Origin of the sequence: Agromyces sp. NPDC058136, assembly GCF_042884375.1 — a bacterium.
In the GTDB taxonomy this organism is placed as follows: domain Bacteria; phylum Actinomycetota; class Actinomycetes; order Actinomycetales; family Microbacteriaceae; genus Agromyces.
Genome location: NZ_JBHVUA010000006.1, coordinates 1 through 227860 on the forward strand (window position 1 = coordinate 1; position 227860 = coordinate 227860).

The 227860-nt window shown below is 70.4% G+C and carries 207 protein-coding genes, 3 tRNA genes, 1 rRNA gene and 1 pseudogene; 65 read left to right on the top strand and 147 right to left on the bottom strand.

The genetic code is table 11. From position 1 onward, the window contains the following. Positions 1 to 164: 164 nt before the first annotated feature. The gene (locus tag ACFVTX_RS15845; protein WP_386901776.1) at positions 165 to 626 is read right to left on the bottom strand and encodes a peroxiredoxin; all 462 of its coding nucleotides are present in this window, start codon (positions 624 to 626) and stop codon (positions 165 to 167) included. Positions 627 to 830: 204 nt separating this feature from the next. On the opposite strand from ACFVTX_RS15845, the gene aceE reads away from it, so the two are divergent. The 6 genes from aceE (at position 831) to ACFVTX_RS15875 (ending at position 8463) form a co-directional block, all read left to right on the top strand. Further along, positions 831 to 3557, top strand: coding sequence for a pyruvate dehydrogenase (acetyl-transferring), homodimeric type (gene aceE, locus ACFVTX_RS15850; protein WP_386901778.1), 2727 nt, complete (start codon positions 831 to 833; stop codon positions 3555 to 3557). Positions 3558 to 3568: 11 nt separating this feature from the next. Beyond that, complete coding sequence (locus ACFVTX_RS15855) at positions 3569 to 4774, top strand: PucR family transcriptional regulator (RefSeq protein WP_386901779.1); 1206 nt, start codon at positions 3569 to 3571, stop codon at positions 4772 to 4774. Between the two features lie 86 nt (positions 4775 to 4860). Further along, on the top strand, positions 4861 to 5781 hold the full coding sequence (locus ACFVTX_RS15860) for an ACP S-malonyltransferase (RefSeq protein WP_386901780.1): 921 nt from the start codon (positions 4861 to 4863) through the stop codon (positions 5779 to 5781). A 45-nt stretch (positions 5782 to 5826) separates the two neighbouring features. Continuing rightward, positions 5827 to 6831, top strand: coding sequence for a beta-ketoacyl-ACP synthase III (locus ACFVTX_RS15865; protein ID WP_386901782.1), 1005 nt, complete (start codon positions 5827 to 5829; stop codon positions 6829 to 6831). 65 nt (positions 6832 to 6896) lie between these two features. Continuing rightward, entirely contained in the window at positions 6897 to 7145 is a 249-nt protein-coding gene (locus tag ACFVTX_RS15870) for an acyl carrier protein (protein WP_026378239.1), read from the top strand. Positions 7146 to 7227: 82 nt separating this feature from the next. After that, positions 7228 to 8463 carry a beta-ketoacyl-[acyl-carrier-protein] synthase family protein gene (locus ACFVTX_RS15875; protein WP_386901785.1) on the top strand — a complete coding sequence of 412 codons (1236 nt, stop codon included), beginning with the start codon at positions 7228 to 7230 and terminating at the stop codon, positions 8461 to 8463. A 188-nt stretch (positions 8464 to 8651) separates the two neighbouring features. Here the strand turns inward: ACFVTX_RS15875 and ACFVTX_RS15880 are convergent, their stop codons facing one another. Beyond that, on the bottom strand, positions 8652 to 9173 hold the full coding sequence (locus ACFVTX_RS15880) for a DUF3145 domain-containing protein (RefSeq protein ID WP_386901787.1): 522 nt from the start codon (positions 9171 to 9173) through the stop codon (positions 8652 to 8654). 238 nt (positions 9174 to 9411) lie between these two features. On the opposite strand from ACFVTX_RS15880, the gene ACFVTX_RS15885 reads away from it, so the two are divergent. After that, positions 9412 to 10044, top strand: coding sequence for a PadR family transcriptional regulator (locus tag ACFVTX_RS15885; RefSeq protein WP_386901789.1), 633 nt, complete (start codon positions 9412 to 9414; stop codon positions 10042 to 10044). On the opposite strand, the gene ACFVTX_RS15890 is transcribed toward ACFVTX_RS15885, so the two are convergent. Continuing rightward, entirely contained in the window at positions 10023 to 11891 is a 1869-nt protein-coding gene (locus ACFVTX_RS15890; RefSeq protein WP_386901790.1) for a bifunctional 3'-5' exonuclease/DNA polymerase, read from the bottom strand. The two genes, ACFVTX_RS15885 and ACFVTX_RS15890, sit on opposite strands and share 22 nt — an antisense overlap. Positions 11892 to 12016: 125 nt before the next feature. Here ACFVTX_RS15890 and ACFVTX_RS15895 point away from each other — a divergent pair, with 125 nt between their 5' ends. Both ACFVTX_RS15895 and ACFVTX_RS15900 read left to right on the top strand, forming a co-directional pair. Beyond that, positions 12017 to 12781: a hypothetical protein gene (locus tag ACFVTX_RS15895; protein WP_386901792.1), complete on the top strand. Its 765-nt coding sequence runs from the start codon at positions 12017 to 12019 to the stop codon at positions 12779 to 12781. A 110-nt stretch (positions 12782 to 12891) separates the two neighbouring features. Continuing rightward, complete coding sequence (locus tag ACFVTX_RS15900) at positions 12892 to 13464, top strand: dihydrofolate reductase family protein (RefSeq protein ID WP_386901794.1); 573 nt, start codon at positions 12892 to 12894, stop codon at positions 13462 to 13464. A gap of 27 nt (positions 13465 to 13491) precedes the next feature. On the opposite strand, the gene ACFVTX_RS15905 is transcribed toward ACFVTX_RS15900, so the two are convergent. Continuing rightward, positions 13492 to 13683 (bottom strand): hypothetical protein, encoded by a 192-nt coding sequence (locus tag ACFVTX_RS15905; protein ID WP_386901796.1) that lies wholly within the window; start codon positions 13681 to 13683, stop codon positions 13492 to 13494. Positions 13684 to 14013: 330 nt separating this feature from the next. Here ACFVTX_RS15905 and ACFVTX_RS15910 point away from each other — a divergent pair, with 330 nt between their 5' ends. From ACFVTX_RS15910 to ACFVTX_RS15920, 3 genes are all read left to right on the top strand, one after another. Continuing rightward, the gene (locus tag ACFVTX_RS15910) at positions 14014 to 17628 is read left to right on the top strand and encodes an efflux RND transporter permease subunit (RefSeq protein ID WP_386901798.1); all 3615 of its coding nucleotides are present in this window, start codon (positions 14014 to 14016) and stop codon (positions 17626 to 17628) included. Between the two features lie 91 nt (positions 17629 to 17719). Continuing rightward, positions 17720 to 18301, top strand: coding sequence for a dihydrofolate reductase family protein (locus tag ACFVTX_RS15915; protein WP_386901800.1), 582 nt, complete (start codon positions 17720 to 17722; stop codon positions 18299 to 18301). Between the two features lie 124 nt (positions 18302 to 18425). Then, on the top strand, positions 18426 to 18875 hold the full coding sequence (locus ACFVTX_RS15920; protein WP_386901801.1) for a hypothetical protein: 450 nt from the start codon (positions 18426 to 18428) through the stop codon (positions 18873 to 18875). Here the strand turns inward: ACFVTX_RS15920 and ACFVTX_RS15925 are convergent. Continuing rightward, positions 18862 to 19539, bottom strand: coding sequence for a hypothetical protein (locus ACFVTX_RS15925; protein WP_386901803.1), 678 nt, complete (start codon positions 19537 to 19539; stop codon positions 18862 to 18864). The genes ACFVTX_RS15920 and ACFVTX_RS15925 overlap by 14 nt on opposite strands. 234 nt (positions 19540 to 19773) lie before the next feature. Between ACFVTX_RS15925 and ACFVTX_RS15930 the strand changes: the two genes are divergently transcribed. Continuing rightward, entirely contained in the window at positions 19774 to 20748 is a 975-nt protein-coding gene (locus ACFVTX_RS15930) for an epimerase (RefSeq protein WP_386901805.1), read from the top strand. Positions 20749 to 20966: 218 nt separating this feature from the next. Here the strand turns inward: ACFVTX_RS15930 and ACFVTX_RS15935 are convergent, their stop codons facing one another. From ACFVTX_RS15935 to ACFVTX_RS15980, 10 genes and pseudogenes are all read right to left on the bottom strand, one after another. Next, entirely contained in the window at positions 20967 to 21164 is a 198-nt protein-coding gene (locus ACFVTX_RS15935) for a hypothetical protein (RefSeq protein WP_386901807.1), read from the bottom strand. A gap of 973 nt (positions 21165 to 22137) precedes the next feature. Further along, a pseudogene (locus ACFVTX_RS15940) lies at positions 22138 to 23044 on the bottom strand (IS5 family transposase). 34 nt (positions 23045 to 23078) lie between these two features. Next, a complete protein-coding gene (locus ACFVTX_RS15945; RefSeq protein WP_386901809.1) occupies positions 23079 to 23456 on the bottom strand; it encodes a hypothetical protein in 378 nt (125 codons plus the stop codon). Positions 23457 to 23852: 396 nt separating this feature from the next. Beyond that, positions 23853 to 24221, bottom strand: a complete 369-nt coding sequence (locus ACFVTX_RS15950; protein WP_386901811.1) for a hypothetical protein — start codon at positions 24219 to 24221, stop codon at positions 23853 to 23855. Positions 24222 to 24226: 5 nt separating this feature from the next. Next, positions 24227 to 30598 (bottom strand): RHS repeat-associated core domain-containing protein, encoded by a 6372-nt coding sequence (locus ACFVTX_RS15955; RefSeq protein ID WP_386901813.1) that lies wholly within the window; start codon positions 30596 to 30598, stop codon positions 24227 to 24229. A gap of 41 nt (positions 30599 to 30639) precedes the next feature. Beyond that, positions 30640 to 33705, bottom strand: a complete 3066-nt coding sequence (locus tag ACFVTX_RS15960; protein ID WP_386901815.1) for a LamG domain-containing protein — start codon at positions 33703 to 33705, stop codon at positions 30640 to 30642. Between the two features lie 566 nt (positions 33706 to 34271). After that, positions 34272 to 37172: a LamG-like jellyroll fold domain-containing protein gene (locus tag ACFVTX_RS15965; RefSeq protein WP_386901817.1), complete on the bottom strand. Its 2901-nt coding sequence runs from the start codon at positions 37170 to 37172 to the stop codon at positions 34272 to 34274. A gap of 474 nt (positions 37173 to 37646) precedes the next feature. Continuing rightward, positions 37647 to 37720, bottom strand: a tRNA-Ile gene (locus ACFVTX_RS15970). Between the two features lie 10 nt (positions 37721 to 37730). Beyond that, entirely contained in the window at positions 37731 to 38978 is a 1248-nt protein-coding gene (locus tag ACFVTX_RS15975; RefSeq protein WP_386901819.1) for a glycosyltransferase, read from the bottom strand. A gap of 191 nt (positions 38979 to 39169) precedes the next feature. Then, positions 39170 to 40087, bottom strand: coding sequence for a DMT family transporter (locus ACFVTX_RS15980; RefSeq protein WP_386901821.1), 918 nt, complete (start codon positions 40085 to 40087; stop codon positions 39170 to 39172). 40 nt (positions 40088 to 40127) lie between these two features. Between ACFVTX_RS15980 and def (ACFVTX_RS15985) the strand changes: the two genes are divergently transcribed. Continuing rightward, a complete protein-coding gene (gene def / locus ACFVTX_RS15985; RefSeq protein ID WP_386901823.1) occupies positions 40128 to 40691 on the top strand; it encodes a peptide deformylase in 564 nt (187 codons plus the stop codon). A 68-nt stretch (positions 40692 to 40759) separates the two neighbouring features. On the opposite strand, the gene ACFVTX_RS15990 is transcribed toward def (ACFVTX_RS15985), so the two are convergent. Together ACFVTX_RS15990 and ACFVTX_RS15995 are read right to left on the bottom strand one after the other, a co-directional pair. After that, complete coding sequence (locus ACFVTX_RS15990) at positions 40760 to 41065, bottom strand: AzlD domain-containing protein (protein ID WP_386901825.1); 306 nt, start codon at positions 41063 to 41065, stop codon at positions 40760 to 40762. After that, complete coding sequence (locus ACFVTX_RS15995; RefSeq protein WP_386901827.1) at positions 41062 to 41835, bottom strand: AzlC family ABC transporter permease; 774 nt, start codon at positions 41833 to 41835, stop codon at positions 41062 to 41064. Before ACFVTX_RS15995 ends, ACFVTX_RS15990 begins: the two co-directional genes overlap by 4 nt. 323 nt (positions 41836 to 42158) lie before the next feature. Between ACFVTX_RS15995 and ACFVTX_RS16000 the strand changes: the two genes are divergently transcribed. Genes ACFVTX_RS16000 through ACFVTX_RS16010 form a run of 3 tightly spaced genes read left to right on the top strand, consistent with a single transcriptional unit; the run spans position 42159 to position 46338 of the window. Beyond that, on the top strand, positions 42159 to 43550 hold the full coding sequence (locus ACFVTX_RS16000) for a dicarboxylate/amino acid:cation symporter (protein WP_386901829.1): 1392 nt from the start codon (positions 42159 to 42161) through the stop codon (positions 43548 to 43550). Positions 43551 to 43573: 23 nt separating this feature from the next. Continuing rightward, positions 43574 to 44446 (top strand): fibronectin type III domain-containing protein, encoded by an 873-nt coding sequence (locus ACFVTX_RS16005; protein WP_386901831.1) that lies wholly within the window; start codon positions 43574 to 43576, stop codon positions 44444 to 44446. 29 nt (positions 44447 to 44475) lie between these two features. Further along, a complete protein-coding gene (locus ACFVTX_RS16010; RefSeq protein ID WP_386901833.1) occupies positions 44476 to 46338 on the top strand; it encodes a hypothetical protein in 1863 nt (620 codons plus the stop codon). A 155-nt stretch (positions 46339 to 46493) separates the two neighbouring features. On the opposite strand, the gene ACFVTX_RS16015 is transcribed toward ACFVTX_RS16010, so the two are convergent. From ACFVTX_RS16015 to dusB, 13 genes are all read right to left on the bottom strand, one after another. Then, the gene (locus ACFVTX_RS16015) at positions 46494 to 47411 is read right to left on the bottom strand and encodes an exopolyphosphatase (RefSeq protein WP_386901835.1); all 918 of its coding nucleotides are present in this window, start codon (positions 47409 to 47411) and stop codon (positions 46494 to 46496) included. After that, complete coding sequence (locus ACFVTX_RS16020; protein WP_386901837.1) at positions 47408 to 47989, bottom strand: hypothetical protein; 582 nt, start codon at positions 47987 to 47989, stop codon at positions 47408 to 47410. The genes ACFVTX_RS16015 and ACFVTX_RS16020 overlap by 4 nt, the downstream gene beginning before the upstream one ends. Continuing rightward, positions 47986 to 48765, bottom strand: coding sequence for a hypothetical protein (locus ACFVTX_RS16025; RefSeq protein WP_386901838.1), 780 nt, complete (start codon positions 48763 to 48765; stop codon positions 47986 to 47988). Before ACFVTX_RS16025 ends, ACFVTX_RS16020 begins: the two co-directional genes overlap by 4 nt. Before the next feature lie 206 nt (positions 48766 to 48971). Beyond that, a tRNA-Asn gene (locus ACFVTX_RS16030) sits at positions 48972 to 49044 on the bottom strand. Positions 49045 to 49168: 124 nt separating this feature from the next. Next, positions 49169 to 50158, bottom strand: coding sequence for a D-isomer specific 2-hydroxyacid dehydrogenase family protein (locus tag ACFVTX_RS16035; RefSeq protein ID WP_386901839.1), 990 nt, complete (start codon positions 50156 to 50158; stop codon positions 49169 to 49171). Beyond that, on the bottom strand, positions 50155 to 51009 hold the full coding sequence (locus tag ACFVTX_RS16040) for an ATP-binding cassette domain-containing protein (protein ID WP_386901841.1): 855 nt from the start codon (positions 51007 to 51009) through the stop codon (positions 50155 to 50157). Before ACFVTX_RS16040 ends, ACFVTX_RS16035 begins: the two co-directional genes overlap by 4 nt. Next, positions 51009 to 52697: an ABC transporter ATP-binding protein gene (locus tag ACFVTX_RS16045; RefSeq protein WP_386901843.1), complete on the bottom strand. Its 1689-nt coding sequence runs from the start codon at positions 52695 to 52697 to the stop codon at positions 51009 to 51011. The genes ACFVTX_RS16040 and ACFVTX_RS16045 overlap by 1 nt, the downstream gene beginning before the upstream one ends. Further along, on the bottom strand, positions 52694 to 53779 hold the full coding sequence (locus tag ACFVTX_RS16050) for an ABC transporter permease (protein ID WP_386901845.1): 1086 nt from the start codon (positions 53777 to 53779) through the stop codon (positions 52694 to 52696). Before ACFVTX_RS16050 ends, ACFVTX_RS16045 begins: the two co-directional genes overlap by 4 nt. A 1-nt stretch (position 53780) precedes the next feature. Next, positions 53781 to 54869: an ABC transporter permease gene (locus ACFVTX_RS16055; RefSeq protein WP_386901847.1), complete on the bottom strand. Its 1089-nt coding sequence runs from the start codon at positions 54867 to 54869 to the stop codon at positions 53781 to 53783. Positions 54870 to 54967: 98 nt separating this feature from the next. Beyond that, positions 54968 to 56596 (bottom strand): ABC transporter substrate-binding protein, encoded by a 1629-nt coding sequence (locus ACFVTX_RS16060; RefSeq protein ID WP_386901849.1) that lies wholly within the window; start codon positions 56594 to 56596, stop codon positions 54968 to 54970. A 188-nt stretch (positions 56597 to 56784) separates the two neighbouring features. Then, positions 56785 to 58701, bottom strand: a complete 1917-nt coding sequence (gene dnaG / locus ACFVTX_RS16065; RefSeq protein ID WP_386901851.1) for a DNA primase — start codon at positions 58699 to 58701, stop codon at positions 56785 to 56787. A gap of 74 nt (positions 58702 to 58775) precedes the next feature. Next, entirely contained in the window at positions 58776 to 60032 is a 1257-nt protein-coding gene (locus ACFVTX_RS16070; RefSeq protein ID WP_386901853.1) for a deoxyguanosinetriphosphate triphosphohydrolase, read from the bottom strand. Between the two features lie 3 nt (positions 60033 to 60035). Further along, complete coding sequence (gene dusB / locus ACFVTX_RS16075) at positions 60036 to 61211, bottom strand: tRNA dihydrouridine synthase DusB (protein WP_386901855.1); 1176 nt, start codon at positions 61209 to 61211, stop codon at positions 60036 to 60038. A 92-nt stretch (positions 61212 to 61303) separates the two neighbouring features. On the opposite strand from dusB, the gene ACFVTX_RS16080 reads away from it, so the two are divergent. The 6 genes from ACFVTX_RS16080 to ACFVTX_RS16105 are packed head-to-tail and all read left to right on the top strand — an operon-like array spanning position 61304 to position 65609. Further along, positions 61304 to 61780: an aminoacyl-tRNA deacylase gene (locus ACFVTX_RS16080; protein WP_386901857.1), complete on the top strand. Its 477-nt coding sequence runs from the start codon at positions 61304 to 61306 to the stop codon at positions 61778 to 61780. 42 nt (positions 61781 to 61822) lie between these two features. Then, on the top strand, positions 61823 to 62488 hold the full coding sequence (locus tag ACFVTX_RS16085; protein ID WP_386901859.1) for a DsbA family protein: 666 nt from the start codon (positions 61823 to 61825) through the stop codon (positions 62486 to 62488). Then, positions 62485 to 62658: a hypothetical protein gene (locus ACFVTX_RS16090; RefSeq protein ID WP_386901861.1), complete on the top strand. Its 174-nt coding sequence runs from the start codon at positions 62485 to 62487 to the stop codon at positions 62656 to 62658. The genes ACFVTX_RS16085 and ACFVTX_RS16090 overlap by 4 nt, the downstream gene beginning before the upstream one ends. Positions 62659 to 62677: 19 nt before the next feature. Beyond that, positions 62678 to 63247 (top strand): AAA family ATPase, encoded by a 570-nt coding sequence (locus ACFVTX_RS16095; RefSeq protein WP_386901863.1) that lies wholly within the window; start codon positions 62678 to 62680, stop codon positions 63245 to 63247. Positions 63248 to 63290: 43 nt separating this feature from the next. Beyond that, complete coding sequence (locus ACFVTX_RS16100; RefSeq protein WP_386901865.1) at positions 63291 to 63857, top strand: PadR family transcriptional regulator; 567 nt, start codon at positions 63291 to 63293, stop codon at positions 63855 to 63857. Positions 63858 to 63917: 60 nt separating this feature from the next. After that, positions 63918 to 65609, top strand: a complete 1692-nt coding sequence (locus ACFVTX_RS16105) for an ABC1 kinase family protein (protein WP_386901866.1) — start codon at positions 63918 to 63920, stop codon at positions 65607 to 65609. Here ACFVTX_RS16105 and ACFVTX_RS16110 read toward each other — a convergent pair. After that, a complete protein-coding gene (locus tag ACFVTX_RS16110) occupies positions 65606 to 66370 on the bottom strand; it encodes a Pr6Pr family membrane protein (RefSeq protein ID WP_386901868.1) in 765 nt (254 codons plus the stop codon). The genes ACFVTX_RS16105 and ACFVTX_RS16110 overlap by 4 nt on opposite strands. Positions 66371 to 66457: 87 nt before the next feature. On the opposite strand from ACFVTX_RS16110, the gene ACFVTX_RS16115 reads away from it, so the two are divergent. Next, a complete protein-coding gene (locus tag ACFVTX_RS16115) occupies positions 66458 to 67798 on the top strand; it encodes an SWIM zinc finger family protein (RefSeq protein WP_386901870.1) in 1341 nt (446 codons plus the stop codon). Then, on the top strand, positions 67795 to 71076 hold the full coding sequence (locus tag ACFVTX_RS16120; protein WP_386901872.1) for a hypothetical protein: 3282 nt from the start codon (positions 67795 to 67797) through the stop codon (positions 71074 to 71076). The genes ACFVTX_RS16115 and ACFVTX_RS16120 overlap by 4 nt, the downstream gene beginning before the upstream one ends. A gap of 33 nt (positions 71077 to 71109) precedes the next feature. Here ACFVTX_RS16120 and ACFVTX_RS16125 read toward each other — a convergent pair whose 3' ends face one another. Together ACFVTX_RS16125 and recO are read right to left on the bottom strand one after the other, a co-directional pair. Continuing rightward, positions 71110 to 71916, bottom strand: coding sequence for an isoprenyl transferase (locus ACFVTX_RS16125; protein ID WP_386901874.1), 807 nt, complete (start codon positions 71914 to 71916; stop codon positions 71110 to 71112). Between the two features lie 8 nt (positions 71917 to 71924). Then, positions 71925 to 72677: a DNA repair protein RecO gene (recO, locus tag ACFVTX_RS16130; RefSeq protein ID WP_386901876.1), complete on the bottom strand. Its 753-nt coding sequence runs from the start codon at positions 72675 to 72677 to the stop codon at positions 71925 to 71927. Positions 72678 to 72729: 52 nt separating this feature from the next. Here recO and ACFVTX_RS16135 point away from each other — a divergent pair, with 52 nt between their 5' ends. Further along, positions 72730 to 73416: a trimeric intracellular cation channel family protein gene (locus ACFVTX_RS16135; protein ID WP_386901878.1), complete on the top strand. Its 687-nt coding sequence runs from the start codon at positions 72730 to 72732 to the stop codon at positions 73414 to 73416. Positions 73417 to 73468: 52 nt separating this feature from the next. Here the strand turns inward: ACFVTX_RS16135 and leuA are convergent, their stop codons facing one another. The 13 genes from leuA to hrcA form a co-directional block, all read right to left on the bottom strand. Continuing rightward, the gene (gene leuA / locus ACFVTX_RS16140; RefSeq protein WP_386901880.1) at positions 73469 to 75241 is read right to left on the bottom strand and encodes a 2-isopropylmalate synthase; all 1773 of its coding nucleotides are present in this window, start codon (positions 75239 to 75241) and stop codon (positions 73469 to 73471) included. Positions 75242 to 75487: 246 nt separating this feature from the next. Beyond that, on the bottom strand, positions 75488 to 76885 hold the full coding sequence (locus ACFVTX_RS16145) for an FtsX-like permease family protein (protein WP_386901882.1): 1398 nt from the start codon (positions 76883 to 76885) through the stop codon (positions 75488 to 75490). Beyond that, on the bottom strand, positions 76885 to 77646 hold the full coding sequence (locus ACFVTX_RS16150) for an ABC transporter ATP-binding protein (RefSeq protein WP_386901884.1): 762 nt from the start codon (positions 77644 to 77646) through the stop codon (positions 76885 to 76887). Before ACFVTX_RS16150 ends, ACFVTX_RS16145 begins: the two co-directional genes overlap by 1 nt. Before the next feature lie 81 nt (positions 77647 to 77727). After that, positions 77728 to 78402 (bottom strand): response regulator, encoded by a 675-nt coding sequence (locus ACFVTX_RS16155; protein WP_386901886.1) that lies wholly within the window; start codon positions 78400 to 78402, stop codon positions 77728 to 77730. Further along, positions 78399 to 79589, bottom strand: coding sequence for a sensor histidine kinase (locus tag ACFVTX_RS16160; protein ID WP_386901888.1), 1191 nt, complete (start codon positions 79587 to 79589; stop codon positions 78399 to 78401). Before ACFVTX_RS16160 ends, ACFVTX_RS16155 begins: the two co-directional genes overlap by 4 nt. 70 nt (positions 79590 to 79659) lie before the next feature. After that, a complete protein-coding gene (gene era, locus ACFVTX_RS16165) occupies positions 79660 to 80574 on the bottom strand; it encodes a GTPase Era (protein WP_386901890.1) in 915 nt (304 codons plus the stop codon). After that, positions 80546 to 81862, bottom strand: coding sequence for a hemolysin family protein (locus tag ACFVTX_RS16170; RefSeq protein ID WP_386901892.1), 1317 nt, complete (start codon positions 81860 to 81862; stop codon positions 80546 to 80548). Before ACFVTX_RS16170 ends, era begins: the two co-directional genes overlap by 29 nt. 2 nt (positions 81863 to 81864) lie before the next feature. Then, a complete protein-coding gene (gene ybeY, locus ACFVTX_RS16175; protein ID WP_386901894.1) occupies positions 81865 to 82326 on the bottom strand; it encodes an rRNA maturation RNase YbeY in 462 nt (153 codons plus the stop codon). Beyond that, a complete protein-coding gene (locus ACFVTX_RS16180; RefSeq protein WP_386902157.1) occupies positions 82323 to 83342 on the bottom strand; it encodes a PhoH family protein in 1020 nt (339 codons plus the stop codon). The genes ybeY and ACFVTX_RS16180 overlap by 4 nt, the downstream gene beginning before the upstream one ends. A gap of 67 nt (positions 83343 to 83409) precedes the next feature. After that, positions 83410 to 83772: an HIT domain-containing protein gene (locus ACFVTX_RS16185; protein WP_386901896.1), complete on the bottom strand. Its 363-nt coding sequence runs from the start codon at positions 83770 to 83772 to the stop codon at positions 83410 to 83412. 24 nt (positions 83773 to 83796) lie between these two features. Beyond that, positions 83797 to 84531, bottom strand: a complete 735-nt coding sequence (locus ACFVTX_RS16190; RefSeq protein WP_386901898.1) for a 16S rRNA (uracil(1498)-N(3))-methyltransferase — start codon at positions 84529 to 84531, stop codon at positions 83797 to 83799. Positions 84532 to 84544: 13 nt separating this feature from the next. Further along, positions 84545 to 85645, bottom strand: a complete 1101-nt coding sequence (dnaJ, locus tag ACFVTX_RS16195) for a molecular chaperone DnaJ (RefSeq protein WP_386901900.1) — start codon at positions 85643 to 85645, stop codon at positions 84545 to 84547. 51 nt (positions 85646 to 85696) lie between these two features. Next, complete coding sequence (hrcA, locus tag ACFVTX_RS16200; protein WP_386901901.1) at positions 85697 to 86719, bottom strand: heat-inducible transcriptional repressor HrcA; 1023 nt, start codon at positions 86717 to 86719, stop codon at positions 85697 to 85699. Between the two features lie 178 nt (positions 86720 to 86897). Here hrcA and ACFVTX_RS16205 point away from each other — a divergent pair, with 178 nt between their 5' ends. Together ACFVTX_RS16205 and ACFVTX_RS16210 are read left to right on the top strand one after the other, a co-directional pair. Beyond that, positions 86898 to 87314, top strand: coding sequence for a DUF4870 domain-containing protein (locus ACFVTX_RS16205; RefSeq protein ID WP_386901903.1), 417 nt, complete (start codon positions 86898 to 86900; stop codon positions 87312 to 87314). Between the two features lie 121 nt (positions 87315 to 87435). Beyond that, the gene (locus tag ACFVTX_RS16210) at positions 87436 to 87816 is read left to right on the top strand and encodes a DUF4870 domain-containing protein (RefSeq protein WP_386901905.1); all 381 of its coding nucleotides are present in this window, start codon (positions 87436 to 87438) and stop codon (positions 87814 to 87816) included. Here the strand turns inward: ACFVTX_RS16210 and hemW are convergent, their stop codons facing one another. From hemW to lepA, 3 genes are read right to left on the bottom strand one after another with little or no spacing between them, the layout of a single operon-like run. Further along, positions 87817 to 89043, bottom strand: coding sequence for a radical SAM family heme chaperone HemW (gene hemW, locus ACFVTX_RS16215; RefSeq protein ID WP_386901907.1), 1227 nt, complete (start codon positions 89041 to 89043; stop codon positions 87817 to 87819). 2 nt (positions 89044 to 89045) lie between these two features. After that, on the bottom strand, positions 89046 to 89696 hold the full coding sequence (locus ACFVTX_RS16220) for a DUF1990 family protein (RefSeq protein WP_386901909.1): 651 nt from the start codon (positions 89694 to 89696) through the stop codon (positions 89046 to 89048). Positions 89697 to 89701: 5 nt separating this feature from the next. Next, complete coding sequence (lepA, locus tag ACFVTX_RS16225; RefSeq protein ID WP_386901911.1) at positions 89702 to 91561, bottom strand: translation elongation factor 4; 1860 nt, start codon at positions 91559 to 91561, stop codon at positions 89702 to 89704. Positions 91562 to 91675: 114 nt separating this feature from the next. Here lepA and ACFVTX_RS16230 point away from each other — a divergent pair, with 114 nt between their 5' ends. The 4 genes from ACFVTX_RS16230 (at position 91676) to rpsT (ending at position 94759) form a co-directional block, all read left to right on the top strand. Continuing rightward, on the top strand, positions 91676 to 92911 hold the full coding sequence (locus ACFVTX_RS16230; protein WP_386901913.1) for a sensor histidine kinase: 1236 nt from the start codon (positions 91676 to 91678) through the stop codon (positions 92909 to 92911). Next, on the top strand, positions 92911 to 93555 hold the full coding sequence (locus ACFVTX_RS16235) for a response regulator (RefSeq protein ID WP_386901915.1): 645 nt from the start codon (positions 92911 to 92913) through the stop codon (positions 93553 to 93555). The genes ACFVTX_RS16230 and ACFVTX_RS16235 overlap by 1 nt, the downstream gene beginning before the upstream one ends. A 3-nt stretch (positions 93556 to 93558) precedes the next feature. Beyond that, positions 93559 to 94377 (top strand): alpha/beta fold hydrolase, encoded by an 819-nt coding sequence (locus tag ACFVTX_RS16240; RefSeq protein WP_386901917.1) that lies wholly within the window; start codon positions 93559 to 93561, stop codon positions 94375 to 94377. Between the two features lie 121 nt (positions 94378 to 94498). After that, positions 94499 to 94759 carry a 30S ribosomal protein S20 gene (rpsT, locus tag ACFVTX_RS16245; protein ID WP_386901919.1) on the top strand — a complete coding sequence of 87 codons (261 nt, stop codon included), beginning with the start codon at positions 94499 to 94501 and terminating at the stop codon, positions 94757 to 94759. A 114-nt stretch (positions 94760 to 94873) separates the two neighbouring features. On the opposite strand, the gene holA is transcribed toward rpsT, so the two are convergent. The 10 genes from holA to ACFVTX_RS16295 form a co-directional block, all read right to left on the bottom strand. Continuing rightward, a complete protein-coding gene (holA, locus tag ACFVTX_RS16250) occupies positions 94874 to 95899 on the bottom strand; it encodes a DNA polymerase III subunit delta (protein WP_386901921.1) in 1026 nt (341 codons plus the stop codon). 94 nt (positions 95900 to 95993) lie between these two features. Then, positions 95994 to 96440 (bottom strand): DUF6389 family protein, encoded by a 447-nt coding sequence (locus ACFVTX_RS16255; RefSeq protein WP_386901923.1) that lies wholly within the window; start codon positions 96438 to 96440, stop codon positions 95994 to 95996. Between the two features lie 10 nt (positions 96441 to 96450). Next, positions 96451 to 98919: a ComEC/Rec2 family competence protein gene (locus tag ACFVTX_RS16260; RefSeq protein ID WP_386901925.1), complete on the bottom strand. Its 2469-nt coding sequence runs from the start codon at positions 98917 to 98919 to the stop codon at positions 96451 to 96453. Continuing rightward, a complete protein-coding gene (locus ACFVTX_RS16265) occupies positions 98920 to 99618 on the bottom strand; it encodes a helix-hairpin-helix domain-containing protein (RefSeq protein WP_386901927.1) in 699 nt (232 codons plus the stop codon). A 138-nt stretch (positions 99619 to 99756) separates the two neighbouring features. Beyond that, positions 99757 to 100056, bottom strand: coding sequence for a hypothetical protein (locus tag ACFVTX_RS16270; protein ID WP_386901929.1), 300 nt, complete (start codon positions 100054 to 100056; stop codon positions 99757 to 99759). A 115-nt stretch (positions 100057 to 100171) separates the two neighbouring features. Beyond that, the gene (locus tag ACFVTX_RS16275) at positions 100172 to 101362 is read right to left on the bottom strand and encodes an ABC transporter permease (protein ID WP_386901931.1); all 1191 of its coding nucleotides are present in this window, start codon (positions 101360 to 101362) and stop codon (positions 100172 to 100174) included. After that, complete coding sequence (locus ACFVTX_RS16280) at positions 101359 to 102057, bottom strand: ABC transporter ATP-binding protein (RefSeq protein WP_386901933.1); 699 nt, start codon at positions 102055 to 102057, stop codon at positions 101359 to 101361. The genes ACFVTX_RS16275 and ACFVTX_RS16280 overlap by 4 nt, the downstream gene beginning before the upstream one ends. Next, positions 102054 to 103280, bottom strand: coding sequence for an efflux RND transporter periplasmic adaptor subunit (locus ACFVTX_RS16285; RefSeq protein ID WP_386901935.1), 1227 nt, complete (start codon positions 103278 to 103280; stop codon positions 102054 to 102056). Before ACFVTX_RS16285 ends, ACFVTX_RS16280 begins: the two co-directional genes overlap by 4 nt. 34 nt (positions 103281 to 103314) lie before the next feature. Continuing rightward, positions 103315 to 104751, bottom strand: a complete 1437-nt coding sequence (locus ACFVTX_RS16290) for a sensor histidine kinase (protein WP_386901937.1) — start codon at positions 104749 to 104751, stop codon at positions 103315 to 103317. A gap of 47 nt (positions 104752 to 104798) precedes the next feature. Then, a complete protein-coding gene (locus ACFVTX_RS16295; RefSeq protein ID WP_386901939.1) occupies positions 104799 to 105521 on the bottom strand; it encodes a response regulator transcription factor in 723 nt (240 codons plus the stop codon). 267 nt (positions 105522 to 105788) lie between these two features. Here ACFVTX_RS16295 and ACFVTX_RS16300 point away from each other — a divergent pair, with 267 nt between their 5' ends. The 3 genes from ACFVTX_RS16300 to ACFVTX_RS16310 are packed head-to-tail and all read left to right on the top strand — an operon-like array spanning position 105789 to position 108985. Then, complete coding sequence (locus tag ACFVTX_RS16300) at positions 105789 to 106826, top strand: permease (protein WP_386901941.1); 1038 nt, start codon at positions 105789 to 105791, stop codon at positions 106824 to 106826. Between the two features lie 55 nt (positions 106827 to 106881). Continuing rightward, the gene (locus ACFVTX_RS16305) at positions 106882 to 107607 is read left to right on the top strand and encodes a TIGR03943 family putative permease subunit (RefSeq protein ID WP_386902159.1); all 726 of its coding nucleotides are present in this window, start codon (positions 106882 to 106884) and stop codon (positions 107605 to 107607) included. Next, positions 107597 to 108985 carry a hypothetical protein gene (locus ACFVTX_RS16310; protein ID WP_386901943.1) on the top strand — a complete coding sequence of 463 codons (1389 nt, stop codon included), beginning with the start codon at positions 107597 to 107599 and terminating at the stop codon, positions 108983 to 108985. Before ACFVTX_RS16305 ends, ACFVTX_RS16310 begins: the two co-directional genes overlap by 11 nt. Positions 108986 to 109221: 236 nt before the next feature. Here the strand turns inward: ACFVTX_RS16310 and ACFVTX_RS16315 are convergent, their stop codons facing one another. The 12 genes from ACFVTX_RS16315 to ACFVTX_RS16370 all read right to left on the bottom strand — a co-directional run bounded on the left by ACFVTX_RS16315 (position 109222) and on the right by ACFVTX_RS16370 (position 126905). Continuing rightward, entirely contained in the window at positions 109222 to 109767 is a 546-nt protein-coding gene (locus tag ACFVTX_RS16315; RefSeq protein WP_386901945.1) for a GNAT family N-acetyltransferase, read from the bottom strand. Beyond that, positions 109764 to 111386 (bottom strand): ABC transporter ATP-binding protein, encoded by a 1623-nt coding sequence (locus ACFVTX_RS16320; protein ID WP_386901947.1) that lies wholly within the window; start codon positions 111384 to 111386, stop codon positions 109764 to 109766. Before ACFVTX_RS16320 ends, ACFVTX_RS16315 begins: the two co-directional genes overlap by 4 nt. Then, complete coding sequence (locus tag ACFVTX_RS16325; RefSeq protein ID WP_386901948.1) at positions 111383 to 112237, bottom strand: ABC transporter permease; 855 nt, start codon at positions 112235 to 112237, stop codon at positions 111383 to 111385. The genes ACFVTX_RS16320 and ACFVTX_RS16325 overlap by 4 nt, the downstream gene beginning before the upstream one ends. Further along, positions 112234 to 113172: an ABC transporter permease gene (locus ACFVTX_RS16330; RefSeq protein ID WP_386901950.1), complete on the bottom strand. Its 939-nt coding sequence runs from the start codon at positions 113170 to 113172 to the stop codon at positions 112234 to 112236. Before ACFVTX_RS16330 ends, ACFVTX_RS16325 begins: the two co-directional genes overlap by 4 nt. A gap of 34 nt (positions 113173 to 113206) precedes the next feature. Continuing rightward, entirely contained in the window at positions 113207 to 114664 is a 1458-nt protein-coding gene (locus ACFVTX_RS16335) for an ABC transporter substrate-binding protein (protein WP_386901952.1), read from the bottom strand. A gap of 579 nt (positions 114665 to 115243) precedes the next feature. Continuing rightward, entirely contained in the window at positions 115244 to 116818 is a 1575-nt protein-coding gene (locus ACFVTX_RS16340; protein WP_386901954.1) for a glycosyltransferase, read from the bottom strand. Between the two features lie 141 nt (positions 116819 to 116959). Further along, positions 116960 to 119533, bottom strand: a complete 2574-nt coding sequence (leuS, locus tag ACFVTX_RS16345; RefSeq protein ID WP_386901955.1) for a leucine--tRNA ligase — start codon at positions 119531 to 119533, stop codon at positions 116960 to 116962. Positions 119534 to 119626: 93 nt separating this feature from the next. Then, positions 119627 to 121105, bottom strand: coding sequence for an aminodeoxychorismate synthase component I (gene pabB, locus ACFVTX_RS16350; protein ID WP_386901957.1), 1479 nt, complete (start codon positions 121103 to 121105; stop codon positions 119627 to 119629). A 9-nt stretch (positions 121106 to 121114) separates the two neighbouring features. Next, entirely contained in the window at positions 121115 to 122833 is a 1719-nt protein-coding gene (gene cydC, locus ACFVTX_RS16355) for a thiol reductant ABC exporter subunit CydC (protein WP_386901959.1), read from the bottom strand. Then, positions 122826 to 124463 carry a thiol reductant ABC exporter subunit CydD gene (gene cydD / locus ACFVTX_RS16360; protein ID WP_386901961.1) on the bottom strand — a complete coding sequence of 546 codons (1638 nt, stop codon included), beginning with the start codon at positions 124461 to 124463 and terminating at the stop codon, positions 122826 to 122828. Before cydD ends, cydC begins: the two co-directional genes overlap by 8 nt. Before the next feature lie 10 nt (positions 124464 to 124473). Then, positions 124474 to 125478: a cytochrome d ubiquinol oxidase subunit II gene (gene cydB, locus ACFVTX_RS16365; RefSeq protein WP_386901963.1), complete on the bottom strand. Its 1005-nt coding sequence runs from the start codon at positions 125476 to 125478 to the stop codon at positions 124474 to 124476. A gap of 14 nt (positions 125479 to 125492) precedes the next feature. Further along, the gene (locus tag ACFVTX_RS16370) at positions 125493 to 126905 is read right to left on the bottom strand and encodes a cytochrome ubiquinol oxidase subunit I (protein ID WP_386901965.1); all 1413 of its coding nucleotides are present in this window, start codon (positions 126903 to 126905) and stop codon (positions 125493 to 125495) included. A gap of 88 nt (positions 126906 to 126993) precedes the next feature. Here ACFVTX_RS16370 and ACFVTX_RS16375 point away from each other — a divergent pair, with 88 nt between their 5' ends. The 3 genes from ACFVTX_RS16375 to ACFVTX_RS16385 are packed head-to-tail and all read left to right on the top strand — an operon-like array spanning position 126994 to position 129050. After that, positions 126994 to 127368, top strand: a complete 375-nt coding sequence (locus ACFVTX_RS16375; protein ID WP_386901967.1) for a BlaI/MecI/CopY family transcriptional regulator — start codon at positions 126994 to 126996, stop codon at positions 127366 to 127368. Between the two features lies 1 nt (position 127369). Then, entirely contained in the window at positions 127370 to 128323 is a 954-nt protein-coding gene (locus ACFVTX_RS16380; protein ID WP_386901969.1) for a M56 family metallopeptidase, read from the top strand. A 34-nt stretch (positions 128324 to 128357) separates the two neighbouring features. Beyond that, positions 128358 to 129050, top strand: coding sequence for a DedA family protein (locus ACFVTX_RS16385; RefSeq protein ID WP_386901971.1), 693 nt, complete (start codon positions 128358 to 128360; stop codon positions 129048 to 129050). Positions 129051 to 129078: 28 nt separating this feature from the next. Here the strand turns inward: ACFVTX_RS16385 and ACFVTX_RS16390 are convergent, their stop codons facing one another. The 5 genes from ACFVTX_RS16390 to ACFVTX_RS16410 form a co-directional block, all read right to left on the bottom strand. After that, positions 129079 to 130005: an ABC transporter substrate-binding protein gene (locus tag ACFVTX_RS16390; RefSeq protein ID WP_386901973.1), complete on the bottom strand. Its 927-nt coding sequence runs from the start codon at positions 130003 to 130005 to the stop codon at positions 129079 to 129081. A gap of 44 nt (positions 130006 to 130049) precedes the next feature. Then, the gene (locus tag ACFVTX_RS16395; RefSeq protein ID WP_386901975.1) at positions 130050 to 130766 is read right to left on the bottom strand and encodes an ABC transporter permease; all 717 of its coding nucleotides are present in this window, start codon (positions 130764 to 130766) and stop codon (positions 130050 to 130052) included. Further along, a complete protein-coding gene (locus ACFVTX_RS16400) occupies positions 130763 to 131464 on the bottom strand; it encodes an ABC transporter permease (RefSeq protein ID WP_386901977.1) in 702 nt (233 codons plus the stop codon). Before ACFVTX_RS16400 ends, ACFVTX_RS16395 begins: the two co-directional genes overlap by 4 nt. Further along, complete coding sequence (locus ACFVTX_RS16405; RefSeq protein ID WP_386901979.1) at positions 131461 to 132273, bottom strand: ABC transporter ATP-binding protein; 813 nt, start codon at positions 132271 to 132273, stop codon at positions 131461 to 131463. Before ACFVTX_RS16405 ends, ACFVTX_RS16400 begins: the two co-directional genes overlap by 4 nt. 105 nt (positions 132274 to 132378) lie before the next feature. Next, positions 132379 to 133041, bottom strand: coding sequence for a TetR family transcriptional regulator (locus ACFVTX_RS16410; protein WP_386901981.1), 663 nt, complete (start codon positions 133039 to 133041; stop codon positions 132379 to 132381). A gap of 108 nt (positions 133042 to 133149) precedes the next feature. Between ACFVTX_RS16410 and ACFVTX_RS16415 the strand changes: the two genes are divergently transcribed. Beyond that, entirely contained in the window at positions 133150 to 134208 is a 1059-nt protein-coding gene (locus ACFVTX_RS16415) for an App1 family protein (RefSeq protein WP_386901983.1), read from the top strand. A 33-nt stretch (positions 134209 to 134241) separates the two neighbouring features. Here the strand turns inward: ACFVTX_RS16415 and ACFVTX_RS16420 are convergent, their stop codons facing one another. From ACFVTX_RS16420 to ACFVTX_RS16535, 24 genes are all read right to left on the bottom strand, one after another. Further along, complete coding sequence (locus ACFVTX_RS16420) at positions 134242 to 135297, bottom strand: quinone-dependent dihydroorotate dehydrogenase (RefSeq protein WP_386901985.1); 1056 nt, start codon at positions 135295 to 135297, stop codon at positions 134242 to 134244. Between the two features lie 37 nt (positions 135298 to 135334). Then, on the bottom strand, positions 135335 to 135808 hold the full coding sequence (nrdR, locus tag ACFVTX_RS16425; protein WP_376944837.1) for a transcriptional regulator NrdR: 474 nt from the start codon (positions 135806 to 135808) through the stop codon (positions 135335 to 135337). A 54-nt stretch (positions 135809 to 135862) separates the two neighbouring features. Further along, positions 135863 to 137173: a histidinol dehydrogenase gene (gene hisD, locus ACFVTX_RS16430; RefSeq protein WP_386901987.1), complete on the bottom strand. Its 1311-nt coding sequence runs from the start codon at positions 137171 to 137173 to the stop codon at positions 135863 to 135865. A 46-nt stretch (positions 137174 to 137219) separates the two neighbouring features. After that, on the bottom strand, positions 137220 to 140690 hold the full coding sequence (gene dnaE, locus ACFVTX_RS16435) for a DNA polymerase III subunit alpha (RefSeq protein WP_386902161.1): 3471 nt from the start codon (positions 140688 to 140690) through the stop codon (positions 137220 to 137222). Positions 140691 to 140831: 141 nt separating this feature from the next. Next, positions 140832 to 141752, bottom strand: coding sequence for an RluA family pseudouridine synthase (locus ACFVTX_RS16440; protein WP_386901989.1), 921 nt, complete (start codon positions 141750 to 141752; stop codon positions 140832 to 140834). Then, positions 141752 to 142378 carry a signal peptidase II gene (gene lspA / locus ACFVTX_RS16445; RefSeq protein WP_386901991.1) on the bottom strand — a complete coding sequence of 209 codons (627 nt, stop codon included), beginning with the start codon at positions 142376 to 142378 and terminating at the stop codon, positions 141752 to 141754. The genes ACFVTX_RS16440 and lspA overlap by 1 nt, the downstream gene beginning before the upstream one ends. Then, positions 142368 to 143039 (bottom strand): DivIVA domain-containing protein, encoded by a 672-nt coding sequence (locus ACFVTX_RS16450; RefSeq protein ID WP_386901993.1) that lies wholly within the window; start codon positions 143037 to 143039, stop codon positions 142368 to 142370. The genes lspA and ACFVTX_RS16450 overlap by 11 nt, the downstream gene beginning before the upstream one ends. Positions 143040 to 143156: 117 nt before the next feature. Beyond that, a complete protein-coding gene (locus ACFVTX_RS16455; RefSeq protein ID WP_386901995.1) occupies positions 143157 to 143471 on the bottom strand; it encodes a YggT family protein in 315 nt (104 codons plus the stop codon). A gap of 6 nt (positions 143472 to 143477) precedes the next feature. Continuing rightward, positions 143478 to 143966, bottom strand: coding sequence for a cell division protein SepF (locus ACFVTX_RS16460; protein WP_386901997.1), 489 nt, complete (start codon positions 143964 to 143966; stop codon positions 143478 to 143480). 33 nt (positions 143967 to 143999) lie between these two features. Beyond that, positions 144000 to 144671: a YggS family pyridoxal phosphate-dependent enzyme gene (locus tag ACFVTX_RS16465; protein ID WP_386901999.1), complete on the bottom strand. Its 672-nt coding sequence runs from the start codon at positions 144669 to 144671 to the stop codon at positions 144000 to 144002. After that, positions 144668 to 145882, bottom strand: coding sequence for a cell division protein FtsZ (ftsZ, locus tag ACFVTX_RS16470; protein WP_386902001.1), 1215 nt, complete (start codon positions 145880 to 145882; stop codon positions 144668 to 144670). The genes ACFVTX_RS16465 and ftsZ overlap by 4 nt, the downstream gene beginning before the upstream one ends. A 199-nt stretch (positions 145883 to 146081) precedes the next feature. Continuing rightward, positions 146082 to 147056: an FtsQ-type POTRA domain-containing protein gene (locus ACFVTX_RS16475; RefSeq protein WP_386902003.1), complete on the bottom strand. Its 975-nt coding sequence runs from the start codon at positions 147054 to 147056 to the stop codon at positions 146082 to 146084. A 175-nt stretch (positions 147057 to 147231) separates the two neighbouring features. Beyond that, positions 147232 to 148632, bottom strand: a complete 1401-nt coding sequence (murC, locus tag ACFVTX_RS16480) for a UDP-N-acetylmuramate--L-alanine ligase (RefSeq protein ID WP_386902005.1) — start codon at positions 148630 to 148632, stop codon at positions 147232 to 147234. Between the two features lie 126 nt (positions 148633 to 148758). After that, positions 148759 to 149850 carry an undecaprenyldiphospho-muramoylpentapeptide beta-N-acetylglucosaminyltransferase gene (gene murG / locus ACFVTX_RS16485; protein ID WP_386902007.1) on the bottom strand — a complete coding sequence of 364 codons (1092 nt, stop codon included), beginning with the start codon at positions 149848 to 149850 and terminating at the stop codon, positions 148759 to 148761. Beyond that, on the bottom strand, positions 149847 to 151121 hold the full coding sequence (gene ftsW / locus ACFVTX_RS16490) for a putative lipid II flippase FtsW (RefSeq protein ID WP_386902009.1): 1275 nt from the start codon (positions 151119 to 151121) through the stop codon (positions 149847 to 149849). The genes murG and ftsW overlap by 4 nt, the downstream gene beginning before the upstream one ends. Next, on the bottom strand, positions 151081 to 152622 hold the full coding sequence (murD, locus tag ACFVTX_RS16495; RefSeq protein WP_386902163.1) for a UDP-N-acetylmuramoyl-L-alanine--D-glutamate ligase: 1542 nt from the start codon (positions 152620 to 152622) through the stop codon (positions 151081 to 151083). The genes ftsW and murD overlap by 41 nt, the downstream gene beginning before the upstream one ends. Further along, positions 152622 to 153719, bottom strand: coding sequence for a phospho-N-acetylmuramoyl-pentapeptide-transferase (gene mraY, locus ACFVTX_RS16500; protein WP_386902011.1), 1098 nt, complete (start codon positions 153717 to 153719; stop codon positions 152622 to 152624). Before mraY ends, murD begins: the two co-directional genes overlap by 1 nt. A 73-nt stretch (positions 153720 to 153792) precedes the next feature. Then, positions 153793 to 155205, bottom strand: a complete 1413-nt coding sequence (gene murF / locus ACFVTX_RS16505; protein WP_386902013.1) for a UDP-N-acetylmuramoyl-tripeptide--D-alanyl-D-alanine ligase — start codon at positions 155203 to 155205, stop codon at positions 153793 to 153795. After that, the gene (locus ACFVTX_RS16510; protein ID WP_386902015.1) at positions 155202 to 156749 is read right to left on the bottom strand and encodes a Mur ligase family protein; all 1548 of its coding nucleotides are present in this window, start codon (positions 156747 to 156749) and stop codon (positions 155202 to 155204) included. The genes murF and ACFVTX_RS16510 overlap by 4 nt, the downstream gene beginning before the upstream one ends. A gap of 13 nt (positions 156750 to 156762) precedes the next feature. Beyond that, on the bottom strand, positions 156763 to 158580 hold the full coding sequence (locus ACFVTX_RS16515) for a peptidoglycan D,D-transpeptidase FtsI family protein (protein WP_386902017.1): 1818 nt from the start codon (positions 158578 to 158580) through the stop codon (positions 156763 to 156765). Between the two features lie 36 nt (positions 158581 to 158616). After that, positions 158617 to 159222, bottom strand: a complete 606-nt coding sequence (locus tag ACFVTX_RS16520) for a hypothetical protein (protein ID WP_386902019.1) — start codon at positions 159220 to 159222, stop codon at positions 158617 to 158619. Continuing rightward, entirely contained in the window at positions 159219 to 160172 is a 954-nt protein-coding gene (gene rsmH / locus ACFVTX_RS16525; RefSeq protein WP_386902021.1) for a 16S rRNA (cytosine(1402)-N(4))-methyltransferase RsmH, read from the bottom strand. Before rsmH ends, ACFVTX_RS16520 begins: the two co-directional genes overlap by 4 nt. A gap of 105 nt (positions 160173 to 160277) precedes the next feature. Further along, a complete protein-coding gene (gene mraZ, locus ACFVTX_RS16530; RefSeq protein WP_386902022.1) occupies positions 160278 to 160709 on the bottom strand; it encodes a division/cell wall cluster transcriptional repressor MraZ in 432 nt (143 codons plus the stop codon). 311 nt (positions 160710 to 161020) lie between these two features. After that, positions 161021 to 161404 (bottom strand): DUF3040 domain-containing protein, encoded by a 384-nt coding sequence (locus tag ACFVTX_RS16535; RefSeq protein ID WP_386902024.1) that lies wholly within the window; start codon positions 161402 to 161404, stop codon positions 161021 to 161023. Between the two features lie 74 nt (positions 161405 to 161478). Between ACFVTX_RS16535 and ACFVTX_RS16540 the strand changes: the two genes are divergently transcribed. After that, positions 161479 to 162591, top strand: coding sequence for a polyprenyl synthetase family protein (locus tag ACFVTX_RS16540; RefSeq protein WP_386902026.1), 1113 nt, complete (start codon positions 161479 to 161481; stop codon positions 162589 to 162591). 26 nt (positions 162592 to 162617) lie between these two features. Here ACFVTX_RS16540 and ACFVTX_RS16545 read toward each other — a convergent pair whose 3' ends face one another. Continuing rightward, on the bottom strand, positions 162618 to 162956 hold the full coding sequence (locus ACFVTX_RS16545) for an Rv2175c family DNA-binding protein (RefSeq protein ID WP_386902028.1): 339 nt from the start codon (positions 162954 to 162956) through the stop codon (positions 162618 to 162620). A gap of 163 nt (positions 162957 to 163119) precedes the next feature. On the opposite strand from ACFVTX_RS16545, the gene ACFVTX_RS16550 reads away from it, so the two are divergent. Together ACFVTX_RS16550 and pknB are read left to right on the top strand one after the other, a co-directional pair. After that, positions 163120 to 164352: a LysM peptidoglycan-binding domain-containing protein gene (locus tag ACFVTX_RS16550; RefSeq protein ID WP_386902030.1), complete on the top strand. Its 1233-nt coding sequence runs from the start codon at positions 163120 to 163122 to the stop codon at positions 164350 to 164352. A gap of 82 nt (positions 164353 to 164434) precedes the next feature. Next, positions 164435 to 166363 carry a Stk1 family PASTA domain-containing Ser/Thr kinase gene (gene pknB / locus ACFVTX_RS16555; RefSeq protein WP_386902032.1) on the top strand — a complete coding sequence of 643 codons (1929 nt, stop codon included), beginning with the start codon at positions 164435 to 164437 and terminating at the stop codon, positions 166361 to 166363. A 186-nt stretch (positions 166364 to 166549) separates the two neighbouring features. On the opposite strand, the gene ACFVTX_RS16560 is transcribed toward pknB, so the two are convergent. The 3 genes from ACFVTX_RS16560 to ACFVTX_RS16570 all read right to left on the bottom strand — a co-directional run bounded on the left by ACFVTX_RS16560 (position 166550) and on the right by ACFVTX_RS16570 (position 169686). After that, positions 166550 to 167878: a class II 3-deoxy-7-phosphoheptulonate synthase gene (locus ACFVTX_RS16560; RefSeq protein WP_386902165.1), complete on the bottom strand. Its 1329-nt coding sequence runs from the start codon at positions 167876 to 167878 to the stop codon at positions 166550 to 166552. 122 nt (positions 167879 to 168000) lie between these two features. Next, positions 168001 to 168690, bottom strand: a complete 690-nt coding sequence (locus ACFVTX_RS16565; RefSeq protein ID WP_386902033.1) for a lysophospholipid acyltransferase family protein — start codon at positions 168688 to 168690, stop codon at positions 168001 to 168003. 48 nt (positions 168691 to 168738) lie between these two features. Further along, positions 168739 to 169686, bottom strand: coding sequence for an ROK family glucokinase (locus ACFVTX_RS16570; protein ID WP_386902035.1), 948 nt, complete (start codon positions 169684 to 169686; stop codon positions 168739 to 168741). A gap of 154 nt (positions 169687 to 169840) precedes the next feature. Here ACFVTX_RS16570 and ACFVTX_RS16575 point away from each other — a divergent pair, with 154 nt between their 5' ends. Then, positions 169841 to 171673 carry an AMP-dependent synthetase/ligase gene (locus ACFVTX_RS16575; RefSeq protein WP_386902037.1) on the top strand — a complete coding sequence of 611 codons (1833 nt, stop codon included), beginning with the start codon at positions 169841 to 169843 and terminating at the stop codon, positions 171671 to 171673. Between the two features lie 58 nt (positions 171674 to 171731). On the opposite strand, the gene def (ACFVTX_RS16580) is transcribed toward ACFVTX_RS16575, so the two are convergent. From def (ACFVTX_RS16580) to ACFVTX_RS16590, 3 genes are read right to left on the bottom strand one after another with little or no spacing between them, the layout of a single operon-like run. Further along, positions 171732 to 172223, bottom strand: a complete 492-nt coding sequence (gene def / locus ACFVTX_RS16580) for a peptide deformylase (protein WP_386902039.1) — start codon at positions 172221 to 172223, stop codon at positions 171732 to 171734. Between the two features lie 10 nt (positions 172224 to 172233). Continuing rightward, positions 172234 to 173640, bottom strand: a complete 1407-nt coding sequence (locus ACFVTX_RS16585; RefSeq protein WP_386902041.1) for a MinD/ParA family protein — start codon at positions 173638 to 173640, stop codon at positions 172234 to 172236. A gap of 37 nt (positions 173641 to 173677) precedes the next feature. Beyond that, a complete protein-coding gene (locus ACFVTX_RS16590) occupies positions 173678 to 177082 on the bottom strand; it encodes a pyruvate carboxylase (protein ID WP_386902043.1) in 3405 nt (1134 codons plus the stop codon). Between the two features lie 75 nt (positions 177083 to 177157). Here ACFVTX_RS16590 and ACFVTX_RS16595 point away from each other — a divergent pair, with 75 nt between their 5' ends. Beyond that, complete coding sequence (locus ACFVTX_RS16595) at positions 177158 to 177991, top strand: ParA family protein (RefSeq protein WP_386902045.1); 834 nt, start codon at positions 177158 to 177160, stop codon at positions 177989 to 177991. 130 nt (positions 177992 to 178121) lie between these two features. On the opposite strand, the gene ACFVTX_RS16600 is transcribed toward ACFVTX_RS16595, so the two are convergent. The 5 genes from ACFVTX_RS16600 to ACFVTX_RS16620 form a co-directional block, all read right to left on the bottom strand. Beyond that, positions 178122 to 178667 carry a MerR family transcriptional regulator gene (locus ACFVTX_RS16600; protein WP_386902047.1) on the bottom strand — a complete coding sequence of 182 codons (546 nt, stop codon included), beginning with the start codon at positions 178665 to 178667 and terminating at the stop codon, positions 178122 to 178124. 236 nt (positions 178668 to 178903) lie between these two features. After that, positions 178904 to 179596 (bottom strand): MerR family transcriptional regulator, encoded by a 693-nt coding sequence (locus tag ACFVTX_RS16605; RefSeq protein WP_386902049.1) that lies wholly within the window; start codon positions 179594 to 179596, stop codon positions 178904 to 178906. Then, the gene (locus ACFVTX_RS16610; RefSeq protein ID WP_386902167.1) at positions 179596 to 180009 is read right to left on the bottom strand and encodes an FHA domain-containing protein; all 414 of its coding nucleotides are present in this window, start codon (positions 180007 to 180009) and stop codon (positions 179596 to 179598) included. The genes ACFVTX_RS16605 and ACFVTX_RS16610 overlap by 1 nt, the downstream gene beginning before the upstream one ends. A gap of 82 nt (positions 180010 to 180091) precedes the next feature. Continuing rightward, positions 180092 to 180724 (bottom strand): CDP-alcohol phosphatidyltransferase family protein, encoded by a 633-nt coding sequence (locus ACFVTX_RS16615; protein ID WP_386902051.1) that lies wholly within the window; start codon positions 180722 to 180724, stop codon positions 180092 to 180094. 37 nt (positions 180725 to 180761) lie between these two features. After that, positions 180762 to 181211 carry an NUDIX domain-containing protein gene (locus tag ACFVTX_RS16620; protein WP_386902053.1) on the bottom strand — a complete coding sequence of 150 codons (450 nt, stop codon included), beginning with the start codon at positions 181209 to 181211 and terminating at the stop codon, positions 180762 to 180764. A 53-nt stretch (positions 181212 to 181264) separates the two neighbouring features. Here ACFVTX_RS16620 and ACFVTX_RS16625 point away from each other — a divergent pair, with 53 nt between their 5' ends. Together ACFVTX_RS16625 and ACFVTX_RS16630 are read left to right on the top strand one after the other, a co-directional pair. After that, a complete protein-coding gene (locus tag ACFVTX_RS16625; RefSeq protein ID WP_386902055.1) occupies positions 181265 to 181654 on the top strand; it encodes an RNA-binding S4 domain-containing protein in 390 nt (129 codons plus the stop codon). 9 nt (positions 181655 to 181663) lie between these two features. Then, positions 181664 to 181957, top strand: a complete 294-nt coding sequence (locus tag ACFVTX_RS16630; RefSeq protein WP_386902057.1) for a GNAT family N-acetyltransferase — start codon at positions 181664 to 181666, stop codon at positions 181955 to 181957. A 30-nt stretch (positions 181958 to 181987) separates the two neighbouring features. Here ACFVTX_RS16630 and ACFVTX_RS16635 read toward each other — a convergent pair whose 3' ends face one another. Continuing rightward, positions 181988 to 182824 carry a hypothetical protein gene (locus ACFVTX_RS16635; protein WP_386902058.1) on the bottom strand — a complete coding sequence of 279 codons (837 nt, stop codon included), beginning with the start codon at positions 182822 to 182824 and terminating at the stop codon, positions 181988 to 181990. 185 nt (positions 182825 to 183009) lie between these two features. On the opposite strand from ACFVTX_RS16635, the gene ACFVTX_RS16640 reads away from it, so the two are divergent. Together ACFVTX_RS16640 and ACFVTX_RS16645 are read left to right on the top strand one after the other, a co-directional pair. Next, entirely contained in the window at positions 183010 to 183426 is a 417-nt protein-coding gene (locus ACFVTX_RS16640) for a YchJ family protein (protein WP_386902060.1), read from the top strand. 96 nt (positions 183427 to 183522) lie between these two features. Continuing rightward, positions 183523 to 184275 carry a GTP pyrophosphokinase family protein gene (locus ACFVTX_RS16645; protein ID WP_386902062.1) on the top strand — a complete coding sequence of 251 codons (753 nt, stop codon included), beginning with the start codon at positions 183523 to 183525 and terminating at the stop codon, positions 184273 to 184275. 88 nt (positions 184276 to 184363) lie between these two features. Here the strand turns inward: ACFVTX_RS16645 and ligD are convergent, their stop codons facing one another. From ligD to ACFVTX_RS16665, 4 genes are read right to left on the bottom strand one after another with little or no spacing between them, the layout of a single operon-like run. Further along, a complete protein-coding gene (ligD, locus tag ACFVTX_RS16650; protein ID WP_386902064.1) occupies positions 184364 to 185401 on the bottom strand; it encodes a non-homologous end-joining DNA ligase in 1038 nt (345 codons plus the stop codon). 32 nt (positions 185402 to 185433) lie between these two features. Next, positions 185434 to 185712: a DUF2277 domain-containing protein gene (locus ACFVTX_RS16655; protein WP_386902066.1), complete on the bottom strand. Its 279-nt coding sequence runs from the start codon at positions 185710 to 185712 to the stop codon at positions 185434 to 185436. Positions 185713 to 185745: 33 nt separating this feature from the next. After that, on the bottom strand, positions 185746 to 186243 hold the full coding sequence (locus ACFVTX_RS16660) for a nitroreductase family deazaflavin-dependent oxidoreductase (RefSeq protein ID WP_386902068.1): 498 nt from the start codon (positions 186241 to 186243) through the stop codon (positions 185746 to 185748). A 42-nt stretch (positions 186244 to 186285) separates the two neighbouring features. Beyond that, positions 186286 to 187239, bottom strand: a complete 954-nt coding sequence (locus tag ACFVTX_RS16665; RefSeq protein ID WP_386902070.1) for a YihY/virulence factor BrkB family protein — start codon at positions 187237 to 187239, stop codon at positions 186286 to 186288. A gap of 94 nt (positions 187240 to 187333) precedes the next feature. Here ACFVTX_RS16665 and msrA point away from each other — a divergent pair, with 94 nt between their 5' ends. Continuing rightward, positions 187334 to 187852 carry a peptide-methionine (S)-S-oxide reductase MsrA gene (gene msrA / locus ACFVTX_RS16670; RefSeq protein WP_386902072.1) on the top strand — a complete coding sequence of 173 codons (519 nt, stop codon included), beginning with the start codon at positions 187334 to 187336 and terminating at the stop codon, positions 187850 to 187852. 80 nt (positions 187853 to 187932) lie between these two features. Here msrA and ACFVTX_RS16675 read toward each other — a convergent pair whose 3' ends face one another. From ACFVTX_RS16675 to soxR, 3 genes are all read right to left on the bottom strand, one after another. Further along, positions 187933 to 188847, bottom strand: coding sequence for a lytic transglycosylase domain-containing protein (locus ACFVTX_RS16675; protein ID WP_386902074.1), 915 nt, complete (start codon positions 188845 to 188847; stop codon positions 187933 to 187935). Between the two features lie 275 nt (positions 188848 to 189122). Further along, positions 189123 to 189887 (bottom strand): type VI secretion system tube protein Hcp, encoded by a 765-nt coding sequence (locus tag ACFVTX_RS16680; RefSeq protein WP_386902076.1) that lies wholly within the window; start codon positions 189885 to 189887, stop codon positions 189123 to 189125. Between the two features lie 126 nt (positions 189888 to 190013). Next, entirely contained in the window at positions 190014 to 190496 is a 483-nt protein-coding gene (gene soxR, locus ACFVTX_RS16685; RefSeq protein WP_386902078.1) for a redox-sensitive transcriptional activator SoxR, read from the bottom strand. A gap of 81 nt (positions 190497 to 190577) precedes the next feature. Between soxR and fdxA the strand changes: the two genes are divergently transcribed. From fdxA to ACFVTX_RS16720, 7 genes are all read left to right on the top strand, one after another. Then, positions 190578 to 190937 carry a ferredoxin gene (gene fdxA / locus ACFVTX_RS16690; RefSeq protein ID WP_386902080.1) on the top strand — a complete coding sequence of 120 codons (360 nt, stop codon included), beginning with the start codon at positions 190578 to 190580 and terminating at the stop codon, positions 190935 to 190937. After that, positions 190934 to 191476, top strand: a complete 543-nt coding sequence (locus tag ACFVTX_RS16695; RefSeq protein WP_386902082.1) for a flavin reductase family protein — start codon at positions 190934 to 190936, stop codon at positions 191474 to 191476. The genes fdxA and ACFVTX_RS16695 overlap by 4 nt, the downstream gene beginning before the upstream one ends. A 52-nt stretch (positions 191477 to 191528) precedes the next feature. Then, entirely contained in the window at positions 191529 to 192161 is a 633-nt protein-coding gene (locus ACFVTX_RS16700) for a superoxide dismutase (protein WP_386902084.1), read from the top strand. A 2-nt stretch (positions 192162 to 192163) separates the two neighbouring features. Further along, positions 192164 to 192310, top strand: a complete 147-nt coding sequence (locus tag ACFVTX_RS16705; protein ID WP_386902086.1) for a hypothetical protein — start codon at positions 192164 to 192166, stop codon at positions 192308 to 192310. Positions 192311 to 192406: 96 nt separating this feature from the next. After that, on the top strand, positions 192407 to 193684 hold the full coding sequence (locus ACFVTX_RS16710) for a molybdopterin molybdotransferase MoeA (RefSeq protein WP_386902088.1): 1278 nt from the start codon (positions 192407 to 192409) through the stop codon (positions 193682 to 193684). Beyond that, a complete protein-coding gene (locus ACFVTX_RS16715) occupies positions 193675 to 194301 on the top strand; it encodes a molybdenum cofactor guanylyltransferase (protein ID WP_386902090.1) in 627 nt (208 codons plus the stop codon). The genes ACFVTX_RS16710 and ACFVTX_RS16715 overlap by 10 nt, the downstream gene beginning before the upstream one ends. Further along, positions 194298 to 194546, top strand: a complete 249-nt coding sequence (locus ACFVTX_RS16720) for a DUF6457 domain-containing protein (protein ID WP_386902092.1) — start codon at positions 194298 to 194300, stop codon at positions 194544 to 194546. The genes ACFVTX_RS16715 and ACFVTX_RS16720 overlap by 4 nt, the downstream gene beginning before the upstream one ends. A 76-nt stretch (positions 194547 to 194622) precedes the next feature. Here ACFVTX_RS16720 and rlmN read toward each other — a convergent pair whose 3' ends face one another. Beyond that, positions 194623 to 195852 (bottom strand): 23S rRNA (adenine(2503)-C(2))-methyltransferase RlmN, encoded by a 1230-nt coding sequence (rlmN, locus tag ACFVTX_RS16725; RefSeq protein WP_386902094.1) that lies wholly within the window; start codon positions 195850 to 195852, stop codon positions 194623 to 194625. Positions 195853 to 195935: 83 nt separating this feature from the next. Between rlmN and ACFVTX_RS16730 the strand changes: the two genes are divergently transcribed. Next, positions 195936 to 196457 (top strand): macro domain-containing protein, encoded by a 522-nt coding sequence (locus ACFVTX_RS16730; protein ID WP_386902096.1) that lies wholly within the window; start codon positions 195936 to 195938, stop codon positions 196455 to 196457. Here ACFVTX_RS16730 and ACFVTX_RS16735 read toward each other — a convergent pair. After that, complete coding sequence (locus ACFVTX_RS16735) at positions 196448 to 197407, bottom strand: hypothetical protein (RefSeq protein ID WP_386902098.1); 960 nt, start codon at positions 197405 to 197407, stop codon at positions 196448 to 196450. The two genes, ACFVTX_RS16730 and ACFVTX_RS16735, sit on opposite strands and share 10 nt — an antisense overlap. A 109-nt stretch (positions 197408 to 197516) precedes the next feature. Further along, positions 197517 to 198329 (bottom strand): SDR family NAD(P)-dependent oxidoreductase, encoded by an 813-nt coding sequence (locus ACFVTX_RS16740; RefSeq protein WP_386902100.1) that lies wholly within the window; start codon positions 198327 to 198329, stop codon positions 197517 to 197519. 196 nt (positions 198330 to 198525) lie between these two features. Here ACFVTX_RS16740 and ACFVTX_RS16745 point away from each other — a divergent pair, with 196 nt between their 5' ends. The 3 genes from ACFVTX_RS16745 to ACFVTX_RS16755 all read left to right on the top strand — a co-directional run bounded on the left by ACFVTX_RS16745 (position 198526) and on the right by ACFVTX_RS16755 (position 200937). Continuing rightward, positions 198526 to 199494, top strand: coding sequence for a capsular polysaccharide synthesis protein (locus ACFVTX_RS16745; protein ID WP_386902102.1), 969 nt, complete (start codon positions 198526 to 198528; stop codon positions 199492 to 199494). A 10-nt stretch (positions 199495 to 199504) separates the two neighbouring features. Beyond that, positions 199505 to 200425 carry a metalloregulator ArsR/SmtB family transcription factor gene (locus ACFVTX_RS16750; protein WP_386902104.1) on the top strand — a complete coding sequence of 307 codons (921 nt, stop codon included), beginning with the start codon at positions 199505 to 199507 and terminating at the stop codon, positions 200423 to 200425. A 95-nt stretch (positions 200426 to 200520) separates the two neighbouring features. Continuing rightward, the gene (locus tag ACFVTX_RS16755; RefSeq protein WP_386902106.1) at positions 200521 to 200937 is read left to right on the top strand and encodes an arsenate reductase ArsC; all 417 of its coding nucleotides are present in this window, start codon (positions 200521 to 200523) and stop codon (positions 200935 to 200937) included. Positions 200938 to 200969: 32 nt separating this feature from the next. On the opposite strand, the gene ACFVTX_RS16760 is transcribed toward ACFVTX_RS16755, so the two are convergent. Next, positions 200970 to 202286, bottom strand: coding sequence for an FAD-dependent oxidoreductase (locus ACFVTX_RS16760; RefSeq protein ID WP_386902108.1), 1317 nt, complete (start codon positions 202284 to 202286; stop codon positions 200970 to 200972). Between the two features lie 96 nt (positions 202287 to 202382). On the opposite strand from ACFVTX_RS16760, the gene ACFVTX_RS16765 reads away from it, so the two are divergent. From ACFVTX_RS16765 to ACFVTX_RS16775, 3 genes are all read left to right on the top strand, one after another. Continuing rightward, positions 202383 to 202733 carry a metalloregulator ArsR/SmtB family transcription factor gene (locus ACFVTX_RS16765; RefSeq protein WP_386902110.1) on the top strand — a complete coding sequence of 117 codons (351 nt, stop codon included), beginning with the start codon at positions 202383 to 202385 and terminating at the stop codon, positions 202731 to 202733. 110 nt (positions 202734 to 202843) lie between these two features. Next, complete coding sequence (locus tag ACFVTX_RS16770; protein WP_386902112.1) at positions 202844 to 203005, top strand: hypothetical protein; 162 nt, start codon at positions 202844 to 202846, stop codon at positions 203003 to 203005. 96 nt (positions 203006 to 203101) lie between these two features. Next, positions 203102 to 204406: a Fic family protein gene (locus ACFVTX_RS16775; RefSeq protein WP_386902114.1), complete on the top strand. Its 1305-nt coding sequence runs from the start codon at positions 203102 to 203104 to the stop codon at positions 204404 to 204406. Positions 204407 to 204535: 129 nt separating this feature from the next. Here ACFVTX_RS16775 and ACFVTX_RS16780 read toward each other — a convergent pair whose 3' ends face one another. The 4 genes from ACFVTX_RS16780 to ACFVTX_RS16795 form a co-directional block, all read right to left on the bottom strand. After that, positions 204536 to 205438 carry a hypothetical protein gene (locus tag ACFVTX_RS16780; protein WP_386902116.1) on the bottom strand — a complete coding sequence of 301 codons (903 nt, stop codon included), beginning with the start codon at positions 205436 to 205438 and terminating at the stop codon, positions 204536 to 204538. Between the two features lie 512 nt (positions 205439 to 205950). Further along, positions 205951 to 206024, bottom strand: a tRNA-Pro gene (locus ACFVTX_RS16785). A gap of 42 nt (positions 206025 to 206066) precedes the next feature. Continuing rightward, on the bottom strand, positions 206067 to 206774 hold the full coding sequence (locus ACFVTX_RS16790; protein WP_386902118.1) for a hypothetical protein: 708 nt from the start codon (positions 206772 to 206774) through the stop codon (positions 206067 to 206069). Then, positions 206771 to 207208, bottom strand: a complete 438-nt coding sequence (locus ACFVTX_RS16795; RefSeq protein WP_386902120.1) for a MarR family winged helix-turn-helix transcriptional regulator — start codon at positions 207206 to 207208, stop codon at positions 206771 to 206773. The genes ACFVTX_RS16790 and ACFVTX_RS16795 overlap by 4 nt, the downstream gene beginning before the upstream one ends. Before the next feature lie 128 nt (positions 207209 to 207336). Here ACFVTX_RS16795 and ACFVTX_RS16800 point away from each other — a divergent pair, with 128 nt between their 5' ends. Further along, entirely contained in the window at positions 207337 to 207960 is a 624-nt protein-coding gene (locus ACFVTX_RS16800; protein WP_386902121.1) for a GNAT family N-acetyltransferase, read from the top strand. A gap of 75 nt (positions 207961 to 208035) precedes the next feature. Here the strand turns inward: ACFVTX_RS16800 and der are convergent, their stop codons facing one another. From der to ACFVTX_RS16815, 3 genes are all read right to left on the bottom strand, one after another. Beyond that, positions 208036 to 209544: a ribosome biogenesis GTPase Der gene (der, locus tag ACFVTX_RS16805; RefSeq protein WP_386902123.1), complete on the bottom strand. Its 1509-nt coding sequence runs from the start codon at positions 209542 to 209544 to the stop codon at positions 208036 to 208038. A gap of 120 nt (positions 209545 to 209664) precedes the next feature. Further along, entirely contained in the window at positions 209665 to 210345 is a 681-nt protein-coding gene (locus ACFVTX_RS16810) for a response regulator (RefSeq protein ID WP_386902125.1), read from the bottom strand. Further along, a complete protein-coding gene (locus ACFVTX_RS16815; protein WP_386902127.1) occupies positions 210342 to 211625 on the bottom strand; it encodes a sensor histidine kinase in 1284 nt (427 codons plus the stop codon). The genes ACFVTX_RS16810 and ACFVTX_RS16815 overlap by 4 nt, the downstream gene beginning before the upstream one ends. Before the next feature lie 117 nt (positions 211626 to 211742). Between ACFVTX_RS16815 and ACFVTX_RS16820 the strand changes: the two genes are divergently transcribed. Beyond that, positions 211743 to 212579: a GAP family protein gene (locus ACFVTX_RS16820; protein ID WP_386902129.1), complete on the top strand. Its 837-nt coding sequence runs from the start codon at positions 211743 to 211745 to the stop codon at positions 212577 to 212579. 69 nt (positions 212580 to 212648) lie between these two features. On the opposite strand, the gene cmk is transcribed toward ACFVTX_RS16820, so the two are convergent. The 16 genes from cmk to rrf all read right to left on the bottom strand — a co-directional run. Next, positions 212649 to 213320, bottom strand: a complete 672-nt coding sequence (gene cmk / locus ACFVTX_RS16825; RefSeq protein ID WP_386902131.1) for a (d)CMP kinase — start codon at positions 213318 to 213320, stop codon at positions 212649 to 212651. 39 nt (positions 213321 to 213359) lie between these two features. Then, positions 213360 to 214442 (bottom strand): prephenate dehydrogenase, encoded by a 1083-nt coding sequence (locus ACFVTX_RS16830; RefSeq protein WP_386902132.1) that lies wholly within the window; start codon positions 214440 to 214442, stop codon positions 213360 to 213362. Then, positions 214442 to 215254: a pseudouridine synthase gene (locus tag ACFVTX_RS16835; RefSeq protein WP_386902134.1), complete on the bottom strand. Its 813-nt coding sequence runs from the start codon at positions 215252 to 215254 to the stop codon at positions 214442 to 214444. Before ACFVTX_RS16835 ends, ACFVTX_RS16830 begins: the two co-directional genes overlap by 1 nt. Beyond that, positions 215244 to 215999, bottom strand: a complete 756-nt coding sequence (gene scpB / locus ACFVTX_RS16840; RefSeq protein ID WP_386902135.1) for an SMC-Scp complex subunit ScpB — start codon at positions 215997 to 215999, stop codon at positions 215244 to 215246. Before scpB ends, ACFVTX_RS16835 begins: the two co-directional genes overlap by 11 nt. Then, positions 215989 to 216840, bottom strand: coding sequence for a segregation and condensation protein A (locus ACFVTX_RS16845; protein WP_386902137.1), 852 nt, complete (start codon positions 216838 to 216840; stop codon positions 215989 to 215991). The genes scpB and ACFVTX_RS16845 overlap by 11 nt, the downstream gene beginning before the upstream one ends. Next, positions 216824 to 217711 carry a ParA family protein gene (locus tag ACFVTX_RS16850; protein ID WP_386902139.1) on the bottom strand — a complete coding sequence of 296 codons (888 nt, stop codon included), beginning with the start codon at positions 217709 to 217711 and terminating at the stop codon, positions 216824 to 216826. Before ACFVTX_RS16850 ends, ACFVTX_RS16845 begins: the two co-directional genes overlap by 17 nt. A 69-nt stretch (positions 217712 to 217780) precedes the next feature. Then, positions 217781 to 218683 carry a site-specific tyrosine recombinase XerD gene (gene xerD / locus ACFVTX_RS16855; protein ID WP_386902169.1) on the bottom strand — a complete coding sequence of 301 codons (903 nt, stop codon included), beginning with the start codon at positions 218681 to 218683 and terminating at the stop codon, positions 217781 to 217783. Continuing rightward, entirely contained in the window at positions 218680 to 219354 is a 675-nt protein-coding gene (locus ACFVTX_RS16860) for an NUDIX domain-containing protein (protein ID WP_386902141.1), read from the bottom strand. Before ACFVTX_RS16860 ends, xerD begins: the two co-directional genes overlap by 4 nt. Then, complete coding sequence (locus ACFVTX_RS16865) at positions 219347 to 221056, bottom strand: CTP synthase (RefSeq protein WP_386902143.1); 1710 nt, start codon at positions 221054 to 221056, stop codon at positions 219347 to 219349. Before ACFVTX_RS16865 ends, ACFVTX_RS16860 begins: the two co-directional genes overlap by 8 nt. Positions 221057 to 221182: 126 nt before the next feature. Continuing rightward, positions 221183 to 222883, bottom strand: coding sequence for a DNA repair protein RecN (gene recN / locus ACFVTX_RS16870; protein ID WP_386902145.1), 1701 nt, complete (start codon positions 222881 to 222883; stop codon positions 221183 to 221185). 24 nt (positions 222884 to 222907) lie between these two features. Then, positions 222908 to 223822 (bottom strand): NAD kinase, encoded by a 915-nt coding sequence (locus ACFVTX_RS16875; protein WP_386902147.1) that lies wholly within the window; start codon positions 223820 to 223822, stop codon positions 222908 to 222910. Further along, positions 223819 to 224628 (bottom strand): TlyA family RNA methyltransferase, encoded by an 810-nt coding sequence (locus tag ACFVTX_RS16880; RefSeq protein WP_386902149.1) that lies wholly within the window; start codon positions 224626 to 224628, stop codon positions 223819 to 223821. The genes ACFVTX_RS16875 and ACFVTX_RS16880 overlap by 4 nt, the downstream gene beginning before the upstream one ends. Then, entirely contained in the window at positions 224628 to 224819 is a 192-nt protein-coding gene (locus ACFVTX_RS16885; RefSeq protein WP_386902151.1) for a hypothetical protein, read from the bottom strand. The genes ACFVTX_RS16880 and ACFVTX_RS16885 overlap by 1 nt, the downstream gene beginning before the upstream one ends. 39 nt (positions 224820 to 224858) lie before the next feature. Beyond that, on the bottom strand, positions 224859 to 225893 hold the full coding sequence (locus ACFVTX_RS16890; RefSeq protein WP_386902153.1) for an HAD-IIA family hydrolase: 1035 nt from the start codon (positions 225891 to 225893) through the stop codon (positions 224859 to 224861). Then, a complete protein-coding gene (locus tag ACFVTX_RS16895; RefSeq protein ID WP_386902155.1) occupies positions 225868 to 227613 on the bottom strand; it encodes a primosomal protein in 1746 nt (581 codons plus the stop codon). The genes ACFVTX_RS16890 and ACFVTX_RS16895 overlap by 26 nt, the downstream gene beginning before the upstream one ends. 153 nt (positions 227614 to 227766) lie before the next feature. Next, positions 227767 to 227860: ribosomal RNA gene (gene rrf / locus ACFVTX_RS16900) — 5S ribosomal RNA — on the bottom strand; the annotation flags it as partial.

Genomic DNA, 227860 nt, shown 5'->3' on the forward strand with positions numbered 1-227860 from the left:
GCTTCTTCGGCGTCGGCGTCGGCGAGCTCTTCACGCAGGGCGGTCCCGCAGGAGGGTGGGCATCTCTCGGCAGCGACTCGCCGCGCTCCACGGTGTAAACGTGGCGCTCTACCAACTGAGCTAAAGGCCCGTCGCGCGAGACGACGCACCGGCAATGCTACCGGCTACCGGAGCGCCGCCAGCGCCTCGCGGTACTGCTCGAGGCGGCGCGGCTCACCGGGCTCGGTCGCGAACGCGGCGCGGATGACGCCGTCGCCGTCGATGACGAACGTGGCGCGGGCGGCGAAGCCGCGCTCGTCGATGAACGCGTCGTAGGCGCGCGCCACCTCGCCGTGCGGCCAGAAGTCGGCGAGCAGCGGGAAGTCGAACCCCTGCTCCTCCGCCCAGGCGCGCAGGGCGAACTTCGAGTCGACCGAGATGCCGACGAGCTGCACGCCCGCGTCCGCGAAGAGCGGGAGCTCGTCGCGCAGTGCGCCCAACTCTCCCTCGCACGTGCGCGAGAAGGCGAGCGGGAAGAAGACCAGCACCACCGGCTGCGCGGCACGGATCTCGGACAGCCGAACGGTGCGGCCGAACTGGTCGAGGAGCGAGAAGTCGGGCGCGAGGGCACCGGGGGGCAGCGGCATCCGATCTCTTCTCTCGTGATCTGCTTCGACTCCGGCCCTTCGCAGCCAGGTTTGTCGGAAGACTGAGCGAAGGCACAGCATACCGGGCCGAAACGTTGTGCGAATGTCACTAGTATGGCCAAGTGTGATCGGTCGAAACCCGGCCGTTCGTCGTGCGCGCAGCACCCCGCGCGCGGCACGATCTGCCGTAGAGAAAGGTCGAGTGTGACTGTCAACGACCAGGACCCTTACTCCGTCGAGGCGATGGACGCCGATCCCGATGAGACGAGCGAGTGGGCCGAATCCCTTGACGCGCTGGTCGCCGAGAAGGGCCACCAGCGCGGGCGTGAGATCATGCTCAGCCTGCTCAAGCGTTCGAAGGAGCTCCACCTCGGTGTGCCGATGGTGCCGACCACGGACTACCTGAACACCATCGCACCCGAGAACGAGCCCGCGTTCCCCGGCGACGAGGCCATCGAGCGCCGCTACCGCGCCTGGCTCCGCTGGAACGCCGCCATCCTCGTGCACCGTGCGCAGCGCCCCGGCATCGCCGTCGGCGGCCACATCTCCACCTACGCGGGCGCCGCGTCGCTCTACGAGGTCGGACTCAACCACTTCTTCCGCGGCCAGGACCACCCCGGCGGCGGCGACCAGATCTTCTTCCAGGGCCACGCCTCCCCCGGCATGTACGCCCGCGCCTTCCTCGAGGGCCGCCTGAGCGACACCGACCTCGACGGCTTCCGCCAGGAGAAGTCGCGCGCGCCGCACGGCCTCTCGAGCTACCCGCACCCGCGCCTCATGCCCGAGTTCTGGCAGTTCCCGACCGTGTCGATGGGGCTCGGCCCGATCAACGCGATCTACCAGGCGCAGCTCAACAAGTACCTCACCAACCGCGGCATCAAGGACGCCAGCGACCAGCAGGTCTGGGCGTTCCTCGGCGACGGCGAGATGGACGAGGTCGAGAGCCGCGGTCAGCTCCAGGTCGCCGCGAACGAGGGCCTCGACAACCTCAACTTCGTGATCAACTGCAACCTGCAGCGCCTCGACGGCCCCGTCCGCGGCAACGGCAAGATCATCCAGGAGCTCGAGAGCTTCTTCCGCGGCGCCGGCTGGAACGTCATCAAGGTCGTCTGGGGCCGCGAGTGGGACGACCTGCTCGCCCGCGACCACGACGGCGCGCTCCGCAACCTCATGAACGTCACGCCCGACGGCGACTACCAGACGTACAAGACCGAGTCGGGCGCCTACGTGCGCGAGAACTTCTTCGGTCGCGACCCGCGCGCCCTCGAGCTCGTCTCGCACCTCAGCGACGACGAGGTGTGGGGCCTCAAGCGCGGCGGCCACGACTACCGCAAGATCTACGCGGCGTTCAAGGCGGCGACCGAGCACAAGGGCCAGCCCACCGTCATCCTGGCGAAGACCATCAAGGGCTACGGCCTCGGCAAGAGCTTCGAGGGCCGCAACGCGACCCACCAGATGAAGAAGATGACGCTCGACAACCTCAAGACCTTCCGCGACGAGATGCGCATCCCGATCTCCGACGCGCAGCTCGAGGAGAACCCCTACCTGCCGCCGTACTACCACCCCGGCCAGGACGACGAGGCGATCCAGTACCTGCAGGAGCGCCGCCGCGAGCTCGGCGGCTACACGCCCGAGCGCCGCTCGAAGCACGTCGCGCTGAACCTGCCCGACGACTCGGCCTACGCGATCGCGAAGAAGGGCTCGGGCACGCAGGAGATCGCCACGACCATGGCGTTCGTGCGTCTCCTGAAGGACCTGATCCGCTCGAAGGACTTCGGCCACCGCATCGTGCCGATCATCCCCGACGAGGCCCGCACCTTCGGCATCGACGCGTTCTTCCCGACGGCGAAGATCTACAACCCGAACGGCCAGCACTACACCTCGGTCGACCGCGAACTGCTGCTCGCCTACAAGGAGAGCCCCCAGGGTCAGATCGTCCACGTCGGCATCAACGAGGCGGGCGCGTTCGCGGCGTTCACGAACATCGGCACCTCGTACGCGACGCAGGGCGAGCCCCTGATCCCCGTGTACGTCTTCTACTCGATGTTCGGGTTCCAGCGCACGGGCGACGCCATGTGGGCGGCGGGCGACCAGATGGCGCGCGGCTTCATCATCGGCGCGACCGCGGGCCGCACCACCCTCACGGGTGAGGGCCTCCAGCACGCCGACGGCCACTCGCCGCTGCTCGCATCGACGAACCCCGCGGTCATCTCGTACGACCCGGCGTACGGCTACGAGATCGGGCACATCATGCGTGCCGGCCTCGAGCGCATGTACGGCGGCAACCACGCCGACCCGAACGTGATGTACTACGTCACGGTGTACAACGAGCCGATCGTGCAGCCCGCCGAGCCCGACGGGGTCGACGTCGACGGCCTGCTCCGCGGCATCCACCGCCTCTCCGAGTCGGGCGTCGCCGGGCCGAAGGCCCAGCTCCTCGCCTCGGGCGTGGCCGTGCCGTGGATCATCGAGGCGCAGCAGCTCCTCGAGGAGGACTGGGGCGTCTCGGCCGACGTGTGGTCGGTGACCAGCTGGTCGGAGCTTCGCCGCGACGGCCTCGCGGCAGAGGAGCACAACTTCCTCAACCCCGACGCCGAGCGTCGTGTTTCGTACCTGACGCAGAAGCTCGCCGGGGCTCGCGGCCCGTTCGTCGGCGTGTCCGACTACATGCACGCCGTGCCCGACCAGATCCGTGCCTTCGTTCCCGGCCAGTACGCGACCCTCGGTGCCGATGACTTCGGCTTCTCCGACACGCGTCCGGCAGCACGTCGCTACTTCAAGATCGACGGCCCCTCGGTCGTCGTGCGCACGCTCGAACTGCTCGCCGAACGCGGCGAGGTCGACCGTTCGCTGCCCGCCCAGGCGATCGAGAAGTACCGTCTGCACGACGTGAACGCCGGTACGACCGGATCGGCCGGCGGCGAGAGCTAGCAGGCGACGAGGTGGCGACGAAGCCGAAGACCAGAGCAGAGACGCTTGCGTGGTTGCGCACGATCGCGGGTGAGCTCGCGACCGCGACGCTCAAGCGCCTCGAAGACACGTTGCCGTGGTACGGCGACATGCCTCCGAGCCGCCGCTCCGCCGTCGGCCTCGTCGCCCAAGCCGGCATCTCCTCGTTCATCGCGTGGTTCGACGACCCTCGATCGACGCCCTGGATCGCCGCCGACGTGTTCGGCGCGGCTCCCCGTGAGCTGCTGCGATCGGTGAGCCTGCAGCAGACGCTGCAGCTCATCAGGGTGACGGTCGAGGTCGTCGAGGACCGCGTGAAGGACGGCGGCGAGCCGCTCCGCGAGGCGATCCTCCTCTACTCGCGCGAGATCGCGTTCGCCGCGGCCGACGTGTACGCGCGCGCCGCAGAGGCCCGCGGCCTCTGGGACGCCCGTCTCGAGGCGCTCGTCGTCGACTCGATCCTCTCGGGCGAGGCCGACGACGAGCTGCCGAGCCGCATCGCGGCGCTCGGCTGGCACGGGCACGGCGAGGTCGCGGTGCTCGTCGGCACCGCGCCGAAGCAGCTCGACGTCGACCACGTGCGCCGCGCGGCCCGTCACATGCACGCCGATGTCCTCATCGGAGTGCAGGGCAACCGTCTGGTGCTCGTGATCGGCCGCGCCGATCCGCTCGCCCGCGAGGCGGAGGAGGCGATCGGCACTGCTCCCGCGCTCACTTTCATGGAGATCGCGGCACAGCTCGAACCGCACTTCGGCCCGGGCCACCTCGTGCTCGGGCACGCGGTGCCGAACCTCGTCGATGCCTCGAAGAGCGCGAAGGCGGCGCTCGCGGGCTTCGCCGTGGCGCGTTCGTGGCGGCATGCGCCGCGGCCGGTGCACGCCGACGACCTGCTGCCCGAGCGGGCGCTCGCGGGCGACCCGCTCGCCCGGGCGACGCTCGTGCACCGGATCTACCGTCCCCTGCGGGCGCACTCGACCGAGCTGCTCACGACGCTCTGGAGCTACCTCGACAACGGGCGTTCGCTCGAGGCGACGGCCCGTGAGCTGTTCGTGCACCCCAACACGGTCCGGTACCGCCTGAAGCGGGTCTCGGACGTCATCGGGTGGGATGCCACGGGCGCACGCGAGGCGCTCATCCTGCAGTCGGCGCTCATCATCGGTTCGATGAGCGATCACGAGCAGAGCACGTCTCGTCGCTGACGGCTGTACCGTCGGCACAAGGGTTCTTCGAAGAGCTTGTAGCGTGTGCACACCACTTCGGTGCTTCTGATTGGCAGACTGGGGTGGTGATCGTCGTCGTCTGCCCGGGACAGGGCTCTCAGACCCCCGGATTCCTCTCCCCCTGGCTCGAAGTGCCCGGCTACGCCGAGCGCCTCGACGAACTCTCGGCTGCGGCCGGGGTCGACCTCGCCGCCCATGGCACGGTGAGCGACGCCGACACGATCCGCGACACCGCGGTGGCGCAGCCGCTCATCGTCGCGGCCGGCATCCTCACCCTCGAGGGCCTGCTCGCCGACGGCCGCGCGGCGCGCGTGGGCGGCATCGCCGGCCACTCCGTCGGCGAGATCACGGCCGCCGCAGGCGCAGGCATCCTCAGCGACACCGACGCGATCGCGTTCGTCGCCGAGCGCGGTCGTGCCATGGCGGATGCCGCCGGGCAGGCCGCGACGGGCATGAGCGCCGTCCTCGGCGGCGACGAGGCCGAACTCCTCGCACGCCTCGCCGAACTGGGTCTCGAACCCGCGAACTTCAACGGCGGCGGGCAGATCGTCGTCGCGGGCGCGCTCGATGCGCTCGAACAGCTGAAGGCGGAGCCACCGGCCGGCGCCCGGGTCATCCCGCTGCAGGTCGCCGGCGCGTTCCACACGCGCTACATGCGGCCCGCGGTCGAACGCCTCGCCGCGTTCGCCGGCACGCTCGCACCGGCCGACCCCGCCCTCCCCCTCTGGACGAACCGCGACGGCTCGCGCGTGGCATCCGGCGCCGAGTTCCTCGAACTGCTCGTCGGCCAGGTCTCCTCGCCGGTGCGCTGGGACCGCTGCATGGAGTCGTTCGCCGACGCCGGCGTGACCGGCATCATCGAACTGGCGCCCGCCGGTGCGCTCGTGGGCCTCGCGAAGCGGGGCCTCAAGGGCGTGCCGACCGTCGCGGTGAAGAGCCCCGACGACCTGTCCGCCGCCATCGACCTCATCGACCAGGCGGCCTGAGCCTCTCCGGCCCGCCCGATCCCCAGCATCACGAGAAAGCCGAGCATGACGAAACCGACGCTCCAGCAGTCACACGGACCGGCGTTCACGCGCATCTACGCCCTGGGTGCCGCACGCGGCGCCAACGCGGTGCCGAACGACGACCTCGTCGGCCCGATCGATTCCTCTGACGAGTGGATCCAGCAGCGCACCGGCATCATCACCCGCACCCGCGCCGGGGCCGACGTCTCGGCGCTCGACCTCGCGACCGACGCCGCGACGGAGGCGATCGAGCGTTCGGGTGTCGCACCCGAACTCATCGACCTCGTGATCGTCGCGACGATCTCGAACGTCCAGCAGACCCCGTCGATGGCGGCCGTCGTCGCCGACCGCGTCGGGGCGAACCCGGCCGCGGCGTACGACACCAACGCAGCCTGCGCGGGCTACGCGTACGCGGTCGCGCAGGCCGATGCCCTCATCCGCACCGGTGCGGCGAACTACGCGCTCGTGATCGGCGCCGAGAAGCTCTCGGACGTCGTCGACCCGACGGACCGTTCGATCTCGTTCCTCCTCGGCGACGGCGCGGGCGCCGCCGTGATCGGCCCGAGCGACACGCCCGGGATCGCGCGCACCGTGTGGGGCTCGGACGGCTCGAAGGCGGGCGCAGTCGGCATGAACGGCACGCTCGTCGAGTTCCGCGACGGCGCAGCCGAATGGCCGACGCTCCGCCAGGAGGGTCAGACGGTCTTCCGCTGGGCGGTGTGGGACATGGCCAAGGTCGCGAAGCAGGCGCTGGATGCCGCGGGCATCACGGCCGACGACCTCGCCGCCTTCATCCCCCACCAGGCGAACATGCGCATCATCGACGAGTTCGCGAAGCAGCTGAAGCTGCCCGAATCGGTCGTGATCGCCCGCGACATCGCGACGACCGGCAACACCTCGGCCGCGTCCATCCCGCTCGCCACCCACCGACTGCTCGAAGAGCACCCCGAGCTCTCTGGGGGCCTCGCCCTCCAGATCGGCTTCGGCGCCGGCCTCGTGTTCGGCGCCCAAGTGGTGGTTCTGCCCTGAACCGCCGACCCCTGTCCATCTAGACTGACTCTCGGTCAAACGAGACACCCTCAAGGAGAAGAACCATGGCATTGTCCACCGAAGAAGTGCTTGCCGGCCTGGCCGAGCTGATCAACGACGAGACCGGCATCGCGACCGACACGGTTGAGCTGGACAAGTCGTTCACCGACGACCTCGACATCGACTCGATCTCGATGATGACCATCGTCGTCAACGCCGAAGAGAAGTTCGACGTCAAGATCCCCGACGAAGAGGTCAAGAACCTCAAGACCGTCGGCGACGCCGTCAGCTTCATCGTCAAGGCCCAGGCCTAGTCGCGAGCTCCGAGCGGGCCGCGGCATCGCCCGGCCCGCTCGATCCGTCTCCGTTCGTCTTCCTCCCCGGAGTGTTTTCGTCATGACCAAGAACATCGTCGTCACGGGTATCGGTGCGACCTCGCCCATCGGCGGCACCGCCCCTGACAGCTGGAACGCCCTGCTCGGCGGCGCCTCCGGCGCTCGCACGCTCGAGCACGACTGGGTCGAGGAGTACTCGCTGCCCGTCACCTTCGCCGCCGAGGCGCTCGTCCGCCCCGACACGATCCTCGAACGTCCGGTCGCCAAGCGCCTCGACCCCTCGTCGCAGCTCGCGCTCGTCGCGGCCACCGAGGCGTGGGCCGACGCCGGCAGCCCCGAAGTCGACCCCGAGCGGCTCGGCGTCGAGTTCGCGACCGGTATCGGCGGTGTGTGGACCCTGCTCGACGCGTGGGACACGCTCCGCGAGAAGGGCCCGCGCCGGGTGCTCCCGATGACCGTGCCCATGCTCATGCCGAACTCGGCGTCGGGCAACCTCTCGCTCCACTTCGGCGCCCGCGCCTTCGCGACGACCGTCGCGAGTGCCTGCGCCTCGAGCACCGAGTCGCTCGCGAACGCGGCGAAGCACCTCCGCGAGGGTCTCGCCGACGTCGTGATCGCCGGCGGCACCGAGTCGGCCATCCACCCGATCACGATCGCGTCCTTCGCCTCGATGCAGGCGCTCTCGAAGCGCAACGACGACCCGGCGACCGCGTCGCGTCCGACGAGCATCGACCGTGACGGATTCGTCATGGGCGAAGGCGCCGGCGTCCTCATCCTCGAGACCGAGGAGCACGCGAAGGCCCGCGGTGCGAAGATCTACGGCTACCTCGTGGGCGGCGGCGTCACCGCCGACTCGTACCACATCACGGCGAACGACCCCGAGGGTCGCGGCGCGGCGCGTGCGGTGAAGCTCGCACTCGACGAGGCCGGCGCTTCGCCCGACGAGGTCACCCACATCAACGCCCACGCGACGTCGACGCCCGTCGGCGACCCGAACGAGTACCAGGCGCTGAAGTCGGTCTTCGGCGACCGCATCGACGACATCCCCGTGTCGGCGACGAAGGCGTCGACCGGGCACCTGCTCGGCGGCACCGGCGCCCTCGAGGCGATCTTCACGGTGCTGGCGCTCCGCGACCGGGTCGCTCCCCCGACGATCAACATCACCGAACAGGACCCTGCTGTGCCGTTCCGCGTCTCGGGCGAGGGGCAGCAGCTCGGCAGCGGCGACCAGCTCGCGATCTCGAACTCGTTCGGTTTCGGCGGCCACAACTCGGTCGTCGCGTTCCGTTCGGCGTAGCATCCGCGCGTCGCGTGCGGTCGACCTCGGTCGGCCGCCCGCGACGCGCACACGGCTCGGGCCGGTGGCGACCATGCCACCGGCCCGAGCCGTTTCCCCCTCTTCGGGTCGTCTGCTTCACTCGTACGACTGCCGGGAATCCCCCTTCCGACCTCCGCGTCGCGCCGCAGACGACCCGTAGCCTGCGCTCACCCCACCTGGTGCAACCAGACGACGGGTGCGAAGTCGCTGGCGTGCCGGAACGGTTCGAGCTCGTCGTCCCACGCCTGCCCGAGGGCGAGCCGCAGTTCGCGGTGCACCTCGAGCGCGTCGAGCCCGCCGACCTCGAGTGCGTACCGCACCCGGTCTTCGGGGATGACGGTGTTGCCGGCGGCGTCGGTCTGCGCGAAGTAGACGCCGAGCTCGGGCGTGTGCATCCACCGGGCGCCGTCGTTGCCGGGCGTCGGGTCCTCGCTCACCTCGAAGCGCAGCTGTTCCCAGCCGCGCAGCGCCGAGGCGATCTTCGCGCCCGTGCCGGGTTCGCCCTCCCAGAAGAACTCGGCGCGCATGGCGCCACGCAGCACCGGCTGCTCCTGCCAGTCGAAGTTCACGGGCACACCGAGGGCGCGACCTGCGGCCCACTCGACATGGGGACACAGCGCCCGAAGCGAGGAATGCACGAACAGCACGCCTCGCGCGGCGCTTGCGGCCCGCACGACCGTCTCTGCCATCTCCTTCTCCGTTCTGCTGAGGTGCGTCTTCCCCTACGACCTCGGAACGGCGGGTGGCCGGATGTTCGATTGTGTGCGACAGTGCCGCTTCGCCGATTATGCCCCGGAATGTCGCGGTTCACAAGCGTTTCGGGCGTCGCCGCACCGCGCGTCGCCCTGAACACTATGCTCGGTGAGGTATTGATTCGACGAGAAGTCGACGAGAGTTCGACGATCGCTCGACCGAGAAGGAGTCGCGTTGGCCGTTCGCGAAGCACTGCTCGCCCTGCTCATCCCGGGGCCGGGCTACGGGTTCCAACTGCACGGCGCGCTCACGACCCGCACCGGCGGACGCCGCCAGGTGAACGTCGGCCAGAGCTACGCCACGCTCGAGCGCGCCACGAAGGCGAAGCTCGTCGAGCCCGCCGGCGCCACCGACGACGGACTGCCGCTGCACCGGCTCACCGCGGCGGGGCGCGCCGCGGCCGACGCCTGGTTGGGCGGTGCGGATGCCTCGGGCGCCGACCCGTGGGACGAAACCGTCGATCGAGTGCTCGTCGCGGCGTCGCTGCCCGGGGTCGACGTCGCGCCGATCGTGACGGCCGAGACCGCACGCTGGCGCGAGCGGCTGTCGGCGGCAGAGCCCGGGGCCGATCCCGACCCGCTGGGCGTGGCCGGAACCGACGACGCGGCGGCGGCACTCGTGCGGCTCGCCCGCGCCGCCGACGCCGCGCGGGCTCGGGCGGCGATCGACTGGCTCGAGGGAGTGGCGTCGGCCGTGGCATCCGGCACTGCGCTCGAACTGGTGCCGAGCACCGAGCGCCCGCGTCGGGGCCGACGCCCCGCGGCGCCGAAGCCCGACGCCGAGACTCAGCCCTCGGCCATCGCGTAGCTGTCGACGACCGCGAGGTCGAGCGGGAAGTCGACCGGGAAGTCGCCGAACAGCAGCCGCCCGGCCGACGCGGCGCACTCGGCGACGGCCTCGGCGACCGCGTCGGCACGGTCGGCGGGCGTGTGCACGATGATCTCGTCGTGCAGGTAGTAGACGAGGTGCGGCACCGTGGCGAACGCCGGGCCCGAGCGTTCGGCATGCACGCCTGAGGGTTCGAGCGCGGCGAGCCGGGTGCGGAGCGCCGCCATCCAGCAGAGCGCCCATTCTGCGGCGCTGCCCTGGACGACGAAGTTGCGGGTGAATCGACCCCAGTCGCGTGCGACGGTTCGCGCGCGCCGCTCGTCGACGGCGGTCGCGTCGGGATCGCTCGCGCGCGCCTGCGTCTCACGCCAGCTCGCGGGCGGCAGGGGCGATGAGCGCCCGAGGTTGGTCGTCACCTGGCCGCCGCGCTCCCCCACCGCGGCTGCGCGGTCGACGAGTGCCATGGCCCGCGGGTACGCCCGGGCGAGCCGCGGAACCAGACGGCCGCTGTCGCCGGTGGTCGCACCGTACATCGCGCCGAGGATGGCGATCTTCGCCTGGTCACGGGTCTCGACGACGCCCGCATCGACGATGCCGCGGTAGAGGTCGGTGCCGTAGGCGGCGCCGGCCAGCGCGGTGTCACGCGCGAGCCCCGCGAGCACCCGGGGCTCGAGCTGGGCCGCGTCGGCGACCACGAGCTTCCACCCGGGGTCGGCGACGACCGCGGCGCGCACGTTCTTCGGCAGCTGCAAGGCCCCGCCGCCCGAGGTCGCCCACCGCCCGGTCGCCGTGCCGCCGGGCACGTAGTCGGGACGGAACCGCCCGTCGGCGATCCACTCGTCGAGCCACGACCACCCGTTCGCGCTGAGGAGGCGGGCGAGCCGCTTGTATGCGAGGAGCGGTTCGATCGCGGGGTGGTCGTGCTCGCGGAGCTCCCACTTGCCGGTCGAGGCGGTCTGGATGCCCGCCCGCCGCAACGCCCGCAGCAGGTCGACCTGCGAGTCGAGGTTCACGGTCGGCTGCTCGAGGGCGGCCCGCACCTCGTGCGCGAGGGCCTCCATCTTCGCGGGCTTCCACCCGGGCTTCGGCTTCGCGCCGAGTTCGCGTTCGAGCACGCCCTCGTGCACGCCGCGGTCCCACGGGAGGCCCGCCGCCTGCAGTTCGGCGCCGATCAGCGCGCCGGCCGACTCGGCGGCGAGCAGCAGATGCAGCGCCCGCGGGCGGGCACTCGCCTCGACGAGGCGGGTCTGCCGCAGGTACTCGGCGACGACGGCCTCGACCGAGGCCTCGCCGGGTCGGGGGTCGGATGCCTCGGCGGCGCGCCGCGCGGCGCGCGAGGGGCCGGCCGCGGCCGGGTCGTCGACATCGCCCTGAGCCGCACCGTCGTCACTCGTGCCGTCGTCGTCGATGAGCTCGTCGAACTCGAACAGCGCGGTGAACCGTGCGGCGCTGCCGCCGGCGGGCGCGATCGCTGCGCCATCGGTGCCGACGACCTCGTCGCCGCTCGCGAGATTCGGCGCAGCCGAGAGCCAACGCGGCCGCGGCGCATCATCCGCGGCGCGGGCGGCGACGGTGTCGGCCGAGCCTTCGATGATCGCCCCGCAGAGCAGCAGGTCGTGACAGCGCTCGACGCGCACGCCCGCGGCGAGCAGGGCGGGGTACCACCGTCGCACGTCGCTCCACACCCAGCGCGGACGACGCGGCTCGAGCTCGGCGATCGCCCCCGGCAGCCCGGCGGGGTCGAGCACCGCGAGCGGCGCCGACGGATCGTCGAGATCGACGAGCGCGACCCGGCCGCGCGGCGCCGTTCCGATCGCGATCCGCATCCCACCATTCTCGTGCTCGGCACCGACATCGCCGTGCACAGCGCAGCGCCCTCGGATGCCACGGCGGAGCCCGTGTCGGTGGCAGCAGGCAGTATCGACGTCATGACGAGCACAGGAGGCAGCGGATGGTCGCGGTGAGGTTCCGCTGCGGGCACGGTGCCGAACCGGGCGACGGCGCAGTGACGATCGCGCGCGCGTGCCCGGTGTGCATGCTGATCGACGAGACGCAGCGCTCACGAAGCGAGCTGCTGCGCCGCGTCGTCCCCGCCCAGCGCGCTCGGCTCACGCTCGAGACGCGCATCGGCGCCGAGTACGACTGGCGGTGCGAGCGCGGCCACGACCGATACACGGCGACCGTGCGAGAAGCCCTCACGAGCCCGGGCTGCCCGAAGTGCCGTCGCAACGCCGCCGGCCCGAGCGCCGCCCGTGAGGCGGGGCTCGCGTACATGCATCACGGTCTGCGCACGCGCACCTCCGCGACCGAGCAGCGGCTGCGCATCCTGCTCGGCGAACGCATCCGCCTGCATCACCGGGTGAACGCGGTCCACATCGCCCGCACCTTCTACGGCCGCCAGGAGGTCTGGCCCGACATCCTCGTTCCCCAGTTGCGCATCGCCGTCGAGTACGACGACCCGGGCCGGTCGCGGCGGGCGCACGCCGGGCTGAAGGCCGCGTCCGATCTCGAGAAGGACGAGGCACTTCACGAGGTCGGGTGGGACGTGATCCGCATCCGCGCCGGCGGGCTCGAGGCGATCAGCCCGACGAGCATCGTCTGCCGGGCGCTGACCGTCGAGGTCGTCGACGAGGTGGTGGCGATGATGCGACGGCTGCGCGGCGATGCGGCGGTCGACGCCCTCGCCGTCGCCGGGCCGTCGCAGGCGGCGGTATGAGCGTGAATCGACTGCGCATGGTGAAGCGACCGCACTGAGCATCCTGTCCCCGATGGCGGCGACCACGAAGCCGGAGCATGATGAGGGCACGCATCGGTGAAGGGACATCCATGCTGATCTACTCGATGAGCGCCTCGCTCGACGGATTCATCGTCGATCGCGATGGTCGCTTCGACTGGTCGGTGCCGAGCGAGGAGCAGTTCCGCTTCCACCTCGACGAGGCGCGCTCGATCGGCGCCGTCGTCTGCGGGCGCGGGCTCTACGAGGCGATGCTCCCTTGGGAGACCGACCCGTCGCTGCGCGATGATGAACTCGGTGCCGAGTTCGCCGAACTGTGGAACCCGGTTCCCAAAGTGGTCTTCAGTCGCACGCTCGACCGCGTCGAGGGCAACGCGCGGCTCGCGACGAGGCCCCTCGCCGACGAGATCGCCGACGCTCTGGTCGCGGCCTCCGCGACCGATCGGCACGTCGAGGTCGGCGGCGCAGGCCTCGCGGGCCAGGCGATCGAACTCGGACTCGTCGACGAGTTCCGCGTCTTCCGCAACCCCGTCATCGTCGGCGGCGGCACTCCCCTGCTGCCGGCCGTCGCCGAGCAGATCGACCTCGAGCTGCTCGAGACGCGGGTCTTCGCCGGGCGGGTCGTGTTCGAACGGTATCGGCTCGCCGGGCGCGGCCGGCCGTGACGGTCGGCGTCGGGTTCGCTGCCGCGGTCAGTCCACGAGCTGCGTGAAGAGCTCGTAGACCATGAACGCCGGCCAGAAGATCCCCTGGAAGAACGCCCAGACGAACAGCCAGAACTCGTCGGCTCGCTGGAAGAAGAACACCCAGGCGCCGATGACGCCGAGTCCGTAGATGGCGCCGCCGCCGGCGAAGCATCCCGTGTTGGCGTTCCTGTCAGTCATCTCGCACCTCCCAGACGTATTCCCTCGCGCAGAGCATCCGCACACCGAGCTCGGTGACCGGTGCGGCCGGTCGTTGCCGCGCACGCTACTCCGATGATGCGCTCGCCGGAAGAGCAGCGCCGCTGCAACGGGCGCGCCCGGGCGCTCCACGCACGCCGACGCCCGCCTGGTACTCAGGTACCACGAAGGGTCATCCCTGTGGCGTACCCGTCGTGCCGACGACCTCAGCCAGTCGGGCGATGTGCGCGACCGTCCGGGCTTCGTAGCGTGAGAACCGGGCGATTCCGCCTCATTCCCGATCGACCGCCCCGACGAGAGGCTGCGCTGCGCATGACCTTCCTGACCAAGCTGAGCCTCGCGAATCGAGCGATCGTCGGGCTCGTGACGATCGTGATCGTCGGTTTCGGACTCTTCGCCACCACTTCCCTCAAGCAGGAGCTGCTCCCCTCTGTCCAGGAGCCCGGCGCCGTCGTGGTCGCGACGTACCCCGGGGCTTCGCCGAGCTCGGTCGAACGCGAGGTCACCGAACCCGTCGAACGTGCCGTTCGCAGTGTGAAGGGCGTCGACCAGGTCACGTCGAGCACGATGAACGGCAACGCGAGCATCCAGGTTCAGTGGGCCTTCGGACTGGATTCTGAGAAGATCATCGCCGATCTCCGCTCGGCCATCGACGGGGCGCGCAGCGCACTCCCCTCGGATGCGACGACCGAGGTCTACGCGGGCAGCACCGACGACATCCCGGTGATGGCGCTCGCGATCGCCTCGGAGGCCGACCCGTCCGATTTCGCCGGACAGGTCGAGTCGACCGTGCTCCCTGCGCTTCGCGAGATCGACGGCGTCCGCGAAGTGCAGCTCAGCGGCCAGAACGAGACCCAGCTCGTCATCACGATGCGCCCCGCCGATCTCGCGGCGAAGAAGGTCTCACGGGAGGAGGTCACCGCTGCGATCACCGCGAGCGGGGTGGTGGTGGCCGCGGGGACGAGCGTGAGCGACGGTGTCGCACTCGCGATCGAGGTCGGCAGTGCGGTCGCGTCGCTCGAAGACCTGAGAGCGCTGCCGATCCAGCACCAGGACGGCCCGTTCCCCCTGTCGGCGGTGGCCGACGTCGAACTCGTGCCGGCGCCCATGACCTCCATCGCTCGCGCCGACGGACTTCCGTCGCTCAGCATCTCCGTACTGAAGAGCCCCGACGCCAACGCCGTCGAGATCGCCCATGCGATCAGGGCCACCCTGCCCGAGCTCGAGCGCGAACTCGGCCGGGGCGCAGCGTTCACCGTCGTCTACGACCAGTCGCCGATGGTGGAGCAGTCGATCCACGACCTCTCGGTCGAAGGCGGTCTCGGGCTGCTGTTCGCCGTGCTCGTGATCCTCGTCTTCCTGCTCTCGCTCCGGTCGACGATCATCACCGCGGTCTCGATCCCGCTGTCGTTGCTCATCGCGATGATCGGGCTGTGGGTCGGCGACTACTCGCTCAACATCTTCACCCTCGCCGCACTGACCGTCGCGGTCGGCCGAGTCGTGGACGACTCGATCGTCGTCATCGAGAACCTCAAGCGCCGGCACACCGGGGTTCCCATGACCTCCGCCTCGGCGCTCGCCGCCGTTCGCGAGGTCGCCGGAGCCGTGACCGCGTCGACGATCACCACCGTTGCAGTGTTCCTGCCCGTCGCCTTCGTGGGGGGAACGATCGGCGAACTGTTCCGTCCGTTCGCCGTGACCGTGACGCTCGCGCTGCTGGCGTCGCTGCTCGTCTCCCTCACGATCGTTCCCGTGCTCGCCTACTGGTTCATGGGCGGACGTTCGGCGACGGCCGGCTCCGAGGCGGGCGCGGACGTCGGTTCGGGCACGCCCGGTCCCGTCGTCGCCGGCCTGACCGCTGCGACCGCAGAGGTCGAGTCCGAGCGGGCGGAGGCGTACACCCGACTGCAGCGCGGCTACGTTCCGGTGCTCACCGCGGCGCTGCGGCACCCGGTGGTCTCGCTGCTCGTGGCGACCGGCATCTTCGCCGGCACGATCGTCGCCGGCGGGTTCCTCAAGATGGACTACCTCGGCAGTCTCGGCGAGGAACACAGCCTGAACCTCACGCAGGAGCTGCCGACCGGCACCAGCCTCGATGTGACGAGCACGGCCGCGGAGAAGGTGGAAGCCGTGCTCGCCGAGACCCGCGGGGTCGAGTCGTTCCTCACGACGATCGGCGACGGCTCCTCCTCGAACACCGCCTCGATCACCGTCACCCTCGACGAGAGCGCCTCGAGCCAGGCGGTCGGGGCCGCGATCATGAAGGAGGTCGACGGGCTGAGCGACGTCGGCACCGTCTCCCTCGGCGCGAGCGACGCCGGCTTCTCGGCCGGCGGCGTCCAGGTCGCCCTCCGCGGTGAGGATGCCACGGAGATCGCCGCCGGCGCAGCTGCGGTGCAGAAGATGCTGGCCGAGGTGCCCGGACTCGACGAGGTCACGAGCGATCTCGCCGATGAGCAGTCGATCCTCAAGGTTGATGTCGACCGCGCCGCGGCCGCCAGGTACGGCTTCACGCAGGCCCAGGTCGGCTCGGCGATCTCGGATGCGGTACGCGGCGCATCGCTCGGCTCGATCGTGCTCGAGGGCTCATCGCGCGACGTCATCGTGCGGGCGCAACGAGTGGGCGCCACTCCGGCCGAGATCGCCGCACTCGAACTTCCCGTGAGCGGCCTCCAACAGGCCGCGGCGCAGAAGGCCGCGGCCGACCGGCTCGAGGCCGACCAGAAGGCTGCCGCGGAACGCGCCGAAGCGGGCGGTCGAGCGGACGCCGCGAAGCAGGAGTCCGAGCTGCGGTCGGCACGAGCCGATGCCAACAGCCAGCTCGCGGGCCTCACGGCTCAACTCGCGGCACTCACCGCTGCCCCGGTGGAGGTGCCGCCGGTCGTTCCCACCACGCCCGAGGAGGAGGCGCTCGCCCGGGCCTACCAGGAGCGGGCAGAACAGCTCGCCGCCCTCGACGGCGCCGTGTCCCAGGCCCGCTCCGCGATCTCGGGAATCGACGAGCAGCTCGACGCCATGGCGACGGCGCGCGCCGAGGCCGACTCGCAGCGCGCCGAGGCCGACGCCTTCGCCCTCGCGCAGGAGAACCTCGCCAACACGACCGCGGCGCCGATCAAGGTCTCCGACGTCGCCAGTGTGGCGAACCAAGCCGCACCTGCGACGATCACGCGCGTCGACGGCGTGCGCACCGTGACGGTCTCCGCAGTGCCGACGGGCGACGATCTGAGCGCGATCACCCTCGCGGTACGCGACGGGCTCGACGGCCTCGAACTGCCGAACGGGGTCACGGCGACCGTCGGCGGCGTCGCCCAGGCGCAGGAGGAGTCGTTCACGCAGCTCGGGATCGCGATGCTCATCGCGATCGCGCTCGTGTACATCGTGATGGTCGCGACCTTCCGCAGCCTCATGCAGCCGCTCATCCTGCTCATCTCGGTGCCGTTCGCGGCGACCGGCGCAGTCGCCGGGCTCCTCATCACCGGAACCCCGCTCGGCATCCCCGCGATGATCGGCCTGCTCATGCTCATCGGCATCGTGGTGACGAACGCGATCGTGCTCATCGACCTCATCAACTCGTACCGCGCACGCGGCGACAGCATCCACGACGCGGTCGTGCACGGGGCGAGGCTCCGCCTGCGACCGATCATCATGACGGCATGCGCCACCGTGTTCGCGCTCCTTCCGATGTCGATCGGCCTCACCGGCGGCGGCGTCTTCATCTCGAAGTCGCTCGCGATCGTCGTGATCGGCGGACTCGTCTCGTCGACGCTGCTCACCCTGCTGCTGGTGCCCGTGCTGTACTCGCTGATGGAACGCCGCGCCGAACGCCGTCGGGCCCGCCGCGCCGCGAAGGAGCAGGAGTCCGGTGAGGCGGATACGACCTCCGACGCACCGGAACTCATCGACGCCCTCATGGCCGACGGCCGGTAGCCGCGTCAGTACGCTCCTCGGGCGGTCGATTTCTGACAACCACGACGGCTCACGGAAGAGGAGACTTGGGAATCGGACGGAGGAGGAAGTCATGAGGAACGTGGTCATGAATGCGTCGGTCTCGGTGGACGGCTTCATCGCGGCGGAGAACGACGATCCCGGTCCGCTGTTCGAATGGCTGGTCAGCGGCGACGTGCCGCTGGACGACAGCGGGGTGCTGAACGTGTCGCAGGCGTCCTACGACCACATCCGCCCGTACTGGGACGAGATCGGGGTGACGATCGCCGGCCGCCACGTCTTCGACCTCACCGACGGCTGGGACGGAACGCCTCCGAGCGGAATCGACCACGTGGTCGTCGTGACGCACCGGCCGGCGCCCGAGGGTTGGGAGTCCAACACGGCGTTTCACTTCGTCGACGGGATCGAGGATGCCGTCGCCACGGCGAAGGAGCTCGCGGGTGACCGCACGGTCGAGGTCGCCGCCGGCGACGTCGGCGGCCAGATGCTCGCCGCGGGGTTCATCGACGAGGTGCGCATGGACGTCGCACCCGTCGTGCTCGGCTCCGGCAAGCGCTACTTCGGGTCGGTCGACGCGCAGCACCTGCTGGAGGATCCCGATGTGGTGGTTCAGGGCCGCCGGGTGCTTCACCTGCGCTATCGGGTTCGTCGTTGAACGCGACACGATGAGCGATGAGCGATCTGGACTGATCACGAGGTTCTCGTCGTGTCGAGTTCATACGTAGCGATTGCGCATACGACGACGGTCGGATGTCGGTGGCTGGCCCGATGATCGCACCATGAGCGACTTCGACTTCCTGTACGGCGAATGGACCATCGCCAATCGTCGTCTGCGGCACCTGTTCGTGGGCAGCGACGAGTGGGAGGAGTTCCCCGCGACGTCGTGGGCACGGCCACTGCTCGACGGCGTCGGCAATGTCGACGAGATGCACTGCCCGACGCAGGGTTGGTCGGGCGCGAGCATCCGGTTCCAAGACCAGGAGAGCGGCGAGTGGTCGATCTATTGGGCGAACAGCAGCACTGGCCGACTCTTCCCGCCCGTCGTCGGACGGTTCAGCGAGGGGCGCGGCGACTTCTTCGGCGAGGACACCCACGAGGGCGAACCCATCACGGCGCACTTCACCTGGTCGGACATCACGCCAGTTTCGGCGACGTGGCAGCAGGAGTTCTCGCGCGACGGCGGCGAGACCTGGGAGTGCAACTGGATCATGGAGTTCACCCGCGCCTGACCGACGCGGCGCCGATGCCGGCGTAGAAGGGCTCGAGTCCCGTCAGCAGATCGTCGATCAGCGCAGCGACGGCATCCACCTCCTTCAGGTGGATCACCTTCTGCGTGGTCGTCGGCTTGTCGAGCGCGTAGCTGAGCTCGGTGTACGGATGCTTCGACATCCCCATGTAGACGCAGTACGGCAGAGCCTGGTCCCGGGTATAGGTGACGTCCACGAAGAGCTTGCCTCGCGTCGCCGAGAAGATCAGCTCCACGTCGCGGTGCTCAGCCTCTGCTTCGCTCAGATTGTTGACCACGACGGTCCAGCTCGAGATCCGGAGAGGGATCAGGTCCTTGCCGAGCGGATTGAGGTACCCGGGAAGCATCCCGAAGATCGCCTCGATGTCGTGGCCTGTTGCGATCGTCGTGTGGATGCTCGTTGTCTCGTCGTAGACCCAGGTGCCTGACACTCTCGACAGCAGAATCTGCTCGAGCGCGTAGCCGATGGCCGCGTTCTCGTACGAGATGGAGACCGTGACGCCGGTGATGCCGTTCACCGCGGAGAACAGCACGGTGTCATCGAACGGCACGTCCTGAGCGTTGAAGTGCTCGTCGATGAACGCATTGGAGTCGACGCTCCATCCGCCGTCGACCTGGATCCCTCTTGCCGTGCTGGTCTTCGTCACCGAGTTCCTTCGAGTCCGCAATGCTACCGCGGGCGTCGCGGCACGCGGCGATCTCCACAGCCTGCATGACGAGCAACCGACCGATGAACAGACCGCCGTGGCAACTGTGGCACACATGCGTGCGCTCGACCCGGAACAGGTGGTGTCCGGGCGGCCTGGACCGGTTGCACCGTTCGGCGAGTCCCCCAGTCGATTCAGTACGCTGGCGAGGTCGCTGGAGCGAATGGGAGTCATATGTCACAGACGCCGGTTGCCGTGGTCGCGGGAGCGAGCGGGTTCATCGGGGCTGAGCTCGTTCGATCTCTCGTCGACGACGGGTACGTCGTGCGGCGGATCGGACGAACCGGCGAAGTCACGTGGAGCGATTCCGCCGCGATCGCCGATACTGTCGAGGGGTCGTCGGTGCTCGTGAACATGGCCGGCAAGTCAGTGAACTGCCGCTATACCGACGTGAATCGAAACGAGATTCTCCGGTCCAGGGTGGACACCACCGGCGCACTCCGGGAAGCGGTTCGAAGTGCTGAGGCGCCACCGGCGCTGTGGCTGAACGCTTCTACCGCGACGATCTACCGGCACAGCATGGACCGCCCGAACACCGAAGCCGACGGCGAGATCGGGGAGGGATTCTCCGTTGACGTGGCGCGCAACTGGGAGCAGGAGTTCTTCGCCGGTGAGCTGCCCCGCACCCGCCGTGTCGCGCTCCGCATGGCCATCGTGCTGGGTGACGGCCCGGCGACGCGGTCGCTGGTGACGCTCGCCCGCCTCGGACTCGGCGGTCCGCAGATCGACAGCCCGTGGTTCCCGCACAGGCGTTACCGGGGCATCGGGCCATCGCCGACCGGTGCGGGCCGGGCGGAATGGCATCGCACCCGGGGGCGGCAGAAGTTCAGCTGGATCCACCTCGACGACGTCATCAGCGCCATCAGGTTCATCCGCGACCACGATGACCTCTCAGGACCCGTGAACCTCGCGAGCCCGAACCCGAGCGACAACCGGACGCTGATGCGGGCCCTCCGCGAAAGCGTCGGCGCGCCCGTCGGGCTCCCAGCCTGGAGGTGGATGCTCGAGCCAGCGATGTGGGCACTCCGGACCGAACCGGAACTCGTTCTCAAGAGCCGGTGGGTGCTGCCGGCCGCTCTCGTCGAGGCCGGCTACACCTTCGAGTACCCCGACTTGAAGGCCGCAATCAAGAGCGTCCCTGTCCGTTGAAGGGGATGCCTCCGCGGCGCGCACCGTAATCGCAGATCGAGTAAACGCTCGACAAACGCGAAAGGATCCAAGCACCCGCGACTCACCCCAAGTCCAGCACTCCTCCCCCGTCGCCCGGACGCAGGTCTTGCTTGATCGATCCCGAAATGACCGGGGAATTCTCGCAAACGCTGATACCGCGACCTCAATACCGCTCGGGACACCTGGACCGCGGGCCTCTACCTTCGAAAGATCTGCTCAGTGCCTGATGCATCAATGTTTCCGATTGATTCCATGTACAGATCCCCGAAGAACGGGCGACGGGCGAACAGCGTGATACTGCTCACACCTTCATACTCAGAGTCAAGCAGCACGGTGACCTGATCCATCATTGTGCCACCGATGTACCAGGTGCCCTCGCCGTCGTCGATCGACACTGTGCGGACTTCATCTGTCGCGAACGGCCGATGCCGAAGGACTACGCCCGTTAGTTCAGCACTCCCATCCTTCTGAAGAGCAATGAACCCGTCGTTCTCGTCGCTTTTCCACACTCCAACTACCTGCGCAGTTTGAACTGGCCCGTCTGCGCGAAGCGCTACTAGGCCGACCACCACTATGACCCCGCACAGCACCAGAATCGCAACGACGATAGCGCGTGTCTGGCTGGCCCTACGGCGGCGAAGACCTTCACTCATCCTGATACCAATGGTTCTCGGAGAGGGTACGGGTCCTCCGCGCCTGGCGACTAGAAATCGATGCGCTCAACCCAGCTAACCTCCTGCGTGATTTGTCGTAAAGGCACCCGTATAGGCGTTAGCTCGGAGAGGGTTGAATCGCCGCGACGACCATCGATTAGCATCGGTCGCCGCGCTCCGAACACCCACGAATCTGTCGGCTGATCAGCAATTACAGAGTAGGGCGGACGGGACTTGAACCCGTGACCGATGGCCTAGACCCGGTGCCACTCCCCCGGTAGAACACCTCGCACTACCTCGAATGATCTTGAGCTGATCAGGTTCTTCCCGTCGAACCTGCGATCAGTCTATCGAAGTAGCCTCGACTCGACTCGACTCGCCTCGATCGGGATCGAATCGATAAACAACCAATAAACGTGCACGCATCAAGTGCGATTCGATCTCCAGCCCACCTCAGCTCAGCGCACCTCTGGATCCAGCACGAGCCTGGCCACTTCTCGCGGCCCCTCAAGAATTACGAGCTCAGCGGCAGTTTCCAGCACTTCCGAGCCCGGTGCATCAGCAATGAGCTCATGGATCGAGGCTTCGGCCCACCCGTCGGTGAGCCGCGCTCCAAGTCCAATCACCACGCTGAACTGCCCGCCCGTCCAAGGCCATCCGTCCGGTTCAGCCGTGCCCGCTGGAACTAGGACCGCGGTTGTGACGTAGGTAGGCCCTAGGCAGTGTTGCTAAACCGTGCCTTGAGCCATGCGAGAGTCGCGGCGAGGCAGAGTGCGGAGTGGTAGCTCCGGGCGGTCTTGTCTGAGCGCATCGCGATGCCGCGCCACTTCTTGAGCTCGTTGAAGCAGCGTTCGACGACGTTCCGACCTCGGTAGCGGGCGCGTTGCTCGTCACCGAAGTCGATCGGCCGGCCGGGCCTCTTCCGACGGTGCGCGATCTGATCGTCGCGCTCGGGGATCGTGGCCGCGATGCGGTGCGCGCGGAGCCAGGCCCGGTTCGCCTTGGACGGGTAGCCCTTGTCCGCGATCACCCGGTCCGGGCGGGTCCGCGGCTGGCCTTCGGCGCCGGGCACGCGGATCTGCGAGAGCGTCTCGATCAGCAAGCTGGTGTCGGCGACCTGACCGCCGGTGAGCACGAACGCCAGAGCCCGGCCCTTGCCGTCGCAGACCAGGTGGTTCTTCGTCGTCAGGCCGCCGCGGGAGCGGCCGATCGCGTGATCAGGCGGCTCCGGACCGAACTTCTTGTAGTTCGATCCCGCCCCCTGTGGCCCGGGTGAGGGTCGCGCCGTGCTGATGCACGCGCACGATTGTCGAGTCGATCGAGGTCACCCAGTCCAGTTCGCCGGATTGGTGCGCGTCGGCCTGCACACACTCGAGCACGCTCGCCCAGACCCCGGCGTGCGACCACCGGTTGAAGTTCCTGTACAGCGTGTTCCAGTTCCCGAATCGCTCCGGGATGTCCCGCCACGGCGCGCCGGTGCGGAATCGCCACGCAGCGGCCTCGATAACGGTGCGGGCATCGACTGGCGGCCGCCCCGTCGCCTTCGGCGACGGGAACAACGGGCCGATCTTGGCCCACACCTCGTCAGAGATCAGATCACGAGACACGCGTTCAAGACTCACCCACGAGCCGCCGAAACCGGTTTGGTAACACGCCCTAAGCGTCGCCTGTCAGCGCCACTTCAAGTGCCGCGGCGTCCACACGAATGTCACCGAAGTCACCCGAAAGGTGGTAGGTCGTGCCATTCCAGGTGAACGTGTCGATCGCCCCCCAGTCGGTTTCATTGTTCGCGTCGATTGCAGGCTTGGCGCCCTGCCCCATCCAGTTCAGTGTGCTCACTCCGGTGAAGCGGATCTCGCCTTCGCGGCCGTAATGCATCTCGCCTGCCGGCGGCGGCTGCAGCTCAGGATGACTCGCCGCGAACGTCAGGTCGAGCTTGAATACGAGAATGCCCGGCGAGGCCTGCACCTCCCGCACCCAACTCTCCTCGAGCACGAAGTGCGTCAAGGCCGGCAACTCGGTGTAGTCATGCACAAGCACAGTATCGAGCGCTCGATCGCCGCCAGACGTGCACTGGCACTCCATCACCTTTAGCAACACGCCCTAGGGGGGACCAAAAGCGCGCCCACCCGCAGCAGGCGAAAGAAATCGGATCCTTCCTGTTCGAATCGTCATGGCCAGACGCTCCACGGATGCCGGTTGAGCTCGCTGAGCTGGTGCAGCTCGACATACTGCGCTGACCCGATGCCGTCGAGCCGATCTAGCCTCATGACTCGCTCCCAAATCGACCCGAAACTTGAGCCCGAAGAACAAGCCTTCTCCGTCGACACTCGCACCCTTGTCAGGTTGCACAATCACAGAGCGCCGCACAACTTATCAAATGGCAACCCGGCATTCAGCGGTCCCGTTCAAGTGGTACGGGAACCATTGTCAGCGATCGTGCGACTTGATGGGCCGCGGATCCACCCCAATCGATCCGATGATGGTGTTGAGACTCTGGCTCAGGAAGACGAGCACGAAGTCCGCTTTGCCCTGCAACACGCAACCTGCAACAGGTACCGGACCCAAAGCCTCCAATGCGGCCGACACGTCCGTAAGGCCATCGACTTTTGCACCACGCTCCGCCGCCATTCGATATTTGAATTCGAAAGTGTCCCTCGTGGAATCCGCTGGTTGGATCGCGACCACGATACGCCGGTCGGACGGCAGTCGCCGCGCAAGCTCAACGGCACGCAGGCTCGCAGCGTCATGCCGTGCCTCGAGAAGTCCGACCAGATGCGCGACCTCAATTTCTCCCATTGTCATCAGCATCGCTCCACTGCGCAACGCACGAGGCCTCGGAGTAGGACTTCCGACTCTCCAAGATCATCTGGACCTGGTATCACTCGATGCATCTGTTCTTCTAGGTTAGTTCGAAGAATTACCCCACTGCCTGTCGGGCCGCTGCGCGCAAAGCCTTCCGCAATCGAACGGTCCGTTGTCCAGCTTGTGAGAGCGCTGTCCTCGGTCCAGCCGCGAGCATGCATAGTGCCGTCAGAATGCCCAATGATGTCACCCGGCCAGGCTTCGCCTTTCAATGCGTCGTCAAAAGCATGATGACCTTCCGCAAGACCTCGATACAAGGGCGTCCCTGCCTCCGCGGCCGACGATATCTCGTTGACAGCCTTTGCTCCCTTGCCAGCGGTGGCGCCCCAACCGGCGAACGGAATCATGGCGGCTGCGCTGAGACTTGCGCAGAAGTAGTCCCCCTCAGATAGGCACCACAGCGCGTTCGCTCCGTCGGCGAATTCACCAACTCCGGGAATCAGGCCGATGACGTCCAACGACCCGTGGGCCATTTCCCTGAGATTGCTCAGGTCCGGGGCGTAGCAGGTGTCGGTTGCGACGCATGGATTCGATGGCGTTACGTATGGCACGATGTCCGTCTTGAGGCTCCGGGCCGCCTTGTATGCGTTGGTGACTCGGGCCTGGTCCGCGGCGACCGCCTCCGCCTGATGCGCATTCGTGATCCAGGACGTCCGGGAATTGCTATTCACGTCGCTGACACGCAAACCACTGGGATCTGCTCGGCTCACCGGGTTGCCGTTCGCGTACGCATACGCGTTCCTCTGTTGTGGATCGGCTAGGTCAAGCAGCGGATCGACGCTTACAAATCCACCGGCCGCCTCGTCGTAGTAGCGAGCACCGACCTGTGTGAGCCCGGTGGTTGCATCGCGTGTCTTACCGAGGAACTGGGCGTCCCCCGGAATGGTTGCAGCGTCGGATTGGCCGCGGGTGGCGCCGAAGGGGTTGGTGTAGAGGCGGTTGATTGCGGTCTTGGCAGGGTGGCCGCCGTTCGGGATCGCCGCAATCGGAGTTCCGTGGTGATCGGCGATGAGCGAGGTGACGCCGTTGCCGAGGCCCCGGTCGGTGCGGACCGCGACGGTCTTGCCCGCGAACGAGTAGTACCGGGTGGCCTTAACTGTGCCGTCGGTCGCTATGTGGATCTCTTGCCCGCCGGCATACACTGTGGTGCCGTTCGCGTCGGCACGGACGATGCGGTTCCCGTCGGCGTCGTACACGCTCGACGTGTCGCCTACGGTGGTGAGTTCACCCTCGGCATCCCATGTGCTGCCGGTGGTCACGCCGCCGGCAGCGACGCTGGTGCGGTTGCCGGCCGCGTCGTACTCGTACGTTGTGGGCGTGCCTGCCGTGGTCGCGGTCGTGACTGCGTGCGGTCCCGCCGCGCCCGCACCATGCGCGTACGTGGTGGTCGTCGCGGTGCCGCTTGCATTGGTGGTGGTTTGTTTGGTGCGGTTGCCGAGGATGTCGTAGGTGTAGTTCGTCCAGTACGGTGCTGCCCCGCCCATCGCGCCTGCGGAGGGGGTTTGGGTGCAGTCGCCGTTACCGGCGGTCCATGCGGTCTGCAGGCGTGCGAGGCCGTCGTAGTTGAAGCACTGGTTGTCCTGGAACGCGGCGCCCGACAGTGGGGCGTTGGTCGGGGCATCCGTGATGCTGGTGACGTTCCCGGCCGGGTCGTAGGCGTAGGCGAGGTGCAGCTCGGTGCCGTTGATGCGTTCCCGGTCCAGGCTGATCCCGGACAGCCGTTTCGTGCCGTCCTCGTACCGGTAGGACACGACCGCCCCATAGGTGTTGCCAAGGTCGGTGAGCAGGGGGCGGCTGTCGGCGGCGAACCGGGACGCGGCAACGTAGGTGCCCCACCCGAACCCGCCACTCATCCATGACGGCATCGATGACGCTGGGTCATACACCGTGGTCACGGCCTCAGCGCCGAGGATCGTCTTCCCGTCCGAGTCGACCACGGCGGGGTGCGTGAGTTTCGTGGTTTGCCCGTCGACGGCGTATTCGTAGCGGGTGCTGAGCGTGCGGGTCTGCAGGTTTGTGAACGCGCCCGTGTTCGGCAACTCGAGGGAGGTCTGGACGGGCCGGTATGCGAGGTCCCAGCCGTCCGTGCGGGTGACATACGACTGGCCGTCGACGATACGGGTGGCCTTGGTAAGGACGCCCTTCAGCACGGTGTCGTACTCCCAGGCGGCGCGGACGGTCCCGGTCGGGGAACCGTCACGGACGCTGGTGGTGCGGCCGAGAGCGTCGTAGGTGTAACCGAGGGTCTGACCGTTCCCGTTCGTGCGGGTTTGGACGCGGCCGAGGAGGTCGAAGCTCGTGCTCGAGTCGCCTGCGTCGGGGTCGGATGCGGTGATCTGCCGTCCGGCCCAGTCGTATCGGTACGACCACTCATTCGCTGCGGGGTCGGTCATGCCGGTCAGCCGCCCGGCGGGGTCGTACGTGTAGGTCGTGGTAGTGGGGTTCGGCAGCGCGAGCACCAGTGCGGCGGTGACCGCCGCGCTATCGGTGTCGGGGTCGCGCGGGTACTGCGTCAGCGTGGTGGTGTGGCCGCGGGCGTCGACCGTGGTCGCGGTCGGGATGCCACCCATCGGCGGGATCTGCAGTGTGGTCGCCCCGTCGTAGTGCGTGGTGGTGCGCCACTTCTCGTGGGCGGGGTTGGAGTCGGTGCCGACCCAGAAGACCTGCGCGGTCTGCCGGCCCGCACCGTCGTACTCGAACGTGGTGTGCCCGGACGTGTCCGCCGGCGGCGTTTCCGGGATCGCGGACACGGTACCTTGCACCCACCAGGGCTCGGTCTGCTTCACGACCCGCCCGGCGGAGTCGTAGATGGTGTGCGCCACCATCCGCCCCTGCCCGGCACCTTGGTTTCCGGTGCCGCGTCCTTCCTGCTGGGTCTGGAACGGGCGCATCAGTGCGTCGTACAGCATCGCGCTTGAGTGTTGGCGCTTCCCATTTGCCGAGATCGTCTTCGTGACGACGGCATTCAGCCCGTTCGGCTGGACGGTGTACTCGTACTCCACGGACGGGAACTGGGCGTCCTTGTGCTGCGGGTAGGTGACCTTCGTGAGCCGGCCGAGCGCGTCGTGGACGCCGGTGGTGGTGCGTCCGTTCGCGTCCATGGACGCGACCGGGACGCCGAGGATCGGGTCGATGCGGGTCGTCGTGGCATGCCCGAGCGGGTTCGTCGTGGTCGTCTCGGTAACCAGGCCACCGGCGGAGTGGGTGTACCCGGTGACGGTCGCCTGCCCGGCGGCGTCCCGGGTTTCGGTGACCCGGCCGCGGGTGTCGTAGTTCACAGTCGAGGTCTGGATGTACCCGTCGCCGTCCTGCGGGTCCAGGGTCTCGGTCTTGGTCGGTCGACCGGCCGCGTCGTAGGTGATCTTCGACGCGGACACCACATCGGTCGGCCGGTCCGGCTGCTGGTCGCACGCCTTCGCGACCGTCTCGACCACGGCGGGGAGTGCGATCAGGTGTTTGCCGGTGAGGGTCGTATCGGTTTCGTGTGCGTACGTGGTGGTCGTGCACAGGTTGTCCGCCGCGGTACTGGTGTCGCCGCGGTCATCGACGGCGGTCGGCTGGCTGAACGCGTTGAACGTTGTCGTGGTCTTGGTGGCATGCGCGGCCGAGGTCCCGGCCGCGTTGTAAGTGACTGCGTCGACGGTCCGCGACGGAATCCGGGTCGCGGTGAACGCCGCATCCAGTGCACTGGTCGCGACAATGACCGGGTCACCGAACCGGGTCACTGCCTCGGACACCTTGACGTCACCGTTGTACTGGATGGAAGTGAACACCTCGCCCGCGAGACGATCACGGTCAACCACCGTGCCGATACTTGCGATCGTGCTTGTCAATGTTTCGCCGGTGCCGCGGTAGTAACTGGTGACCGTCTTGGTCTGCCCGGTGCTCGGGTCGCCCGTGGTCGTGGTGATCTGCTTCGCGCCGCGGAACTCGGAGAACGTCTTGTCGGCGTCATCGATCAACGGGGAATCGGCTTTCACCCACTTCCATGCCGCCTGACCGTAGTCGTACCGGGTGGTCACCGCGACCGACCCGGTGATCAGCTCCGGCCCGGAGGGCTCCAAGCTGGTGTGACCTTCGACAACCGTGCTGACAACGTACTTGTAGAAGTAGTCCGTTCGTGGATTCGGCTCGCCCGGCTGGTGCCATCTCACCGGGAAACACAGGTCAGTATTCACGGCCGGGTCCGCGGCCAGCCCGTCCACGCACCGGGTCGCGTAGTTCACGCTGATCCGCCCGCCGGACTCGGTCCGCACGGACGTGACCCGGTGCCGGTAGAGCGCGTCTGCGCCGGTGTCCGCGACTTCGACCCGGTTCTTCAACGCGGTGTAGTCGAACGTCACCGCAGGCAACGTCACATCCTGCTTGGGCCCGCCGTTTCCGGTGTGGGTGACCGCCTCGAGGCGCAGCATGATCCCGGTCGCGAACGTCAGCCCGATGCCGTCGCCCTGCGGTACAAACCGCTGCGACAGCACCCACGAGTCCACCGGCTGGTATCCGGACCCGTCACTCGCGTGGGTGGTGATCTTCGCCAGCCGGGTGCGGTTGAAGAAGGTCGGCGCGAACGTCTCGCACCCCGCGGTGGTCTCGCAGATCAGGTCGACCGGCGTGTCCGGCCAATGGTTCGCCGTGGTCGCGGCCTGCCCGGCCGTGCACCACGAGTTCGGCACCGCCAGATCTGTGATGCAGCGCGGGGTGTGCGTGAACTCCACCTTCGCCGGCGCCTGGGCGACCCCGTCGTCCGTGTGGGTACCGTACTCGACCCGGTTCAGGTACCCGCCCGCAACATAGGAGACGGCCGCATCACCGTAGAACGGCCGGTACTGGTTGGATTCCTTCGTGTAGAAGTACGACGCCGTGTTGCCGGACGGGTCGACCACGTGGTCGAGGTTCCACCGCCACACCTGCTCGCTGGAGGATTCCTTGAATCCGGCCGCGTGGCCGGGTTCACCCGGGTGGTTGCCGTAGACCGGCACCGTCCATGCCGAGGACGCGTCGGTGTCCCTACCGAAGAAGTACTGGGTGCCATCGGTTGTGGTGACCTTCCAGTACTCACCCTTCGCACCACCACTGGTGAGGTGCTCGATCCGAGTACCGTCGTCCCGCTTCGGGTACCAGATGCCGGCGGCCTGGTCCTTGACCAGCTCGGTCCCGCTGCCGCTCAGCGAGAGAGTGGCGTTCTCGGGGCCCCAACAAAGGTCGGGTGCGGACATGTCCACGTTGTTCGCTCCGCCGGTCTCATCGTCGGCGCAGGACTTGTAGCTGCGTTCGATGAAGCTCGCGCCGATGTCAAAACCCTCGCCGATCGGCCCGGACTGGTTATTCGTCGACGCGATCCGCCCGTCCGAAACCGCGGACGAGTACGACAACGACAGCTCCGGGGATGGCCCGGCCGGCACCTGCGGTACCCGCATCGGATACGCCCACGTGAACGACCCTGTAGCACCCGAAGTGCCCCACGTCGAGGACAACGCCAGCGGTGTTGCCGACCAGTCACCGAGCGGCCCGGCAACGCCGGACGTGATCCCGACCGCCCCACCAGACGAACCCGTGGAGGTCGTCGTGGTACGCAGCATCGCCGGCGCCGCGCCCCCGCCGGATGCGGCCGGGTCCACGGGGACGGTGACGGTCACCGTTTGCGCGGCCTCGTCGTGCGAACTCTGCAACGGCGTCGGGCGACAATCCGGGGTGGCCGCCGCCGTGGTCTCGCAGTCCGGTACCCACACCGCCTGCAGCCGGGACGCCCAGTCCCCGCCACCGATCCCGGCGAACCCGTCGTACGCGACCGACAGCTCGACCGCCTGCTCACCGGTCGCAGGCGCCTCGGAAACGTCAGACACCTCGAGCAGCACCCCGGTCACGCCCACCTGCTCGGCGGCTGCTTGATCGAGGAGCTTCAGCGCCACCCGCTCCGGCGACGACGTACCCTCGACCGGCGCAACCGTGACCACCATCCCACCAAGCTCAACTGGGACTCCGGCCCCCATCGCCTGCGTCGCACTCAGGTCCACGGTTGCCTCCGCTGCGGCCGGCAGATCCGTCGGCAACGCCAGCGGAACCGCCGGCTGGTCCGGATCCGCTCCGTCGCCCAAGAGCGGGACCGACGATGCCGCTCCCTCCAGTCCGAGCGCCGCACCGGCCACGGCGAGATTTTCGGCACGTGTCTCGTCGATCACCCCAGACGAGGCGGCCTGCGCTGCTGATGACCACGCCGCACCGAGCAGGCCCGTGTCCATGCCCAAAAGCACGACCAGACCGCCGGCCATCGTCAACATCAGCCGCTCGCGCACTCGGACCCCGTTCGTGTTCATCCATCCACTCCTGCGAAGCCCGCCGCTTCGTTCGACCCGGATCATTGTTCGCGCACTGTCGGATCGACCGCATCGAATGCGGCAGCACCCTGCCCGAAGTTCTCCACCTCGGCGCCCTGACACAGCCGACGCAGCTTCGAGTCATCGGCAACCTGCCCGGAGAATACCCGCACGTTGTCGATCTCACCCGGCCACCAGTCCCCGCCCGCATCAGCGTTCTGGCCTCGACCGACCGCGAATACGCCCGACGCTTGCCAGGCCGTACCAGCGCGTGTCACCGGGGCCGTTGCCACCGGTTCACCTGTCGCCGATGCGTCCGGAGTGCCGACCTCGCACACCCACAGCCGCACCGTCTTCGCAGTCGCGTCATGCACACCCACCAGATGCACCCACTCGCCAGCCGTCACCTCACCGCTCGAGCTCGCTGCAGTGATGCTCGCGCCCGAGCTCGTGTCGGGCATTCCGAACGACCAGCAACCCGTCCCTCCGCCACAGTTCGCCCGGTACCCGAGCCGGAACCCGGACTGGGTCACCCCGTCCTGAGAGAGCACCGTGTAGTTCCCCAGCCCGAGTTTCGAGTCCGCCAACCGGACATGCGCCGACACCGTGAACGACTTCGACGTGTCCACCACCGGACCACCCCCGAGGGCGGCATCATTCACCCCATCGAACTTCAGCGCCATATCGTCCGTGCGAGAACCGAACAGTTGATGCGGTCCAGCAACCCAGCCCGCGCCCGCGATGGTCAGCGGGTCCGCGCCTTTCGGGCCGCGGTCTGCGGAGCTCGATCCACTGCCCTCATCAAGTTTCCAGATCACATCTTCGACCGGGGATGCCACCTCGAACTGGTACGTCGTCCGAGTCGGCGAGACGTTGCCGGCCCGGTCCACGGACTCCACGTACAAGGTCATCGGACCCGACCGAGCCGGGATGTGCTCAACATCAAAGGAAGCGCCAGCCGCGACCGTGGTCGAGGTCAACGCGTTCGGGTCGCCGAACGACACGCGGAACGCGACAACATCGCTCGACCCATTCGGGCCGATCCTGAACTTGCCCTTCAATCCCTTTCCGCCCCGCTCTCGATTCGGCTCGTAAACGGCTTGGATATTCGGGCCCGACGTGACCGCAGTCACCGTCGGTGGGTTCGGTTTCTCCGTGTCGACCGTGAACTCGCACCAAGCTGAGAACGGCGACAACAGCGCCCAATCCCCCGCCTGCACCCGCCAGGCATACGTCCCACCGTGCGACAAGACGCCCGACCGCAGCGTCGAATGGAACCGGGTCCCAGACGCTGCTTCCCACTCCGCCGCGGCCTCGTCCCACAACAGGGTCGACGGCGCAGCCGTCGACACCAGCTTGAACCTCGAGTTGACGATCTGCCCGTCAGGATCGGACACGATCGCGGACAACGTCGGCGTCGTCGAGTTGATGAACGGCCGTCCGCCACCAGTCACACACGACGGCGAATCAGGATTCGTGATCTTCAACGACGACGGCGCGTTCGGCGGCCGGTTGTACGACACTGACAAGGTCGCGTCATGTCGAAACCGCTTCCACCCCGTCATCGTCGACTCGTCCCGTGCCTTCAACCCAAGAGGAAGTGTCGACCAGTCATACTCCGCGAGATGCTTCACCGCCGACGTGGCATCGAACGACCGGTACCCCTGATTCCCGCAACTCGCGCTATGAGCCTCGGTGCGCGAGCTGTACAGCGTCCACTGGTGCCAATTGTGCGAACCCCAGGTCTGTCCTGCCGAGACGCCTTCCAGCAGCACGTGCATGTCGGTCGTCGTGGCCGCGCATGAATACGAATGCTCACCATTGACGGTGAACGAGGCGCTAATGACGTCCGAGCCGACCATGCCGCGCACCGCGTCCAGCCCGTCGAACTCCCAGATCAGTCGCTGCGTGAACTGGGTGTTGCACGAAGCGGTGCTGCTGCAATACCCGGCGCCCTCACCCCGCATCGTCGAGCTGATGTCCCCCCAGTTGTACAACGACCCCGTGTACCCGCCCGTGCGAACCGCAATCCAATCCGCCGCAGGCTTCCCGTTGAACCCGGGGTCGAGATACACCGGCCACACCGTCTCCGGGGCCGTCAACATCGCCTCATCCGGGTCAACGGCAACCGAGGCGGATTCCACGTGAAGAGCCATCTGCGAGACCCGATCGCCAGGCAACGGCGCCGCAAGACGGTCATCGACCGCACCGATCGCCCCCGTCGCCGCCCTAACTTCAAGCAGCTCGGGGCCGCGCCGCTCGGCTGCAGCCGAGTCCCACATCACCGGGGGCGGCACCACGAAATGGGTCTCACCCAGCTCGTCGACCACGTTCGCCGCATTGCCATCGGCCTCGAGGTGAAGACCGGACGGCATCGATACAGGAAACACCAACTGCAGCGCGTTGTTCCCCCCAGCAGGCAAGCCACCAGCAGCAGCCCTCTGCGCCGAGAGCAGCGAACTCAGCGTCCCGGCTGCCTCGGGCGTCGCAAGCTCGAACACGGGGAAAAAGCCCGTGCCGTCCTCGTTCACCGTCACGATCAACCGCACACCGTCCGCGATCCGATAGGTGGCCCGCCCATCGACGATGTCCGGCACCGGCAACCGAACCGGGGAGCCGACCTCAATCCGTTTCCCCTCACGCGTGATCGCTCCGAGTGGCCGCCCGGTTCCGCCGTTCAGCTCAATCTCGAACACGGGCGCTATCGGTGACACGACGCCCGTCTCGGCATCGACCTCAAGCGTGGTATCGATGTCGGTCCATTCGCCAGTCACCGAGGTCCGGCTCGGAGACACGGACTGCTCAAGACGTATGGGACCCTCCGAAGTCGCCCAGGTCGTCGACCACGGCGTCCGCTCACCAGTTACCTCAACGTCGACCTCGCACGCCATCGCCTTCGGTGCCGCCGCATCGAACGAAGACTCCTCCAGCTGCGAGCAATCGAATCCCTCGGCGCCGGCTTCATCTGAGGAGTTCAGCGCCGGCACCACGACCGCAATTGTCGCGACCAGCCCGAGGATAACCACCGCCGATACCAGAACCACGACACGCCACCGTGCAACCAGCCACGACCCCACACCAACCTCCGAAGACACCAGCGTCGACACGACGCGAAAACGCAACCACGCGCAGCGTCATGAACTCGGCGGTAGGGCCACCGTGAAGGGTTCGGGTCGAAGAAGCGTGACTAGTGCGACGAACATACAGTCCAGAACCCGAAGTGCAATGTCCCCCAAACGGGGGTAGTGACCACGAAGGGGCATCATCGCGAGGGACAGAATTCGCTCTGACCTGCGACTATGACAGCCGACTGAAAGATGCTCGCCTTCCGCCGTAGGCATCGAATCGGTAACGACCCAAGAGTTGTTCGGTAGCGCTCGACTGCAACGGCCCCACTGGAGAACGACCCGGCGTCGTACACGGTGCTGCCGTTCGCGTCGGTGCGGATGATGCGGTTTCCGTCGGCGTGGTAGACGTTCGACGTGTGACGGGACCGCAGGGAGTTCACCCTCAGCATCCGACAGTTAGCCGGTCGGTGTATCCGTTCCTACCATGACGATCGTGCGGTGTCCGGCGTCGTCATACGCGAAGGTCCTGGGCCTTCAGGCCACGGTCGCTGACGCGACCGCATGTGGGTCACCGGTGTGGGGCCCGTTCGTGAGTCGATATTCATCTACTGCTCGCTCACGGTCGGGTCGACCGCGTTGAACCCGTCGACACCCTGCCCGAAGTCCTCTGCCTCTGCGCCCTGACACAGCCGGCGCAGCTTGGGTGCATCCGTGATCTGACCCGAGAAGATCCGCACGTTGTCGATCCGGCCGGGCCACCACCCCGCACCAACGCCAGCGACTTGACCGCGACCGAGCGCGAACGCGCCGGGTGACTGCCAGGCGACGCCGCCACGCACCACTGGCGCACCACCGACCGGCTCTCCCGTCGCGACCCGGTCAGGCGTTCCGACCTCGCAGACCCACAACCGCACGGTCTTGTTCGTCGCATCGTGTTCGCCGACCAGATGCACCCACTCGTCCGACGTCACCGCTGCTGATGTCGCCGACACGACCGCCGCCCCGGCACTCGCATCCGGCATCCCGAACGACCAACAATCACCCCCGTCACCACAGTTGGACCGATACCCCAACTGGAACGCGGACTGCGTCAACCCGTCCTGCGACAACGCCGTGTAATCACCCAGGCCGAGCTGTGACCTGCTCAGCATCACATGCGCGGACACGGTGAACGACTTGGACGTATTCACCACCGGGCCCGCGGCTGTGGCTGCATCATTGACGCCATCGAAACTCAGTGCCCAGTCATCGCCACGCGACCCGAAGACCTGATGCGGACCAGCGACCCACCCCGCACCCGCAACCGTCAACGGCCCGGCCGCCTTCGGCCCCGAGCCGGCCGCGCTCGCCCCCGCGTTCTCATCCAACTTCCAAATCACATCCTCAACCGGAGATGCCACATCGAACCGGTATTCACGCGGTGAGGATCGATTGCCCGCACGATCCACGGAGACCACTGTCAACGTCACGGGCCCTGCTTGGGTCGGAGTGAATGACACGGAGGCCGTGCCATTGCCCGTCACGTTGATTGAGGACGGCATCGAGGGGTCATTGAACCCGTAGCTGAACGACTCGGTATCCGACGAGCTCCCTCTATCGAACGCAAACGCGCCAGTCAGCCCTACGCCACCGCGTTCGCGGTCTGGCACATACACGGCCTGGACGCCAAGGACACCTGCTGCAACTTCAGGTGCGACCGGTTTGGTGACATCCACGGCGAAACCGCACCACGCCGACCAATCCCCGCCGCGCGCACCATCACCGCCGCGGGCAGCAAATGCATACGAGTTCCCGTCAATAAGAACACCTGAGGGTACCGTCGCGGTGAACCGCGATTGCGACGCCCCGATCACTGGCATCCAGCCGCTATCCCAGCGAATGTCATTCCCGTTGCCGCCGGTCACGACAATGAATTGCGGGTTCACGTTTCCGCCGTCTGGATCGGACATCACTGCCGAGAGCTGAGGCGTGAGCGAATTCACCCAGGCACCGCATTGAGCCACCGGCGAGGTCATCATCATGCCGGACGGCACGTTCGGTGCGCGATTGAACTCCACAGACAGCTTTGCGTCGTGACCGAATCGCTTCCAACCCGTCATCGTCGACTCATCGCGCGCCTTCAAACCGAGCGATAGCGTCGCCCAGCTGTCGTTGTCCGCGAATTGGCGTGCCGCCGAGGTCACGTTGTACGTCCGCCAACCCGTGTTTCCGCAGGCCATACTGTGATACTCGGTGCGAGCGTCAACCCGGTTCCAGTCGGCCCACTCAAGCGATCCCCACGTCGTCGCGGCAGAGATATCGCCAAGCATGTGCAGGTCGGTTGTGGTTGCTGTGCAAGTCGCCGAATGCGTTCCATACACGGTGAAGCCTGCGCTGATGATGTCGTTGCCAGTGAGCGCGGTGATCCCCGAGAGATCCGAGTACTCCCAGACCAACCGCTGCCTGAACGTGGTGTTGCAGGTCGGGTCACCGGTGCAGTATCCGGCACCCTCACCTCCGACCGTGTCCCAGTTGTGAAGCGTGCCGGTGTACCCGCCGGTACGCACCGCGACCCTCTCCGCAGCGAGGTTCGCCGTGAATCCAGGATCGATGTAGACAGGCCAGACCGTGTCAGGACTCGTCAGCATCGCCGAATCCGGCGTCACGACAATGTGAGGACCACGAACCGCGGTACCCATCAGCTCGACCGCATCGCCCAGCGCGGGCCCGGTCAGTCGATCAAGGCTGCCACGCTCCTCACCACTCGGCGTCGAACCCAGCCCCCCGCCCGCTGAGTCCCACATCAGCGGGGCCGGTGCGGTGAAAGCAACCTCATCGGCCTCATCGAGCATTCGAACGGATCCCTGCTTGTCCAAGGCCATCCGAAGTCCGGCGGACAATCTGGTGGTGAAGACGAGATCGCCGGATTCAGCCGATGCCCCAGCCACAGGGCGGGCATCGAGCAGCGCTCGGAACCGCTCAAGGCCCTGCGCATCGGCAAGCTCGACGACCGGCAGGAATCCGTTTGCTTGCGCATTGACCGACACCACAAGACGAACTCCGTCCGCGAGGTCGTAGCTCACTCGCGAACCCATCAGTTCGGGAACCGGGAGCTCGGCCGGGAACCACACGTCGAGTCGCTGATCCTCCCGCGTGATCGACCCGAGCGGCTGCCCATCGCCCGCTTGACCGCCTGCATTCAATTCAATGGGATACACCGGGGATGCAACGTTGAGCACACTTTCACCTGGTGTTCCCTCGACCGCTGTGTCGATGTCCGCCCACTCCCCCGAGACATCAGTACGCACAGGCACGCTGGCGACCTCCAAGCGCGTCGTCCCCTGCGGAGTAGCCCACACCGTCTGCAACGACGAACGCTCGCTCGTGACCTCGACCTCAACGTCACAGCCACGCGCTTTCGGCCCCGCATCATCGAACGACGCCTCCTCAAGCCGGGAGCAATCGAACACCTCGACAGCAGACTCACTCGCCGTGTCGCGGATCACGAAAGCGACGACCGTCGCCACGATCAAGCCAAGAACGACCAACCCAGCAAGAGCACGCAGGCGCCACCGCACCAAGATCCACGACCTCAACCAACACGCCTTTCGAACGCACACCATTGCGCGTCAAAACGACGCATGCCAGCATCCACGCGCTGCGTCGTGCAACCAGTCGGGTAGGGCAACCTTAGGGGTTCGGGTCGAAGACACGTGACTATCGCGACAACCTACATGCCCCCAGCCATTCGGCGCACGCCCCCCGAATGAGGGTCAGTGACCGTGATTAGCAAGCAGCGGGCGCGAACCAGTTGTCAATAGCGCCCTCGGCCCAGCGCGAATGCGCCGTAGCTGGTGCGCTCTTGGCAGAAACCAGCCAAATCCAACTGACTCGAACCCGGCCGAATAGAGAGGGTTGAATCGCCGCGACGACCATCGATTAGCATCGGTCGCCGCGCTCCGAACACCCACGAATCTGTCGGCTGATCAGCAATTACAGAGTAGGGCGGACGGGACTTGAACCCGTGACCGATGGATTATGAGTCCACTGCTCTAACCGGCTGAGCTACCGCCCCGTGAGCGACCTCAGTCGGGCAGGATGACCGGGATCGACTCGGTGACCGGATCGGTCACGCTTTCACCACGATACAGACTCTCGAAGGTGTCGAGGGTGCGGGTGATGTCGTGCGCCTTGATCTGCTTGAGCGACCCCGCCTTGAGGGCGTTGTAGTCGTCGGGCGAGGCCTCGAGCACGGTGCGGAGCTTCGCGGCGAGGTCTTCGGGGTTCGACGGTTCGAAGAGGTAGCCGTTCTCGCCGTCGTGCACGAGGTGCGGCAGCGCCATCGCGTTGGCGGCGACGACGGGCAGCGCCGAGGCCATGGCCTCCATCGTCACGATCGACTGCAGTTCGGCGATCGAGGGCATGGCGAGCACGGATGCCCGGTGGTAGGCCTCGCGCAGTTCCTCATCGGTGACGTAGCCGGTGAAGGTCACGCGATCGGCGACCCCCAGTTCGACGGCGAGGTGTTCGAGGTTGCGCTTCTGGTCGCCGCCGCCGACGATCTCGACCTTCGCGTCGAGCGAGGCGGGCAGGAGCTTCAGTGCCCGGATGAGCACGTCGATCTGCTTCTCGCCGGTGACGCGACCGACGAAGAGGATGCGATTCTCGGTGCGGGGCTCCCAGTTGGGCGAGTACTTGTGCGCATCGATGCCGCAGGAGATCGCGTGCACGTTGCGGAGGCCCGTGTGCTTCTCGAGGAAGTCGGCGGCGCGACGCGTCGGCGTGGTGACGGCTTCGGCGCGGCCGAAGGTGCGGCCGGCGGCCTTCCATGCGAGACCGACGGCCCAGTCCTCCCAGGCCTTCGGCAGCATCGAGAACTCGAGGATGTTCTCGGGCATGACGTGGTTCGTGCCGATGATGCGGATGCCGCGCTTCTGGGCCTCGATCGAGAGACCGCGACCGGTGATGATGTGCGACTGGAAGTGCACGACATCGGGCTTCACCTCGTCGATGACGCGCGCGCTGTTCTGCTTGATGCGCCAGGGCAGCGCGAAGCGCAGCCAGTCGTGCGGGTACCAGCGCCAGCTGCGCAGGCGGTGCGCGGTGAGCTCCTGCCCTTCGTGCACCTCCTTCCACGTGCCGTGCTTGCGGCTCGCGGCGGGGGCCATGATGTGGACGTCGTGGCCTCGCTCGACGAGGCCTGCGGCGAGTCGTTCGGCGAAGCGGGCGGCACCGTTGACGTCGGGGGCGAAGGTGTCGGCGCCGATCAGGATCTTGAGGGGGCGATCGGGCGCGGCGCCGGCGGGCGTACTCGCACCGGGGGTGTCAGACACGGGTCGTGTTTCCTCACAGTTCTGGGGGCGGGACGGTCGGTCCCGTCGAGTCCGCGGCGCGCACGATGGGCGCGGCGGACTGAATCCGACCCTAGTCTACGCAGCGCAGCCGAACGGGTGCCGTGCGCGCATGTCGGAAGCTCCGCACTTCTGTTGCTCGGAATGCGTTCAGCGCCACGCGCGACGTGGGCTCAGAGCCTCGTCTGCGGGTGGTTCTTCGCGAGTTGGAAGACGCCCCACACAGCGATCGCACCGGAGATGACGTAGACCATGATCGCCCACGGAGGCGCCTGGGACGCCTCGCCGAGGACGGCGATGCCGATGACGACGGCGACGAGCGGGTCGACGACGGTGAGCCCGGCGATGACGAGGTCGGGCGGGCCCGAGGCGTAGGCGTTCTGCACGAAGTAGCCGCCGATGGCGGCGGCGGTGAGGAGCCCGGCGATGCAGAGGATCGTGAGCCACCCGAACTCGCCCTGCTCGATCTTGCCGAGCACGACCTTGGCGAGTGTGGCGACGAAGCCGTAGACGACGCCGGCCATGATCACGTAGTAGATGGCGCGGATCTTCGATCGGAACAGCACGAAGGTGATCCCGGCGACGGCGAGCACGATCGCCAGGATGACGAGGATGACGATGAGCTGCCGGTCGGTGACGGGCTTGTCGACCGCGGTGAACGCGGCGACACCCACGAAGAGGAAGACGCCGCCGACGCACATGATGATCGCGATGATCGACTTGCGGTTCAGCTGCACGTGGTTCACGCGCGAGTTCACGATCGAGGTGACGACGAGCGCGATCGCGCCGAGCGGCTGCACCACGATGAGGGGCGCGAAGTAGAGGCTCGACAGCTGGAACACGACGGCGAGCCCGAGCATGAGCGTGCCGATCACCCACGAGGGGCGCGCGAGCAGCAGCGCGAGCTGCTTGAGGTTGAGGCCCTTGCCGAGCGTGTCGGCGGTGTGCGATTCGACCTTGACGACCCCGCGGTGCTGGAACTGCGCACCCAGGGAGAGGAAGACCGCGCCGATGAGCGCGAGCGGGATGCCGATGAACGTCTGCGGGTCGAGCGGAATCTGCTCGACGAGGTCAGTGAGGTCCGGATCCACGCAATGACCCTACCCGCTCGTCGCCCGTTATCCTTGCCGAATGGCCGTGCTCCCCATTCGAATCTCCGGTGATCCGGTGCTCCACTCCCCCGCCCTGCCCGTCGAGACCATCGACGACGAACTGCGCACCCTCGTCGACGACCTCTTCGAGACGATGGATGCCGCGCCCGGCGTCGGCCTCGCCGCCCCCCAGGTCGGCGTGGGCCTCCGCGTCTTCACCTACGGCTGGGTCGACGAGGAGGGAACGAAGTGGCGCGGGGTCGCCATCAACCCCGAACTGTGGATCACGCCGCCGCCCGCCGGCGAGCCCGACATCGACGAGGAGGAGGGCTGCCTCTCGTTCCCGGGCGAACGGTTCGGGCTGCGTCGCGCCGAGCACGCGATCCTGCGCGCGACCGACCTCGAGGGCAAGCCGTTCGAGATCGAGGCGCACGGGTGGCTCGCCCGCATCTTCCAGCACGAGTTCGACCACCTCGACGGCACGCTCTACACCGACCGACTCGGTGAGCGCGACCAGAAGATCGTCGCGAAGATCAGCCGCAAGCTCGGTTGGGGGCGCCCCGGTCAACAGTGGATGCCCGGGGTCGACGACCTCGAGGGCTGAGTTCGAAGCTCCGGATGCCACGTGCTCCGCGCCGCGCGATCGTGCGGCGGCGGGCACGTGGCATCCGTCTATGTGAAGGCCCTGATGCCGGCTGCGACGGCCGCGGCGACGATGACGACCACGACGAAGGGCACGCGGAGCGCGTAGAGCGCGGCCGCGACGATCACCGCCGGAACGCGCGCGTCGACGACGATCTGCTGCCCGACGCCGAGCGTCTGCACGGCGATGAGCGCCGCGAGGAGCGCGACCGTCAGCAGATCGGCGATGCGCGCGGGGCGTTCGCGTTCGAGGAACCCGGCGGGCACGAGGTGTCCGGCGAGCTTCAGCGCGAGGGTCGCCGCGGACGCGATGAGGATGATGTGCCAGGTCGTCATGCGGACCGCCTCCTGGAGAACAGGTCGAACCACCCGACCACGACCGCGACGACCGCCGCGACGAGCACCGGCAGGCCCGGCATGAGCACGGGCGTCGTGATCGTCGCGACGACGGCGGCGCCGACCGCGACGGCGCCCGCCTGGAACTTCTTCAACCGCGGCCACAGGAGCCCGAGGAATGCCGCGGCGGCGGCCGCGTCGAGCCCCCAGGCCCGGGTGTCGCCGATCGCGTCGCCGATGAGGGCGCCCGCGAGGGTCGTGAGGTTCCAGCCGATGAAGATGACGATGCCCGTGACCCAGAACCCGGTGCGCGCCGCCCGGTCGTCGCTCTGCGCGAGGGCGACGGCCGTGGACTCGTCGATCGTGACCCACGCGGCGGCGACGCGCCGCCACACGCTCGCAGGCCGACCGTCGGGGCGGGGCTCGTCGACCAGGGGCTTCATGCGCATGCCGTAGACGACGTTGCGGATGCCGAGCATCGCGGCCGTCGCGATCGCCGAACCGCCTGCAGCGACCCCGCCGGAGGCGAGCACGCCGACGAGGGCGAACTGCGACCCGCCCGTGAACATCACGAGGCTGAGGAAGCAGGTCTGCCAGACATCGAGCCCCGCCGCGACCGCGAGCGCCCCGAACGAGATGCCGTACACCGCGGTCGCCAACCCGACCGCGAATCCGTCGCGACGTGCTGCGCGCCGGGCGGCGAGCAGCTCGATGGCGTCGCGATCGGTGCGATCGTCGTCGGGGAGCACCTCGTCGCGCCGCTCGGACATCTCACTCCTTTTCGTCGAAGCGACAGTATCTCGACCGAGCGCGAATCGCCGCACCGGCCCCCGGCATCCTGCACAGTCGCCGCGCCGATCCATCACCGCGGACCTCCCCGCACAGCGCGTCACGCGGCGTCATCGGCGACCCGTCACACCGGGCAATGCGGCGACGCACGAGGTCACCCGATAGCCGCATTCGGCGGGGTTCCGCGACGCATGCCGTCACCGCCATTCACACCGCGAAACGGTCTCGTGATGCGGTGCGCAGCTTCATTATGTTCGCGTCATGCCTCCTACCACCGCGCTCCGATCCGCGCAGAACCCGACTCATGGTTGACCTCGACTGGCTCTCGCTGGCCGCGCTCGCCGCGACCGCCGTGCTCTTCGTCGGGGTGTACGCGCTCCGGCGCGCCGGCGCCTCGTTCACCCTGCTCACGGTCATCGCCCTGGTGGTCGGCATCGGCGTCGGCCTGCTCTTCCAGGGCCACCTCGACTACGTCGACGTGATCGGCACCGTGTACGTGAACGTCATCACGGCCATCGTGGCGCCGCTCATCATCGTCTCGGTGCTCGCGAGCATCACCTCGCTCGGCAGCCTCGCGAAGCTGCGCACCATCGGCCTGAGCTCGGTGTTCTGGCTGCTGCTCACCAACCTTATCGCGATCCTGCTGACCCTCGGCCTCGCGCTCGCCACCGGCATCGGGAAGGGCGCGCAGCTCGAGCTCGACGGCGTCGACGGCTCGACGCTGACCGGGCTGCTCCGACCGCTCGACGAGGTCATCGTCGGCCTCTTCCCGTCGAACGTCGTCGGCGACATCTCGTCGAACAACATCATCGGCATCATCCTCTTCACCCTGCTGATCGCGGTCTCCTACCTGCTGGTCGCCGATCGCAAGCCCGAGAAGGTGCGTGCATTCAAAGACGTCGTGGATGCCACGAAGCGGGTGTTCTTCAAGGCCGTCGGCTTCATCATCGCGCTGACCCCCTACGCGGTCCTCGCCCTCGTCGCCTCGACCACGTCGACCGCGGTCGCGAGGCTCGAGACCGCCCTGTCGCTGCTCGGCGTGCTCGTCATCGCCCTCGTCGCCTGCTTCGTCGACGCGTACCTCGTGAACGGCGTGCTCGTGAAGGTGTTCGCCGATCTGCCGCCGCTGCGCTTCTTCAGGCTCATCACCCCGCCCCAGTACACCGCCTTCACGACCCAGTCGAGCATCGGCACCCTTCCGCTCACCATCTCGACTCTCGTGCGCAAGGTGGGCGTGAGCGAAGAGGTCGCCGGCTTCACCGCACCGATCGGCACCACGATCGGCATGCCGGGCTGCGCCGGAATCTGGCCCACGCTCGTCGCGGTGTTCACGGTCAACGCGCTCGGGATCGAGTACACGGCGCTCGACTACGTCGTGCTCGTCGTGCTCGGCCTGCTCGTGAGCCTCGGCACGGCCGGCGTCCCCGGGACGGCCATCATCACCGCCACCGCGGTGCTCACCGCCGTGGGCCTGCCGGTCGAGGTCCTCGTGCTGCTCATTCCGATCAGTGCGATCGCGGGCACGGCCAGCACGATGGCGAACGTGACGGCCGCCGCGACGAGCGCCACGATCGTCGCCCGCCGCGCCGGGGTCCTCGACGACGAGATCTTCGCCGGGCGCCGCCACGCGCCCGACGACGACGACGAGACCGCACCCACCGCTGCTTCCACCATTCGCCCCACCCCGGTCCTGTGACCGGTCGAACCGAAGGACTGCCCATGACCACGACCGTGCGATCCAGACTGCGCACCCTCGCCGCGACCCTCGCCCTCGCGATCACCGTGCCCACCTTCCTGCTCGTCTGGAGCGAACCGGCGCACGCGGCAGGCGATGTCTGCGACCTGTGCTCGATCAACTTCGACCTCGGCGCGTGCGAAGATCTCGGCGGCTACCCGTACGACAGCACCCAGGAGCCGCCGCCGCCCGCGATCAGCGGCGGCACGACCGCCCCGGCACCCGCGCCGGCACCCGCTGCCCCGGCACCCGCCGCTCCTGCTCCGGCGGCCCCTGCGCCGAGCACCGGCAACTCGGGCGGCAGCGCATCCTCGGGTGCGTCCAGCTCCTCGAGCGCCACGACGGATGCCGCGACCACCGCCGGCCAGCCGGCAGCCGTCGTGCAGACGGCGCCTTCGGCGCCCACCGCGCCGAAGCTCGTCGCGAAGGGCGCGTCGCTGACGGTCACCTGGGCGGTGCCGGCCGACGGCGGGTCGCCGGTCACCGGTTACAAGCTCTCGCTCAACAAGGGAACCCCGATCGAGCTCGCGGCCGGCGCCACCACCTACACGTTCCCGAAGCTCGGCGCAGGCTCCTACACCGCCACGGTCGTCGCGACGAACGCGCTCGGCGACGGCGTGGCATCCGCCGCCTCGGCCGCAGTGAAGGTGGCGAACCCGACCACGGCACCCACCGCCGAGGCGGCCGAGCGCACGGCCGTCGTGGCCGACGCCGGCGCACCGAGTTGGCTCGCGGGCTCCGGCATCCTCATCGCCCTCGTCGCCGTCGGCGCGCTCGCACTGCTCGGGCAGCGCCTGTTCCGTCGCCGCACGGCCGACGCCGCGCCGACGGACACCCCGACCGACGTCGCACCCTGACCACCAGCACCCTCCACGAAAGGAACCCCATGTCCGACCTGCGACACCCGCCGGGACGCCGCAACCGCGTGGTGGCGATCGCCACCGCCCTCACCCTCGGCGGCACAGCCCTCCTCGGCGCAGCCGCCGCCGCACCGGCGGTCGCCGCACCGAGCGGAGCGACGATCGACACCGTCGACTACGTGGCCGACACCTACGGCGTCGACGACAGCGTGATCGAGACCGTCACCTTCGAGCGCTTCGAATGGCTGCTCGGCCAGCAGGGCCGATTCGCGTTCCTCATCGGCGGCGCCCTCGACGAGCGCACCGAGGCGACGATCGCCACGATCGACGCGGAGGCGAAGAAGGCCGGCGTCGAGCAGGTGTTCGTCTTCGATCCGAAGCTCGACGGCGAGAGCCTCGACATCCGAACGACGACGAACCCCGACGTCGCGCCGCTGTGGCCGCGGCTCGTGACGAATGCGCTCTCGAAGGACACGCAGACGCCGTTCGACGGCACCGACGACCCGTACTTCTTCGTCTACGACGTGTCGCACACCGAGGGCGGCGTCGAGGACCGCATCGTGAGCGCGCTGACCGCCCCGGTCACGAGCGCGCAGCTCGCGGAGCCTGCCGCGCTCGAGACATATCGGGCCGAGGTCGCGGCCGTCTTCGCCACGGCGGGCGAACTCACCACGAGCAGCCAGTTCGCCTTCACCTCGGACGCGGTGAACGCCAAGCACCTCCGGGACTACAAGGGCGCCGACGCCTACGGCGGCGCGACCATCCTCTCCGACGAGGACGCCGACTGGCGCGTGCAAACGGTCACGTACCCCGAACTGGTGCACCTGCTCGAGAGCGACGGCGACTTCGTGCTCCTCTTCGGCGGCACGTGGTGCCACAACACCCGCGCCGTGCTCAAGCACGTCAACGAGGAGGCGGTCGAGAACGACGTCGAGAAGGTCTACTTCTTCGACCTCCGTCTCGACGGCGCCTCGTCGAACGACCTGCACATCCGCGACACGAACTCGGAGTTCGCCGACTTCTACGGGGACCTCGTCACGACGTACCTGCCGAACCTCGTCACCCAGTACGTGCCGGGCGTCTCGGGTCAGGTCGACTTCTTCCCCGGCGGCGACCGCAGCCAGCCGCTCGCGACCGCGAAGAAGCTCCAGGTTCCCTACCTGCTCGAGATCGAGCGCGGCCGCGTCGTCGACGGCAAGGCCGCGCCCGTCGTGCGCCAGTGGATCCACGACAACGGCGACGGCACCTACAAGGAGTACATGACCGAGTGGTGGTACGTCATCGACAAGCCCGGTCGCTACGAGTCGCGGCCCGACCCCGCGGGCCTGGCCGCACAGCTCGCGTTCGCCGACGAGGCGATCACGGCGCTCGACACCTTCTTCGGCGCGATCGGCGAGGGCACCACTCCCGAGCCGACCACCCCGCCGACGACTCCGCCCGCGACCACGCCTCCGACCCCTGGCCAGAAGCCGTCCGAGGTGCTCGGATCCGTCGCCGTGACGGGCGACCTCCGGCCCGGCGGCAAGGTCACCGTCACGGGCAGCGGTCTCGCCGAAGGCACCGGCGGGTTCACGGTCGAGATCCGCTCGACGCCGCAGACGCTCGGCACGGTGAGCACCGACGCCGACGGTGCGTTCACGTTCAGCGCGACCATCCCGGCGGCGATCCCGGCGGGTGCGCACACCATCGCAGTGACGATCGACGGAGTGACCGTGGCTTCCACGCCCGTCACGCTCACGGCTGCCGCGACGGCGAACGTCTCGTCGGCCGGCCTCGCCGACACGGGCGCGGGCTTCACCGGTCCGCTCACCTGGGCGGCGATCTCGCTGCTCGTCGCTGCGGCCGCCGCCATCACGATCGCCCGCGTGCGGGCCCGGTCGGCGGCGTAGACGCCGGTTTCAGCGTCGGAAACGCCCCCTCCCACCGCAGTGGGAGGGGGCGTTTCGCACTCGGGTCGGGCATCGACGACGGGCACGTCCGAAGCGTTGCGCCGCACCGGCTCGATGCCGCTCCCAGGAGCGACTCGCCGATCCCGCGGCCGCCGTCACGTTCCGAAGCGTTCGACGAGCACCCCGTGCCGAAGGCCGCGGTCGCTGACCACGAGCGAGTCGGCGCCGAGCTTCTCGAGCACCGTCCGCACGATGCACGCGCCGGCGAGGATCACCTCGGCACGCTTCGGCTGCAGCCCCGTCAGCTCACGACGCTGATCCGCTGACCGCGTGCGGTAGAGCTCGGCCTGGCGCTCGATCTCGGCTGCGTCGAGCCGCGCGCCCTGGATCGCCACGGGGTCGTACCGCTCGAGCCCGAGGCTGACCGCCGCCATGTTGGTGATCCCCCCGCCCATCCCGACGACCAGTTCGGGAGCAGGGCGCCCGTCGAGTCGGGAGAGCTCCATGCCGATCGCGTCACGTGCCGCGGTGACGGTCTCCTGCGGCACGGCCCCGTCGAGACCGAACCGCTCGGTGAAGCGTGCGGCGCCGACGTTCACGCTGAACTGCTCCGCGATCAGTCCGGGCGACCCGAACGTGAACTGCGAACTGCCCCCTCCGGTGTCGAACACGACGACATCTCCAGCGATCCCGAGCGCCGACGTCGCCGCGAGGTAGGCGAGCCGGGCCTCGTCCTCGCCGGGAATCACCTCGATCTCGACACCGAGCCGGGTACGGACCGCAGCGATGAGTTCGCCGGCGTTCGGGGCCACCCGCATCCCCGCGGTGCCGACGGCGGCGATCGCCTCGACGCCGAGGCCTGCGGCCTCGTCCGCCATGGCCCCGATCGCGTCGACGGTCCGTGCGATCGGCTCGGGCCTCAGACGTCCCGTCTCATCGAGGCCCTCGCCGAGTCTCGTGACCTCTGCGCGATCGGCGATCGTCCGCCAGGTTCCGTCGGGAGCGCGCTCGGCGATGTGCAGCTTGACCGAGTTCGTCCCGACATCGATGACGGCGAACCTGCGGCTGCTCACGTCACACCCGCGATCGCCTTGAGCACACGAGCCATGCAGGTGTTCGGCCGGTCGGCCAGCCCGAGGTCGGCGACCGCGGCGATCACGACGGCGGGATCCTCCATCTCGACCGCGATCGTGCGCGTCGAACGGCCTGCCGCCGTCAGCTCCGAGAGCTCGGCCATGGCTCCGCCGACCGTGTACCTCGCCCGCCGCTTGTGCACGCCGACCGCTCGGAGCTCGGGGCGAGGGCTCACGACCTCTGCGACCAGCTCGTCGAGTGTGTACTCCTGACGGTCGAGCTGCTGTCGAGGCATCCCGAGCGCATCGAGCACGGTGACGACGTCGGCGACGGGCAGCGGGAACTCAGCCTTCAGGATGGGGAGCCATTGCTCGAGGCCGTCGTCGTCGACCGCCTCGAGGTGCTTGACATCCATGAGCCCGCCACGCACCTTGACCGAGGCGTCGCTGTTCACCGAAAGCAGGTAGGTCTCGTCGCTCTCCTCGACCCTCGCCGGTGTCAGCGCGGCGAAGCGCTCCTCGGCGACCCCGAAGGTGTCGCCGAAGGTGCGCCACTCCCAGCGCGGGGTGATCGTCATGCGTTGTCCTGCAGCGCCGCGGCGAAGTACTCGAGCGCCTTCCGCGTCTTCGTCTGCTGCTCGGCGGTGAGGTCGATGCCCCGGCCGGCGAGGAAGGCACGTGCCTCCGCCGCGACTTGGAACGCCTCGTTCGTTCGACAGCGGGTGGAGAGCTCGACGATGCGGCCTCCGTCGGGGTAGAGCCAGACCTCGGCGACCATGCGACGCCCCAGCCCTTCGGGGGTGAACCGATCCTTGAGCACGAAGATCGGGCCCAGGATCGAGAGGTCGTCGAGCGTGATCCCATCGGGCGCGTGCGCGCTGAAGAACTCCCGCTGCTCCTTCGAGAAGAGCTTCCGCAGCGGCCGTTCTCCCTCGAGCGCCGCCTGCACGTCGGTCGGGCCCAGCTCGCCCTTCATCGAGCCCGAGCAGACGAAACCACCGGGGAGCGCGTCGACTTCGACGTTGAACGACGCGGAGCTCCGAAGCTCCGCCGACAGCGACGACGGCACGAGCGGGCGGAGTTTGATCACCGAGTCGTTGCCCTTCCCCTGGATCCGGCGCGCACGAACGACGACGCCGGCGCGGTCGAGCGCGAGATCGGGGGTGTCGAAGAACGTGACGAGCCGGATCTGCGCGTCGAGCGGGTCGATGCCGAGCGCCGTCACCGTCGAGCGCAGGGCGGAGTCGGGCACCGTGAGTTTGAGCTCGATGCTGTCGGACTCGACGAGCAGTGGCAGCAGCTCCTGCAGTTGCTCGTCGGTGAGGCGTTGCCGCGTCGAAGCGGTGTCGGTCATGAGCTCCCCCAACCGTCGGAACGCACCGACCAGCGGTCGGTGCGCGGGAGAGACGTTCCGTGTCGCCCAGGTCTCCCCTATGAGCAACTCTCGACCCAACGCACTGCCTCGTCAAGAGTTCGACGAACGCAGCGGATGCCGCAGACCGCCCTCGAACTCGTTCAACGCAAAAGCCCCGCATTCCATATGAATGCGGGGCTTGTCTGCTCCCCCACTTGGACTCGAACCAAGAACCTATCGGTTAACAGCCGATTGCTCTGCCAATTGAGCTATGGAGGATCACGCGCTTTCGGGCCTCACGGCGCCTCTTGCGTGCAGAGATACTGTAGCAAAGGGATGCCCCGACTCCCAATTCGAGGCGGCCTCGCTTTCCCGCGAGACGCACACTGTGATGCGCAGGCTCTCAGTACCCGGCATCGAGATCGACCAGGCCGAGGTACTCCCCGTCGCCGAGGAAGGCGCGCACATTGCGCTCGACCCGCGCTGCGAGGAGCGCGGGCGTGGTCTCGAGCGCATCGGCGACGTGCGGGGTGATGACGCAGTCGGGCGAGCGCCAGAGCGGATGCCCCGCTGGAAGCGGCTCGGGATCGGTGACGTCGAGGCCCGCCCCACCCAGATGGCCTGCCTCGAGCGCGGCGAGCAGCGCATCGGTGTCGATGATGGGGCCGCGGCCGACGTTCACCACGACGGCGCCGGGTGCGAGCGCAGCGAGCACCGAGGCGTCGACGACGCCGCGGGTCTCCTCCGTGAGGGCCGCCGCGACGACGAGCACGTCGGCCCCGGCCGCCGCCTCGCCGAGTCGGTCGAGCGTCACGGTGCGTTCGGCACCGGCGAGCGGGACATCACTGCGGCGTACGACGGTCGCGCGGACGCCGAACGGCGCGAGGAGATGCAGGAGCTCGCTCGCGATGCCACCGGCCCCCAGGACGACGACGTCGGCGGCGTACAGGGTGCGCGCCGAGCCGTCGCGTCGCCACTCCGTCGCCCGCGCCCGGCGGGGCAGACGCCGCATCGCGGCGAGCGTCAGCGCGAGGGCGTGCTCGGCCACGGGCGCCGAGTAGACGCCCTTGCCGCTCGTCCACACGCGCCCGTCGCCGCGGAACCGGGGCAGCACGCCCGCGAACGGATCGATGCCCGCCCACGGCAACTGCACCCACTCGATGCCCGGCGCCCGTTCGAGCGCAGCGACGAGCGCATCCGCGCCCGACGAACCGCTCCACACGAGTCCGCGCGTGCGGTCATCGAGCGGGCCGACGACTCCCCCGGCCCGCTCGACGGCGGCCACGAGTTCGGGCGAGGCCTCGGGCAGGACGGCGATCGCCGTTGCGTCGCCTGCACCGGCGACGCCGACGGCCGCGCCCGAGGTACGGCGCGCGGCCGTGGCATCCGTCATGCCAGCGGCTCGGCCAGATCGTCGATGACCGCGTGACCGCCGTCGAGTGCACTCGCGAGCGCCTGCACGTACGGGTGATGCGGATCGCGGAACACGTCGTCCATCGTGCCGATGGCGGCGAGCTCGCCGCGGTCGAGCACCGCGATGCGATCGGCGACGCTGCGCAGCACCGGGAGATCGTGGCTGATGAGCACCGCCGAGAACGCGTGCCGCTCGCCGAGCTCGGCGATCAGCTGCGCCACCGCATCGCGCACGGTGAGATCGATGCCCGCCGTCGGCTCGTCGGCGATGAGCACCGACGGCCCGAGCACGAGCGCCCGTGCGAGGGCGACCCGCTGACGCTGGCCGCCGCTCAGCTCGTACGGGTACTTCTCGAGCATGCCGAGCGGCAACCGAACGCCGTCGAGCATCGTCGCGACGCGGGTCGCGAGCGCCTTCGCGTTGTAACGGCGGTCGCGCTCGAGGATCGGCTCGCCGATGATCTCGGCGACGCTGCGATCGGGCGGCAACGTCGACGCGGCATCCTGCGGGAGATACCCGACGTGGAAGCGGTACTCGGCGAGCTTCCGCTTCGGCAGACCGCGCAGCTCCTGTCCGAGAACCGTCGCCTGACCGCCGGTGATCATCGGCCGCCCCTCGCCCGACCGAGCCTCGAAGGCCGCACCCGAGAGCACCTTGGCGAGCGTCGACTTGCCGCTCCCGGCGCTGCCGAGCACCCCCAGCACCTCGCCCGGCGCGACCTGCAGGGTCAGGCCGTGCAGGGCGACGTGCGCCGGGCTCGCACCGCGCGGCGGGTACTCGAGCGACAGATCGCTGAGAACGATCGGATACCCGTGTGCCGCGCCGCGCATCAGTTCGCCTCCCGGAGCCTTCTGAGTTCTTCTCGGCGTTCGGCCTGCGCCACCGGGTCGGGTACGGGCAGCGACGCGAGGAGCCGCTGCGTGTACGGATCGCGCGGCGCACCGAGGACTTCGGCGCCCGTGCCCTCCTCGACGAGTCGACCGTGGTACAGCACCGCGATGCGGTCGGCCAGCAGGTCGACGACCGCGAGGTCGTGGCTGATGAACAGCGACGCGAAGCCGAACTCGCGCTGCAGCTCCGCGAAGAGCTCGAGCACGCGGGCCTGCACCGAGACATCCAGCGCGCTCGTGGGCTCGTCGGCGATGAGCAGCTCGGGCTCGAGCGCGAGCGAACGCGCGAGGCTCGCGCGCTGCCGCTGACCGCCCGAGAGCTCGTGCGGGTAGCGGTCGCCGTACGCCTTCGGCAGCTGCACCGCCTCGAGGAGCTCGTCGACGCGCGGGCGCGCCGCGGTGGCGTCGCCGGCCCGGCCGTGGATGATGAGCGGCTCGGCGACGCACTCGGCGATCGTCAGCAGCGGGTTGAAGCTCGACGCCGGATCCTGGAAGACGAACCCGATACGGCTGCGCAGCGGGCGGAACTCGCGCTCGCGGAACTCGTTCATCTCGTGCCCGAGCACCTGCAGCGAACCACCGGTGACCTTCGTGAGGCCGGCGATCGCACGCCCGATCGTCGTCTTGCCCGAACCCGACTCGCCCACGAGGCCGAGCACCTCGCCCGGGCGGATCACGAGGTCGACACCGTCGACCGCGCGGAACCCGGGACGGCCGAAGCGGCCGGGATAGACGATCTCGAGCCCGCGTGCGGCGACGACCGATGCCTGCTCGGCCCACCCCACTGGGCGGCCGGCGGCGCGCTCCTCGGCCTTCGCCGAGCCGGTGCCGACGTAGGGCACCGCGGCGAGCAGCGCCTTCGTGTAGTCGGCCTCAGGCGCAGCGAAGAGCGTCTTCGCGTCGGCCTCCTCGACGACCTTGCCCTGGTACATGACCGCGACGCGGTCGGCGAGATCGGCGACGACCCCCATGTTGTGGGTGATGAGCACGATGCCCATGCCGAACTCGTCACGGCAACGACGCAGCAGGTCGAGGATCTCGGCCTGCACGGTGACGTCGAGCGCCGTCGTCGGCTCATCGGCGACGATGAGCCCCGGGTCGAGCACGAGCGCCATCGCGATGACGATGCGCTGCTTCTGACCGCCCGAGAACTCGTGCGGGTAGTGGTCGATGCGCACCTCGGGCTCGGGGATGCCGACGCGACGCAGCACGTCGATCGCCTTCGCGCGGGCCTCCTTCTTCGAGAGATCGGAGTGCGCCTGGAGCCCCTCGATGATCTGCCACCCGACGGTGTAGACCGGGTTGAGCGCCGTCGACGGCTCCTGGAACACCATCGCGACATCGGTACCGCGGATCGAGCGCAGCGTGCGCTTGGAGATCGACACAATGTCGTGCTCGGCGGTGCCCGCCTTGTTCGACAGGATCACCGCCCCGCTCGCCGTCGCCGTCTCGGGGAGGAGCCCGAGGATCGTCTTCGCGGTCACGGTCTTGCCGCTGCCCGACTCGCCGACGATCGCGAGCACCTCGCCGCGCTCCACCGACAGCGAGACGCCGTCGACCGCCTTCACCGCGCCGGCGTCGGTCGAGAACGAGACGCCGAGCCCTTCGATGCTCACCACCGTGCTCATGGCTTGACCTCGATCCCGTGTTCGTCGAATGTCGCTTCGTCTTCCAGTCCGGCAAGGCCCCCGGGGCCCGCCGTCAGCGTGCCGCCGGGCACGACCGAGGTCTCGGCGACGACGCCGGCCGACTGGGCGACCCGGCGGCGACCGCGCAGGCGCGGGTCGGCCAGGTCGTTGAGGCTCTCACCGACGAGCGTGATGCCGAGCACCACGAGCACGATCGCGAGACCCGGGTAGAGCGAGGTCCACCAGATGCCGCTCGTGACGTCGGAGAGCGCCTTGTTGAGGTCGTAGCCCCACTCGGCCGCGGCGGTCGGCTCGATGCCGAAGCCGAGGAAGCCGAGGCCCGCGAGCGTGAGGATCGCCTCCGAGGAGTTCAGCGTGAAGATGAGCGGCAGCGTGCGGGTCGCGTTGCGCAGCACGTGGCGGAACATGATCCGGCTGTTCGACGCGCCGAGCACCTTGGCGGATTCGACGAAGGCTTCGCCCTTGATGCGCACCGTCTCGGCACGGATCACCCGGAAGTACTGCGGGATGAACACGACCGTGATCGACAAGGCCGCCGCGAGCACGCCGCCCCACAGGTTCGACTGGCCGCCCGAGATCGCGATCGCCATGACCATCGCGAGCAGCAGCGAGGGGAACGCGTAGATCGCGTCGCACACGACGACGAGCACCCGGTCGAGCCAGCCGCCGAAGTACCCCGACACGAGGCCGAGCAGCACGCCGGCGAAGATCGACAGGATCACCGCGATGATGATCACGAGGATCGCGGTCTGCGCGCCCCAGATCGTGCGGGAGAGCACGTCGTACCCGCCGACCGTGGTGCCGAACGGGTGCTCCGCCGACGGCGGCTGCTGGCTGCCGAACGGGCCGTCGGCGTCGCGAAGCTGCGCGAATCCGTACGGCGCGAGGAGCGGCGCGAAGACCGCGGTCAGGATGAAGATCGCGGTGATCACGAGGCCGGTGACGAGCATGCCGCGCTGGAGGCCCACACTCTGGCGGACCTGGTGCACGACGGGGATGCGGTCGCGGAGCTTGCGCTTCTGCGCGGGCACCGGGACGGCGTTCGATGCGGTGGTCGACATGTCAGTACCTCACCCTCGGGTCGATGAGCGCCGCGATGATGTCGACGATGAAGTTCGTGAGGGCCACGATGACGGCGAGCAGGGCGACGATGCCCTGCACGGCGACGAAGTCGCGCGCCTGGATGTACTCGACCAGCTGGAAGCCGAGGCCCTTCCACTCGAACGTGGTCTCGGTGAGCACGGCGCCACCGAGGAGGACCGCGATCTGCAGGCCGATGACCGTGATGATCGGGATGAGTGCCGGACGGTAGGCGTGCTTGCGCAGCAGACGCGACTCGGCGACGCCGCGCGAGCGGGCCGCGTCGACGTAGTCGGTGCCGAGGGTGCCGATGACGTTCGTGCGTACGAGGCGGAGGAACACGCCGGCGGTGAGCAGGCCGAGCGCGATCGCCGGGAGCACCGCGTGGGCGAGCACGTCGCCGAGCACCGCGGGGTCGCCGGTCATGATCGCGTCGATCGTGTAGAAGCCCGTCTTGTTCGGCAGGAACTCCATCTCGATCGTCGCCCCGGTCGAGGCGCGGCCTGCGACCGGCAGCCACTTCAGCCAGACCGCGAAGACGAGCTTCAGCAGAAGGCCGGAGAAGAACACCGGCGTCGCGTAGCAGAGGATCGCGAAGACGCGGAGGAACGCGTCCTGACCCTTGTCGCGGAAGTAGGCCGCGATGAGCCCGAAGGGGATGCCGACGACGAACGCGACGATGAGTGCATAGAAGGCGAGCTCGAAGGTGGCGCTGCCGTAGGTGAACAGCACCTCGGTGACCGGCCGGTTGTCACTGATCGTCATGCCGAAGTCGCCGGTGAAGACGCCGCCCATGTACTCGAGGTACTGGACGATGAGCGGACGGTCGAAGCCCGCGGCGTGGATGCGCTCCGCGAGCTGGTCGGGCGGCAACTGGCCGCCGAGCGCCGCGGTGATCGGGTCACCGGTCGTGCGCATGATGAGGAACACCACGCTCACCAGGATGAACACCGTGGGGATGATGAGGAGTGCGCGGATGATGATGTAGCGGCCGAGGCTGCCGCCCGAGGATCTCTTGGATCGCTTTCGGGCGGGATCAGCGCCGGTGGCGGCCGTCGTCGTTGAGGTCAATGTTCGCCAATCAGGGGTGTGGCTCGAATGCGGGTGGCCCGCTCAGAAGAGCGGGCCACCCGTTCCGGTATCAAAGCGACTCTAGTCGCTCGGTTCGCTCAGCCCTTGGTGAGCGAGGCGAATCGGAACTTGAACGAACCGTCGAGGACGGCACCGTCGATGTCGGTGCCGGTGACGGCGACCTGGGCACCCTGGAGGTACGGCACGGTCGACAGGTCGGCCGCCACCTTCTCCTGGATCTCCTCGATGATCGCGGTGCGCGCGGCGACGTCGGTCGTCACGGCCTGCTCGAGGATGAGGTCGTTGACCTCGGGGTTGTCGTAGTGGTTGCTGAGGAAGTTCTCCTTGAGGAAGAACGGCGTCAGGTAGTTGTCGGCGTCCGAGTAGTCGGGGAACCAACCGAGCTGGTAGGCCGGGTAGACGTCGGCGACGCGGTCCTCGGAGTACTGCACCCACTCGGTGGTCTGCAGGTTCACCGTGAACAGGCCGTCGGCCTCGAGCTGGTCCTTGATGAGCGCGTACTCGTCGGCCGACGAGGGGCCGTAGTGGTCGTTCGAGTACTGGAGGTTCAGCTCGACCGGCGTGGTGACGCCGGCAGCCTCGAGCGCCGCCTTGGCCTTCGCGGCGTCGGGCGCACCGGCGCCGTCGCCGTAGAGCTCCTTCAGGGGCTCGACCGCACCGGCCAGGCCGGCGGGGATGTAGGAGTACAGCGGCGTGTAGGTGCCCTTGTAGACCTGCTCCCCGAGCTCCTCGCGGTCGATGAGGTCGGCGACGGCCTGACGGACGGCGAGGGCCTTGGCCGGGTCGGCCTCGGGGGTCTTCGCGCCGTAGGGCTGCGTGTCGAAGTTGAAGACGATGTAGCGGATCTCGCCGCCGGGACCGTCGACGACCTTGACCTTGTCGTTGCCCTTCAGATCGTCGATGTCGGTCGCAGACAGGCTGCGGTACGCGACGTCGATGTTGCCCTCCTGCACGTCGAGCTTCATGTTCGACGACTCGGCGTAGTACTTCAGGTTGACCGTGTCGGTCGATGCGTCGGCGAGCAGACCCTTGTACTCGGGGTTCTTCTTGAACGAGATCAGGTTGTTGAAGTCGTAGCTCGCGATCTGGTACGGGCCGCCGAAGGCCTTCGCCGCAACGATGTCGTCGTCGCTCGTGAGCTCGTCGGCCGAGAAGACCTCGTCGTCGACGATGGCGCCCGGGAAGCTCGTGAGGATGAGCGGGAAGACCTGGTCGTTCTCGGCGATGAGGTGGAACACGACGGTCGTGTCGTCGGGAGCGTCGACGCTCTCGAGGTTGTACAGCAGGCTCGATGCGCCGTTCGGGTCGGCGATCTTCAGCTGACGGTCGAACGAGAACTTCACGTCGGCCGAGGTGAGGTCGTTGCCGTTCGCCCACTTGAGGCCGGCGGGCAGGGTGACCGTGTACTCGGTCGGCGCGGTGAACTCGGCCGACTCGGCGAGGTCGGGCACGACGTCGGTGCTGTTGTAGTCGGTGTTGAGCAGGTACGGGAAGACCTGCGTCTGCACGGCGAGCGAGCCGTTGTCGTACGAACCGGCCGGGTCGAGCGTGGTGACCTTGTCAGTCGTGCCGACCGTGATCGAACCGCCCGAGGCGGCGTCGTCGCCGTTGCTTCCGGCCGAGCAGCCGGCGAGCACGAGCGCGGCCGCCGAGAGTCCGGCTGCCGCGATGAGGGCGCGGCGGCCGTTCTTGGTTGCGGATGTCATATCCGTCTACCTCTTCCTGTCAGGACTGAAGCGCACCGCGGCGTCCACGGCGCGTTCTCGTAACAAACAGAGGTAGCACACGGAGCATCGACCGAGCGGAGAGGGGGCCTCGAACGTCGCAATGTTTACCGTTCTGCAACCTTGCGCGCAACGGATCGTCGCACGGCGACATCGGGCGACGATTTCCGTCAGTCGGCGCGCAGCGCCCGACGCTCCTGCTCGAGCTCGACGAGGGCGCGCTGCAGCGCCGAGAACGTCGCCTGGTCGTCGCTCGAGAGGCGCTGCAGACGGCCGAGCAGCTCGGACTTCTGACGGAGGAGCTCGCGATCGATGAGCGAACTCACGACCCCGCGCACCCACGCGTCCAGCTCGGCGCCGTCGCGCTGCGGCACCGGCAGCACGACGAGCTGCTGCACGACCCCGGCGAACGGCGCGGGCACCTCGGCGATCACCCGGTCGATGCGCACGCGCGGGTCGGTCGAGCCGAGCACCGCGGCGATGCCGTCGCGGACCACCGACAGCGTCGCGTCGCCGAAGCGCGAGTCGACCGCGTGGCGCAGCAGTTCGTCACCCACCCGCTCGGGGTACTGCAGCATCGCCTGCAGCGCGTCGCGCTCGAGCCGCGTCGATGGGTCGCGCGGGAGTTGCGCGATCGAGAACGGGCGCTCAGGCGCCTCCTCCGCGCCCGCGCTCGCCGTCGAGTACGGGTTCTGGTTCGCGTTCCAGTTCGTCGGTGCGGATGCCTCGGCGCGCGCGTTCCCCGCAGGCGCCGCCGTGCGGGCGCGCCCTCCCCCGCCGGCGCCGCGCACGGCACGGGTCACCTCGGCGAGCTCCATGCCGAGCATGCGCGCGAGTTCGCGCGTGTAGCCGGGGCGCAGCGACGTGTCGCGGATCTCGGCGACCATCGGCGCCGCCGCCCGGAGCGCCCCGACCCGCCCCTCGACCGTCTCGAGGTCGTAGCGGCCGAGCGTGTGCCTGATGACGAACTCGAACATCGGCACCTTCGTGTCGACGAGGGTTCGCACCGCACCGTCACCGCGCGCGAGCCGGAGGTCGCACGGATCGAGCCCGTCGGGCGCGACGGCGACGAAGGTCTGTGCGGCGAAGCGCTGCTCCTCGGCGAAGGCGCGCATCGCGGCCTGCTGGCCGGCGGCGTCGCCGTCGAAGGTGAAGACCACCTCGCCGACGCCCGAGGAGTCGCCGAGCACGCGGCGCAGCACCTTGATGTGGTCGACGCCGAACGCCGTGCCGCACGTCGCGATCGCCGTCGTCACCCCGGCGAGGTGGCAGGCCATCACGTCGGTGTAGCCCTCGACGACGACGACGCGGTGCGACTTGGAGATGTCGCGCTTGGCGAGGTCGAGCCCGTAGAGCACCTGCGACTTGTGGTACACCGCCGTCTCGGGGGTGTTGAGGTACTTCGGGCCCTTGTCGTCGTCGAGCAGTCGCCGGGCGCCGAAGCCGACGGTCTGCCCCGTGACATCCCTGATGGGCCAGACGAGCCGGCCGCGGAACCGGTCGTAGACCCCGCGGTCGCCCTGGGAGACGAGCCCGGCCGCGCTCAGCTCTTCGACCGAGTAGCCCTTCGACTTCAGGTGGTTCGTCAACGCGTCCCAGCTCTTCGGCGCGAAGCCGACGCCGAACCGGCGGGCCGCCTCGGCGTCGAAGCCGCGCTCGCCGAGGAACCGGCGGCCGATCTCGGCCTCGGGCGAACCGAGCTGGGCGATGAAGAACTCGGCCGCGGCCTGGTTCGCCGCGAGCAGCCGCGCACGATTGCCGTGATCGGGTGCCTGCCCGCCGTCCTCGTAGTGGAGCTCGAATCCGATGCGCCCCGCGAGACGTTCGACGGCCTCGGTGAACGAGACGTGGTCCATGCGCTGCAGGAAGGTGTAGACGTCGCCCGACTCGCCGCAGCCGAAGCAGTGGTAGTAGCCGACGCCCGGCCGAACGTTGAAGCTCGGGCTGCGTTCGTCGTGGAAGGGGCAGAGCCCCTTCAGCGAACCGACGCCCGCCGACTTCAGGCTGACGTGATCGCCGATGATGTCGGCGATGTTCGTGCGGGCTTTCACCTCATCGACATCGCTCTGTCGAATTCGGCCCGCCATGCTCACATCCTAATCTCGGTCAACTGGTCGGAGGGCGGTTCGGCGGGCGACATGCGCCGCCGAAGGGCGGCACGTCAGCGCTGCACGAGTCGTTCGTACCAGCTGAGGGCCGACTGGTCGGTGAGGCTCGCGACCTGGTCGACGACGACGCGCTTGCGCGCCTGATCGTCGGCGGCCGCGGCCCAGTCTTCGGCGAAGCCGGTGTCGAGGTGCTCGTCGCCCGCGGCGTAGAGCCCGTCGGCGAGCGAGGTGAGCACCTGCCGCTGCTGCCGGTAGATCGGCTGCCGCGTGTTGCGCGACATCACGAACGCGGCGACGATGCCCTTCAGCACGGCGATCTCGGCCTGGATCTCGCGCGGCACGACGACGTCGGCATCGAAGCGGATGAGGCTCGCGAGGGGGAACGCGGAGCGCGTGGCATCCGTCGCCGCATGCGCGAACCGCCCGATGAGCTGGCTCGTGAGGTTCTTCAGCTGCGCCTGGTCGCGACGGCTGCCCGTCCACGTGTCGAGCCAGCCGTCGAGAGAGTCGAGCCGGTCGAACGCCGCGACGAGCTCGTCGTGCGACACGGCCCCGCCGACCCACTCGTGCATCGAGGAGACGAGCTCGTCGTGATCGGCACGCGCGCCGAGCGCGGCGACGTCGATGTAGCCGCCGACGATCGCGTCCTCGAAGTCGTGCACCGAGTAGGCGATGTCGTCGGAGAGGTCCATCACCTGGGCCTCGATGCAGAGTCGCCGCTCGGGCGCCCCGGCCCGCAGCCACTCGAACACGGCGACGTCGTCGTGGTAGAAGCCGAACTTCTGCCGCCCCGAGGGGTCGGCCACGGCCGAGGCCTCGGGCCACGGGTACTTGCAGCTCGCATCGAGGCTCGCCCGCGTGAGGTTGAGCCCGTAGCCGCGGCCGTCGGGCCCGAACACCTTCGGCTCGAGCCGGGTGAGCAGCCGCAGGGTCTGCGCGTTGCCCTCGAAGCCGCCGATCTCAGCGGCCCAGTCGTTGAGCGCCTTCTCGCCGTTGTGGCCGAACGGCGGGTGACCGAGGTCGTGCGCGAGGCACGCCGTGTCGACGACGTCGGGGTCGAGGGCGAGGTTCGCGGCGAGCTCGCGGCCGATCTGCGCGACCTCGAGCGAGTGGGTGAGCCGGTTGCGCGCGAAGTCGAGCCCCGAGGTCGGGCTCAGCACCTGCGTCTTCGCCGCGAGCCGCCGCAGCGCGCTCGAGTGCAGGAGGCGGGCGCGGTCGCGCGCGAAGTCGCTGCGCCGCGAGGAGTGCTCTTCAGGCAGCAGCCGTTCGGAGTCGACGGCCTCGTAGCCGCCGAAGAGTCGATCGACCACCGCTTACCCGCCGCTCGTGTCGAGTTCGGCGTCGTTGAGCGTGACGCGCTCGTGGCCGACCAGCTCTTGCGAGTCGAGCCAGCCCTCGGGCAGCGTCGGGTTCTTCGGGGTGCCGGCGCGACCGCGCGGCCCCTCGGCGCCCTCGCCCGGGTAGGGCATCGACCAGTCGAGCGTGCCGAGGAGGTCGTCGAGCATCGCGAGCGACTCGACGGTCGCGAGGCGCGCCCGCAGGTCGCCGCCCACCGGATAGCCCTTGAAGTACCAGGCGACGTGCTTGCGGATGTCACGGCACCCGCGCTCTTCGCTGTCGAAGAACTCGGTGAGGAGTTCGGCGTGCCGCCGGAACGTCTGCGCGACCTGCCCGAGCGACGGACGGAACAGCGCGGCGTCGTCGCCGGCGGTGAGCTCGCCGCGGAACGCCGCCGCGAGGTCGCCGAAGAGCCACGGACGCCCGAGGCACCCGCGGCCGACGACGACGCCGTCGCAACCGGTCTCGTCGACCATGCGGAGCGCGTCGGCGGCCGACCAGATGTCGCCGTTGCCGAGCACCGGCACGCTCGTGACCGTCTCTTTCAGCTTCGCGATGGCCGACCAGTCGGCCTGGCCCGAGTAGAACTCGGCCGCCGTGCGCGCGTGCAGCGCGACCGAGGCGACGCCCGCGCCCTCGGCGATGCGGCCCGCCTCGAGGTAGGTGAGGTGGTCGGCGTCGATGCCCTTGCGCATCTTCACCGTGAGCGGGATGTCACCCGCGGCCTTGACCGCGCCCTCGACGATGTCGCGGAACAACCCGGTCTTCCACGGGAGGGCGGAGCCGCCGCCCTTGCGGGTCACCTTCGGCACGGGGCATCCGAAGTTGAGGTCGATGTGGTCCGCCCGGTCTTCGGCGACGAGCATCGTGACCGCCTCGGCGACCGTCTTCGGGTCGACGCCGTAGAGCTGGATCGACCGCGGCGTCTCTGACTCGTGGTGCGTGATCAGCCGCATCGACTCTGGCGTGCGCTCGACGAGCGCGCGGCTCGTGATCATCTCGCTGACGTAGAGGCCGGCGCCGAACTCGCGGCAGAGCCTGCGGAAGGCCGTGTTCGTGATGCCGGCCATGGGCGCGAGCACGACGGGCACGTCGAGTTCGAGACCGCCGATCGTGAGCGGCCCCGCGGGAAGCGTTGAAGTAGTGGACATCACCGTCGATTCTCCCAGAGTTCTGCCGCGCGTCGCCCGTACAAGCGGTGCGAGCCTAGGATTCGGGTACACGCAAGCCTGGGGAGGACGAGATGACGGAGCTCAGCGGAGCGGATCGGGTACGGGCGGACGCCGCAGCGCGGGGCCTCGAGGTCGACATCATCGAACGGCCGGCCGCCCGCAGCCTCGAGGAGGCCGCCGAGCTCCTCGGCATCTCCCCCGGCGACATCGTGAAGTCCCTCGTGGTCAAGCGCAGCGACGACACCTACCTCTTCGCGCTCGTGCCGGGCGGCCGCAAGATCAGCTGGCCGAAGCTCCGCGCCCTCGTGGGCGTCAACAAGCTGCAACTGCCCGACGCCTCGCTCGCGCTCGCCGCGACCGGGTACGAACGCGGCACGATCACGCCGCTCGGCTCGACGACGCCGTGGCCCGTCTACATCGACGAGGCCGTCGTCGGCCGCCGGGTGTCGATGGGCGCGGGCGAGCACGGTCGCAGCCTCTTCGTCGACGCCGACGCCCTCATCGCCGCGCTCGACGCGACCGTCGCCGACCTCAGCGACCCCGAGTAGGCCGCGGGAATACCCCCGCCGTCCGATGCGTTCGCATTCGTCGTGACTTCCCCCATCAAGATCGACATCTGGTCCGACATCGCGTGCCCGTGGTGCTACATCGGCAAGCGCCACTTCGAGGAGGGCCTCGCCGGCCTCGGCGACGACGCACCCGACGTCGAGATCGAGTACCACTCCTTCGAGCTCGCCCCCGACACCCCCGTCGACTTCGAGGGCAGCGAGGTCGACTTCCTCGCGAAGCACAAGGGCCTGCCCGCCGAGCGCGTCCAGCAGATGCTGCAGCACGTCACCGGGGTCGCCGCGAACGCGGGTCTCGACTACGACTTCGGCGCCCTCCAGCACACCAAGACGCTGAAGGCGCACGAGCTGCTGCACTTCGCGAAGTCGCAGGGCCGTCAGCTCGAGCTCTCCGAGCGCCTGTTCAAGGCGTACTTCACCGAGGGACGCCACGTCGGCCGCATCGACGAACTCGTCGAGCTCGCCGCCGGCGTCGGCCTCGACGCCGACGCCGCTCGCGAGGCGCTCGAATCGGGGCGGTACGCCGCCGACGTGCAGGCCGACATCGCGCAGGCGGGCGCCTACGGCATCAACGGCGTGCCGTTCTTCGTCTTCGACGGCAAGTACGGCGTCTCGGGGGCGCAGCCCGCCGAGGTGTTCGGCCAGGTGCTCGGCCAGGTCGCGGGCGAACGCGGCGAGGCGGTCGCGTGAGCGTCGAGATCGAGGCGGATGCCACGGGCACGACCCCGTTCGAGGCGCCGCCGTCGAACGGCGCGCAGCCCGTGGCATCCGGCTCGCCGTTCACCATGCTGCCCGGCGACGCCGGGGCCATGGTCTGCGAGGGCGACGTCTGCTTCGTGCCGGGGCTCTCGGCCGAGTAGCAGGCAGTAGGGTGTGCGGGTGCCCGACTCCCCCGCCGCCGCTGCCGAGCCGTGCCGCATCCTCGTCGCCGGGGCGAGCGGCGCGGGCAAGACGACGCTCGCACGCCGCATCGCCGACGCCACCGGGCTGCCGTACCAGGAGATCGACGCCCTCTACCACGGCCCCGACTGGACGCCGCGGCCGAGCTTCGTCGACGAGGTCGACGCCTTCACGGCGCAGCCCGGCTGGGTGACCGAGTGGCAGTACGAACCGGTGCGTGACCGACTCGCCGAGCGCGCACAGCTGCTCGTGTTCCTCGACTACTCGCGTGCGCGGGTGATGCGGCAGGTGATCGCGCGAACCGTGCGTCGTCGGCTGCGCCGCGAAGAGCTCTGGAACGGCAACATCGAGCCGCCGTTCCACACGATCTTCAGCGATCCCGAGCACATCGTGCGCTGGGCGTGGCGCACGCACGGCACCCGAGCGGCCCTGGTCGCCGACGCCGCGGCCGCCAACCCCGGCCTCGAGGTCGTGCGGCTGCGGCACCCCCGCGCGACCGAGGAATGGTTGAGCCGGACGTTCCCCGCACCCTTCCAAACGGGCGCCTAACGATATATCGTTGAGTATCGTTCGCGACTCGCGGGAGGTTCTCATGAACAGCACTCGACCGAACGGCGGCTTCGGCGGCCCCGGCTTCACCGGGGGCAACCCCGGCGCGGCGCTCTGGGAGGCGATGGAGCAGTTGCGCTCCTCGTTCGAACAGCAGCGGCCCGGCACCCGGCGCATGGCCCGCGGCGACGTGCGCGCCGCCGTGCTCGCGCTGCTCGCCGAACAGCCGATGCACGGCTATCAGATCATCCAGGAGATCGAGGAGCGCAGCGGCGGCTCGTGGAAGCCGAGCGCGGGCTCCGTCTACCCGACGCTGCAGCTCCTCGCCGACGAGGGCGTCATCGTCGCCGACGAACTGCAGGGCCGCAAGACCTACTCGCTCACCGAGGCGGGCCGCGACGAGGCCGCCGCCGCGGCCGAACGTCCCGCCCCGTGGGCGTCGCCCACCGTGGGCGGCGGCGCGCACCGGGCCCTCTCGAAAGCGGGCGTCGACCTCGCCGCCGCGGCAGCCCAGCTCAGCCGCAGCGGAACACCCGAACAACTGCAGCAGGCGGTCGACGTGCTCGACGACGCCCGACGCAAGCTCTACACGATCCTCGCCGAGGGCTGACGGGGTGCCGCGCCCGTCGCATCCGACCACGCGGAGGCCGCGACGCGAGATGATGGCGGCATGACCGACGGTGCCCACCGGGCGCGCTCGCGCCGCATCCTGGGGTTCGCTGCGCGCCATCTCGCGCAGCTCTGGTGGTACGAGCTCGTGCTGCCCAAGCTCGCCCTCGGCGGCATCGCCGACCGCACGCGCGAACGCCGCATGCGCCGGCTCGCTGAACAGTTCCGCACCCTCGCCGTCGAACTCGGCGGGCTCATGATCAAGGTCGGACAGTTCCTCTCCTCGCGCCTCGACGTGCTGCCGCCCGAGATCACCGCCGAACTCGCCGGCCTCCAGGACGAAGTGCCCGCCGTCCCCTTCCCCGAGATCCGCGCGCTCGCCGAAGCCGAACTCGGCGCGCCCCTCGAGCGGGTCTTCGCGCGCTTCGACGAGACGCCCGTCGCCGCCGCCTCGCTCGGGCAGGCGCACCGCGCCAGCCTCTCCCCCGCCGACGCGGCCGCCACCGGCCTCGACGACGTCGTCGTCAAGGTGCAACGTCCCGGCATCGACCAGATCGTCGCCGTCGACCTCGCCGCGCTCCGCCGGGTCGCCGGGTGGCTGCGGCGCGTGCGAGTCGTCGCCGACCACGTCGACGCCCCCGCCCTCGTCGAGGAGTTCGCGCAGACCAGCCACGAGGAGATCGACTACCTGCACGAAGCGCAGAACGCCGAGCGCTTCGCCGCCTCGTTCGCCCACGAACCGCGCGTCGACGCCCCCGCCGTCGTGTGGGAGCGCACCACCCGCCGGGTGCTCACCCTCGAAGACGTCACCGCGATCAAGATCAACGACACCGACGCGCTGCGCGCCGCCGGCATCGACCCCGCCGACGTCGCACGCGTCTTCGCCGAGATCATGTTCGACCAGGTGTTCACCCACGCCTTCGTGCACGCCGACCCGCACCCGGGCAACATCTTCGTCACGCCACTCGACCCGGCACGCGGCATCCCGTGGCGCCTGACCTTCGTCGATTTCGGCATGATGGCCGAGGTGCCGGCCGCGCTGCGCTCGGGGCTGCGGGCGCTCGTCATCGCCGTCGCCTCCCGCGACGGACACGGCATGATCGACGCCGCCCGCGAGATCGGGGTGCTCATGCCCTCGGCCGACACCGCCGAGCTCGAGCGCGCGCTCACCGCGCTGTTCGAACGCTTCGGCGGGATGGGCTTCGCACAGCTGAAGGACGTCGACCCGCGGGAGTTCCGCGACTTCGGCGTCGAGTTCGGCGACGTCGTGCGCTCACTGCCCCTGCAACTGCCCGAGCACCTGCTGCTGCTCATCCGCGCGATGGCGCTCACCTCGGGCATGTGCAGCGGGCTCGACCCCGAGTTCAACGTGTGGGACGCCGTCGAACCGTACGCCACCCAGCTGCTGAACGAGGAGCGCGGCGACCTCGTGCAGGACCTCCTCGGGCAGGCGGCGAACAACGCCGGGCTGCTCTGGGGCATGCCGAAACGCGTCGACGCGCTCATCACGAAAGCCGACCAGGGGCGCATGTCGTTCGACACCTCGCGACTCGAACGGCGCCTGGACCGGCTCGAAGGCGTCGCGCGCCGGATCCTCTCTGGCGTCCTGTTCGCGGCGCTCCTCATCGGCGGCGCGCTGCTGCTCGCCCCGAACCCCGCGCTCGGCACGACGCTCATGATCGCCTCGGCGCTGCCGCTCCTGCACGCGCTGTTCGCCGGGGTCGTCGGGCGGATGCGCCGCGGACGACGCTAGCGGCTCGACCCCGCCGCTGCGGGATCGGTGTCCACGGCCTGCGGCCACCTGCGCGACACCCAGACGACGAGCACTGCGACGACCGCGAACGCGAGGGCGATGACGACCACCCAGAACGAGACGCCGAGGTAGCCGTTCTCCTGTCGCGCCGGGTTGAGGAAGGGGTACGGGTACCAGGTCTCGACCGCCCGGACCTGGTCGAAGACCAGCGGACCGCGCACGAGGGTGTAGACGACCCACGCGATCGGGAACGCGAGGACGAGCCAGACGCGGCGCCAGTCGAGCCGGGGGCGACCCGGCGCGACCAGCCAGTCGACGACGAGGAAGAGCGGGCCGATCACGTGCATCACCTCGTTGGTCCACGGGTGCGAGTCCTCGCCGGCCCCCGTCACCGGCAGGCCGCGCAGCAGCAGGTTGTAGACGAGCCCCGTGATGGCCATGTAGGTGACGGCGCACGCCCGCACGATCGCGAACCACATCGGGTCGGGCAGGCGCCCTGCGAACGCGAGTCCGGCGCCGGTGAGCAGCACGGCCGCCGCCAGCAGGTTCGACTCGATGGTGAAGTAGCTGAAGAAGTTGACGTTGAGCGTGGCGAGGTCGGTGTAGCCCTCCTCCTGCCACGAGCCGGCGGAACCCTGGTACGTCACGACGGTCGCGGCGATGATCGCCACGGCCATCGCGATGCGGAGCACCGCCCACGCGATCGAGAATCCGGTGCGGGCCGGGGCGGAGAGTCGCTGGGGCGCGGTGTCGACGGTCACCCGCCCAGCCTAGGGGCGGCGCTCGCGGCGCGTGCCCTGGCCGTGCGCCGAACCGGCGTGTCCGCCGTCTCCGCTAGCGTGAGCGGCATGGGTGTTCGCGGGTTCACGACGGCGTCGGCGGCGACCGCGGAGGGACTCGAACTGGCGCTCGCGCCGGCGCTGACACCGCGGGGCCCGGTCGATGATCCGAGCTTCTTCCACGGCTTCGTCACCGAACCGCAGGTGCTGGCCCGGGGCCTGCTGTCGCTCGCCGACATCACGGCCACCCGGTACTTCAAGTACACCCCGACGACGCAGCGCGACCCGGTCCTCACCGCCCACGGCGACCGGCTGCGCGCCGAGGTGTTCTCCGCCTGCAACAGCGTCTACGCCCGACTCGACCTCCTCGCCACCGGCATGGACGGCGGCGAGGTGGCGCACGGCACCACCAACGTCGACATCGGGATGGCGACGCGGCACGCCCTCGCCGCGATCGGCAGGAACGAGCTGCTCCATCTCGACGTGGGTCGCCGCGGGCTCGCCGTCGCCACGCCCGAGGTGGCGGTGACCGAGCGTCCGGTCGAGATGCCCGCGCGCTGGATCCCCGCGTTCGGCAACGTGGCCGAGCTGCACCGTGGGCTCCGCCCGATGCTCACGCTCGACCGGGCCTCGGCGCGCGCGTTCCTCGTCTCGATCCCCGCCGCCACCGGCGCGGCATCGACCGGCTGGCTCGCACCCGCTGGTGGCGGCATCCGCATTGCCCCGCGACGCACCGTCGGTGCCGTCCATGTGCAGGGACTGCACCGGCTGAGTGCGTTGAAGCGCCTGCTCCCGCACGTGAACGGGCTCACCGTGTACGGACCGGCCGACGGCGAGCCCGGCGCGACCGCCTTCGAGGTCGAACTCCCGCACGCCCGCCTGCTGCTCGGACTCACCGCCGAGTCCTGGCGCGGCTTCTCCGGCGAGGGGTCGCTGCTCAGCGCGCTGGCCGATCCCGAGGTCACCGCGTCCGCCGCCCTCGTCTCGGCGCTCCTCTCGTTCGAACCGGCGATCGATGTGGAGCGGCTGCGCCGCGAGTCGGGTCTGACGACGACGGAGGTCGGCTCGGGCATCGCCGTGCTCGCCGCGTCGGGCAGGGTCGGCTGGGACGTCAACGCCGGCACCTACTTCCACCGCGAACTGCCCGACGACCCCGAGCGCGTCACCCGCGACAATCCGCGCGTGGGCGCAGCTCGCCGACTCGTCGGCCAGGGGCTCGTCGCGCAGGGCGGCGAGCCGGGCGAATGGCGCGTGCGTGCCGGCACCCCGTCCGAACCGGCGGACCACACCGTCCGCGAGGTCGACGGCACGCTGCGCTGCACCTGCACCTGGCAACTCACGGGCGGCGACGACCGCGGCCCGTGCAAGCACGCGCTCGCCGTGCAGATCCACCAGAAGGAGACTCGATGACCGACGCCCTCGCCCGATCGCTCGAGCTGTTCCGCGACCTCGGCTGGGCCGACGCCGAGCACGCCGAGGCCCCCCGGCTGCCGCTCGGCGACGAGGCGCAGCGGCGCGAGGCGCATGCGGGCTTGAAGCGCGGCGAGTGGCGACGGTGGGTGTCCGAGGGCAACCGGGCCTACAGCGAGTCGGTCGTCGGCGACGCCGATCACGGAATGCTCGCACTGTTCGCGATCCGGGTCGGCGCCGACGCACGCCGCGCCGAGGCGGTGCTCGGAGGGGCGGGCTCGGTCGCCGACGAGCTCGCGGCCGAGGTGCTCGCGGCGCGCGGCCCCGAGTTCGCCGCCGCCTTCGTCTCGCGCGCCTGCCGTTCGAACCGCCGCCCATGGGAGCACTCCACCTCGGTGCACGCCGGCCGCGCCGTGCGGCTGGTGCACGGACACGCGATGGAGGTGCCGGACAGCGTCGAGTACCTGAAGGACTGGGCCGTCTACGCAGCCGTTGCGCTCGGCCTGGAGGCCGAACTGTTCCCGTCCGACCGCGGCGCGATCGATGCCGAGGTGATCCGCCCCCGGTTCGTCGACCACGTGCGCGCCGGCATCGCCGCCGGGGCACCGGCGACCGGACCGTTCGGCGGCGTCGTCGTCGCCGGCGCCGCTCAGGGCTGGATCGATCGAGATGAAGCGGTGTCGCTCGTGCTCGCGGCACTCGACGCCGCGCAGCGCCCGGGCGACCGCAAGGTCTGGGCCATGGCGCTCACCGACGATCTCGCACTCACCGACGTCGAGATCGTCGCGAACGCCGACGCGCTGCTCGGCGCGCTCAGCCATGCCGAGGCTCCCGTCGTCACGGCCCTCGCGCCGGCCATCATCGAGCACGGAGACGAGCACCAGGCCGCCGACGTGCTCTCGCTCGCGCTCATGGTCAAGGCCAAGGCCGCCCGCAAGCTCGTGCTCGACGCGGCGCTTCGCCGGGCGCGACTGCTCACCGGCGAGGCGGCCGAGAACGCGGCGCTCGCACTGACGCCCATCGCGACCGGCCGCGACGCGGCTGCGGCGGACGCAGCGCGCGCGCTGCTGGATCGATGGGGGGCGACGGCCGAGCCCGCCCCGGCCGTGCCTGCCGCCATGGTCGCGTGGCAGCCGACGCCCGAGCTGTGGACCGTTCCGCGCTTCCGGCTTCCGGCGGTCTCGCCGGCCGCACTCACCGAGGCCGCCCGAGTGCTCGCGTCGCGCCCCGAGGGCGCAGACGACCTCGAGATCGACCGTTTCCTGGAGCTCGCGAACGCCGTCGCCCGCACCGATGCCGACACCGCGCGATCGGCGCTGCGCGGGCTGAAGCCGAACTGGCGCTCGGGCGTGAGCGCCGCCGCCGACTGGGTGGCCGGCGATCGCATCCGCCTGCTCGACCGCCTGGTGCAGCGCGACGCCCCCGACTGGCGCCAGGACGTCGTCTACCCGCCGCTCCGCGCCCGCGAAGCTTCCATCGTGCAACGACTCGGCGAGGTGCCGACCCTGCTGTCGATCCCCTCGTGGGACGATCTGCGCATCGACCCCGCCGATCTCGTCGAGCGGCTGCAGGCCTACCGCGGCGCGGGCGCCGTCGCGAGCGAGGCGGATCTCCTCCTCGCACTGTTCCGCCTCGACACGTCCCTGGTCGAGCGGCAGCATCTCGACGCCCTCGTCGGCCTCGAGGTGCCCGTCGTGCTGCAGTCGGGCGAGCTCATGCCGATCACCGCGGGCCCGGCAGCGCACGCGTACGTGCTCGATCCGCTGCGCGAGCCGGCCCTCGTGTGCGACGAGGACGGCGACTGGGTGCGAGCGGCGACCGTGCTGCCGGAATCGCTGGCCCCGTTCCCGCCGCGCCTCGACACGTCGCGCTACGGCTGGGGAGCGCCCGACGAGCTGCCGAACTGGGGCGACGGCACGTTCGCAGGCGACGGACTCGAGGCCGGCAGCGGCGCGGCCTGGCGGCAGCTCGCCCGCCGAGGCGCCCCGCTCGGCCCCCGTCTGGCCGCACGCATGCTCGGCGGACTCCGCTCGCCGCATCCGAAGGCGGCGACCGACATGTTCGAAGCGGTGATGGAGGCGTGGGAGCGCGGTCTGCTGCGACCAGGGGTCGCCGATCTCGGCATGCTCGATCGGGGCGGCCCGAGCGGCGCCGTGCCGTTCGCGCGTCTCGCCGAGGAGCTGAGCGAGGCCGGACTCGGTTCGCTCGTCTGGCCGCTCCTCGACGACTACGTGGGGGCGTCCCTGGGTGCCGTCCGCATGATGGCGGGCACCGCGGAGATCGTGGAGGCGATCGGCGTGCTGCTCCCCGGCGCGGAAGCCGCCGTCACCGCGGGCATCACCGATCCGGCGACGCTCGATCTCCCGCACACCCGCGCCCTCGCCGCCCGCCCCGGCTCGTCGCGCGCCGTGACGGCCGCGAAGGCCGTCGTGGCCCGACTCCCCCGACCGAGCGCCTCGCCACCCGCCCCGGCCGCCGCGACGCCCGACCCTGCCATCGACCTCGATGCCGTCTGGCCGGTCGGAGACGGTGACGGCCCGGCGGTCGACGACGGCATCGAGCTCTCGTCCTCGTCGCACCAGCGCGGGTCGAAACGGTTCGTGCCGCTCGAGTTCGCGCTGCCGGCCGACCCCGAGGTGCGGTACCGCGCCCTCATGAGCTGGTCCTACGCGCTCTCGCACGAAGGGCAGCTCGACGCCGACACCATCGTCGGCGACGAACGCCGCTGGCTCCAGTGGAGCGAGGCCGAGGGGCGCATCGTGCCCTCCGAGTTCCGCGACCGCGGCACCGGCAAGGACGGCCCGGCGAGCCGCGACGACGTGCCGCCGCTGACCGTGCTCATGGTGGCGGTCGTGCTCGCCTCGCTGTGCTCCGACGTCGAGTCGCGCTACAGCGTCGACGCGATGGTCGCCTCGCGGAAGTTCTCCGCCGAGTCCGTGCGCCTCGCCGCACAGCGGCTGCTGCCGCTTCCCGACATCTCCCCCGCACGCATGATGGGGGCGATCGAGCGCGAACTGCGCGCACTCCCGGTGCTGTGGCCGATCCTCACCGAGTCGGTCGCGTACGCGGCCGCACAGCCGAAACCGCCGTCGTGGCTCAACCGCGTGCTCGACGTCGCGCTGCTGCGGGCACCGGTGCTGCGCGCCGCTGCGACAGCCGGCCGTATTCCGGCCGAGCACGCCGCCTGGCCGGGTCTCGTCGAGCTCGCGGCGCGCAAGGGGTCGAACGCGGCGCTCACCAAAGCACGGGCCCTCGTGGCCGAGCTCGGTCTCGGCTGACGCCGCAGTGCGAGCGGCGGGCGGGGCCCCGGCTCAGCCCGCCGTCGGCGCGTCGACCGCCCCGCCGAAGCGGCGGTTGCGGCGGGCGTAGATCTCGATCGCCTCCCAGAGCTCGGTGCGCGAGAAGTCGGGCCACAACGTGTCGAGGAACACCATCTCGGCGTACGCCGACTGCCACAGCAGGAAGTTCGAGGTGCGCTGTTCGCCCGAGGAACGCACGAACAGGTCGACGTCGGGCATCTCGGGCACGTAGAGCCGCTTCTGGATGAGCTTCTCGCTCACCGCCGAGGGCCGCAGCCGCCCCGCGGCGACATCGTCGGCGATCGATCGCACGGCGTCGGTGAGCTCGTTGCGCCCCCCGTAGTTGACGCACATCGTGAGCGTGAGCACGTCGTTGCCGGCGGTGAGCTTCTCGGCGAACTGCAGCTCGTTGATCACCGATGCCCAGAGGCGGGGCCGACGCCCGGCCCAGCGGATGCGCACGCCCCATTCGTTGAGCTGGTCGCGCCGGCGGTGCAGCACGTCGCGGTTGTAGCCCATCAGGAAGCGCACCTCCTCGGGCGAACGCTTCCAGTTCTCGGTCGAGAACGCGTAGACCGAGAGGTGCTTCACCCCAGCCTGTATGGCGCCCGCGACGACGTCGAGCAGGGCCGCCTCACCGGCCTTGTGCCCCTCGATGCGGGTGAGCCCTCGCTGGTTCGCCCATCGCCCGTTGCCGTCCATCACGATCGCGACGTGCTCGGGCACCGACCCCTTCGGGAAGGCGGGCGGGTACACGCCCGTCCAGTCGAGCGGCTTGTAGGGCACGGCGTCGCGGTGGGTGTAGGGCTTCGGGGTCACGGGGTTCCTCAGGGGGCGGGGTGCGGGGCGGATGCCTCGCGGCTGACGTGCGGCAACGAACGGAGTCCTCGTTCGAGGTGCCATTGGGTGTAGGCGGCGACGATGCCGCTCGCCTGGTTGCGGTCGCGTTCGGAGGCCGCTTCGGCGAACGCCCAGTCGCCGGAGAGCAGCGCACCGAGCAGGGCCACCGTCGAACGCTGGATGCGCGGGGTGCCGGGCGGCGCGCACTCGTCGTCGCAGACGACGCCGCCGAGCTGCACGACGACCGCGGTGTGCTCGCCGGGGCGCCCGCAGCGGGCGCAGTCGCCGAAGCTCGGCGCCCACCCGGCGAGGGCGAGCGCACGCAGCAGGTACGAGTCGAGGGTGAGGCTCGCGCCGTGCTCGCCGCGGGCGAGGGAGCGGAGCGCGCCGACGAGGAGGAGGTACTGCTGCAGCGACCCCTCGGACTCGGTGAGCTTGTCGGCGGCCTCGACCATGGCGTTCGCCGCGGTGTACGCCGCGTAGTCCTGCGTGATCTGGGCGCCGTACGAGCCGAGCGACTCGGCCTGGTTCACGACGTCGAGACTCCGGCCCTCGTAGAGCTGCAGATCGGCGACCATGAACGGCTCGAGCCGGGCGCCGAACTTCGAACCGGTGCGCCGTACGCCCTTCGCGACGGCCCGCACCTTGCCGTGCTCGCGCGTGAGGAGGGTGAGGATGCGGTCGGCCTCACCCAGCTTGTGGGTGCGCAGCACGACGGCTTCATCTCGGTACACGGGCACACGTCGATTCTCCCATCACTGCGGCGCGTGGCATCCGTGATTCACTGTGATCGTGGAAACCGCAGAGTTCACGATCCCTCTCTGGCTCGACCTCACCGCCGTCGGTCTCGGCGGCGTGCAGGGCGCGCTGTTCGCGTCCGGGTTCCGCGGCGAACGCCGCCTCGACCTCCTCGGCGTCGCGATCGTCGGCATCGTGATGGGCTTCGGCGGCGGCGTCATCCGCGACCTGCTCCTGAACCAGCCGATCGGCGCGCTGCAGAGCAACTGGTACCTCGTGACCGCGATCCTCGCGGCGCTCGTCGGCATGCTGCTCGCGGCCCCCCTGCAGCGACTCAACGGGGTCATCGTCGGCCTCGACGCGGTCGTCATCGGCATGTTCGGCGCGTTCGGCACGACGAAGGCGCTCGACCTCGGCCTGCCGATCCTCCCCGCCGTGTTCGTGGGCGTCGCGGCCGCCGTCGGCGGCGGCATCCTGCGCGACATGCTCATGAGCCTGCCGGTCGCGATCATGCACGTCGGCTCGCTCTACGCGGTCGCCGCGGCGGCCGGATGCCTCGTGCTCGTCGGCCTCGACGCCTTCGGCGTGCCGCTGCTCATCGCGGGGCTCGTCTGCATCATCGTGACGAGCCTCATCCGCTGGCTCGCGGTGATCTTCGACCTCTCGCTGCCCGAGCAGCGCATGCTCTACCGTCGCAAGGTCGCGACCGAGACCGGCGTGCTGCCGGTCATCCGCCGCTGAGCCGGGCGCGGCGCCCGGGGACGACCCGGGCGCCGCGCGAGGCGAACGCGGTTCAGACCCCTGCGGCCTCGAGCACGGGCTCGGCGCTGCGCACCCGCAGCGCGCGGTTGACCGCCGAGACGACGGCCTTCAGCGACGCCGTCGAGATGTCGGCGTCGATGCCGACGCCCCACAGCACGGTGCCGTCGACCTCGAGCTCGACGTAGGCGGCCGCCTGCGAGTCGCCGCTCGCCGAGAGCGTGTGCTCGACGTAGTCGCGGAGCTTCACCGCGACGCCCTCGGCGCCGAGCACGTTGAGGAACGCGGAGATCGGACCGTTGCCGCTCGCGTCGGCCTCGATGCGCTCGGCCCCGTCGCGGAGGCCGGCCCGGATGTTCACGACCCCGTCGAGGGCGCTCTCGGTGCGGAGGCTCAGCAGTTCGAAGCGGCCCCACTTCTCGTCGGGGCGCTCCTGCGGTGCGGGGAGGTACTCGTCGTTGAAGACACGCCAGATCTCGTCGCTCGAGACCTCGCCGCCCTCCGCGTCGGTCTTCGCCTGCACGACGCCCGAGAACTCGATCTGCAGACGACGAGGCAGGTCGAGCGAGTGGTCGGTCTTCAGCAGGTAGGCGACACCGCCCTTGCCCGACTGCGAGTTCACGCGGATCACGGCCTCGTAGCTGCGGCCCAGGTCGCGCGGGTCGACGGGCAGGTACGGCACCGCCCACTCGAGCTCGTCGACCGAGACCCCGCGGCGCTCGGCTTCGGCGGCCATCGCCTCGAAGCCCTTCTTGATCGCGTCCTGATGCGACCCCGAGAACGCCGTATAGACGAGGTCGCCCGCCCACGGGTGCCGCTCGGGCACGGGCAGCTGGTTGCAGTACTCGACGGTGCGCTTGACCTCGTCGACGTCGCTGAAGTCGATCTGCGGGTCGATGCCCTGCGTGAACAGGTTGATGCCGAGCGCGACGAGGTCGACGTTGCCGGTGCGCTCGCCGTTGCCGAAGAGGCATCCCTCGATGCGGTCGGCGCCGGCCAGGTAGCCGAGCTCGGCGGCGGCGACGGCGGTGCCGCGGTCGTTGTGGGGGTGCAGCGACAGGATGACGTTCTCGCGGTGCGCGAGGTGGCGGCTCATCCACTCGATCGAGTCGGCGTAGACATTCGGCGTCGCCATCTCGACGGTCGCGGGCAGGTTGATGATGACCTTGCGCTCGGGCGTGGGCTCGAGGATCTCGATCACCTGGTTGCACACGTCGACGGCGAACTCGAGCTCGGTGCCCGTGTAGCTCTCGGGCGAGTACTCGTAGTACACCGTCGTGCCCGGGATCGTCTGCTCCTGCTCACGGCACTTGCGCGCACCGTGCAGGGCGATGTCGATGATGCCCTGCCGGTCGGTGCGGAACACGACCTCGCGCTGCAGGATGCTCGTCGAGTTGTAGAGGTGCACGATCGCCTGCTTGGCGCCGGCGATCGACTCGTAGGTGCGCTCGATCAGGTGGTCGCGCGCCTGCGTGAGGACCTGGATCGTGACGTCGTCGGGGATGGCGTTCTCGTCGATGAGGCTGCGCACGAAGTCGAAGTCGGTCTGGCTCGCGCTCGGGAACCCGACCTCGATCTCCTTGTAGCCCATCTTGACCAGGAGGTCGAACATGATGCGCTTGCGCTCGGGGCTCATCGGGTCGATGAGGGCCTGGTTGCCGTCGCGCAGGTCGACGGCGCACCAGCGCGGCGCCTGCTCGATGCGCTTGGACGGCCACGTGCGGTCGGGCAGTTCGACCGAGATCTGCTCGTGGAACGGGCGGTACCGGTGGACGGGCATCGCCGACGGCTGCTGGGTGTTCTGCATGGGGTGCTCTTCTCGCTTTTCGGATGGATTCAGCCGACGACGAACTCCGCAGCGAGGGAGGCCTTCGAACTAGGACTCGCTGCGGCAGCTAAGGAGAAGCAGACCGTGAAGCACGGCACAAGGCTAACATCCGCGCTGCGCACGCGCACGCATGTGTCGCCCGCCCGCCCAGGACGGGCATGCGGAAGCGGGCGGACGCCTCCCCCGAAGCATCCGCCCGCCCTTCCCGAACCGCTCGCGGCGGCCCTACTCGACCGCGAGGGCGACCACCGGCGAAACGCGCATCGCGCGCCTGGCCGGGGCGATGGAGGCGACGAGCGTCAGCACGCCCGCCGCGACGATGAGGAGCCCGATCATGGCCCACGGCACGCCGGGCAGCACGAACACGGGTTCGCCCTGCGCGCCGCCGAGAAGCGCCTGCGCGCCCGCCCACCCGTAACCGAACCCGAGCACGAGCCCGGTCGCCGTCGCGGCGACCGTGAGCGCGGCGCTCTCGACGAAGATCATGCGGCGCAGCTGCCGGCGGTCGAAGCCGAGCGCCCGCAGCAGACCGAGTTCGCGGGTGCGCTGCATCACGCTCAGCGAGAGCGTGTTGACCATGCCGATGGCGGCGATGAGCGCGCTGAAGCCGATGAGCACCGTGAAGACCGCGATCGTCGCGTTCAGCATCTCCTCGATGCCCGCGTACACCTCGGGCTGCGCCGCCTGCGCGGCGAGGAGGATCGCACGGTACGACTCCATCGTGACCGAGAACGTCGTGACGAGCGTCACCCCGATGACGAGGCCGATGGTCATGCGCGAGCTGCGTTCGGGGTTGCGCACCGCGTTCTCCGCGGCGAGGCGGGCGGCCGGCGAGCGGCCGAACAGGCGGCCGACGAGTCGCAGCACCGGCGGCATCACGACATCGGCGCCGAGCACGACGCCGGTGAACGAGAGGATGCCTCCGGCGAGACCGATGAGCACGCCCGAGGGGTCGGTGAGGCCGACGACCACACCGGTGATGAGGAGGCCGACGCCGATCACCACGAGCACGATCGCGGCGATGTTGCGCCCGCGGCGCCGGCCGAGCTCCTCACGGTCCTGTGCGGTGGCGTTCGAGATCGCCTCGACGGGGCGCACGCGCAGCACACGCCGCGAGCCGACCCAGGAGGCGAGCCACGTGGTGAGCACCACGGCGATCGCGGGCAGCACGACGCCGACGTTGAGGTAGTCGTACTCGGTCTCGGGCAGCATCCGGTTCGCGACGGCGAGCTGCTCGACGCCGAACGCCGCACCGGTGCCGGCGAGCACGCCGATCGCGGCGCCCGCGAGCCCGACGACGAGCCCCTCCTTCGCGATCTGGGCGCGCTGCGTGCGGGCGCTCGAGCCGATGAGCCTCAGCAGCGCGATCGTGCGGGTGCGGCCGGCGACGACGGTCGCGACCGTGTTCGAGGTGACGATCGCGCTGACATAGACGGCGATCACGACGAACACCGTCGCGACGAAGCCGAGCATGAGCGCGACCGTGTCGCTCTCACCGGTGACGTCGTCGGCGCGGATCGCCGCGGCGAGGAGTCCGGTCACGTGCAGCAGCAGCACCCCGAAGGTGCCCGCGAGGGCCGCTACCAGCAGGGTCGGCCACTGGTCTTTCAACCGGGTGCGCATCAGGCCGCCAACTCCATCGAGAGCATGAACGCCGAGATCTCCTCGGGCGTCGAACGGCCCGCGTCGCGGACGATCCTGCCGTCGGCGAGGAAGAGGATGCGGTCGGCGTGGCTGGCCGCGATCGGGTCGTGGGTCACCATCGCGATCGACTGCCCGTAGCGCGCGCTCGCGGCGGCGAGGAGACCGAGCACCTCGCGCCCCGTGCGGGAGTCGAGGTTGCCGGTGGGCTCGTCGGCGAAGACGAGGTCGGGCCGGGTCGCGAGCGCGCGGGCGATGGCGACGCGCTGCTGCTGCCCGCCCGACAGTTCGTGGGGCCGGTGCTCGAGGCGGCCGCCGAGGCCGAGCGTCTCGAACAGCTCGTCGATCCACGCCTGCTCGTCGAGCGTGGGCCTGCGGCCGTCGAGCTCGAACGGCAGCAGCACGTTGCCCCGCACGTCGAGCGTCGGCACGAGGTTGAACGACTGGAAGATGAAGCCGATGCGACGTCGCCGCAGCACGGTGAGGGCCGCATCGCCGAGCTCGGTGATGTCGGTGTCACCGAGCCACACCTGCCCGCTCGTCGGGGAATCGAGCCCGGCCATGATGTGCATGAGGGTCGACTTGCCCGAGCCCGAGGGGCCCATGATCGCGGTGAACTCGCCGCGGCGGAGGCCGAGCGAGACGTCGTCGAGGGCGGTGACCGTGCCGGCCCCGCGGCCGTAGTGCTTGGCGAGGCCCGCGACGCGGGCGATGAGTCCGAGGTCGGAGGGTTGGATCTGCATGTCTTCGACGCTACGGATGCCACGAGGCCCGGTCATCGGGCGCAGGTCGTGCCCGGGTCATCCTCTCGGATGACCTTGCCGTCACTCTGCAGGCGGCTGCGCGAGGTCGTGCTCGTAGGCGAAGACCACGAGCTGCACCCGGTCGCGGAGGCCGAGCTTCGCGAGGATCCGGCTCACGTGCGTCTTCACTGTCGCCTCCGAGAGGAACTCAGACGCCGCGATCTCGCTGTTCGAGAGCCCTCGAGCGGCGAGGGCGAAGATCTCGCGCTCGCGCGGAGTGAGCTCGCCCCAGGCGGCCGGCGCCGGGCGCGCGGCTGCGCCCGCACCGACGTGCGCGAACAGCGCCCGCGTCGCGGAGGCTGCGATCACCTGGTTGCCCTGGTGCACCGTGCGGATCGCGGCGAGCAGGAACTCGGGGTCGGCGTCCTTCAGCACGAACCCGCTCGCGCCCGCACGGATCGCGCGGGCCGCGTTCTCGTCGAGGTCGAACGTCGTCAGCACGAGCACCCGCGGCGCCGCGCGCCCCTCCCGGTCGGCGTCGGCGACGATGCGCTCGGTCGCGGCGATGCCGTCGGCGAGCGGCATCCGCACGTCCATCAGGATGACGTCGGGTCGCTCGCTCGCGGCGAGGGCCACCGCGGCCACCCCGTCGCCGGCCTCGCCGACCACCTCGAGGTCGGGCTGCGACTCGACGAGCATGCGGACGCCCGCACGGAAGAGGGCCTGGTCGTCGACCAGTGCGACGCGGATCGTCATGCGGTGCTCCTGGGTTGTGCGGGGATGCGGGCGGTGAGATGGAAGAGGCCGTCGTCGCCGGCCTCGGCGTTCAGGGTGCCGCCGGCGAGCTGCGCACGCTCGCGCATGCCCGGGATGCCGTGCTTGAACGCGTGCGGCTCCGGGCCCGGGGCATCCGCCCGTCTCGCATTCACGAGGCGGAGCTCGACGCCGCCTTCGTCCCAGTCGAGGTCGAGCGCGACCGGCTGCGTCGTGTCGCCGTGCCGCAGTGCGTTCGTGAGCCCCTCCTGCACGATGCGGTACACCGCGATCTGGTGGCCCGTGCCGAGCTCGGGGCGCTCGCCCCGCTCGCTGAACCGCACCTCGAGGCCCGCGGCGCGAACCTGCTCGAGCAGCGCCCCGAGGTCGTCGAGCACCGGCTGGGGCGAGGCGCTCTCGTGGTGCCGCAGCTCGGCGAGCAGCAGCCGCACGTCGCCCAGCGCACCGCGGGCGACCCCCGCGATCGTGCCCAGCGCGTCGACCGCGGACTCGGGCCGGGTGCGGGCCGCGAAGCGCGCCCCGTCGGCCTGCGCGATCACGACCGCGAGGGAGTGCGCGACGACGTCGTGCATGTCGCGGGCGATGCGGTTGCGCTCCTGCTCGACGACGTAGCGGTACTGCGCGAGCTCGCGCTCGCGGTTCGCCACGCTCTCACGGCGGGCCACCTCGCGGTTGTCGCGCACCGCGCGCACGAGGAGCCCCGCCGTCCAGGCGAGCACCAGCACGGCGATCGACGCGACGAAGAGCATGCCGGTGATCACCAGCATGCCGATCGGGTCGCCGCCCATCGCCGCGGCGCCGCCGACGAGCGGCTTCACGACGGCGAGGTAGAGGGTCGCGAGCACCGCGCCGACGCCCGCCGAAGCGAGCCCCAGCCATTTCACGAGCCGTCCGCCGTGCGCCGCCGTCGAGTAGAGGACGCCGAACACGGCCACGTCGTAGAGCTGCAGGTCGCGCAGGAGCAGCATCTGCAGGAGCGCCCCGACCCAGGCGACGCCGAGCGACCACCCGGCATCCCATCGACGGATCGCGAGCGCCCCCGCGAACACGCCGAGGATGAGGACGTCGAAGCCACCGCCGAGCAGCGCGAACGGCAGACAGACCAGCGCGAACACGCCGGCGAGCACGATGTCGGTCGTGAGTTTCGCGCGGCTGATCCTGGTGGTCACCGATCCACCGTACGCGCTGGCCTGCTCACGAATCGCCGTTCACGGCCGGAATCATCCTGAAGTCGTACGCTCAGAACCCGAGGCGCCCCAGCAGTTTCGGATCCCGCTGCCACTCCTTCGCGACCTTCACGTGCAGCGCGAGGTGCACCTTGCGACCGAGCAGCCCCTCGATCTGCGCCCGCGCCGTGGTGCCGACCTCTCGGAGGCGGGCACCGCCCTTGCCGATGATGATGCCCTTCTGGCTGTCGCGCTCGACGTAGAGGTTCGCGTAGATCTCGAGGAGGTCCTTGTCTTCGCGCTCGACCATGTCGTCGACGACGACCGCGATCGAGTGCGGCAGCTCGTCGGAGACGCCCTCGAGCGCGGCCTCGCGGATGAACTCGGCGATGCGGTCCTCGACGTCCTCGTCGGTGAGCGCCTCGGCCGGGTACAGCGGCTGCTCGGACTCGGGGACGAGCGCGAGGAGCTCGGCGACAAGCACGTCGAGCTGCTCGCCGCGCGGCGCCGACACCGGGATGATGGCGGCCCAGTCGCGGAGCTCGGAGACGGCGAGCAGCTGCTCGGCGACCTTCGACTTCGACGTCGCATCGGTCTTGGTGACGATGGCCACCTTCGTGGCGCGCGGGTACTGGTCGAGCTGCTCGTTGATGAAGCGGTCGCCCGGGCCGATGGGCTCGTTCGCCGGCACGCAGAACGCGATCACATCGACGTCGCCGAGGGTCGACTGCACGAGCGTGTTGAGACGCTCGCCGAGCAGGGTGCGCGGGCGGTGCAGACCCGGCGTGTCGACGAGGATCAGCTGCCCGTGCTCGCGGTGCACGATGCCGCGGATCGCCCGCCGCGTCGTCTGCGGCTTCGAGCTCGTGATGGCGACCTTCTCGCCGACGAGCGCGTTCGTGAGCGTCGACTTGCCGACGTTCGGGCGCCCGACGAATGAGACGAATCCGGCACGGTAGTCAGTCACGATGGTTCCTCTCGACTGCATCGCCCGCATCGAACGCGGCGTGCGCGTCGATGAGGGCCTGGTCTGCCTCGACGAGGATCGTCGAGATGCGTTTGCGGCGGCCTTCGGTGCGTTCGGCCTCGAGCCTGAGGCCCGACACCATCGCCTGCTCGCCCGGCTGCGGGAGGCGTCCGAGCTCCTTCGCGAGGAGCCCCCCCGCGGAGTCGACGTCCTCGTCCTCGAGGTCGAGCCCGAACAGTTCGCCGAGCTCGTCGATCGGGAGGCGCGCGTTCACCCGGAACCGGCCCTCGCCGAGGTCCTCGACCTGGGCCGCCTCGCGGTCGTACTCGTCGGAGATATCGCCCACGAGCTCTTCGATGAGGTCTTCGAGGGTCACGAGCCCGGCGATGCCGCCGTACTCGTCGACGACCATCGCGAGGTGGTTCGACGCGAGCTGCATCTGCCGGAGCAGCGCATCGGCCTTCATCGAGTCGGGCACGAACACGGCCGGGCGCGCGAGCTCGCCGACAGTGAGCCCCTCGGCGTCGAGCGGTCGCTCGAAGCCGAGCCGCGCGAGGTCGCGGAGGTAGAGGATGCCCGTGATGTCGTCGGCGTCGTGCGCGATCACCGGGATCCGGGAGTACCCGGCTTTGAGGAACACCGCCATCGCGTGCGGGAGGTGGGCGGAGGCGTCGATCGTCACCATGTCGGTGCGCGGCACCATGACCTCGCGCACGACCGTGTCGTTGAACTCGAAGATCGAGTGGATGAGTTCGCGGTCGCCCTCTTCGAGCACGTCGAGCTCGGCGGCCTCGTCGACCATGCTGAGCAGCTGCTCCTCGCTCGAGACGCCCGCGAAGCGGAGCCGCCCGGGCGTCACCCGGTTGCCGAGCGAGACGAGCGCGCCCGCGAGCGGCCCGATGAGCACGCGGAGGAAGTGCACGAGCGGCGCCGTCAGGCGCAGCACCATCGGCGCGTGCGCACGACCCACGCTGCGAGGGCTCGCGCCGACGAGCACGAACGACGCGGCCGTCATGATGAGCGCCGAGCACAGCAGCACGAGCCAGACGTTGTCGGTGAAGAACGTGAACGCGAGCGTCACGAGCACCGCCGCGGTCGTCTCGGCGACGATGCGCACGAAGTTGACGGTGTTGACGTGGGCGCCGCTGTCGTCGGCCATCGCGAGGATGGAGCGGCGAGCACGCGAGCCGACGGCGAGGTCGACGAGGTCGGCGCGCGAACTCACCCCGACCGCCGCGTCGACGGCGGCCATGAGACCGCCGAACGCGACGAGGAGGAACGCGGCGCCGAGGAAGAGCCAGGGCAGCATGGTCAGCGGCGGCGCTCCTGCATGGCGAAGCCGACGAGGATGTCGCGCTGGATGCCGAACATCTCTTTCTCTTCATCGGGTTCGGCGTGGTCGAAGCCGAGCAGGTGCAGGATGCCGTGGGTGGTGAGGAGGAGCAGTTCGTCGACGAGCCCGTGGCCCGCGGTGCGGGCCTGCGACTCGGCGACCTGCGGGCAGAGCACGATGTCGCCGAGGAGCCCCGGCGGGGTCGGCGTCTCTTCGGTGCCGGGCCGCAGTTCGTCCATCGGGAAGCTCAGCACGTCGGTCGGGCCGGGCTCGTCCATCCACTGGACGTGGAGCTGCTCCATCGCGCCCTCATCGACGAGCACGATCGCGAGTTCGGCGTCGCGGTGCACGTGCATCGCGTCGAGCGCGTAGACCGCGAGCCGCTGGATCGCGGCCTCGTCGACCTCGATCGCGGATTCGTTGTTGATCTCGATGCTCAAGACGTGCCCCTTCTCGGCAGGTGGTCGCGGGGACCGGCGTGTCCGCGCCGCTCGGCGCGGTTCGCGAACTCGCGGGCCTCGGCGCGCTCGAAGCGCTGGGCCTGCTGCCGCTGGTCGAACTCGGTGTAGGCGTCGACGATGCGGCCGACGAGGGTGTGGCGGACGACGTCGTCGCTCGTGAGCCGGGCGAAGTGGATGTCGTCGATGCGGTCGAGGATGCGGGTCACGAGCCGCAGGCCCGACGCCCCGCCAGGCAGGTCGACCTGGGTGACGTCGCCGGTGACGACCATCTTCGAGCCGAACCCGAGGCGGGTCAGGAACATCTTCATCTGCTCGGGCGTCGTGTTCTGCGCCTCGTCGAGCACGACGAACGAGTCGTTGAGCGTGCGGCCGCGCATGTACGCGAGCGGGGCGACCTCGACCGTGCCGGCTGCGAGGAGCTTCGGCACCAATTCCGGGTCCATCATCTCGTTGAGCGCGTCGTAGAGCGGGCGCAGGTACGGGTCGATCTTGTCGGTCAGGGTGCCGGGCAGGAACCCGAGCCGCTCCCCCGCCTCGACGGCGGGGCGGGTGAGGATGATGCGGCTGACCTCTTTGCGCTGCAGCGCCTGCACGGCCTTCGCCATGGCGAGATACGTCTTTCCGGTGCCGGCGGGGCCGATGCCGAAGACGATGGTGTGCTCGTCGATCGCGTCGACGTAGGCGCGCTGGCCCTCGGTCTTCGGCCGGATCGTCTTGCCGCGGCTGGAGACGATGACCTGGCCGAGCAGTTCGGACGGCTTCGCGTCGGGATCGGCGTCGAGCATGCGGGCTGAGCTCCTCACTTCGGTCGGGGTCGGGTCCTGGTCGTTGCGGACGAGTTCGAGCAGCTCCTCGATGAGGCGGCGCACCGTGCGGCGCGCCTCGGCCTCGCCGCGGATCGAGATCTCGTTGCCGCGCACGTGCACCTCGACCCCGGGGTACTCGCGCTGGATGGTCGTGAGCAGTCGGTCCTGCGGGCCGAGCAGTCGCACCATCGCCACCCCGTCGATGCGGAGGCGCTCTTCGTCGGCGCCCGTCTCGGGCGCATCGGCGTCGATCGGTTCAGGCTCCGGCAAGCGTGCCCTCCTCGAGGCCGCCGGCCAGGACGTGCGCGTGCACGTGGAAGACGGTCTGACCGGCGGATGCCCCGGTGTTGAACACGAGCCGGAACTCGCCGTCGGCCAGCTCGGCCGCGATGCCCTGCGCGACCGCGACGAGCTCGGCGAGCAGCGCCGGGTCGCCCGCGGCGAGCTCGACGACGTCGCGGTAGCCGGCCGTCTTCGTCGTGACGACGACGTGCACGGGAGCCTTCGGCGCGATGTCGTGGAACGCGATGACCCGGTCGGTCTCGGCGACGATGCGGGCGGGGATCTCGCGCGCGACGATGCGTTCGAAGACGGTCGGTTCAGCGGGCGAGTCGGTCATCTGTCCATCGTAGCGAGCGATCGGCTACCACCGCCCGAGCGCCGCGTTCAGCACGGCGATCGCGGCGGGACCTGCGGTCGAGGTGCGCAGCACCGAGGCACCGAGGCGCACGCGCTCGGCGCCGGCCGCCTCGAGCTTCGCGAGCTCTTCGGGGGCGATGCCGCCCTCGGGGCCGACGACGAGCGCGAGGTCGCGCCCGTCGGGGCGGAGCTCGGAGAGCGGGGTCGTCGCGCTCGGCTCGAGCAGCAGCACGCGCGCACCGTCGAGGCGCGCGGGGAGCTGCGCCGTCGTCGCGACGGGCGCGACCTCGGGCAGCCACGAGCGGATCGACTGCTTGACGGCTTCGCGCACGATGGTCGCCCAGCGTGCCCGGCCCTTCTCGGCCTTCGGGCCCTCCCAGCGGGAGACCGACCGCGCGGCCGCCCACGGGATCACCGCGTCGACTCCGAGTTCGGTCGCCGCCTGCACGGCGAGCTCGTCGCGGTCGCCCTTCGCGAGCGCCTGCACGAGGATGAGCGACACCTCGGGCCGCTCCTCGACGAGCACCTCGTCGGCGAGCAGGGTGAGGGCGCGCGGCTCGGTCGCGACGACCTGCCCGCGCACCACGACGCCGCGTCCGTCGCCGATGGAGATCCGCTCGCCCGGGCGCACCCGGGCCACCGTCACCGCGTGACGCGCCTCATCGCCCGCGAGCCGGAGTTCGGCGCCCGGCGCGAGGGTCCCGAGGTCGAGCGACTCGTCGAGGTAGAGGCTGCTCACCGTGGCCTCCGGCTCAGCCGAGGAACCGGTCGCGGAGTCGCGCGAACAGCCCCTGCTGGAAGTGGCTCAGTTCGGGCGCAGGCGACTTCTTCGATGCGGCGAACTGCGAGATGAGGTCGCGCTCCTTCGACGAGAGCTTCGTCGGGGTGACGACCTGCACGCCGATCTTGAGATCGCCGCGGCCGTTGCCGCGCAGGCGCGTCACGCCGCGGTCGCGGACGGTGAGGATCTCGCCGCTCTGCACGCCCGCCTTCACCTCGACCTCGACGTCGCCGTCGAGCGCGGGGATCGTGGCGGTCGTGCCGAGGATCGCGTCGGCCATCGCGACCTCGAGAGTCGCGAGCAGGTCGTCGCCGTTGCGACTGAAGACGTCGTGGTTCTTGACCTTCATCTCGAGGTAGAGATCGCCGTTCGGGCCGCCCGCGGGGCCGGCCTCGCCGGAGCCGGGCATCTGCAGACGCACCCCGGTGTCGACGCCCGCGGGGATGTCGACGGGCACCGTGCGACGCGCGCGGACGCGCCCCTGCCCCTGGCAGGTGACGCACGGCGTCGCGATGATCGTGCCGTAGCCGCGGCAGGTGCCGCACGGGCTCGAGGTCATCACGTTGCCGAGCAGCGAACGCACCTGGCGCTGGATCTGCCCGCTGCCGTGGCAGATGTCGCAGGTGACCGGCGAGGTGCCGGGCGCGCAGCACGAACCCTGACAGGTCTCGCAGCGGACAGCCGTGTCGACCTCGATGTCGCGGTGGGTGCCGAAGATCACCTCGTCGAGGCCGACCTCGACGCGGATCAGCGCGTCCTGTCCGCGCTCGCGGCGCGACCGCGGCCCCCGGCTCTGCTGGCCGGCGCCGAAGAAGGTCTCGAAGATGTCGCCGAAGCCCCCGAAGTTCTGGCCGCCGAAGCCGCCTCCCTGACCGCCGAGGTCGTACTGCTGACGCTGCTTCGGGTCGGAGAGCACGTCGTACGCGTGCGTCACCTCTTTGAATCGCTCGGATGCCTCCGCACCGGGGTTCACGTCGGGGTGGAGTTCGCGAGCGAGGCGACGGTACGCCTTCTTGATCTCGTCGGGCGTCGCTTCGCGCGAGACACCGAGGACCTCGTAGTGGTCGGCCACGGAGGGCTTGTCCTTTCGATTGCGGATGCCCGTCGGACGGCGGGCGGAAGGTCAGCTCTCGCCGAGCGTGCGGGAGAGGTAGCGGGCGACCGCGCGGACCGCGGCCATGCTGTTGGAGTAGTCCATACGGGTGGGCCCGACGATGCCGAGACGCGAGACGTCGCGACCGGGGATCTCGAAGGCGCTCGTGACGATCGAGGTCTCGCCGAGCCCGAACGAGGCGTTCTCTCGGCCGATGCGCACCGCGACGGCGTGCTCGTCGCCCGACATCTCGCCGAACAGCTTCAGCAGCACGACCTGCTCTTCGATGGCCTCGATCACGCCGAGGATGGAGCCGGCGAAGTCCTGCTCGGTACGCACGAGATTCGCCGCGCCCGCGACGACGAGCCGATCGCTGCGCTGCACCCGTGCCTGCTCGGCGAGGGTCGCGGCGAGCGTGTGCAGCACCGCGGCGTGCCGCGGATCGACGGCGTCGATCTCGCCCGAGAGCCGCCCCGTGGCCTCCGTCATGGTGGCGCCGGCGACGAGCTCGTTCAATCGCTGCCGCAGCTCGGCGAGCGTCGACTCGTCGACCGGCTGTTCGAGCTCGGCGAGCCGCTGCTCGACCTGGCCAGAATCGGCGATGAGGATGCACAGCACCCGGTTCGGCGCGAGCGAGACGAGCTCGACGTGGCGCACGCGGGCGCCGGCGAAGCTCGGATACTGGACCACGGCGAGCTGCTTCGTCAGCTGCGAGATGAGCCGGACGGTGCGCGCGAGGAGTTCGTCGAGATCGCTCGACTCGCCGAGGAAGGTCTCGATCGCCTGGCGCTGCGCCGAGCTCAGGGGACGCACCTCGGTCAGCTGGTCGACGAAGACGCGGTACCCCTTGTCGGTCGGGATGCGCCCCGAGGAGGTGTGCGGAGCCGCGATCAGCTCTTCTTCTTCGAGCAGGGCCATGTCGTTGCGGATCGTCGCGGCGGAGACGCCGAAGGCGTGCCGTTCGACGATCGTCTTGGAGCCGACGGGTTCGCGCGACGCCACGTAGTCCTGCACGATCGCCCGAAGCACCGCGAGACTGCGTTCTGAGGCCATGCCCCGCTCCTTTCCCGACGACTTAGCACTCGATCTGACTGACTGCTAATCATATCGCGACATCCTGCGACCGAGCCGTTGCCGCGGGCGGTTCGCTTCGCTACCGTATGGATGTTCCGCGCGTCGAACCCGACGGCGACCCGCCCCTGCCCCGAACACGAAGCCCGAAAGGCCCGACATGACCGAGCCCAACGCTCAGTACCCCGACCCGAACGCCCAGCCGCAGCAGCCCGCCGGCGCCGCACTCACCCAGGAGCAGGACAACCAGTGGGCCTCCTTCGCCCACCTCGGCGGCATCCTCGGCTTCCTGCCCTCCCTCATCATCTGGCTCGTGTTCAAGGAGCGCGGCCGCCTCACCGACGTCGAGGCGAAGGAGGCCGTGAACTTCCAGATCACCGCCGCGATCGCCTACGTCGCGATCCTCATCGTCAACTCCGTCCTCACCGCCGTCACCTTCGGCTTCTGGGCGCTCATCGGGTGGATCCTCCCGCTCGCCCTCTGGGTCATCGTGATCGTCTTCTCGATCCAGGGCTTCCTCAAGGCGAAGGACGGCAACCACTACCGCTACCCCTTCGCGATCCGCCTCATCAAGTAGCTGATCGCCGAGGCTTCGGCTTCCGAGCGCGCCGCGGGGCTCTTCCCGCGGCGCGCTCTGCTGTGCCAGCATGAACAGTTGAACGAGCCTCGCCTTCGGGCGACCGAGCAAGGAGACCTCAATGTCCGACGCCACCCCGCCTCCCCCGCCGGCGAACCCCTACCAGCAGAGCCAGCCGCTGAGCCCCTCCGACGAGAAGCTCTGGGCCACGCTCATCCACATCGGCGGGGCGATCTTCAACTTCCTGCCCGCGCTCATCGGCTACCTCGTCCTGAAGGACAAGGGCCCCTTCATCCGCGGCCATTCCGCGACGGCGCTGAACTTCCAGCTGACGGTCCTCATCGCGTACGTCGTGAGCGGCCTGCTGATGTTCGTCTTCATCGGCTTCCTGCTCTACCCCGCCGTGTGGGTGCTGAACATCGTCTTCTGCATCATCGCCGCGATCGCCGCGAACAAGGGCGAGCCGTACACGTACCCGCTCGCGATCAAGTTCGTGAGCTGATCAGCTTTCGAGCAGCTGCCTGACGACCGCGTCGGCCAGAAGCCGCCCTCTCCTGGTGAGTGTCAGCACTCCCGAGAGGGCGGCTTTCGCGTCCACCAGTTCGTCGGCGATGAGGGCCGCGACGGCGTGCCGGCCGCCGGTCTGCAGCGAGGAGATCTCGAGTCCCTCGCGGATGCGGGCGCGGAGCAGCACCCGCTCGGTCTCGCGGGTCGGCCCGTCGAGCACCTCGCGCCCCACCGCGGGCGAGACCCCAGCGGCGATGCGGTCGGCGTAGGCCGAGGGATGCTTCGCGTTCCACCAGCGCACCCCGCCGACGTGGCTGTGCGCGCCGGGGCCGACGCCCCACCAGTCGTCGCCCCGCCAGTAGCCGAGGTTGTGGCGGGAGCGCTGCGCCGGGCTCGAAGCCCAGTTGCTCACCTCGTACCACTCGTACCCGGCCGCCGCGAGCTGCTCGTCGACGAACTCGTACATGTCGGCCTCGAGGTCGTCGGAGGGCTCGGCGAGCTCGCCTCGGCGGATCTGCCTGGCGAGCTTCGTGCCCTCCTCGACGATGAGCGCGTAGGCGCTCACGTGGTCGGGGCGCTGCGCGATGACGTGCTCGACGCTCGTGCGCCAGTCGTCGAGCGACTCCCCCGGCGTGCCGTAGATGAGGTCGAGGCTCACCGCGAGCCCCGCGTCGCGCGCCCAGCCCACGACGAGGGGCACCCTCGCCGGGTCGTGCGTACGATCGAGCGCGGCGAGCACGTGCGGGACCGCCGACTGCATGCCGAACGACACCCGGGTGAAGCCGCCCTCGGCGAGCCGAACGAGGTCGTCGGGCCCGACGGAGTCGGGATTCGCCTCGGTCGTGACCTCGGCGCCCGGCGCGAGGCCGAACTCGTCGCGGACCGCGCCGAGCATCGCCACGAGGTCGTCGGCGGGCAGCAGCGTCGGGGTGCCGCCGCCGAAGAAGACCGTCTGCGCTTCCCGGGCGGGCAGCCCGGATGCCTCGAGCACACCCCGTGACATCCGGATCTCGCCGATCGCCTGCGAGGCGTAGTCGCTCTGCTTCGCGCCCCGCAGCTCGTCGGAGGTATAGGTGTTGAAGTCGCAGTAGCCGCAGCGCACCCGGCAGAACGGCACGTGCACGTACACGCCGAAGGCGCGCTCGCCTGCGCCCTCGGCCGCTGTGGGCGGCAGCAGCCCGTCGGCGGGTGCGGGGTCGCCGAGCGGCAGCGCGGCGCCCACGGCTACGCGCCGCTCGCGGGGTGCAGCGCCCGGAGCTCGTCGCGGGTGAGCTCGCGGCGCTGCTTGCGCGTCAACGGCGCGAGCACGCTGCGCGCGCCGCCCGCCGTCGCGAAGATCGAACGGATCGTGAGCCACACCGTGTCGTCGTCGCGATGCTCGAGGATGAACGACTCCTCGCCCGTCTCGGGGCCGTGGCCCGTCGTGCCGTAGGCGAAGCCGATCCGGTTCGGCTCGTCGATGACGTAGACCACCAGCACCGGGGTCTTCACGGCACCGAACCGGCCGCGTCGCACGAGCGTCGCCGTCATGCCGGGCGCGATGTACGGGGTGCCGTCGGCACCGAAACGGTCTTCGGTGCGCGGGGCCGGCTGGTCTGAGAGCGGCGCGCCACCCTGATCGAAGACGATGCCCGGGTACTGCGCGCCGGTGCCCGCCGAGACGTCGCTCACGGTGAATCCGGCACCGCGCTGCACGCCCCACGTCATGAGCGCCTCGGCCGAACGGTCGAAGCGATCACGCCCCGAGCCGAGTCGGACCGCGTCCTCCGCGGGCCGGAGACCCGCCGGCGGGTAGCGCAGGAAATCGGGGTCGAGGGTCGCGCCGATCGCCCCGTAGGTGACCGACTGATCCGTGAAGGTGCTTCTCCGAGACATCCGCGCTACTTCTTCGCGTCCTTCTTCGTCTCGGTGTCGCCGCTCAGCGCCGCGATGAACGCCTCCTGGGGCACCTCGACGCGGCCCACCATCTTCATGCGCTTCTTGCCCTCCTTCTGCTTCTCGAGGAGCTTGCGCTTGCGGCTGATGTCACCGCCGTAGCACTTGGCAAGAACGTCCTTGCGCATGGCGCGGATCGACTCGCGCGCGATGATGCGCGCACCGATCGCCGCCTGGATGGGCACTTCGAACTGCTGACGCGGGATGAGCTCGCGGAGGCGCCCCGTCATGAGCACGCCGTACGCGTACGCCTTCTCACGGTGCACGATCGCGCTGAACGCGTCGACCTGCTCGCCCTGCAGCAGGATGTCGACCTTCACGAGGTCGGCCGCCTGGTCGCCGGTCGGCTCGTAGTCGAGGCTCGCGTAGCCGGCCGTCTTCGACTTCAACTGGTCGAAGAAGTCGAACACGATCTCGCCGAGCGGCATGTTGTATCGGATCTCGACCCGGTCCTCGCCGAGGTACTCCATGCCGAGCAGGGTGCCGCGGCGCGACTGGCAGAGCTCCATGATGGTGCCCACATAGTCCTTCGGCGCGAGGATCGCGGCCTTGACGACCGGCTCGCGCACCTCGGAGATCTTGGCCCCGGTCGGGAACTCGCTCGGGTTCGTGACCGTGACCGTCTTCTTGTCTTCGGTCGTGACCTCGTAGACCACGCTCGGCGCGGTCGTGATGATGTCGAGGCCGAACTCGCGACGGAGGCGTTCGTTGACGATCTCGAGGTGCAGGAGCCCCAGGAACCCGCAGCGGAACCCGAAGCCGAGCGCCACCGAGGTCTCGGGCTCGTACACGAGCGCCGCGTCGGAGAGCTTCAGCTTGTCGAGCGCCTCGCGCAGTTCGGGGTAGTCGCTGCCGTCGATCGGGTAGAGCCCCGAGAACACCATCGGCAGCGGCTCGGTGTAGCCGGGCAGCGCCTCGGTCGCGGGCTTCACCGCGGTCGTCACGGTGTCGCCGACCTTCGACTGACGCACGTCCTTCACGCCGGTGATGAGGTAGCCGACCTCGCCGACGCCGAGCCCCTTCGTGGGCTGCGGCTCGGGCGCGCTCACACCGATCTCGAGGATCTCGTGGGTCGCCTTCGTCGACATCATCTGGATGCGCTCGCGCGGGTTCAGCTTGCCGTCGATCATTCGCACGTAGGTGACGACGCCGCGGTAGCTGTCGTAGACCGAGTCGAAGATCATCGCGCGCGGCGGTGCATCGGCGTTGCCGACGGGGGCCGGGATGCGGTCGACGACGCGGTCGAGCAGCTCTTCGACGCCGACGCCGGTCTTGCCCGAGACGCGCAGCACGTCGTCGGGCGAACCGCCGATGAGGTCGGCGAGCTCGCGCGCGTACTTCTCGGGGTCGGCGGCCGGCAGGTCGATCTTGTTCAGCACCGGGATGATCTCGAGGTCGTTCTCGAGCGCGAGGTACAGGTTCGCGAGCGTCTGGGCCTCGATGCCCTGCGCCGCGTCGACGAGGAGGATCGCGCCCTCGCACGCCGCGAGCGAACGCGAGACCTCGTAGGAGAAGTCGACGTGACCGGGCGTGTCGATCATGTTCAGTGCGTACGCGCGGTCGCCCTGCTGCCAGGGCATGCGCACCGCCTGGCTCTTGATCGTGATGCCGCGCTCGCGCTCGATGTCCATCCGGTCGAGGTATTGGGCGCGCATGTCGCGGTCGCTGACGATGCCCGTGATCTGGAGCATGCGGTCGGCGAGGGTCGACTTGCCGTGGTCGATGTGCGCGATGATGCAGAAATTGCGGATCAGCGCGGGGTCGGTGGCCGCAGGCACCGGCGGGGTCAGAGCTCTCGGAGACATCCCGACGATTCTCCCATGACTTCTCCTGCGACTTCTCCTGCGTTCCCCTGCGACGTCCCTTCAGACTTTCGACGGATGCCTCGCGGCAGGCCCCGAGACTACGCTCGAAGCACGATGAGCACCCCGATTCCGACCCTGCCGAGCATCCCCGGCGACGATCGCGTCGCCGGTTCGGCGCTGCGCCCGGTGTTCGTCGCGCTGCGGCTCGGCCTGCACCTGCTCGTCGTGGGGCTCACGCTCTTCGTCATCGTGCGGGCGCTCCTCGCCGACGACCCGGCCGAGGTGCCGATCACGATCCTCGCCGTCTCGTTCCTCGCCTGCTACGGCGCGGGCGTCGCGGCGGCGCACCGGCACGTGCCGACCTTCGCCCGCGTCCTCTGGCTCGCCGCGCTCCTCGCCCTCTGGGTCGGCATGTCGGCGCTCACCCCCGACGCGGCGTTCCTCGCGTTCCCCCTCTTCTTCCTCGAGCTCCACGTGCTCGCCGCCCCCATCTCGGTGCCGCTCGTCGTCATCACCTTCGGGCTCTCGGTGTGGGGCACCGCCACCCACCTCGGCTTCGAGGTCGGCTCGATCCTCGGGCCGCTCATCAGCGCGGGCGTCGCGATCGTCATCGGCCTCGGCTACCGGGCCATGGCGCAGGAGACGCAGGAGCGGCAGTCGCTCATCCTCGACCTCATCGCCACCCGCGAAGAGCTCGCCGCGGCGAGCCGCGAGGCCGGCACCCTCGCCGAGCGCGAGCGGCTCGCCCGCGAGATCCACGACACCGTCGCACAGGGGCTCTCGAGCATCCAGATGCTGCTGCACGCCGCCGAACGCGACGTCGACGACGAGCGGGTGAGCGAGAAGCTGCGACTCGCCCGTGAGACCGCCGCCGAGAACCTCGGCGAGGCGCGCCGATTCATCCGCGAACTCACCCCGCCCTCGCTCGACGAGCAGACCCTGCCCGCGGCGCTCCGCCGGCTCACCGAAGCGGTCAACGAGCAGGCCGGCCAGGCCGGTGCCGACACCCGCGTCGAGTTCACGACGAGCGGCGACCCGGTGCTCCTGCCCATGACGCTCGACGCGGCGCTCCTCCGCATCGCTCAGGGTTCGCTCGCCAATGTGCTGCGCCACGCCGACGCGAAGTCCTGCTCGCTGACCCTCAGCTACCTCGGCGACGAGATCGCCCTCGACGTCGTCGACGACGGCCGCGGCTTCGACGCCGAGGCGGTCGCCCGCCGGGCCGACCCGGGCGAGTTCGGGCTGCGGGCGATCCGTCGCCGCGCCGAGGAGCTCGGCGGCACCGTCGACCTCGAGACCGCGCCCGGCGAGGGCACCGCCCTCTCAATCCGCATCCCGGTGGTGGCGTGATGACCCCCGACGGCGCCGCCCCGATCCGCCTCCTCCTCGCCGACGACCACCCCGTCGTCCGCGCCGGCATCCGCGCGATGCTCGAATCCGAGGGCGACCTCGTGGTCATCGCCGAAGCCGCGACCGCCGAGGACGCGGTGCGGCTCGCCCGACCCGACAGCGTCGACCTCGTCCTCATGGACCTCCAGTTCCCCGGCACCATGCAAGGTGCAGAGGCGACCCGCCGCATCCGCGGCATCCCCGGCGCACCCCGTGTGCTCGTGCTCACGAACTACGACACCGACGCCGACATCCTCGGCGCGATCGAGGCGGGCGCGAGCGGCTACCTCCTGAAGGACGCCCCGCCAGACACCCTGCTCGCCGCGGTGCGCGCCGCCGCCGTCGGCGAGCAGGCACTCGCCCCCGGACTCTCGTCACGGCTCGACGCCTCCCTCGCCGCGGGCGAACGGCTCACCGTCCGCGAGGCCGAGGTGCTCTCGCTCGTCGCCGAGGGCCGCACGAACCGCGAGATCGGCAAGACGCTCTTCCTCAGTGAGGCGACGGTCAAGTCGCACCTCGTGCACATCTTCACCAAGCTCGGCGTCGGCTCGCGTACCGCGGCCGTCGCACGGGCCCGCGAACTCGGGGCGATCAGGGCGGGCTGAGCCGTGAACCGACCGACGGGATCCCGCGCGGCACCTCGCGCGCGGATCGTGCTCGTGCACGGCATCCGCACCTCGGCGACGATGTGGCGGCGGCAGCTCGCCGCGCTCGGCGCGCACGGTCTCGACGTCGTCGCCGTCGATCTCCCCGGGCACGGGGCACGCATCGGCGGCGCGTTCTCGGTCGACGAGGCGATGACGATCATCGACGAGGCGCTGAACCCCACGGATGCTCCGACGGAGCACACGGCGACGCCGCGGCTGCTCGTGGGGCTCAGCCTCGGCGGCTACCTCGCGATCGAGTTCGCGGCGCGGCATCCCGACCGGCTCGACGGGCTCGTCGCCGCCTCCTGCGGCACGCTCCCCCGCGGCCCGGCGCTCGACGCCTACCGGACGATCGCCGCCGCGATCGCGCGGCTCCCCGACCGCGGGCGGTGGCTCAACGACACCATCGCCGAGACATTCCTCGGGCGCGAGTCGGCGGCCGACATCATCGCGGGCGGCGTCGCCCTCGACGTGATGGATCCCGCGCTCACCGCCGTCGGCGAACTCGACCCGCGCGGCGCCCTCGCCCGCGTGCAGGTGCCGATCTGGTTCGTGAACGGGCGGCTCGACCACTTCCGCCTGCAGGAGCGCACGCTTCTGCAGGCGGCGTCGGACGCCCGACTGGTCATCGTGCCGGGTGCGACCCACCTCGTGAGCCTCACGCGCCCCGACGACTTCACGGCGATCGTGCTCGGAGCCGTCGCCGAGCTCGACCGGCGGGCGGCGGCTCGACGCCGGGCCACGGCCGAACCGCGGCGCATTGGTGCCGCCCGCGCGTAGCTGGTATCGTTGTCTGTTGGCTTGCCGTGTGGGTCCCACCCCGCACGATCGCCGGGCACGAGCCCCTCTACCTCGTGACGGCACATCCTGTACCCACACGAGAACGAAAGACGAACCACACGTGGCAAACATCAAGTCGCAGATCAAGCGCATCAAGACGAACCGCAAGGCCGAAGAGCGCAACAAGGCCGTGAAGAGCGAGGTCAAGACCGTCGTCCGCGCCGCTCGCGAGGCCATCGCCTCCGGCGACAAGGACAAGGCCGTCGCCGCCGTGCGCGTCGCCACGCGCAAGCTCGACAAGGCTGTGTCGAAGGGCGTCATCCACAAGAACCAGGCCGCGAACCGTAAGTCGGCGATCGCGAAGCAGGCTGCCGCGCTCTGAGTCGCGACGCACTGCAGCACGTCTGAAGGCCCCGCTCCGGCGGGGCCTTCGTCGTACCCGGGCGGATGCCACGGGCCCACCCTTGCGGGGGCGACTCAGCCGTGCGGGGGCGACTCAGCGGCGGCCGCGGGCGGCGATGACGCCGACGAGCCGCTCGAGCGCGAAGACGGGGTCGCGCTCGGCGCCCTTGACGGCCGCGTCGGTCTGCGCGAGGGTCTCGATCGCGACGCCGAGGCCGGCGTCCGTCCAACCGGCGAGGTCGCGGCGCGCACGGTCGACCTGCCAGGGCGCCATGCCGAGCGAGGCGGCGAGCTGCCCGCCGCTGCCACGCGAGCCCGAGACCTTCGCCATGGTGCGGAGCTTCATCGCGAATGCCGCGACCATCGGCACGGGGTCGGCCCCGCTGTCGAGGGCGTGGCGCAGTGCGATGAGGGCTTCGCCGTGCCGGCCGGCGATCGCCGCGTCGGCGACGGCGAAGGCGTTCGTCTCGACACGGCCGCCGTAGTACTTCGCGACGACCGCCTCGGTCACATCGCCGGGGGTGTCGGCGAGCAGCTGCCGACAGGCGGCCGCGAGTTCGCGCAGGTCGTCGCTGAACGCGCCGACGAGCGCGCGCAGCGCCGCGGGTGCGATCTTGCGGCCGGCAGCTCGGAACTCGGCGACGACGAAGTCTTGCTTCTCGGCGTCCTTCTTGAGCTCGGCGCAGACGATCTCGATCGCCTCGCCGCCACCGGCGCGGATCGCGTCGAGCAGCTTCTTGCCGCGCACGCCGCTCCGGTGCCGCAGCACGAGGGTGGTGGCGTCGGCGGGCTGCTCGAGGTACTCGAGCGCGTCGAGCAGGAAGTCGTCACTCGACTTCTCGACCCCGCTCACCCGGATGAGTCGCGGCTCACCGAAGAGCGACGGGCTCGCGAGCGTCAGCAGTTCGCCCCGACGGTAGGCGTCGGCCTCGAGGTCGCTGACCTCGAGCGCCGAGTCTTCAGCGCGCAGGAAGTCGCGCAGCATGCCGATCGCCCGCTCGGCGAGCACGTCTTCGGCGCCCGAGACGAGGACGACGGGTGCCGGTCGCACGGCGTGCCACGCCAACTGCGGGATCGCGACCTTCGCGCGTGCTGTACCGCCCGCTGCGCGTGCTGCCACTCGTGCCTCCTGTGTCGCCCTCAAGTCTACGGTCGACCGCCGACGCACGACTGCGGGAGCCGTGCCACCTCGGCACTCACCTCGCCGGTCGGTCTCAGTCGCGGGCCGATGGTCCGAGCGCGATGGCCTCGAACGCGCCGTCATGACTGGCGAGCAGCCACTCGAGATCGGATGCCTCGGCCGGGATGAGTCCGTGGAGCCACTCGGCGACGACGTGAGCGACGCCCTCCTCCAGCTCATCCCGCGACCATCCGGCGGGCCGGGCCGGAACGTCGGGTTCCCATCCCTCCTCGCCCCAGAGGACGCCGAACAGCGCCCGCTCTTCTTCGAAGCGCCGATCGAGCGCGAACGCGTCGGGACCGTCGAACCGAGCCCGGACATCGAACGGCCCCTCGCCGTCCTGGTCGACGAACACGTCGATGATCACGCGGTCGGTCTCTCCGTTGACCGCGCCTCCGATCGTTGCGAGCTGTCGGGCGACCGTCGCCGACGAGGCGTCGAGCACGGTGCGCAGGGCGATTCGGTACTCGCTGGCATCCACGGCTGTCAGCCTAGCCTCGCGTCGCTCCGACACGTTCCGCGTCCGGCGGCGTCGGGCTCGCGCGGTCGCCGCCGCCCCGCTCGCTCCACACGCGCATGCCTCCGTCGACGGGCGAGAGGGCGATCGTGCCCGAGCGGTCGGTGCGCAGCACCGTGGTGCCGGTGCGTTCGAGGAGTTCGAGCAGCCGGTCGGTGGGGTGCCCGTAGCCGTTGTCGGCGCCGACGCCGATGAGCCCGACGCGCGCGTCGAGGCGTTCGTAAAGCGCGTCGCGCTGGTCGGCCGAGCCGTGGTGGGCGACTTTCACGAGGTCGACCCATCCGATGCGGGAGTCGGTCATCATGCGGCGTTGCGCGTCTTCGCCGAGGTCGCCGAGGAAGACCCCGTGGTAGCTCGGCGACACGACCTCGAGCACGACGCTCGCGTCGTTGCCCGGGTCGACGTCGGGCACTGGCCAGAGCACCCGCCAGCGCGTCGACCCGAGCAAGCCGTGCGCGCCGGCCGTGACCGGCACGGTGTCGGCACCGCCCTCGACGAGCGGGTCGAGCGCCCGCGACGAGCGTGCGCCGTCGATCGGACCGTGCAGCACGGTGTCGACTCGCCCGACGACGGCGTCGACGCCCGCGACGTGGTCGGCGTCCCAGTGGGTGAGCACGAGCAGGTCGATGCGGTCGACGCCGAGCAGGTCGAGGCAGCGCGACATCGCCGCGGGGTCGGGCCCGACGTCGATGAGTGCGACCTCGTCCCCCGACCGCAGCAGCACCGCGTCGCCCTGCCCGACGTCGCACGCCGCGACCTCCCAGTCGCCGGGGCGCGTGGCACGGGTGATCCATTGCCCGCCGGCGACGACCCCGAGCTGCACGGCGACCGCCGCCACGAGCAGCGCGACCACGGCCGCTCGCACGCGTGGCGCGAGCGGCGGGCCGAGCACGAGACGAAGCACGAGCGCGGTGCACGCGGCGAGCAGCAGCGCGCCCGGGGCATCCGGCAGCCAGGGAACCCGACCGCCCGGCAGCGCCGACGTCGTGTGCGCGACGACCGCGATCCACTGCGCAGGCAGCCACGCGAGCTGCAGGGCGGCGAAGCCGATCGAGGGCAGTACGGGCAGCAGCAGGCAGCCGACGAGCCCGGCGACCGTGCCGACCGGGGCCGCCGGTGCGGCGAGGAGGTTCGCTGGCACCCCGTACGAGGCGATCGCCGGATCGAGCAGCACGAGCACCGGCTGGCAGGCGAGCTGCGCTGCGAGCGGCACGCCGAGCATGACCGCGAGGGGCACCGGCATCACCCGCGCGAGCGCCCGTGAGAGCGGCGCCGCGAGCAGCAGCAGCCCGGCGGTCGCGCACACGGACAGTGCGAAGCCGTAGTCGCGCGCATACCAGGGATCGACGACGAGCAGTACGACCACCGCGAGGGCGAGTGCGGCGAGCCCGCCGCCGGGCCGGCCTGCCGCGATCGCGACGAGCACGACGACGGCCATCACCGCGGCGCGCACGACGCTCGACTCGGGCGTCACCAGCGCGACGAATCCGGCGAGGGCGACGAGGGCGAACACGACGCGGATGCCACGGCGCAGCCCCATCGCCGCAGCGAGGGCGAACGCCGCAGCCGTGATGATGGCGCAGTTCGCGCCAGACACCGCCGTGAGGTGGCTGAGCGAGCTGGCCTTCATCGCGGCATCCAGCTCGACGGAGACGGCGCTCGTGTCGCCGATCGCGAGCCCCGGCACGAGCGCGCCGCCGTCGCCGTCGAGCCGCGCGGCGGCGTCGGCGAACCCGGTGCGGAGGCCGCCGCTCCACGCGAGCCAGGCCGGTGGCGACGCGACCTCTGGCGCCGATTGCGCGCGAAGACGATACGCGGCCGACTCCGCGGACTCCTCAGGTGAGGCTCGCGCGTCGAAGGCGAGCCGGGCGCCGAGCTGCAGCAGGCGGGGGTCGGCCTCGACGACGGCGCTCACCGGGATCGGTGCGACCGAAGTGCCGTCGACGGCGATCAGTCGACCCTCGATGCGCATGGATTCGGTCGCAGGGGCGTTCTGCTCGGGAGCATCTGCCGCGGTGCCGAGCGCCCAGTCGGGCTGCCGCGAGACCATCACGCGAGGCGCGGCGGTGAGCTCGACCATGACCCCGACCGTCGTGCGCTGCTCGGCGTGCTCCGCCAGCGGCGATGCGGCGCGGCCCTCGAGCGCGATCGCCGCAGAGCTCGCGACCAGCGCCGCCGCGGTCAGTGCGAGCGCGACGCCGGCCGCGCTCCCCCGTACGACGCGTCGTAGCCGCCCCGGCGCCGCTCCGGCGCTACGAGCCGCGGCCCCACGCGCACGCGATCGCTGCCGCTCCACGATCGCGACGGCGAGTGCTGCCGCGGCCGCCACCCACAACCCGATCACCACGGGCGCAACCGGAACACCCGCATCGGGCGCCGCGACGACCGCCCACGCCGCCGCCCATGCGACGACCGCAGGCACGGCGAGCCTCGCCGTGCCCATTCAGGGCGCCACGAGGTCGGCGAGCCCCGAGTAGACCGCGTCGCCGATGCCGGCTACGTCGAGGAGCTGCTCGGTGCTCGTGAATGGGCCGTTCGCCTCGCGCCAGTCGATGATGCGCTGCGCCAGCGCCGGGCCGATGCGGGGCAGCGTGTCGAGCTCGGCGACGTCGGCGGTGTTCAGGTGCACCTTGCCGTCGGCAGGAGCACCGCCCGCGCCGGCCGCCGCACCGCCCGCAACCGGACCCGCCGGAGGTACTGCCCCGACGATCGGCACGACGAGCTGCTCGCCGTCGGCGACCGCACGGGCGAGGTTCACCCCGGCCGGGTCGGCGTCGGCGGTGAGCCCGCCCGCCGCGGCGATCGCGTCGACGACCCGAGACCCCTCGTCGAGCTCGACGAGCCCGGGCTCGACGACCGCTCCGAGCACGTGCACGAGCACCACGGGCGACGCGACGGCGACCGTTCCACCGCCGCCCGAAGCATCCGCGCCGCCCGACGACGAACCCGAGCCGCCCGCACCGAACGACACCGACGACTGCGCTCCCCCGCCCGACGCGGTGAACGACAGCAGCGCCGCCACCGCGACCGCGGCGATGAACAACGCGACCGCCGCCCCGACCCCGAGCCGTACCCGCGCCGACGCGCGCCGCGCCGAGGGGTCGAGCGCAGCGAGTGGATCGGGCGGATCTGAGCGCGACATGCCCGCAATCTATGGGCGGCTGGTTCGCCCGATCACCGCACAGCGGGATCCGCGGTCGAATCGCCGCCCGCCGCGCCTGTCGAGGACGGGTCGGCCGATGTCGCGAGCTGCTCCCGTTCCGCTCGCGGAGGACCCGGCTCAGCTCGCGATCATCGGCTGTTCGCCGGTGAGCGCCGGACGGTCCCGCTCGACCGGACGCACAACCGTCGCGCGGTGCACGGCCGGCACGTGGCGCCGCTCGCCCCGCGATGCCGGTCGGAGGGTGGTCCGACGCGACCTCAGCACCAACGCGATGCAGACGAGACTCACCCCCGCGATGGCCGCCGACGCACCGACGGCCGCGACCAGGAGCGCCGGCTCGCGCTGATGATCGAGACCGAAGGCCGACGAGAACGCGAGCAAGGCTGCACCGATCACCATGCCGACGATGCCGAGCATCGTCACTGCGCCTCCCGCGCGCATGAGCCGCCTTCCTGCCCGTGCCGTCGTCACCCCGTCACCCCCGCCTCTTCACTCCGAGAACCCGCGGTCGACCCCGTTCCGATCCCAGCCCTCACGTGCCGACTCGCAGCGCTTCGACCGGGTTCATCCGAGCCGCCCGCAGCGCCGGGTACGTCCCGAAGAAGACGCCGACCGCGACGGAGATCCCGGCCGCCAGGAGCACGGTGAAGCCGTCGACGATCGGTCGGACGCCGTTGATCGGAAACATCGTCACGACCAGCGCGAGCAGCACGCCGAATGCCCCGCCGAGCACGCTGAGCACCGTCGCCTCCATCACGAACTGCCCCGCGATCGAGCCGGGCTGCGCCCCGAGCGCCTTGCGGATCCCGATCTCACGCGTCCGCTCCCGCACGGTCAGCAGCATGACGTTCGTCACGCCGATGCCGCCCACGAGGAGGCTGATGGCCGCCACGCTCGACAGCATGCCGTTCAGACTCTCCTGCGCTCCGCCCAGGGTCTCGCGAAGCTGATCCGAGGAGTAATAGCTCGGTTCGCCGACGCCACGGGCCACGAGGATCGATGTGGCCTGGTGCTTCGCCGCCTCGACCGCTGCGGGCGAGGTCGCGCTGAACGTGATCCCCGAGAGGGAACCGAATCCGCTGACGGTCGCGCGCACCCGATCGATCGGTGCGAGCAACATCCCACCGGAGCCTTTCCCGAACTTCTTGTCCACGGCAGTGGGCGCGAGCACGCCGATGACCTGCATCGGGCTGCCCGCGACGAGCACCGTCTGCCCCACGGCGGACGAGCCGTCCGTGAAGAGGGCGTCACGCAGGGGCACGTCGATGACGGCGACGGCGGCATCACCGAAGACGTCCGACGCTGTGAAGGTGCGGCCCTCGACGACCTTCGAGTTCTTGATCGTGAAGTAGTCCGGCGTCGTGCCCGTGACCGTCGCCGAAGTGGACTTGGCACCCGCGACGATGTTCGGGTAGCCCATCGACTGCGGAGCGACGAGGTCGATGTCCGGTGCGAGCGGACTCGTCGAGAGCGCGTCGGCATCCGCCTGCGTCAATGGGGCTGCGAGCCCACTCTGCTCGTCGAATGCCGGATACACGTCGACGGCACTGGCACCGAGCGAGGCGATCTGGTCGTTCACTTGTTTCGTGGTCCCGTTGCCGACCGCGACGAGCGTGATCACCGACCCGACGCCGATGACCACCATGAGCACCGTGAGGATCGAGCGTGTCAGGTTACCGAGAACGCCTCGCGCGGAGACGGTCAGGAGCTCGATGATATTCATGCTGCCGCCGATTCGTTGAAGTAGCTGCGTTCGATGCGGCCGTCGCGCATTTCAATGACGCGCTCTGCACGCGCCGCGACATCGTCTTCGTGGGTGATGATGACGACGGTGGCACCGTCGCGGTGCAGCTCGTCGAAGATCGCGAGTACGTCTTCCGTCGCTCGTGAGTCGAGGTTCCCGGTCGGTTCATCCGCGAGGATGAACGCGGGGCGGTTGACGATCGATCGGGCGACGGCGACTCGCTGCTGCTGACCGCCCGAGAGCTGATTCGGCCGGTGGTGTTCCCGTCCTTCCAGTCCCACCCGCGCGAGCGCATCGAGCGCGCGCTCGCGACGCTCGGCCCGTCCGACGCCCGCGTAGGCCATCGGCAGTTCGACGTTGCCGACGGCGGTGAGCGCCGGGATGAGGTTGAACGACTGGAAGACGAAGCCGATCTCGGTGTTCCGGATGCGCGCGACCTCTCGCTCCGGAAGCGCGGAGACGAGGTGCCCCGCGATCGCCAGCGAGCCGGAGCTCGGCCGGTCGAGGCATCCGAGGATGTTGAGCAGGCTCGACTTGCCCGCCCCCGATCGCCCAACGATGGCGAGGAACTCGCCGTCGGGCACGACCAGGTCCACGCCGTCGAGGGCGTGCACGACGCCCGCCCCGCTGCCGTAGCTACGGCGGACGTCACAGAGTTCGATGGCGGTGGTCATCCGAGGACCTCCTCCGACTCGGCCTCGCCCGCTCCGCCGCTCGGCGTGACGGTCAGTTCGACGATGTCGCCGACGTCCAACCCCTCGGTGATCTCGGTGAATCCCCCGCCGGACAGCCCCGTCTTGACCGGGACGACCTTGGCCGGCGCGCCCTTCTTCCTCACCAGCTGCACGGTCCCCTCGCCCGGCGCGGTGAGCGTGACGGCCGCGGTCGGCAGCATCAGCACATCGCTCGCGGCGGCCGTCGTGATGCTGACGAAGCCGGTCTGGCCGAGCTTGACGGACGCCGGCGGATCGACGAGCTGAATCCTGACCGCGTAGCTGACGACGCCTTCGGTACTCGTCTGCGGCGTCGGCTCCACCGACGTGACGAGTCCATTGATCGATACGCCGTCCCTCCCGGCGAGCGTGACCACGGCGGTCTGCTCCAGCGCGACCCTGGCGATGTCGGCTTCGGGGATCGACGCGACCACTCGCAGCGAACTGACATCGGAGATGGTGATCAGGCCGCTCGGTGTGCTGCTGCCCGATCCGGAGCTGCTCGAGCTGGAGCCGCTGTCGCTGGAGGTTCCGCCACCGGAAGCGATGGAACCGACCGTGCCGTTGATCGCAGTCACCACGCCGGCCATCGGCGCCTTCAACACCGTCTGGTCGCGCGCGGCCTGCGCCGCCTCGACCTCGCGCGCGGCATCGTCGCGCGCCTTCACCGCGTTGACGACGTCGGTGTCGCGCGACGGCAGCGCACCCTCCTGCTCGCGCACCGCCGCGACGAGACTCGCGTAATCGGGCGCGTCGCCCGGTGCAGCCGCGAGGAGCGCACGGGAGTTGCCGAGCGCATTCTTCGCCGTCTGCAAGGCCTCGCGCGTGTTCGCGAGCGCGGTCTCGGCCGCCCTGAGCCCGCCCCGCACCTTCTCGAGTTCGCGGTCGGCGTCAGCGGGGTCGACGGTGGCGAGCTCCTGCCCGGCCGCGACGGTCTGACCGACGGTGACGGAGATCGCGGTGATCGTGCCGCCCTTCGCGAACGACGCGTTCGACGTGGTCGCCGCGCCGATCGCGCCCTTGCCGCTGACCGCGGCGGAGACGGTGCCTTTCTCGACGGTCGCGGTGGCGGCCGGCGGCGTGGGCTGCGCTGCGAACGGGTTCGCGAACGCGAACACCGCACCACCGGCAATCGCGACCGCGACGACGACGGCGCTGATGATCATCCAGGTCTTCTTGCTCATGCGCGAGACCGTACGAGATGAACCTAAGGCTCAGTTAAGCATCCTCGGCGGGAACCGTGAACCGGAATACCGTCTCACCGGGAATACTTGTCACGTCGATGCGCCCGTCGGATGCCTTCGCGATCGCCGCGACGATCGCGAGCCCGAGCCCGGCCGATCCCGTCTTGCGCGACCGGATGGCCGCCGTCGTCTCGCCCTGACTGAAGCGGTCGAAGATCACCGGCAGCGTGGACGGCGGGATGCCGGGGCCGGTGTCGGCGACTTCGAGCACCGCGAACCCGCCGTCATCCCTCGCGGAGACGGTGACGGTCGTGCCCGCCGGAGTGTGCCCCGCGGCATTGGCGCAGAGGTTGACGAGGACCTGGCGGAGCGCGGCCTCGTCCGCGATCGCCAAGACCGGACGGTCAGGAAGGGCGATCCGCCACTCGTGCTCGGGGGCGGCCATGCGCGCATCGGCGACGGTCTCGAGCACCAGGAGCGAGAGGTCGACGGTGTCGCGGTGGAGGACCCGGCCGGCGTCGAGCTTGGCGAGTGTGAGGAGCTCGTCGGCGAGTGCCCCGAGTCGCGCCGATTCCGCCGCGACGCGCACGAAACCCGTTCGGGCATCGTCGGGGACTCCGTCGGACGCGGCGAAGTGCTCGGCGTATCCACGAATGGAGGCCAGCGGATTGCGCAGTTCGTGGCTGGCTTCGGCGACGAAGCGACGCATCGCTTCCTCGGCGCGGTGGCGGGCGTCGAGCGAGGTCTCCACGTTGTCCAGCAGGCGGTTGAGCGCGAGGCCGACGCGACCGGCCTCCGTCCCCTCGTCGAGGTCGACGCCGGGCACTCGCCGATCGAGCACGATCGCTCCCTCCGACAATGGCATCCCGGCCACCTGGTCGGAGACCTCCACGACCCGGTCCAGCGGGAGCATCGCGCGCCGGACGATGCGGTAGGCGAGCAGCGCCGCACCAATCGTGACGAGCAGCGCCGTTGCGATCGCCGACACGAGGAACACCGCGATCGTCGAGTCGATCGGGTTCTCCTGAATCCCCGTGACGAAGATGCCCCCGACGCCGTTGCCGTCGTCGTCGTAGGCGTAGTAGGCGGCCAGCGAACGGTAGCGGTCGGCGCCGAACTCGACCACGAAGTAGCCGGCGTCCGGTTGCAGCGAATCGAGCAGTCGCTGTTGCTCCGGGCCGCTCAGCGAACGGTAGTCGTAGTCCTGGTCGAGCAAGGCCGACGACGTCACCTCGTCTCCGACGACGATCGCCTGGAAGCTCCCCGCGGACGCGGGGTAGATGTTGTCGACGCTGAAGTCGGCGAATGCCGCGGCATCGTCCACGTCGGCTTCGATGGACGTGAAGCCGCTGTTCAGCGCGAGCGCGACGCTGTCGTCGAGCTGGCGGTTGAGGTTCGCCGAAAGGATGACCGTCGACACGGAGACCACGATCGTCGTGGCGATGAGGAGGAGCCCCGCGATCACGGCCACCAGGCGGACGCGAAGCGGGCGGCCAGGTCGGCGCGCAGTCATCGTGCTCAGCCGCTCGACTCGGGTGCGGGCGCGCGCAGCACATAGCCGACACGGCGGATGGTGTGGATCATCGGCGGTCGACCGGCGTCGATCTTCCGCCGGAGGTACGAGATGTAGAGCTCGACGAGGTTCGACTCCCGCCCGAAGTCGTACTCCCAGACGCGCTCCAGGATCTGCTCCTTCGACAGCACGCGATCGGCGTTGCGCATGAGATAGCGGAGCAGGTCGAACTCCCGGGCGGTGAGGTGGATCTCGTCGCCGTCGCGCCGGACCAGGTGGCGGTCGGGGATCAGTTCGAGGGCGCCGACCCGGAGCACTTCCTCCTCGGCGATCACCTCCCAGCCGACCCGTCGGAGCAGGCCGTGCAGGCGGGCGACGACCTCGTCCACACTGAACGGCTTCGTCACGTAGTCATCGCCGCCGGCCGTGATTCCCGCGATTCGGTCCTCGACGGCGTCATTGGCCGTCAGGAACAGCACCCGCACGGTCGGCACCGCAGCTCGGATGCGTTCGAGCACCCGCAGACCGTCGAAGTCCGGCAGCACGATGTCGAGCACCACGAGCTCCGGCCGGAACGCGAGCGCCTCGTCGACGGCGGCCCGTCCGGTGCCGGCGGTGCGGACCTCCCATCCCTGCCCGGCAAGCACGGTCGCGAGCAGGTCGCGGATGCCCGGCTCATCGTCGACGACGAGGACCCGTGCCTCTCCAACCGGCGCGGCCTCGCTCACGACGGGGTACCCACTGCTTCACATCGGCGGATCGGTCGTCGAGACCGTCGCCGGCCTCGCTCGTGGATGCCCTCGTTCGAGTCGGTCACGAACTCACTCTACGGCCGCGACGGCTTCTGGTTGACGTCCGCACAATGACCCATCGACAGCCTCACACCGATCCAGTCTCCCGTCTCCCGTCCCGGATTCACGTGCTTCGCGGGAAGCACGGGTGAGCTCACTCTCCATATTGAGAATGATTCCCACTCTCGCGTAGCATGATCGACGATGCCCTCCCCCGACGCACCGCACACGGGTCTCCACGTGCCACAGTCCGAGCCCGACCGTCGGCCGTCCTCGCCGCTCCTCGTCGTCGGTGCCGGAGGGCTTCTTGCTCTCGTCGCGCTGCGTACGCTCGCCCCTCCGGAGCTGGGCGGCTCGCTCTCCGACGGCGTGCAGGACTTCCTGACGCTCTCGATCAGCGTCGTGATCGAGAGCTTGCCGTTCGTGTTCCTCGGCATCTTGCTCTCGGTCGCCGTGCAGCTGTGGCTGCCGGCGGACTGCCTGATGCGCAGGCTGCCACGCAGCCCGTTCGCGCGCCGCGCCGCGATCTCGCTCCTCGGTGTGTTGCTGCCGGTGTGCGAATGCGGCAACGTGCCGCTCGCGCGCGGGCTCATCCAGCGGGGGCTGACCGCCAGCGAGTCGATGACCTTCCTGCTCGCCGCCCCGATCCTCAACCCGATCACGATCATCACGACATACCAGGCCTTCGGGTGGGACGACGGAATCCTCGTGTCGCGCATCTTGGGCGGCTTCGTCATCGCCAACCTCGTCGGGTGGGTGTTCAGTCGGCATCCGAACCCCATGTCATTGCTCTCCCCCGCATTCCGGGCGGCTTGCGAGCATGAGGGCGCCGGTCGGTCGACCCGACGGCGCCAAGCTGCACGGATGTTCGCCGACGAGACGTCGGCGATGCTGCCTGCACTGTTCATCGGCTCGGCCGTCGCCGGGCTGATCCAGGTGGCGTTGTCACGCGAGTTACTCATCACGCTGGGCCAGAACCCGGTGCTGAGCGTCTTCGCGCTCATGCTGCTCGCGTTTGTGATCGCGATCTGCTCGAACGTCGACGCGTTCTTCGTGCTCTCGTTCGGGTCCACGTTCATGCCGGGCGCGATCGCGGCGTTCCTCGTCTTCGGCCCGATGGTCGACATCAAGATGCTCGCGCTCATGCGGACGACCTTCACGTCGCGCACCCTCCTTCGGCTCACCGCGATCGCCGCCCTCGCGAGCGCCGCCCTCGGGCTGGCGGTGAACCTCGTTGCCTAGGCCCGTCGAACACTGGAGGGGCGTCGCACTCACGCTCGTCGGGGTCGTCGCCACAGTGGGGCTCGCGCTCAGCGGGCAACTCGGCCTCTACATCCACCCGCGGTACTTCGCCTTCACCATCGTCATGGCCGTCGTCGGCGGCCTGTTCGCCGTGGCGGCCCTCGCGCTCGCGCGGCCCGCAGCGCCGCGGGGTCGTGACGATGAAGGCGGCCACGATCACCCCGAGCATCGAGGGCCGGATGCCGCGGGCGGGACGCCGGTCGGCCGTCGCACCCTCGATGCGGTGATCTCCGTCGTGACGATCGTGGCCGCCGCCGTGGCCATGCTCGCCTTCCCGCCTGCGACGCTCACCGCGCAGACCGCCGTGCAACGCGACATCGACCGTACGGCCGCCGACCTCTCGGGCGACGCACCAAGCCTCACCGGAGCGGATCCCTCGACCTTCACCGTCAAGGACTGGGCGCTGCTGCTCGCGCAAAATGACGACCCTTCCGCGTTCGAAGGGCAGGTCGCGTCGCTGACTGGCTTCATCACGCCGGCGCCGGGGAATCCCGATGACCTGTTCTACGTCGCACGCTTCTCCATCACGTGCTGCGCCGTGGATGCACAGCCGGTCGGGGTTCCGGTGTACCTCGACGGATGGAAGGAGCAGTTCTCGGCCGACGACTGGGTCGATACGGCCGGTGGGTTCGCCGTGCATCCGGGCAGCGGCGAGGAACTCGTGCTCCTGCCAGACGAGATCGTGCCGACCGTGCAGCCGGAGCAGCCGTATGTCTTCTGACGGCTCGCGCCGTTTCCGCAAGAGGCTCGCGTCGACCGTCGGAGTGCTCGCGGCGGCGTCCATCGTTCTCGCAGTCGCGGGCATCTGGCAGGGCCCGAAGCTCGTCGAGGGCACCGTCGACGCCGAACGGGTGACTCGCCTCGCCGGCACGAGGCTCGTGCTGCAGCTCAACCAGCCCGTGAGCGAGGTCGGCGATCTGAGGATCACCCCATCCGAACCGGCCGACCTGACGGTCGACGGCGATCGCCTCGTGATCGTCTTCGAACGGCCGCTCCCCTACGACGAGGAGATCCTGGTCGAGGTGGCCGATGTGGTCGGCACCGCCCTGCCCGGCGCAGCCGATCTCGCCTATCGGTTCACGACCGCCGATGAAGCGGTCTATACGCTCGATCGACGCAGCGTCAACGGCCGCGCCGACGTGGTGCGCCGCACCACGGTCGCGGGTGACGCTCCCGTCGATGTCATCGAAGCGCCCCGACTCCAGGCCTTCGCGCACGCGGGCGAGGCCGTCGTCGCCGTCGCGATCGAGGAGGACGGCAGCAACACCCTTCGCGTCGCGGGCATCGGTGACGAGGTGCAGACGCTCGGCCTGGCAGAGCCGGGCGTCGTGCGGGACATCGGCGGGTCGACGACGCATCCGCTCATCGCATACCGACTCACCGGTCTCCCCCGCCCCGACGGAGGCGTTCCGGCCATCAGGAACGCGTTGTTCGTGCTCGATGTCTCGGGCCTCGCGGCGGCACCCCGGCCGGTGCTCGGTGCGAACGGCGATCCGCTCGAAGTGGCGGACTGGCGATTCGTGCCGGGAACCACCTCGCTCGTCGTCCGCACCGTCGACGATTCGCTCTTCGTCGTCGATGCCCTCGGATTGCAGCCGCCGGCGCCGCTCGGAGCGCACGAGGAGCTGCGTGGCATTCTGCCCGGGTCGACCGATCTCATCGTCGCCGACCCCGATCGAGGCACCCTGCTCGACCTGACGACCGGCAAGGCGCGGGCGAACGACCTGCCTCCAGCGGACCTGCCGCACGACGCCTACCCGGGACGAGTACTGCAACTCGACCGCGACGGCGCGTACCTCATGGAGGTGCTGCTCGTCTCGAACCGGGAGGGCGGCCACGAGGTCCACTCGACCATCGCCCGCGTCGCCGCTGGCAGGACCACCCTCCTGTACGCCACAGCCGACGGAAGCAAGCTGCTCGCCTCGTGTCTTTCACCGAACGGCCGGCTGCTCGCCGTCGAGACGGCGCAGCAGGGCGGGGAGTCCGACGGGTACCCGAACGCGCCCTCCATCGTCGACCGGTTCACGACGATCATCGACGCGGAGACCGGCGAGGTCGTCCGCACGCAGAACGGCGGCTCGACGGACTGGTGCGGCTGATCACTGCGGACACCAGTCCCGAACGGTGCCGGCCACGCGCGAAGAGCTCGTATTTGTCCGGCGTCGCAAGCCGCTGAGCTGATCGACGGATGACGAAGGGGCCGGGTCGCGACGACGGCCCGGCCCCTGCTCGCCATGTCGTCAGACAGCGCAATCCCGCAAGACGATCGCCGCCCGCGATGCTCGCCGGGCCGACGTGGTCCACGACATCCGTCGGCGAAGCCTCAGCGGACTGCTCAGTGGAGGGGGAGCTCGAAGTGGATCGTCTCGAAGCGGGGGTCGGCGCACTCCTGCCCTGTGCGTGCATCGAGGATCTCCCGGGCGGCAGTGGAGCGCCAGAACTGCTCTGCCCCTCGAACACGTGCGTTCGTATGCAGGCAGAGGTGTTCGATGCGGGCATCGGCGCGCACGAAATCCCAGGCGGCAGCCACCAGCCTCCCTGCCAGGCCCCTTCTTCGGTGGCCGGGCAGAACGGCGAGGCGAAGCAGCTGGGCGACCGTGTCGGAGTCCGCGTATCGTGCCGCGATCCAGGCAGGGTGCGGAGGCGATGACGGCCCCCCGAGCCTGATCGCACAGGTGCCGACGACGGAGTCCTCCAGCAGCGCGACGAACATGGCCTGTCGGGGATGTCGCACATAGATCTCCGCCATGTCGTCGAGATCCCAATGCCATTCCGGGACGTAGCCGTATCCCAAGTCGCGTCTGGCCACCTCAAGGACGACGTGGCGTGCTCCTCGGAGATGCCGGGCATGCTCGGCCGGAACGATTCGGTATGTCGTCACTGCGTCCCCTTTCGTTCGTCGTTCGGGAATCTGCGTGATGCCAGTGAGAAGTAGGCATCGATGATGCTTCGGGCTGGGTCGCTGACCGCCTGCTCCAGCCGGCCCGCGACGAGTTCCTCGACGATCGCACCATCGTGGAGCACCGCGATGCGCGGGCACAGTTCCTCGAGCGCCTCGATGTCGTGCGACACCACGAGCATGGCGGCGCCGGATGACCGGCACAGCGTGCGGAGAAGTCCCAGCATCACGGTCCGTGCGGCACCATCGAGGGCGGTCACGGGTTCGTCGGCCACCAGGACCGACGGGGCGACTGCCATGGCTCTGGCGATGCTCACCCGCTGGCACTGTCCGGTGCTCAGCTGGTCGGGACGGCGATCCCCCAGCCGGGTCAGGCCGACCAGGTCCAGGAGCTCGGTGGCGCGGTCGAGCCGTCCACGGCGCGTTCCGATGCGGTGGAAGTCCAGGGGATCCATGATCTGCTGCAATGCCGTCCGCCATGGGTTCAGCGCCGCCCGTGGATCCTGTGGGATGAGTTGGATCTCGCGTCGGAGTCGCTTCCACGGGTGGTTCCAGGCTGCGAGACCGGCAACCTCGATGGTGCCGGCGCGCGGTCGTTCGAGGCCGACGAGGCACTTGATCAGCGTGCTCTTGCCGGACCCGCTTCGGCCGAGCAGGCCGAGCGACTCGCCCTCACCCAGGTCGAGGTCGACGCCTCGCAGGACGTCACGGCCTGCGGCCGAATAGCCGTGGTGCAGGCCGCGTATGCGCACCGCTGACGACCTCGTGACGCCCCCGCTCGGAACGATGGCGCGGTTCGCAGAATCAGCCACGTGGACGCCCGCATCCGAGGTTCGGCCCCCGCCTCGCTGTGGCAGTGCGGCCAGTACCTCCTCGGCCGGCCCCGTCTGCTGACACCGTCCCGCGTGAAGAACGGTGACGTCGTCGGCCAATGCCGAAGCAAGGGCGCGATCGTGAGTGACGAGCAGCACTGACGCTCCCCCCTCGGCGCGTCGTCTCAGCGCATCCGCCAGGGCCCGTCGGGCGACCCCGTCCAGCGCCGTGCTGGGTTCGTCGGCAAGCAGCACGGCAGGCTCTCCAGCGACGGCCAGGGCGAACCCCACGCGCTGCGCCATTCCCCCGCTGAGCTCGAAGCAGTAGTTCCGCTCGACTCCGGCGTGTTCATCGATTCCGGCCTCGTGAAGGCGGTTCCCGGTCGCAGTCCGGCACGGCTGCGGGATACCGCGGGAGGCTTCTGCGAGCAGCGAGCCGACCCGCCGAAGCGGGGTCAACGTGTCGGCCGAGTCCTGGAAGACCATGCCGATCCGGCTTCCTCTGATGCCCGCCCAGACGCGTTCGTCGGCGTCGCCGAGGTCCCAGTCGCGAACGATCTCGAGTCCGTCGCGCACGCTGAGACGGAACGCGCTGCTCTGTACGATGACCCCGGGACGGTGCAGGCCCATGAGCGTTCGCAGCAGCGTCGACTTTCCTGAGCCGCTCGCCCCCAGCACGACATGTATCCGACCCGAATGCAGCGTGATTCCGACGTCTTCGAGGATCCGGGCACCGTCGATGGTGATGTTCAGTCCGGCGAGGACGAGAACCGGTCGCGAGCGGTTCATGTCGGTGCGTCCAAGTAGTCGCGCATCCCCTCACCCAGACACGTGAGTCCCAGTACGGTGGCGAGGACGGCGAGGCCGGGGCCCAGGAGCACGTGGGGTGCGGACCACAGCGTGGCACGGCCCTCCTGCAGCATCGCCCCCCACTCCGGACTGGGCGGCTGAGCCCCCAACCCGAGAAAGCTCAAACCGGCGACGATGGTGATGAGCTGACCTGCCTCCACCGCGGCCAGGACCACGACCGGCCCACGAAGGCGCGGCCAGATCTCCCGCACCAGCAGGATGCCTGGGCCGGACCCCAGCGCACGCGCCGTCTGGGCCGAGCGCGATGCCATCGCCTGGCGAACCAGGGCGCGCGACAGCCTCGCGAACGGAGCCCACATCACCAGCATCACACCACCCAGGACGATGACCATCGAGGGACCGAAGGTTCCCGCGAGGGCCAGTGCCACGATCACCGCGGGGAAGGAGACGAGCAGGTCGAAGACACTTGTGGCCGCCGTGTCGATCACCCGAGGTGCGCTGGCGGCGATCGCGCCGATGACGGTCCCCGCCGCAACGACACCGAGCAAGGCGATACCGGTGAACAGCAGCGTCAGCCGTCCCCCGTGAAGAACCCGCGAGAAGACATCCCGACCGTACTTGTCGGTCCCCAGCAAGTGCTCGCCCGACGGGGCCTCGAGCGCAGCTCCGGCCAGTTGAAGCGAGGGATCCTGCAACCCGAGCCAGGGCGAGAGCATCGCGAGGATCACCATGCCGCCGCAAAGCACCGCGCCGATGACGATCAGATGACGCCCACGGCTCCTACCCTCGTGCGTGCGGGATGCGGGATCGGACCCCGTCGCATCCGTCATGCCGCCGTCCGTCGCGTCCGGGGATCGAGGAGTCTCTGCGCGACATCCACGGAGCGGTTGGCGAGGATCGCCAGCAGGACCATGACGATGACGTAGGCCTGGACCACGGGATAGTCCTGGGCGGCGATGGCATCGATAGCGAGCGCGCCGACACCGGGCCAGGAGAACGCGACTTCCGTGATGACGGCGCCCCCCATCAGCGCTGCCGCACTGAGACCCGTCAAGGCGACGACCGGTGCGAGCGCAGGCCGGAGCGTATGGCGCATCAGCACAGTCCGCGCCCGGGCACCGCGTGCCCGGGCGGCGACGGCGAAGGGTCGACTGCTCTCCTCCAGCAGCGACGCACGCAGCACACGGGCCATCGTCGGCACTCCGGACAGTGCCATGACGAACGCAGGCAACCAGATCCGCGTCGGATCCGCTTCACCAGCAACTGGATAGCCGAGCGCCTCCGCCGCCCACCTCAAAGCCAACGTGGCGGTCAGGAAGGTGGGAACGGTCGCGGCCGCGATGCTCAGGACACGCAGTGCCTGGTCGATCCAGCCGTCCGCCCACCGCACCGCGAGCCACGCCGTCGCGACCGACATCAGCACCAGCAGCACCATGGCGCAGGCGCCCAGGCTCATGCTGGCCGGCAAGCGCGTGGCGATCGTCTCGAGCACCGGTTCGCCGGAACGAAAGGACACGCCGAAGTCGCCCGATGCGATCCGTCCCACCCACAGGACATACTGCTCGAGCACCGACTTGTCCAGGCCGAGCTCAGCCCGACGCGCCTGCCGCAGCTCGGCGTCCTCTTCCGGGTTCAAGTAGGCCGAGGCGCCTGAGGCGCTGAACTCGAGATCGACGGGGTCTCCAGGAGCCGAGCGAACCAAGCCGAACACCAGAATCGACGCCACCGCGGCGATCGCGAGAGCCGAGAGGGTGCCTACACCCACAACGCGCGCCACAGGGAGTGCGACGACGAGCCGCCTAGTCACTGATTCCGACCGCGCCGGTGATCAACTGTTCGTACTGCAGGGGATGAGCGGTGAAGCCGGTCACGTTGTCGCCGACGGCGGTCGCGACCACCCGAGTGTGGAGCGGAATCGCGGGCACCTCGTTCACCATCAGCTCGTTCACCTCGAGCAGCGCCGTCTGCCGGAGCGTCGCGTCCTGCGCGGTGGCGGCGGTCGTGAGCAGGTCGGCGATGCCGGGGATGACGAGCTTCGCATGGTTTCCGGCGCCGTCGGGCGCGATCTGGCCGGCGATCAGCGTGGAGGTCGATCCCACCGTGGTCCAGGCCTGCGTGGCGGCATCCCAGTCCCCGTTCGCGATCGCCTGCGTGATCAGCGTGCTCTCCACGTTGTTGACCTGAACGTCGATGCCCAGCCGTCCCCACTGCGACTGCAGCACTTCACCCGTGGCGGCCTCCGCCCCGAAGGTGAGCAGCCGCAGGGTGAGCGGTGCGCCGTCCTTCATCCGCTTTCCGTCGACCAGCACCCAGCCTGCGTCATCCAGCAGCTGCGCGGCCTTGTCGCTGTCGAGGGCCGTGAAACCCGTGGTGTCCGCGTCGGGGTAGGCGGGGTTCGACGCCAGCCAGCTGGAGGTCGGCGTCGCCAGGCCGTTGGTGGCCAGGTCGACGAGTTCCTCGCGGTCTGCGCCCCATCCGAGCGCCTGCCGCACGCGCACGTCGGCCAGGGCGGGGGCCGCCGTCGACGCCGGGTTCAGGTAGACGGCGACGGTGTTGGCGGCCGAAGTGCTGACAAGGCGCGCCGTTTCTGACTGCTGCAGCTCTCGCGCTCGTTCACTCGGCACGTCCTGGACGATGTCCGCCTGCCCGGAGAGTGCGAGCTGTGCGCGTGCCTGATTGTCGGTCACCTGCTGGACTTCGATCCTCTCGAGCTTCGGCACACCGCCCCACCAGGATTCGCTGGCCTCGAGCGTCATGCTGCGCTCGGTGCTGAACTCGCTCACGCGGTACGGTCCGGTCAGGTCGCAGAGTGCCGGATCCGTGCCGCCCGCGGTGTCGGGCGCGAGCCGCGAGGCGTTGTAGATCACGGTCTGGTAGTGCGCGAGGGCGAGCGGGAGCTCCGGTTGCGGCGAGGTGGTGGTCAGCCGCACCTCGTACGTCCCGGCGACCTCCGCGGTGACGTCCTTCAACTGGCCCAAGGCGAGGGCGTTCAGTCGCTTCGATCGTTCCAGGGATGCGACGACGGCGGCCGAATCGACCGTCTCACCGCTCCAGAACTTCGCGCCTTCTCGGAGTTTCACCGTCCACTCGGTCGGGCTGATCGGCTGCATCGACTCGGCCAGCTCAGGAACGACCCGACCCTCGGGCGTGATGCGCATCAGCGCTTCCGCCGCACCGTGGGCTCGAAGATACGAAGCCGTGAGCTCTGCGGCCGGGTCGATGCTCTTGGCGATGGCCGGGGCTGCGACATGCAGCACGTCCGAAGACGGCTGCGAGGGCCCTGCGGCAGGGGCGCAGGAGCTGAGCGTCAGGGCGAGTAGCACGGCGGCTGAAAGGGCGGAGAGGCGATGAGTTCCACGCACGGCGGGTCCTTTTGATGAGGAGTGGTCGGATGTCTGTGTCACTTTATAGAGAATGATTATCATTTGCAACACTGGCGCGGAACGGCTCGCAAGCCGCACTTCGACCTGCGGTCGGGTGGACCGGCCAGAGCTTCATCAGCTGACGTCGAGCCCCGGACAGTGGCGAGAGGTGAGAACCGCGGCGGCCGCGCGAAGCCTGAGCCGGGGTCCGCGAGGGCCGGTCTCAGCCGTTTCTCGCCTTGCCGGGAGCGGGGGCGCCGGTGCCGATCCCGTCGCCGTCGGACGCCTCGACATAGCCGTCGAGCGAGGTGAGCATGCCGTAGATGGGCTGGGCCATGTCGGCCTCCGTTCGCAGGCGCGGGGCGATCGACCCAATGCAGCCGAGGCGAGCAAAGCGAGTGCTCGGCGTCAGCAGGGGTGGACGAGCCGAACAACGGCAGCGTCCGCGGAAACGGAGCGCGAGTGCGAGCGCGATCAGTCGCGCCGGGCGCGGCCGAATCGACCGACGACCGCCTGGGCCCGCACGGCGGCGCGCCGGGCCCCCGCCCCGAACGGCACGCGGTGCAGCGCAGCCCGGAGTCGCGGCACGCGGTGCGAGCGACGCAGTTCGCGGCGGGCCTGCGCCCACGACAGCTCGCGCGCCCAGGTCGCGACGACGCGCCGCTCGTCGAAGGCGCGGGCGCTCCGCACTGCGGCGCGTCGCATCGCGGCGACGCGGCGCGGCGGCATGCGCTGCAGCGACGCGATCGCGGCGGCGAGGGCGTCGACGTCGCCCGGCTTCACGAGGAAGCCGTTGCGTCCGTCGCGGATGAGGTCGGCGGGGCCGTAGCGGAGGTCGTACGCGATCGGGATGCATCCCGCCGCCATCGCCTCGACGAGCACGAGCGGAAAGCCCTCGGAGCGCGAGGTGAGCAGCAGGAACGACGCCTGTGCGAGGTGCTGCCGGGCATCGGGCACGAATCCGTGCAGTCGCAAGCCAGGCACGTCTGCGGCGAGCTGCTCGAGCTGCGCGCGCTCCTCGCCGTCGCCGTAGACATCGAGGGAGAGCCCGTCGGGCGCAGCAGGTGAAGCGCTCGCGACCGCCCGGATCGCGTGCGACACCCGTTTGCGGGCCGTGAGCGACGCGAGCATGATCCCGGCGCCGAGCGGGCGGGCAGGCGTCGACGCGCCCGCAGGCGAAGACCCCCACGCGGTCGAAGACCCCGTCCCGGTCGACGACTCGGGCGGCTTCGCGTTCGAGATGACGGCGACGTGCTCATGCGGCCCGACGATCGCGGCCACCTCGTCGGCCTGCCGCCGCGAGAGCAGGGCGACGAGGTCGAAGTCGTCGAGGCGCTCGAAGACCTCGCGACGCGAGGCGCGGATCGGATGCTCCGCACCCGGTGCGGCACGATGCGAGGCGTGCACGACGTGCGCGGTCACGACGTTCGCGCGCCGGTAGTCGAGCATGAACGGCGCGATGGTCTTGCTGTCGACGATCATGAACGCCGGATGCCCCATGGTGAGCGCGTCGAGCCAGGCCGTGTAGAGCGGCCAGGCGCGGCGCCACGACCGCACGGGTGCGCCGGTCTCGTCGCACAGCACGAGCGAGCGCCCGCCCAGCACCCCGCGCTCGCGCCGGTCGCGCCGGTCGCTCAGCACGAGGCTGCCGTCGTCGCGCAGGTGGTCGATCTGCAGCACACGGCCCTCGTCGCCGTGACGCACCCTCGCAATGACCCGGCCGTCCTCGCGACGGAGCACCTCGTCGGCCTCCGCCTCGGCGAGCGGCGTGAACTCCCCCTCGTCGAGCCGCAGCCGCCCGCCCGGCAACGGATTCGCGCGCAACCACTCGACGAGGTTCACGATGCGCACCCCGTCGGCGATCGCACCGCGTTCGCGCAGCCGGTCCTCGAGCGCCGGCGTGTCGGGGCACGCGTCGAAGGTCAGCACCTGCACCGGGACGCCGCCGAGCCGCGCGAACGACGATGAACGCGCGAGCATCGCCGCCGTCATCCCGCCGTAGCCGCCGGGGATCGACCAGGTCACCGCGAAGTGGCGGCCCCGGGGCATCCTGACTCGTACGGTCGCTCCCCCATCACGATCGAACATGCTTCGACGCTATTGCGACAGCCTTTGCAGAGTCTGTGTGCAGACGGCAGCGGCGGCCGACCCGGAGGTCGACCGCCGCTCGAGCACGCGAGCTCGGAGGTGTCAGCCGCGCGTCGCGATGTTCACGAGGCGCGGGGCGCGCACGATGACGTTCACGATCTCGCGGTCGCCGACCGAGCGGATCACCGCTTCGGAGGCGCGGGCGAGCTGCTCGAGCTCGTCGCCCGAGATCTTCGGCGAGACCTCGAGGCGGTCGCGCACCTTGCCGTCGACCTGCACGACGGCGGTGACCTGCTCGTCGATGAGGAGCGCCGGGTCGGCCTTGCGCCACGGCACGAGCGCGACCGTCGGCTCGTAGCCGAGTCGCTGCCACATGTCTTCGGCGGTGAACGGCGCGAACAGGTCGAGGATCATCGCGGTCACTTCGGCCGCCTCGCGCACCGCGGCATCGGATGCCCCGGCTCCCGAGTCGATCGCCTTGCGGGTCGCGTTGACGAGCTCCATGAGGCGCGCCACGATCACGTTGAACTTGTACGCCTCGGCGAGCCCCGGGGCATCCGCGAGCAGTCGGTGGGTGACCCTGCGCAGCGCGCGATCGCCCGTCGACCAGTCGACCTCGGGCGAGGAGGCGACCTCGCCGGCGATGCGCCAGGCGCGCGCGAGGAACTTCGCCGAGCCCACGGGCGAGACGTCCGCCCAGTCGATGTCGTCTTCAGGCGGGCCGGCGAACGCGAGCGTCACGCGCAGCGCGTCGGTGCCGTGCGCGGCGAGCTCGGACGCGAACTCGACGAGGTTGCCCTTCGACTTCGACATCTTCGAGCCGTCCATGAGCACCATGCCCTGGTTCAGCAGCGAGGTGAACGGCTCGGTGAAGCCGAGGTAGCCGAGGTCGAACAGCACCTTCGTGATGAAGCGCGAGTACAGCAGGTGCAGGATCGCGTGCTCGACGCCGCCGACGTACTGGTCGACGGGCGCCCACTTCTCGGCCTCGGCCGGGTCGAACGCCTTCGTGTCGTCGTTCGCATTGAGGTACCGCAGGTAGTACCAGGAGCTGTCGACGAAGGTGTCCATCGTGTCGGAGTCCCGCTTCGCCGCACCGCCGCAGTTCGGGCAGGCCACGTTCACCCAGTCCTCGGCGCCGCCGAGCGGGCTCGTGCCCTTCGGGGTGAGGTCGAGGCCGGCGACGTCGGGCAGCCGCACGGGCAGCTCGCTCTCGGGCACGGGCACCTCGCCGCAGTCGGCGCAGTGGATGATCGGGATGGGCGTGCCCCAGTAGCGCTGGCGCGAGATCAGCCAGTCGCGCAGGCGGTAGTTCTTCGCCGCGTGCCCGGTGCCGCGCTCATCGAGGATCTCGATCGCGCGACGGATCGCGTTCGACTTCGAGAGGCCGTCGAGGGGGCCCGAGTTGATGAGACGGCCCTCGCCGGTCAGCGCGATGCCGGTGCCGGCGGGGTCGAGCGGCTCGAGGTCCTCGGGGAGGTACGGCACGCCGTTCTCGTCGAGCGGGATGACGGGGATCACCCCGGTGACGGGCGCGTTCGTGTCGACCACGACCCGCACCGGCAGGTTGAAGGCGCGCGCGAAGTCGAGGTCGCGCTGGTCGTGCGCGGGCACGGCCATGATCGCGCCATGGCCGTAGTCGGCCAGCACGTAGTCGCTCGCCCAGACCGGGAGGCGCTCGCCGTTCAGCGGGTTGATCGCGTACCGCTCGAGGAAGACGCCCGTCTTGGGGCGGTCGGTCGCGAGACGCTCGATGTCGCTCTCGGCGCGCACCGAGTCGAGGTAGTCGCCGAAGCGCTGCTGCACCTCGGCGGAGGCGCCGTCCGCGAGCTCGGCGGCGAGCTCGGAGTCGACGGCGACGACCATGAACGTCGCGCCGTACAGCGTGTCGGGGCGCGTCGTGAACACGGGCACGCGGCCCTCGCGGCCCTCGATCTCGAACTCGACGTCGGCGCCGGCCGAACGGCCGATCCAGTTGCGCTGCATCGAGACGACCTTCGACGGCCAGGTGCCCTCGAGCTGGTTGAGGTCGTCGAGCAGGCGGTCGGCGTAGTCGGTGACGCGGAAGTACCACTGCGTCAGCGCCTTCTTCGTGACGACGGCGCCGCAGCGCTCGCAGTGGCCGTCGACGACCTGCTCGTTCGCGAGCACGGTCTGGTCGTTGGGGCACCAGTTGACCTGGCCCGCCTTGCGGTAGGCGATGCCCTTCTCGTAGAGCTTCAGGAACAGCCACTGGTTCCACTTGTAGTACTCGGGGTCGCTCGTGTGGAGCTCGCGCGACCAGTCGAAGCTCGGCGCGTACTGGCGGAACGAGGTCTTCTGCTGCGCGATGTTCGCGTAGGTCCACTCGCGGGGGTCGGCGCCGCGCTTGATGGCGGCGTTCTCGGCGGGCAGCCCGAAGGAGTCCCAGCCGATGGGGTGCAGCACGTCGAAGCCCTGGTGACGCCAGTAGCGCGCGGCGATGTCGCCGAAGCCGAACGCCTCGGCGTGGCCCATGTGCAGGTCGCCCGAAGGGTACGGGAACATGTCAAGCACGTACTTGCGGGGGCGCGTGTCGCCAGGCTGCCCGGCGCGGAACGGCTGCAGTTCGTCCCACACGGGAAGCCACTTCGACTGGATCTCGGCGAAGTCGTACGCGCCGGCCTCGGCGTGTGCAGGGTCGTGATCGTGTGCCACGTGACTCTCAATCGTGTGTGTCGCTCGGCGGGCGAGGCCCGCGGGTCCTCGGGGCGCGCCGCATCGCAGCGCGCACTCGGGTATCCAGCCTAGTCACTCCGGCCGGGTGGATGCCGCGCCGAGCACCGCGAGGAGGGCGCGGGCCTTCACCCGCGTCTCCTCGATCTCCTCCGCGGCGATCGAGAGCGCCGTGATGCCGCCACCCGTGCCGATGCTCGCGCCCGAGGGGGCGAGCACGATCGAGCGGATCACCATCGCGAGATCGGCGCCGCCGTCGACGCCGAGGTACCCGAATGCGCCCGAGTACACGCCGCGCGGGCCCTCCTCGAGGCCGTGCAGGATCGACATCGCGCTGTGCTTCGGCGCCCCCGTCATCGACCCGGCCGGGAACGCGGCCCGCACCACGTCGACCGCGGTCAGCTGCGGCGCGATGCGCGCCCGCACGGTCGAGACGAGCTGGTGCACGTGCGGGTACTCCTCGACCTCGAGGAGGCCGTCGACCCCGACGCTGCCGAGTTCGGCGATGCGCCCGAGGTCGTTGCGCATGAGGTCGACGATCATGAGGTTCTCGGCGCGCTCCTTGTCGCTCGCGAGGAGCTCGGCCCTGAGGGCCGCGTCGCGGGCGGGGTCGGCGTCGCGCGGGCGGGTGCCCTTCATCGGCTTCGTGGAGACGAGGCCCGTCGGCTCGATGTGCAGGAACAGCTCGGGTGAGGCGCTGAGCAGGGAGAACTCGCCGAAGCGCACGTAGCCGCCGTGATGGCTCGGGCTCGATGCGCGGAGCGCGAGGTACGTGCCCGCCGGGTCGGGGTGCACGTCGAGGTCGACCCGGTTGGTGAGGCAGAGCTGGTAGGCGTCGCCGCGCACGATCGCCGCCTGGCAGGCGTCGATGAGCTCGGCGTAGCGCGCGGCGTCGTGCCGCCATCGGGCGACGGGCGGATGCTCCGTGGCGGGCGTCCCGTCGGCGGCCGGCGCGTCGCGCGTCGCCGCCTCGCCGGAGAAGCCGTCGCCGAGCGCTGCCTGCTGTTCGTCGGCCCAGGCGTCGGCGCCCCCGGAGTCGTCATTGGAGTCGTCGTCGTCGGAGTCGAGCCAGACGAGCCGCACCACCCGCGCCGCGTGATCGAACACGATGACCCGGTCGAGGAACAGGAACGCGGCATCGGGCGTCTCGGCGTGCGCGACCGCGACCCCGTCGGCGGCCGCCCCGAGCTCGTAGCCGAACCAGCCGAACCAGCCGAGCGGCCCCGGCGACGGCGCACCGGGCTCGAGCTCGACCACGGGCATCGCGAGCGCCTCGGCGAGCAGCGGGAACACCTCGCCCTCGCGCACGGTCGTGGGCGCGGCATCCGCACCGGGGCGCGAGACCTCGACACGGCCCGCAGTGCCCGCATCGCCCGCGAGCCGGGCGACGACGAACTCGCTCCCGGGGTGCGCCCGGCCGAGCACGCTGACACCGCTCGCGTCGTCGCCGCCGTCGAGCCAGACGACGTGCTCGGCGCCGGCGAACCACCGCTCGAACACCGCGGCGGGGTCGCGCCAGCAGGGCAGCACGCGAGACCGGATTCTGCGGGGCATCCCCCAAGCCTAGGGCGCCGCGCGCACCGCCTGCTCGACCGCGCGGCCGCCCTCGATCGCGACGACCCGGTCGACGAGTCCGGGGTCGACGGGCACGTGCGAGATCACCACGACCGTGCGGCCGTCGCTCTCCGCGGCGCCGAGGAGGTCGCGCAGCAGCGCGTCGGCACGGTCGCGGTCGACGTTCGCCGTCGGTTCGTCGAGCACCAGCACCGGGAATCCGGCGAGCATCGCCCGCGCGAGCGCCAGGCGCTGCGCCTGCCCGCCGGAGACGAGCGAGCCGCGCTCGCCGACCCGTGCGCCGAGGCCGCCGCGCTCCTGCACCCAGTCGCGCAGCCCGACGCGGTCGAGCACCTCGAGCAGTTCGTCGTCGCTCGCGGTGTCGCGCGCGAAGACCAGGTTCTGCCGCACGTCCTCGTCGAAGAGCCACGGTCGCTGCTCGACGAACCCGACGAGGCGGCGCACGTCGCCGGGTTCGAGCTCGGATGCCTCGACTCCCCCGATGCGGTACGAGCCGCCCACCTCGAGGAACCGGACGAGCACGTGCGCGAGCGTCGACTTGCCCGACCCCGATTCACCGCGGACGAGCACCCGCTCGCCCGGGGCGAGGTCGAGATCGAGCCCGTCGAGCACCGGGGCCGCGGCCCCTGGCCAGCTCGCGGTGACGTCGCGCAGCGAGATCGCGGGAGCGGGGTGCGCCGCAGGCGGAGTGGCCGGGCTCGTCGGCGCGACCGGGATCTCGGCGGGCGCCCGCTCGGGCACCGCACTCGCAACGCGGGCGGCGCTCACACGGCCCGTACGCCACGCGCTCGCCGCGGGCGGGATCGCCGCAGCGACCTCGGCGATCGCGAGCGGCACGAGGCAGAGCACCGCGAACGTCGGGCCGTCGATGCCCCCCGACGCGAGCAGCGGCTCGGCGGTGACGACCGCGAGGGCGACGGCGATGCCGCCGATGGCCGACATGATCGCCGCCGCGGCTCCCGCGGCCGACGCGCTCGCCCGCGTCGACCGGGCGAGCCGGTCGCCGAGCGCCGCGATGCGCGCACGCCCCGCCTCGGCCGCGCCGAAGGCGACGAGCATCTCGAGCGACTGCACCTGCTCGACGACCGCGGCCTGCAGTTCGCCGCGCAACGGGGCGAGCCGCGCCTCGGCGCGGGCGGCGACCGCGCGCTGCACGAGCAGCGTCGCGCCGACGCCGAGCACGAGGCATCCGAGCAGGGCGAACGCCGAGCCCGGCGCGAGGAGCGCGACGCCGACGACCGCGCCCGCGAGCACGACGAGCGCGCTCACGACCGGCTGCACCGCCCGCAGCGGCACGTTCTGCAGCTCGTCGACATCGCCGACGAAGCGGGCGAGCAGTTCGCCACGGCGGAGCGAGGCGATGCCGTCGGGCGCGACGGGCAGCATCCGCTCGAAGATGCCGGTGCGGATCGCCGCCAACTGCCGGAACGCGGCATCATGGCCGCTCAACCGCTCGAGGTAGCGGAACACCGCACGCCCGAGCGCGAACGCGCGCACCCCCACGATCGCGAGCGACAGGTAGAGCACCGGCGGCTGCTCGGCCGCCCGCGCGATGAGCCACGCCGAGCAGGCGAGGAGCACGACGGCCGAACCGCCCGACAGGATGCCGAACAGCACCGAGGGCAGGAGTCGCGAGAACGACGGGATGCTCGAGCGGAGCACCGCGCGGGTGCCCGCCGCGGTGCGCGGGTCGCGACGCTCAGACATGGGCCACCGCCGGTTCGACGATGCCGTCGGCCGCCTCGAGGAGCGCCGGGCGGTGCGTCGCGACGAGCACCGCGACGCCCTCCTCGCACAGCTCGCGGAGGCGCTCCACGAGGGCCGCCTCGCGCGCGGCGTCCTGCGCGGAGGTCGGCTCGTCGAGGAGGAGCAGCGGCAGGCGCCGGGCGAGCAACCGGTGCACGGCCCTGGCGATCGCGATGCGTTGCGCCTGACCGCCCGACACGCCCCGCCCGCCCGGGCCGAGCGCGAGTTCGACGGGAACGTCGACGCCCGCGATCGCGACGGCCCGGTCGAGGATCGCCGGATCGGCGCCCTCGTCGCCGAGGCGCACGTTGTCGGCGACGCTGCCCGCGAGGAGCGTCGGCGACTGCCCCGCCCACGCGACCAGTTCGCGTCCACGGTCGCCGAGCGGGCGGCCGTCCCATGCGACCGTGCCGGCCGACACCGGCGCGAAACCGAGCAGCGCAGCGAAGAACGTCGACTTGCCGCTGCCGCTCGGGCCGGCGACGGCGACGAGCGAACCCGGCGCGACGTGCGCGTCGAGGCCGTCGATCACGGCGCGGTCGCCGCGGTGCACCCCGAGACCGCGGACGACGAGGCCGGTGCCCGGCGCGGGCGCCGTGGCATCCGCGGGGCGGACGCCCGCCTCGGAGGGCTCTGGCACCCCTGCCGCATCGAGCAGCTCGAACGCGTCATCGGCGGCGGTCACGCCGGCCGCCGAGGCGTGGAACGCCGCGCCCACGTTCCGCAGCGGCAGGAACACCTCGGGTGCGAGCACCAGCACGAACAGGCCCGGCGCGAGCGACATGTCGCCCGAGACGAGCCGCAGACCGATCGACACCGCCACGAGCGCGACCGACAGGCTCGCGCCGAACTCGAGCGTGAAGCCCGACAGGAAGGTGATGCGCAGCACCTTCATCGTGCGCTTGCGATACCCGTCGGTGACCTCGCGGATGCGCTTCGCCTGCCGCTCGGCGCGCCCGTACAGGATGAGCGTCGACAGCCCGCCGACGACCTCGAGGAACCCGCGCGAGAGCTGTGACAGGCTCTCCCACTGGCGGCGCTGCACGGCCTCGGTCGCCATGCCGATGAGCGCCATGAACACCGGGATGAGCGGCAGCACGATCACGAGCACGAGCCCCGAGAGCGGGTCGGCGATCCACGCGGCCGCGACGCACGCGGGGGTCGCGACGACGGTGAGCACGAGCTGCGGCAGGTACTTGCCGAAGTACTCGTCGAGCGCGTCGAGACCGGGGCCCAGGAGGGTCGCGATCCGCGCCGCCCCGAACCCGGGGATGCCACCGGGCCGACGCTCGATCGCTGCGAGGAGCTCGGCCCGCAGCTCGCCCTTGACGCGCTGCGCGCCCGTCGAGCCGACGAGCTCCCACCCCCAGCTCGAGAGGGCGCGAACGCACGCCGCGGCCACGAGCACCACGAGCGCGGGCGCGACCTCGGCCATCGCCGCGCCCTCGATGAGGACGACGACGAGGGTCGAGATCGACCACGCCACCGCGATGATCGCGGCCGCCTGCACGACGGCCAGCGCACCGCCCGCGACGAGGAAGCCGCGGGCGGCGCGCGACCGGCGAACGAGCCGGGGGTCGAGAGGTTTCACGCGATCCTGCTCAGTGCGCGGCGGATTCGATGTGCGCCCGGCTGACGCGCTTGCGGAAGACCCAGTAGGTCCACCCCTGGTACGCGAGGATGAGCGGCAGGAAGATCAGCGCCACCCAGCTCATGAAGGTGAGCGTGTACGGCGTCGACGAGGCGTTCTCGATCGTGAGGCTGTTCGCCGGATCGTTCGACGCGGGCATGACGTCGGGGAACAGCGCCGCGAAGAGCGCGAACACCGCCGCGGCGATCGTGACCGCCATGAGCGAGAACGCGACGCCCTCTGCGCCCCGCAGGTTCGCGATCCAGCTGCCGATGAGGGCGACGGCGGCGACCGCGGCGAGGATCCAGAACCAGAGCGTCCCGTGGGCGAGCCCCGTCCACAGCAGGAACGACGCGGCGACGAGGACCGTCACGAACCCGGCCCGCACCGCGAGCCGCCGGGCGCGCTCGCGCAGCTCGCCCTCGGTCTTCAGCGACACGAACACGACGCCGTGCGTGAAGAAGAGGAGGAGCGTCGTCAGACCGCCGAGCAGGGCGTACGGGTTCAGCAGGTCGAACAGCGTGCCGATGTAGTTGTGATCGGCGTCGAGCGGCACGCCCTGCACGATGTTCGCGAACGCGACACCCCAGAGCAACGCCGGCACGGCGGAGCCGATGATGATCAGCAGGTCGAATCGGCCCTTCCACTGCGACTCGGGCCGCTGATGCCGGTACTCGAACGAGACCCCGCGACCGATGAGCGCGAGCAGGATGAGCAGCAGCGCGAGGTAGAAGCCCGAGAAGAGCGTCGCGTACCACTCGGGGAACGCCGCGAACAGCGCGGCGCCCGCGACGATCACCCAGGTCTCGTTGAGGTCCCACACGGGGCCGATGGTGTTGATGAGGACCCGGCGGTCGGTGTCGTCCTTGCCGAGGAACGGCAGCGACATGCCGACGCCGAAGTCGAAGCCGTCGAGCACGAAGTAGCCGACGAAGAGGAACGCGACGATCCAGAACCAGAGCGTGGGGAGATCCATGGGTGCTGCTCCGTTCAGTAGACCGTGGTGGCGGGTTCGATGCGGCCCGACTCGGGGTCGGGTTCGCCGAGCTCGGGTGGGCCCTTCTTGATGGCCCGGATGATGAGCCGCACCTCGACGACCGCGAGGGCGCCGTAGACGAGGGTGAAGGCGACGAGCGAGATGAGCACGTCGAGCCCGGTGACGTTCGGCGAGACGGCCGACTCTGTGGGCAGCAGGCTGAACACGATCCAGGGCTGGCGGCCCATCTCGGTGAAGACCCAGCCGACGCTCATCGCGGCGAGCGAGAGCGGGAAGCTCCAGATCGCGACCTTCCAGATCCAGCGCTGCTTCGGCATCCGGCCCTTGCGGGTGAGCCAGAGGCCGACGACCGCGACGAGGACGTGCAGCATGCCGAGGCCGATCATCCAGCGGAAGGCCCAGTAGGTGACCCAGATGGTCGGGGCGTAGTCGCCGGGACCGTACAGCTCGGTGTACTGCGCCTGCAGGTCGTTGATGCCCTCGACGCATCCGTCGAAGGAGTGCGTCGACAGCAGCGAGAGCAGATAGGGGACGCGGATCGAGAAGAGCTCGCTCGTGCCGTCGGGGGTGCCGAGGGTGAACAGCGAGAACGAGGCATCCGCGCCGCAGACGGTGTCGTAGGTCGCCTCGGCCGCGGCCATCTTCATGGGCTGCGTCGCGACCATCGCGAGGCTCAGCTGGTCGCCGAAGAGGGTCGTGAGGATGCCGGCGCCCACCATCGTCCAGAGGCCGAACTTGAGGGCGGGGCGCATCGTGTCGAGGTGCTGGTTGCGCGAGAGGTGCCAGGCGGCGGCCGAGATGATGAGGCCGGCGGTCACCATGAAGCTCGCGGCGATCGTGTGCGGGAACGCGGCGAGGGCGACCGGGTTCGTGAGCAGCGCGCCGATGTCGACGAGTTCGGCGCGGCCCTTCTCCGCGTTCATCTCGTAGCCGACGGGGTTCTGCATGAACGCGTTCGCCGCGAGGATGAAGTACGCCGAGACGATCGTGCCGATGGCGGTGCACCAGATGGTCGCGAGGTGGATGCCGCGCGGCAGCTTGTCCCAGCCGAAGATCCAGAGGCCGATGAAGGTCGCCTCGAAGAAGAAGGCGAGCAGGCCCTCGAGGGCGAGCGGGGCGCCGAAGACGTCGCCGACGAAACGGGAGTACTCCGACCAGTTCATGCCGAACTGGAACTCCTGCACGATGCCGGTGACGACGCCCATGGCGAAGTTGATGAGGAAGAGGTTGCCGAAGAAACGCGTGATGCGCAGGTACTCGAGCTTGTCGGTGCGGAACCACGCGGTCTGGAAGATCGCGACGGTGGTCGCGAGACCGATCGTGATCGGGACGAACAGGAAGTGGTAGACGGTCGTCAGACCGAATTGCCATCGAGCGAGCAGCAGCGGGTCGAGCAACTCATTCATGGATGCCTCTTTCAGACGTGAGGAACGTCGCCTCGACGTTCTTCTACGCAGCGTAGAACAAATTCGAGAACGGCGGTAGTCTGGTCGTATGGCGAGTCTCGGAGATCTCGAGCGCTCCGTGATGGAGGTGCTCTGGTCGAGCGACGCCGCGCTCTCGGCGAACGAGCTGCGCGACGCGCTCGCGTTGCGCGACGGTGAAAGCGGGCGCACCCCCGCGACGACGACGGTGCTCACAGTGCTCTCGCGCCTCGAGCGCAAGGGCTTCGTGAGCCGCACCCGCGAGCACCGACCGCACCGCTATCAGGCGCTGCTCTCGCGTGAAGAGCACACCGCCGAACTCATGCACGAGGTGCTCGACCGCTCGAGCGACCGCGACGCGGCCCTCGCCCGCTTCGTCGGCACCGTGAGCGACGGCGAAGCGGCCACCCTGCGCCGACTGCTCGACGATCTCGCCCGCCGCTGAGGTGGTCGCCGTCGCCGTAGGGCTCGGCGCGCTCGCGCTGACGCTGGCCTGGCCGATCCCGCTCGTGCTCTCGCGCGCGGCCTGGCCCGCCCGCTCCCCCGCGGTCGCCCTCGCGCTCTGGCAGGCCATCGCCGTCGCCGGCGGGCTCTCCATGATCGGCGGCCTGCTCGTCTTCGGCGCCTCCCCGGCCGGTTCGCTGCTCGGCGCCTGGCGGGCCCTCATGCCCGCACTCTTCACCGGGCCGATCCCCGCGCACTTCGGCGTCGTGCACCTCGCCGCACTCACCCTCGCCGCGGGGCTCACGATCCACCTCGCCCTGAACCTCGCCCTCACCGCGGTGCGCGCCGAACGCGAACGACGCCGCCAGCACCAGCTCATCGCCGTCCTCGGCGACCCCATGCCCGGGCAGCCCCACACCCGGGTGCTCGCTCACCCCGCTCCGCTCGCCTACTGCGTGCCGGGCATCCGCACCGCGACGGTGCTCACCGACGGCCTCATCGACGCGCTCTCGCCCGACGAGCTCGCGGCCGTCATCGCCCACGAGCGGGCGCACCTCGACCAGCTCCACCACCTCGTCCTCCTCGCCTTCCGTGCGTGGCACAGCGCGCTGCCGTGGTTCCCGATCGCGAACCGCGCCGAACGCTCCGTCATCCTCCTCGCCGAGATGCTCGCCGACGACCGCGCCCGCCGCGTCGCAGGCGACGATGCACTCCGCGGCGCGCTCCTCGTCGTCGGCGAGGGAGGGCCAGGCGGGTACGGCGACGACACCGTCATCGCCGACGCCGACATGCTCGAGGCCCGGCTCGCCCGGCTCGGCGACGGCCCGGAGGCATCCGCGACGCCGACGCTCGCCCCCACGACGACCCGCGCCCTCGTGATCGCCGCGTGCGCCCTTCTGCTGTGCGTCCCACTGGCGGCCTACGCGGCCGCGCTCGCGGATCACTCCGCAGGGTGACGCGCGACGCGCCCGCCGCGGTTACGCTCGAACGATGAACGAGATCCTCGACTGGATCCTGAGCACCGTGCAGGCGGTCGACCCCGTCGCCCGAACCCTCCTCGCCGGGCTCGGCATCATGCTCGAGACGAGCGTGCTCATCGGCCTGGTGGTGCCGGGCGACACCATCGTGCTCGTCGCCGCGACCGCCGTCGAGGGCCCCGTCGAGTACTTCGCCCTCGTCATCGCCGTCATCACCGGCGCGCTCATCGGCGAGAGCATCGGCTTCGCCCTCGGCCGATGGTTCGGCCCGCACATCCTGCACTCCCGGCTCGGCCGCAAGCTCGGCGAAGACAACTGGCACCGCGCCCAGCGCTACCTCGATCGCCGCGGCGGGCCCGCGATCTTCATCTCCCGCTTCCTCCCGGTGCTGCACTCGCTCATCCCGCTCACGGTCGGCATGAGCACCATGCGGTACCGCAAGTTCATCGCCTGGACGGTGCCCGCGTGCGTGATCTGGGCGTTCGCGTACGTGACGGTCGGCTCGGTCGCCGCCGAGGGCTACCGCGAGCTGAGTCGCGAACTGCACTGGGCCGGCTACCTCTTCGTCGCCGTGATCGCGCTGTTCCTCATCGCGGTCTGGGGCGTCAAGAAGCTCATCGTGCGCTCGGAGGCGAAGCACATGGAGGCGGCGAAGGGGCCGGATGCCACGGCACCCGACCCCTCCGAACTCGACGCCGACCGCTAGGCGCGATCCGGCTCGGCCTCCGCCTCGATCAGAACAGCCCCTGCTCTGCGAGCCAGTCGCTCGCGATCTGCTCGGCCGACTGCTGCTCGTCGACGCTCAACGCGTTGAGGGCGACGAGGTCGGCGGCGGTGAGCGCCGCGCTCACGGTGTTCAGCACCTCGGCGGCCGCGTCGTCGACCTTCTCGCTCACGACCGGCACGACGTTCGACGCGAGGAACAGGCCCTCGGGGTCGGCGAGCGTCACGAGCTCGCTCGTCGCGATCGCCGGGTTCGCGCTGTAGATGTTGACGAGCTGCACCGAGCCGTCCTGCAGGGCCTTGATGGTGAGCGGCCCGCCGCTGTCTTCGATCGGCGTGAACCCGACCTCGACGCCGTACACCGACTTCAGCCCCTCGGGCCCGTACGGGCGCGTCTCGAGCTCGGAGTTGCCGCCGAGCGTCAACGGCGTCGTCACCTTCGCGAGGTCGGCGAGGCTCGTCACGCCGTTCGTCTCCGAGAACTCCTTCGTGACGTTGTAGGAGTCCTGGTCGGTCGCGTCGGACTGGTCGAGCACCCGCAGCCCCTCGGGCAGCGCGCCCTCGAGTTCGGCGTACACGTCGTCGGCGGTCGTCGCCGTCGTGTCAGGCACGTAGAACTGCAGCAGGTTGCCCGTGTACTCGGGGAAGACGTCGATCTCACCGCCCTCGATCTCGGGGATGTAGACCTCGCGCTGACCGATGCGGAAGTCGCGCTCGACCGTGAAGCCGTTCGCCTCGAGCGCCTGCGCGTAGATCTCCGCGATGATCTCGTTCGAGTAGTAGTCCTGCGAGCCGACGACGAGGGTGTCGCCACCCGCGTCGCTCGCTCCCGATCCGCTGTCGAGCGGATCGCCCGACGCGCACCCTGCCAGGGCCACTGTCGCCCCGACCGCGACCGCCGCGAGCGCGACGAGCCGGCCTCTTCCTGCTGTGATCATTGCCGTTCCCTTTCTCGGACGGGTCTTCCCACTGCTCGAATGGGTCACCCCACTGCCGCGCGCGACCGGACCGGCCGCGTACGGGGTTCTCTGGTGCGCGTCGCCCGGACGCCCGCGGGCACCACGAGCCGCTGCGCGATCGCGAAGGCGCCGTCGACGACGAGCGCGAGCACGATGACGAGGATCGAGCCGCCGAGCATCTCGGCGTAGTCGCGCGTCTTCAGGCCCGCGAAGATGAATCGGCCGAGCCCTGCATCGGCGATGTACGCGGCGAGCGTCGCGGTCGCGATGATCTGCAGGGCCGCCGAGCGGATGCCGCCGACGATGATCGGCAGGCCGAGCGGCAGCTCGACCCCGGTGACGATCTCGCGCTCGCGCATGCCCATCGAGCGGGCCGCGTCGACCGTGCGTCGGTCGACCGACTCGAAGCCAGCGTAGGCGCCCGCGAGGAGCGGCGGGATCGCGAGGATCACGAGGGCGAGTACGGGTGCCGCGAGCCCGATGCCGAGCCACAGGCCGAAGAGCGTCAGCACGCCGAGCGTCGGCAGCGCGCGGAGCCCGCCGGAGGTGACCACGACGAACTGCTTGCCGCGCCCCGTGTGGCCGATCGCCCCGCCTGCGGGCAGGGCGATGAGCATCGCGATGACGAGCACGACGAGCGAGACGAGCAGATGCTCGCCGAGGCGCTGCGGGATGCTGCCCGGACCCTGCCAGTTGGCGGGGTCGAGGATCCAGGCGACGGCCTCGGCGACGAGGTTCACGAGAGCGCCTCGCCCTCGGGGCCGCGGAGCACGGCCGCGCGCGCGCCGTCACCGCCGCGGGGCCCGCCGCGCGCCGCCCACGGCATGAGCAGGCGGCCTGCCAGGACGGCGAGCTGATCGAGCACGAGGGCGAGCACGATCGTCATGACGATGCCGGTGAGGATCTCGATCTGGATGCCCCGCTGGAACCCGTCGGTGAAGAGGCTGCCGAGGCTCGGTACGCCGATCACGGCACCGATCGTCGCAAGGCTCACCGTGCTCACGATGACGACGCGGAGGCCAGAGAGCAGCACCGGCCCAGCGAGCGGCAGCTCGACCGCCCAGAACCGGCCGAATGCCGAGTACCCCACGGCGGTCGCCGACTGCTCCACGTCGCGGTCGACCGCGTCGAAGGCGTCGGCGGCGGTGCGCACGATCACGGCGATGCCGTAGAGCGTCAGCGCGATGACGAGGTTGACGGGCGAACGGGCCCCGAACCCCGTGATCACGGGCAGCGCGATCAGCAGCGCGAGCGACGGGATCGCGTACAGCAGCCCGCACACGGCGAGCAGCACCCCGCGCGACCACCGGAAGCGGTGCGCGACCCAGCCGATCGGAACGGAGATCACGAAGCTCAGTATGATCGCGGGCACCGACAATCCCAGGTGGACGAGCGTCAGCTCACCGACCAGGTCGAGGTTCGACCAGAGCCAGTTCACGGAGCGAGCACCCCGGCCGGCCGTCCGTCGCCGTCCACGACGAGCTGCCGTCCGTCGACCTCGGTGAGGTGCAGCACCCGCTTGCCGCGCTCGGCACCGACGAAGTCCGCGACGAACGCGTCCGCCGGGCGCGCGAGGATCTCGGCCGGCGATGCCGCCTGCGAGATCCTGCCGCCCTGCTGCATGATGACGACCTGGTCGCCGAGCAGGAAGGCCTCGTCGATGTCGTGTGTGACGAAGACGACCGTCTTCCCGAGCTCGCCCTGCAGGCGCAGCAGCTCCTGCTGCAGCTCGGAGCGGACGATCGGGTCGACCGCGCCGAACGGCTCGTCCATGAGGAGGATGTTCGGGTCGACCGCGAGCCCGCGCGCGACGCCCACACGCTGCTGCTGCCCGCCCGAGAGCTGTCGGGGGTACTTGTCGGCGAGCGAACGGTCGAGCCCGACGGTGTCGAGCAGCTCGAGCGCCCGGGCGTGGGCCTCGCGCTTGCGGACGCCGCGCAGGAGCGGCACCGTCGCCACGTTGTCGATCACCCGGCGGTGCGGCAGCAGCCCCGAGTTCTGCATCACGTAGCCGATGCTGCGACGGAGTTCGACGGGATCGCGCGTCGAGACGTCCTCGCCGTCGATGAGCACCTGGCCGCCGGTCGGATCGACCATGCGATTGATCATGCGCAGGAGCGTCGTCTTGCCCGAGCCCGAGGAGCCGACGAACACCGTCGTCTTGCGCGGCGGGATGACGATGTCGACGCCCGAGACGGCGAGGGTGCCGTCGGGGAAGCGCTTGGAGACACCGCGGAACTCGATCATGCTAGCTTCATCCCCGTCGTCGGCGTTCGCTCGGACTGCAGACTCCAGACAAGCACCGATCACGCCGGGAGACAACGCCCGGCGCCGCGCGTCGCGACGCGCGCGTCAGGCGGCGTCGAACGCGGGGATCGCTTCGCCGAGGTGCTCGGCGAGGTAGTCGTGCACGAGTCGCTTCGCCTCGAAGAGGTAACGCTCGTCGCCCTCCGCGCTGCGCTCGAAGGCGCGGCAGATGAGCGCATCGCCGATCTCCATCGCGATGCCGAGACGGAACCGCAGTTCGTCCTGGTCGGTGTCGCCACCGAACTCGGCCTCGATGAGGAGCGCCATGCGGTGGGCGAACTCGGGCTCGATGCCGCCCTCGGCGAGCTCGCGCTGTGCGGCGTGCACGACGGTGAAGCCGGGCTCATCGCGGTACATCGCGGCGCAGCCTTCGATGGCGACGTCGAGCACCGTCCACCAGGACTCGAGCTCGACGCGCTCCATCTCGTCGGCGACGCGCTCGCGATACCGGCGGACCGAGCGCTCGCGCAGCGCGTACAGCACCGCGACGCGGTCGGGGAAGTAGCGGTACACCGTGCCGATCGAAGCCCCGGCCCGCTCGGCGACCATCTGGGTCGTCAGCCGCTCGAACCCCGACTCGTCGACGATCTCGGCGGCGGCGTCGAGCAGCGCGTCGAGACGCTGACTCGAGCGACGCTGGGTCGGCTCGGTGCGGACCGAGCGCCTCCGGCTCGGATCGGCCCCGAGGATCAGGTCGATGTTCGGCACGGAACCTCCTCAGTTGCTCGCACCACTCTACCGGGCGTCGAACGGCCCGCCCGACCGATCCGGCGGCCCGTTTCGCGAGCAGGGCTGCCCGCATGACAGACTGAGTGGATGCCGGCGAGCTCCCCCACCCCGGCCGGATCCCGAGAGCGCCAGGTCCGGCATCGTGCCGCGCGCATCGAAGATCGGATCCACGACATCCGCTCCCGTTGGGCGCGTCGTCGCGGACACATCCCGACGGTGATCCCCTACACCGGCTACGGCTCGACGGAGTGGGTCCGCGTGTTCTGCCGCGTCCTCCTCTCGAAGCCCGTCGCCTCCGACGAACCGTCGAAGCGCCGCCGCAAGCGCGGCGAGCAGGGCATCCGCGGCTGGCGCAGCTTCACGAGCGTGCCGGTCGGCGACGTGCCCGTCGTCATCGAGATCGGCGGCGAACGCATCGAGGTGCTCGCCGACCGCGGCGGCGTGGTCGACACGACCGTGCCGGTCGCACTCGAACCCGGCTGGCACCGCGCCACGCTCACCACCGAGGGCGCGAACCCCGTCGAGGCGCCCATCCGCATCGTCGGCCCCGATGTCGAGTTCGGCATCATCTCGGACGTCGACGACACCGTCATGGTGACGGCGCTCCCCCGCCCGCTCGTCGCCGCGTGGAACACCTTCGTGCTCGACGAGCACGCCCGCATCCCGACCCCCGGCATGGCCGTGCTGTTCGAACGGCTCGCCCGCTCGCACCCCGGCTCCCCCGTCATCTACCTCTCGACGGGCGCATGGAACGTGGCGCCGACCCTCACCCGGTTCCTCTCGCGCAACCTCTACCCCGCCGGCCCGCTGCTCCTCACCGACTGGGGCCCGACGCACGACCGGTGGTTCCGCAGCGGCCGCGAGCACAAGCACGAGAACCTGCGGCGCCTCGCCGAGGAGTTCCCGAACGTGCGGTGGCTCCTCATCGGCGATGACGGCCAGCACGACGAGGAGCTCTACGCCCAGTTCGCCGCCGAGTACCCCGACCGGGTCGAGGCGATCGCCATCCGCCGTCTCTCGACCGGCGAGGCGGTGCTCGCCGGCGGTCGTACGAAGGCCGAGGAGCACGGCACCGAGGTGCCCTGGGTATCGGCGAGCGACGGCTCGACGATCGCCGACCAGCTCGCCGAGGTCGGCGTCGTCTGATCGGCCGTCGACTCGAAGCGGGCGGTTCGCCGCCTACTTCGAGGTGACTGCGACCGCGCGCCCGCGACGGATCGAGGCGAGCCCGCGGTTGATCTGCCGGGCCCACAGCGGACCCCGGTAGATGAACGCCGAGTAGCCCTGCACGAGCGTGGCGCCCGCGTCGAGGCGGTCCTGCACGTCAGCCGCCGTCTCGACGCCGCCCACCGAGATCACGCAGAGCTCGGCGGGGACGTGCCGGCGCACGAGCTTCAGCACCTCGAGCGAGCGCTCGGCGAGCGGCGCACCCGAGAGGCCGCCTGCGCCGATCGCCTCGACGGCGGATGCCTCGGTGCTGAGCCCGTCGCGGGAGATCGTCGTGTTCGTGGCGATGAGCCCGTCGAGGCCGAGACGCACGGCGAGCTCGCAGATGCGCACCACCTCGGCGTCCTCGAGGTCGGGGGCGATCTTCACGAGGAGCGGCGTCGTGCCGCTCGCCGCGCGCACCGCCTCGAGCAGCGGCGCGAGCGCGTCGAGCTCCTGCAGTCCGCGAAGACCGGGGGTGTTCGGCGAGCTGACATTCACCACGAGGTAGTCGGCGTACGGGGCAAGCAGCTTCGCGCTGCGCTCGTAGTCGCCGACCGCGTCCTCCACGGCCGTCACCCGGCTCTTGCCGATGTTGATGCCGAGCACGGGCCGGTGCGTGCGACGCGAGAGCCGCGAGAGACGCCCGGCCGCGGCATCCGCACCGCCGTTGTTGAAGCCCATGCGGTTGATGAGCGCGCGATCCTTCACCAGGCGGAACAGTCGCGGCCGCTCGTTGCCCGGCTGCGCGATCGCCGTGATCGTGCCGACCTCGACGTGGCCGAAGCCCAGGTTGCCGAGGCCGAGCACCGCGAAGCCGTCTTTGTCGAAGCCCGCCGCGACGCCGAACGGCGACGGGAAGCGGAGCCCGAGCGCCTCGACCGCGAGCGCGTCGCCGGGCCCGGTGAAGCGCTCGACCACGCGACCGACGCCGAGCGTCGGGAGCGCCTTGATCACCCGGAACGCGAGGTGGTGCGCGTCTTCGGGGTCGAGCTTGGAAAGGAACGCGGAGAAGAGAAGTCGATACATGCCGGATTCAGGGTACCGGTCGCGGCACCCCGGCGCGTCACTCGACCGGTCGGGCGGGCAGACGCCCGTGCTCCTCGCGGAGCAGCTCGATCGCCGACTCGAAGTCGTCGAGCGAGTCGAACGCCTGGTAGACGCTCGCGAAACGGAGGTAGGCGACCTCGTCGAGCTCGCGCAGCGGCGGCAGGATCGCGAGGCCGATGTCGTTCGCCTCGATCTGCGAAGCGCCCGTCGAACGGATCGTCTCCTCGACCTTCTGGGCGAGGACCGCGAGATCGGAGTCGGTGACGGGGCGGCCCTGGCACGCCTTCTTCACGCCGAGCACGACCTTCTCGCGGCTGAACGGTTCGACGACGCCGCTGCGCTTGATCACGACGAGGCTGGCCGTCTCGGTCGTGGAGAAGCGCCTGCCGCATTCGGGGCACTGGCGACGACGACGGATCGAGAGCCCGTCGTCGCTCGTGCGGGAGTCGATGACGCGCGAATCGGGGTGGCGGCAGAACGGGCAGTACATGGTGCTCCCCAGCCTAGTGGCGAGGCGGCAGGTGCCCGGCGACGCGCACCGGGATCACGCCCGCTCGAACCGCGCCGTGACGGCCTCGCCGTGGGCCGGGAGGTCCTCTTCGGCGGACAGCGCCGCGATCACCGGGGCGACCTCGCGCAGCGCCGCCTCGTCGTACCGCACGACCTGCTGCGGCCGCAGGAACGTCGCCGCCGACAGCCCCGAGACGTGACGCGCCGTGCCCCCGGTGGGCAGCACGTGGTTCGAGCCCGCCGCGTAGTCGCCGAGACTCACCGGCGAGTACGGGCCGATGAAGATGGCGCCGGCGTTCTCGATGCTGGCGAGCGTCGCGTCGACGTCGGCGACCTGGATCTCGAGGTGCTCGGCGCCGAACGCGTTCGCGAACGCGGCGGCCTGCTCGAGGTCGTCGACGAGCACGACGGCCGACTGCCGGCCCTCCACGGCCGCGCGCACGCGAGCCGTGTGCTTCGTCGCGGCGACCCGGGCCTCGAGGCGGGCGCGCACCGCCTCGGCGAACTCGGGCGAATCGGTGACGAGCACCGAGGCGGCGAGCTCGTCGTGCTCGGCCTGGCTCACGAGGTCGGCGGCGACGAAGTCGGCGTCGGCGCTCGCATCGGCGATGACGAGGATGTCGGTGGGACCCGCCTCGGCGTCGATGCCGGTCACGCCCGCGACGAGGCGCTTGGCGGCCGCGACGAACACGTTGCCCGGTCCGGTCACCCGCTGCACGGGCAGCAGCCCGAGGTCGGGGACGCCGTAGGCGAAGGCGCCGATGGCCCCCGCACCGCCCATCGCGTACACCTCGTCGACGCCGAGGAGCGCTGCGACCCCGGCGATCGTGGGGTGGATGCGACCGCCGTGCTCGGCCTGCGCGGGCGAGGCGAGGGCGATCGACCGCACTCCGGCGGCCTGCGCGGGGACGACGTTCATCACGACGCTCGACGGATAGACGGCCTTGCCGCCGGGCACGTAGAGCCCGACCCGCTCGACCGGCTGCCAGCGCTGCTCGATCACGGCGCCGGGTGCGAGCTCCGTCGTGACGGGCGCAGGCACCTGGGCCGCGCTCGCGGCCCGCACCCGCTCGATCGTCGACTCGATCGCCGACCGAACCTCGGGCTCGAGCGCCGCCAGCGCGTCGCGCAGCTCCTCGGCGGGTACGCGCACCGCGGCGGGGCGCACCCCGTCGAAGCGTTCGGCCTGGTCGAGCAGCGCCCGCCCGCCGTGTTCGCGCACCTCGTCGATGATGCGCCCCGCGGGCGCGAGCGCCGCCGTGACGTCGGTCTCGGCGCGCGGCACGAGGGCCAGCAGTTCGGCGGGAGTCGGGCGTGATCCACGGAGGTCGATGGTGCGCAGCATGATCATCCAGCGTAGCGACCGTGCGCCCGGACCCGGGCGCACGGCGTCACAGAAGACAGCCCGGACCGAGCAGGCTCTTGAGCTCGCCGTAGAAGTCGGCCGACACCTTCACCGGGTAGAGCGGGATCTCGAAGACCCGACCGATGCGCCCCTTCGTGAGCGTGAGCTGCACCTCGGTCTCGCCGCGATGACGGGCGAGCACCTCGCGCAGCGCCTCGATCGTCTCGTGCGTCGCCCGCTGGTCGGGGATCGACAGCTTCACGAGCGCCTCGTCGTCGCCCTGCCCGAGCTCGGGGCTGAACACGCTGTAGGCGTGCAGATTCATGCCGTCGTCGCGCATGCTGACGCGACCGCGCACGACGGCGATCGAGTCGGCCTGCAGTCCCGGCGCGAACTCCTGGTAGGCCTTGCCCATGAACATGACGGTGATCTCGCCCGAGAAGTCCTCGACCTGGATCATGCCGTACTGGTTGCCCGAGGCCTTCGCGATGCGGTGCTGCACGCTCGTGACGAGGCCGGCGATCGTGACGGTGTCGCCGTCCTGCGTGGAATCGGAGCCCATGAGGTCGGTGATGGTCGTGGAGGCGTGCTTCGCGAGCGGCACCTCGAGCCCCGCGAGCGGGTGGTCGGAGACGTAGAGCCCGAGCATGTCTCGTTCGAAGGCGAGCTTCTGCTTCTTCGCCCACTCGGGGCGGTCGGGCACGAGCGAGACCGGCGTCTCGTCGTGATCGGCGAGCAGCGAGTCGAAGTCGAAGCCCGCCTGCCCCGTCGCCTCGACGCGCTTCTCGCCGACGGCCGACTCGACGGCGCTCTCGTGGATCTCGACGAGCGCGCGCCGGGTGGCACCGAGCGAGTCGAAGGCGCCCGCCTTGATGAGCGACTCGACGGTGCGCTTGTTCGCGACCGGCAGGGGCGACTTCTTCAAGAAGTCGTGGAACGACTCGAAGCGGCCCTTCTCGTCGCGCGCCGCGCGGATCGCGTCGACCACGTTGAAACCGACGTTGCGCACCGCACCGAGACCGAAGCGGATGTCGTCGCCGACGGCGGCGAAGAAGCCGATCGACTCGTTCACGTCGGGCGGCAGCACCTTGATGCCCATGCGCCGGCACTCGTTGAGGTAGAGCGCGAGCTTGTCGCGCGCATCGCCGACGCTCGTGAGCAGTGCGGCCATGTACTCGGCCGGGAAGTGGGCCTTGAGGTACGCGGTCCAGTAGCTCAGCACGCCGTAGGCGGCCGAGTGCGCTTTGTTGAACGCGTAGTCGGAGAACGGCAGCAGGATCTCCCAGAGCTTGCCGATCGCCTCCTCCGAGTAGCCGTTCGCCTTCATGCCGTTCGAGAAGCCCTCGTACTGCTTGTCGAGCTCGGACTTCTTCTTCTTGCCCATCGCGCGACGCAGGATGTCGGCCTGACCGAGCGAGAACCCGGCGACGCGCTGGGCGATCGCCATGACCTGCTCCTGGTAGATGATGAGGCCGTAGCTCGTGTCGAGGATGTCCTTCAGCGACTCCTCGAACTCGGGGTGGATCGGCGTGATCTCCTGCAGGTTGTTCTTGCGGAGCGCGTAGTTCGTGTGCGAGTTCGCGCCCATCGGGCCCGGGCGGTACAGCGCGATGACGGCCGAGATGTCTTCGAAGTTGTCGGGCTTCATGAGGCGCAGCAGGGCGCGCATCGGGCCGCCGTCGAGCTGGAACACACCGAGCGTGTCGCCCTTGCCGAGCAACTCGTAGGCGCCCGCGTCGTCGAGCGCCAGATCCTCGAGGACGGGCCGGAACCCGCGGTTCGCCTCGATGTTGTCGAGCGCGTCGTCGATGATCGTGAGGTTGCGGAGCCCCAGGAAGTCCATCTTGATGAGGCCGAGCGACTCGCAGGCCGGGTAGTCGAACTGGGTGACGATCTGGCCGTCCTGCTCCCGCTTCATGATCGGGATGATGTCGATCAGCGGGTCGGACGACATGATCACGCCGGCCGCGTGCACACCCCACTGGCGCTTCAGGTTCTCGAGCCCGAGCGCAGTGTCGAAGACGGTCTTCGCCTCGGGGTCGGTCTCGACGATCGCCCGGATGTCGCCGGCCTCTTTGTAGCGGGGGTGGTTCTTGTCGAAGATGCCGGTGAGCGGGATGTCCTTGCCCATCACCGCGGGCGGCATCGCCTTGGTGAGCTTCTCCCCCATCGAGAACGGGAAGCCGAGCACGCGCCCGGAGTCTTTGAGGGCCTGCTTCGCCTTGATCGTGCCGTAGGTGACGATCTGCGCGACGCGCTCCTCGCCGTACTTGTCGGTCACGTACCTGATGACCTCACCGCGGCGACGCTCGTCGAAGTCGACGTCGAAGTCGGGCATCGAGACGCGGTCGGGGTTCAGGAACCGCTCGAAGATGAGGCCGTGCTGCAGCGGGTCGAGGTCGGTGATGCGCATCGCGTAGGCGGCCATCGAGCCCGCACCCGAGCCACGGCCCGGGCCGACCCGGATGCCGTTCTCCTTGGACCAGTTGATGAAGTCGGCGACGACGAGGAAGTAGCCAGGGAAGCCCATCTGGCTGATGACGCCGACCTCGTAGTCGGCCTGCTTGCGCACGTCGTCGGGGATGCCGTTCGGGTACCGGACGTGGAGGCCGCGCTCGACCTCCTTCACGAACCAGCTCTCCTCGTTCTCACCGTCGGGAACCGGGAACCGCGGCATGTAGTTGGCGCTCGTGTTGAACTGCACGTCGCAGCGCTCGGCGATCAGGAGGGTGTTGTCGCAGGCCTCTGGGTGGTCACGGAACACGTCGCGCATCTCGGCCGCGGTCTTCAGGTAGAAGTCGTCGGCGTCGAACTTGAAGCGGTTCGGGTCGTCGAGCGTCGACCCCGACTGCACGCAGAGCAGCGCCGCATGGCTCTTCGCGTCGTGCGCGTGCGTGTAGTGCAGGTCGTTCGTCGCGACGAGCGGCAGGTTCAGGTCTTTCGCGAGCCGCAGCAGATCGGTCATGATCCGCTTCTCGATGCCGAGACCGTGGTCCATGATCTCGCAGAAGAAGTTCTCGGCCCCGAAGATGTCGCGGAAGTCGGCGGCCGCCTTCACCGCTTCGTCGTACTGGCCGAGCCGCAGGCGCGTCTGCACCTCGCCCGACGGGCAGCCCGTCGTCGCGATGAGCCCCTTCGAGTACGTCTCGAGGAGCTCGCGGTCCATACGGGGCTTGAAGTAGTACCCCTCGGTGGAGGCGCGGCTCGAGAGCCGGAAGAGGTTGTGCATGCCCTCCGTCGTCTCGGAGAGCAGCGTCATGTGTGTGTAGGCGCCCGAACCCGAGACGTCGTCGCCGCCGCCGTTGCCCCAGCGGATGCGCGTCTTGTCGCTGCGATGGGTGCCCGGCGTGAGGTACGCCTCGGTGCCGATGATCGGCTTGATCCCGCGGTCGGTCGCCTGCTTCCAGAAGTCGTAGGCGCCGAATACGTTGCCGTGGTCGGTGACGGCGACCGCCGGCATCCCCTCCGCCTTCGCCGCGTCGAGCAGTTCGCCGACCCGGGCCGCACCGTCGAGCATCGAGTACTCGGAGTGCACGTGCAGATGGACGAATGAATCGGCGGCCACTGGGCTCCTCTTCGGATGCTGCGGGGTGGATCTCGGGGGTCGGATCGAGTCTACGTCGAGCCACCCACGACGGGGCCCGACCGGACGACCGGCTCAGTCGCCGCGCAGCAGTTCGAGCGCGCGTGCGAGGTCGTCGGGGTACTCGGAGCGGAACGTCGTCCACTGCCCGGTGCCGGGGTGCGTGAGCGAGAGCTCGTGCGCGTGCAGCCACTGACGGGTGAGGCCGAGCCTCGCCGACAGCGTCGGGTCGGCGCCGTACATCGCGTCGCCCGCGCACGGGTGCCGCTGCGCGGCCATGTGCACGCGGATCTGGTGCGTTCGGCCCGTCTCGAGGTGCACCTCGAGGAGCGAGGCGTAGGGGAACGCCTCGAGCGTCTCGTAGTGCGTGACCGCGTGCTTGCCGTCGGCCGTGACCGCGAACTTCCACTCGGAGCGGGGGTGCCGCCCGACGGGCGCGTCGATCGTGCCCGAGAACGGGTCGGGATGCCCCTGCACGACCGTGTGGTAGATCTTCTCGACCTCTCGGTCGTGGAACTGCCGCTTCAGCTCGGTGTACGCGCGCTCGGACTTCGCGACGACCATGAGCCCGCTCGTGCCCGCGTCGAGCCGGTGCACGACGCCCTGGCGCTCGGGCGCCCCCGAGGTCGAGATGCGGAACCCGGCCGCGGCGAGGGCGCCGACCACGGTCGGCCCCGTCCACCCGAGCGAGGGGTGCGCGGCGACGCCGGCGGGCTTGTCGACGACCACGAGGTCGTCGTCGTCGTGCACGATGCCGAGTTCGGGCACCGCGATCGGTTCGACCGCGAGGGTGCGCGGCGCCTCCCAGCTCACCTCGAGCCAGCTGCCGGCGCGCAGCCGGTCGGACTTGTCGACGACCGTGCCGTCGAGCAGCACGCCGCCCGACGAGGCGATCTCGGCGGCGAGGGTGCGCGAGAAGCCGAGGAGCTTCGCGAGGCCCGCGTCGACGCGCGAGCCCTCGAGCCCGTCGGGCACGGGAAGGGAACGGTGCTCCATCAGGCTTCGTGCGCGCGCAGCGAGTCGGCGGCGGGCGGCCGCGGCGCCTCCGGGGCGTCATCGACGGTCGAGGGCGACGCCGTGTCATCCGACGCCTGCTTCGAGGAGTGCACCTCGCGCGAGCCGTCGAGGCCGACGCCGCGGATCGTCAGGATCATGAAGAGCACCATGCTCGACACGATCGCGATGTCGGCGATGTTGTAGATCGCCGGCAGCATCCACGGGGTCGAGATGAAGTCGATCACGTGCCCGAGCCCGAAGCTCGGCTCGCGGAAGAGCCGGTCGGTCAGGTTGCCGAGCACACCGCCGAGCAGGAGCCCGAAGACGAGCGCCCACGCGATCGACCGGATGCGGCGGGCGAACCAGATGATGAAGGTGATCACGCCGGCGGCGAGGATCGTGAAGATCCACGTCATGCCGCTCGCGAGCGAGAACGCCGCACCCGGGTTGCGGACGAACTGCCACTGGAGCACCGAGCCCAGCACCGGCACGATCTCACCCTCGGTGAGGTTCGAGACGACGAGGAACTTGGTCAGCTGGTCGAGGCCGTACGCCGCGATCGCGGCGCCGGCCAGGACCAGCAGTGCGGTGGTGGTGCCGACCTTCCCGGCCGGCTCAGCCGCCAAAGCCCTGGAAGGTCGGTGCCGGCTGCTCGACGGGAGCCGAGAAGCCCTGGTTGCCCGAAACCTGCACCGGCGCAGCGGTGTCGAGGTCGCGCAGCTGACCCTCGATGTAGCTCTTCAACTTGGCGCGGTAGTCGCGCTCGAAGGTGCGGAGCTCGTCGACGCGCTTCTCGAGCGCAACGCGCTCCTGGTCGAGGATGCCCATCTGCTGGCGCTGCTTGGCCTCGGCCTCGGCGACGACGCGCGCCGCGGTGGCGTGGCCCTCGGCGATGAGCGCGTCGCGCTTCTCGATGCCCTCGCGCACGTGCTCCTCGTGGAGGCGGCGGGCGAGCTGCAGGAGGTTCGTCGTGGACGTCTGCTCGTCGAGCTCGGACTGCACGACCGGCGCCTGCGTCGGCACGGCGACGGTGGGCGGCGGAGCCGCCGGCTCGGTGTAGACGGCGGCGGGTGCCGGCGCAGCGGCGGCAGGCGCCTGAGCGGCCTCCGCGGCACGGGCCTCGGCCGCGGCGACACGCTGGCGCAGCTCGTCGTTCTCCTGGTTCAGACGCCGAAGCTCGACGACGACCTCGTCGAGGAAGTCATCGACTTCGTCCTGGTCGTAGCCCTCCCGGAACTTCGTCGCCTGGAAGCGCTTGTTGACCACATCTTCCGGAGTTAGCGCCATGGCTTTCCACCCTCAAATCTGTTCGATCGGTTCGATCACGTTCTGCTAACGGTAGCAAACACCACACGGGACCGGTGAGCGCCGTTCGTCTCGGCTTGTCACGGTCTCAGGAGTTGCTCAGGCTGCGGCGGACACCGCGGCCAACCCTGACACGACGGTCATGGCGATGATGACGACCAGCATCGCGAGGCTCCACCCGAGGTCGAGTGCCACCTGCCCGAGCCGGATCGGCGGGACGAGCCGCCGGAAGAACTTCACCGGCGGATCGGTGATGCTGTACACGATCTCGACGACGACGAGCCAGAAGCCCTTCGGCCGCCACGAACGGTTGAACGTCCGTACGAGATCGAGGACGAAACGCCCCCACATCACGAAGAAGTAGATGAGGAGGAGTGCGTACAGGAGGTTCCAGACGACGGTCAGCGCGCCCACGGGCGGCTACGCGTGCGTGAAGAACGACGCATCGACGTCGCCCTCCGCGTCGCCCGTCTCCCCCGAGACGACCACGTGCGCCGGCGAGAGCAGGAAGACCTTGCTCGTGACGCGCTCGATCTTGCCGTAGAGGCCCTGCGAGAGCCCGCTGGCGAAGTCGATCAGTCGACGGGCGTCGCCGTCCGACATCTGCGAGAGGTTGATGATCACCGGCACGCCCTCGCGGAAGGACTCGGCAATCACCTGTGCGTCACGGTACTGACGCGGGTGGACGGTCAGGATCTCGTTCATCTCCGCCTGCGGGGTGCTCGGTTGGACGTGGTGCTTGCGCAGCGGAGTCACCGCTGCGCCGGTCTTCGGCGCGGGCGCCGGGGCGGCGTGCACGACCGGGGCGGGCGCCGCTGCTGCCTGGGGCTGCGCGTGGGGAGCGTCGGTCTCGAGCTCCTCATCGGCGAGTCCGAGGTAGACCATGGTCTTCTTGAGCGGGTTCGACATCGATGCCTCCGTCTGTGTTCCGTCTCTTCGAGGTTAACCGGCGGCCGGCCGATTCCCGGTGATTGCGCTGCCGATCCGCAGGTGTGTCGCACCCTCCAGAATCGCGTCGCGAAAATCGTGGCTCATCCCCATGGACAGTTCGCGCGCCTCGGGTGCGAGACGCACGACCCGCTCCGAGAGCTCGCGCACCCGCGCGAACGCGGGCCGTGCGGGCTCGTCGAGCGGAGCCACGGCCATGAGCCCCCTGAGCGTGAGCCCGGGCGTTGCGAGCACCCGCTCGACGAGCGCCTCGAGCTCGTCGGGTGCGACGCCGCCGCGGCCGGGATCGTCGGTGAGGTTCACCTGCACGAAGCAGTCGATGGATGCCACGTCGCTGCGCAGCGCGTCGACGAGCGCCAGCCGGTCCACCGAGTGGATCGCCGTGGCGTACGCACGCACCTGCTTCGCCTTCTTGCTCTGCAGCTGCCCGATGAAGTGCCAGTTCAGCCCGAGCTCGGCGAGCTCGGCCGCCTTCGCCTGCGCCTCCTGATGCCGGTTCTCCCCGACGTCGCGCACGCCCAGCGCGGCCAGCTCGCGGACGAGCTGCGCCGGGTGGAACTTCGTGACGACGATGGTCGTGATCTCGGATGCCTCGCGGCCGGCGTCGCGCGCGGCATCCGCGATGCCCGCCTGCACGGCCGCGAGGCGGAAGCCGAGCCCACTCACTTCAGGAAGTCGGGGATGTCGAGGTCGTCGTCGCTGTCGTCGAAGGCCGGGTCGGTGACGATCTGGTCGGCGCTCGAGGACTGCGCCTCGCCCCAGTTCGCCGTCTCGACGAGTTCGTCGATGTCGATCTCGGCGATGACCTCGGCGACGTCGCCGCTGAGCGCGTCGCCGAGCGAACCGGTGCCGCCGACGCCCGCACCGACCGCGGCGGCCGCCGCGGGGATGAAGTTCGTGCGGCGCGCCTCGACGGGCTTCGCGTTCGGCTCTCCCCCGTCGAAGCCTGCGGCGATGACCGTGACGCGCACCTCGTCGCCGAGCGTGTCGTCGATGACGGCGCCGAAGATGATGTTCGCCTCGGGGTGCACGGCCTCCTGCACGAGCCTGGCGGCGTCGTTGATCTCGAAGATGCCGAGGTTCGACCCGCCCTGGATCGAGAGCAGCACGCCGTGCGCACCGTCGATCGAAGCCTCGAGCAGCGGGCTCGCGACGGCGAGCTCCGCAGCCTTGATGGCGCGGTCGGCCCCCCGGGAGGAGCCGATGCCCATGAGCGCCGAGCCCGCACCCTGCATGACCGACTTGACGTCGGCGAAGTCGAGGTTGATGAGGCCGGGGGTCGTGATGAGGTCGGTGATGCCCTGGACACCGGCGAGGAGCACCTGGTCGGCGGTCGCGAAGGCCTCGAGCATCGAGATGCCGCGGTCGCTGATCTCGAGCAGGCGGTCGTTCGGCACGACGATGAGGGTGTCGACCTCTTCCTTCAGGCGGGCGACGCCCTGCTCGGCCTGCGTCTGGCGACGCTTGCCCTCGAAGCCGAACGGCTTCGTGACGACACCGATGGTGAGGGCGCCGATCGACTTGGCGATGCGGGCCACGACGGGCGCGCCGCCGGTGCCGGTGCCGCCGCCTTCGCCGGCGGTGACGAAGACCATGTCGGCGCCGGCCAGCGCCTCCTCGATCTCCTCGGCGTGGTCTTCGGCGGCGCGACGACCGACCTCGGGGTCGGCGCCCGCGCCGAGCCCTCGGGTGAGGTCGCGGCCGACGTCGAGCTTGACGTCGGCGTCGCTCATGAGCAGCGCCTGCGCATCGGTGTTGATGGCGATGAATTCGACTCCGCGGAGGCCGAGTTCGATCATGCGGTTGACGGCGTTGACACCGCCGCCGCCGATACCGACCACCTTGATGACGGCGAGGTAGTTCTGGTTTGTCGACATGTCCGGCCTTCCGTGCGAACTCTGAACCCTGAACCTCTAGTCGAAGGTTAAAGTTTTGCTGAGTATGCAATTCCTGTGATTGACGGTACGAGGCGCACCGTTCGCCCCGCGCAATGCGGGCTCGGCGTGTCGCGATCCGACCGCCGAGAAAGCCCCGAGCGCGCCCGCGGAGCCTCCGAGAGCGCCCAGCGGAGCCCGATCAGTACGTGACCGCGCTCTCGGGCGACGACACATCGTAGCCCGCCACGGAGTCGGGCGGCGCCACGCCCATGAGCCGCGAGAGCACCGCGGCCTTCGTGCCCGAGTTACCGGCGGAGCCCCATACGACGGGCACTCCCCCGACGAGCTCGAGCCGCACGTCGTCGGCGGTCGCTGCCGACGCGCCCACGAGCTGCCCGCGCACCTCGATCGGGAGGCTCCGCACGACTGCGGCGACCGCTCGGAAGCCGTCGGACGACGTGCCGCCGGGCGTCTCGATGAGCGGCTGCCCGTCGGGCCGCTGCTCCGGGCGATCGAGCACGACGCCCGCCGCATCGACCAGCTCGAGGCCGCGCGCCGTCTCGATGACGCCGACCGGTGTGCGCTCCACGATCCGCACGACGAGCGTGCCCGGCGGGATGGTCTCGGTCGAGTAGGTCTCGATCAGCCTGAAGTCCGCGAGGGCGGCGTGTACCTCGTCGCGCGTCACGAGCGGCAGCGGGGTGCCGAGCTGCTCGTCGAAGGCCGCGACGATCTGCTCGGCCGGGATGCGCGACGCACCCTCGACCCGCACCTCGCGGAGCGCCATGAGCGGCGAGTACGCGCCGCCCACCACGACGACGACGAGCAGCGCCACCGCTCCCCCGGCGATCGACCAGACCAGCCGGCGGCGGCGCGAGCGCTTCGTGAAGCGGCGCACCTCCTGCTTCTCGTAGCGACGTCGGTCGCGCTCCGCGGCCGCGAGCGCCCGGCGAGCGGCCTTCTCGTCGGTCTTCGGGTCGGTCTTCGCGCCCGACTCCGCCGCGCCGGATGCCCCGCGCTCCGCGCCGTCCGGAGCTCCCGCGAGCCCGTCGCGGAGGTCGTCGAGCGGCACCGTCTCCTGGAGGTCTCGCGGCGTCGCCGCGCGGCGGTCCTGCGACACGCTCACCCGCTCGACGACCGGCGCACTCACCACGACGATCGGTTCGGTCGTCACCCGGTCGGCGGCGTCGTGAGCACCGCCCGTCCCCGCCCCGGCGCGAAGCGGCGCGACCGGCGTCGGCGGCGCGGACGGCGAAACCTGGTCCGTGCGCCCGCGCTCCTCGGCGGCCGGCGGTCGCCGAGGCGGCCTCGGCTCGAATCCCTGCGGCCGCTTCACGGGCGGCCCTGGGTCATCCGCGCTCCCGCTCGAGCGAACCGAGCAACTGCGGCACGATGCGGTACACGTCACCGCAGCCGAGCGTGATCACGAAGTCGCCCTCGCGGGCGATGCGTGCGGTGTGGTCGGCCGCCTCCTGCCAGTCGGGCACGAAGGCGACGTGCGAGGCGTCGGCGAAGCGCTCGCTGACGAGCGCACCCGTGACGCCCGGCACCGGGTCCTCGCGGGCGCCGTACACGTCGAGCACGACGGTCTCGTCGGCGTACTGCTCGAGCACCTCGGCGAACTCCTTGGCGAAGGCCTGCGTGCGGCTGTACGTGTGCGGCTGGTGCACCGCGATGATGCGGCCTTCGCCCACGACGGTGCGCGCCGCGGCGAGGGCGGCGGCGACCTCGGTCGGGTGGTGCGCGTAGTCGTCGTAGACGCTCACGCCGCCGACGGTGCCGTGCAGTTCGAAGCGACGGCCGGTTCCGGCGAAGCGGGCGATGCCGGCGAGGGATGCCGCGGGGTCGAAGCCGAGGCCGACGAGCACCGCGAACGCGCCCGCCGCGTTGATCGCGTTGTGCTTGCCGGGCACGAGCAGCTGCGCCCGGTGGTCGACGCCGTCGTAGGCGATGGTGAAGGCCACGGGGCCCTCGGTCACGATGGAGTGCACCCGCACCGTGGCATCCGCCGCCTCGCCGAAGGTGACGACGTGCCGGTGCGACAGGCGCTCGGTGACCCGCTTCGCGCCCGCGTCGTCGGAGGAGACGACGACGAGCTCGCTCGCCCCGTCGCCGAAGTCGACGAAGGCCTGCTCGAAGGCGTCGCGCGAGCCGTAGTGGTCGAGGTGGTCGGGGTCGACGTTCGTGATGAGCGCGATCGCCGTGTCGTAGAGCAGGAACGAGCCGTCGGACTCGTCGGCCTCGACGACGAAGAGGTCGTCGTCGCCCGCACCGGAGGAGACGCCGAGGCCCTCGATCACGCCGCCGTTGACGAAGCTCGGGTCGGCGCCCTGCGCGAGCAGACCCGTGACGACCATGCCGGTCGACGTCGTCTTGCCGTGCGCACCCGCGATCGACACGAGGCGCTGGCCCGAGATGAGCCAGGCGAGCGCCTGCGAACGGTGCAGCACCGGCAGGCCGCGTTCGAGCGCGAGCCGGTACTCGGGGTTGTCCTGCCAGAGCGCACCGGTCACGACGAGCGCCTCTGCGTCGCCGACGTTCTCGGCTGCGTGGCCGATCGCGATCTCGGCGCCGAGTTCGCGGAGGGCGGCGATGTTCGCCGAGTCGCGCACGTCGGAACCGGTCACGCGGTGGCCGGCGCCGAGGAAGAGGCGTGCGATCCCGCTCATGCCCGAGCCGCCGATGCCGACGAAATGCACTGCGCCGAGCTCGGCGGGGATCTGGATCGAGAGATCGGGCTTGATGGTCACGTTCGGGTGCTCTTCCTCGGTGCGGTGCGGATCAGGACGGATCCGGCGGGCGGTGCTCGCGCGGCGTCGCGCGGGTGGTTCGAAGGGCGGATGCCGCGGCATCGGCCACCCTCAACGTTACGCGCCTCAGGCCGGGTGCGGGGCTGCCCCGCCGCGGGCGGCGTCGATGAGCGCGACCATGCGGGCGGTGCCGTCGCGGACGCCCGCGGTCGACGCCGCCGCGGCCATCGCGGCGACGCGATCGGCGTCGGCGAGGAGCGGCACGAGCTCGGCGGCGACCCACTCGGGCAGGAACTGCGCGTCGTCGACGAGGATGCCGCCGCCCGCTTCGATCACGCCGGCCGCGTTGAACCGCTGCTCGCCGTTGCCGACGGGGTACGGCACGTACACGGCCGGCAGCCCGAGGGCGGCGAGCTCGCTCACGGTCGCCGCACCGGCGCGCGAGACGGCGACGTCGGCGGCCGCGAGGGCGAGGTCCATGCGGTCGGCGTACTCGACCATCCGGTAGTCGGCCACACCGGGGTCGTCGACCTCGGAGTTCGCGCCCGTGATGTGCAGCACCTGCCACCCGGCCTCGGTGATCGCGCGCGCGCTGTCGACCATCGTCCGGTTGATCCGGCGCGCGCCGAGCGAACCGCCCGTCGCGAGCAGCACCGGACGATCGGGGTCGAGCCCGAAGAACCGGGCGCCCTGCTCGTGCATCGCGGCGCGATCGAGCGTCTCGATCTCGCGCCGGAGCGGCATGCCGACCACCTCCGAGCCGGGCAGCGGGGTTCCCTCGAAGGCGACGCCGACGCCCGCGGCCCAGCGGGCCCCGAGCCGGTTGGCGAGCCCCGGCTTCGCGTTCGCCTCGTGGATCGCGACGGGGACGCCTGCGCGCCGGGCCGCGAGATACGCGGGGGTCGAGACGTACCCGCCGAATCCGACGACGACGTCGACACCGCGCTCGGAGATGATGTTCGCGACGTCGCCGACCGACCGGCTGAAACGCGAGGGGAATGCGATCGCCGCCCGATTCGGGCGACGCGGGAACGGCACCTTCGCGATCGTCAGCAGCTCGTAGCCGCGCGCCGGGACGAGCCGGGCCTCGAGGCCCTCCGCGGTGCCGAGCACGAGCACCTCGGCGTCGGGCTCGCGCTCGCGCAGACGGTCGGCGACGGCGAGCAGCGGGTTCACGTGGCCGGCGGTGCCGCCGCCGGCGAGCAGGTAGACCGTCATCGCGCCGCACGCACCGATGCACGCGCCTTGCGGGCGGCCGCTCGCGCGGCGGCCCGCGCAGGGGCCTCGGGATCGCGCGCGACCGACAGCACGACGCCGATCGCGACGAGCGTCGTCAGGAGGGCGGTGCCACCGGCCGAGACGAGCGGCAACGGGACACCGAGGACGGGGAAGACTCCGAGCACGACACCGATATTGACACAGGCCTGGCCGATGACCCACACCATGACCGCCGAGGTGACGGTCTTCGCGAACATCGTGCGGGCGCTGCGCAGCACCCGGGCGAAGGCGACCGCGAGCAGCACGAACAGGCCGATGACCACGATCGCACCGATGAGCCCGAGCTCTTCGCCGATGATCGCGAAGATGAAGTCGTTGTCGGCGGCGGGAAGCCACGACCACTTCGCCGCGGAGTTGCCGAGCCCGACGCCGAAGACTCCCCCGTTCGCGAGCGCGTAGGTGCCGTGCATGACCTGCCAGCACGAGTTGAGGGAGTCGGCGGAGCTCGACTCGCAGTTCGAGTCGACGAACGACATGATGCGGCGCATCCGGTTCTCGCTCGAGAACGCGACGATCACGAAACCGACCACCGCGACGAGGATCGGCAGCAGCAGCAGGCGCAGCCGAACCCCGATGAGGAACAGCGCCCCGAGCAGCATCGCACCCATGATCATGACCGTGCCGAGGTCGCCGCCGAGCAGCACCAGCCCGATCGCGCCGCCGCCGACGAGCAGGATCGGCAGGATCCCGTGGGTGAAGTCGCCGAGCTTGTCCTGCTTCTTCGTGACGATCAGGCCGAGCCAGATGACGAGCGCGACCTTGATGAACTCCGAAGGCTGGAACTGGACGGGGCCGATGCGCAGCCAGTTCGTGTTGCCGCCGTCCTCGATGCCGAGATCGGTCGCGACGACGAGCAGCTGCGGGATGCACGTGATGATGAGCGCTGGCCAGGCGATCCGCATCCAGAACTGCTCCGGCATCCGGCTCGCGATGAGCATCGCCGGGATCCCGATGATCGCGAAGACGCCCTGGCGGATAGCCTGGTCGAGGAGGCCCCCGTCTTCGAGGTACGACTCGACGAGCGACGCCGAGAGCACCATGACGAGGCCGAGCACGACGAGGAACAGCGTCGTGCCGAGCAGCAGGAAGTAGTCGGCGGACTCGACGCGGAAGACCCGCCCCAGGCGGATGCGCGCAGCCGAGACGCCGTCGGCCTCAGCCGTCGGGCGCTCAGACTTCGGTCGACGGGTCGAGCGGGGCGGAGTCGCCATCCGCCTCACCTCCCAGCATCGTTCTGACCGCGTCGTTGAATCGCCTGCCGCGATCGCCGTAGTCGGCGAACTGGTCCATCGACGCCGCCGCGGGCGCGAGGAGCACGGTGTCGCCGTCCTCGGCGACCGCCGCTGCCAGCGCGACCGCGTCGGGCATCACCTGTTCAGTGTCGTCGGCGACGACCTCGAACAGGGGCAGCTCGGGCGCGTGTCGGCGGAACGCGGCGAGCAGCGGCTCGCGGTCGACGCCGATCACGATCGCCGCACGCAGGCGGCCGACGTGCGCGGCGACGAGCGAGTCTGCATCGACGCCCTTGAGGAGGCCCCCGACGATCCAGACCACCCGGCCGAAGGCGGCGAGCGACGCCTGCGCGGCGTGCGGGTTCGTCGCCTTCGAGTCGTCGATCCAGCGGACGCCGCCCGCGATCGCAACCGTCTCGATGCGATGCGAATCGAGACGGAAATCGTTGAGCGCGTCGTGCACGATGCCGACCGGCACCCCGAAGGATCGCGCGAGCGCGGACGCCGCGAGGATGTTCGCGACGACGTGCGGGGCGTCGAGCCCGCGGGGAGCGAGCTCGTCGAGCGTCGTGATCTCGAGCGCCGCCGTGTGCCGTTCATCGAGGAAGGCGCGATCCACGAGGATCTCCTCCACGACGCCGAAATCGCTCGGGCCGGGCACGTCGAGCCCGAAGCCGATGGCACGGGCCCCCTCCTCGACCTCGGCGCCCTCGACCATGAGCCGGGTCGCCTCGTCGGCGCGGTTGTACACGCACGCGACCTTCGTGTTCTCGTACACCTTGCCCTTCGCCGCCCGGTACGCCTCGAAGGAGCCGTGCCAGTCGAGGTGGTCGTCGGCGATGTTGAGCACGACGCTCGACCACGGGTGCAGCGCGCCCGGGCCGGACGTCGGGAGGTGGTGCAGCTGGTAGCTCGAGAGCTCCACGACGAGCACGTCGAAGCCGCCGGGGTCGCGCACCGCGTCGAGCACCGGCACGCCGATGTTGCCGCACGGCGCCGCCCGCAGCCCGTTCGCCGCGAGGAAGGTCGCGGTCATCTGCACGGTCGTGGTCTTGCCGTTCGTGCCCGTCACGAGGATCCACTCGGCGGTGCTCACCTTGTCGCGGACGCGCCAGGCGAGCTCGATGTCGCCCCAGACGGCGATGCCCTCGCGGCCCGCCCAGTCGAGCACGGGGTGATCGGGGTGGAACCCCGGCGACACGACGACGACCTCGGGCGCGAACGCCTCGAGCTCGGCCGGCACCGTGTCGAGCGGATGCCGCACGAGCGTCGCGCCGATGACCTCGAGGATGCGGGCGCGATCGTCGTCGACCTGCGGCGCGACGACGAGCACCTCGGCCCCGAGCTCGGTCAACGTGTCGGCCACGGCGAAGCCCGTGACGCCGACCCCGAGGACGGCGACCTTGAGACCGCGCCAGTCCGCGTTCCAGCTCGTCAGGGTGTCGAGACGGTTCGAGGCGGGCCCCGTGGCATCCGTCATCAGCTCTGCAGCCATTCGAAGTAGAACGCGCCCACACCGGCGGCGACGAACAGGCCCGCGATGATCCAGAAGCGCACGACGATCGTGACCTCCGCCCACCCCTTCAGCTCGAAGTGGTGGTGGATCGGACTCATCAGGAAGATGCGTTTGCCGTGCGTCACCTTGAAGTAGGCGCGCTGCAGGATGACCGACCCGGTCTCGATGACGAAGAGGCCGCCGATGATGATGACGAGGAGCTCGGTGTGGCTCACGACCGCGAGCGCCGCGAGCGCGCCGCCGAGGCCGAGCGAACCGGTGTCGCCCATGTAGATCTTCGCGGGGTTCGTGTTCCACCACAGGAACCCGATGAGACCGCCGACGATCGCGGCCGAGACGATCGCGATGTCGAGCGGGTCGCGCACGTTGTAGCAGCGGTACTCGTCGTTCTCGTTCAGGCCGATCGCGGCGCAGGCCTGGTTGAACTGCCAGAACCCGATGAAGACGAACGAGCCGATCGCGAGGATCGAGGCGCCGCCCGCGAGGCCGTCGAGACCGTCGGTCACGTTGACGCCGTTCGACGTCCCGGCCGCGATGAGGCAGATCCAGACGACGTACAGGATGATGCCGACGATCGAGCCGAACACCATGAAGTCGAGCGGCAGATCGCGGATGAACGAGATCTTCGTGTTCGCGGGGGTCAAGCCCTGGTCGTTCGGGAACTGCAGCGCCAGCAGGGCGAACAACGCAGCCACGATCACCTGGCCGGCCACCTTCGCCCAGCCGCCGAGGCCGAGGCTCTGCTTCTTGCGGGTCTTCAGGAAGTCGTCGAGGAATCCGACGAGGCCGAGACCGACCATCATGAACAGCACGAGCAGGCCCGAGGCGGTCGGCCTCTCGTTCGAGACGAGCAGCGTCGCCACGAAGTACCCGAACAGCGTGCCGAGGATGAAGATGATGCCGCCCATCGTGGGCGTGCCGCGCTTGACGTGATGGCTCTGCGGCCCGTCGTCACGGATGAACTGGCCCCAGCCGATCCGCGTGAACAGGCGGATGAACAGCGGCGTCAGGAACAGCGTGAAGGCGAGCGACAACGCTCCGGCGGTCAGCAGTGCTCTCACGCGAACCACACTCCCGCTCGGTCACCGGGCAGGCGGTTCGCCGGCCCAGCCTCGCCGTGATGATGCACTGCGCTCACGCGAACCATTCTCCCAGTCGATCGCCAAGGAGGCGGAGACCCGCCGAATTGGACGATTTCACCAATATCGTGTCACCGGGGCGGGCGCCCGCGGTGACGAGCTCGAAGGCCTCGTCGGCCGTCTCGACGAATGCGGACTCGCCGTCCCACGATCCTTCGTTGATCGCGGAGATGTGCAGCCGCCGCGCGGCCTGGCCGACGACGACGAGCTGCGAGATGCCGAGTCGCACCGCGAGCAGCCCGATCCGGTCGTGCTCCTCCCCGGAGAACTCGCCGAGTTCGCTCATCTCGCCGAGCACGGCGATGGTGCGCGTGCCCGGCTCCTTCACCTGCGCGAGGGTCTTGAGCGCGGCCGACATCGAGTCGGGGCTCGCGTTGTACGCGTCGTTGATGATCGTGATGCCGTCGCGGCCGCCCATGAGCTGCATGCGCCAGCGCTCGGCGAGGGTCACCTGCTCGAGCGCGGCGACGACGTCGGACAGCGGCACGCCGAGTTCGACGGATGCCGCGACCGCCGCGAGGGCGTTCATGACGTGATGCTCGCCGAGCACCCCGAAGCGGACGCGCGCCTGCTCGCCGCCCGGGATCGTCACCGTGAAGTCGGTGCCGCGCGGGTGGGCGCGGAGCTCGGTCGCGCGAACCTCGGCGGTGTCGCCGAGGCCGAACCAGACGACGCGGGCGTTCGTGAGGCCCGCCATCGGCACGACGCGGGGGTCGTCGGCGTTGAGCACCGCGACATCGCCCTCGAGGAGGTCGGTGACCATCTCGGACTTCGCCTGCACGGTCTTCTCGATGCCGCCGAACTCGCCCGCGTGGGCGAGCCCGACCTTGAGCACGATGCCGACGTCGGGGCGGGCCATGCGCACGAGACGCGCGATCTCGCCGACACCCGACGCACCCATCTCGGCGACGAGGAACTCGGTGTCCTCCGCGAGCTCGAGCATCGTGACGGGGGCGCCGACCTCGTTGTTGTACGAGGCGCGGGCGGCGACCGTCGGGCCGACCTTCTCGAGCACGGCGCGGAGCAGGTTCTTCGTGGTGGTCTTGCCGTTCGACCCCGTGACGCCGACGATGCGCAACTTGCCGTGCTCGCGCACGCGGCGCACGGCCTCGGTCGCGAGAGCGCCGAGCGCATCGACCGAATCGGGCACGACGATCTGCGCCACGGGCAGTTCGAGCGCGTGCTCGACGATGAGGACGGCTGCGCCCCGCTCGACGGCCGACGGAGCGAAGCGGTGGCCGTCGTCGAACTCGCCGCGCTTGGCGACGAAGACGCCGCCGGAACCGATCTCGCGGGAGTCGGTGGTGACGGCGCCGGTGACGACGGTCTCAGCCGACGCGTCGGTGCGCTCGAGGTCGAGGGTGCCGCCTGCAGCCGCCGCGATCTCGGCGAGGGTCATCGCGATCATGCGAGCCACCCCGCTTCGCGCAGCGCCTGCTTGGAGTCTTCGCGTGCTGAGTAGGGGATCTTCACGCCTTTCACCTCGTGGTAGTCCTCGTGGCCGGGGCCGGCGTAGAGGATGGCATCGCCCTCGCCCGCGAGGGCGAGCGCCGCGCGGAACGCGGCCTTCGGGTCGGCGATCTCGTGGATCTCCCGTTCGGGGACGGCGTCGAGCGCCCCGGCGATGAGCGCGGCGCGGATCGCCGCGGGGTCTTCGAAACGGGGGTGGAAGTCGGTGATGACCACGACGTCCGCGCCGCGGGCGGCGATGGCGCCCATCTCGGCCCGCTTCGTCGTGTCGCGGTCGCCGTCGGCGCCGAACACCATGATCACGCGGCCCGTCGTCGCGCGACGGATCGCGCCGAGCGTCTGGAGGAACGCGTCGGGGCTGTGCCCGTAGTCGATGTAGACGGTCGGGCCGCGGTCGCCCGAGATGCGCTCTGCGCGACCCGGGATGTACGCGTCGATGCCGCCGTCGCGCTCGAGCGCCGAGGCGATGCGGTCGAGGTCGTAGCCGGCCTCGGTGAGCATGACGATCGCGAGCGCGGCGTTCGCGGCCATGTACCAACCGAGCAGCGGCACGCGGGTCTCGATACGGCGCCCGTCGGGGCCTTCGAGCGCGAAGCCGGTCGATGCGGCGGTCTCGTCGAGGACGGTGAGTCGCCAGTCGGCGGCGACCTCGGGATCGCTCGTGAGGGTCGTGACCGGGATGCGCGACTCGGCGACGAGGCGACGACCCCACTCGGAGTCGACGGTGACGACGCCGCGACGCGCGCGCTCGGGCTGGAAGAGCTCGCGCTTCGCCTCGAAGTACTCGGCCATGTCCGTGTAGTCGTCGAGGTGATCGTGCGTGAGGTTCGTGAACCCCGCGATGTCGAACACGAGGCCGTCGACGCGGTGGCGCGAGAGCGCCTGCGCGGAGACCTCGATGCCGACGGCGCGCACCTCGACCTCGCGCATGCGTGCGAGCAGTGCGTGCAGTTCGCTCGCCTCGGGGGTCGTGAGCGAACTCGTGACGGCCTCGTCGCCGATGCGGCGCTCGGCGGTCGACGTGAGCCCGGCGGTGACGCCGAGCTGCCGGAGAATCCCGTAGAGCAGGTAGACGACGCTCGTCTTGCCGTTCGTGCCGGTCACCGCGAAGGTGGTCGCCGGGTTCTCGGCGGTGCGGTGGATCCACGCGGCGACCGCACCGAGCGCGGCGCGCGCGTCGGGGGTGACGAGGATGGGGAGGCCCGACTCGGCGGCGAGGCCGGCACCGGCCTCGTCGGTCAGCACGGCGACGGCACCCGCATCACGTGCGGCGGCCGCGTACTGGGCACCGTGGGCGTTCCGCCCCGGCACGCCGACGTAGAGGTCACCGGGGCGCACGGCGCCCGAGGCGAGGCCCGCGCCGGTGACCTCGAGGTCGCCGAGCTCGCCGCGCACGTCGAACCCGAACTCCTCGGCGAGGCTGCGGAGCGATCGGGGGCTCGGGTGCTGCGGCCGGAGGGCCGTGGGAGGCGATCCGGTCACGAACCCAACTTTCTCACCAGGTAGCTGGCAGATCGGGCGCCGGGGCGCCGGATGGAACGGTCCGATACTTCTTCAGCACGTAGCTCATCACGTCTTGGAAGACGGGAGCGGATGCGGCGGACGAGTTCATCTTAACGGCATTCTGGAAGCTCACCGAAACGACGAACTCGGGATCGTCGGCCGGAGCGAAGCCCGCGACGGAGACGAGATAGCCCGTGAGGTACTTCCCGTCAGGGCCCGCGACCTGCGCGGTACCGGTCTTCGCGGCGACCCGGTAGCCGGGGATCTCCCACTTGTCGGCGAGCCAACCGTCGGCGTAAACGCGTTCGAGCATCTGGCTCGTCTCGTCAGCGGCCTGCTCCGAGATGACTCGCGTGCCCTGCGCGGGCGGAGCGGTCGTCTCGCCGTCGGCGGTCGTGCAGCCGTCGACGAGGGAGACGGGCATGCGCACGCCGCCGTTCGCGATGGTCTGGTAGACGCTCGCGATCTGCACCGCGGTCGTCGTGAGTCCCTGGCCGAACATGGTCGCGTACTTCGTCTGGTTGTCCCACTCGTCGGGGCCGCCGTGCAGGTCGCCGGCCGCCTCGGCCGGGAACCCGACCTCGGTCTCCGTCCCGAGCCCGAAGTCGAGCATGTCCTGGTATCGCTGCTCGTCGCTGATCCGTTCGCCGAACATCGACATGCCGGTGTTCGACGACTCGATCATCACCCCGGTGAGCGTCAACGGCAGGTCATCGTGACGCGAGCTGTCGTTGATGTTCGCGCCGTTCGGCGGTTCGTACCGATACGGCGCGACGATCTGGTCGACGGGCGTCGCCGCCCCCGCGTCGAGCACCGACGCCGCGGTGAGCGCCTTGAACGTGGACCCCGGCTCGAACGGCGCGGCGAAGGCGCGCGAACCGCTGTCGTCGGCGTCCGTCGCCCCGGGGTCGTTCGGATCGACGGTGGGCACATCCGCGACGGCGAGCAGTCGGCCCGTCTTCACCTCCATGACCGTCACCGTCGCCCAGTCGGCGCCGACCGCGCGGCGCTGCTCCTCCGCGACGCGCTGCACGTAGTACTGGAGGTCGGCGTCGATCGTGAGTTCGAGCGTGCCGCCGTCCTCCGCCTGCTTGTGCACGACCTCGCTGCCGGGAATGGGCACCCAGTCGGCCGCGCTGTGCAGGTAGCTCACCTCGCCGTCGGTGCCGGCGAGGCACTGGTCCTCCGCGAGCTCGAGGCCGGCGAGCGGCGCGCCGTCGTCCTCCTGCACGAAGCCGAGGAGGTTGCCGGCGACGGCGCCGTTCGGGTACGTGCGGCTCGGGTGCTTCTCGGCGTACACCCACGGGATGTCGAGCCCGTTCACGGCCTCGTACGTCCCGGTGTCGACCTGCTTCGCGAGGAACGCGTAGTCCGAGTCGGGGTCTTCGGCGAGCTTCGACGTGATCACGCCGATGACCTGATCGCCCGTGAGCCCGAGCACCGGGCCGAGCTCGGCCGCGGTCGGGGTGAGCGCGGCGACGAGCTCCTCGTTCGTCACCTCGACCTTCTGCTTCGGGTTCTCCTTCTGCTTGCGCTCGAGCACCGCGAGCTGCGCCTGCTTCGGCGAGATCACGATGTCGTAGCGCATCACACTGTCGGCGAGCACCGTGCCGTTCGCGTCGACGATGTCACCGCGGGCGCCCCACACCTTCACGGGCTGCGACCGCGCATCCTGCGACTGCGCATTGAGCGCCGAGGCGCGCACGACCTGGATGTCGACGAGCTTCACGACGAACACCCCGACGAGCACGACGAGGATCACCGCTGAGGCGAGGATCCTGCGCATCGGGTGGCGACTGGTCCGGTTCATCCGCTGCGGTCCTCGATCGTGCTCGTCGTGCTGGTGCTAGTGGGTGGCGGGCGTCGGAAGTCCGCTGCCCGCCGGTGGCGGGGCCGGAGCCTCGACGGGTGCCTCCGCCCCCGTCTCGCCCACCGCCCCCGCGGTGGTGTCGCTCTTCGGAGTCTCCCCCGCGGGCTGCTCGGTCACGAGCGGCACGCCGTCGATCAGCGCATTCGGGACGAGCGGCGCTGACGCCACCGCTCCCCCGGCGGCCGCTGCCGGGTCGCCGCTCACGCTGCCGTCGGAGAGCCGGAGGAACACCGGGGCCGAGTTCGGCACCATTCCGAGCGCCTCCGCGTTCGCGGCCAGGTACTGCGGCGACTCCACCCGGTCGAGGTCCTCGCGGAGCTGCTGCTCCTGGCGGTCGAGCTTCGTCTGCTGCATCGTGGCCGCGTCGATGTCGTAGGCGCCCTGCGTGATCGCGATCGACAGCAGGAGCTGTGCGACGACGATGACGGCGACGCCCGCGACGGCGATGACGGCGTAGGCGAGGCGGGGCTTGGCCCGGCCGCCTGCGGCGTCGGGTGCGGGCCGCAGCCAGCGGGGCCGTTCAGGTGCGCGGCGCGGCGCCTGCTGGGGCGCCCGCAGCGGTGTGGCCGGCACAGCGCTCATGACGGCCTCCTCACTCGTTCTGCGGCGCGCAGGCGCACCGGCTTGGCACGCGGGTTCTCCGCCTGCTCGGCTTCGCTCGCGAGTTCGGCCCCCCGTACGAGGAGCTTCCACTGCGGGCGGTGCTCGGGCAGCTCCATCGGGAGCCCCGCGGGCGCCGACGAGCTCGAGGCCGTCTGCAGCACGCGCTTGACGATGCGGTCTTCGAGCGACTGGTAGGCGAGCACGACGATGCGGCCGCCGACGGCGATCGAGTCGAGTGCGGCGGGCATCGCCCGTTCGAGCACCGAGAGCTCTTCGTTCACCTCGATGCGCAGCGCCTGGAACACCCGCTTCGCCGGGTGCCCCTGCCGCTGCACCGCCACCGGGGTCGCGGCCTGGATCACGGCGACGAGTTCGGCCGAACGCGTGATCGGGGCATCCTCTCTGGCCCTGACGATGGCGCGCGCGTAGCGGGCCGCCAGCTTCTCCTCGCCGTAGTCGAGGAAGATGCGCTTGAGCTCGTCCTCGCTCGACTCGGCGATGACGTCCGCGGCGGTGCGCCCCTTCGTGAAGTCCATCCGCATGTCGAGCGGGGCGTCCTTCGAGTAGGCGAAGCCGCGCTCGGCGCGGTCGAGCTGCAGCGAGGAGACGCCGAGGTCGAAGAGCACGCCCTGCACCTCGGTGAATCCCTCCGAGCGCACCGCCCGCGCGATGCCGTCGTAGACGGTGTGCACGAACCGTGCGCGGTCGCCGTACTTGGCGAGGCGTTCGCGGGCGATGCCGAGGGCGTCGGTGTCGCGGTCGAGGCCGATGACGGTGAGGTTCGGGAACCGCTCGAGGAAGGCGGCGGTGTGGCCGCCCATGCCGAGGGTCGCGTCGACCATCACGGCGCCCTCGCGCTCGAGGGCGGGTGCGAGCAGTTCGAGCGTGCGCTCGAGCATGACCGGGGTGTGAATGCGTTCGATGTCCATGATTCCGCCTTTGCCTTCCGGGCCTTCGAGTCCTGATCCCCATCCGTTCGTCCTGATGCGGGGAAGTGCACCAGGGCCGGCCGGCTGGGAGTCGGGACCCGAGGATCAGAAGAGTCCGGGGATCACCTCCTCCGCCGTCTCCGCGAAGGCCGCCTCCTGCTCGGCGAGGTAGCTCTGCCACGCCGCCTGGTCCCAGATCTCAACCCGGCTGCCGGCGCCGATGACCGTGAGGTCTCGGTCGAGCCCCGCATAGCTGCGGAGCGTGGCGGGGATGGTGACCCGGTTCTGCTTGTCGGGGGTCTCCGCGGATGCCCCCGAGAGGAACACGCGCATGTAATCGCGTGCTTGCTTGCTCGTGACCGGGGCTTGGCGGATCTTCTCGCTCATGCTTTCGAACTCGCGAGCGCTGAACACGTAGATGCAGCGCTCCTGCCCGCGCGTGAGCACGAGCCCGTTCGACAGCTCCTCCCGGAATTTCGCCGGAAGAATGACGCGGCCTTTCTCATCGAGCTTTGGTTCGTAACTCCCGAGGAACACCACACCACCCCCTTTCCTCCGGCCAGAATCCAGGTGCCCCCACTTTACTCCACCCTCATCCACCGATCAACGACATTCGCTCGCTTCCGGCGATTCGCGACCCGAGAACCCCTGAGATTCCGCGGAATATCAGGGGTGGAGTGGAGTGGAGGGTTTTCGACACGCCGTGGAGGAACGAGGGCTCGATGAAGCGCCCGGATGCCACGCGCCGCCCCGTTCACGACGGTGCGAGCCGATCGCGGGCATGAAAGTGCGCAAAAAAACGGGCCGATCCGAAGATCGACCCGTTCAGGTGGTGGGAAGTGGAGCGGCTACTCGCTGCCGTCCTGGCGGCGGTCCCAGCGGTCGTTCATGCGATCCATGAACGAGGTGCCCGAGCGCGGCTTGCCCGTGCTCGACGACGACTCGCTCGGCGCGGGCGTCGCTGCGCCGCGCTTGGAGGGCGTGATGGCGACGAGCACGCCGGCGAACATCAGCACGAAGCCGACGATGCCGATGATCAGCAGCTGGGTCGCGACCCCGACGATCAGAGCGCCCACGCCGGCGACGGCGAGCAGCACCCCGAGCACGATGGCACGGTAATTCGGTCGCCGACCGCGCACGCCTCCGACGGCTTGCACGAAATCGGCATCATTGCGATAGAGGTTCCGCTCCATCTCCTCGAGAAGACGTTGCTCCTGCTCTGAAAGCGGCATCTCTTTCCCCTCAGGCTCGGGATCGACGCATCCGAGTCCATTCTAGCCCTGCGTCGCGTCGGTAGGCTAGGCGGGTGGCTCACAGCTCCCGACTGGTCGATATGGTGCACGAACGCATCGAGGACTTCCTCGCCGAACGCACCTCCATTCTCCGCAAGATCAGCGCCGACCTCGACCCGCTCGACGGCTTCTCTCGGCGCTTTCTCAGCGGCGGCAAGCGATTCCGCGCACTCTTCTGCTACTGGGGCTGGGAGGCGGTGCGCACGCGCGACTTCGATCCCTACGCCTCCGCCGAGGGCCCCGATCGCTTCCCGGTGGTCTCGGCCGCCTCGGCGCTCGAACTCTTCCATGCCGCGGCCCTCGTGCACGACGACCTGATCGACCGCTCCGACACTCGCAGGGGCCAGCCCGCGGCGCACCGCCTCTTCGAGGGCCTGCACGCCGAATCGGGCTGGGCCGGCGACGCCGCCGACTTCGGCGGCGACGCCGCGATCCTCCTCGGCGATCTCCTGCTCGGCTGGAGCGATGAGATCTTCGACGAAGGGCTCGACGCCCTCGCCGACCGCGCAGCCGCACGCGCCGCACGCCGCGAGTTCATGCGCATGCGCACCGAGGTCACCGCCGGCCAGTACCTCGACATCCTCGAGGAGCGCGCCTGGGTCGTGCAGCCCGACGCCGAGCAACGACTCCGCGCCGAGCGGGTCATCGTCTACAAGTCGGCGAAGTACAGCATCGAGGCGCCCCTCGTGATCGGCGCCTCCCTCGCGGGCGCGAGCGAGGCCCAGGTCACCTCGCTCCGCGACTTCGGGCTCCCGCTCGGCATCGCCTACCAGCTCCGCGACGACCTGCTCGGCGTCTTCGGCGACCCCGAGGTCACCGGCAAGCCGAGCGGCGACGACCTCCGCGAAGGCAAGCGCACCGTGCTCATCGCGATCGCGCGCGATCGGCTCGCCCCCGGTCAGCGGCGACTGCTCGACGAACTGCTCGGCGACCCGTCGCTGAGCGCCGAGCAGGTCGGGATGCTGCAGCGCACCATCACCGAGTGCGGCGCCGTCGACGAGGTCGAAGCCCTCATCGCGAAGAACGCCGCTCGCGCGATCGCCGCGCTCGACGAGGCTCCCCTCGGCCATGAAGCGCGCACCGAACTCGCCACCCTCGCGAAGACGGTCACCCGCCGCACGAGCTGACGGAGGGCGCCGCCGGCCGGGCGGGCTCAGGCGAGGGCTTGCGCGATCCGCCGGACCTCGGCCTTGCGACCGGCGCGCAGCGCGTCGATCGGCGCCGCACCGAGGCTGTCTTCGACGGCGAGGAACCACTCGAGCGCCTCGGCGTCGCTGAATCCCGCGTCGGCGAGCACCATCGCGGTGCCGTGGATCTCGGGCATCGGCGCATCGTCCTTCAGGAAGACTGACGGCACCCGCAGCACGCCGTCGACCCGAGCGGCCAGCAGGTGCCGGTCGTCGATCATGCGACGGATGCGACTCGGGCTCTCACCCAGGAGTTCGACGAGGTCGGGAACGGTCAGCCAGGCGGTCTCGGCAGCATCGGTCACGCATCAAGACTGCCACGTCACGACCCGTCGGGGAAAGCGGCTCGATCCCGGCTGCCCCTCATGAGCCCGAGTCGGCGGACTCGCGACGCGGTGTTTGACTCGCTCCACCGCCTGTGCGACGGTGGCGGAAGTCGGAGCACCAGGCCGGCGAAGGGGGAACAGCATGGCGTACGACGTCGATGACGCCGGCGGACGCGGTGAGCGGGGCACGGCGAAGCCGGGACGCCCCCGTGGCATCCGCGGAGTGCTCGCGGTGCCGTTCGCGATCGTGAGCGCCCTGGCCGTGACCCTCGGCATCGCGCAGCCGGCCGAAGCCGCACCCCAGCCGGTGAAGCGGCAGCCGAAGCCCAAGGCCGCACCGCTCGGGACGATCGTGCCCGTCGCCGCCGCGGCGACCGCCGAGTCCGTGCCGGCCGAGATCGTCGTCGCCGAGGGCGACACGGTCAGCGGAATCGCCGAACGATTCGGCCTCTCGACCGCCGAGGTGCTGGCGCACAACGGCCTCGGGTGGTCGAGCATGATCTTCCCCGGGCAGCGGCTCGCCCTCCCCGGCGGTCGCGCGACGCCCGTCGCCCCCGCACCCGACGCGATCGCGAAGCACCAGGTCGCCGAGGGCGACACGATGAGCGGCATCGCCGCGCGCTACGGGGTCGCCCTCGACGAGCTCCTGCAGGTGAACGGGCTCGGCCGGCAGTCGCTCATCTTCCCGGGCGAATCGATCGTGCTGCCGCCTGCGGCGGGCACGGCCGCGCCTTCCGAGGCGCCGGCACCGCCCACGTCGGCGCCCGCCCCGGTCACGGCACGTCCGCCCGACACCCACCTCGTCGTGGACGGCGACACCGTCTGGGACATCGCCGCACGCAACGAGGTGGAGGTCGCGGCACTCATCGCCGCGAACGGGCTCGACCAGAGCGCGACGATCCGCCCGGGCCAGCAGCTCGCGATCCCCCGACCGGTCGCCGTCGTCCAGGTGGCATCCGTGAGCGCCGTGCTCACCGAGGAGATGCGGGCGAACGGACGGCTCATCGTCGACATCGGCCGCGCACTCGGCGTCCCCGACCGGGGCATCGTCATCGCCCTCGCCGCCGCCGCCCAGGAATCCGGCATGAGGAACGTGCGGCACGGCGACCTCGACTCGCTGGGACTCTTCCAGCAGCGCCCCAGCCAGGGCTGGGGCACGGTCGACCAGGTGCTCGACCCGGTGCGAGCGACGACCGCCTTCTACGGCGGCCCGAGCAACCCGAACCCGGGCGTCACCGCCGGGCTCCTCGACATTCCCGGCTGGGAATCGATGTCGCTCACCGACGCCGCCCAGGCCGTCCAGCAGAGCGCCCACCCCGACCACTACGCCAAGTGGGAGGTCCAGGCGCGAGCCTGGCTCGACGAACTCGGCTGAAGCGCATCACGATGGGGTTTCGATCGGCGCGTCTACGGCGTTTGTTCAGATCGAGGCATATGCCGTTTCGTAGACTCTCACAGTGACCAACGCACCTGCAGACCCGATGATCGGCCGTCTCATCGACGGCCGCTATCAGGTGCGCTCGCGGATCGCCCGCGGCGGCATGGCCACCGTGTACCTCGCGACCGACCTCCGCCTCGAGCGGCGCGTCGCGATCAAGATCATGCACGGCCACCTCGCCGACGACAACACCTTCAAGACGCGCTTCGTGCAGGAGGCCCGCTCGGCCGCCCGACTCGCGCACCCGAACGTCGTCAACGTCTTCGACCAGGGCCAGGACGCCGACATGGCGTACCTCGTCATGGAGTACCTGCCCGGCATCACGCTGCGCGAGCTGCTGAAGGACTACAAGAAGCTCACCCCCGAGCAGACCGTCGACATCATGGACGCGGTGCTGTCGGGCCTCGCCGCCGCGCACAAGGCCGGCATCGTGCACCGCGACCTCAAGCCCGAGAACGTGCTGCTCGCCGACGACGGCCGCATCAAGCTCGGCGACTTCGGCCTCGCCCGCGCGGCCAGCGCGAACACGGCGACCGGGCAGGCACTGCTCGGGACGATCGCCTACCTCTCCCCCGAACTCGTGACCCGCGGGGTCGCCGACGCGCGCAGCGACATCTACGCGGTCGGCATCATGATGTTCGAGATGCTCACGGGCGAGCAGCCCTACGTCGGCGAAGCGCCGATGACGATCGCGTACCAGCACGCGAACGACGAGGTGCCCGCACCCAGCTCGAAGAACCCGGCCGTGCCGCACGAGCTCGACGAGCTCGTGCTGTGGGCCACCCGTCGCGACCCCGACGAGCGCCCCCGCGACGCCCGCGAACTGCTCGACAAGCTCCGCGAGGCCGAGCCGGTGCTGCGCTCCTCGCACGTACCGCTCACGACGCAGTCGACCATGGTGCTCCCCGTCGCCGCCGATCTGCTCGGCACCGCGACCGCCGAGACGCGCGTGCTCGGCGAAGCCGCGCTCGTGCCGGGCGCCGCGGTGGCCACCGCGGAGTCCTCCGACGGCGACCACGACGTCGACGAACTCACCGCGACCACCGCGCGACGCAAACGCCGCGGCTACTGGATCCTCGCGCTCGTCGTCCTCCTCACCGGCCTCGCGGCCGGCACGGGCTGGTACTTCGGCGCCGGGCCCGGTGCGTCGACGACGATCCCGCACACCAGCCTGAAGACGCCCGACGAGGCCCTCGCGCTGCTCGCCGACGCCGGCTTCGAGGTCGTGCAGGAGACGCGCACCGATCCCGAGATCCCCGCCGGAACGGTCATCGACACCGACCCCGCCGGCGGGAAGTCCGCCGGCAACGGCTCGACGGTCACCCTGCTCGTCTCCGAGGGTCCGCGCATCCTCGAGGTGCCCGATGTCGAGGGCGAGCCGGTCGACGAAGCCACAAAGGCCCTCGCCGAGTTCACGCTGCTCGACCCGATCGAGCAGTTCTCCGGCGACGTTCCCGACGGCTCCGTCATCGGCGCGATCGGCGCCGACGGTGCGGCGGTGCCCGCGAGCTACCCCGAGCGCGGCGAGATCACCCTCATCGTCTCGGTCGGCCCTGTGCCGCCCGTCGAGGGCCTCCCCCTCGCCGAGGCCGAGCAGAAGCTGAAGGACGCCGGGCTCAAGGTCGTCGTCAAGGACCCCGAGTTCTCCAACGACGTGCCGAAGGACAACGTCCTGAAGGCCGACTGGATGAACGACCCCATGCGCCCGGGGACCTCGACCGTCGAGCTCACCGCGTCGAAGGGCCAGGACCTCGTCACGGTGCCGAACGTCGTCGGCGTGAAGCTCGAAGACGCGATCGAGCAGCTCGAGGCGGCCGGGTTCACGGTCACCCACAGCTTTCCGGGGGCCTTCATCGCGTTCGCGACGGTGAGCCAGCAGAATCCGGCCGCCGACACGCAGGCCGTGCGCGGCAGCACCATCACCCTCGTGGCGACGCTGACCGTCTGACCCCTCCTCCCCCGTACCGCGCCCCTGTCGGCGCACGAGCAGGGGCACGCGGCGGCGCCTGATGCGGCGCCCTGCGGGTCCTCCTCGTCCGCGCCGGCCCACCTGCGCCACGAACGAGTTCGGCGCGTGGCATCCGAACCATGACGATCACGGATGCCACGCGCCGAAGCTGCGTGCGCGGTGCGCTCAGCGGGCTGCGAGCTCCTCGGCGACGAGGAACGCGAGCTCGAGCGACTGCATGTGGTTGAGGCGCGGGTCGCACAGCGACTCGTAGCGGGTCGCGAGGGTCGCCTCGTCGATGTGCTCGGAGCCGCCGAGGCACTCGGTCACGTCGTCGCCCGTGAGCTCGACGTGGATGCCGCCGGGGTGCGTGCCCGCAGCGCGGTGCGCCTCGAAGAAGCCCTTGACCTCGTCGACGACGTCGTCGAAACGACGGGTCTTGTAGCCGTTGGGCGTCGTGATGCCGTTGCCGTGCATGGGGTCGGTCACCCACAGCGGGTTCGCATCGCTCTGCTTGATCGCCTCGAGCAGCGGCGGCAACGCCTCGCGGATCTTGCCTGCGCCCATGCGCGTGATGAACGTGAGACGACCCGGCTCGCGGTTCGGGTCGAGCTTCTCGATGAGCTCGAGCATCGTCTCGGGCGTCGTCGTCGGGCCGAGCTTCACGCCGATCGGGTTGCGCACCCGCGACAGGAAGTCGACGTGCGCGCCGTCGAGCTCACGGGTGCGCTCGCCGATCCAGATGAAGTGACCGCTCGTGACGTACGGGGTGCCCGTGCGCGAATCGATGCGCGTCATCGGCCGCTCGTAGTCCATCAGCAGACCCTCGTGGCCCGTGTAGAACTCGGTGTGCTTCAGCGCCTCGAAGTCGGCACCGCAGGCGTCCATGAACTTCACGGCGCGGTCGATCTCGCGAGCCATCGACTCGTAGCGCGAGTTCGCCGGGTTCTGCGCGAAGCCCTGGTTCCACGAGTGCACCTGACGCAGGTCGGCGAAACCGCCCTGCGTGAACGCGCGGATGAGGTTGAGGGTCGACGCGGCGGTGTGGTAGCCGCGGATGAGGCGACCGGGGTCGGCCGCACGCGACTCGGGGGTGAAGTCGTAGCCGTTGACGATGTCGCCGCGGTAGGCCGGCAGCGTCACGTCGCCGCGGGTCTCGTGGTCGCTCGAGCGGGGCTTCGCGAACTGGCCCGCCATGCGGCCCATCTTCACGACCGGCATCGAGGCGCCGTACGTGAGCACCACGGCCATCTGCAGCACCGTCTTGACCCGGTTGCGGATCTGGTCGGCGGTCGCACCCGCGAAGGTCTCGGCGCAGTCGCCGCCCTGCAGGAGGAACGCCTCACCGCGCGACGCGGCCGCGAGGCGCTCGCGCATCGTGTCGACCTCGCCCGCGAACACGAGCGGCGGGAGCGTCGCGAGCTCGGCCGACGCCGCGGCGGCCGCCTCGGCCGACGGCCAGGTGGGCTGCTGCTTGATCGGCAGGTCGCGCCAATAGTCGAGGCCCGCGATCACGGAGGGATCTGCGTTCACGAAGGGCTCGACGAGCTGTACCACGAGTGTGTCCTGAGGGGTGAAGGGCGACGGTGCGCCGTGATGCGGAACGGCGACGCAGATCGCGCCGCCGTGCATCGAGCCTACCGCGATTGCGAGGCCCGCTGCTCCTTCACGGAACTCGCGTAGACGTCGACGTATTCCTGGCCGCTCAGGCTGCGGAGACGGTAGACCAGTTCGTCCGTCACAGAACGCAACACGAAGCGGTCGCCCTCGAGTCCGTCGAATCGCGAGAAGTCGATCGGCTCGCCGACGATGATGCCGATGCGGCGCACCTTCGGCAGTCGCTTGCCGATCGGCATGACGTGCTCGGTGCCGATCATCGCCACCGGGATGACGGGGACACCCGACTCGAGCACCATGCGGGCGACGCCCGTGCGGCCGCGGTAGAGCTTGCCGTCGGGGCTGCGGGTGCCCTCGGGATAGATGCCGAGGATGCTGCCCTCGCCGAGCACGCGAAGGCCGGTGTTCAGGGATGCCTCGGACGCCTTGCCGCCGGAGCGGTCGATCGGCAGTTGACCGGCGGCCTGGAAGAACTTGCGCGTCGCCCAGCCCTTGAGGCCCTTGCCGGTGAAGTACTCGCTCTTCGCGAGGAACACGACCGGCCGGTCGACGACGAGCGGCAGGAAGATCGAGTCGATGAACGAGAGGTGGTTCGAGGCGAGCACGACGGCGCCCTGCTTCGGCACGTTCTCGAGCCCGACGACCCATGGACGGAAGATCGAGAGGAGGATCGGCCCGATCACGAGGTTCTTCATGACCCAGTAGAACACCGCACGGCTCCCTTCTCGTGGCGCATCGATCAGCCTACCGTCGGCCGCTCAGGCGTGCTCGGCGACCCAGACGCGGGCGAGATCGGCCGCGCCGACGACACCGGCGTCGTTCTGCATCTCGGCCACGACGAAGTCGGGCTCGGGGTGATAGCCGCGCGCAGGCAGGTGCTCGAGATAGGCCTCCCGGATCGGGTCGAGCAGGAGCTCGCCGGCGATCGCCACTCCCCCGCCGAACACGAATCGCTGCGGGTCGAGCACGGCGGAGAGGCTCGCGGAGGCGGCACCGAGCCAGTGCCCGAGCTGGCGGAGGGCCGCGACCGCGCCGGGGTCGCCGGCCTCGATCAGCCCGCCGACGATCGCGCCGTCGAGCTCGCCGCGCTCGGCCCGGGCGCGCGCGAGCGCCTGCCCGATGCCGCCGGCGTCGGCGATCTCGCCCGCCATGCGCAGCAGCGCCCGCCCGGAGCCGTACTGCTCGATGCAGCCGCGCTGGCCGCAACCGCATGCGAGGCCGTCGGGCACGACGCGCAGGTGGCCGAGCTCGGCGCCGGCCCCGAAGCCGCCGCGGAACAGGCGGTCGCCCGCGACGATGGCGCCGCCGACGCCGGTGCCGATCGTGAGCATCACCATGTCGCTGACGAGGCGACCGGCGCCGAAGCGGAACTCGGCCCAGCCGGCGGCGTTCGCGTCGTTGTCGACGACGACCGTGCCGCCCACGCGAGCCTCGAGCTTCGCGCGCAGCGGCTCGTTGCGCCAGTCGATGTTCGGCGCGTAGTAGAGCGTCGACTGGGCGGCGTCGACGAATCCCGCCGCCGCGACGCCGACGGCGGCGATCTCGTCGCCGCCCCGCAGCCCCTCGATCATCGCGACGACCGCGTCCTCGAGGGATCGGGGGTCGGCCGGCGTGGGCACCCGGTCGCTGCGGATGATGGTGCCGAGCTCGTCGATGACGGCTCCGGCGATCTTCGTTCCGCCGATGTCGATTCCGATCGCGTGCACGCGGACGCCGCCTTTCTGGGGTCAAGAGGAACGAGGCAAAAACGTGCCGGGACCGTGGCCACGCGAGCAACGACTAGAGTGTAATCGACCCCAATGCCGAGGTCGCGCAGGTACCCGAGCCGGGCGCGATCCTCCCGGTGCCGAAGGAGCTACCGTGACCGAATTCTCCACGCCTGCCGTGGTCGCACCAGACCCGTCCGCGAACACCACCGATCTGCTCGTCGACCGGCTCGCCGCGACGCCCGATTCGGTCCTCTTCTCGCTGCCCACCGCCGACGGCGGCTGGTCGCCGGTGACGACGCGCGAGTTCTACGACCAGGTGATCGCCCTCGCCAAGGGCTTCGTCGCCGCGGGCATCCAGCCCGGCGACAAGATCGGCCTGATGTGCAAGACGCGCTACGAGTGGACGCTGATCGACTTCGCCGCCTGGTTCGCCGGCGCCGTGCTCGTGCCCGTCTACGAGACGAGCTCGCCGTCGCAGGTCCGCTGGAACCTCAGCGACTCGGGCGCCATCGCGGTCATCGTCGAGACCCCCGACCACTTCGCGCGTTTCGACGAAGTGCACCCCGATCTCCCCGCGATCCGCAACACCTGGCAGATCGACCTCGGCGACCTCGAAAAGCTCGCCGCGAGCGGCACCGAGATCGCCGACGACGAGATCGAGCGTCGCCGCAAGCTCGCGAACGGCGACGACATCGCCACCCTCATCTACACCTCGGGCTCCACCGGCAAGCCGAAGGGCTGCGTGCTCACCCACGCGAACTTCGTCGAGCTCTCGCGCAACGCCGCCGTCGGCCTCGACGAGGTCCTCCGCGACCCGAACGGCGCCTCGACGCTCCTCTTCATCACGCTCGCGCACGTCTTCGCCCGCTTCATCGCGGTGCTCTGCGTGCACGCGGGTGTGCGCGTCGGCCACCAGCCCGACACGAAGCAGCTCCTCCCCTCGCTCGGCAGCTTCCAGCCGACCTTCCTCCTCGCCGTGCCGCGCGTGTTCGAGAAGGTCTACAACGTCTCCGAGCAGAAGGCCGAGGCCGGCGGCAAGGGCAAGATCTTCCGCGCCGCAGCCGACACCGCCGTCACGTACTCGATCGCGCTCGAGCAGGGCAAGGTGCCGCTCGGCCTCAAGGTCAAGTTCAAGGTCTTCGACGCGCTGGTCTTCTCGAAGCTCCGCGCGGCGATGGGCGGCAAGGTGCGCTACGCCGTGTCGGGCTCGGCCCCGCTCGGCCCGCGCCTCGGCCACTTCTACCACGCGCTCGGCATCACCATCCTCGAGGGCTACGGCCTCACCGAGACGACGGCGCCCGTGAGCGTCAACCTGCCCTCGAAGTCGAAGATCGGCACCGTCGGGCCCGCGCTGCCGGGCAACTCGATCCGCCTCGCCGCCGACGGCGAGATCCAGGCGAAGGGCATCTCGGTCTTCAAGGAGTACTGGAAGAACCCCGAGGCGACCGCCGAGGCGTTCGACGGCGAATGGTTCAAGACCGGTGACATCGGCTCGTTCGACGCCGACGGGTTCCTCACGATCACCGGCCGCAAGAAGGAGATCATCGTCACCGCCGGCGGCAAGAACGTCGCCCCGGCCGCGCTCGAGGACCCGATCCGCGCGAACCCGCTCGTCGGCCAGGTCGTCGTCGTCGGCGACCAGAAGCCGTTCATCTCGGCGCTCGTCACGCTCGACCCCGAGATGCTGCCGGTCTGGCTCAACAACAACGGCGAGGACGCCGGCATGACCCTGGAGGAGGCCGCGACGAACGCCGCGGTGCTCGCCGAGGTGCAGCGCGCCATCGACGCGGCGAACGAGAACGTCTCGCGCGCAGAGTCGATCCGCAAGTTCACCATCCTGCCGAGCGAGCTCACCGAGGCGAGCGGCCACCTCACGCCGAAGCTCAGCATCAAGCGCAACGTCATCCTCGAGGACTTCGCTCCGCTCATCGAGAGCATGTACTCGGGTGCGCCCGCGACCGAGGGTCACTCGATCGTGAGCTGACGCTCCCCCGCGACGACGAAACGCCCCACGGGATTCCCGTGGGGCGTTTCCCGTCGGATCAGAACCAGTCCGACTCGCGGATCTCCTTCATCGCCGACCGCCGCTCGTCCTTCTCGAGGCGGTCGAGGTAGAGCAGGCCGTCGAGATGGTCGGTCTCGTGCTGCAGCGCCTGCGCCATGAGCCCCGATCCCGACACCTCGATCTCGTTGCCGTCGAGGTCGATGCCCCGCACCCGTGCGAAGGGGTAGCGCGGCGTCTTCTTCCACAGACCGGGAACGGACAGGCATCCCTCGTCGATGGCCTCCTTCTCGCCCGAGACCTCGACGATCTCGGGGTTGATGACGTACCCGACCTCGCCGTCGATGTTGTAGCTGAACACGCGGAGGTTCACCCCGATCTGGGAGGCGGCGACACCGGCGCGGCCGGGGATGCGCACACTGTCGACGAGATCGGCGACGAGCGAGCGCACACGATCATCGACCTGTTCGACGGGGGAAGAGACGGTCTTCAAGACGGGGTCGCCGAACAGGCGAATGGGACGTTCTGGCAAGGTTCTCCGATCAGTGCCCGCGTTCGGCGGGCAGGCCTTCCACCACGAGGGCGGCGAGTTCGCGGGCGGCGTGCTGGGTCACCGGGCGCAGTTCGTGCCAGTTGACCACCGACCCGGCCGCGAGCTGGGGGTCGTACGGGATGCGCACGATCTCACGCACGCGCGACTGGAAGTGCGCCTCGATCTCGTCGACCTTGACGAGATGGGTGCCCTGGGTCGCGAGGTTGATCGCGACGACCGCGTTGCGGACGAGTTCACCGTAGCCGTTCGCCTCGAGCCAGGTGAGCGTCTCGGAGGCGAGTCGCGCCTCGTCGACGCTGCCGCCCGAGACGATCACGATCGAGTCGGCCCGCTGCAGCGTCGCGCGCATGACCGAGTGCACGATGCCCGTGCCGCAGTCGGTCAGGACGAGCGAGTAGTACCGCGCCGCGAGCCCCGCGACGACGTTGTAGTCGTTGTCGTCGAACGCCTCGGAGAGCGTCGGATCGGTGTCGGAGGCGAGGATGTCGAGCCGCGTCTCGTCGCGCGAGACGAAGCGGGAGAAGTCGGTGTACCCGCCGATCGACGAGGCCTTGACGACGACGTCGCGCACCGTCTCGCGGGTCTGCCGGTCGACGCGTTCGGCGAGGGTGCCGCGGTCGGGGTTCGCGTCGATCGCGATGATGCGGTCGTCGCGAGCATCGGCGAGGGCCATGCCGAGGAGCGCGGTGATCGTGGTCTTGCCGACGCCGCCCTTGCGGGTGAGCACCGGCACGAAACGCGCACCGCCCTCGAAACGCTTCTGGATGCGCTGGTTCATCGCCTTGTGGGCGCGCGCCTTGGCCGAGTCGCCGAGGTTCACGAGATGCAGGGATGCCTCGTACAGGAACCGGTTGAACCCGCCCTGCGGCGCGGGCCTCGTCGTGCGGTTGAGGTCGATCAGGCGGTCGGCCGTCAGCGACTCGGGGGCTTCGGGCACCTCGGCCGGCAGCGCGACCTCCTGGCCGCCGTCGGCGGTCGCCACGACCTGGGCGGTGCCCCGCGCAGGGGTGTCGGCACGTTCGAGGTCGCGAGTCGCGGCCTTCGACGCGTCGGCCGCCAGCAGTGCGCTGTACGGCGAGGCGTCGCGGCGGGCCGCGCTGCGTGAAGAACCGGCCGAGAGCGTCGCCGAGTGGATCGCGATCGATCGCGTGCCCGTGTCGCCGCCGACGACTGCACCGGGGTTCACCGAGACGTCGTCGATCGCCACGGCGACCTCGTCTTCGGGAACCTCCCGCACGGGGGCCGGGGGCAGGTCGACCCGGAGGTCGAGGTCGGGTGCGGGGACCGCCGCGTGCGCGCCGGTCGAGGTCGACGGGCTCACCCGGTCGACCGGACCCGTGCGCACACCGACCCCCCGGCGCGTCACCGGCCCGGTTTCGTGCGTCTCTTCAGCCACCGAATCCCCTCCTCATCAGTGCCGTTCCACGCCAAGCCTAGCGCGGACGCACGACGACGAGCAGATCACCCGCCTCCACCTGCTGGGTCTTCGGGATCGCGACGCGCTCCACGACGCCCGCGACGGGCGAGGTGATCGCGGCCTCCATCTTCATGGCCTCGATCGACGCCACGCTCTGGCCGGCGGCGATCTCGGTGCCCGCCTCGACCTGCAGGGTGACCACGCCCGAGAACGGCGCCGCGATCTGGCCGGGCTGCGAGGCATCCGCCTTCTCTGCAGCGCGCGTGTCGACGGTGATGCTGCGGTCGCGCACGAAGACCGGGCGGAGCTGCCCGTTCAGGATCGTCATGACCGTGCGCATGCCCTTGTCGTCGGCCTCGCCGATCGCCTCGAGCCCCGCGTAGAGCTTGACGCCCTTCGCGATCTCGACGACGTGCTCGGCACCGGGACGCAGGCCGTACAGGTAGTCGGCGGTGTCGACGACCGACAGGTCGCCGAACAGCTCGCGGATCTGCTCGAACTGGCGCGTCGGCGCCGGGAACAGCAGGGCGTTGAGCGTTGCGCGTCGGGTGGCGCTGTCGGCCTCGAGGGCGGCGCGCTGGTCGGCGGTGAGCTCGGTCACGCCGATACGCACGTCCTTGCCTGCGAGCACCTTCGAGCGGAACGGCTCGGGCCAGCCGCCCGGCAGGTCGCCGAGCTCGCCCGCCATGAAGCCGATGACCGAGTCGGGCACGTCGTACTTCTCGGGGTTCGCCGCGAAGTCGGCCGGGTCGGCCTTGACCGCTGCGAGGTGCAGCGCGAGGTCGCCGACCACCTTCGACGAAGGCGTCACCTTCGGCACGCGACCGAGGATCGAGTCCGCTGCCGCGTACATGTCCTCGATGAGCTCGAAGTCGTCGGCGAGGCCGAGCGCGATCGCCTGCTGGCGCAGGTTCGACAGCTGGCCGCCCGGGATCTCGTGGTGGTACACGCGGCCGGTGGGGCCCGGCAGGCCCGACTCGAACGGCTTGTACAGGCGGCGCACCGCCTCCCAGTAGGGCTCGAGGTCGCTCACCGCATCGAGCGAGATGCCCGTGTCGCGCTCGGTGTGCGCGAGGGCGGCGACGAGCGACGATGCCGAGGGCTGGCTCGTCGTGCCCGCCATCGGAGCGCTTGCGACGTCGACGGCGTCGACGCCCGCGTTGCTCGCGGCGAGGAGCGTCGCGAGCTGGCCGCCCGCGGTGTCGTGCGTGTGCAGGTGCACGGGCACGTCGAAGCGCTCGCGCAGGGCGCTCACGAGCTTCGCCGCGGCAGCCGGGCGCAGCAGGCCCGCCATGTCCTTGATGGCGAGGATGTGCGCGCCGGCCCCGACGATCTCGTCGGCGAGGCGCAGGTAGTAGTCGAGCGTGTAGAGGTTCTCGGCGGGGTCGAGCAGGTCGCCCGTGTAGCAGAGCGCGACCTCGGCGATGCTGTGACCCGTCGAGAGCACCGAGTCGATCGCCGGCCGCATCTGCGAGACGTCGTTGAGTGCATCGAAGATGCGGAAGATGTCGACGCCCGTCGCCGCGGCCTCGCGTACGAACGCGTCGGTCACCTCGGTCGGGTACGGGGTGTAGCCGACCGTGTTGCGCCCGCGCAGCAGCATCTGGATGTTGATGTTCGGCAGCGCCTCGCGCAGGGACGCCAGGCGGTCCCACGGGTCTTCGCCGAGGAAGCGCAGCGCGACGTCGTACGTCGCACCGCCCCAGGCCTCCACCGAGAGCAGCTCGGGCGTGAGGCGGGAGACGTACGGCGCGACGGCCACGAGGTCCTTCGTACGGACACGGGTCGCGAGGAGCGACTGGTGAGCGTCGCGGAACGTCGTCTCGGTGACGGCGAGCGGCGTCTGCGCGCGCAGCGCGGCCGCGAAGCCGACCGGGCCGAGTTCGAGCAGGCGCTGGCGCGAGCCGTCGGGCGCAGGCGCGTGCAGGTCGAGCTCGGGCAGCTTCTCGGCGGGGCTCACGCTGATCGGCGCGGGGCCGTTCGGCTGGTTCACCGTGACGTCGGCGAGCCAGTTGAGGATCTTCGTGCCGCGGTCCTTCGAGACGCGGCCGCGCAGCAGCTGCGGGCGCTCGTCGATGAACGAGGTGCTGAGGTCGCCCGCGACGAACGCCGGGTCCTCCAGCACGGCCTGCAGGAAGGGGATGTTCGTCGAGACGCCGCGGATGCGGAACTCGGCGAGGGCGCGCTTGGCGCGCGCGACCGCGGCGACGTGGTCACGGCCGCGGCAGGTGAGCTTCGCGAGCATCGAGTCGAAGTGCGGGCTGATCTGCGCACCCGGGTTGATCGTGCCGCCGTCGAGACGGATGCCGGCGCCGCCGGGCGAGCGGTAGGTCGTGATCTTGCCCGTGTCGGGGCGGAAGCCGGCCGTCGGGTCCTCGGTGGTGATGCGGCACTGCAGCGCCGCGCCGCGGAGACGGATCTGGCCCTGCTCGAGGCCGAGCTCGGCGAGCGTCGCGCCCGCGGCGATGCGCATCTGCGAGACGACGAGGTCGACGTCGGTCACCTCTTCGGTGACGGTGTGCTCGACCTGGATGCGCGGGTTCATCTCGATGAACACGTGCTGGCCGGCACGCTCGCCCGCGGTGTCGAGGAGGAACTCGACGGTGCCCGCGTTCACGTAGCCGATCGACCGGGCGAAGGCGATCGCGTCGCGGTAGAGCGACTGGCGGACCTCGTCGGAGAGGTTCGGTGCCGGGGCGATCTCGATGACCTTCTGGTGGCGCCGCTGCACCGAGCAGTCGCGCTCGAACAGGTGCACCGTCTCACCGGACGAGTCGGCGAGCACCTGCACCTCGATGTGGCGGGGGCGCAGCACCGCCTGCTCGAGGAACATGGTCGGGTCGCCGAAGGCGCTGTCGGCCTCGCGCATGGCCTCTTCGAGGGCGGCGCGGAGCTCGGGCTTCGCGTCGACACGGCGCATGCCGCGCCCGCCGCCGCCCGCGACCGCCTTCGCGAAGATGGGGAAGCCGATCTCGTCGGCCTGGGAGAGCAGCGCCTCGATGTCGCGCGACGGCGGCGTCGACTTCAGCACCGGGACGCCCGCGGCGATCGCGTGCTCCTTCGCGGTGACCTTGTTGCCTGCCATCTCGAGCACGTGCTTCGGCGGGCCGATGAAGGCGATGCCCGCCTCGGCCGCGGCCTGCGCCAGCTCGGGGTTCTCGGAGAGGAAGCCGTAGCCGGGGTAGATCGCGTCGGCGCCCGACTCCTTCGCCACGCGGATGATCTCCGACACGTCGAGGTAGGCGCGCACCGGGTGGCCGGGTTCGCCGATCTGGTACGCCTCGTCGGCCTTCAGGCGGTGCAGCGAGTTGCGGTCCTCGTACGGGTACACCGCGACCGTCTTCGCACCGAGCTCGACAGCGGCGCGGAACGCACGAATGGCGATCTCACCGCGATTGGCAACCAGGATCTTCGTGAACATGCAAGCCTTTCCGAACGGAATCCGCACAGCGAACGTTTAGGTATCGCCCGAGTAGTAAAGGTAACGTATCTGTTCGTGCACGTTCTCTCCGTCAGCTCCCTGAAAGGCGGCGTCGGCAAGACCACTGTCACGCTCGGACTGGCGTCGGCGGCCTTCGCTCGCGGCGTCCGAACCCTCGTGGTCGACCTCGATCCGCAGTCCGATGTGTCCACCGGCATGGACATCCAGGTCGCCGGCCACCTCAACGTCGCCGACGTCCTCGCGTCGCCGAAGGAGAAGATCGTCCGCTCGGCGATCGCCCCGAGCGGGTGGTCCCGGCAGAACCCGCAGTCGACCATCGACGTCATGATCGGCAGCCCGTCGGCCATCAACTTCGACGGTCCGCACCCCTCGATCCGCGACATCTGGAAGCTCGAAGAGGCCCTCGCCAACGTCGAGGCCGACTACGAGCTCGTGCTCATCGACTGCGCCCCCTCGCTCAACGCGCTCACCCGCACCGCGTGGGCCGCGAGCGACCGCGTCGCCGTCGTCACCGAACCCGGCCTGTTCTCGGTCGCCGCTGCCGACCGCGCGCTGCGCGCCATCGAGGAGATCCGCCGCGGTCTCTCCCCCCGCCTCCAGCCGCTCGGCATCATCGTGAACCGCGCGCGCGTGCAGTCCCTCGAGCACCAGTTCCGCATCAAGGAGCTCCGCGACATGTTCGGCCCGCTCGTGCTCTCGCCGCAGCTGCCCGAGCGCACCTCGCTCCAGCAGGCCCAGGGTGCGGCGAAGCCGCTGCACATGTGGCCCGGCGAGAGCGCCGAGGAGATGTCGGCGAACTTCGACCAGCTGCTCGACCGGGTGCTGCGCACGGCGCGCATCGGCGACTACGCCGGGCTGCCCGCCGAGATCGAGTCGCACGCGATCTGAGCGATCGCGAACGGCCGGCGCGGATGCCCCGTGGCCGGCCTTCCGGCGACCGGTGACGGGCGCTCCGTGGCATCCGAAATCACCGGCGCAATGTGACGCCGCATGACGGAAGTGCCGCTGCGAACGCGACTCAAGAGATCTTGCGCGACCTCGCGCCGCGGCGTGCGGCGAGCTCGTCCATCGGGTCGGCGGGCTGCGTGTCGAGTTCGACGAGCGTCGATTCGACCTCGCGGAGGACCTTTCCCACGGCGATGCCGAAGACGCCCTGGCCGCGGTTGACGAGGTCGATGACCTCATCGTCGGAGGTGCAGAGGTAGACGCTCGCACCGTCGCTCATGAGCGTCGTCTGGGCGAGGTCTTCGACGCCCGCCTCGCGAAGCTGGGTCACGGCGGTGCGGATCTGCTGGAGCGAGATGCCGGTGTCGAGCAGCCGCTTCACGAGCTTCAGCACGAGGATGTCCCGGAAGCCGTAGAGCCGTTGCGAACCCGAGCCGGCGGCGCCGCGAACCGTGGGTTCGACGAGCTGCGTGCGGGCCCAGTAGTCGAGCTGTCGATAGCTGATGCCGGCCGCGCGGGCGGCGATCGCCCCGCGGTACCCCGTGCCGTCGTCGTGCTCGGGCATGCCGTCGGTGAACAGCAGGCCGAGGTCGTAACGCGAGCGCACGGTCTCACTCATCGAATCGCCCCTCTTCTGCTCGTCACCCCGACGACGCGAGTCCCACGCTACCGAGCGAGGGGGCGTCCGCCAAACATATCGGGCCGATCGTCACGGCGTGTCGCGCAGGGTCGCCGCACCTTCTCAGGAAACGGTGCGCGGTGCAGGATGAAACGGGCGACCTCGTCGTGAACGGCGTGCGAACTCCTGAGATCGTCGGATGCCACGCGCCAGCGCCGCGGCGGTCGACGCGGGGGTCAGCGCGCGAGCCGGTCGAGAGTCGCACGGACGACGCTGGAGTGCACCGCGGCGAGGTGCCCGGCGAGTTCCCGCCCGCGCTCGGCCGCACGGGCCTTGTCGGCGGCGTCGGCGCGCCGCGACGGGGCGATCGCCCGTTCGACGAGTGCCGCTTCGCGCTCCGCAGCGGCACGGAGCCCTCGCAGATGCCGGGGTTCGATCCCGACGGCACGCAGCGCCGCGAGCGATCGCAGCACCTCGAGCGCCTCGTCGCCGTACTGCTCGGCGGCCGGAAGCAGCGACGCCGAGACGGCCTCATCGAGGAGCGCAGCGGTGGCGCCCGATTCGGCGACGAGTTCGCCGCGCGAATAGCGCTTCGACGCACCGAGGAACGCGCTCGCGCTCGTCGCCCCGGGCAGCGCCGGGGTCTCGCCCGCGTCGATCGACTCGAGATGGGTTCGGATGACCTTGAGCGGGAGGTAGTGATCGCGCTGCATCGAGAGCACCACGGTGATGCGCTCGACGTCGGCGGTCGAGAACTTGCGATACCCGGCCGCGGTTCGCGCGGGCGAGACGAGCCGCTGCTCTTCGAGGAACCGCAGCTTCGACGGCGTCAGCTCGGGGAACTCGGGCTGAAGTCTGGCGAGGACCTGACCGATGCCGAGCAGTGGTGCCTGGCCGCTCGCGCGCGAGGACGCAGCGGTGCTCGCCACTAGTCGCTCGCCACCGAGGCCAGGTCGCGGCGGGAAGCGTAGAAGGTGAGGCGGAACTTGCCGATCTGCACCTCGGCGCCGTCGGACAGCAGAGCCGTCTCGATGCGGACGCCGTCGAAGTAGGTGCCGTTCAGCGAGCTCAGGTCTTTGACCTCGAAGGCGGTGCGGTGGCGCACGAACTCGGCGTGCTTGCGCGAGACGGTGACGTCGTCGAGGAAGATGTCGGCGTCGGGGTGACGGCCGACGACGGTGACGTCGCTGTCGAGGAGGAACCGGGCACCGGTGTTCGGGCCGCGGCGCACGATGAGGAGCGCGGAGCCCGACGGGAGTGCGGCGATCGCCTCGTGCTCCTCGGCCGAGATGTCGGCATCGAGTGCGCTGAGCTGCGCGGCAGCCTCACGGCTGAAACCCATGGTCGCGTCGCCGACGCCGTCGACGACGGGTTGCGATGACGTGTGAGCCTCGTTCACCCCGTCGGCCTGAGTGTTGTCGGAATCAACCACGGCTACCTCCCTCTTCAAGCGTATCGGATCGCGCGTCCCCCGCCACCCGCGCCAGTCGAATCACCCGGGCGGTCTCGATCGCATAGATGATCCCGGCCCACCAGTAGAGGAACGCGCCCCAGAGGGTGATGGCCCAGCCGACCGGTTCGCTGACGACGGCGACGGCCGGGAACGCGAGCCCGAGCATGATCACGGGGAGCCCGAAGAACAGTGCGAACGTCGCGACCTTGCCGAGCTGGTGCACCGGGAGCGGGCCGAACCCGTGGTTCGCGAGCACGACGCCGAGCGCGAGCAGGAACACGTCGCGGGACACGATCACGACGACGATCCACCACGGCACGAGCTCCTGGGCCGCGAGGCCGACGAGTGCGGCGAAGATGTACAGCCGGTCGGCCGCGGGGTCGAGCAGCTGCCCGAGACGCGTGATCTGGCCCAGTCGGCGCGCGAGGTAGCCGTCGAGCAGATCGGTGAGGCTCGCGACCACGAGCACCACGAGGGCGAACACGTAGTCGCCCGCGACGATGAGCACGAGGAAGACCGGAACCAGCGCGAGCCGGAGCATGCTGAGGATGTTCGGGATCGTCCAGATCTCCGAACCGACGCCCCCCGCGCGATCCCCAGCCATCGCACCGATCCTATCCGGCGCGAGGCATGCCCCGGGGTCAGAGCCGCGCGGAGAGTCCGGGCCAGGATTCGCCGAATCGCGGGTGCAGCGGCATCCGCCCGACCTCGTCGACGGGCACCCAGCGCAGCTCGATGCTCTCGGGGTCGCTCACCACGGGGTCGAACCGCACCAGGGCGTCGGCGACCACCGTCGTGTACGACCAGTAGCCGAGGTCGAGCACGCTCGTGAAGCGCACGGACAGCGACTCGGCCGGAACGCCCGCCTCCTCACCGGCCTCCCGGACGGCGGCGTCGACGGCCGACTCGCCCTCGTGCCGGGCTCCGCCGGGAAGGCCCCAGGTGCCGCCGAAGTGGCTCCACTCGGCTCGGTGCTGCAGCAGGACCTCCGTCCGCGGGCTGAGGACGAGCAGCCCCGCCGCTCCGAATCGACCCCAGTACCGTTCGCCGCCAGGGCCCTCGACCCAGGCGTCACCGCTCGTTCCCGACATGAGTCCAGCATGACGTACGCGGGCGGTCGCGGGCGCCGCCGTAGGCTGGGGACATGGACGATCAGGCGCCGGTGCGCGTGGATGCGTGGCTGTGGGCGGTGCGCCGGTTCAAGACGCGATCCGCGGCGACAGCGGCATGCCGCGCCGGGCATGTGCGCGTCAACGGCGAACGGGTGAAGGCCGCGCAGCCGGTGCGCCCGGGCGACGAGGTGCGCGTTCGGGTCGCGGGGTTCGATCAGCATCTCGTGGTGCGTCGCACGATCGCGAAGCGGGTCTCCGCGACGCTCGCCGCCGAGGCGTTGGAGGATCGCACGCCGCCGCCGCTGCCCCGCGAGGAGGTCGCCGCGGTCGTCGTGCGCGACCGCGGGGCCGGGCGTCCGACCAAGCGCGAACGTCGCGACCTCGAACGGCTGCGCGGCCGGGACGACGACCTCCGGGCGTAGCCTGAGGGCGTGCAGAAGGAACTCGTCCACGAACCCGACGCCCGGCGCTACGTGCTGCGGATCGACGGCACCATCGCGAGCGTGCTCGACTACCGGGTGCTCGGCGACGCGGTCGCCTTCACCCGGACCTTCACGAACCCGAGCTATCGCGGGTCCGGACTGGCCGGCGAGGTGGTGCGGTTCGCCGTCGACGACGTGGAGGCGAACTCGCAGCACCGCATCGTGCCGAGCTGCTGGTACGTCGACGAGTGGTTCGACCGGCACCCAGAGCGGCGGGCGCTGCTCGACCCGCGGCTCGAGTGAGCCGCGGGTCGACGTCGAGCCGACGCCGGCTCAGTACCAGTTGACCGACTGCGAGTGCGACCAGGCGCCGCACGGCGAGCCGTAGGCGCGCTCGATGTAGTCGAGGCCCCAGGCGACCTGCGTGGCCGCGTTGGTCTGCCAGTCGGCACCGGCGCTCGCCATCTTGCTGCCGGGCAGCGACTGCGGGATGCCGGTGGCACCGCTCGATGCGTTGGAGGCGGTGTACGACCAGCCCGATTCCTTCTGCCAGAGGTTCACGAGGCACTGGAACTCGCCGGCGCCCCAGCCGTACTTCGAGGCGGCCATCTCACGGGCCACGGCCTTCGCGCCGTCGGGCGTGTTCGCCTGGGCGAGCGCCTCGGCGGCCTCCTGCGCCTTGACGGCCTGGACACGGTCGTACTCGGCCGCCGCGGCGGAGGCCTTCGAAGCCTCGGCGCGGGTCTGCTTCGAGAGGTCGACGATCTCGTCGAGGCCGAGCACCTGGTACTCGCCGAGCGAGGCGATCGAGGAGGCGAGGCCCGAGGTGTCGGTCTTGCCCTCGACGGCGGCGAGGGTCGCGTTCGCGGCGGAGATCGTGTCCTCCGCGTTGGCGCGGGTGCGCGCCTCGGCGATGGCGCTGTAGGCGCCGAGCTGCTCCGAGCGGACGCCGGTGCTCTCGGTGAGCGCGGTGGTCGCGTCGATGCTCGCCTGCGTGGCGACGGCCGACTGCACGGCGAAGCCGGTGCCGCCGACGAGGGCGACTCCGACGATGGCGCCGGCGACGAGGAGACGTCGCCGTGAGACGCGGCGACGGCGGTTCGCGCGCCGGGCGTGCTCGGGGAGTTCGATGGTGGGGGTTTCGGAGCTGGGGGAAGTCTGGTTTCGCATAAGAAGTCTGAGTCGCTCGGAAGATCTGGCTTTCGGTCAGGGGGCGGCCCCGAGCGCGGCACGAGGAGCCACTCTGCCTCGTGAATCTGAAGAGATCCTCAGTTCCACCTGTGGGGATCATGGGTGGGCTCCGGCGAGCGCGGACCCCTCCATCCCCCGCCGCGGCCGCAGGCGATACTGAATGGATGCCACAGACCGACCCTGCGACGTTCGTCTCCCCCGCCCCGGACGACCGGTGCCCGTGCCTCAGCGGCCTCGTGTTCGGCGAGTGCTGCGGGCGCCTGCTCACGGGCGAGGCGAACGCTCCGACGGCCGTGCAGCTCATGCGCTCCCGGTACACCGCGTTCGTCACGGGCGACGCGGGCTATCTGCTCGCCACGTGGCATCCGTCGACGAGGCCGGCCGAACTCGATCTCGATCCGTCGATCCGCTGGTTGCGGCTCGAGGTGGTGCGCTCCGAGCGGGGCGGGCCCCTCGACCGTGACGGCGTCGTCGAGTTCGTCGCGTTCTTCCGTCACGACGGCGAGCGCGGCGAACAGCACGAGGTGAGCCGTTTCGAGCGGTCCGGAGGCCGCTGGCAGTACGTCAACGCGGTCGAGTGAGCGGGATCTGGGCGAATACAGAGGATCACCGCCTACCGTGAGCTTGTGACTCCGCTCGACGGCACTCGTCCCACGAGGCATCCGAATTCGCCCTCAATGCTGACCGCCCGCGCCCAGCGCACGCTCGAGACCATCGACGGGCAGACGCTCGACGAGATGCGGGCGCTCCGCGATGAGACCGAGCGCTTCATGCTGCGCTACAAGTTCGGCATGGACGAGGTGATCACGAAGCTCTCCATCCTGCGGGAGGAGTTCAACCAGGCGCACGACTACAACCCGATCGAGCACATCTCGAGCCGGCTGAAGAGCCTCGACAGCGTCGTCGCGAAGATGGTGCGCAAGGGCATCGAGCCCGATTTCGCGTCGATCGCCGAGACGGTGACCGACATCGCGGGGGTGCGGGTGACGTGCAGCTTCGTCTCCGATGCGTACCGCATCTTCGAGCTGCTGACGGCGCAGCGCGACATCCGGGTGCTGAAGGTCAAGGACTACATCGCGAATCCGAAGCCGAACGGGTACCAGAGCCTGCACGTCATCGTCGAGGTGCCGGTGTTCCTGTCGACGGGGCCGCAGCCGGTGGCGGTCGAGGTGCAGATCCGCACGATCGCCATGGACTTCTGGGCGAGCCTCGAGCACAAGATCTACTACAAGTACGACCGCCAGGTGCCGCAGGAGCTGCTCGACGGCCTCACGGATGCCGCGCACACCGCGGCCGAGCTCGACGTGCGCATGGAGCGGTTGCACCGGGAGGTGCACGGGCCGGCACAGGTGCCCGAGGCGCCGCAGGCCCCAGAGGCGCCGCGACCGCTGCGCGACGGCGCCGAGCGCTCCCGGAACGTCGCGATCTGAGGCGTCGCGTTCCGAGCGGTCTCGCCCGTCAGCCGTCGCTCCCGAGCGGTCTCGCCCGTCAGCTGTCGCTCCCGAGCGGTCTCGCCCGTCAGCCGTCGGCGGGGTCGTCGACCTTCTTGGCGCGGCTGGGCTGCACCCGGGTCGGCTCCCCCGGCATCTTCGGGAAGTCGGGCGGGAACGGGAGTTCGCCGAGCCCGTCGGCGAGGTCTCGTGCCCACCATTCGAGCAGCGTGTCGATGCGGCCCGGCCGCTCGTGCATTCCGGCCCACGGGTCGCCCTGCTCGGCGAGACGTGCCGGGACGGTGCGGATCGTGTGCGCGGCGGGGTCGGCGTGTTCGAGCTCGCTCCACTCGAGCGGGCAGGAGACGGTCGCCGCGGGCAGCGGTCGCGGGCTGTAGGCGCCCGCCATGGTTCGGTCGCGGTTCGCCTGGTTGTAGTCGATGAAGATGCGGTCGCCGCGCTCCTCTTTCCACCAGTTCGTGGTGACCTCGTCGGGCCTGCGGCGTTCGAGCTCGCGGCCGAGCGCGATGACGGCGTGGCGGACGTCGAGGAACTCGTGTTCGGCCTCGATGGGCGCGAACACGTGGATGCCACGACTGCCCGAGGTCTTCACGTAGCCGGTGAGGCCCACCTCGTCGAGGAGGTCGCGGAGGGCGAGCGCGACGGGCACGGCTTCGGCGAATCCGGTGCCCGGCTGCGGGTCGAGGTCGATGCGGAGCTCGTCGGGGAGGTCGCTGCGTTCGGCGCGCGATGCCCACGGGTGGAAGACGATGGTGTTCATCTGCGCCGCCCAGACGGCGGCGGCGGGTTCGTCGAGCACGAGCTGCGGATGCTTCCGCCCGCTCGGGTAGGTGACGGTGACGGCCCGCACCCACTCGGGCGCGCCCTTCGGCGGGTTCTTGGAGAAGAACTGCTCGCCGTCGATGCCGCCGGGGAAGCGCTGCAGGGAGACCGGCCGATCGCCGTTGGCCTCGATGAACGGCTCGCCGACGGCGATGAGGTACTCGGCGAGCTCGCGTTTCGTGACGCCCGCCTCGGGCCAGATGACCCGCGTGGGGCTGGAGAGCCGCACGGCGCGCTCGCCGTGGGGCCCTGGAACAGTGAGCTCGATCGCATCGCCGGCCATGGCTGGCACGCTACTCCGTCGACGCTTCGGTGTCAGGCGGGCACGCGCTGGTATCTGACGGCGGCTCTCGCGCGGGCCTTCTCCGCCTCGACCTCGCGGTCCTTCGGCGGCGCGTTCGTGACGAGGTCGTCGAGCAGGTGCCGGGTGATGTGGGCGATCTCGGCGACGGCCCGGTCGAACGCCTCGGCGTTGGCCTTCGAGGGCTTCGTCGATCCGCTCACCTTGCGCACGAACTGCAGTGCGGCGGCGTGCACCTCGTCATCGCTCGCGGCGGGCTCGAAGTTGTGGAGGGTGTGGATGTTCCTGCACATGCCCCGAGCCTACGCCTCACCGCTGAGGCACGCTCAGCTTCGCTCGTCGCCGACCGGTTGCAGCACGAACAGGCGGACGACGCGCCCCGACTCGCGCTCGTAGCCGCGGTATCCGGGCCACTGCGCCTCGATCCTCGCCCACGCGGCATCACGCCCCTCGTCACCCACGAGGCTCGCACGCACCCGCAGCTCGCGACCGCGAACCGTGATCGCCGCGTCGGGATGCGCGAGCAGGTTGTAGGTCCATGCGGGGTGGCGGTCGCGGGCGAAGCTCGTCCCCGCGACGATCGCCCTCCCCTCGCCGTCGGGCGTGTACATGAGGGCGGTGTCGCGCGGCTCGCCCGAGCGCGCCCCCGTCGTGTGCAGCACGAGCGACGGCACCAGCAGGGCGCTCAGCTGCACCCGCCCTCCGCTCAGCGCGGCGACGACCCGCTCGATCGGCGGCAGCACCCGCGGCGCCGCCCAGCGGAACACGCGGGTTCGGGTGAGCGGCGAGACCACGGACCGGACGAGCTGGAGCACGGAGGGCATGCGCCCAATTCTGCAGGCGTGCCCGATCGAGGGGAAGCAGGGTCAGCCGCGGACGCGATGGGGCATCGGGCTCCGGCCCTGCGCCTCCAGCACTCGGTGATCGGCGACGATGAAGGAGCCCGCGATCAGGATGACCTGGCTCGAGAGGTTGAGCCAGATGAGCAGCGCCACGAGCCCCGCGAAGGACGCGAGCAGCGGATTCGCCATCGCACCCCCGACGAACAACCCGGAGAGCACCTGCAGCCCGGTGAGTCCGATGCCGCCGATCACCGCACCCAGCCAGAGCGAGCGGGCCCGCACGCGGATCCCCGAAAGCAGCCGGAACATCACGGCGATCGCGACGGTGTCGATCGCGAAGGCGAGCAGCACCGAGAGCGTGCGCGTCATCGCGTCGAACCAGAACGACCGGGTCGAGACACCCAGCCAGTCGAACACGGTGCCGAGCGCGGCCGTGCTCAGCACCATGATCATCGCGGAGACGACGAACGCCGCACCGAACGCGACCGCGAAGACGAAATCGCGGAACATCAGCCATCCGAAGAACCGCGGGTCGTCGGGCTGCTCGGCGATGTCGCGGAACGCGACCCGGAGCGAGCCCACCGCGCCGATCGCGGCGCCGACGAGACCGACGAGCGCGAGCAGGCCGACGATGCCGAGCGTCACGGGCTGGACGAGCTGCTCGGGGTCGATCACCCCGTCGTCGCCGAAGAGCCCGGGAATCACGGCATCGACGGCGTCGACGAGCGCTTGGATGGCGTCGGGCCTGCCTGCGAGCCAGACGCCCGCGACGGCGAACCCGAGGAAGACCCCGGCGAACACCGAGAACAGCGCCCGATAGGTCACGCTGTCGGCGAGCATCGGGCCGTGGAGGGCGAAATAGCGGACGAGCGCCTGCACCGGCACGAGGCCGAGCGCCCAGCGTTGCAGAAGCCGCCACCGCAGCACCCAGCGGCCGACGACGCCGTGCGACGCTCTCTCCCCCGGTCGTGCGCCCATTGTGTCAGGCTAGCGAGTACCGCGGAACAGCGGCCACCCCCGTGTTGTTGGAGTGAGTGGGCCGCAGACGCGGCCCGAGAGACCAGGAGTGACCATGAGCGTACGTACCGAGACCGCCATTCTCGCCGGCGGCTGTTTCTGGGGAGTCGAGGACCTGATCCGCAAGCGCCCAGGCGTGCTCGACACGCGGGTCGGCTACACCGGCGGCGACGTGCCGAACGCGACCTACCGCAACCACGGCACGCACGCCGAGGCGATCGAGATCGTGTTCGACCCCGAGACGATCAGCTACCGCGACCTGCTCGAGTTCTTCTTCCAGATCCACGATCCCTCGACGAAGAACCGTCAGGGCAATGACCTCGGCACGAGCTATCGTTCGGCGATCTTCCCGACGAATGAGGAGCAGGCCCGCATCGCGCGCGACACGATCGCCGACGTCGACGCGTCGGGCCTCTGGCCCGGGCCCGCGACGACCGAGGTGACCCCCGCCGGCCCCTTCTGGGAGGCCGAGCCCGAGCACCAGGACTACCTCGAGCGCTACCCGAACGGGTACACCTGCCACTTCGTGCGCCCCGGGTGGAAGTTGCCGAAGCGCAACGAGTCCGTGGCGTAGCGAGCCGGAGACGCCGAAGGGCCGCGGCAGACGATTCGTCTGCCGCGGCCCTTCGCGCGTCTCACGGGATCGCGAGCCGGTCAGTACCAGCCGCGCGACTGCGAGGAGTCCCAGGCGCCGCAGGGGGTGCCGTAACGGCCGGCGATGTAGCCGAGGCCCCACTCGATCTGCGTGGCGGGGTTCGTGGCCCAGTCGGAACCGACCGAACCCATCTTCGAACCGGGCAGTGCCTGCGGAATGCCGTAGGCGCCGCTCGAGCGGTTCTCGGCGTACACGTTCCAGCCCGATTCCTTGTTCCAGAGCGCCACGAGGCATCCGAACTGGTCGTCGCCCATGCCGCGCGCTGCGAGCATGTCGCGCGCGATCGCCTGCGCGCCGCTCGGGTTCGCGGGGCCGCTCGGGCGGCTGCCGCCCGACGAGCCGGAACCGCTCGAACCGCTCGAGGCGGCCTTCTCGGCTGCGGCGGCCTCGGCGGCGGCGCGAGCGGCCGCCTCGGCGGCCGCCTGCTGCTCGGCGGCGATGCGGTCGGCCTCGGCGATCGCGTGCTGCACCGCACCGGTGTGCGCGACGGTCTGCTCGGCGAGCGCGAACACGCGTTCGGGCGCGAGCAGTCGGTAGTCCTCGAGCGCGGCGACCGACGAGGCGAGCGCGGTGGCGTCGGTCTTGCCGGCCGCGGCGGTGATGGTGTCGTTCGCACCGCTCAGCGTGTCTTCGGCGGCCTTGACGGCACGCGCCTCGAGGACGTTCGCGTGCGATCCGAGCTGCTCGACCCGCAGGTTCGTCGCTGCGCTGAGCGCGGCGGTCTCGGCGATGCTGTCGTGCTGCGCGGCCACGGCCGACTGCACGGCGAAGCCGGAGCCGACGAGGGCGCCGACGGCGACGACGGCTCCTGCGGCGACGATCGGGCCCTTGCGCCAGCTGCGGCGTGCACGACGCGCGCGACGAGTGGGGGCGGATGCTTCAGGGGTGTTCGTGTGGGAAGACTGGTTCTGCATGAAATTCACCTGGGCGCCGACTCGCGCGAGCGCGAGCGGGCTTATGTTCGACGTTCCTCGGACGCGGGGGCGCCCGGGCGAAGTTGCCAGTCTGCACAGAGCTTCTGGACGGAACCTCACTTCTTCCTGTGAAAGTCATCAGAAACCGAATTCGACGCGGTATCCAGTGGGATGCTCCGCGGCGAGCGCGGCACGCGAGGCGAAACCGGCCCGACAACGACGAGAAGGGGCGGAATCCCGCGGGAGTCCGCCCCTCTCGGGTCGCCTGGAGAGCACTACCGGATGCCGCGCTCCCACTGCACCGAGTCGCCGCGCGCCGAGTAGATCAATTTGCCGAAGGTGAGGCTGACACTCTCGCTGCCACCGGGAGCGGAGTGCGCATCGGCACTGATGAAGAGGTCGCGCAGCTCGTACACCGAGCGCTTCGCCGCCGTGCAGTCGGCGTCGCCGCAGAGCGTGACCTTCGCGACCGGCACCTGCCGAGCCTGGAGGAGCGCTTCGAGCATCGGGACCGACGCCCGGTCGGTCGACTTCGTCATCACCGCGTCGCTCACGGTCGGAACGCCCGCAGCACCTCCGCCGCCGGGCGAGGGCGAGACCGGCAACGCGGCTCCGAACTGGAACGAGGTGAGTTCGATCTGCCCCTCGAAGCCCTCGCGCACCGCGTCGCCGGGCATCGTCGCGATGTCGAGGTAGCCCGCGACTGCGGGTGCACCGCCGCCCGAGCCGCCCTCACCCGGTTCGCCCTGCTCGCCTCGGGGCCCTTCAGGACCTTCGGGCCCCTCCGGACCTTCGGGGCCCTGCGGCCCCTCCGGCCCCTGTGGGCCGGCGACCGCCCACGTCACGAGCCGCTCGCCGTTCGCGCACGTGGTCGACGGGTCGACCATGCGCATCTTCCCCTTCGCGTCGACGCAGGCGGCGAGCGTCTGCGTCCCGGTCTCGGCGGCGCTCGCGAGCTGGGCCCCGACGAAGACGAGTCCCGAGAGCGCCAGCGCTCCCGCGATCGTCCCGGCGAGCATCCGCTTCCTTCGTCCGTCCATGACATCCCCCTCCGCCCGCGGCCTCGGGTGCCGGCCCGAGTGCGAACCGGGGCGCAGGCCGAGCGTCCACCCGCACGCGGGCGGCGACATCCGAGCCAACACTGAGGCACGGACCGCGCGAGCGCGTCAGTCGCCTGAGGGCACGTCGTCGGGCACGTCGAGGCGGCGCGCTCCGGTGCCGTCGTCGCCGAGCGCGTCGTCGGGGTTGAGGAGCCCGCAGGCCTTCATCGAGAGGCATCCGCAGCCGATGCAGCCGGTGAGTTCTCGCTCGAGGCGCTCGATGCCGAGCCGTCGTTCCTCGAGCCGCCGCTTCCACCTGCGCGAGGCGCGCTGCCAGTCCTCGTGGCTCGGCGTGCGGTCGAGCGGGACGTGCTCGAACGCCTGCTGCACATCGCCGAGCGGAATGCCGAGGCGCTTCGCGACGACGACGAGCGAGACCCGGCGCAACATGTGCCGCGGGTAGCGGCGTTGGTTGCCGCCCGTACGCTGGGAGGCGATGAGGCCGAGCTCCTCGTAGAAGCGCAGCGCCGAGGGTGCAACGCCGGTGCGACGGCTCATCTCGCCGACGGTGAGGAGCTCGTCGGGGGCGTGCTTCGGCTGCTCGGTCATGGCGCGACTCCCCTCGATTGGACTTCAAGGCTACTTGAGGTTTTAGGCTTGACGCATGCGCTGCTTCCCCGGAGTGATCCTGTGACCTACGTGATCGCCCTCCCCTGCGTCGACGTCAAGGACAAGGCGTGCATCGACGAGTGCCCCGTCGACTGCATCTACGAGGGTGAGCGTTCGCTCTACATCCACCCCGACGAGTGCGTCGACTGCGGTGCATGCGAGCCGGTCTGCCCCGTCGAGGCGATCTACTACGAGGACGACCTGCCCGACGAGTGGGCCGACTACTACAAGGCCAACGTCGAGTTCTTCGAGATCACCCCCACCGGCGCGGCCGCGGGCGCACCGCCACTCGGCTCCCCCGGCGGCGCCGCGAAGACGGGCGTGCTCGCCTACGACCACCCGATCGTCGCCGCGCTGGCGCCGCAGGGCGGCCACGAGTGAACCCCGCGCGCCACACCGCACTCACCGAACCCGTCGACCCCGTCGTCGCCGCGCGCGGCGACGACTTCAAGGCCGCGTTCCGGGTGCACCCCGCCGGAGTGGCGCTCGTCTCCGCGGCGAGCGCGACCGGCCCCGTCGGCCTCACGGCCTCGAGCCTCGCCTCGGTCGCGGCCGACCCGCCGGTGCTCTCGTTCTCGGTGACCCGTGCGACGGGCTCGGCAGGCGCGCTGCTCGGCGCCGAGACGTTCGTCGTGCAGTTGCTCGCCGACCACCAGGTCGACGTCGCCCGCGCGTTCGCACGCTCGGGGGCACCGCGCTTCACGCCGGAGCAGGGCTGGACCAGGCTGCCCACGGGCGAACCGCTGCTCGCGGAGGCCCGTGCCGCGTTTCGCTGCCGGGCCCTCCAGCTCGTGCCCGTCGGCAGCTCGACGCTCGTCGTCGCCGAGGTGCTCGAGGTTCTCCCAGGCCCCGCTGCTCCGCCGCTCGTGTATCACGACCGCCGGTTCCTCAGCCTCGACCCCGAGGCATCCGGACTCTGAAGTGCCGGCCGTGCGCAGCCGCGCGCGGTCACCCGTGAGAAGGAGACATGCAATGTCGACGTACACCCTGCCCGATCTGCCCTACGACTACGCGGCGCTCGCCCCGCACATCTCGGCGACGATCATGGAGCTGCACCACTCGAAGCACCACCAGGCCTACGTGACGGGTGCGAACACCGCGCTCGAGCAGCTCGCCGAGGCCCGGGCGACCGGCAGCCTCGCGAACGTCAACAAGCTCGAGAAGGACCTCGCGTTCAACCTCGGCGGCCACATCAACCACTCCGTGTTCTGGGAGAACATGTCGCCCGACGGCGGCGGCGCTCCCGAGGGCGAGCTCGCCGCGGCGCTCGAGGACGCGTTCGGCTCGATCGACGCGTTCCGCGCGCACTTCGGGGCGACTGCGCTCGGCGTCCAGGGTTCGGGCTGGTCGGTGCTCGCGTGGGACTCGATCGGCGCGCGCCCCGTCGTGTTCCAGCTGTTCGACCAGCAGGGCAACGCGCCGCTCGGCGTCACTCCCCTGCTGCAGCTCGACGTGTGGGAGCACGCCTACTACCTCGACTACAAGAACGTGCGCGCCGACTACGTGAAGGCGTTCTGGGAGGTCGTGAACTGGGCGGACGTCGCCGCCCGCTTCGACCGCGCCCGCACGGCGACGAGCGGCCTCATCGTGCCGGGTATCGTCTGAGTATGACCTCTGAGCGTGCGAAGAGACGTCGGCGTCCGCGTCGGCGTCTCTCGCACGCCCTGCTCGCGGTGCAGTTGCGCAGATGGGGACTCGTCGGCATCATCGCGCTCGTCGCGATCGGCGCGATCATCGCCGCGCTGCAGCGCTGAGCCGCGCCGGGCCCGGTGCGCCGCTCGGCGGGCGCTCACCACGGGGCGCTCGCGCTAGCGTGGAGCCATGGCCCGCCCTGTGGAGCACCGCACGCCGTGATCACCCTCGCCGACTACCGCGAACGCCTCGAGGCGCAGCTCCCGCTGCTGCCCGTCGAACGCCTGCCGCTCGGCGAGGCGCTGGGTGCCGTGCTCGCCGAGACGGTGTCGACGCGCTGGCCCATCCCGCTCTTCGACAACTCCGCGATGGACGGCTACGCCGTGCAGGCCGCCTCCGCCCGGGCCGGCGCACGGCTCCGCGTGGTCGCCGACGTCGCGGCCGGTTCAGCGGACGACCCGCCGATCGGCCCCGGCGAGGCGGTGCGCATCATGACGGGCGCGCCCATGCCGAGCGGCGCCGACGCGGTCGTGCCGCTCGAGCACACGGCCGAGGGGCTCGGCGGCGCGGCGGCCGGAAGCGCCCCGCCCCCGACGGTCGAGGTCACGGTCGCGCCCGCCGTGGGTGCGAACGTGCGTCGCGCCGGCGAGGATGCCGCGGCCGGCGAGCCTGCGGTCGCCGCAGGTGTCGAGCTCGGGCCGTGGCAGCTCTCGGCGATCGCATCGGCCGGGCGAGACCAGGTCGTCGTTCGGCGGATGCCACGGGTCGCCGTCATCTCGACCGGATCCGAACTCGTGGCCCCCGGCGCGACGCCCGCACGCGGGCAGATCCCCGAGTCGAACTCCGTGCTGCTCGAGGCGGCGTTGCGAGCCGCGGGCGCCCGGGTGACGCACGCGGTCGTGGTGCCCGACGACGGCGACGCCCTGCGACTCGAGCTCGGGCGGATGCTTGACCGTGAGTCCGAATCGGGCCCGACCCTCGGCGAGGTGCTCGTCGAGCAGGATGCCGAACGGCTCGGCGTCGACGCCGTCGTGCTCTCGGGCGGCGCGGCGGTCGGCGCGTTCGACCCGGTGCGGGCCGTGTTCGGCACGAGCGACGCGGTGCGGTTCGACGCGGTCGCCATGCAGCCGGGGCGGCACGAGGGATTCGGCGTCGTCGGCGGGGTGCCCGTGTTCTGCCTGCCCGGGAACCCGGTCGCCGTGGCGGTGTCGTTCGAGGTGATCGTCCGCCCGGCGCTGCGGGTGATGGCCGGGCACGCCTCGCCCGATCGACCGACGTTGCGCGTGCCGGCGGCCGCGGCATGGTCGTCGCCGCTCGGGCGGACCCAGTTCGTCGCAGTCGAGTTCCGCGACGGCGGCGTCGCGCCGGTCGCGGGCCGCGCCGGCGGCTCCCATCGCGTGCGCTCGCTCGCCGACGCCGCGGGGCTCGCGGTCGTCGCCCCCGAGGTCACCCGCGTCGAGGCGGGCGACCTCGTCGAGGTGCTGCCGTGCGGGTGAACGACGCGGCCTCGGCGCCCGCACCCGCCGCGATCGTGCTCGCCGGGGGTCGCGCCGCTCGGCTCGACGGTGCCGACAAGGCCGCCGTCGTCGTCGACGGGCGCCCGCTGGTCGACCATGTGCTCGCCGCCGTCGCGGACAGCGCGCCGATCGTCGTCGTGGGCCCACCGACGCTCGCGCGCCCGGGCATCGAGCTCGTGCGCGAGGACCCGCCATTCGGCGGCCCCGTCGCGGCGATCTCGGCCGCACTCGGCGTGCTCGAGGCATCCGCCGTCGAGACCTGGCTGCTCGCCTGCGATCTGCCGCACGCCGATCGCATCGTCGCCGCCCTCGGCGACGCGCCGCTGCCGGCCGGCGCCGACGCGCTCGTGCTCGTCGACGACGCGGGGCGCGCCCAATGGCTCGCCGGGCGCTACCGCCTCGCCGCGCTGCGCGACGCGGTCGCCGCGCTCCCGGCCGTCGACGGGGCGTCGATGCGCGCCCTCCTGGCACCGCTGCGCATCGCGACCCTGCCCGACCGCGACGACGCCGCCCTCGATCTCGACACCTGGCCCGACATCGAGCAGTATCGGAGCACGAGCCGCCCGGCCGTGCCCCCACGAGAGGATCACCCATGACCGACACCCCCGCAGAGCTCGACGGCTGGGTCGACGAGCTGGCCGACGCCCTCGGGCTCGGCCTCGCCGCAGGCGAAGTGCCCACCGGTCTGCTGCTCGACCTCACCCGCGAGGCCGCGCACGGCATCACCCGCCCCGCGGGCCCGCTGACGACCTACCTCATCGGCCTCGCGGTCGCCCGGGGCGTGAGCCCGGCCGACGCGGCCGAGATCACCCGTGCCGCGCTCGCGGCGCGCACCGTCTGACGCGTCGAGCGCCGCACCGAGCCGCGATGCGCGCACTCGCTCGAACGCGAGCGCGAGCGCGGCACCGCTCGGACGCTCAGGCGTCGGCCGCGGCGAGCTGCCCGCAGGCGCCGTCGATCTCCTTGCCGCGGGTGTCGCGGATCGTCGTCGGGATGCCGGCCGCCTCGAGACGCCGCACGAACTCCTGCTGCACGTCCTTCTCGGAGGCCGTCCAGATCGAGCCGGGCGTCGGGTTCAGCGGGATCGGGTTCACGTGCACCCAGCCGTGGCCGCGCTCGTTGAGCTTCTCTGCGAGCAGGTCGGCGCGCCAGCCGTGGTCGTTCATGTCTTTGATGAGCGCGTACTCGATCGACACGCGACGCCCGGTCTTGTCGAAGTAGGCGCGCGCGGCGTCGAGGGCCTCGTCGACCTTCCACCGCGAGTTCACGGGGATGAGCTCGTCGCGCAGCTGGTCGTCGGGCGCGTGCAGGCTGAGCGCGAAGGTGACCGGCAGGTCCTCGTCGGCGAGCTTCTTGATCGCGGGCACGAGGCCGACGGTCGACACGGTGATGCCGCGAGCCGACATGCCGAGGCCGTCGGGTGCGGGGGCGAGCATGGTGCGCACGGCCGACATGAGTCGTGCGTAGTTCGCGAGCGGCTCCCCCATGCCCATGAACACGATGTTCGAGACGCGGTCGGGCGTGTGGTCGCCCTTCTTGCGCCCGCCGAGCTCGCCACGCCCGAGGGCCGCGTTCGCCATGACGACCTGCTCGACGATCTCGGCGGCCGACATGTTGCGGGTGAGGCCGGCCTGCCCGGTCGCGCAGAACGGGCAGTTCATGCCGCACCCGGCCTGGCTCGACACGCACAGCGTGACGCGGCCGGGGTAGCGCATGAGCACCGACTCGACGAGGGCGCCGTCGTGCAGCTTCCACAGGAACTTGATGGTGTCGCCGTTGTCCGTCGCGAAGCGGCGCACCTCGGTGAGGAGCGGCGGCAGCACCGCGGCGACGAGTTCGTCGCGCGAGGAGGCCGGCAGGTCGCTCATCTCGGCGGCGTCGTTCGTGTGGTGCACGAAGTAGTGCGTCGCGAGCTGTGCCGCACGGTACCCGGGGAACCCGAGTTCGGCGACGTGCGCCTTGCGGTCGGCGGGCGCGATGTCGGCGAGATGCACGGGCGGCTTGCCGCGCTTGGGCGACGCGAACTGCAGCATCGGGCGGCCGTCGGGCCCCTTCTTCTGCTCCCACCCCTCGGTCGCGGGGCGAACCTGGCGGGGTTTCGTACGGCGCACCGCGTCGGCGGTGGTCTGTTCGGTCGAGTTCGTCACCTTGCAAGGGTACGCGGCCAAACCGTGCGAATGCCGGATGCCGCTTCCGCGTCGATCGGTTCGCCCGGTGCCACACTGGAGACATGGCCGATGTCATCGCCGTCCACGGCGACCTGACCGAGCAACGCGTCGACGCGATCGTCAACGCCGCGAACAACGCCATGCGCGGCGGTGGCGGCGTCGACGGCGCGATCCACCGTGCGGGCGGCCCGGTGATCCTGCGCGACTGCGTCGCCCGTTTCCCGTACGGCCTCGCGACCGGGGACGCCGGATGGACGACGGCCGGCGACCTGCCCGCCGCCTGGGTCATCCACACCGTCGGACCGAACTTCACCGCCGGCGAGCGCGACCGCTCACTCCTCATCTCCTGCTACCGACGGGCGCTCGCCGTCGCCGACGAGCTCGCCGTGCGCACGATCGCGTTCCCGCTCGTGAGCGCCGGCGTGTACGGGTGGCCCCTCGACGACGCGATCGCCGTGGCGATCGACACCCTCATGGATGCCGACACGCGCGTGGTCCAGGCGTCGATCGTCGCGCGCGATGCCGCGATCTTCGACGAGGTGGCGACGGCGATCGCCGCACGGACGGGCGGCGATCAGCCCTGAGGGACGGGGTCGGGCAGCGGGCCGGGGCCGTGCGCAGGAGAGTCGCCCCACCCCTCGGGGTCGCAGTGCATGACCGCGAGGCCATGCCCGTCGATCGAGTAGGTGTACTCGAACGAATAGTCGAGCGTCACGGCGCCTGAGCGGAGCCGCGCATCGAACACGTGCGACATCGTGCCCGCCGGGCAACTCCCGACGTACGATCCGAGCGCGGTGACGACGATCGGCCCGCCGCAACCGCCCGGTCCCACGACGATGCAGCCCCCGCCGCCGGGGGTCGGGGTCGCCCCCGCCCCTCCGGTGGTCGCGCCTCCGCCGGAAGTTTCCTCTGCCTCGTCCGCGGCACGGACACGCGCGGCTTCGACCGCTGCCGCATGACTCGCGGTCACGGCCTCGACGGCCGCTCGCATCGTCGCGAACTCGCCTCCCGATGCAGCCACCCCGACCGATCGAATCGCGCCGCTCGCATCCCATGCGGCCTGGATCACCCCGGCATCCGCCGAGCTCCCCGCGGCGATTCGCGCTTCGGCGTCGACGAGCACGCGCTCGATCAGTGCCGGTGCGGTGCCGTCGATGCGCGCAACAGCGTCGCGGAGCGTCTCGGCGTCGCCCCCCTCGAGTGCGACGTCGAGTGCGGCGAGCTCGTCGGCGATCTCGGCGAGGATCACCGGATCGGAGAACCCGGCGAGATCGCGCTCCGCCGCGCGCAACGGCGATGCGGCCGCGAACCCGAAACGGCGCATGCCCGCGACGGCGCCGATCTCCACGGATTCGTACTCAGGGCCGATCACCTCGACCGTCTCGGCAGAGGCCCCGTCGGCGGGCACGAGCAGCGTCACACCACCCCAGACGGCCGCCGCGAGCAGCACCAGCACGGCGCCCGCCCCGAGCAATCGGGCGAGCTGCAGCCGGTCGGTGCGGGCGCGGTCGTTCGGGGGCGGGGCAGACGCCATCGGAGCTCCGTCGGAGTGAGGGTTCGGGTCACGATCGCTCGTGGTGCGCCGATCATACTCGCCGCGGACTCGACCGCACCAGTGGGCGCTCGGCCGGGTCCGCCTCGGTTCAGCCGAGCAGGGCGCCCATCCGCTTCGCGATGAGCTTCGTCGCGAACTTCGGGTTGATCCGCGAGATGCGGTCCATCGCGGCGGCGTCGGCGCCGATGGTGGCGCGGAACCTCCCCTTGGCGAGCGCGTCGACGATGACCCGGCCCGCGACGGCGGGTTCGGTCATCTTGTACGACGACGACTCGGCGGCCTCCGCCTTCGAGGCGCCGCCGGCGAGGGTGACCCCCGAGTTCGCGGCGATGTCGGTGCCGATCGCGCCGGGGAACACGACGGTGACCTGCACGTTCGTGTCGAGCAGCTCGGCGTAGAGCGCTTCGGTGAGGAGCGTCACGGCGGCCTTCGACGCACCGTAGACGGCCTGGCCGGGCACGGGTGCGTAGGCGCCCATGCTGGCGACGTTGAGGATCGCCGCTTCGGGGCGGGCGAGGAGCACGGGCAGGAACGCCTTGCACATGTTCATAACGCCGCCGAAGTTGACGCTCATGACCTTGTCGATCTCGGAGAACGGCAGCTCGGCGACCTTGACGAACTGCTGGATGACGCCGGCGATGTTGAGGACTCCGTCGACCCTGCCGTGCGCGGACTCGACGGCGGCGGGCAGTGCGGCGACCGCGTCGCGGTCGGTGATGTTCACGGCGTGGGCGGTGAAGCGGTCGCCGGCTGCGGCGAGCGCGGCGGTTTCTGCGAGGCCGGATGCGTCGAGGTCGACGCCGGCGACCGAGGCGCCGTCGGCGAGCAGGCGAAGGACGACCTCGCGACCGATGCCGTTGCCTGCGCCGGTGACGACGAAGACGTTGCCGTCGATGTTCATGGGTGGGGCTCCTCTGGGGCGGCCGTCGTGCGGCCGAGTTCGCGGGCGACGGAACCGGGGGTGCCGTCGGGCGATGCTATCGCGGCCCGAGTCCCGGGACCCGCGTCGACGGCGCCGCTCGGCTTCCGGCCCGTCCTGCGGGGGCGAGGGCGTGGCATCCGACCGTCGACCGAACCTCGCGAAGTACCCTCGGAGCATGTCGCACACCCGTGGCCGGACGGATACCGAGCGAGTGCTCGCAGGGCTGCAGGCGCAACTCGACCGGGTGTCGACATTCACCGACACGATCGACCCGGCCGCCTCGATCGAGACGTACCGGCGGGTGCTGCGGCTGCTCGAGCCGCAGCAGGGACGCCTTCGGGCGGCCGCGGGGCTCCCCGAGCGACCGCCGCGGTTCGCGAGCCTGCGAGCCCGTCTCGCTGCGCGCCGCTACGCGAACCTGCCGGTGCCCTCCGACCGGGTGTTCAGCTACTGGGACAACCCGCTCGACGACGCGCCGCCGCTCGTGCGGGCCTGCCTCGCGCAGCTGCGCAGCGTGTACCCGAGCCTGCGAGTGCTCGACGGGCGGTCGGTGCGCGAACTCGTCCCCATCCCCGACCGCGTCGCGACCCTCCTCGAACACGATCGCCCGGCGCACTTCTCCGACTATGTGCGCACCCGCGTCCTCGAGGAGCACGGCGGCATCTGGGTCGACGCGACCGCGTGGGTGCACCGCTCCCTCGACGACGAGCTGCAGCGCAGGCTCCTGCGGGCGGGCACGATCTTCCCGAGGTGGACGAGGCGTTCGATCGCGAACTGGTTCATCGCCTCGCAGCCGCACTCGCCGATCCTCGCCCTGCAACGGCTCGCGCTCGACGCCTGGTGGGAGACGAACGACGACCTGCCCGACTACTTCCTCTACCACCGCATCTTCGAGGTGCTGCAGGCGTTCGTGCCCGAAGCGCGCGGTCAGTGGAATGCCGCACCCGCCCTGTCGTCGGCGAGCGCGCATCTGCTGCAGCTCGAGATGATGCAGCCGTGGCGGCCCGAGCGGCTTCGCGGCATGCTCGCGACCGCGCCCCTGCAGAAGCTGAGCTACAAGTACGACGCGGTCCCGAGCGGGGCGGTGCTCGAGCACCTGCTGAACGGGGACTTGGCGGCGCTGTCGGCAAGTTCGCGAGCATAGACTTCGGTCTATGAGTTCAGCCCGACTGCTCTCGGCGACCGTGTCCGATCCGACGCGCGCCCGCATGCTGCAGCTGATCCTCGCCGAGCCCGACGGGCGCGCCACGGTGACCCGCCTGGCCGAGGAGCTCGGGCTCCGTCAGCCGACGATCACGCACCACGCGAAGGTGCTGAGCGAGGCGGGCGTGCTCGATCGACGCCCCGAGGGGCGCCGGGTCTGGTACTCGGTGGCGCCGGCCATGCTCGACCGGGTGGCCGAGCTCGTCGGCTCCGCGCCCGGCGAACTCGGCGAGCGCGGCGACGCACCCGACGACGAGGTCTTCGCGCGCATCACCGACGACCTCGCGCTGCGTTTCGCCGGCACCTTCAACCGCGAGACCGTCGAGCGCTTCGTCGAGGAGAGCCGGCAGTTGCTCGCGCGGTCGGGCGGCAGCACGCGACTGGGCTCGCGCACCGCGGAGTTCGCCGCACAGCGCCTCGCCGCGGTCGCGGCCCGCGACGCGCAGGACGGCGTTCCCGAGGTGCTGTTCGTCTGCGTGCAGAACGCCGGCCGATCGCAGATGGCCGCCGCACTGCTGCGGCGGCTCGCGGGCGACCGGGTGCGGGTGCGCACCGCGGGTTCGGCCCCGGCGGCGGCGGTGTCGCCGGTGATCGCCGCCGCGCTCGAGGAACTCGGCGTGCCGCTCGGCGGCGAGTTCCCGAAGCCGCTCACCGATGAGGTGGTGCGTGCGGCCGACGTCGTGGTCACGATGGGCTGCGGCGACGCCTGCCCCGTCTACCCGGGCACGCGGTACCTCGATTGGGAGCTCGACGACCCCGTCGGGCGCTCGCGCGACGAGGTGCGCGCGATCCGCGACGACATCGACGGTCGCGTCCGAGAGCTCCTCGGGTCGTTGACGCGGCCGGATGCCACGGGGCGACCTGCTCGGTGAATCTCCGCTGAACGCGGCACCGCGAAGCCGCCGAGTCGCGCCAACGCATAGATATTGATCTATGGTTAACGCAGTCATCCCGAGAGAGGTCCCTGATGCCCGAGAAGCCCACCGTCCTGTTCGTCTGCGTCCACAACGCCGGTCGCTCGCAGATGGCCGCCGGCTTCCTGCGCGAGCTCGGCGGCGACCGCGTCGAGGTGCTCTCCGCAGGATCGGAGCCGAAGGATCGGATCAACCCGGTCGCCGTCGAGGCGATGGCCGAGCAGGGCATCGACATCGCGAATCAGGCACCGAAGGTGCTCACCACCGAGGCGGTGCGCGAGTCCGACGTCGTCATCACGATGGGCTGCGGCGACGCCTGCCCGATCTTCCCCGGCAAGCGATACGAGGACTGGCAGCTCGACGACCCCGCCGGCCAGGACATCGACGCGGTCCGCCCGATCCGCGACGAGATCCGCGGGCGCGTCGAGGCGCTCCTCGCGGAGCTGCTGCCGGCGTCGACCGGAGCCTGAGCCGCCGCCCGCACTCAACGAGCCGCCCGCGCTCAGCAGCAGCTCCACGAACCGCCGAGGTCGGTCGAGCACACTCCCGTCGCGGGGAGCACGAGATCGACCTTCGCGGCGGACACGACGTCGCCGGCGAGCCAGGCCGTAACCGAGCGCACCTGCTCGTAGCCGGTCGCGAGGAGGAAGGTCGGGGCGCGCCCGTACGACTTCATGCCGACGATGAAGAACCCGTGCTCGGGGTGGGTGAGTTCGGCGAACCCGTGCGGCTCGACGGTGCCGCACGAGTGCACGTTCGGGTCGATGAGCGGGGCGAGCCGCTTCGGCGCCTCGACGATCTCGTCGAGCTCGAGCCGGATCTCGCGCAGCGGGTCGAGGTCGGGGCGGAACCCGGTGGCGTTGACGACGAGGTCGGTGGCGTGGGTCGCGAGTTCGCCGCGCCGCTGCCCGAGGAGCTCGACGGCGTCGCCGTCGGCCGCGCGACGCGCCCGCAGGATCTCGAATCCGTCGACGAGCTCGACGTCGCCGCGCCGCACGGCCGCGTCGACGCGCCCGCCGAGCACGGCGCGCCCGGCCAGTTCGTCATCGGCCGACGATGAGACGCGCACGGCCTGCGCGTTGCGGATGAGCCACGTGACCCGGGTGCCGGGCACCTCGCGTGCGAGTTGCACGAGCCCGAGCAGCGTGTTCGCCGCCGAGTGCCCCGCGCCGACGACCGTGGTGTGCCGGCCGGCGAACGTCTCGCGGTCGCGGCCGAGCACGTCGGGCAGCGCAGGCTGCACCCGGTCGGCGATCACGTCGAGGCCGAGAAGCCCGAGGCCGCTCGAGCCGAGCGAGTTCGGGGTGCGATAGGTGCCCGAGGCGTCGATCACCGCGCGGGCGGTGAGCTCTTCGACGCCGTCTGCGGTGCGCAGCCGCACGAGGAACGGCGTGGCCGAGCGGTGGTTCGTGCGAGTGCGGTCCATGCCCTCGCGGCTCACCGCGAGCACCTCCGCGCCGGTGCGGATTCGAGAGGCGATGGCGTCGAGTCGGGCGAGCGGCGCGAGGTAGGCGTCGACGAGCTCGCTGCCCGCCGGAGCACGCTCGGGATCGGGGACCTGCCAGCCCTCAGCCTCGAGCAGCCGCCGCGACGCGGGGTCGACGAGGTGCTTCCACGGGGAGAAGAGCCGCGTGTGACCCCACGCCCGTACACTGTCGGCCACGTCGTCGCCTGCTTCGAGCACGACGAAGTCGATGCCGCGCTCGACGAGATTCGCGGCCGCGGCGAGCCCGATGGGGCCGGCGCCGACGATCACCACGGGCAGCGTCGACAGACGATCGTTCGTCACGGGCCGGGTGGTCAGATCGAGCAGCGTCACTGCGTCCTCCTGCGAGTCGATGAATATCGATGAACGTCGATAGACACATCCTCCCGCCATATATCGACGAATGTCAATATCGACTATCATCGATACATGGTCACGATGCTCGAGGTCACGGATGTCTCTACCGCCGCCTGCTGCGCACCGCTCGTCAGCGAACCCCTCGATGCTGCCGACGCCGAACGACTCGCGCACAAGCTCAAGGCCCTCGCCGACCCCACCCGACTCCGCCTCGTCTCGATCGTCGCCGCATCCGAGGGCCAGGAGGCCTGCGTCTGCGACCTCATCGAACCCGTCGGCCTCAGCCAGCCGACCGTGTCGCACCACCTCAAGATCCTCAGCGAGGCCGGGTTCCTCTCCCGCAGCAAGCGCGGCACCTGGGCCTACTACCGCCTCGTTCCCGGCAGTCTCGACGGGGTCGCCGGCGCACTCCTCACGAGCTGAGTCGCGCCGGCTGTTCGCCACGCCCGCCGAGAAGGCACCGCGGTGGCGGAACGCCGCGCGGACGTGCAGACTTGCCGCACCAACCCCTCGACGGAGAAGGAGCGGACGCCATGGGCCACCACAAGAAGAACGACGAGCTGCGCGAGGGCCGCGAAGAGCAGGCCGAGCAGCGCCAGAGCGAACGCGACGAGGCATTCGTGGAGGGCGAGGGCGCTGTCGCCGACCTCGGCTCGCAGGACGAGCGACGCGAGGAGGGGCTCGGGCGCTCCTGACGCGGACGCCTTCCCGCGGCCCAGACCCACGTCAAATCAACTTTAGGTAGAATAAAGTTGATTTGACGTCGTGGTCCGCAACCCGGGGAGGTCGAAGTGCCGACATTCATCGAACGCGTCTGGGCCCCCGAGGACACCGGTCACCTCGGCCGCAGGGATCGCGCACCGGGCCGCTACCGCGCCTTCGTGCCCGACGAGCTCGGCGCCGCGCTGCCCGCCCTGGGCGAGGCCGCACAGTCCGCCGCCGACGATGCGGTCACCGTACTCGCCCGAGCCGACGAACGCATCGGACCGAACGGCGCGTACCTCAACCACCTCCTGATCCGGTCCGAGAGCATCTCCTCGTCCTGGATCGAGGGCAACCGCATCAGCCCCAAGCGGCTGGCGATCGCCGAGGCGCTCCGCGAGGGCAACCGCGTGGCGCTCGACGTGATCGGCAATGTGCGCGCGACCGAGGCCGCGATCGCGGCGCTCGCCGACCGGTCCCGGCCGATCGACGTCGCCGACGTCGAAGCACTGCAGCACGCCATCGAGCCGACGCTCGAACCGGGGCTGCGCACCGAGCAGAACTGGGTCGGCGGCCCGGGGTGGAGCCCGCTCCGCGCCGAGTTCATCCCGCCACCCGAGACCGAGGTCCCGCGCCTCGTCGCCGATCTCGCGCGATTCGTCACCGAGACGAGCGGCAATGCGGTCGTCCGCGCGGCGATCGCCCACGCGCAGTTCGAGACCATCCACCCGTTCATCGACGGCAACGGGCGCACCGGGCGCGCCCTCATCCACACCGTGCTCCACCGCACCGACGCGCTGCGCAACATCCTCATCCCGATCAGCACCGTCTTCGCCGGCGACACGAACGCGTACATCGCGGGGCTCACCGCGTTCCGCGCCGCCCCGTCGCGCCTCGACGACTGGGTGATCGCCTTCGCCCACGCGACCGAGCGCGCCGCAGCCAACGCCGTGCGCCTGTCGTCCGACGTCGCAGCGCTCGACGAACGACTGCTCGCGCAACTCGTCGCCGCCCGCAGCGCACGGGGCCAGAACCCCGCGGCGCCCCGTCGCGGCGCCGTCGTCCTCCGCATCCTCGAGGGGCTCGCGACCGAACCGGTGCTCACGGTGGAGTCCGCCGCCCGACGTCACGCCGTCTCGACGACCGCCGCGCACCGCGCCCTCGTCGAACTCGCCGACGCCGGCATCCTCGGTCGCACGAAGGACCAGCGCGGGCGTCTCATCTGCTGGACGGCGGATCAGCACCTCGCGCTCGTCGCCCTCACCGAACGCAGCAACCGCGTCGGCGCCGGCGACACCGCCGGCCGCAGGCCGAGGCTCGGGCCGTCGGCCCCCGAGATCGGCCAGTTCGGCCGCCTCACGACTCCCCCGGGCGAAGGCGACGTCCTCGCCTGATCCTTCGTGGCGACGTCGCAGCGACGCAATACGCCGAGGCTGAGCAGGCCGACGCCCGGCTCTTCCTGCGCTGATCTCGGCGCCCGCACCCGGGGTCGCAGACGCCGAGCTCCCGCCGGAACCGACCGTTCAGTCGAGCGCCGTGGCGATCGCCGTCGCGATACGGGCCGCCTCCGCTTGGAGCGGCGCCGCCGTCGTGTCGTACGAGGCGGAGAGCACCGACACCCAAGCTCCGCGGATCGGCACGTGGACGGTGCACTGGCCCGTGCCCGCCTCGAACGGCTCGCCGTTGCTCCAACAGCCCACCAGCCCCGACGCGGAGGCGCCCTGCACCTCGATCGGGCTCAAGTCGCCGTCCGCAGGAAGCGCACCGAGCACAGCCGCGGTGTCGGGCAGCACCGTGATCCTCCCGCCGAATGCACCGTCTCCGCCGTAGCGGCAGGTGAAGCCGCCGGCAGTCAGCAGCGCGACGTCCCACCCGTTCGATTCCTCGTACGCGTACCCGACGTCGTACGCGACGGCGTCGATGGAGAGCGCGTCGGCGAGCTCCTCCGGCGCGAGCATCTCGGCGCAGCTCGACGGCCCGTTGCGCCAGGCCGGTGACAGCGCAGGCAACTGGCCGAGCGGCGCGAGGCCACTGAGGTTGGCCGAGACTTCGTCTCGGAGCGCGACCATCCGCGGGTGATCGGGGCTTCCGGAGTCGTCCCACGGCATGTCGTAGGCGAACAGGTTGACGGCGGTCGTGCCGCTGAACCCCTGGACCTCGCAGTAGTCGTAGATGCAGCTCGCGTGCATCGATCTCTCGACTGCCACCGGGGTCTCCCCGTTCCGTGCGGCGAACTCCGCGTCGATGCGGTCAGCGGCCTCGACGGCGTCGGGAACGACGGTGAGCGACACCCGTCGGGCACCCGTCTCCGAGTCGAACCACGCGCAGGCGAATCCGCCGGCCGACTGCACGGCCGCCGGTATGAGGGCGGTTCCTACCGGGTCGCCGTGCGAGTAGACCCCCGCGACGAGGTCGGCACCGGTCACCGCTTCGAGGGATTCGATCGTGACGATCCGGTCGCACGACGAAGCGATGGTCTGAAACGGTCGCGCAGCAGCGGGCGTGGGCGTCGGGGTCGCTGTCTGCGGCTCCGAGACAGGAGGCGCCGCCGCCTCCGAGCCCGGCGCGCACCCGACGAGAAGCGCGATCGCGATTGCCGCCGTCATCACTGCGAGCGCGATCGGGCGTGATGCCGCACGGTGATCTGCGAGTCGGGTTGCGCGGCTCATTCGGCATCGTCCATGCTGCGAGCGTATTGGCGCCGACCGATGCCGCGAGTCCGATCCGCATATCCATCGGATAACGGAATCCGAGCCGGCCCACCCCTACGTCGACCGAGGCCTGGTCCGCGCGCAGGACTCGCTCCGGAGCAGGGATCGAGACCCGGATGGCCGCGCCGAACGACCGCGCGGAACGCATTGGCGTACGCGCCCCGAGGACGACTCAGGGGCCGCATCCGGTTATCCCGAAAACGACCCCTGATCTGCGACTTTCTCAGTCGGGCTGACAGGATTTGAACCTGCGACCCCTTGACCCCCAGTCAAGTGCGCTACCAAGCTGCGCCACAGCCCGATGTCTTCGGCTTCCGTCGAAGACAACTTGATAATCATAGCCCTATTCGGAGGGGTGCTCGTGCACACGAGGCGCCGATGGGGGCGTCGCGGGCGCGAGATGCCGGCGCACCTCCTCCATGAACGCGCCGACGTCGTCGACCCAGATGCGCACGCCCGTCACCGCCTGGCGGCCGCCGTGCGGCCCGTGACCGGGGATTTCGAGTTCGACGGCGCGCTCGAGTTCGATCTCGACGACGGTCTCGTTGTTCTCGCGGAGCATGAGCGTGCGCGTGGCATCCGTCTCGATGATTCTCGGAGATTTCGGTTCGTCGACCTGTGCACGTCGCGCGACGGAAGCGATGTCGTCCCAGCTGAGGGCGAGGTCGGTGTCGAGGCCGGCGCGCAGCCGCAGCCCGTCGGGGCCGACGGTGTGCGGGCGCATGAGGTACGCGCAGAGCAGCCCGAGCATCCAGGTGAGACCCCAGAGGCCGATGACGAGCATGGCGATGCGCACGGCGGGCCAGCGGTGCACGATGAGGTCGATGATCGGGATCTCGACGGCCGAGAGCACGATGAACACCATGAGGATCGTGAACACCGGCCGGTGGTGGCTGAATCCGACGGCGCCGCGGGCGACGGCGGGCCGGCGCGCTACGACGCGGCCGATGCTCGCGTAGATCGCGAGCTCGATCCGGAGCGCCCGCTTCGCGAGGCGCCCGACGCGGCGCAGGCCGGATGCCACGGGCTGCGCGCCCACCGCGGCGCTCATGTCCCGGCGTCGCCGACGAGCACGGCCAGCCGGTCGGCGATGGCGCCGATGCCGCGTTCGACGGCGGCGCGGTCGTCGGGAGCGACGGCGTCGAGCAGCGTCGCGGAGAGCTCGGAGTGCTCGCGCTGCATGCGCGCCATGATGCGCGCGGTGCGCGGGGTGAGTTCGACGAGCACGGCGCGGCGGTCGTTCGGGTGCGGGGCGCGGTGCACATGACCGGATGCCTCGAGCGCATCGACGAGTCCGCTGACGTTGCGCGGGGTGACGTCGAGTTCGGCAGCGAGCGCCTGCTGCGTCATCGCCCCGCCGTGCTGCAGCACCCAGAGCACGCGGAGCCGCGCGGGGGTGAAGCCCGTGCCGGCGAAGGCGCGCGCCATGTCGCGCTGGAAGAGTTCGCCGATCTGGAGCAGGCGGTCGAGGATGGTGACGTCCATATGGTGATGATACTTCATTGTTACATTGCTTCACGATTCGAGGGTCGCCGGCCGCGCTGCGCTCCCGCTCCCGCTCCCGCTCCCGCTCCCGCTCCCGCGATGTCGGCGGTCTCCGCTAGCGTGGCCGCATGATCAGCGAGCTCAGTGACGACCTCGAACCCGCGCCGCTCCGCGTCGTCCCGGCGGCCGATGCCCCGTTCGCCGACGTCGAGGCCGTGTTCGGCACCAAGGGCGACCCCGCGCACTGCTGGTGCCAGTGGTACAAGATCCCGGGCAAAGACTGGCGCAGCGTCGGCGACGAGGGCCTCCGCGAGCGGCTGCGCACCCAGCTCGACTCCCCCGAGTCGGGGCCTGGGCTCCTCGCCTACGACGGCGACGTCCCGGTCGGCTGGTGCGCGGTCGAGCCGCGCGCCAACCTCGTCCGGCTGCAGCAGAGCCGGCTCATCGCGGGCTCCACGCCCGACCCCGATCTCGCCGACCCCGGCATCTGGGCGGTCTCCTGCTTCGTCGTGCCGCGGGCGCACCGCAAACGCGGCGTCGGCAAGGCACTCACCGAGGCGGCGGTCGAGTTCGCCCGGGCCAACGGGGCGCGACTCGTCGAGGGCTACGCCATCGACCCGACCGCCCACGCGAAGATCCCCGCAGCCGACCTCTTCCACGGCACGGTGTCGATGTTCGTCGGCGCGGGCTTCACCGAGGTCGCCCGCCCCAATGCCGACCGCGCGATCATGCAGCTGCGACTCGACGCCTGAGCGGCGACGCGCCCGACTCCCGGGCGTGAAACAGCGATGCGGGCGGGTGATCACTCACCCGCCCGCATCCGGTGTCTAGCGCTGGCGCTTCTCGCGCACCCGCATGTTCACGACGATCGGCGAACCTTCGAAGCCGTAGATCTCGCGCAGGCGCCGCTGGATGAACCGGCGGTAGCCCGGGTCGAGGAACCCGGTCGTGAAGAGCACGAATGTCGGCGGGCGGCTCGCGGCCTGCGTGCCGAACAGGATGCGGGGCTGCTTGCCGCCACGCACCGGGTGGGGGTGCTCCTGCGTGAGCTCGGTGAGGAACGCGTTGAACTTGCCGGTCGGGATCCGGGTGTCCCACGATTCGAGCGCCGTCTCGAGGGCGGGCACGAGCTTCTCGAGGTGACGGCCGGTGCGTGCCGAGATGTTCACCCGGGGCGCCCAGGCGACGTGGTGCAGATCCTGCTCGATCTCGCGTTCGAGGTAGCGGCGACGGTCGTCATCGAGCAGGTCCCACTTGTTGTAGGCCAGCACGAGCGCACGGCCCGATTCGAGCACGAGGTCGATGATGCGGACGTCCTGCTCGGAGATCGGCTGCGAGACGTCCAGCAGCACGACCGCGACTTCGGCCTTCTCGAGTGCCGCCTGCGTGCGCAGCGACGCGTAGAAGTCGGCGCCCTGCTGGAGGTGCACGCGACGGCGGATGCCGGCGGTGTCGACGAAGCGCCAGATCTTGCCGCCGAGCTCGATCTGCTCGTCGACGGGGTCGCGAGTCGTACCGGCGAGCTCGTTGACGACGACGCGCTCTTCACCGGCGGTCTTGTTGAGCAGCGAGCTCTTGCCGACGTTCGGGCGCCCGAGGATGGCGACGCGGCGGGGTCCGCCGAACTCCTCCTTCGCGACGGCCGAGACGAGCGGCAGCACCTCGAAGACCGCTTCGAGCAGGTCGGCGACGCCGCGGCCATGCAGCGCCGAGACGGGGTGCGGTTCGCCGAGGCCGAGGTTCCACAGCGCGGCGGCCTCGGGCTCCTGACGGGCGTCGTCGACCTTGTTCGCGACGAGGAACACGGGCTTGTTCGTCTTGCGGAGGAGGCGCACGACGTGCTCGTCGGTCGCGGTCGCGCCGACGGTCGCGTCGACGACGAAGAGCACGACGTCGCTGAGGTCGATGGCGACCTCGGCCTGGGCGGCGACGGAGGCGTCGATGCCCTTCGCGTCGGGCTCCCACCCACCGGTGTCGACGAGGGTGAAGCGGCGGTCGAGCCACTCGCCCTTGTACGACACGCGGTCGCGGGTGACCCCGGGGGTGTCTTCGACGACGGCCTCGCGGCGGCCGAGGATGCGGTTCACAAGCGCCGACTTGCCGACGTTCGGGCGGCCGACGATCGCGATGACCGGCAGCGCCGGGAGGTAGCGGATGGCCTCCTCGCCGTGCTCGCTCAGCTCGAGGACGTCGAGGTCGTCCTCGTCGAGGTCGTAGTCGCTGAGGCCGGTGCGGAGGGCCGCGGCCCGCTGCTCGGCGAGATCGTCGTCGACGACCGAGAGTCGCTCGGCCAGGTCGTCGGCGACGTCGTCGTACTCGTCGCGCTGGTCGGTCATGCTGTCTCCTGCAGAAAAAGTCGTCGGCGCGAATGCGCGCAGCTTCCAGTCTGCCGTATGAATGCTGAGAACATCGGATGCTGCAGTCCTCAGCCGCACGAACAGGTCGTCCTGCGGGGCCTACTCCCCCGGGTCCAGCTCACGCGCGATGGCGACCGCGTGGGTGCGGCTGCGCGCGCCGAGCTTCGCGAGCACGTTCGAGACGTGCGTCTTCGCGGTCGGCAGGGCGATGCCGAGACGTTCGGCGAGCTCGGCGTTCGACCAGCCCTGCGCGATGCCCGCGAGCACGTCGCGTTCCCGGTCGGTGAGCAGCGACACGGGCGCCTCGACGAGGTCGTCGAGCGCCTCGGACCGGCGCGGAGCGCGACCGTCGCGCCCCGCCAGCCCGGCCAGCGCCGCGAGCGCGCGGCGGGTGACGCGCGGGTCGAGCACCCCCTCGCCGGCGGCGACGCGGTGCACGGCGTCGATGAGGGTCGAGGCGTCGGCCGTCTTCAGCAGAAACCCGGCCGCGCCCGCCGCGATCGCGCCGAACACGAGCTCGTCCTCGTCGAAGCTCGTGAGCACGAGCACGTCGCCGAGTCCGCGTTCCACGATGTCGCGCGTGGCGGTGACACCGTCGACGCCGGGCATCCGCAGATCCATGAGCACGACATCGGGCTGCAGCGCCGCGGCGTTGCGCACGGCGGCGGCGCCGTCGGCGGCCTCGCCGACGACGGTGAGGCCATGGGTCTCGAGCATGATGCGCAGCGCTTCGCGAATCGCCCCGTGGTCGTCGACGACGAGCACCCGCGGCGCGCTCACGCAGCCGCCCCCGTCGCCACCAGCGGGAGTTCGGCCCGCACCGTCCAGCCGCCGACGCGTGGCGCAGCAGCCGAGCCCGTGCCCGGCCCCGCGTCGAAGCGTCCGCCGATCGCCCGCACCCGCTCGGCGAGCATGGCGAGCCCGCTGCCGTTCCCCGGCAGCTCGGGCCGCGCGAGCGGTCGGCCGTCCCACGAGTCGATGCGCACCACGAGCGCACCGCCGTCCACGGCGAGCGAGATCCGCGCCCGGCCGCCGGCCGCGTGCCGCACGGCATTGGCGAGCGCCTCCTGCACGACCCGCGCGGCGAGCTGCTCGACCGTATCGGGCAGCCCCGGCGTCGGCCGCTCCTCGAGGTCGGTCTCGAGGACGACCTCGAGGCCGGCGTGGCGCGCATCCTCGACGAACCCCGCGACACGGTCGAGGCGAGGCGGCACGACGAGTTCGCCGCCGCCCGCCCGGAGCACCGCGATCATCGACCGCAGCGCCTGGTGCGCCTCGAGGCTCGAGTCGCGCACCGCGCGGAGGGCGGCACGATCGCGTTCGGCGTCGCGTTCGCTCGAAAGCGCGGCCTCGGCCCTGATCGCCATCGCCGCGACGTGACCGGCGACGAGGTCGTGCAGTTCGCGCGCCATTCCGTCGCGTTCGCGCTGCAGCGCCTGCTCGCGGTCGCGCTCGGCGACACGTACGACCTCGCGCGCTTCGCGGCGGTGCAGCTCCGCGAGCTCGTTCGCCTGTGCGACGGCCGTGGCCCACCAGTAGTCGGTGCCGAGCAGTGCCCCGAGTTGCAGGCCGACGAGCACGGCGATGCGCACGTCGGTCGTCACCGCGAGCGTGATCGCGGTGATCGCCGCGGTCGCGACGGCGCACGCGACGAGGATACGGCGCCGACCCGCCGGCGCGGCCCGCAGAGTGACGGTCCACAGCAGATCGAGCAGCGCGATGATCGTGCCGAGGCCGCCGACGGTGAAGAGGGCGATGAGTGCGACGACGCTCGTGATCGCGAGCCCGGTGCGCGGGTACCGCCGCTTCAGTGCGACGCAGACGACGGCAGGCACAGCCAGCAGAACGCCCCACCACGGCGACACGGGTTCGGGCAGCACGGTGAGCACGTCCCAGATCGACCCGAGGCCGACAGCGGCCGCGAGCACGCTGAGGGCGGCGATCGCCGCCGCATCGAGCAGGGGGCGGTGGCGCTGCACCCAACCGGGCGTTCGGGTCTCGGGATGCCTCGCGCTCGCGCCGCCCGCGAGCCCGCCCCGCTCGTCGACGACCGTCTCCATGCCTCCATCGAAGCACGATCGCCGGCATCGGGCCTACGCCGAAAGGACGAGACGGCCGGCCGGCGCCTCAATCGTCCGCCCGATCCGCTCGCGCGCGGACGGCGTCAGACTCGCCGCATGGATCTCGTCACCGATGCGCCGCTCGGCCTGTCGCTCACCGTGCTCGCCCTCCTCGACGGGCTCAGCATCGGCACGCTGCTCATTCCCGTGTTCCTGCTCCTCGCGCCGCGCCTGCGCGGCGGCCGGGTGCTGCTCTACCTCGTCACGATCGCGGGCTTCTACCTCGTCGTCGGGGTGCTCGTGACGCTCGGACTCGTCAATCTCGTCGAGGCGGGCCAGGGTTTCCTGAACTCGACGCCCGGGAGGATCGTGCGCCTCGTCGTCGGCGCCGGGCTCCTCGTCGCCTCGTTCGCGATTCCCACGCGCGAGAAGGCGCAGGCGCGCGAGGCGGAGCGAGCACGCGAGCACGTCTCGTCGGGCGTCGGCCCTGCGAGCCGAGCTGATGCCGTGGCCGGCCTCGCCCCGGTGCCATCACCTGCGCCGGCCGGCGGGCGCCTCTCCCGGTGGCGCGACCGGCTGCTCGCCGAGTCGGCGTCGCCCGTCAACGTCATGGCGGTGGCTCTCGCGGCCGGGCTCCTCGAGGTCGCGACGATGCTGCCTTACCTCGTGGGGATGGGGCTCGTCGCCGAAGCCGGACTCGACGGGCCCCTCCGCTTCGCCGCGCTGGCCGGCTACTGCGTCGTCATGATCGCACCGGCGCTCGTGCTGCTCGCGCTGCGCGTCGTCGCAGCGCCCCTCGTGCAGCGGCCGCTCGAACGGCTCGCCGCATGGCTCGAACGGACCGCCGCCGAGAACACCGCGTGGATCATCGGCATCATCGGCTTCTTCGTCGCCCGCGCGGCGGCGAGCGAACTCGGGCTCTTCACCGCGCTCGGCGACCTCGCCCAACGCTGACCCGCCCAGTCGCCCCGCGGGTCGAGGAGCGAGCGAAGCACGCGTCTCGAGACCCGCGACGCCCCGACCTCAGCCCTCGACGACCGCGATCACCGCATCGATGGTCTGCTCGAAGTCGAGCTCCGTCGAATCGACCACGGTGACCCCCTCGGCGGCATTGATGAAGTCGACGACCTTCGAGTCGGCGCGGTCGCGTGCGAGGAGCTGTTCACCCGTCTTCCCCGCGTCGTGGCCGGTGAGTTCGGCGGCACGCCGTGACATCCGCACCTCTTCCGAGGCGGTGAGCAGGATGCGCACCGGCGCGTCGGGGGCGACGACCGTCGTGATGTCGCGCCCTTCGACGACGATGCCCGGGCGCCGCTCGTCGGCGATGATCGCGCGGAACAGCTCGATGAGGTGCTTGCGCACCTCGGGAACCCGCGCGACGAGGCTCACGACCGAGGAGATCTGCGGGTCGCGGATCGCGTCGGTGACGTCGGTCTCGCCGACGTGCACGCGATAGCCGGCGGGGTCGGTGCCGATGCGGTAGTCGAAGCTCGCGAGGCACGAGACCACCGAGGCGGCGTCGTGCGGGTCGACGCCGCTCGCCTCCGCGTGCCAGGCGAGGGCGCGATACGCCGCGCCGGTGTCGAGGAATCCGTAGCCGAGTCGCCGCGCGACGGCCTTCGACACGCTCGACTTGCCGCTGCCGGCGGGGCCGTCGACGGCCACGACGATCGGGAACTGCACTGCTGCCTCCATGGGGTGTTGCGACTTGCGTGCCGCGAGATCGGGCCGGCCTCAGCCGGCGATGCGCCAGCCGCGTTCGGCCAGCTCGTTGGTGAGTCGTTCTGCGGCTTCGGGCACGACCTGCACCTCGGCGAGGCCGACCTGGCGGCCCGGAGAGTGCTCGAGCCGCAGGTCTTCGAGGTTGACGCCGATCTCGCCGATCTCGGCGAGCAGGCGGGCGAGCTGGCCCGGCCGGTCGTCGACCATCACGATGACGGTCGTGAATCGCTTGTCGGTGCCGTGCTTGCCAGGCAGCCGGGCGACGCCCGTGTTGCCGCCCGTGAGCTCCTCGGCGACGCGGCGGCGCGCGCCCGGCGCGACGGGGTCGGCGAGCGCCTCGATGAAGCGGTCGAGGTCCTCGCGGAACGCGAGCAGGATGTCACGCACCGGCGCCGCGTTCGCGCCGAGGATCTGCACCCACAGGTCGGGGTCGCTCGCCGCGATGCGGGTCACGTCGCGCACCCCCTGCCCGGCGAGCCCGAGGGCCGCATTCGGGGCGTCGATGAACCGCCGCGCCATGACGCTCGACACGACCTGCGGCACATGCGAGATGAGGGCCACCCCGCGGTCGTGCTCGTCGGGGGTCATCTCCACGAGCGTCGCCCCGAGGTCGAGGATGAGGTCGTCGATGGCCCCCGCCCGCTGGTAGCTGATCGCGTCGTGCGCGGCAACCACCCACGGCCGGCCGACGAAGAGGTCGGCGCGCGCGGCGAGCGGCCCGCCGCGTTCGCGCCCCGCGAGCGGGTGCGAGCCGATGTAGCGCGACACGTCGGCGTCCGCCTCCTCGAGATCGCCGAGGATGCCGCCCTTCACGCTCGCGACGTCGGTCACGATCGCCTCGGGGAAGGCCGCGAGCTCGTCGGCGACGACCCGTGCGGTCACATCGGGCGGCACGGCGACGACGACGAGCTGCGGGCGGTCGTCGGCACTCGCCGCGCGCCCGGCCCCGAGATCGACCGCGAGCGCCACATGGGTGGGCGAGGCATCCGCGAGGATCACGTCGAGCCCGCGCGCCCGGAGCCCGAGCGCGACGCTCGTGCCGAGCAGCCCAGCGCCGACGACGCGCACCGGCCCGGTGAGGCGTGATTCGACCATCAGTGCTCCTCGCCGGCCTGCGACTCGCCACGGGCCGCCTGCGCCTCGCGAGCGATGGTGAGCAGCAGTCCGCGCTCGGTCTTCGTCATCTCGCGCAGTTCGCCGACGCGGAGCGTGCCGAGGTGCAGCGGCCCGAACTGCCGGCGCACGAGCTCGACGACGGGGTGACCGACCGCCGCCAGCATGCGCCGCACGATCCGGTTCTTCCCGGAGTGGAGGGTGAGCTGCACCATCGAGTACCGCGAGTCGCCCTGCGTCTGCAGGATCCGAGCCCGGTCGGCCTTGATCGGTCCGTCGTCGAGCACGATGCCGTTCTTCAGCTGCTGCAGCGTCTGCGGGGTGACCCGGCCGCGCACCTTCGCGATGTAGGTCTTCTCCACGCCGAACGAGGGGTGCGCGAGCACGTGCGCGAGCTCGCCGTCGTTGGTGAGCACGAGCAGACCGCTCGTCTCGGCGTCGAGCCGGCCCACGTTGTAGACGCGCTCCTCGAGCTCGTCGGTGAACTGCCGCAGGTCGGGTCGCCCCTGCTCGTCGCGCATCGAGGAGACCACCCCGACCGGCTTGTTCAGCAGGTAGTAGCGCTTCGCGGTGTCGAGCTGCACCGCGACCCCGTCGACCGAGACCAAGTCGGTGTCGGGGTCGACGCGCGTGCCGAGCTCGGTCACGACCTCGCCGTTCACCTCGATCCGGCCCTGGAGGATGTACTCCTCGACGACGCGACGCGAGGCCACGCCCGCCGCGGCGAGCACCTTCTGCAGGCGTTGCCGGTTGCCGTCAGGGCCGTCGTTCACGGCGCCTCGTTCATCGGTCAAGGTCGAATCCCTCCTGGCCGTCGTCGAGCAACGGCGAGATCGGCGGCAGTTCGTCGAGTGAGTTGATGCCGAGGTTCGTGAGCAGCAGATCGGTGGTGCCGTAGAGGATGGCGCCCGTCTCGGGGTCGCTCGACACCTCGGTGACGAGCCCGCGCCCGAGGAGCGTGCGCACCACCGAGTCGACGTTCACCGCGCGGATCGAGGCGACCTGCGAGCGCGAGATCGGCTGCTTGTAGGCGATCACCGAGAGCGTCTCGAGCGCCGCCTGCGACAGACGCGTCGACGACTGGATGACGACGAACGAGGTCACGAGCGCGTCGTACTCGGCGCGCACGTAGAAGCGCCAGCCGCCGCCGACTTCGCGGAGCTCGAAACCACGACGGATGCTCCGCGCCGCGGGCTCCTCGGCCGCGACGTCGGTGCGGGGCTCGCCCGAGGGCGCCGCGCCGTCGTAGTCGGCTCGCAGGCGGGCGATCGACGCCCGCACTTCGGCGACCGGGCGGGCGACCGCGGCCGCGAGGTGCACGACGCTCTGGGGCTCGTCGGCGATGAAGAGGATCGCCTCGATCGCGCGGTCGAGGTCGAGCCGCGACTGGCCCGGCACGTCGAGCGGCGTCGCGACCGAGAGCTCGGGGCCGTCCTCGGGCGCGTCGCCCTCACCGTCGGTCGAGGAGCGAGCCCCGGCGAGCGGTTCGAGACCCTCGTCCGAGAGCGTGCCCTCGCCGCGGAACGTCTCATTCGTCATAGTCGGCCCCCAGGCTCTCGAGGTTCGCATCCGACCAGCTCTCGGCGGCCCAATGCAGCGTCAGTTCGCCGAGCGGTTCGAGCTGGTCGAAGCCGATCGCGGCGTGTCGGTACAGCTCGAGCACGGCGAGGAACCGTGCGACGACGACGCCTCGCTGCGCCACCCCCGCGATGAGCTGACGGAACGTCACGGGTTCGCCGCGCCGCAGGATCGCCACGACCTGCGCCGCCTGCTCGCGGATCGACACGAGCGGAGCGTGCAGATGGTCGAGCCCGACGACCGGGATCTCACGCGGCGTGAGTGCGAGCGTCGCGAGCGCGGCGAAGTCCTCCGCCGAGAGCGACCAGACCAGTTCGGGCGCCCGCTGGCGGAACTGCTCCTCGAGTCGCACGGTGCGTGCATGACGCGACGCCTCGGCCTCGAGGTTCCCGCTGAACCAGCGTGCTGCCTCCTTGAAGGCGCGGTACTGCAGCAGCCGCGCGAAGAGCAGGTCGCGCGCTTCGAGGAGCGCCACGTCCTCGGCATCGACGAGTTCGCCCTGCGGCAGGAGCCCGGCGACCTTGAGGTCGAGGAGCGTCGCCGCGACGACGAGGAACTCGCTCGCCCGGTCGAGCTCCTCCTCGGAGTCGAGCCCCTTCAGGTACGAGATGAACTCATCGGTGACCTTCGACAGCGATACCTCGGTGATGTCGAGCTCGTGCTTCGCGATGAGCGAGAGCAGCAGGTCGAACGGGCCCTCGAAGTTCGTGAGCGCGACGCGGAACCCGGCCTCCGAGCCGTCGCCCGGGGCATCCGTCGCCGGCTCGTTCGCTTGGGCCTCCGCCTCAGGCGACCGCGCCACGGAACACCAGCTCCCTCGCGAGCTGCCGGTACGCCTTGGAAGCCTGGTGCTCGGGGGCGAACTCGGTGATCGGCGTCGCCGCGACCGTCGCATCGGGGAACTTCACCGTGCGCGTGATCACCGTCTCGAGCACCTTGTCGCCGAACGCGTCGACGACCCGCTCGAGCACCTCGCGCGAGTGCAGCGTGCGGGAGTCGTACATGGTCGCCAGGATGCCGTCGAGCTCGATCGCCGGGTTCAGCCGGTCGCGCACCTTGTCGATCGTCTCGATGAGCAGGGCCACACCGCGCAGCGCGAAGAACTCGCACTCGAGCGGGATGATGACGCCGTGGCTCGCCGTCAGCGCGTTGACGGTGAGGAGCCCGAGCGAGGGCTGGCAGTCGATGAGGATGACGTCGTAGTCGCCCGAGACGCGGCGCAGCACGCTCGCGAGGATCTGCTCACGGGCGACCTCGGTGACGAGGTGCACCTCGGCCGCCGAGAGGTCGATGTTCGCGGGGATCACGTCGAGGCCCTCGACGCTCGTCTGCTGGATCGCGTCCTTCGGCTCGAACTGGCGCGAGAGCAGCAGGTCGTAGATGGTCGGCACGTCGTGCGTCTGCACGCCGAGCCCCGCCGAGAGCGCACCCTGCGGGTCGAAGTCGATCGCGAGCACCTTGCGGCCGTATTCGGCGAGCGTCGCGCCGAGGTTGATCGTCGTGGTCGTCTTGCCGACGCCGCCCTTCTGGTTGCACAGGGCGATGATTCGCGCGGGGCCGTGCGAGGCGAGCGGCGCAGGCACGGCGAACTCGCGAGATGGGCGACCAGTCGGACCGAGCTCGACCTCCGGCGACGCGATTCCGTTCGCGGAGTCCTGCTGGTGCTGCGTCACGGGTCGTCTTCTCTCCTGGGCCGAGGCGGTGGTCGGGAATCGCCCGACCGGTTCGATGCTTGGTCGATTCTAGCGAGCACGAGGGTGTGCTGCCGTGTACATCTCCCGGAGTGTATCGGCTGTGACCAGCGTGTAGATCTGCGTCGTCGCGACCGAGGAGTGCCCGAGCAGCTCCTGCACGACGCGCACGTCGGCCCCTCCCTCGAGCAGATGAGTCGCGAACGAATGGCGCAGGGTGTGCGGCGAGACGGATGCCTCGAGCCCGGCCGTCTCGGCGGCCGCCGTGATCGCGTCCCACGCCGCCTGGCGCGACATGCGCCGCCCCCGCACGCCGAGGAACAGCGCCGGGGTCGCCTGCCCGCGGCTCGAGAAGACCGGCCGCGCCCGAACGAGGTACGCGTCGATCGCCCGCCGCGCGAAGCTCCCGAGCGGCACGATGCGCTGCTTGCCCCCCTTGCCGAAGAGCCGCACCACCTCGTCGTCGATGAGATCGTCGACGTTCAGCGAGACCGCCTCCGAGACGCGGGCGCCCGTCGCGTACAGCAGCTCGAGCAGGGCCTGGTCGCGCAGCTGCGTCGGCTCCTCGCCGCCGGCGGCCTCGATGAGCGCCTCGACGTCCTCGACGGGGATCGCCTTGGGCAGGCGGGCCGGCAGCTTCGGGGGCCGCACCTCGCGCGAGACATCCGCCTCGATCTCGCCCTCCTCGGCGAGGAACCGATGGAGGCCACGCACCGCCGAGAGCACGCGAGCGATCGACGACGTCGCGAGCGCCGGCGTTCGTTCGGCGCCGAGGAAGCGCACGAAGTCGGCGAGGTCCGTCTCGCGCACCGCGGCGGGGGCGGTGCCCCTGGCGTCGAGCCAATCGTTGTAGATCGCGAGATCGCGCCGATACGACGAGATCGTGTTGCGCGCGAGCCCGCGCTCGACCGTCAGGTGCCGCAGGTACCCGTCGACGAGCGCGGCCGTCGTCATGACCCCGTCGCGCCCCGCACCGGCGGGGTTCGGTTCGGCCACGGGGCATCCGCCTCGCCGAGGCCCTGCCAGTCCCGCGCCCGCGCCGCGAACGCCGCGAGCACCGCGATCGACATCGGGCCGTTGTGGATTCGACGGGCCAGCACCGCGTCGACGCACTCGTCGAGGGGCACCCAGCGCACCTCGATGCCGGCCTCCTCGGCCTCGCGGGCGTGCACCTCGGGCGCCGCCCGCAGACCGCGCGCCAGATACACCCGGATCATCTCGTCGCTGCCGCCCGGCGAGGTCGCGAAGTCGGCGAGCACCGCCCAGTCGGATGCCTCGAGGTCGGCCTCTTCGGCCAGTTCGCGCTGCGCGCCGACGAGGGGGTCCTCCCCCTCGATGTCGAGGAGCCCGGCCGGGATCTCCCAGTCGCGCATGCGGATCGGGTGCCGATACTGCTTGATGAGCAGCACCCGGTCGTGCTCGTCGATCGCGAGCACGCCGACGGCGCCGGTGTGGTCCATGAACTCGCGCACGATCTCGCCGTCGTCGAGCGCGACGGTCTCGCGGCGGATGTTCCACACCCGTCCCTCGAACACCCGCTCGCTCGCGAGGATCGGCAGCTCGACGCGGTCGTCGGCGAGCAGGTCTCCCTGCCCGCCGACGACCGCGTCAGCGTGTTCAGGCATTCTCGACGTCGAACAGCCGGCTGGCCTCCTGGCGCTCGATCGCCGCGGCGACGAGTCCGCGGAACAGCGGGTGCGCGTGGTTCGGTCGGCTGCGCAGCTCGGGGTGCGCCTGCGTCGCGATGTAGAACGGGTGCACCTCGCGCGGCAGCTCGACGAACTCGACGAGGTTGCGGTCGGGCGAGAGGCCCGAGAACACGAGGCCGGCCTCGGCGATGCGGTCGCGGTAGGCGTTGTTCACCTCGTAGCGGTGGCGGTGACGCTCGCTCACCTCGGTCGCGCCGTAGAGCTCGGCCGCGAGGCTGCCCTCGCCGAGCACCGCCGGGTAGAGGCCGAGGCGCATGGTGCCGCCCAGGTCGCCGCCCGCGATGATCTCGACCTGCTCCTCCATCGTCGCGATGACGGGGAACTCGGTGTCGGGGTCGAACTCGCTCGACGAGGCGCCGGGAAGACCGGCGACGTTGCGCGAGTACTCGATGACCATGCACTGCAGGCCGAGGCAGAGGCCGAGCACCGGGATGCCGTTCTCACGCGCGAAGTGGAGCGCGCCGAGCTTGCCCTCGATGCCGCGCACGCCGAAGCCGCCGGGCACGCAGATGCCGTCGAGGTGGGCGAGGTGCTTCTGCGCACCCTCGGGCGTCTTGCACTCGTCGGAGGGGATCCACTCGATCTTGACCTTCGCATCGTTCGCGAAACCGCCAGCGCGGAGGGCCTCGGTCACCGAGAGGTAGGCGTCGGGCAGGTCGATGTACTTGCCGACGAGGCCGATCGTGACCTCGTGCTTCGGGTCGTGCACCACGCGGAGCAGGTCGCTCCAGCTCGACCAGTCGACGTCGGCCGACTTCTCTCGGAGGTCGAGCGCGTCGATGATGTACGAGTCGAGGCCCTGGTCGTGCAGCATCGTCGGGATCTCGTAGATCGAGGGCACGTCGACGGCGTTCACCACGGCGCCCTCGTCGACGTCGCACATGAGGGCGATCTTGCGCTTGTTCGCCTCGGTGACGGGACGGTCGCTGCGCAGCACGAGCGCGTCGGGCTGGATGCCGATCGAGCGGAGGGCCGCGACCGAGTGCTGGGTGGGCTTCGTCTTCTGCTCGCCCGACGCGCCCATGAACGGCACGAGCGAGACGTGCACGAAGAACACGTTCTTGCGGCCGAGCTCGTGGCGCACCTGGCGGGCCGACTCGATGAAGGGCTGCGACTCGATGTCGCCGACGGTGCCGCCGATCTCGGTGATGATCACGTCGGGCTTCGGCGTCTCGGTCGCCTGCAGGCGCATACGGCGCTTGATCTCGTCGGTGATGTGCGGGATGACCTGCACCGTGTCGCCGAGGTACTCGCCGCGGCGCTCCTTCGCGATGACCGTCGAGTAGATCTGGCCGGTCGTGACGTTCGCCGCCTGCGAGAGGTCGATGTCGAGGAACCGCTCGTAGTGACCGATGTCGAGGTCGGTCTCGGCGCCGTCGTCGGTCACGAAGACCTCGCCGTGCTGGAACGGGTTCATCGTTCCGGGGTCGACGTTCAGATAGGGGTCGAGCTTCTGCATGACGACGCGGAGACCGCGGGCCGTCAGAAGGTTGCCCAGGCTCGCGGCCGTGAGGCCCTTGCCCAATGAGGAAACGACACCACCAGTCACGAAGATGTGCTTGGTCGTGCCGTTGGAAATGTCTGCGCTGTTCAGCGCGCTGCCGCGTTCATCCACCACGGGCTTATATTCTAACCCACGTTCCCGAGCGCTCTCCCCGAACTCTCCCACGCGTTCCCCCTTCGTTCGTTCCTCGGTCGTTCCGAGCCGTTGCGGCTCCGGTGTGCTCGGCCGCCGGCCGACGTCTCAGGCGGCCCGTTCGGCGGCGATCTCGAGCAGTTCGCGCGCGTGCGCGAGCCCGCTCTCGGAGTCGGCGAGACCCGAGAGCAGCCGCGCCATCTCGGCCTCGCGCTCGGCACCGACGAGCTGCTTGACGCTCGACGCGGTCACTGCGCCGTCGGTGCCCTTGACCACGCTCAGATGGTTCGTGGCGAACGCCGCGACCTGCGCGAGGTGCGTGACCACGATGACCTGCGAGCGCTCGGCGAGCCGGGCGAGTCGGCGCCCGATCTCGATGGCGGCGGCACCGCCCACACCCGCGTCGACCTCGTCGAACACGAAGGTCGGCACGGGGTCGGTGCCGGCGATGACGACCTCGATCGCGAGCATGACGCGCGAGAGCTCGCCGCCCGAGGCGCCGCGCGACACCGAACGCGGTTCGGCTCCGGGGTGCGGGCTCAGCAGGATCGCGACCTGGTCGCGACCGTGCACCGAGGGCTCGGCGGCCGGCTCGACGCCGACCGTGAGCGAGGCATCGGGCATCGCGAGGGCCGCGAGTTCTCGCGTGACGGCGTCGGCCAGACGGCCGGCGGCTTCGGTTCGCTGCTCGGTGACGAGCGTCGCGAGCCGGTCGACCTCGACGGCGGATGCCTCGACCGCGGCCTCGAGCCCGCTGATGCGATCGTCGTCGCCGTCGAGCTCGACGAGCCGCAGGCCGCCGTCGCGACGGAACGCGAGGACGTCGTCGAGCTCGCCGCCGTGACGGCGGATCAACGCGCCGAGCAGGGCCCGTCGCTCCTGCACGACCTCGAGCTCGCGGGCGCCGTCGGCGTCGAGACCGGCGAGATAGCCCGCGAGCTCGGCCGAGGCGTCGGCCAGCAGGAACCCGGCGTTCGTCAGGGTCTCGGCGATCGGGGCGAGCGCCGGGTCGTGCGCGACGACCCGTTCGAGGTGACGGCGCGCCGCCTCGACGAGCGTGACGGCGTCGGGTGCGTCGTCGACGACCTCGTCGGCCGAGAGCAGCGCCCGCGCCTGCGCGGCCTCGAGACGCAGCTCCTCGAGGTTCGAGAGGCGTTCGGCACGCTCGTGCAGCTCGGTGTCCTCGCCGGGCTGCGGGTCGGCGGCCTCGATCTCGTCGAGGTCGGCACGCAGGGCCTCGGCCTCGCGCGCCCTCGCGTCGTGCTCGTCGCGCAGTCGCGCGAGCTCGGCGGCGTCGGCGCGCCAGCGCTCGAACACCGTGCGGTACTCGTCGAGCGCCGAGGCGAGCGCGGGCCCCGCGAATCGGTCGAGGGCGTCACGCTGCGCGACCGCCGAACGCAGACGCTGCTGGTCGGCCTGGCCGTGCACCACGACCAACTCGTCGCCGAGTTCGGCGAGCACGCCGACCGGGGCGCTGCGCCCGCCGACGACGGCACGGCTGCGCCCCTCCGAGGACACCGAGCGCCCGAGGAGCAACTCGCCGGCCTCGATCTCGCCGCCCGTGTCGGCCACCCGTTCGGCGATGACGCCCGCGTCGGCGACGAGCCAGCGCCCCTCGACCCACGCCTGCTTCGCTCCCGAGCGCACCGCACCGGCGTCGGAACGTGCGCCGAGCAGCAGCCCGAGTGCGGTCACGACCATCGTCTTGCCCGCGCCGGTCTCACCCGTCACGGCGGTGAAGCCGGCCCCCAGTGGCAGGGTCGCCTCGGCGATGACGCCGAGGTCGCGGATGCCGAGCTCTTCGATCATCGGGCGCCCTCACTCATCGAAACCTCACTCACAACCGGCGGGCCCCCGCCAGCCCGTCACGGGCAGTTGGAACTTGTTCACGAGCCGGTCGGTGAACGGCGCCTCGTGCAGGCGCGCGAGCCGCACGGGCACGTCGGACCTGCGCACGATCACGCGCGCGCCCGGCGGCAGATCGAAGGTGCGACGGCCGTCGCACCAGATGACGGCCGAGGTCTCGGTGCGCTGCAGGATCTCGACGGCGAGCGATGACTCGGGCCCGACCACGAGCGGCCGCGCGAACAGGGCGTGCGCGCTGAGCGGGACGAGCAGCAGGGCCTCGAGGCTCGGCCACACGACCGGGCCGCCGGCCGAGAACGAATACGCGGTCGAGCCGGTCGGTGTCGACATGACGACCCCGTCGCAACCGAACGAGGAGAGCGGACGGCGATCGACCTCGATGACGACCTCGAGCATCCGCTCGCGCTCGGCCTTCTCGACGGTCGCCTCGTTGAGCGCCCAGCTCTCGTAGACGACCTCGTCGCCGACTTTGGCCCGCACCGAGAGCGTCATGCGCTCCTCGACGGTGTAGTCGCGCGCCAGTGCACGGGAGACGGTGTAGCCGAGGTCGTCGCGCTCGCTCTCGGCGAGGAACCCGACGTGCCCCAGGTTGACGCCGAGAAGCGGGACCGGGTGGTCGCGGATCAGTTCGGCCGCGCGGAGGATGGTGCCGTCGCCGCCGAGCACGATGACGAGCTCGATGCGCCCGGGGTCGATGTCCTCGAAGCGCACCACGCCGCCGTTCAATGCGGGTACGAACTCGTGCACGTCCTCCCAGTGCTCGGCGGCGATCACCGGAACGGCACCGGCCCCGAGCAGCTGGGTGCAGACCGCACCGGTCGCCTCGAGCGCGGCCTGACGGCCGGTGTGCGAGACCACGAGGAAATGCCGTGCGTCGTTCACCCGTGCGCTCCTCTTGTCAGTTCGTCGACCCGACTCGACCATTCTGACGGATTCGACCCCGCCGACGCGCTGAGATGCACGAGGAACTCAAGATTGCCGTGCGAGCCTGCGATTGGGGAGGAGGAGACGCCAGCGGTACCGAGGCCGAGGTCGTGCGCCGCCCACAGCACGTTCATCACCGCCTCGGAACGCAGCGCGGCGTCGTGCACGATCCCCTCGCGCACTCCCCCGCGGCCGACCTCGAACTGCGGCTTCACGAGCAGCACGAAATCGGCGCCGGGCGCCGCGGTCTCGCGGAGCGCGGGCAGCACGGTCGTGAGGGAGATGAACGAGAGATCGGCGGTGACGAGCGAGGGGCGCTCGTCGACACCGGTGGCCTCGGCGAGCGAAACCGCCGTCAGGTGCCGCACGTTGCAGCCCTCGACGAGCACGAGGCCGGGCTCCCCAACGAGTTCGGGGGCGAGCTGGCCGTGCCCCACGTCGACGGCGAGCACCGCTCGCGCGCCGCGCTCGAGCAGCACCTGGCTGAACCCGCCGGTCGAGGCGCCCGCGTCGAGCGCCACGCGCCCTGCCGGGTCGACGGCGAACGCGTCGAGGGCGGCGATCAGTTTGTGCGCGGCCCGGCTCACATAGTGGTCGGATGCCGCGACGACGAGCTCGGCGTCGTCGGAGACCTTCGCCGACGGCTTCACGACCGCGCGACCGTCGACCGTGACGAGCCCGCCGGCGATGAGCGTCTGCGCGTGCGTGCGCGACCTTGCGAGCCCACGGCCCGCGAGCGCCGCGTCGAGGCGTTGCTCGCCCATCACTGACGCGGAGCGCGGGCCGGGTCGGACTGCTCGAGCTCCTCGCGCAGGCGCGCGGCCAGCGCGTCGTACGCGGGCGCGCGCTCGGCGAGCGGCAGTTCTTCGACGTCGGCCAGAGCGGCGCGGGCCTCGTCGCCGAGGGTCGTGGCGCTCTCGTCGGGGTCGAACGCGGTGTCGTCGTCAGTGCTCACGAGTCAACGCTACCCCGCTCCGCCGACACCGGCAGGTGGTCAGGCGTACAGGCGCGTCGGCACGTCGAGGGCGTGGATCGCGGTGCCGGACTCCCAGATGACGGCGCACGCCGCACGCAGCAGGTCGAGCCCGCCGTCGCCCTCGGCCACGATCTCGACGCGGTTTCCGGCGAGCTGCACCTTCGCACCGCGGACGCGGACGAGCCCGTTGCGGCCTCGTTCGACGCTCGGGTACGGCTCGTGCAGGCCTCGGAGGTCGGCGAGGATGAAGTCGGGCCGGCTCTTCGCATCGGCGGCGAGCAGCTGCTTCGCCCGGTCGATGCCGGTCAGCACGACGGCACTCGCCATGCCCGCCCGATTCGCACCGAGGATGTCGGTGTCGAGCCGGTCTCCGATCATGAGCGGGTTCTGCGCCCCGAAGCGCCGGCTCGCCTCCTCGAAGATCGGCGTCTCGGGCTTGCCGGCGACGAGCGGGAACCGTCCGACGGCGGTGTGCACCGCGGAGACGAGGGTGCCGTTGCCCGGCGCGATGCCGCGGGCGACCGGGATCGTCCAGTCCATGTTCGTCGCGATCCACGGGATCCCCGGGGTCGCGGCATCCGGACCGCCGTGCGCATTGAGCGCGAACGCGGCCTCCGCGAGGTCCTTCCAGCCGATCTCGGGCGTGAAGCCCTGCACGACCGCATCGGGCGCATCGTCGGCCGAACGGGTCACGCGATAGCCGCGCTTGCGCAGTTCGACCTCGATGCCCTCGCCGCCGACCACCATGACGAGCGCTCCGGGCGCGACCTGCTCGCCGAGCAGCTGCATCGCCGCCTGCGGCGAGGTCACGACCTCCTCGGGCACGACGTCGAGTCCGAGCTCGGCGAGGTGCGACGCGACCGAGGCATCGCTGCGCGAGGCGTTGTTCGTGATGTACCCGACGGCCCGCCCGGGCTTCACCCGGTTCAGGCTGTCGACGGCGTACGGGATCGCGCCCGCGCCGGCGTAGACGACCCCGTCGAGGTCGGCGAAGACCGCGTCGACGCCGTCGAGCGGGGTGGCCGGCTCAGTCCTCGTGCGGAACAGCGCCATCGGCGTCGCCCTCGCTCGAGTCCTCGTCGGTGTCGAGCGTGTCGCCCTCGGCGAGCACCGCCCGGACGTCGTCTTCGAGCACGTCGGCCGGGTCCTCGAGCTCGGCGTACTCGGGCGTCTCCTCGACGGAGGCAGCGTCCGCGTCAGCGTCAGCGTCAGCGTCCGACTCGGGCGCCTCGTGCTCGGCGACGGCCGCAACGTCGTGCTCGCCGTCCTCTTCGAGTTCGAAGATCTCGACGAGCTCCGCCTCGGCAGGGCCGCCGAGCGCGGCTTCGGCTCGAGCTGCACGGGCGCGCCACTCGGCGGCCTCCGAGCTCCGGCCGAGCTCCTCGAGCACCTCCGCGTAGGCGGAGAAGAGCGCGGGGCTGTACGAGAACGCCCGATCGGGGTCGAGCTGCGGGATCTCGAGCTCGGAGAGCGCGAGCTCGGGCTGGTCGAGGTCGAGGCGCGCGCCGGACATCGCGATCGCGAGGCCGACCTGCACGGCTGCGGGAAGTTCGCTGCGGTCGACGGCACGGCCGACCTCGAGCGCGCGGTCGGGGCGTCCGACGCCGCGCTCACTGTCGACCAGGAGCGGCAACTGGTCGTTGCTGCCCGAGATCCGGCGGTAGGTGCGGAGTTCGCGGAGTGCGAGGGCGAAGTCTCCGGTCGCGTACGCGGTGATCGCGAGCGTCTCGCGCACGACCGCGATGCGGCCTGCGCGACGCGCAGCCGAGGTCGCGTGGCGGTGCGCCAGTTCAGGGTCGCTGTCGAGCAGCTCGGATGCCGCGACGAGATGCTTCGCCACCCAGTCGGCGTTCTCCTTGCTGAGCGTCTTCAGCTCGGCACGCGCACCCTTGTCGAGGTCGCGCGGGTCGATGTGCTCGGGAACGAAGGGGTCATCGTGACGCGGGCGCACGGCGAGGTCGGCTGCGCCGTACCGCTCGCGAGGAGCCTCGTCCCGCCCCTGGCCCGCACGCGGGGCGTGCCCGCGAGGCTTGCGGTCGTCACGCGAACCGTAGGAACGCTGACCGTCGCGGTCACCGTAGGGCTTCCGGTCGTCACGCGAACCGTAGGAACGCTGACCGTCGCGGTCACCGTACGGTTTGCGGTCGTCCCGCGAACCGTACGAACGCTGACCGTCGCGGTCACCGTACGGCTTCCGCTCGGGGCGGTCACCGTAGGGCTTCCGGTCATCACGGCCGGCGCGGTCCCCGTACGGCTTGCGGTCGGCGTACGGCTTCCGGTCGTCACGCGCACCGTAGGAACGCTGACCGTCGCGGTCGCCTGAAGGCTTCCGGTCCCCGTACGGCTTCCGATCGCCGTAGGGCTTGCGCTCGGGACGGTCCCCGTAGGGCTTCCGGTCGCCGTAGGAGGAGCGATCCCCCGAGGGCTTCCGATCGCCGTAGGGCTTGCGGTCGTCACGCGAACCGTAGGAACGCTGACCGTCGCGGTCACCGTAGGGCTTGCGCTCGGGGCGGTCGCCGTACGACTTGCGCTCACCGGAGGGCTTACCGCCGTCACGGCCGGCACGGTCACCGTACGGCTTGCGGTCTCCGCGATCCCCGTAGGGCTTGCGGTCGTCGCGCTTTTCGTACGGGCGCTTGCCGCCACGTTCGCCGTTCGAAGCCCGGTCGCCGGAAGACCCCGTCGTCTTCTTCGCACCGCCGCGGTCGTAGCCCGATCGCTGGTCACGTTCGGGACGCTTCTTGTCGGCCGAGTCCTGGCTCGAATCGCTCACGCTGTTCCTGTCATTGGGAGTCTCGTCAGACTCAACCGTACTGCGGGTGGCTGCCCGCGAGCTGTAAAGGGGGCTACCGCACCCCGTGCGGGAGCTGATTGCCCGTTAACTGCGAAGAGCCGCCCACGTGGTGGGCGGCTCTTCGTAATGTTTGTCCGGCGGTGTCCTACTCTCCCACAGGGTCCCCCCTGCAGTACCATCGGCGCTGCGAGTCTTAGCTTCCGGGTTCGGAATGTGTCCGGGCGTT

What these genes read in the sequence shown, in the direction of transcription:
- ACFVTX_RS16155 (WP_386901886.1), bottom strand. Translation starts at nt 78,402, where the DNA reads ATGACGATCCGCGTCGCACTGGTCGACGACCAGGCCCTCTTCCGTGCG.
- murG (WP_386902007.1), bottom strand. Translation starts at nt 149,850, where the DNA reads ATGACGGTCTACCTGCTCGCCGGCGGCGGCACCGCCGGCCACGTGAAC.
- ACFVTX_RS16100 (WP_386901865.1), top strand. Translation starts at nt 63,291, where the DNA reads ATGAACAGCACTCGACCGAACGGCGGCTTCGGCGGCCCCGGCTTCACC.
- ACFVTX_RS16080 (WP_386901857.1), top strand. Translation starts at nt 61,304, where the DNA reads ATGACGGAGCTCAGCGGAGCGGATCGGGTACGGGCGGACGCCGCAGCG.
- ACFVTX_RS16185 (WP_386901896.1), bottom strand. Translation starts at nt 83,772, where the DNA reads ATGACCGACTCGCCCGCTGAACCGACCGTCTTCGAACGCATCGTCGCG.
- ACFVTX_RS16790 (WP_386902118.1), bottom strand. Translation starts at nt 206,774, where the DNA reads ATGAGCGCCGCGGTGGGCGCGCAGCCCGTGGCATCCGGCCTGCGCCGC.
- ACFVTX_RS16735 (WP_386902098.1), bottom strand. Translation starts at nt 197,407, where the DNA reads ATGGCGTCTGCCCCGCCCCCGAACGACCGCGCCCGCACCGACCGGCTG.
- ACFVTX_RS16600 (WP_386902047.1), bottom strand. Translation starts at nt 178,667, where the DNA reads ATGAGTGAGACCGTGCGCTCGCGTTACGACCTCGGCCTGCTGTTCACC.
- ACFVTX_RS16415 (WP_386901983.1), top strand. Translation starts at nt 133,150, where the DNA reads ATGCCGGCGAGCTCCCCCACCCCGGCCGGATCCCGAGAGCGCCAGGTC.
- ACFVTX_RS15990 (WP_386901825.1), bottom strand. Translation starts at nt 41,065, where the DNA reads ATGACGACCTGGCACATCATCCTCATCGCGTCCGCGGCGACCCTCGCG.
- ACFVTX_RS16720 (WP_386902092.1), top strand. Translation starts at nt 194,298, where the DNA reads ATGACCGACACCCCCGCAGAGCTCGACGGCTGGGTCGACGAGCTGGCC.
- ACFVTX_RS15890 (WP_386901790.1), bottom strand. Translation starts at nt 11,891, where the DNA reads ATGCGGATCGCGATCGGAACGGCGCCGCGCGGCCGGGTCGCGCTCGTC.
- ACFVTX_RS15870 (WP_026378239.1), top strand. Translation starts at nt 6,897, where the DNA reads ATGGCATTGTCCACCGAAGAAGTGCTTGCCGGCCTGGCCGAGCTGATC.
- ACFVTX_RS16220 (WP_386901909.1), bottom strand. Translation starts at nt 89,696, where the DNA reads ATGTCTCGGAGAAGCACCTTCACGGATCAGTCGGTCACCTACGGGGCG.
- ACFVTX_RS15845 (WP_386901776.1), bottom strand. Translation starts at nt 626, where the DNA reads ATGCCGCTGCCCCCCGGTGCCCTCGCGCCCGACTTCTCGCTCCTCGAC.
- ACFVTX_RS16635 (WP_386902058.1), bottom strand. Translation starts at nt 182,824, where the DNA reads ATGCGAAACCAGACTTCCCCCAGCTCCGAAACCCCCACCATCGAACTC.
- ACFVTX_RS16120 (WP_386901872.1), top strand. Translation starts at nt 67,795, where the DNA reads ATGACCGACGCCCTCGCCCGATCGCTCGAGCTGTTCCGCGACCTCGGC.
- ACFVTX_RS16625 (WP_386902055.1), top strand. Translation starts at nt 181,265, where the DNA reads ATGGACGATCAGGCGCCGGTGCGCGTGGATGCGTGGCTGTGGGCGGTG.
- era (WP_386901890.1), bottom strand. Translation starts at nt 80,574, where the DNA reads ATGCAGTCGAGAGGAACCATCGTGACTGACTACCGTGCCGGATTCGTC.
- ACFVTX_RS16460 (WP_386901997.1), bottom strand. Translation starts at nt 143,966, where the DNA reads ATGTCGAACCCGCTCAAGAAGACCATGGTCTACCTCGGACTCGCCGAT.
- ACFVTX_RS16320 (WP_386901947.1), bottom strand. Translation starts at nt 111,386, where the DNA reads ATGAACCGCTCGCGACCGGTTCTCGTCCTCGCCGGACTGAACATCACC.
- leuA (WP_386901880.1), bottom strand. Translation starts at nt 75,241, where the DNA reads ATGCAGAACACCCAGCAGCCGTCGGCGATGCCCGTCCACCGGTACCGC.
- ACFVTX_RS15955 (WP_386901813.1), bottom strand. Translation starts at nt 30,598, where the DNA reads ATGAACACGAACGGGGTCCGAGTGCGCGAGCGGCTGATGTTGACGATG.
- def (WP_386901823.1), top strand. Translation starts at nt 40,128, where the DNA reads ATGGCCGTGCTCCCCATTCGAATCTCCGGTGATCCGGTGCTCCACTCC.
- ACFVTX_RS15930 (WP_386901805.1), top strand. Translation starts at nt 19,774, where the DNA reads ATGTCACAGACGCCGGTTGCCGTGGTCGCGGGAGCGAGCGGGTTCATC.
- nrdR (WP_376944837.1), bottom strand. Translation starts at nt 135,808, where the DNA reads ATGTACTGCCCGTTCTGCCGCCACCCCGATTCGCGCGTCATCGACTCC.
- ligD (WP_386902064.1), bottom strand. Translation starts at nt 185,401, where the DNA reads ATGGCCGGCGATGCGATCGAGCTCACTGTTCCAGGGCCCCACGGCGAG.
- ACFVTX_RS16310 (WP_386901943.1), top strand. Translation starts at nt 107,597, where the DNA reads ATGTCTTCTGACGGCTCGCGCCGTTTCCGCAAGAGGCTCGCGTCGACC.
- ACFVTX_RS16755 (WP_386902106.1), top strand. Translation starts at nt 200,521, where the DNA reads ATGCCCGAGAAGCCCACCGTCCTGTTCGTCTGCGTCCACAACGCCGGT.
- ACFVTX_RS16050 (WP_386901845.1), bottom strand. Translation starts at nt 53,779, where the DNA reads ATGTCGACCACCGCATCGAACGCCGTCCCGGTGCCCGCGCAGAAGCGC.
- ACFVTX_RS16795 (WP_386902120.1), bottom strand. Translation starts at nt 207,208, where the DNA reads ATGGACGTCACCATCCTCGACCGCCTGCTCCAGATCGGCGAACTCTTC.
- ACFVTX_RS15910 (WP_386901798.1), top strand. Translation starts at nt 14,014, where the DNA reads ATGACCTTCCTGACCAAGCTGAGCCTCGCGAATCGAGCGATCGTCGGG.
- ACFVTX_RS16800 (WP_386902121.1), top strand. Translation starts at nt 207,337, where the DNA reads ATGATCAGCGAGCTCAGTGACGACCTCGAACCCGCGCCGCTCCGCGTC.
- ACFVTX_RS16860 (WP_386902141.1), bottom strand. Translation starts at nt 219,354, where the DNA reads ATGCCTGAACACGCTGACGCGGTCGTCGGCGGGCAGGGAGACCTGCTC.
- ACFVTX_RS16660 (WP_386902068.1), bottom strand. Translation starts at nt 186,243, where the DNA reads ATGCCCTCCGTGCTCCAGCTCGTCCGGTCCGTGGTCTCGCCGCTCACC.
- pabB (WP_386901957.1), bottom strand. Translation starts at nt 121,105, where the DNA reads ATGCCCCGCAGAATCCGGTCTCGCGTGCTGCCCTGCTGGCGCGACCCC.
- ACFVTX_RS16145 (WP_386901882.1), bottom strand. Translation starts at nt 76,885, where the DNA reads ATGCGCACCCGGTTGAAAGACCAGTGGCCGACCCTGCTGGTAGCGGCC.
- ACFVTX_RS16235 (WP_386901915.1), top strand. Translation starts at nt 92,911, where the DNA reads ATGACCCCCGACGGCGCCGCCCCGATCCGCCTCCTCCTCGCCGACGAC.
- ACFVTX_RS16750 (WP_386902104.1), top strand. Translation starts at nt 199,505, where the DNA reads ATGAGTTCAGCCCGACTGCTCTCGGCGACCGTGTCCGATCCGACGCGC.
- ACFVTX_RS16640 (WP_386902060.1), top strand. Translation starts at nt 183,010, where the DNA reads ATGCCACAGACCGACCCTGCGACGTTCGTCTCCCCCGCCCCGGACGAC.
- ACFVTX_RS16265 (WP_386901927.1), bottom strand. Translation starts at nt 99,618, where the DNA reads ATGTCGCGCTCAGATCCGCCCGATCCACTCGCTGCGCTCGACCCCTCG.
- ACFVTX_RS16025 (WP_386901838.1), bottom strand. Translation starts at nt 48,765, where the DNA reads ATGACCGACACCGCTTCGACGCGGCAACGCCTCACCGACGAGCAACTG.
- xerD (WP_386902169.1), bottom strand. Translation starts at nt 218,683, where the DNA reads ATGACGACGGCCGCGCTCGTCGACGGGTACCTGCGGCACCTGACGGTC.
- ACFVTX_RS16060 (WP_386901849.1), bottom strand. Translation starts at nt 56,596, where the DNA reads ATGACATCCGCAACCAAGAACGGCCGCCGCGCCCTCATCGCGGCAGCC.
- ACFVTX_RS16035 (WP_386901839.1), bottom strand. Translation starts at nt 50,158, where the DNA reads ATGACGGATGCCACGGCCGCGCGCCGTACCTCGGGCGCGGCCGTCGGC.
- ACFVTX_RS16820 (WP_386902129.1), top strand. Translation starts at nt 211,743, where the DNA reads ATGGATCTCGTCACCGATGCGCCGCTCGGCCTGTCGCTCACCGTGCTC.
- ACFVTX_RS16150 (WP_386901884.1), bottom strand. Translation starts at nt 77,646, where the DNA reads ATGCAGATCCAACCCTCCGACCTCGGACTCATCGCCCGCGTCGCGGGC.
- ACFVTX_RS15915 (WP_386901800.1), top strand. Translation starts at nt 17,720, where the DNA reads ATGAGGAACGTGGTCATGAATGCGTCGGTCTCGGTGGACGGCTTCATC.
- soxR (WP_386902078.1), bottom strand. Translation starts at nt 190,496, where the DNA reads ATGACCGAGCAGCCGAAGCACGCCCCCGACGAGCTCCTCACCGTCGGC.
- ACFVTX_RS16830 (WP_386902132.1), bottom strand. Translation starts at nt 214,442, where the DNA reads ATGGTCGAATCACGCCTCACCGGGCCGGTGCGCGTCGTCGGCGCTGGG.
- dnaE (WP_386902161.1), bottom strand. Translation starts at nt 140,690, where the DNA reads ATGCTCGACGGTGCGGCCCGGGTCGGCGAACTGCTCGACGCGGCGAAG.
- ACFVTX_RS16000 (WP_386901829.1), top strand. Translation starts at nt 42,159, where the DNA reads ATGGTTGACCTCGACTGGCTCTCGCTGGCCGCGCTCGCCGCGACCGCC.
- hisD (WP_386901987.1), bottom strand. Translation starts at nt 137,173, where the DNA reads ATGCTGCGCACCATCGACCTCCGTGGATCACGCCCGACTCCCGCCGAA.
- ACFVTX_RS16515 (WP_386902017.1), bottom strand. Translation starts at nt 158,580, where the DNA reads ATGAACCGGACCAGTCGCCACCCGATGCGCAGGATCCTCGCCTCAGCG.
- ACFVTX_RS16370 (WP_386901965.1), bottom strand. Translation starts at nt 126,905, where the DNA reads ATGAATGAGTTGCTCGACCCGCTGCTGCTCGCTCGATGGCAATTCGGT.
- scpB (WP_386902135.1), bottom strand. Translation starts at nt 215,999, where the DNA reads ATGACGAATGAGACGTTCCGCGGCGAGGGCACGCTCTCGGACGAGGGT.
- ACFVTX_RS15875 (WP_386901785.1), top strand. Translation starts at nt 7,228, where the DNA reads ATGACCAAGAACATCGTCGTCACGGGTATCGGTGCGACCTCGCCCATC.
- rsmH (WP_386902021.1), bottom strand. Translation starts at nt 160,172, where the DNA reads ATGGACATCGAACGCATTCACACCCCGGTCATGCTCGAGCGCACGCTC.
- ACFVTX_RS16340 (WP_386901954.1), bottom strand. Translation starts at nt 116,818, where the DNA reads ATGCCCCGGGGCCGCCACTTCGCGGTGACCTGGTCGATCCCCGGCGGC.
- ACFVTX_RS16275 (WP_386901931.1), bottom strand. Translation starts at nt 101,362, where the DNA reads ATGAATATCATCGAGCTCCTGACCGTCTCCGCGCGAGGCGTTCTCGGT.
- ACFVTX_RS16405 (WP_386901979.1), bottom strand. Translation starts at nt 132,273, where the DNA reads ATGATCGAGTTCCGCGGTGTCTCCAAGCGCTTCCCCGACGGCACCCTC.
- ACFVTX_RS15905 (WP_386901796.1), bottom strand. Translation starts at nt 13,683, where the DNA reads ATGACTGACAGGAACGCCAACACGGGATGCTTCGCCGGCGGCGGCGCC.
- ACFVTX_RS15900 (WP_386901794.1), top strand. Translation starts at nt 12,892, where the DNA reads ATGCTGATCTACTCGATGAGCGCCTCGCTCGACGGATTCATCGTCGAT.
- ACFVTX_RS16115 (WP_386901870.1), top strand. Translation starts at nt 66,458, where the DNA reads ATGGGTGTTCGCGGGTTCACGACGGCGTCGGCGGCGACCGCGGAGGGA.
- ACFVTX_RS16230 (WP_386901913.1), top strand. Translation starts at nt 91,676, where the DNA reads ATGAGCACCCCGATTCCGACCCTGCCGAGCATCCCCGGCGACGATCGC.
- ACFVTX_RS16620 (WP_386902053.1), bottom strand. Translation starts at nt 181,211, where the DNA reads ATGTCGGGAACGAGCGGTGACGCCTGGGTCGAGGGCCCTGGCGGCGAA.
- der (WP_386902123.1), bottom strand. Translation starts at nt 209,544, where the DNA reads ATGACCGACCAGCGCGACGAGTACGACGACGTCGCCGACGACCTGGCC.
- cydB (WP_386901963.1), bottom strand. Translation starts at nt 125,478, where the DNA reads ATGGATCTCCCCACGCTCTGGTTCTGGATCGTCGCGTTCCTCTTCGTC.
- ACFVTX_RS16280 (WP_386901933.1), bottom strand. Translation starts at nt 102,057, where the DNA reads ATGACCACCGCCATCGAACTCTGTGACGTCCGCCGTAGCTACGGCAGC.
- murF (WP_386902013.1), bottom strand. Translation starts at nt 155,205, where the DNA reads ATGATCGCGATGACCCTCGCCGAGATCGCGGCGGCTGCAGGCGGCACC.
- ACFVTX_RS16020 (WP_386901837.1), bottom strand. Translation starts at nt 47,989, where the DNA reads ATGACGATCACCCCGCGCTGGGAGTGGCGCACCTTCGGCGACACCTTC.
- ACFVTX_RS16745 (WP_386902102.1), top strand. Translation starts at nt 198,526, where the DNA reads ATGTCGCACACCCGTGGCCGGACGGATACCGAGCGAGTGCTCGCAGGG.
- ACFVTX_RS16270 (WP_386901929.1), bottom strand. Translation starts at nt 100,056, where the DNA reads ATGCTCGGCATCGTCGGCATGGTGATCGGTGCAGCCTTGCTCGCGTTC.
- ACFVTX_RS15995 (WP_386901827.1), bottom strand. Translation starts at nt 41,835, where the DNA reads ATGTCCGAGCGGCGCGACGAGGTGCTCCCCGACGACGATCGCACCGAT.
- msrA (WP_386902072.1), top strand. Translation starts at nt 187,334, where the DNA reads ATGAGCGTACGTACCGAGACCGCCATTCTCGCCGGCGGCTGTTTCTGG.
- ACFVTX_RS16680 (WP_386902076.1), bottom strand. Translation starts at nt 189,887, where the DNA reads ATGGACGGACGAAGGAAGCGGATGCTCGCCGGGACGATCGCGGGAGCG.
- ACFVTX_RS16375 (WP_386901967.1), top strand. Translation starts at nt 126,994, where the DNA reads ATGGCGAGTCTCGGAGATCTCGAGCGCTCCGTGATGGAGGTGCTCTGG.
- dnaG (WP_386901851.1), bottom strand. Translation starts at nt 58,701, where the DNA reads ATGGCGGGCCGAATTCGACAGAGCGATGTCGATGAGGTGAAAGCCCGC.
- ACFVTX_RS16210 (WP_386901905.1), top strand. Translation starts at nt 87,436, where the DNA reads ATGTCCGACGCCACCCCGCCTCCCCCGCCGGCGAACCCCTACCAGCAG.
- ACFVTX_RS16880 (WP_386902149.1), bottom strand. Translation starts at nt 224,628, where the DNA reads ATGGGCGAGCAACGCCTCGACGCGGCGCTCGCGGGCCGTGGGCTCGCA.
- ACFVTX_RS16450 (WP_386901993.1), bottom strand. Translation starts at nt 143,039, where the DNA reads ATGGCGCTAACTCCGGAAGATGTGGTCAACAAGCGCTTCCAGGCGACG.
- ACFVTX_RS16390 (WP_386901973.1), bottom strand. Translation starts at nt 130,005, where the DNA reads ATGATCACAGCAGGAAGAGGCCGGCTCGTCGCGCTCGCGGCGGTCGCG.
- ACFVTX_RS16285 (WP_386901935.1), bottom strand. Translation starts at nt 103,280, where the DNA reads ATGAGCAAGAAGACCTGGATGATCATCAGCGCCGTCGTCGTCGCGGTC.
- ACFVTX_RS16300 (WP_386901941.1), top strand. Translation starts at nt 105,789, where the DNA reads ATGCCCTCCCCCGACGCACCGCACACGGGTCTCCACGTGCCACAGTCC.
- ACFVTX_RS16205 (WP_386901903.1), top strand. Translation starts at nt 86,898, where the DNA reads ATGACCGAGCCCAACGCTCAGTACCCCGACCCGAACGCCCAGCCGCAG.
- lepA (WP_386901911.1), bottom strand. Translation starts at nt 91,561, where the DNA reads ATGTCTCCGAGAGCTCTGACCCCGCCGGTGCCTGCGGCCACCGACCCC.
- ACFVTX_RS16440 (WP_386901989.1), bottom strand. Translation starts at nt 141,752, where the DNA reads ATGGAGCACCGTTCCCTTCCCGTGCCCGACGGGCTCGAGGGCTCGCGC.
- ACFVTX_RS16385 (WP_386901971.1), top strand. Translation starts at nt 128,358, where the DNA reads ATGAACGAGATCCTCGACTGGATCCTGAGCACCGTGCAGGCGGTCGAC.
- ACFVTX_RS16105 (WP_386901866.1), top strand. Translation starts at nt 63,918, where the DNA reads ATGACCGACGGTGCCCACCGGGCGCGCTCGCGCCGCATCCTGGGGTTC.
- ACFVTX_RS16730 (WP_386902096.1), top strand. Translation starts at nt 195,936, where the DNA reads ATGGCCGATGTCATCGCCGTCCACGGCGACCTGACCGAGCAACGCGTC.
- cmk (WP_386902131.1), bottom strand. Translation starts at nt 213,320, where the DNA reads ATGGAGGCAGCAGTGCAGTTCCCGATCGTCGTGGCCGTCGACGGCCCC.
- recN (WP_386902145.1), bottom strand. Translation starts at nt 222,883, where the DNA reads ATGATCGAAGAGCTCGGCATCCGCGACCTCGGCGTCATCGCCGAGGCG.
- ACFVTX_RS16010 (WP_386901833.1), top strand. Translation starts at nt 44,476, where the DNA reads ATGTCCGACCTGCGACACCCGCCGGGACGCCGCAACCGCGTGGTGGCG.
- ACFVTX_RS16665 (WP_386902070.1), bottom strand. Translation starts at nt 187,239, where the DNA reads ATGGGCGCACGACCGGGGGAGAGAGCGTCGCACGGCGTCGTCGGCCGC.
- ACFVTX_RS16740 (WP_386902100.1), bottom strand. Translation starts at nt 198,329, where the DNA reads ATGAACATCGACGGCAACGTCTTCGTCGTCACCGGCGCAGGCAACGGC.
- ACFVTX_RS16675 (WP_386902074.1), bottom strand. Translation starts at nt 188,847, where the DNA reads ATGCAGAACCAGTCTTCCCACACGAACACCCCTGAAGCATCCGCCCCC.
- ACFVTX_RS16705 (WP_386902086.1), top strand. Translation starts at nt 192,164, where the DNA reads ATGACCTCTGAGCGTGCGAAGAGACGTCGGCGTCCGCGTCGGCGTCTC.
- ACFVTX_RS16655 (WP_386902066.1), bottom strand. Translation starts at nt 185,712, where the DNA reads ATGTGCAGGAACATCCACACCCTCCACAACTTCGAGCCCGCCGCGAGC.
- ACFVTX_RS15865 (WP_386901782.1), top strand. Translation starts at nt 5,827, where the DNA reads ATGACGAAACCGACGCTCCAGCAGTCACACGGACCGGCGTTCACGCGC.
- ACFVTX_RS16765 (WP_386902110.1), top strand. Translation starts at nt 202,383, where the DNA reads ATGGTCACGATGCTCGAGGTCACGGATGTCTCTACCGCCGCCTGCTGC.
- ACFVTX_RS16610 (WP_386902167.1), bottom strand. Translation starts at nt 180,009, where the DNA reads ATGGGTTTCAGCCGTGAGGCTGCCGCGCAGCTCAGCGCACTCGATGCC.
- ACFVTX_RS16890 (WP_386902153.1), bottom strand. Translation starts at nt 225,893, where the DNA reads ATGGCGCTGTTCCGCACGAGGACTGAGCCGGCCACCCCGCTCGACGGC.
- ACFVTX_RS16550 (WP_386902030.1), top strand. Translation starts at nt 163,120, where the DNA reads ATGGCGTACGACGTCGATGACGCCGGCGGACGCGGTGAGCGGGGCACG.
- ACFVTX_RS16040 (WP_386901841.1), bottom strand. Translation starts at nt 51,009, where the DNA reads ATGCGCGGCGCGGCACACGGGTATCCGATCGTTCTCAGCGATCTGTCG.
- hrcA (WP_386901901.1), bottom strand. Translation starts at nt 86,719, where the DNA reads ATGGCCTCAGAACGCAGTCTCGCGGTGCTTCGGGCGATCGTGCAGGAC.
- ACFVTX_RS16420 (WP_386901985.1), bottom strand. Translation starts at nt 135,297, where the DNA reads ATGTATCGACTTCTCTTCTCCGCGTTCCTTTCCAAGCTCGACCCCGAA.
- ACFVTX_RS16700 (WP_386902084.1), top strand. Translation starts at nt 191,529, where the DNA reads ATGTCGACGTACACCCTGCCCGATCTGCCCTACGACTACGCGGCGCTC.
- dusB (WP_386901855.1), bottom strand. Translation starts at nt 61,211, where the DNA reads ATGTCCACTACTTCAACGCTTCCCGCGGGGCCGCTCACGATCGGCGGT.
- ACFVTX_RS15920 (WP_386901801.1), top strand. Translation starts at nt 18,426, where the DNA reads ATGAGCGACTTCGACTTCCTGTACGGCGAATGGACCATCGCCAATCGT.
- ACFVTX_RS16520 (WP_386902019.1), bottom strand. Translation starts at nt 159,222, where the DNA reads ATGAGCGCTGTGCCGGCCACACCGCTGCGGGCGCCCCAGCAGGCGCCG.
- ACFVTX_RS15950 (WP_386901811.1), bottom strand. Translation starts at nt 24,221, where the DNA reads ATGGGAGAAATTGAGGTCGCGCATCTGGTCGGACTTCTCGAGGCACGG.
- ACFVTX_RS16615 (WP_386902051.1), bottom strand. Translation starts at nt 180,724, where the DNA reads ATGGCTGGGGATCGCGCGGGGGGCGTCGGTTCGGAGATCTGGACGATC.
- cydC (WP_386901959.1), bottom strand. Translation starts at nt 122,833, where the DNA reads ATGTCTGAGCGTCGCGACCCGCGCACCGCGGCGGGCACCCGCGCGGTG.
- ACFVTX_RS16815 (WP_386902127.1), bottom strand. Translation starts at nt 211,625, where the DNA reads ATGGAGACGGTCGTCGACGAGCGGGGCGGGCTCGCGGGCGGCGCGAGC.
- ACFVTX_RS16045 (WP_386901843.1), bottom strand. Translation starts at nt 52,697, where the DNA reads ATGAGCACGGTGGTGAGCATCGAAGGGCTCGGCGTCTCGTTCTCGACC.
- ACFVTX_RS16590 (WP_386902043.1), bottom strand. Translation starts at nt 177,082, where the DNA reads ATGTTCACGAAGATCCTGGTTGCCAATCGCGGTGAGATCGCCATTCGT.
- ACFVTX_RS16770 (WP_386902112.1), top strand. Translation starts at nt 202,844, where the DNA reads ATGGGCCACCACAAGAAGAACGACGAGCTGCGCGAGGGCCGCGAAGAG.
- ACFVTX_RS16260 (WP_386901925.1), bottom strand. Translation starts at nt 98,919, where the DNA reads ATGGGCACGGCGAGGCTCGCCGTGCCTGCGGTCGTCGCATGGGCGGCG.
- ftsW (WP_386902009.1), bottom strand. Translation starts at nt 151,121, where the DNA reads ATGGCGACTCCGCCCCGCTCGACCCGTCGACCGAAGTCTGAGCGCCCG.
- murD (WP_386902163.1), bottom strand. Translation starts at nt 152,622, where the DNA reads ATGACGGATGCCACGGGGCCCGCCTCGAACCGTCTCGACACCCTGACG.
- ACFVTX_RS16180 (WP_386902157.1), bottom strand. Translation starts at nt 83,342, where the DNA reads ATGGTGCGACTGCTCGGCCCGCAGGACCGACTGCTCACGACCATCCAG.
- ACFVTX_RS16170 (WP_386901892.1), bottom strand. Translation starts at nt 81,862, where the DNA reads ATGCTGCCCTGGCTCTTCCTCGGCGCCGCGTTCCTCCTCGTCGCGTTC.
- ACFVTX_RS15895 (WP_386901792.1), top strand. Translation starts at nt 12,017, where the DNA reads ATGGTCGCGGTGAGGTTCCGCTGCGGGCACGGTGCCGAACCGGGCGAC.
- ACFVTX_RS16325 (WP_386901948.1), bottom strand. Translation starts at nt 112,237, where the DNA reads ATGACGGATGCGACGGGGTCCGATCCCGCATCCCGCACGCACGAGGGT.
- ACFVTX_RS16005 (WP_386901831.1), top strand. Translation starts at nt 43,574, where the DNA reads ATGACCACGACCGTGCGATCCAGACTGCGCACCCTCGCCGCGACCCTC.
- ACFVTX_RS16535 (WP_386902024.1), bottom strand. Translation starts at nt 161,404, where the DNA reads ATGCCGCTTTCAGAGCAGGAGCAACGTCTTCTCGAGGAGATGGAGCGG.
- ACFVTX_RS16645 (WP_386902062.1), top strand. Translation starts at nt 183,523, where the DNA reads ATGCTGACCGCCCGCGCCCAGCGCACGCTCGAGACCATCGACGGGCAG.
- ftsZ (WP_386902001.1), bottom strand. Translation starts at nt 145,882, where the DNA reads ATGTCGACAAACCAGAACTACCTCGCCGTCATCAAGGTGGTCGGTATC.
- ACFVTX_RS15880 (WP_386901787.1), bottom strand. Translation starts at nt 9,173, where the DNA reads ATGGCAGAGACGGTCGTGCGGGCCGCAAGCGCCGCGCGAGGCGTGCTG.